This is a genomic window from Paenibacillus sp. FSL W7-1088 (genome assembly GCF_037969855.1).
Lineage (GTDB): Bacteria > Bacillota > Bacilli > Paenibacillales > Paenibacillaceae > Paenibacillus.
In genome coordinates, this window is record NZ_CP150216.1 from 3,226,146 (window position 1) to 3,456,831 (window position 230,686).

The 230,686-nt window shown below is 45.0% G+C and carries 193 protein-coding genes, 2 pseudogenes and 3 riboswitches (2 of these 198 only partly in view); of the genes and pseudogenes, 162 read left to right on the top strand and 33 right to left on the bottom strand.

Annotation, left to right across the window (positions count from 1 at the left end; all coding sequences use genetic code 11):
• The 22 genes from MKY42_RS14720 to MKY42_RS14825 form a co-directional block, all read left to right on the top strand.
• Nucleotides 1-204: the 3' portion of a Gfo/Idh/MocA family oxidoreductase gene (locus tag MKY42_RS14720; protein WP_256222034.1), read on the top strand. The gene continues 801 nt to the left of window position 1, outside the view; only the last 204 of its 1,005 coding nucleotides appear in the window; its start codon lies beyond the left edge, outside the window; it ends in the stop codon at nt 202-204.
• Nucleotides 205-222: 18 nt separating this feature from the next.
• Complete coding sequence (locus tag MKY42_RS14725) at nt 223-1,146, top strand: helix-turn-helix domain-containing protein (protein WP_256222035.1); 924 nt, start codon at nt 223-225, stop codon at nt 1,144-1,146.
• 12 nt (nt 1,147-1,158) lie between these two features.
• Nucleotides 1,159-2,250 (top strand): Gfo/Idh/MocA family oxidoreductase, encoded by a 1,092-nt coding sequence (locus MKY42_RS14730; protein ID WP_090897368.1) that lies wholly within the window; start codon nt 1,159-1,161, stop codon nt 2,248-2,250.
• Between the two features lie 142 nt (nt 2,251-2,392).
• The gene (locus MKY42_RS14735; RefSeq protein ID WP_179264967.1) at nt 2,393-3,106 is read left to right on the top strand and encodes a glycosyltransferase family A protein; all 714 of its coding nucleotides are present in this window, start codon (nt 2,393-2,395) and stop codon (nt 3,104-3,106) included.
• 180 nt (nt 3,107-3,286) lie between these two features.
• Nucleotides 3,287-4,036 carry an FCD domain-containing protein gene (locus tag MKY42_RS14740; RefSeq protein ID WP_090897374.1) on the top strand — a complete coding sequence of 250 codons (750 nt, stop codon included), beginning with the start codon at nt 3,287-3,289 and terminating at the stop codon, nt 4,034-4,036.
• Nucleotides 4,036-5,247 (top strand): M20 family metallopeptidase, encoded by a 1,212-nt coding sequence (locus MKY42_RS14745; protein WP_339852048.1) that lies wholly within the window; start codon nt 4,036-4,038, stop codon nt 5,245-5,247. Before MKY42_RS14740 ends, MKY42_RS14745 begins: the two co-directional genes overlap by 1 nt.
• Nucleotides 5,244-6,809 (top strand): ABC transporter substrate-binding protein, encoded by a 1,566-nt coding sequence (locus MKY42_RS14750; RefSeq protein ID WP_339852051.1) that lies wholly within the window; start codon nt 5,244-5,246, stop codon nt 6,807-6,809. The genes MKY42_RS14745 and MKY42_RS14750 overlap by 4 nt, the downstream gene beginning before the upstream one ends.
• Before the next feature lie 99 nt (nt 6,810-6,908).
• Entirely contained in the window at nt 6,909-7,826 is a 918-nt protein-coding gene (locus tag MKY42_RS14755; RefSeq protein WP_063565206.1) for an ABC transporter permease, read from the top strand.
• Between the two features lie 15 nt (nt 7,827-7,841).
• Complete coding sequence (locus tag MKY42_RS14760; RefSeq protein ID WP_090897385.1) at nt 7,842-8,771, top strand: ABC transporter permease; 930 nt, start codon at nt 7,842-7,844, stop codon at nt 8,769-8,771.
• Nucleotides 8,772-8,792: 21 nt separating this feature from the next.
• Nucleotides 8,793-10,832 (top strand): S9 family peptidase, encoded by a 2,040-nt coding sequence (locus tag MKY42_RS14765; RefSeq protein ID WP_256222037.1) that lies wholly within the window; start codon nt 8,793-8,795, stop codon nt 10,830-10,832.
• Nucleotides 10,829-11,305 (top strand): hypothetical protein, encoded by a 477-nt coding sequence (locus tag MKY42_RS14770; RefSeq protein WP_090897388.1) that lies wholly within the window; start codon nt 10,829-10,831, stop codon nt 11,303-11,305. The genes MKY42_RS14765 and MKY42_RS14770 overlap by 4 nt, the downstream gene beginning before the upstream one ends.
• A 187-nt stretch (nt 11,306-11,492) precedes the next feature.
• Nucleotides 11,493-12,098: a pentapeptide repeat-containing protein gene (locus tag MKY42_RS14775; protein ID WP_090902270.1), complete on the top strand. Its 606-nt coding sequence runs from the start codon at nt 11,493-11,495 to the stop codon at nt 12,096-12,098.
• Nucleotides 12,099-12,283: 185 nt separating this feature from the next.
• Nucleotides 12,284-12,667, top strand: coding sequence for a hypothetical protein (locus MKY42_RS14780; RefSeq protein WP_090897390.1), 384 nt, complete (start codon nt 12,284-12,286; stop codon nt 12,665-12,667).
• A gap of 67 nt (nt 12,668-12,734) precedes the next feature.
• A complete protein-coding gene (locus MKY42_RS14785) occupies nt 12,735-13,271 on the top strand; it encodes a GNAT family N-acetyltransferase (RefSeq protein ID WP_339852060.1) in 537 nt (178 codons plus the stop codon).
• Between the two features lie 329 nt (nt 13,272-13,600).
• Nucleotides 13,601-15,301, top strand: a complete 1,701-nt coding sequence (locus MKY42_RS14790) for an NAD-dependent malic enzyme (RefSeq protein WP_339852063.1) — start codon at nt 13,601-13,603, stop codon at nt 15,299-15,301.
• A gap of 525 nt (nt 15,302-15,826) precedes the next feature.
• Entirely contained in the window at nt 15,827-17,305 is a 1,479-nt protein-coding gene (locus MKY42_RS14795) for an Lsa family ABC-F type ribosomal protection protein (RefSeq protein ID WP_339852065.1), read from the top strand.
• A gap of 403 nt (nt 17,306-17,708) precedes the next feature.
• Entirely contained in the window at nt 17,709-18,845 is a 1,137-nt protein-coding gene (locus tag MKY42_RS14800) for a glycosyltransferase (protein ID WP_339852068.1), read from the top strand.
• 33 nt (nt 18,846-18,878) lie between these two features.
• A complete protein-coding gene (locus MKY42_RS14805; protein WP_339852071.1) occupies nt 18,879-20,159 on the top strand; it encodes an aminotransferase class III-fold pyridoxal phosphate-dependent enzyme in 1,281 nt (426 codons plus the stop codon).
• A gap of 47 nt (nt 20,160-20,206) precedes the next feature.
• Nucleotides 20,207-21,238: an alcohol dehydrogenase catalytic domain-containing protein gene (locus MKY42_RS14810; protein ID WP_339852074.1), complete on the top strand. Its 1,032-nt coding sequence runs from the start codon at nt 20,207-20,209 to the stop codon at nt 21,236-21,238.
• Between the two features lie 84 nt (nt 21,239-21,322).
• Nucleotides 21,323-22,567, top strand: coding sequence for an MFS transporter (locus tag MKY42_RS14815; protein WP_090897411.1), 1,245 nt, complete (start codon nt 21,323-21,325; stop codon nt 22,565-22,567).
• Between the two features lie 65 nt (nt 22,568-22,632).
• Nucleotides 22,633-23,226, top strand: a complete 594-nt coding sequence (locus MKY42_RS14820) for a DUF1349 domain-containing protein (RefSeq protein ID WP_339852078.1) — start codon at nt 22,633-22,635, stop codon at nt 23,224-23,226.
• 47 nt (nt 23,227-23,273) lie between these two features.
• The gene (locus MKY42_RS14825) at nt 23,274-23,915 is read left to right on the top strand and encodes an HAD family hydrolase (protein WP_177185695.1); all 642 of its coding nucleotides are present in this window, start codon (nt 23,274-23,276) and stop codon (nt 23,913-23,915) included.
• Here MKY42_RS14825 and MKY42_RS14830 read toward each other — a convergent pair.
• Entirely contained in the window at nt 23,912-24,727 is an 816-nt protein-coding gene (locus MKY42_RS14830; protein WP_339852081.1) for a helix-turn-helix transcriptional regulator, read from the bottom strand. The genes MKY42_RS14825 and MKY42_RS14830 overlap by 4 nt on opposite strands.
• A gap of 242 nt (nt 24,728-24,969) precedes the next feature.
• Here MKY42_RS14830 and MKY42_RS14835 point away from each other — a divergent pair, with 242 nt between their 5' ends.
• The 6 genes from MKY42_RS14835 to MKY42_RS14860 all read left to right on the top strand — a co-directional run bounded on the left by MKY42_RS14835 (nt 24,970) and on the right by MKY42_RS14860 (nt 28,374).
• Nucleotides 24,970-26,100, top strand: a complete 1,131-nt coding sequence (locus MKY42_RS14835; protein ID WP_339852084.1) for an FAD-binding oxidoreductase — start codon at nt 24,970-24,972, stop codon at nt 26,098-26,100.
• Nucleotides 26,101-26,122: 22 nt separating this feature from the next.
• Nucleotides 26,123-26,413, top strand: coding sequence for a hypothetical protein (locus MKY42_RS14840; protein WP_339852086.1), 291 nt, complete (start codon nt 26,123-26,125; stop codon nt 26,411-26,413).
• Nucleotides 26,414-26,459: 46 nt separating this feature from the next.
• Nucleotides 26,460-26,558, top strand: a riboswitch (TPP riboswitch).
• A 121-nt stretch (nt 26,559-26,679) separates the two neighbouring features.
• The gene (tenA, locus tag MKY42_RS14845) at nt 26,680-27,351 is read left to right on the top strand and encodes a thiaminase II (protein ID WP_339852089.1); all 672 of its coding nucleotides are present in this window, start codon (nt 26,680-26,682) and stop codon (nt 27,349-27,351) included.
• A gap of 50 nt (nt 27,352-27,401) precedes the next feature.
• Nucleotides 27,402-27,935 carry a GNAT family N-acetyltransferase gene (locus MKY42_RS14850; RefSeq protein ID WP_339852092.1) on the top strand — a complete coding sequence of 178 codons (534 nt, stop codon included), beginning with the start codon at nt 27,402-27,404 and terminating at the stop codon, nt 27,933-27,935.
• A gap of 88 nt (nt 27,936-28,023) precedes the next feature.
• Nucleotides 28,024-28,173 carry a TetR/AcrR family transcriptional regulator gene (locus MKY42_RS14855; RefSeq protein ID WP_339852095.1) on the top strand — a complete coding sequence of 50 codons (150 nt, stop codon included), beginning with the start codon at nt 28,024-28,026 and terminating at the stop codon, nt 28,171-28,173.
• An 18-nt stretch (nt 28,174-28,191) separates the two neighbouring features.
• Entirely contained in the window at nt 28,192-28,374 is a 183-nt protein-coding gene (locus MKY42_RS14860; RefSeq protein ID WP_339852098.1) for a hypothetical protein, read from the top strand.
• A gap of 78 nt (nt 28,375-28,452) precedes the next feature.
• On the opposite strand, the gene MKY42_RS14865 is transcribed toward MKY42_RS14860, so the two are convergent.
• Nucleotides 28,453-29,892, bottom strand: a complete 1,440-nt coding sequence (locus tag MKY42_RS14865; protein ID WP_090902273.1) for a DHA2 family efflux MFS transporter permease subunit — start codon at nt 29,890-29,892, stop codon at nt 28,453-28,455.
• A 281-nt stretch (nt 29,893-30,173) separates the two neighbouring features.
• Here MKY42_RS14865 and MKY42_RS14870 point away from each other — a divergent pair, with 281 nt between their 5' ends.
• Nucleotides 30,174-30,779 carry a TetR/AcrR family transcriptional regulator C-terminal domain-containing protein gene (locus MKY42_RS14870; RefSeq protein ID WP_339852100.1) on the top strand — a complete coding sequence of 202 codons (606 nt, stop codon included), beginning with the start codon at nt 30,174-30,176 and terminating at the stop codon, nt 30,777-30,779.
• Between the two features lie 68 nt (nt 30,780-30,847).
• On the opposite strand, the gene MKY42_RS14875 is transcribed toward MKY42_RS14870, so the two are convergent.
• Both MKY42_RS14875 and MKY42_RS14880 read right to left on the bottom strand, forming a co-directional pair.
• Nucleotides 30,848-31,507 (bottom strand): hypothetical protein, encoded by a 660-nt coding sequence (locus MKY42_RS14875; RefSeq protein ID WP_339852103.1) that lies wholly within the window; start codon nt 31,505-31,507, stop codon nt 30,848-30,850.
• Nucleotides 31,508-31,691: 184 nt separating this feature from the next.
• The gene (locus MKY42_RS14880; RefSeq protein WP_339852105.1) at nt 31,692-31,967 is read right to left on the bottom strand and encodes a hypothetical protein; all 276 of its coding nucleotides are present in this window, start codon (nt 31,965-31,967) and stop codon (nt 31,692-31,694) included.
• 207 nt (nt 31,968-32,174) lie between these two features.
• Here MKY42_RS14880 and MKY42_RS14885 point away from each other — a divergent pair, with 207 nt between their 5' ends.
• The 17 genes and pseudogenes from MKY42_RS14885 to MKY42_RS14965 all read left to right on the top strand — a co-directional run bounded on the left by MKY42_RS14885 (nt 32,175) and on the right by MKY42_RS14965 (nt 54,144).
• Nucleotides 32,175-33,134, top strand: coding sequence for an ArsR family transcriptional regulator (locus MKY42_RS14885; RefSeq protein WP_339852108.1), 960 nt, complete (start codon nt 32,175-32,177; stop codon nt 33,132-33,134).
• Nucleotides 33,135-33,309: 175 nt separating this feature from the next.
• A complete protein-coding gene (locus tag MKY42_RS14890; RefSeq protein WP_339852111.1) occupies nt 33,310-34,260 on the top strand; it encodes a glycoside hydrolase family 43 protein in 951 nt (316 codons plus the stop codon).
• A 361-nt stretch (nt 34,261-34,621) separates the two neighbouring features.
• Complete coding sequence (locus MKY42_RS14895; RefSeq protein ID WP_339852115.1) at nt 34,622-36,376, top strand: sugar-binding domain-containing protein; 1,755 nt, start codon at nt 34,622-34,624, stop codon at nt 36,374-36,376.
• A gap of 56 nt (nt 36,377-36,432) precedes the next feature.
• Nucleotides 36,433-37,832: pseudogene (locus tag MKY42_RS14900) on the top strand (family 43 glycosylhydrolase).
• A gap of 152 nt (nt 37,833-37,984) precedes the next feature.
• A complete protein-coding gene (locus tag MKY42_RS14905) occupies nt 37,985-39,016 on the top strand; it encodes an ATP-binding cassette domain-containing protein (RefSeq protein ID WP_339852118.1) in 1,032 nt (343 codons plus the stop codon).
• The gene (locus MKY42_RS14910; protein WP_339852121.1) at nt 39,013-39,828 is read left to right on the top strand and encodes an ABC transporter permease; all 816 of its coding nucleotides are present in this window, start codon (nt 39,013-39,015) and stop codon (nt 39,826-39,828) included. Before MKY42_RS14905 ends, MKY42_RS14910 begins: the two co-directional genes overlap by 4 nt.
• Before the next feature lie 131 nt (nt 39,829-39,959).
• Entirely contained in the window at nt 39,960-40,634 is a 675-nt protein-coding gene (locus MKY42_RS14915; RefSeq protein WP_339852124.1) for a response regulator transcription factor, read from the top strand.
• Complete coding sequence (locus MKY42_RS14920; RefSeq protein WP_339852126.1) at nt 40,631-41,704, top strand: HAMP domain-containing sensor histidine kinase; 1,074 nt, start codon at nt 40,631-40,633, stop codon at nt 41,702-41,704. Before MKY42_RS14915 ends, MKY42_RS14920 begins: the two co-directional genes overlap by 4 nt.
• Nucleotides 41,705-41,973: 269 nt before the next feature.
• Nucleotides 41,974-42,588 (top strand): hypothetical protein, encoded by a 615-nt coding sequence (locus MKY42_RS14925; RefSeq protein ID WP_339852128.1) that lies wholly within the window; start codon nt 41,974-41,976, stop codon nt 42,586-42,588.
• 86 nt (nt 42,589-42,674) lie between these two features.
• Complete coding sequence (locus MKY42_RS14930) at nt 42,675-43,349, top strand: response regulator transcription factor (RefSeq protein ID WP_090897475.1); 675 nt, start codon at nt 42,675-42,677, stop codon at nt 43,347-43,349.
• Nucleotides 43,346-44,713, top strand: coding sequence for a HAMP domain-containing sensor histidine kinase (locus MKY42_RS14935; protein ID WP_090897479.1), 1,368 nt, complete (start codon nt 43,346-43,348; stop codon nt 44,711-44,713). The genes MKY42_RS14930 and MKY42_RS14935 overlap by 4 nt, the downstream gene beginning before the upstream one ends.
• A 224-nt stretch (nt 44,714-44,937) precedes the next feature.
• Nucleotides 44,938-45,924: an alpha/beta hydrolase gene (locus tag MKY42_RS14940; protein ID WP_090897482.1), complete on the top strand. Its 987-nt coding sequence runs from the start codon at nt 44,938-44,940 to the stop codon at nt 45,922-45,924.
• 130 nt (nt 45,925-46,054) lie between these two features.
• Nucleotides 46,055-47,038 carry an alpha/beta hydrolase gene (locus MKY42_RS14945; protein WP_090897486.1) on the top strand — a complete coding sequence of 328 codons (984 nt, stop codon included), beginning with the start codon at nt 46,055-46,057 and terminating at the stop codon, nt 47,036-47,038.
• 132 nt (nt 47,039-47,170) lie between these two features.
• Nucleotides 47,171-48,625, top strand: a complete 1,455-nt coding sequence (locus tag MKY42_RS14950) for a Platelet-activating factor acetylhydrolase plasma/intracellular isoform II (RefSeq protein ID WP_339852134.1) — start codon at nt 47,171-47,173, stop codon at nt 48,623-48,625.
• A gap of 34 nt (nt 48,626-48,659) precedes the next feature.
• Complete coding sequence (locus tag MKY42_RS14955; protein WP_179264946.1) at nt 48,660-50,750, top strand: serine hydrolase domain-containing protein; 2,091 nt, start codon at nt 48,660-48,662, stop codon at nt 50,748-50,750.
• 260 nt (nt 50,751-51,010) lie between these two features.
• Nucleotides 51,011-53,137, top strand: coding sequence for a serine hydrolase domain-containing protein (locus tag MKY42_RS14960; RefSeq protein ID WP_339852138.1), 2,127 nt, complete (start codon nt 51,011-51,013; stop codon nt 53,135-53,137).
• 65 nt (nt 53,138-53,202) lie between these two features.
• The gene (locus MKY42_RS14965; RefSeq protein WP_339852141.1) at nt 53,203-54,144 is read left to right on the top strand and encodes an alpha/beta hydrolase; all 942 of its coding nucleotides are present in this window, start codon (nt 53,203-53,205) and stop codon (nt 54,142-54,144) included.
• 103 nt (nt 54,145-54,247) lie between these two features.
• Here MKY42_RS14965 and MKY42_RS14970 read toward each other — a convergent pair whose 3' ends face one another.
• A complete protein-coding gene (locus MKY42_RS14970) occupies nt 54,248-56,347 on the bottom strand; it encodes a serine hydrolase domain-containing protein (RefSeq protein WP_339852144.1) in 2,100 nt (699 codons plus the stop codon).
• A gap of 195 nt (nt 56,348-56,542) precedes the next feature.
• On the opposite strand from MKY42_RS14970, the gene MKY42_RS14975 reads away from it, so the two are divergent.
• The 4 genes from MKY42_RS14975 (at nt 56,543) to MKY42_RS14990 (ending at nt 60,338) form a co-directional block, all read left to right on the top strand.
• On the top strand, nt 56,543-56,938 hold the full coding sequence (locus tag MKY42_RS14975) for a hypothetical protein (RefSeq protein WP_339852146.1): 396 nt from the start codon (nt 56,543-56,545) through the stop codon (nt 56,936-56,938).
• Between the two features lie 2 nt (nt 56,939-56,940).
• Complete coding sequence (locus tag MKY42_RS14980; protein ID WP_339852149.1) at nt 56,941-58,659, top strand: ABC transporter ATP-binding protein; 1,719 nt, start codon at nt 56,941-56,943, stop codon at nt 58,657-58,659.
• 189 nt (nt 58,660-58,848) lie between these two features.
• Complete coding sequence (locus MKY42_RS14985; protein WP_231952523.1) at nt 58,849-59,283, top strand: MarR family winged helix-turn-helix transcriptional regulator; 435 nt, start codon at nt 58,849-58,851, stop codon at nt 59,281-59,283.
• Nucleotides 59,280-60,338, top strand: a complete 1,059-nt coding sequence (locus MKY42_RS14990) for an aminotransferase class I/II-fold pyridoxal phosphate-dependent enzyme (RefSeq protein WP_339852158.1) — start codon at nt 59,280-59,282, stop codon at nt 60,336-60,338. Before MKY42_RS14985 ends, MKY42_RS14990 begins: the two co-directional genes overlap by 4 nt.
• A 111-nt stretch (nt 60,339-60,449) precedes the next feature.
• Here MKY42_RS14990 and MKY42_RS14995 read toward each other — a convergent pair whose 3' ends face one another.
• Nucleotides 60,450-62,429 carry an alpha-amylase family protein gene (locus MKY42_RS14995; protein ID WP_179264939.1) on the bottom strand — a complete coding sequence of 660 codons (1,980 nt, stop codon included), beginning with the start codon at nt 62,427-62,429 and terminating at the stop codon, nt 60,450-60,452.
• A 135-nt stretch (nt 62,430-62,564) separates the two neighbouring features.
• On the opposite strand from MKY42_RS14995, the gene MKY42_RS15000 reads away from it, so the two are divergent.
• Nucleotides 62,565-63,443 (top strand): AraC family transcriptional regulator, encoded by an 879-nt coding sequence (locus MKY42_RS15000; RefSeq protein WP_339852164.1) that lies wholly within the window; start codon nt 62,565-62,567, stop codon nt 63,441-63,443.
• A 322-nt stretch (nt 63,444-63,765) separates the two neighbouring features.
• Here MKY42_RS15000 and MKY42_RS15005 read toward each other — a convergent pair whose 3' ends face one another.
• Both MKY42_RS15005 and MKY42_RS15010 read right to left on the bottom strand, forming a co-directional pair.
• Entirely contained in the window at nt 63,766-64,947 is a 1,182-nt protein-coding gene (locus MKY42_RS15005; RefSeq protein ID WP_090897523.1) for a multidrug effflux MFS transporter, read from the bottom strand.
• 224 nt (nt 64,948-65,171) lie between these two features.
• A complete protein-coding gene (locus MKY42_RS15010) occupies nt 65,172-65,657 on the bottom strand; it encodes a CcdC protein domain-containing protein (protein WP_339852168.1) in 486 nt (161 codons plus the stop codon).
• 233 nt (nt 65,658-65,890) lie between these two features.
• Here MKY42_RS15010 and MKY42_RS15015 point away from each other — a divergent pair, with 233 nt between their 5' ends.
• The 8 genes from MKY42_RS15015 to MKY42_RS15050 all read left to right on the top strand — a co-directional run bounded on the left by MKY42_RS15015 (nt 65,891) and on the right by MKY42_RS15050 (nt 76,642).
• The gene (locus MKY42_RS15015; RefSeq protein WP_079697598.1) at nt 65,891-66,013 is read left to right on the top strand and encodes a sporulation protein YjcZ; all 123 of its coding nucleotides are present in this window, start codon (nt 65,891-65,893) and stop codon (nt 66,011-66,013) included.
• A gap of 158 nt (nt 66,014-66,171) precedes the next feature.
• Nucleotides 66,172-67,884: a histidine kinase gene (locus MKY42_RS15020; protein ID WP_339852173.1), complete on the top strand. Its 1,713-nt coding sequence runs from the start codon at nt 66,172-66,174 to the stop codon at nt 67,882-67,884.
• Nucleotides 67,881-69,287, top strand: a complete 1,407-nt coding sequence (locus tag MKY42_RS15025; protein WP_339852176.1) for a response regulator — start codon at nt 67,881-67,883, stop codon at nt 69,285-69,287. Before MKY42_RS15020 ends, MKY42_RS15025 begins: the two co-directional genes overlap by 4 nt.
• A gap of 49 nt (nt 69,288-69,336) precedes the next feature.
• Complete coding sequence (locus tag MKY42_RS15030) at nt 69,337-70,995, top strand: extracellular solute-binding protein (protein ID WP_339852179.1); 1,659 nt, start codon at nt 69,337-69,339, stop codon at nt 70,993-70,995.
• Nucleotides 70,996-71,340: 345 nt separating this feature from the next.
• A complete protein-coding gene (locus MKY42_RS15035; protein ID WP_090897536.1) occupies nt 71,341-73,077 on the top strand; it encodes a sugar ABC transporter substrate-binding protein in 1,737 nt (578 codons plus the stop codon).
• Nucleotides 73,078-73,138: 61 nt separating this feature from the next.
• The gene (locus tag MKY42_RS15040) at nt 73,139-74,053 is read left to right on the top strand and encodes an ABC transporter permease subunit (RefSeq protein ID WP_063565144.1); all 915 of its coding nucleotides are present in this window, start codon (nt 73,139-73,141) and stop codon (nt 74,051-74,053) included.
• Between the two features lie 13 nt (nt 74,054-74,066).
• On the top strand, nt 74,067-74,960 hold the full coding sequence (locus MKY42_RS15045; RefSeq protein WP_090897539.1) for a carbohydrate ABC transporter permease: 894 nt from the start codon (nt 74,067-74,069) through the stop codon (nt 74,958-74,960).
• Nucleotides 74,961-75,019: 59 nt separating this feature from the next.
• The gene (locus MKY42_RS15050; RefSeq protein ID WP_339852182.1) at nt 75,020-76,642 is read left to right on the top strand and encodes an alpha-glucosidase; all 1,623 of its coding nucleotides are present in this window, start codon (nt 75,020-75,022) and stop codon (nt 76,640-76,642) included.
• A gap of 29 nt (nt 76,643-76,671) precedes the next feature.
• Here the strand turns inward: MKY42_RS15050 and MKY42_RS15055 are convergent, their stop codons facing one another.
• Nucleotides 76,672-77,565 (bottom strand): LysR substrate-binding domain-containing protein, encoded by an 894-nt coding sequence (locus MKY42_RS15055; protein WP_090897545.1) that lies wholly within the window; start codon nt 77,563-77,565, stop codon nt 76,672-76,674.
• 181 nt (nt 77,566-77,746) lie between these two features.
• Here MKY42_RS15055 and MKY42_RS15060 point away from each other — a divergent pair, with 181 nt between their 5' ends.
• Both MKY42_RS15060 and MKY42_RS15065 read left to right on the top strand, forming a co-directional pair.
• Complete coding sequence (locus tag MKY42_RS15060; RefSeq protein ID WP_090897548.1) at nt 77,747-78,802, top strand: YeiH family protein; 1,056 nt, start codon at nt 77,747-77,749, stop codon at nt 78,800-78,802.
• Nucleotides 78,803-79,376: 574 nt separating this feature from the next.
• The gene (locus MKY42_RS15065; protein ID WP_339852187.1) at nt 79,377-82,757 is read left to right on the top strand and encodes a discoidin domain-containing protein; all 3,381 of its coding nucleotides are present in this window, start codon (nt 79,377-79,379) and stop codon (nt 82,755-82,757) included.
• Between the two features lie 125 nt (nt 82,758-82,882).
• Here MKY42_RS15065 and shc read toward each other — a convergent pair whose 3' ends face one another.
• On the bottom strand, nt 82,883-84,778 hold the full coding sequence (gene shc, locus MKY42_RS15070; protein WP_339852190.1) for a squalene--hopene cyclase: 1,896 nt from the start codon (nt 84,776-84,778) through the stop codon (nt 82,883-82,885).
• Nucleotides 84,779-85,132: 354 nt separating this feature from the next.
• On the opposite strand from shc, the gene MKY42_RS15075 reads away from it, so the two are divergent.
• Both MKY42_RS15075 and MKY42_RS15080 read left to right on the top strand, forming a co-directional pair.
• A complete protein-coding gene (locus MKY42_RS15075) occupies nt 85,133-86,644 on the top strand; it encodes a glycoside hydrolase family 30 beta sandwich domain-containing protein (protein WP_339852193.1) in 1,512 nt (503 codons plus the stop codon).
• Between the two features lie 170 nt (nt 86,645-86,814).
• Complete coding sequence (locus MKY42_RS15080) at nt 86,815-87,039, top strand: S-layer homology domain-containing protein (RefSeq protein ID WP_143067052.1); 225 nt, start codon at nt 86,815-86,817, stop codon at nt 87,037-87,039.
• A gap of 156 nt (nt 87,040-87,195) precedes the next feature.
• Here MKY42_RS15080 and MKY42_RS15085 read toward each other — a convergent pair whose 3' ends face one another.
• Both MKY42_RS15085 and MKY42_RS15090 read right to left on the bottom strand, forming a co-directional pair.
• On the bottom strand, nt 87,196-87,654 hold the full coding sequence (locus MKY42_RS15085) for an OsmC family protein (protein WP_163754719.1): 459 nt from the start codon (nt 87,652-87,654) through the stop codon (nt 87,196-87,198).
• Between the two features lie 182 nt (nt 87,655-87,836).
• Nucleotides 87,837-88,754: an AraC family transcriptional regulator gene (locus MKY42_RS15090; RefSeq protein WP_179264931.1), complete on the bottom strand. Its 918-nt coding sequence runs from the start codon at nt 88,752-88,754 to the stop codon at nt 87,837-87,839.
• A 235-nt stretch (nt 88,755-88,989) separates the two neighbouring features.
• Between MKY42_RS15090 and MKY42_RS15095 the strand changes: the two genes are divergently transcribed.
• From MKY42_RS15095 to MKY42_RS15125, 7 genes are all read left to right on the top strand, one after another.
• A complete protein-coding gene (locus MKY42_RS15095) occupies nt 88,990-89,976 on the top strand; it encodes an aldo/keto reductase (protein WP_179265899.1) in 987 nt (328 codons plus the stop codon).
• Nucleotides 89,977-90,188: 212 nt separating this feature from the next.
• Nucleotides 90,189-90,289: riboswitch (guanidine-I (ykkC/yxkD leader) on the top strand.
• 97 nt (nt 90,290-90,386) lie between these two features.
• Nucleotides 90,387-90,728, top strand: a complete 342-nt coding sequence (locus MKY42_RS15100; RefSeq protein WP_090897576.1) for an SMR family transporter — start codon at nt 90,387-90,389, stop codon at nt 90,726-90,728.
• Nucleotides 90,725-91,039 (top strand): multidrug efflux SMR transporter, encoded by a 315-nt coding sequence (locus MKY42_RS15105; RefSeq protein WP_090897579.1) that lies wholly within the window; start codon nt 90,725-90,727, stop codon nt 91,037-91,039. Before MKY42_RS15100 ends, MKY42_RS15105 begins: the two co-directional genes overlap by 4 nt.
• A gap of 130 nt (nt 91,040-91,169) precedes the next feature.
• Nucleotides 91,170-92,534 (top strand): DEAD/DEAH box helicase, encoded by a 1,365-nt coding sequence (locus MKY42_RS15110; RefSeq protein WP_090897581.1) that lies wholly within the window; start codon nt 91,170-91,172, stop codon nt 92,532-92,534.
• Nucleotides 92,535-92,655: 121 nt separating this feature from the next.
• The gene (locus MKY42_RS15115; protein ID WP_179264929.1) at nt 92,656-92,940 is read left to right on the top strand and encodes an antibiotic biosynthesis monooxygenase; all 285 of its coding nucleotides are present in this window, start codon (nt 92,656-92,658) and stop codon (nt 92,938-92,940) included.
• A gap of 256 nt (nt 92,941-93,196) precedes the next feature.
• Entirely contained in the window at nt 93,197-93,919 is a 723-nt protein-coding gene (locus tag MKY42_RS15120; protein WP_257032055.1) for a class I SAM-dependent methyltransferase, read from the top strand.
• A 131-nt stretch (nt 93,920-94,050) separates the two neighbouring features.
• Entirely contained in the window at nt 94,051-94,401 is a 351-nt protein-coding gene (locus tag MKY42_RS15125; RefSeq protein ID WP_090897590.1) for an MmcQ/YjbR family DNA-binding protein, read from the top strand.
• A gap of 150 nt (nt 94,402-94,551) precedes the next feature.
• Here the strand turns inward: MKY42_RS15125 and MKY42_RS15130 are convergent, their stop codons facing one another.
• Nucleotides 94,552-95,100, bottom strand: a complete 549-nt coding sequence (locus MKY42_RS15130) for a TetR/AcrR family transcriptional regulator (RefSeq protein ID WP_090897593.1) — start codon at nt 95,098-95,100, stop codon at nt 94,552-94,554.
• A 204-nt stretch (nt 95,101-95,304) separates the two neighbouring features.
• Between MKY42_RS15130 and MKY42_RS15135 the strand changes: the two genes are divergently transcribed.
• Entirely contained in the window at nt 95,305-96,480 is a 1,176-nt protein-coding gene (locus MKY42_RS15135; RefSeq protein WP_339852916.1) for an MFS transporter, read from the top strand.
• A gap of 86 nt (nt 96,481-96,566) precedes the next feature.
• Nucleotides 96,567-97,037, top strand: coding sequence for a GNAT family N-acetyltransferase (locus tag MKY42_RS15140; RefSeq protein WP_090897599.1), 471 nt, complete (start codon nt 96,567-96,569; stop codon nt 97,035-97,037).
• 92 nt (nt 97,038-97,129) lie between these two features.
• Here MKY42_RS15140 and MKY42_RS15145 read toward each other — a convergent pair whose 3' ends face one another.
• Nucleotides 97,130-97,726 (bottom strand): TetR/AcrR family transcriptional regulator, encoded by a 597-nt coding sequence (locus MKY42_RS15145; protein ID WP_339852203.1) that lies wholly within the window; start codon nt 97,724-97,726, stop codon nt 97,130-97,132.
• A gap of 129 nt (nt 97,727-97,855) precedes the next feature.
• Here MKY42_RS15145 and MKY42_RS15150 point away from each other — a divergent pair, with 129 nt between their 5' ends.
• From MKY42_RS15150 to MKY42_RS15195, 10 genes are all read left to right on the top strand, one after another.
• Nucleotides 97,856-98,437, top strand: a complete 582-nt coding sequence (locus MKY42_RS15150; protein WP_090897605.1) for a cysteine hydrolase — start codon at nt 97,856-97,858, stop codon at nt 98,435-98,437.
• A 35-nt stretch (nt 98,438-98,472) separates the two neighbouring features.
• Entirely contained in the window at nt 98,473-99,735 is a 1,263-nt protein-coding gene (locus MKY42_RS15155) for a cytochrome P450 (RefSeq protein ID WP_339852206.1), read from the top strand.
• 317 nt (nt 99,736-100,052) lie between these two features.
• Entirely contained in the window at nt 100,053-100,982 is a 930-nt protein-coding gene (locus MKY42_RS15160) for an ArsR family transcriptional regulator (protein ID WP_339852208.1), read from the top strand.
• Between the two features lie 198 nt (nt 100,983-101,180).
• Nucleotides 101,181-102,473 (top strand): ABC transporter substrate-binding protein, encoded by a 1,293-nt coding sequence (locus MKY42_RS15165; RefSeq protein ID WP_339852210.1) that lies wholly within the window; start codon nt 101,181-101,183, stop codon nt 102,471-102,473.
• Between the two features lie 87 nt (nt 102,474-102,560).
• Nucleotides 102,561-103,451, top strand: coding sequence for a sugar ABC transporter permease (locus tag MKY42_RS15170; protein WP_090897617.1), 891 nt, complete (start codon nt 102,561-102,563; stop codon nt 103,449-103,451).
• Nucleotides 103,451-104,257, top strand: a complete 807-nt coding sequence (locus MKY42_RS15175; RefSeq protein WP_062318999.1) for a carbohydrate ABC transporter permease — start codon at nt 103,451-103,453, stop codon at nt 104,255-104,257. The genes MKY42_RS15170 and MKY42_RS15175 overlap by 1 nt, the downstream gene beginning before the upstream one ends.
• 50 nt (nt 104,258-104,307) lie before the next feature.
• A complete protein-coding gene (locus MKY42_RS15180) occupies nt 104,308-106,074 on the top strand; it encodes a sugar-binding domain-containing protein (RefSeq protein WP_339852213.1) in 1,767 nt (588 codons plus the stop codon).
• Nucleotides 106,075-106,293: 219 nt separating this feature from the next.
• On the top strand, nt 106,294-107,304 hold the full coding sequence (locus tag MKY42_RS15185) for an aldose 1-epimerase (protein ID WP_179264924.1): 1,011 nt from the start codon (nt 106,294-106,296) through the stop codon (nt 107,302-107,304).
• A gap of 344 nt (nt 107,305-107,648) precedes the next feature.
• A complete protein-coding gene (locus MKY42_RS15190) occupies nt 107,649-108,362 on the top strand; it encodes an AraC family ligand binding domain-containing protein (RefSeq protein WP_339852218.1) in 714 nt (237 codons plus the stop codon).
• Nucleotides 108,301-108,507: an AraC family transcriptional regulator gene (locus tag MKY42_RS15195; protein ID WP_339852220.1), complete on the top strand. Its 207-nt coding sequence runs from the start codon at nt 108,301-108,303 to the stop codon at nt 108,505-108,507. Before MKY42_RS15190 ends, MKY42_RS15195 begins: the two co-directional genes overlap by 62 nt.
• 317 nt (nt 108,508-108,824) lie before the next feature.
• Here the strand turns inward: MKY42_RS15195 and MKY42_RS15200 are convergent, their stop codons facing one another.
• On the bottom strand, nt 108,825-110,066 hold the full coding sequence (locus tag MKY42_RS15200) for an MFS transporter (protein ID WP_090897625.1): 1,242 nt from the start codon (nt 110,064-110,066) through the stop codon (nt 108,825-108,827).
• A gap of 157 nt (nt 110,067-110,223) precedes the next feature.
• Entirely contained in the window at nt 110,224-110,697 is a 474-nt protein-coding gene (locus MKY42_RS15205) for a MarR family transcriptional regulator (protein WP_090897627.1), read from the bottom strand.
• Nucleotides 110,698-110,895: 198 nt separating this feature from the next.
• Here MKY42_RS15205 and MKY42_RS15210 point away from each other — a divergent pair, with 198 nt between their 5' ends.
• The 8 genes from MKY42_RS15210 (at nt 110,896) to MKY42_RS15245 (ending at nt 119,099) form a co-directional block, all read left to right on the top strand.
• Nucleotides 110,896-112,242 (top strand): spore germination protein, encoded by a 1,347-nt coding sequence (locus MKY42_RS15210; RefSeq protein ID WP_339852222.1) that lies wholly within the window; start codon nt 110,896-110,898, stop codon nt 112,240-112,242.
• Complete coding sequence (locus MKY42_RS15215; protein WP_090897632.1) at nt 112,235-113,305, top strand: GerAB/ArcD/ProY family transporter; 1,071 nt, start codon at nt 112,235-112,237, stop codon at nt 113,303-113,305. Before MKY42_RS15210 ends, MKY42_RS15215 begins: the two co-directional genes overlap by 8 nt.
• Nucleotides 113,278-114,396 (top strand): Ger(x)C family spore germination protein, encoded by a 1,119-nt coding sequence (locus tag MKY42_RS15220; protein ID WP_339852224.1) that lies wholly within the window; start codon nt 113,278-113,280, stop codon nt 114,394-114,396. Before MKY42_RS15215 ends, MKY42_RS15220 begins: the two co-directional genes overlap by 28 nt.
• Nucleotides 114,397-114,746: 350 nt before the next feature.
• Nucleotides 114,747-115,472: a methyltransferase domain-containing protein gene (locus MKY42_RS15225; RefSeq protein WP_339852227.1), complete on the top strand. Its 726-nt coding sequence runs from the start codon at nt 114,747-114,749 to the stop codon at nt 115,470-115,472.
• A 58-nt stretch (nt 115,473-115,530) separates the two neighbouring features.
• Nucleotides 115,531-116,685, top strand: a complete 1,155-nt coding sequence (locus tag MKY42_RS15230; protein ID WP_339852230.1) for an FAD-dependent oxidoreductase — start codon at nt 115,531-115,533, stop codon at nt 116,683-116,685.
• A 190-nt stretch (nt 116,686-116,875) separates the two neighbouring features.
• Nucleotides 116,876-118,060, top strand: a complete 1,185-nt coding sequence (locus tag MKY42_RS15235; RefSeq protein ID WP_090897643.1) for a PLP-dependent aminotransferase family protein — start codon at nt 116,876-116,878, stop codon at nt 118,058-118,060.
• A gap of 15 nt (nt 118,061-118,075) precedes the next feature.
• Nucleotides 118,076-118,384 carry a hypothetical protein gene (locus MKY42_RS15240; protein WP_339852232.1) on the top strand — a complete coding sequence of 103 codons (309 nt, stop codon included), beginning with the start codon at nt 118,076-118,078 and terminating at the stop codon, nt 118,382-118,384.
• 214 nt (nt 118,385-118,598) lie between these two features.
• Complete coding sequence (locus MKY42_RS15245) at nt 118,599-119,099, top strand: GNAT family N-acetyltransferase (protein ID WP_339852233.1); 501 nt, start codon at nt 118,599-118,601, stop codon at nt 119,097-119,099.
• A gap of 107 nt (nt 119,100-119,206) precedes the next feature.
• On the opposite strand, the gene MKY42_RS15250 is transcribed toward MKY42_RS15245, so the two are convergent.
• Nucleotides 119,207-120,481, bottom strand: a complete 1,275-nt coding sequence (locus tag MKY42_RS15250; protein WP_339852235.1) for a stalk domain-containing protein — start codon at nt 120,479-120,481, stop codon at nt 119,207-119,209.
• A 187-nt stretch (nt 120,482-120,668) separates the two neighbouring features.
• On the opposite strand from MKY42_RS15250, the pseudogene MKY42_RS15255 reads away from it, so the two are divergent.
• The 6 genes and pseudogenes from MKY42_RS15255 (at nt 120,669) to vanG (ending at nt 127,063) form a co-directional block, all read left to right on the top strand.
• Nucleotides 120,669-121,771: pseudogene (locus MKY42_RS15255) on the top strand (aminopeptidase).
• Between the two features lie 585 nt (nt 121,772-122,356).
• On the top strand, nt 122,357-122,863 hold the full coding sequence (locus MKY42_RS15260) for a sigma-70 family RNA polymerase sigma factor (RefSeq protein ID WP_306459214.1): 507 nt from the start codon (nt 122,357-122,359) through the stop codon (nt 122,861-122,863).
• Entirely contained in the window at nt 122,860-123,711 is an 852-nt protein-coding gene (locus tag MKY42_RS15265) for a hypothetical protein (RefSeq protein WP_339852237.1), read from the top strand. Before MKY42_RS15260 ends, MKY42_RS15265 begins: the two co-directional genes overlap by 4 nt.
• Before the next feature lie 320 nt (nt 123,712-124,031).
• Complete coding sequence (gene alr, locus MKY42_RS15270; RefSeq protein WP_090897662.1) at nt 124,032-125,186, top strand: alanine racemase; 1,155 nt, start codon at nt 124,032-124,034, stop codon at nt 125,184-125,186.
• Entirely contained in the window at nt 125,152-125,958 is an 807-nt protein-coding gene (locus MKY42_RS15275) for a D-alanyl-D-alanine carboxypeptidase family protein (RefSeq protein ID WP_339852240.1), read from the top strand. The genes alr and MKY42_RS15275 overlap by 35 nt, the downstream gene beginning before the upstream one ends.
• A 52-nt stretch (nt 125,959-126,010) precedes the next feature.
• The gene (vanG, locus tag MKY42_RS15280; protein ID WP_339852918.1) at nt 126,011-127,063 is read left to right on the top strand and encodes a D-alanine--D-serine ligase VanG; all 1,053 of its coding nucleotides are present in this window, start codon (nt 126,011-126,013) and stop codon (nt 127,061-127,063) included.
• Nucleotides 127,064-127,203: 140 nt separating this feature from the next.
• Here vanG and metE read toward each other — a convergent pair whose 3' ends face one another.
• The gene (gene metE / locus MKY42_RS15285; RefSeq protein ID WP_339852242.1) at nt 127,204-129,495 is read right to left on the bottom strand and encodes a 5-methyltetrahydropteroyltriglutamate--homocysteine S-methyltransferase; all 2,292 of its coding nucleotides are present in this window, start codon (nt 129,493-129,495) and stop codon (nt 127,204-127,206) included.
• 230 nt (nt 129,496-129,725) lie between these two features.
• Here metE and MKY42_RS15290 point away from each other — a divergent pair, with 230 nt between their 5' ends.
• The 14 genes from MKY42_RS15290 to MKY42_RS15355 all read left to right on the top strand — a co-directional run bounded on the left by MKY42_RS15290 (nt 129,726) and on the right by MKY42_RS15355 (nt 144,327).
• On the top strand, nt 129,726-130,046 hold the full coding sequence (locus MKY42_RS15290; protein ID WP_090897674.1) for a multidrug efflux SMR transporter: 321 nt from the start codon (nt 129,726-129,728) through the stop codon (nt 130,044-130,046).
• A 21-nt stretch (nt 130,047-130,067) separates the two neighbouring features.
• Entirely contained in the window at nt 130,068-130,418 is a 351-nt protein-coding gene (locus tag MKY42_RS15295; protein WP_090897677.1) for a multidrug efflux SMR transporter, read from the top strand.
• Nucleotides 130,419-130,428: 10 nt separating this feature from the next.
• Nucleotides 130,429-130,989 carry a TetR/AcrR family transcriptional regulator gene (locus MKY42_RS15300; RefSeq protein WP_339852245.1) on the top strand — a complete coding sequence of 187 codons (561 nt, stop codon included), beginning with the start codon at nt 130,429-130,431 and terminating at the stop codon, nt 130,987-130,989.
• Between the two features lie 105 nt (nt 130,990-131,094).
• A complete protein-coding gene (locus MKY42_RS15305; RefSeq protein ID WP_090897683.1) occupies nt 131,095-132,060 on the top strand; it encodes an MBL fold metallo-hydrolase in 966 nt (321 codons plus the stop codon).
• A 488-nt stretch (nt 132,061-132,548) separates the two neighbouring features.
• Complete coding sequence (locus tag MKY42_RS15310) at nt 132,549-133,394, top strand: AraC family transcriptional regulator (protein WP_339852249.1); 846 nt, start codon at nt 132,549-132,551, stop codon at nt 133,392-133,394.
• An 85-nt stretch (nt 133,395-133,479) separates the two neighbouring features.
• Nucleotides 133,480-134,754, top strand: a complete 1,275-nt coding sequence (locus MKY42_RS15315) for an extracellular solute-binding protein (protein WP_256222041.1) — start codon at nt 133,480-133,482, stop codon at nt 134,752-134,754.
• A 52-nt stretch (nt 134,755-134,806) separates the two neighbouring features.
• Nucleotides 134,807-135,697, top strand: a complete 891-nt coding sequence (locus MKY42_RS15320; RefSeq protein WP_110000047.1) for a sugar ABC transporter permease — start codon at nt 134,807-134,809, stop codon at nt 135,695-135,697.
• 15 nt (nt 135,698-135,712) lie between these two features.
• Nucleotides 135,713-136,594, top strand: a complete 882-nt coding sequence (locus MKY42_RS15325; protein ID WP_090897692.1) for a carbohydrate ABC transporter permease — start codon at nt 135,713-135,715, stop codon at nt 136,592-136,594.
• A gap of 233 nt (nt 136,595-136,827) precedes the next feature.
• The gene (locus MKY42_RS15330; protein ID WP_090897695.1) at nt 136,828-137,580 is read left to right on the top strand and encodes a response regulator; all 753 of its coding nucleotides are present in this window, start codon (nt 136,828-136,830) and stop codon (nt 137,578-137,580) included.
• Nucleotides 137,549-139,201, top strand: coding sequence for a sensor histidine kinase (locus MKY42_RS15335; protein ID WP_339852252.1), 1,653 nt, complete (start codon nt 137,549-137,551; stop codon nt 139,199-139,201). The genes MKY42_RS15330 and MKY42_RS15335 overlap by 32 nt, the downstream gene beginning before the upstream one ends.
• 218 nt (nt 139,202-139,419) lie before the next feature.
• Nucleotides 139,420-141,057 (top strand): extracellular solute-binding protein, encoded by a 1,638-nt coding sequence (locus MKY42_RS15340; protein WP_339852254.1) that lies wholly within the window; start codon nt 139,420-139,422, stop codon nt 141,055-141,057.
• A gap of 118 nt (nt 141,058-141,175) precedes the next feature.
• Entirely contained in the window at nt 141,176-142,117 is a 942-nt protein-coding gene (locus tag MKY42_RS15345) for an ABC transporter permease subunit (RefSeq protein WP_339852921.1), read from the top strand.
• 10 nt (nt 142,118-142,127) lie between these two features.
• Nucleotides 142,128-143,015, top strand: a complete 888-nt coding sequence (locus tag MKY42_RS15350) for a carbohydrate ABC transporter permease (RefSeq protein WP_090897704.1) — start codon at nt 142,128-142,130, stop codon at nt 143,013-143,015.
• Nucleotides 143,016-143,178: 163 nt separating this feature from the next.
• A complete protein-coding gene (locus MKY42_RS15355; protein ID WP_339852256.1) occupies nt 143,179-144,327 on the top strand; it encodes a glycoside hydrolase family 76 protein in 1,149 nt (382 codons plus the stop codon).
• Nucleotides 144,328-144,552: 225 nt separating this feature from the next.
• On the opposite strand, the gene MKY42_RS15360 is transcribed toward MKY42_RS15355, so the two are convergent.
• Nucleotides 144,553-146,607, bottom strand: coding sequence for a GxGYxYP domain-containing protein (locus tag MKY42_RS15360; RefSeq protein WP_090897709.1), 2,055 nt, complete (start codon nt 146,605-146,607; stop codon nt 144,553-144,555).
• A 306-nt stretch (nt 146,608-146,913) separates the two neighbouring features.
• Between MKY42_RS15360 and MKY42_RS15365 the strand changes: the two genes are divergently transcribed.
• The 11 genes from MKY42_RS15365 to MKY42_RS15415 all read left to right on the top strand — a co-directional run bounded on the left by MKY42_RS15365 (nt 146,914) and on the right by MKY42_RS15415 (nt 169,163).
• Nucleotides 146,914-148,062 (top strand): GntR family transcriptional regulator, encoded by a 1,149-nt coding sequence (locus MKY42_RS15365; RefSeq protein WP_339852262.1) that lies wholly within the window; start codon nt 146,914-146,916, stop codon nt 148,060-148,062.
• A gap of 166 nt (nt 148,063-148,228) precedes the next feature.
• A complete protein-coding gene (locus tag MKY42_RS15370) occupies nt 148,229-150,430 on the top strand; it encodes a hypothetical protein (protein WP_339852264.1) in 2,202 nt (733 codons plus the stop codon).
• 46 nt (nt 150,431-150,476) lie between these two features.
• The gene (locus MKY42_RS15375) at nt 150,477-153,560 is read left to right on the top strand and encodes a glycoside hydrolase family 38 C-terminal domain-containing protein (protein ID WP_339852267.1); all 3,084 of its coding nucleotides are present in this window, start codon (nt 150,477-150,479) and stop codon (nt 153,558-153,560) included.
• Nucleotides 153,561-153,604: 44 nt separating this feature from the next.
• Nucleotides 153,605-154,531, top strand: coding sequence for an ABC transporter permease subunit (locus tag MKY42_RS15380; protein WP_082935088.1), 927 nt, complete (start codon nt 153,605-153,607; stop codon nt 154,529-154,531).
• 12 nt (nt 154,532-154,543) lie between these two features.
• On the top strand, nt 154,544-155,440 hold the full coding sequence (locus MKY42_RS15385; protein ID WP_063565068.1) for a carbohydrate ABC transporter permease: 897 nt from the start codon (nt 154,544-154,546) through the stop codon (nt 155,438-155,440).
• A 62-nt stretch (nt 155,441-155,502) separates the two neighbouring features.
• Nucleotides 155,503-157,155, top strand: a complete 1,653-nt coding sequence (locus MKY42_RS15390; RefSeq protein ID WP_339852274.1) for an extracellular solute-binding protein — start codon at nt 155,503-155,505, stop codon at nt 157,153-157,155.
• Nucleotides 157,156-157,297: 142 nt separating this feature from the next.
• On the top strand, nt 157,298-159,307 hold the full coding sequence (locus tag MKY42_RS15395; RefSeq protein WP_339852276.1) for a DUF4965 domain-containing protein: 2,010 nt from the start codon (nt 157,298-157,300) through the stop codon (nt 159,305-159,307).
• Nucleotides 159,304-162,552 (top strand): glycosyl hydrolase, encoded by a 3,249-nt coding sequence (locus MKY42_RS15400; RefSeq protein ID WP_339852278.1) that lies wholly within the window; start codon nt 159,304-159,306, stop codon nt 162,550-162,552. The genes MKY42_RS15395 and MKY42_RS15400 overlap by 4 nt, the downstream gene beginning before the upstream one ends.
• A 370-nt stretch (nt 162,553-162,922) precedes the next feature.
• A complete protein-coding gene (locus tag MKY42_RS15405) occupies nt 162,923-166,990 on the top strand; it encodes an S-layer homology domain-containing protein (protein ID WP_339852281.1) in 4,068 nt (1,355 codons plus the stop codon).
• Between the two features lie 160 nt (nt 166,991-167,150).
• Nucleotides 167,151-168,200, top strand: a complete 1,050-nt coding sequence (locus MKY42_RS15410; protein WP_339852284.1) for an AraC family transcriptional regulator ligand-binding domain-containing protein — start codon at nt 167,151-167,153, stop codon at nt 168,198-168,200.
• A gap of 168 nt (nt 168,201-168,368) precedes the next feature.
• The gene (locus tag MKY42_RS15415; RefSeq protein WP_339852286.1) at nt 168,369-169,163 is read left to right on the top strand and encodes an SDR family NAD(P)-dependent oxidoreductase; all 795 of its coding nucleotides are present in this window, start codon (nt 168,369-168,371) and stop codon (nt 169,161-169,163) included.
• Between the two features lie 167 nt (nt 169,164-169,330).
• On the opposite strand, the gene MKY42_RS15420 is transcribed toward MKY42_RS15415, so the two are convergent.
• Nucleotides 169,331-169,990: a metalloregulator ArsR/SmtB family transcription factor gene (locus MKY42_RS15420; protein ID WP_179264902.1), complete on the bottom strand. Its 660-nt coding sequence runs from the start codon at nt 169,988-169,990 to the stop codon at nt 169,331-169,333.
• A 165-nt stretch (nt 169,991-170,155) separates the two neighbouring features.
• Between MKY42_RS15420 and MKY42_RS15425 the strand changes: the two genes are divergently transcribed.
• The 10 genes from MKY42_RS15425 to MKY42_RS15470 all read left to right on the top strand — a co-directional run bounded on the left by MKY42_RS15425 (nt 170,156) and on the right by MKY42_RS15470 (nt 178,891).
• Nucleotides 170,156-171,559 carry an MFS transporter gene (locus MKY42_RS15425; RefSeq protein WP_179264901.1) on the top strand — a complete coding sequence of 468 codons (1,404 nt, stop codon included), beginning with the start codon at nt 170,156-170,158 and terminating at the stop codon, nt 171,557-171,559.
• A gap of 33 nt (nt 171,560-171,592) precedes the next feature.
• Nucleotides 171,593-171,898: a helix-turn-helix domain-containing protein gene (locus MKY42_RS15430; protein ID WP_339852291.1), complete on the top strand. Its 306-nt coding sequence runs from the start codon at nt 171,593-171,595 to the stop codon at nt 171,896-171,898.
• 53 nt (nt 171,899-171,951) lie between these two features.
• Nucleotides 171,952-172,290, top strand: coding sequence for a hypothetical protein (locus tag MKY42_RS15435; RefSeq protein ID WP_090897745.1), 339 nt, complete (start codon nt 171,952-171,954; stop codon nt 172,288-172,290).
• 44 nt (nt 172,291-172,334) lie between these two features.
• The gene (locus tag MKY42_RS15440) at nt 172,335-172,691 is read left to right on the top strand and encodes an iron-sulfur cluster assembly accessory protein (protein ID WP_179264900.1); all 357 of its coding nucleotides are present in this window, start codon (nt 172,335-172,337) and stop codon (nt 172,689-172,691) included.
• 113 nt (nt 172,692-172,804) lie between these two features.
• Nucleotides 172,805-173,695, top strand: a complete 891-nt coding sequence (murB, locus tag MKY42_RS15445) for a UDP-N-acetylmuramate dehydrogenase (protein WP_339852296.1) — start codon at nt 172,805-172,807, stop codon at nt 173,693-173,695.
• Nucleotides 173,696-173,701: 6 nt separating this feature from the next.
• On the top strand, nt 173,702-174,163 hold the full coding sequence (locus MKY42_RS15450; RefSeq protein WP_090897753.1) for an Rrf2 family transcriptional regulator: 462 nt from the start codon (nt 173,702-173,704) through the stop codon (nt 174,161-174,163).
• A gap of 4 nt (nt 174,164-174,167) precedes the next feature.
• Nucleotides 174,168-174,716, top strand: coding sequence for an NAD(P)H-dependent oxidoreductase (locus tag MKY42_RS15455; protein WP_090902294.1), 549 nt, complete (start codon nt 174,168-174,170; stop codon nt 174,714-174,716).
• Between the two features lie 182 nt (nt 174,717-174,898).
• Complete coding sequence (locus MKY42_RS15460) at nt 174,899-176,305, top strand: PQQ-binding-like beta-propeller repeat protein (RefSeq protein ID WP_339852300.1); 1,407 nt, start codon at nt 174,899-174,901, stop codon at nt 176,303-176,305.
• Nucleotides 176,306-176,507: 202 nt separating this feature from the next.
• Nucleotides 176,508-177,731 (top strand): RNA polymerase sigma factor, encoded by a 1,224-nt coding sequence (locus tag MKY42_RS15465; RefSeq protein ID WP_090897759.1) that lies wholly within the window; start codon nt 176,508-176,510, stop codon nt 177,729-177,731.
• Between the two features lie 179 nt (nt 177,732-177,910).
• Nucleotides 177,911-178,891 (top strand): SDR family NAD(P)-dependent oxidoreductase, encoded by a 981-nt coding sequence (locus tag MKY42_RS15470; protein ID WP_090897762.1) that lies wholly within the window; start codon nt 177,911-177,913, stop codon nt 178,889-178,891.
• A 202-nt stretch (nt 178,892-179,093) separates the two neighbouring features.
• On the opposite strand, the gene MKY42_RS15475 is transcribed toward MKY42_RS15470, so the two are convergent.
• Nucleotides 179,094-179,720, bottom strand: coding sequence for an HXXEE domain-containing protein (locus tag MKY42_RS15475; protein ID WP_090897765.1), 627 nt, complete (start codon nt 179,718-179,720; stop codon nt 179,094-179,096).
• A 24-nt stretch (nt 179,721-179,744) separates the two neighbouring features.
• Nucleotides 179,745-180,326, bottom strand: a complete 582-nt coding sequence (locus MKY42_RS15480) for a TetR/AcrR family transcriptional regulator (RefSeq protein ID WP_179264896.1) — start codon at nt 180,324-180,326, stop codon at nt 179,745-179,747.
• Nucleotides 180,327-180,606: 280 nt separating this feature from the next.
• Here MKY42_RS15480 and MKY42_RS15485 point away from each other — a divergent pair, with 280 nt between their 5' ends.
• Nucleotides 180,607-181,521: an alpha/beta hydrolase gene (locus tag MKY42_RS15485; protein WP_339852306.1), complete on the top strand. Its 915-nt coding sequence runs from the start codon at nt 180,607-180,609 to the stop codon at nt 181,519-181,521.
• Nucleotides 181,522-181,654: 133 nt separating this feature from the next.
• On the opposite strand, the gene MKY42_RS15490 is transcribed toward MKY42_RS15485, so the two are convergent.
• On the bottom strand, nt 181,655-182,749 hold the full coding sequence (locus tag MKY42_RS15490) for a GntR family transcriptional regulator (protein WP_339852308.1): 1,095 nt from the start codon (nt 182,747-182,749) through the stop codon (nt 181,655-181,657).
• A 428-nt stretch (nt 182,750-183,177) separates the two neighbouring features.
• On the opposite strand from MKY42_RS15490, the gene MKY42_RS15495 reads away from it, so the two are divergent.
• The 12 genes from MKY42_RS15495 to MKY42_RS15550 all read left to right on the top strand — a co-directional run bounded on the left by MKY42_RS15495 (nt 183,178) and on the right by MKY42_RS15550 (nt 203,067).
• Nucleotides 183,178-184,557: an extracellular solute-binding protein gene (locus tag MKY42_RS15495; RefSeq protein ID WP_090897773.1), complete on the top strand. Its 1,380-nt coding sequence runs from the start codon at nt 183,178-183,180 to the stop codon at nt 184,555-184,557.
• Between the two features lie 71 nt (nt 184,558-184,628).
• On the top strand, nt 184,629-185,522 hold the full coding sequence (locus MKY42_RS15500) for a sugar ABC transporter permease (RefSeq protein WP_024631712.1): 894 nt from the start codon (nt 184,629-184,631) through the stop codon (nt 185,520-185,522).
• A gap of 12 nt (nt 185,523-185,534) precedes the next feature.
• Nucleotides 185,535-186,353, top strand: coding sequence for a carbohydrate ABC transporter permease (locus MKY42_RS15505; RefSeq protein WP_024631711.1), 819 nt, complete (start codon nt 185,535-185,537; stop codon nt 186,351-186,353).
• Between the two features lie 40 nt (nt 186,354-186,393).
• Nucleotides 186,394-189,153, top strand: coding sequence for an alpha-mannosidase (locus MKY42_RS15510; protein WP_339852315.1), 2,760 nt, complete (start codon nt 186,394-186,396; stop codon nt 189,151-189,153).
• Between the two features lie 123 nt (nt 189,154-189,276).
• Entirely contained in the window at nt 189,277-194,832 is a 5,556-nt protein-coding gene (locus MKY42_RS15515; RefSeq protein WP_339852318.1) for a glycosyl hydrolase family 28-related protein, read from the top strand.
• A gap of 45 nt (nt 194,833-194,877) precedes the next feature.
• Nucleotides 194,878-196,101: an enolase C-terminal domain-like protein gene (locus MKY42_RS15520; RefSeq protein ID WP_339852321.1), complete on the top strand. Its 1,224-nt coding sequence runs from the start codon at nt 194,878-194,880 to the stop codon at nt 196,099-196,101.
• A 34-nt stretch (nt 196,102-196,135) separates the two neighbouring features.
• Entirely contained in the window at nt 196,136-196,996 is an 861-nt protein-coding gene (locus tag MKY42_RS15525) for an NAD(P)-dependent oxidoreductase (protein ID WP_339852323.1), read from the top strand.
• A 360-nt stretch (nt 196,997-197,356) separates the two neighbouring features.
• On the top strand, nt 197,357-199,828 hold the full coding sequence (locus MKY42_RS15530) for a family 43 glycosylhydrolase (RefSeq protein WP_339852325.1): 2,472 nt from the start codon (nt 197,357-197,359) through the stop codon (nt 199,826-199,828).
• 217 nt (nt 199,829-200,045) lie between these two features.
• Nucleotides 200,046-200,963, top strand: coding sequence for a deoxyribonuclease IV (locus tag MKY42_RS15535; RefSeq protein ID WP_177185702.1), 918 nt, complete (start codon nt 200,046-200,048; stop codon nt 200,961-200,963).
• Nucleotides 200,964-201,064: 101 nt separating this feature from the next.
• A complete protein-coding gene (locus MKY42_RS15540) occupies nt 201,065-201,409 on the top strand; it encodes a YojF family protein (RefSeq protein WP_024631702.1) in 345 nt (114 codons plus the stop codon).
• A 23-nt stretch (nt 201,410-201,432) separates the two neighbouring features.
• Nucleotides 201,433-202,107, top strand: coding sequence for a bacillithiol biosynthesis deacetylase BshB2 (gene bshB2 / locus MKY42_RS15545; protein ID WP_090902303.1), 675 nt, complete (start codon nt 201,433-201,435; stop codon nt 202,105-202,107).
• A 267-nt stretch (nt 202,108-202,374) separates the two neighbouring features.
• The gene (locus MKY42_RS15550; protein ID WP_339852328.1) at nt 202,375-203,067 is read left to right on the top strand and encodes a hypothetical protein; all 693 of its coding nucleotides are present in this window, start codon (nt 202,375-202,377) and stop codon (nt 203,065-203,067) included.
• Between the two features lie 117 nt (nt 203,068-203,184).
• Here MKY42_RS15550 and MKY42_RS15555 read toward each other — a convergent pair whose 3' ends face one another.
• The 3 genes from MKY42_RS15555 to MKY42_RS15565 form a co-directional block, all read right to left on the bottom strand.
• Nucleotides 203,185-203,997, bottom strand: coding sequence for an undecaprenyl-diphosphate phosphatase (locus tag MKY42_RS15555; protein WP_339852331.1), 813 nt, complete (start codon nt 203,995-203,997; stop codon nt 203,185-203,187).
• Between the two features lie 16 nt (nt 203,998-204,013).
• On the bottom strand, nt 204,014-204,778 hold the full coding sequence (locus MKY42_RS15560; RefSeq protein WP_090897803.1) for a DUF817 domain-containing protein: 765 nt from the start codon (nt 204,776-204,778) through the stop codon (nt 204,014-204,016).
• A gap of 166 nt (nt 204,779-204,944) precedes the next feature.
• Nucleotides 204,945-205,796, bottom strand: a complete 852-nt coding sequence (locus tag MKY42_RS15565; RefSeq protein ID WP_090897806.1) for a tetrahydrofolate dehydrogenase/cyclohydrolase catalytic domain-containing protein — start codon at nt 205,794-205,796, stop codon at nt 204,945-204,947.
• Nucleotides 205,797-205,847: 51 nt separating this feature from the next.
• Nucleotides 205,848-205,929, bottom strand: a riboswitch (ZMP/ZTP riboswitch).
• A gap of 241 nt (nt 205,930-206,170) precedes the next feature.
• On the opposite strand from MKY42_RS15565, the gene MKY42_RS15570 reads away from it, so the two are divergent.
• Genes MKY42_RS15570 through MKY42_RS15580 form a run of 3 tightly spaced genes read left to right on the top strand, consistent with a single transcriptional unit; the run spans nt 206,171 to nt 207,752 of the window.
• Nucleotides 206,171-206,653 carry a MarR family transcriptional regulator gene (locus MKY42_RS15570; protein ID WP_090897809.1) on the top strand — a complete coding sequence of 161 codons (483 nt, stop codon included), beginning with the start codon at nt 206,171-206,173 and terminating at the stop codon, nt 206,651-206,653.
• Between the two features lie 11 nt (nt 206,654-206,664).
• Nucleotides 206,665-207,249 carry a nitroreductase gene (locus tag MKY42_RS15575; RefSeq protein WP_339852336.1) on the top strand — a complete coding sequence of 195 codons (585 nt, stop codon included), beginning with the start codon at nt 206,665-206,667 and terminating at the stop codon, nt 207,247-207,249.
• Between the two features lie 17 nt (nt 207,250-207,266).
• The gene (locus MKY42_RS15580; RefSeq protein ID WP_339852339.1) at nt 207,267-207,752 is read left to right on the top strand and encodes a nitroreductase family protein; all 486 of its coding nucleotides are present in this window, start codon (nt 207,267-207,269) and stop codon (nt 207,750-207,752) included.
• A 170-nt stretch (nt 207,753-207,922) separates the two neighbouring features.
• Here MKY42_RS15580 and MKY42_RS15585 read toward each other — a convergent pair whose 3' ends face one another.
• The 3 genes from MKY42_RS15585 to MKY42_RS15595 form a co-directional block, all read right to left on the bottom strand.
• Complete coding sequence (locus MKY42_RS15585; RefSeq protein ID WP_339852342.1) at nt 207,923-209,185, bottom strand: MFS transporter; 1,263 nt, start codon at nt 209,183-209,185, stop codon at nt 207,923-207,925.
• A 39-nt stretch (nt 209,186-209,224) separates the two neighbouring features.
• Entirely contained in the window at nt 209,225-210,130 is a 906-nt protein-coding gene (locus tag MKY42_RS15590) for a winged helix-turn-helix domain-containing protein (RefSeq protein ID WP_090897820.1), read from the bottom strand.
• Between the two features lie 256 nt (nt 210,131-210,386).
• A complete protein-coding gene (locus MKY42_RS15595; RefSeq protein WP_339852346.1) occupies nt 210,387-211,049 on the bottom strand; it encodes an MBL fold metallo-hydrolase in 663 nt (220 codons plus the stop codon).
• 315 nt (nt 211,050-211,364) lie between these two features.
• Between MKY42_RS15595 and MKY42_RS15600 the strand changes: the two genes are divergently transcribed.
• The 4 genes from MKY42_RS15600 (at nt 211,365) to MKY42_RS15615 (ending at nt 216,021) form a co-directional block, all read left to right on the top strand.
• Nucleotides 211,365-212,282: a hypothetical protein gene (locus tag MKY42_RS15600; RefSeq protein ID WP_339852349.1), complete on the top strand. Its 918-nt coding sequence runs from the start codon at nt 211,365-211,367 to the stop codon at nt 212,280-212,282.
• 284 nt (nt 212,283-212,566) lie between these two features.
• Nucleotides 212,567-213,199, top strand: coding sequence for a glycoside hydrolase family 11 protein (locus tag MKY42_RS15605; protein WP_090897828.1), 633 nt, complete (start codon nt 212,567-212,569; stop codon nt 213,197-213,199).
• A 203-nt stretch (nt 213,200-213,402) separates the two neighbouring features.
• Nucleotides 213,403-214,245 (top strand): SUMF1/EgtB/PvdO family nonheme iron enzyme, encoded by an 843-nt coding sequence (locus MKY42_RS15610; RefSeq protein WP_339852352.1) that lies wholly within the window; start codon nt 213,403-213,405, stop codon nt 214,243-214,245.
• Nucleotides 214,246-214,590: 345 nt separating this feature from the next.
• Entirely contained in the window at nt 214,591-216,021 is a 1,431-nt protein-coding gene (locus MKY42_RS15615) for a hypothetical protein (protein ID WP_339852355.1), read from the top strand.
• Nucleotides 216,022-216,102: 81 nt separating this feature from the next.
• Here MKY42_RS15615 and MKY42_RS15620 read toward each other — a convergent pair whose 3' ends face one another.
• A complete protein-coding gene (locus tag MKY42_RS15620) occupies nt 216,103-216,486 on the bottom strand; it encodes a helix-turn-helix domain-containing protein (protein ID WP_339852357.1) in 384 nt (127 codons plus the stop codon).
• Entirely contained in the window at nt 216,479-216,841 is a 363-nt protein-coding gene (locus MKY42_RS15625; RefSeq protein ID WP_090897839.1) for a helix-turn-helix domain-containing protein, read from the bottom strand. Before MKY42_RS15625 ends, MKY42_RS15620 begins: the two co-directional genes overlap by 8 nt.
• A gap of 105 nt (nt 216,842-216,946) precedes the next feature.
• On the opposite strand from MKY42_RS15625, the gene MKY42_RS15630 reads away from it, so the two are divergent.
• Together MKY42_RS15630 and MKY42_RS15635 are read left to right on the top strand one after the other, a co-directional pair.
• A complete protein-coding gene (locus tag MKY42_RS15630; protein WP_339852361.1) occupies nt 216,947-217,861 on the top strand; it encodes an arginase family protein in 915 nt (304 codons plus the stop codon).
• A gap of 264 nt (nt 217,862-218,125) precedes the next feature.
• Nucleotides 218,126-218,581, top strand: a complete 456-nt coding sequence (locus MKY42_RS15635; protein WP_339852364.1) for a hypothetical protein — start codon at nt 218,126-218,128, stop codon at nt 218,579-218,581.
• A 69-nt stretch (nt 218,582-218,650) separates the two neighbouring features.
• Here MKY42_RS15635 and MKY42_RS15640 read toward each other — a convergent pair whose 3' ends face one another.
• Nucleotides 218,651-219,502 carry an aldo/keto reductase gene (locus MKY42_RS15640; RefSeq protein WP_090897846.1) on the bottom strand — a complete coding sequence of 284 codons (852 nt, stop codon included), beginning with the start codon at nt 219,500-219,502 and terminating at the stop codon, nt 218,651-218,653.
• 224 nt (nt 219,503-219,726) lie between these two features.
• The gene (locus MKY42_RS15645) at nt 219,727-220,770 is read right to left on the bottom strand and encodes an SIS domain-containing protein (RefSeq protein WP_339852369.1); all 1,044 of its coding nucleotides are present in this window, start codon (nt 220,768-220,770) and stop codon (nt 219,727-219,729) included.
• 280 nt (nt 220,771-221,050) lie between these two features.
• On the opposite strand from MKY42_RS15645, the gene fba reads away from it, so the two are divergent.
• The 9 genes from fba to MKY42_RS15690 form a co-directional block, all read left to right on the top strand.
• Nucleotides 221,051-221,917, top strand: coding sequence for a class II fructose-1,6-bisphosphate aldolase (gene fba / locus MKY42_RS15650; RefSeq protein WP_090897852.1), 867 nt, complete (start codon nt 221,051-221,053; stop codon nt 221,915-221,917).
• Complete coding sequence (locus MKY42_RS15655) at nt 221,914-222,843, top strand: 1-phosphofructokinase family hexose kinase (protein ID WP_339852374.1); 930 nt, start codon at nt 221,914-221,916, stop codon at nt 222,841-222,843. The genes fba and MKY42_RS15655 overlap by 4 nt, the downstream gene beginning before the upstream one ends.
• Nucleotides 222,844-223,027: 184 nt before the next feature.
• Nucleotides 223,028-223,828 carry a DeoR/GlpR family DNA-binding transcription regulator gene (locus MKY42_RS15660; protein WP_110000093.1) on the top strand — a complete coding sequence of 267 codons (801 nt, stop codon included), beginning with the start codon at nt 223,028-223,030 and terminating at the stop codon, nt 223,826-223,828.
• Between the two features lie 70 nt (nt 223,829-223,898).
• Nucleotides 223,899-225,191 carry an ABC transporter substrate-binding protein gene (locus tag MKY42_RS15665; RefSeq protein ID WP_339852380.1) on the top strand — a complete coding sequence of 431 codons (1,293 nt, stop codon included), beginning with the start codon at nt 223,899-223,901 and terminating at the stop codon, nt 225,189-225,191.
• Nucleotides 225,192-225,206: 15 nt separating this feature from the next.
• On the top strand, nt 225,207-226,142 hold the full coding sequence (locus tag MKY42_RS15670) for a sugar ABC transporter permease (protein WP_339852383.1): 936 nt from the start codon (nt 225,207-225,209) through the stop codon (nt 226,140-226,142).
• A 22-nt stretch (nt 226,143-226,164) separates the two neighbouring features.
• Entirely contained in the window at nt 226,165-226,989 is an 825-nt protein-coding gene (locus tag MKY42_RS15675; protein ID WP_076288557.1) for a carbohydrate ABC transporter permease, read from the top strand.
• A gap of 18 nt (nt 226,990-227,007) precedes the next feature.
• On the top strand, nt 227,008-228,309 hold the full coding sequence (gene melA / locus MKY42_RS15680) for an alpha-galactosidase (RefSeq protein ID WP_339852387.1): 1,302 nt from the start codon (nt 227,008-227,010) through the stop codon (nt 228,307-228,309).
• Nucleotides 228,306-229,262, top strand: a complete 957-nt coding sequence (locus tag MKY42_RS15685; protein ID WP_339852390.1) for a carbohydrate kinase family protein — start codon at nt 228,306-228,308, stop codon at nt 229,260-229,262. Before melA ends, MKY42_RS15685 begins: the two co-directional genes overlap by 4 nt.
• A gap of 50 nt (nt 229,263-229,312) precedes the next feature.
• Nucleotides 229,313-230,686 carry the 5' portion of a right-handed parallel beta-helix repeat-containing protein gene (locus tag MKY42_RS15690; protein ID WP_339852393.1) on the top strand. Its footprint extends 174 nt past the window's final position, so only the first 1,374 of its 1,548 coding nucleotides appear in the window; it begins with the start codon at nt 229,313-229,315; the stop codon falls past the right edge of the window.

Sequence of the window (230,686 nt, forward strand, 5' to 3'; positions counted from 1 at the left end):
TCAGATCAACAGAAAGAATGGACGGAGATTCCTTTGCTGGACAGAAGAGAAAGCGCATTCAGCCAGTGGGTATCCCATATTCAGAATGATACGATGGCTACCGAGAATTTGCAGACGGCTACTCAGTTAACTCGCCTGATGGAGGCAGCCAACCTTTCTGCGAAGGAAGGGCGCAAAATTTCCTTGAAAGAGTTACAGGGATAGGTATTGGGAGGTGCCACATTGAGCCGATATCCTTTTGAGAAGATGCTTGAACGACAGGATATCCTGGAAAGACTGGATGTCTCGATCCTGTGGGGGCATTACGAGATAAGGGTTCTGCGATTTCATCTGACTTCTTTTCCGGCAGGCAGAATCGTTGATTTTCATAACCATGCGGAATTCGAGTTCCATTTCATCCCGAGAGGGAAAGGAAAAGTCATTTTGGGGGATGAGATGCATCCGCTCTCTGAAGGCATGCTGTATTTAACGGGTCCGGGTCTTGTTCATTATCAGGAGGCGGATTCCCAAGAGGCCATGGATGAATTATGCCTGCACGTGGATATTATTGAACATCCCAGAGAGGATGTAGATCCGTGGGAGGCAGCAGAATCAGAGGAAACGATCGAAAAGCTTAGAACACTTCCTCTTGCTCCGGTACATGATTATCATCGCGCCATGAACTGTTTTCTGGAAGCCTATGAGGCTTGTGACCGTAAACTGATCGGATATTACACGTCTATTAAACAGCAGGTGATCAGCATTCTACTGAAGACCGTCCGAGCCTACGATATCGGGGGGAATCGGGCGGAAGCTCCTGTGCGAGACATGTCTGTGTACAGGTATGATTATGCCATTCAGTATATGGAAGCGAATCATCCTTCAGCGGTAACGCTGGAAAATGTAGCGGAGAAGCTGCATATTAGCAGCAGACAACTGCAACGCATCTTTTATCAGGTTCAGCCGGAAATGCCTTTCAGCCGTGTGTTGGAGGATATTCGCCTGCGCGCGGTGTGCCGCAATCTGGAAGAAAGCAATGTTTCCATCGAACAAATCGCCCTGGCTTCAGGGTTTACCAATGCAAATTATTTGCATGCAGTATTTCGCAAGCGTCTGGGGATGACCCCATCGGCTTTCCGTAAAATGAAACAACCAAACCAAAAGTGAGGGTGATTAGAAATGAGTAAAACGTATCGTGTAGGGATTATTGGCTGTGGCGGGATTGCAAACGGCAAACATCTGCCAAGTTTGAGCAAGCTAGATCAAGTAGAACTGGTTGCTTTTTGCGATATCGTTCAGGAACGTGCAGAAGAAGCCAAAGAAAAGTATGGTAGTGCCGAAGCACAAGTATACACGGATTATCAAGAATTACTTCAGGATGAAACGATTGATATTGTTCATGTTCTTACGCCAAATATCTCTCACGCAGAGATTTCTATTGCTGCACTGGAATCTGGCAAACATGTGATGTGTGAAAAACCAATGGCCAAGACATCTGCTGAAGCGCAAAAAATGCTTGAAGCAGCCGAGCGTACGGGTAAAAAACTGACCATCGGATACAATAACCGTTTCAGAGAAGACAGCTTGTACCTGAAGCAGCTGTGTGAAGCTGGCGAACTGGGTTCGATTTACTTTGCCAAAGCACATGCGATCAGAAGAAGAGCAGTACCAACTTGGGGTGTTTTCCTTGATGAGGAGAAACAAGGCGGCGGACCGTTGATTGACATCGGTACACATGCACTTGACCTGACGCTGTGGATGATGGATAACTATCAACCGAAGGTTGTTCTGGGTACAACGTATCACGAGCTTTCACAAAGAGAAAATGCAGCGAATGCATGGGGCCCGTGGGACCCGGAAAAATTCTCGGTTGAAGATTCCGCTTTCGGTATGATCGTAATGGAGAATGGCGCGACAATTATGCTGGAATCCAGCTGGGCGCTCAATTCACTGGACGTGGATGAAGCGAAATGCAGCTTGAGCGGAAGCGAAGCGGGTGCGGATATGAAGAATGGCCTGCGCATCAATGGCGAGAAATTCAGCCGTTTGTACACCAACGAAATTGAACTGAGTGCAGGCGGGGTCGCTTTCTACGATGGAAAGAGTGAAAGTGCACCGGATGTAGAGATGAGAAAATGGATTGAAGCGATCGATAAAGATCTGGAGCCAGTTGTAACGCCTAAACAGGCTTTGGTAGTTTCACAGATCCTGGAGGCACTCTATGAGTCCGCTCGTACAGGTAAAGCCGTATATATGAACGAATCCAATTAAGCCTAGCATGAAAAGAACCCTTTGTCTGATCTTGAGGACAGAGGGTTTTTTGGTGTTTTATACGCTATCGATTCGTCTATACCATTCTCTACTTCTGAACGTATGATGAAAAAATATATATGTGCAGAAAAGAGGGTATGTCATGACTGGAAATAAAACGGGAAACGGTGTGTCCATTATTGTATGTACCAATCGGCCACAATTCTTTGACAACATCCTGCAAAATTACAATCGACAGCGCTATAAGGCAAAAGAGCTTATCATCATTTTGAATCATGACAGCATGAATTTGCAATTATATCAAAATCGCGTTCGAAAACATGCGAATGTTAGCGTCTATCAAGTACCAGAAAGCATATCGCTCGGACAAAGTCTAAATGCGGGAATTACCCGAGCCCGATTCCCGTTGATCGCCAAATTTGATGATGACGACTACTACTCGCCATTTTATTTGAAAGAACAAGTGAATGGGCTAAGACGAACAAAAAGTGATATCGTGGGCAAACATTCATGTCTGGTTTACTTGGGTGCTTCTAAAACGCTGCTTGTCAGATCACCCGAAGAAAAGAATAAACATGTGGAATTCATACAAGGCGGAACACTTCTGTTCAAAAGGGAAGTATTAAAGAAGGTCCGATTCACGGACCGTTCCATTGGGGAAGATGTAACCTTTCTAAGACAATGCAGAAAAAGAGGATTCAAAACCTATGCTACGTCACCATATAACTATGTGTATCACCGGAGACAAAATAAACAAAGTCATACCTGGAGAGCAGATGATAGCTTTTACCTAGCAGGAAGCAAACGGTTAGCTGTTACGGGAAATTTCAGATCATATGCAGATAAGGAATTATAAAGATAATAATTCAAACTAAAAAGATGTGTCTGTCTAATGCAGATGCATCCTTTTTTGCTTGGAAAACAGACTGAGTTGAAAACTATTTATAAATTCATTAAAAAAAGTATTGCATATCTGTTTAGTCGGAATTATATTAATGGTATAAGGTCTAGACCATTTACAGATCGGAGTGTTTACATGTCCAGTACGTTTTCATTTCGTTTTGAGAAAGTATCTACCAAAAAGGTTAGTGAATTTATAAGGGAGCAACTTGAAGAAGCCATCATACTCAAAGAATTAATGAGTGAAGAACAGCTTCCTTCCGAACGAGACCTTGCCGAGATATTTAATGCCAGTCGAATTACGGTTCGCGAGGCGTTATCTGCGCTGGAGGAAAAAGGCCTGATCGAGAAACGCGTGGGGGCCAAAGGTGGTACTTTTGTGTTGCCACTGACAGCGAATTCTCATAAACGCACAAGAGAAGAAATTATGCGGGATTGGGATCAGATGCTGAAAGTGTTTGAATACCGGACCATTATCGAGCCGGAGGGGGCTTTTTTGGCTGCTGAGCGGATCACCGCAGGCGAGCTGGAACTGCTTGAAGCCTATATGGAGCAAAGTATTGAACCTCACTGTACGAGGGAATGGTTCCGGGCCCTGGATGTGAAATTTCATCTGACCATTGCCAAGGCATCCGGTAATCCGTACTGTGAGACGGCTGTTAGACAAATCCGGACAAAAATTAATCCGGCACTGGACTTGATGCCCTATGATGACCGAATTCGCTCCCTCAATCATGGGATACATATGGAGATTCTTGAAGCGCTGAAAGCACATGACAGCATCAAGTCCCGGGAGACGATGAAAAAACACATTGAATTCTCGGCTGATGCAATCTATGCCAGACTCGTTTCAGAATCCGATGAAAAAGAAGGGGATGAGAACTAATGGAACAATCACAACTATATCAACGCGCACAAGCACTTCAGCCCAAACTCATTGCCTGGCGGAGAGATTTCCATCGCCATCCGGAAATTGGCTATGAAGAATTTCGAACTTCAGAGATCGTAGCCAAACACTTGGAAAGTCTGGGTCTTGAAGTAACACGTAAGGTAGGGAAAACAGGAGTCGTAGGAGTGCTGCGGGGAGAAACGGAAGGGCCTACATTCGCACTTCGGGCAGATATGGATGCATTGCCAATTCAGGACCAAAAGGTGGCTGAGTACAGCTCACAGGTAGAAGGCAAGGCCCATCTGTGCGGGCATGACGCTCATACAACCATTCTAATGGGGGCGGCTGAGCTGCTAACAAGCCTTGGCCGACCGAAATCGGGCAACATCAAATTTGTGTTCCAGCCTGCGGAGGAAGGATTGGCAGGTGCACGTGCCATGATTCAGGATGGAGTACTGGAGAATCCAAAGGTGGACGCGATTGCAGGGCTACATATGACTCCAGGACAAGATACGGGTACCATCGGGGTTAGCAAAGGTGTGGCGTTTGCCTCGGCAGATCGTCTGGTGATTCGGATACTTGGCAAGGGCGGACATGCTGCCCGCCCGCATGAAGGCATCGATGCCATTGCTGTATCTGCTCAGGTCATCACTGCACTACAGAATCTGGCTAGTCGTATGGTAGACCCGCTGGAGCCGGTTGTGGTAACGATCGGTAAAATAACTGGAGGCTACATGGGAACTGCCATTGCGCCGGAGGTTGAGATGATCGGCACGGTTCGAACACTCTCCCCAGCCATTCGCGAACGCATGCCAGCCCTGATTGAACAGGTTGTAAGTGGTGTGTGCAGTTCGTTCGGGGCGGGTCATGAAGTCATCTATGGCGATGGTTACCCCGTTGTAGTTAACGATCTGGGTATGGTTGACCTGCTTACGGAGACCGTTGACGGACTCGAATGGGCGAAGGGACGGAGCATTATTCCGCCGTCCACGGGCGGCGAAGATTTCGCATTCTACTGTGAACAGATTCCGGGTGTTTTCTTCCGATTGGGTTCAGGGAACGAGGAAGAGCGAACTCGTTATCCGCTTCACCATCCGATGTTCGATCTGGATGAGACGGCCATGCCGTATGGTGTGGGCATGCTGTCGGCCGTAGCACTTGAATATTTGTCAAGACACACAACTTCTGAGGGGGAGCATGGAAAATGAAAAAAAGACAATGGACTAGCATGTGGATCACATTATTGGCTGTAGTACTGGTACTGAGCGCTTGTGGTGGCAAGAGCACTGGCACGGATAGCAATTCGGCATCAAGTGAATCGGGCAGTAGTACTTCTGCCAGCACTACACTTACCATTGCAGCTGCTACGGATATTGAGAGCTTTGACCCGCACAACAACAATAATACATCCAGTGAAGCGGTGCTGGTCAACGTATTTGATTATCTGATCAAAAATGATAGTGAACAGAAGAAGGTTCCAGGTCTCGCAACTTCATGGGAGCAAGTGAATGACACAACCTGGCGCTTCAAACTGCGTGAAGGCGTGACCTTCCATAACGGTGATCCATTCACCTCAGCGGATGTAAAGTATACACTGGAGCGCGTAGCCAAAGACAGTACACTGAAACAAAACAGCTACTTCAAAAACATTGTTGAAGTGAAAGCGGTCGATGAATATACGGTAGATATTATTACCGACGGACCAGATCCGTTGCTGCTTAATCGTCTATCCAAAATGGGGGCAGGCATCTTGCCAGCAAAATATATTGAGGACAATGGTTTTGATCGATTCCTTAAACAACCGGTTGGCACAGGTCCGTACAAATTCAGGAAGTGGACAAAAGATGATCGGGTTGAACTTGTGAAAAATGAAAATTACTTCGATGGTGAACCGAAATGGAATGAGGTTGTATTCCGTGTCATCCCCGAAGCTTCCACACGTGTATCTGAACTGCTGGCAGGTGGTGTTGATATCGCAGCATCTATTCCGTCGACAGATATTGCCCGCATTGAAGGCGAAGCAGACAAGAAGATCGTCAAAGCGCCGATTCAGCGTGTACTTCAGTTGATTTTCCGCCAAACAGAGGGCAGCGTCACAGCTGATCCGAAGGTTCGGGAGGCTATTGATCTAGCGATTGATAAGCAGGGTATTGTAGACAGCATTGCCGGAGGTGCAGGTATCGTGACTCGCACATCCGTAACACCTGGCAACTTCGGGGCAGATCCTTCGTTGTACAAAACATCACTGTATGATCAAGAGAAGGCGAAGCAACTGTTGCAGGAAGCAGGTTACGCAGAAGGTGAAGCGGAGATGACCATCTCGGTATCTTCTCAATACAAAGAGCCTGCCGAAGTCGTGGCAGCAATGCTGGAGCAAGTGGGCTTCAAAATTAATCTGGACGTGCTTGAACCAAGTGCTTTCAGTGAACGTTACAGTTCCAAATCATTCAAGGAAATTTTCATGATCGGAATTGGGAACTCCCTCTTTGATGCTTCCAATAACTACAATCGTTACATGTTGGACGAAGCCAAAGGTGAGTCGGACTATAACAATCCGGAAGTGGAGAAATTGCTCCAGTCTGCGCTGGTTAACATGGATCCGGCTTCCAGGGAGAAAGAATACCAGCAAGTACAACAAATTCTTGCTGAAGATCGCCCGGCTGTGTATTTGTACCAAATGGAAGGAGTTTATGGTATCGATAGCCGTGTGAACTTCGAGCCGCGTAGCGATGAAATGTTCTATGCTGACGAGATTACACCTGCACAGTAACATCAGACAGAACAACCTGTTATGACAAGGATAAGCCGAGAACGGCAGGGACTGTACCACGTTCCTGTCGTTCTTTTTTAAAAGGAGGTGGATAGAGAAATGGGCAAATATGTACTTAAGTCACTACTGCAGGTTATTCCGGTTCTGTTCATTGTTTCATTGATCGTTTTTATATTGGTCCGCGTCACGGGTGATCCGGTAGCTCTGATGCTGCCTGAAACAGCTACTGCGGAAGACCGCGCTGTATTAACGCAGGCACTCGGACTGGACCAGCCGTTATACACACAGTATATGAAGTTCCTTGGCAGCGCATTGCAGGGTGACTTTGGTCAATCTTTCCGTTATGGAGAACCGGCTTTACAGCTTGTACTGGAACGATTGCCGGCCAGCTTTGAACTGGCTGTTGCAGCGATGTTTTTTGCCATTGTTATGGCTGTACCGCTTGGAGTTGCATCAGCAGTCAAACGAAATACGTTTACCGATCTGATCATCTCCGGTATATCGGTCATCGGTAAAGCTATGCCGAACTTTTGGATGGGCATTATGCTCATTTTGTTATTTTCCGTGATGTGGGGAGTTTTGCCTGTATCCGGCCGCGGCGGAGTATCACATCTGATATTGCCTGCCTTTACACTAGGGGTCGGGCTTGCTGCTCAGATGACTCGTCTGATTCGCTCTAGCATGCTGGAAATTCTGAGTCAGGATTACATTCGTACAGCACGGAGTAAGGGGCTTGGCCGGATGGTCGTGATTGGCAAACATGCGTTTCGTAACGGATTGATTCCGGTCGTAACGATTATGAGTTTGCAGTTTACAAGCTTGATTGGTGGAACATTGATTACGGAGACGGTATTCTCCTGGCCTGGGCTGGGTCAGTTGCTGGTTGTTGCAGTCAACACCCATGACATGGCGATTGTACAGGCCGCTGTTTTTGTCATTGCGTTTATCGTGGTTGTAACGAATATTCTGACGGACGTGGCCTACCGGCTGCTTGATCCACGCATTAAATACGATTAGAAGGAGGTGCAATCGATGACAGGCAGCAATGAAATGCCAATGCCGGGTGCAGAACAGGAACATGAGAATGTACGTACACCAACAGGACTTCGCTACATCTGGAGACAACTGATCATCAGCAAGACCGGAATATTTGGCGCTGTGCTCGTATTGTTGGTTGTGTTAATCGCCATATGTGCACCTCTGTTAACGAGTCATGATCCTGGAGCAGTGAATCCCCTTAATCGCCTTAAACCTCCAGCTTGGCTTGATGGGGGAACGGCTGAATACTGGCTGGGTACGGATAATCTGGGCAGGGACATGTGGAGTCGAATCGTATATGGTGCGCGTGTTTCATTAATCGTAGGTATGGGAGCAGTCATCGTGTCCGGAATCATCGGTGCCATTCTTGGTCTCTTGTCCGGATTTTACGGAAAATGGCTGGATGCGGTTATTATGCGCGTAGGTGATGCATTCATGGCCATCCCTACCATTCTGTTTATGCTCGTTGTAATGGCTATTGTGGGGCCAGGGATTACGACGCTGATTTTGGTTATCGGTGTGACGAACTGGGTTCCTTTCACCCGTGTAGTCCGCAGTGAGGTGTTGAGTATCAAGGAACGGGACTTTGTTCACGCTGCCAGATCGATTGGTGCCAAGAATGGGAGATTGATTCTAAAACACATTCTGCCGAATATTTTATCTTCCTTTATCGTGATCTGCGGTATGAATGTTGGGACCACGATCATTATGGAAGCTTCGCTCAGTTTCCTGGGTCTGGGCATTAAGCCACCTGACATTTCCTGGGGAGGTATGCTCAGTGATGGAAGGCAATATGTAGCAACAAGCTGGTGGGTGGCAACTTTCCCTGGACTGGCAATTACCCTGACGGTTCTGGGTGTCATTTTCCTGGGAGATTGGCTGCGGGATGTACTTGATCCACGTACGGATACAAACAAGAAATAAGAGGAACGGGAGGGGATAGCCATGGATATGAATAAAAGACCGATCTTGCCAGAGGACTTATATCATTACCGCTGGGTTAGCCAGCCTGTAATCAATCAAGATGGTCAGGTGGCGTACGTTGAACAGACGATTGATCAGCAGAAAAATGAATATATTACGCAAATTCGTGGCGTTTCACTTGAAGGTAGTGGGGACAAGCCGCTTACAGATGGAGTAAAGGATTCATATCCTTCCTGGTCACCAGATGGAACACAGCTCGCTTTTTTACGATTGGAAAGTGGGGGTAAAGGATTGTGGACCCTTGCGTCAGGTGATACAAAGGCTATAAATCTCATCTCGTCTGAGCGCAAGCTTTTACAATTTGTCTGGTCCCCGGATGGGCAGTATATTGCGTTTACTAGCAAAGTTGTAGCAGGCAAAGAAGAAGCAATGGCTGACAAAACATCAAAGATAGACGAATCACTTAAAGTATCTCCCCTGAGGGGCAAGGTTTTTGAGCGCACGACACCGAAGGCAGAAGGCTCTGGCTGGTGGGATGGTCTGAATAGCCATCTGTTTGTATATGAGATTGGAAGTGGAACCATTAGACAGATCACAACCGGACCATGGAATGTTACTGCTCCGGTCTGGTCGCCAGACGGTCAGGCTATTTCCTTCATTTCCAAACAGGTACAGGATCAGGGGGTGGATGCGGATCTGTTGTACTTTGCAGACGTACATACTGTCAATCTGGCAAACGGCGAGCAGTATAGAGTAACGGATTCCAGTCTTCAGGTGAGCCAGTTCGCATATTCACCCGACGGAGAGCAACTGGTTCTGATCGCCAGCGACCGAGAGTACGGCAGTGGCAGTCACAATAGACTATATGAAGTGCCGAGTAGTGGAGGTATTCCAAAGCAGCTGGCACCTGATGTCGATATGCAGTTGGGGAACGCAGCACTTGGGGACATGAAATCGGCAAGTCCATCCCCGTCGCCACTGATGGATGACCATCATGCGCAACGTACGGCATATGTACTGGGTACCCAGGGTGGAAATGTGGACGTGTATCAAATCACCGAGGATGGGCATTGTCAATCCGTGACGGGAAGCGGGGAGAAGGATGTATATCAATATACCCTGTCACCTGATGGTAAGACGCTGGTCATTGGTGCATTGACTGAGGATCACCCTGGAGAACTGTACCGTGTGGATATTAACAGTGGGGACATGTTCAGACTCACCCGGCGAAACGATGAATTTTTGGCAGGCTTGGAAGTCAATGTACCTGAACGTATCGAGTTTACTTCGTCAGACGGATGGCCGATCCAGGGTTGGTTGTTAAAGCCGGTTATGCAGGAATCGGATACCAAAGTACCGATGATATTACAGATTCATGGTGGACCGCATGCCATGTATACAGGCATCTTCAGCCACGAAATGCAGACACTTGCTGCACAGGGGTATGCCGTACTATGGGTGAATCCCCGAGGAAGTATGGGGTACGGGCAGGAATTCGCCAGAGCTTGCCGAGGAGATTTTGCCGGGGGAGACTGTCGAGATCTGCTTGAGGCGGTGGACTATGCACTGGCAACATATGATTTTCTGGATGAAACACGTCTTGGTATAGGTGGAGGTAGTTACGGAGGTGTCATGACCAACTGGATCGTTGCTCATACCCATCGATTTAAGGCGGCAGTTACGCAGCGTTGTATATCCAATTGGTTGTCCTTGTATGGAACCAGTGATATTGGAATCTCTTATGTGGAGGGCGTAATTGGTGGCAATCCGACAGAACATGCAGACATGTTATGGTCCCGTTCTCCCCTTGCTCATGCGCACAAGATTCAAACGCCACTTCTGATTATGCATGGAGAGCAAGATTATCGTACACCGATCGGACAGGCGGAGGAGTTATATACCACGTTAAAACGATATGGAAAAACGACTAAACTGATTCGATACCCAGGCTCCAATCATACTTTGCTCAAAAGCGGAAAACCCTCGCTGCGCGTGGATAGCTTTGAACAAGTAAATGCCTGGTTTAATCAATACCTCAGAGATGGAGAGGGCGGAGCATGAGCCGTATTCGGTTATCCATTCCCGTAGCTATGTTAGTGGAAAATGTTCTAACGAGCGGTGAACCGAGCGAATTAATGATTGATTGTTTACAGAGAAAAGACTTTTCTTCGTTGTTATCCAAGATCAAGGAACCAACGATGGATCTGGTGGAGAGACTGGACACAGCAGCTGAGATAGGAGACAACTGGGAAGAGGCCATACGCAGCAGAGTCTATGAATTCAAATTTTTGCATATTAACGCCCTGAAAAGACTGCTCTATTTCCGGTTTAACCTCAAGGTAGAACAGGATTATATCCAGGAGGGACTGTCACTAAAACATATTTACCTGACCTTACAAGAGATCGAGTTGCTGCAATTGATGGTTGGCAGACAGTGGATTGTGAAAGAAGAAGAACAAAACAAAGACGAGCACAGAGACAAGGGAAGAGACGCATCGTTTCCCATCCCTGTTCATATCCGATTGAAGTACTAGCTAAAAACAGTTATAGAGCCAAAAGCCGCGATTTTCGCGGTTTTTTTATTTGAGTAGCTACGTTTTTCAAAAAAAAGTAACTTGACTTTTGCAGGCTTTTAAGCAGGTACTTGACAGCCGTATGGTATATTATAAAAAGCTTTTTAATGGGGAAAACATGATAATCATACAAGATGGGGTGTACGTGATGTACCAATATAAGGATCAAGAGTATGAAGGTGTACATTTTGAAGGACGTGACTTGCGGTATGGAGAACTGGTCAGTTGTGTTTTCAAACAGTGTACCTTTATGAACGCTTCGATGGAGGAAATCGAGACTAGCAACTGCCGTTTTATCGAATGTGACTTTAAAGGCGCTTCAATGAATGGCTCAATCCATAGAGAGTCGGCTTTTGAAAACTGCTTATTTGGTGGTGCTAATCTTTTCGCTTCCAAATTCACCTCCTGCAAAATGACGGGGTCGGACTTTTCCGGTGCACAAATGGATGGTATCACACTAAGTCAGGGCGATTGGTCTTATACGAATCTGAGACATACCCGATTGGGTAAACAGGATTTGCGAGGAATTCGTTTCTTTGAAGCGGACTTTACGGACACGGATTTTACCAAAGCGGATTTGCGAGACTGTGATCTTACAAGAGCAGTTTTAAGCAGAGCCAAGCTGCAAGGAGCGGATCTTAGAGGCGCTAATCTGGAAGGAATCGATCTGAAATCATTGGATATTAAAGGCGTACGTTTGGATCGCGAACAAGCGGTTCTGTTTGTACGCTCATATGGTGCGAAAGTAGACTAAGTTGAACATATACTGCTACAGTTCATGCCAGTATTATAGACAATTCAAAAACTTCATAAACTGCATGAAGCCACCAACAAGGTGGCTTTTTTGGCATGAAGATGTTCCTGTTCAAGCAAATTTGCAGGAATAAGAGATATAATCAAGAACTAATAAACATAAGTTTCAAATAAAAGGAGGCCATTATGACGACTACTTTATTTACTATTGTTGCTATTATTGGCTTTGGGCTTATAACAGGCACGATCACTATGGTTATGATATTTAAAATGCTCCGTAACAACAAACAGATACAACACACTCGAAAAAGGGTTTTAATGGAAGGGATTCCCGCGGAGGCGGTTATTCATGATATTACACAAACTTCATCCAGTATGGATGGAAGGCCGGGAGTACGACTGGATTTGACCGTAACCCAAGTTGACGGCCGTACCTTTCCCTCTGTCGTAGAGACATATATCCCGGTTACACATATTCCACAATTTCAGAAAGGAAATGTCATTCACGTAAGATACATAGCAAACGGAAATGAACGAAAGGTTGAAGTAGAAGGTGCTTACATGCCGTAATTGAACTTTTAAAACTCAGCTGAGACAAATATATAACAGAAATCAATTTAATCTAGGGGGATATTTTTTGAAATTAATTAAAGCTTATGATATGGATTTGAACGAAGAATGGTCAACGCATCTTCAGGCATTGCTTATTGCCAGTTTTTCAGATGTTTATCCGGAGGACCGTTTGTTCTTTAAACAAATTCCACATTGCAGAATATTAGCATTTAACCCAGATAATCAACTGATTGGACATGTAGGATTAGATTACAGAATGATGAATTTAAATGGAAAAGCAATAAGAGTGCTGGGGGTCATTGATCTGTGTGTTTCGACAGCATATCGCTCTCAAGGAATCGGTTCGTTGTTGCTATCAGAAGTGGACAAGCTGTCCAGAGGGCATATTGATTTTGTGCTATTATTTGCTGATCATGAGGGCTTGTATAGCAAAAATGGGTTCAAAATGGTCAGTAACACCTGTAAGTGGTTGAAAATTGACCATGAGACCTTAACTACAATTGGAGTTAGAATTGAGAAGATCGACGGATTAATGGTTAAAGAAGTCGGAACATTGCCTTGGAGTGAAGGAGAACTTGATTTTTTAGGATATCTGTACTGACTACAGCATCTGGATCAATGTAAGATTAGGAAATGAACATTCAGAAAGGAACACCGCTTGGAGCCACGAAGATCGTGGCTTTTTGGCGTGAGATATGTATAAATTCATAAAATGAATTTGTTGAAAAATGACAAGGTGATAAATTTTATTTATCGAAATGAAATTGAATTTCATTCATGGAAGTTTCATGAGTTCGTTTACATGACATAGAAAATATTTTATAATTGTCATCGGAAGATATGTAACTAACTAAAAGTTATTAAGTGTTAAAAATAAATTAAAAAGGCGTTAAGACGTCAACAGACATCATGAAAGAAGGCAATCAGTAAATGAACTCATTTTTTGTAGATTCTGATGGAAACTTAAAAACCTCTTTGAAAGGCAAGGATGTTCTGTCCAATCCCATGTTGAACAAGGGTACTGCCTTTAACAAAGAAGAAAGAAGAGAGCTTAACCTGAATGGCATCTTGCCACCGATGGTTTTAAATATTGAAGAACAAGTAAGTCGGGTATACCAGCAATTGCAAAATGAATCGGATAATTTGCGTAAAAGCATCATGCTCAGTGATTTGTTCAACCGAAATATTGTACTATTCTACCGTCTAATGAAAGATCATCTTAGTGAAATGCTGCCGATTGTGTACACACCTACGGTCGGACAAGCCATTCAAGAATATAGCCATCAGTACCATAGACCTGGAGGTCTATATTTATCCATCAATGACATGGATGGGCTGGTGGAAGCTTTCCGTAACAGTGGATTGCATGCGGGAGATGTGGATTTGATTGTGGTGACCGACTCGGAAAGTATTCTGGGCATCGGAGACTGGGGCGTTGGCGGCATTAAAATTGCTATTGGTAAACTCGCAGTATATACAGCAGCCGTAGGCGTTGATCCAAGCCGTGTATTGCCTGTTGTGCTGGACGTTGGAACCAATAATCCCAAATTGCTGAATGATCCATTGTATGTAGGTAATCGCCATGAACGTATTCGCGGGGAAAAATATGAGCAATTTATCGAAGCCTTTGTGAAAGAAACAATAAAGTGGTTCCCGGATATCCTGCTTCACTGGGAAGACCTGGGCAGCGTGAATGCCAGAAATATTATTCAGAAATACGGGGAAGAACTGCTTACGTTTAATGACGATATACAGGGAACGGGTGCGGTCACACTTGCGGCGATCATGTCCGGAGTTCAAGTGACGGGTGTACCTCTTCGTGAGCATCGTGTCCTAGTATTTGGACCAGGGGCAGCTGGTATTGGTAATGCGGATCAGATTCGTGACGCTATGATGGAAGAAGGGCTTGAGCAGGAGGAAGCGGAGAGCAATTTCTGGGCGTTCGATTACCGCGGAATCCTTACCGATGAGACGGAAGGTCTATTTGAATTCCAGAAACCTTATGTACGTAAAGCTGCGGAAGTGAAAGATTGGGCGTTGAATGAGCAAGGGCAGGTCAGTTTGCTGGAAGCTGTGAAACAGATCAAACCAACGATCCTGATCGGCACTTCCGGTGTGACAGGTGCCTTTAATGAACAAGTTATTAAAGAAATGGCGAAGCATGTGGAACGTCCAATCATTATGCCCATGTCCAATCCGACCTCGCTTGCCGAAGCAGCACCAAGAAGCTTGATTGAATGGACGGATGGCAAAGCACTGATTGCAACAGGCAGTCCATTTGAACCTGTCATGTTTAATGACACATTGTATGAAATTGGTCAATCCAATAATGCTTTTGTGTTCCCTGGTTTGGGTCTGGGAGCGATTGTAGCGAAAGCATCGAAATTCACCAAAAACATGTTCACCGCAGCTGCAGTGGCCGTAGCTAATTCGGTAGACTCGTCTGCACCAGGTGCTCCTCTTCTGCCTAGAGTGAAAGAGCTGCATGCTGTTTCGTTCAAAGTCGCAGTGGCGGTTGCCAAGGCGGCAGTGAAAGATGGCGTTGCGCGTGTAGAGCTGAAAGACGTTGAAGAGGCTGTAAAAGCTGCCATGTGGCATCCGGTGTACAAACCGCTTTATGCGGCCGTTTAATAATTAGATGATATTGAATACAGCGAATGGTGACTATAAATCCATGAGGGTCGGGTGTAAGGCGGATTTCTTGATTTCTCGCCTTGACCCGTGGCTGTATTCCATGTTAAGTTTCTGATATTAAATTGTTGAGCTTTTAAAGGGGGATAGAGCGATGACTGAATTAGAGGTTGTAGATGTTTATGTGAACCTGTCAACGAACATGAACACTGACATGGTTCACAACATAATTAATCAGAATCCGGCACTTTATCCTCCTATGCATAGATTATTTTGGCGTTAAGTTCTCAGGCGCCAGATTTCTTTATCATAGTCAGGTGATGTAAGGCAAAAAAGCACCGGTGAATGGGGCTTTTTTGCGTTTTTTCATTTGAGGATATTCTAATCACTCTGACACGAGGGATATGTCATTCATGCAAGAGCGGATTGAAATTCTGATTATGTTCAAATATAAAGTGAGGGACCATGTCGTGGTAAATTTCACGTCGGTTAACTTTTATATTTCACATAAAAAGGATGATCTTTATGTCTTTAATTAACGTTAGCAACCTAACCTTTGCCTATGATGGCAGTTACGAAAATATATTTGAAAATGTGAGTTTTCAGCTGGACTCCGATTGGAAATTGGGCTTTACCGGAAGGAACGGCAGAGGCAAGACGACATTTCTCAATCTGCTGCTTGGTAAATATGAATACAGCGGAACTATTTCTGCGAATGTTAGCTTTGAGTACTTTCCTTTTCAGGTTCAGAATAAAGGAGCTATGACCCTCGATATCATTGAAGAGGTTTATCCTGAATATTTGCACTGGCAGCTTGTCAGAGAGCTTAACCTGTTAAAGGTTTCGGAAGATATTCTGTATCGGCCTTTCGACTCCTTATCAAATGGCGAACAAACGAAGGTGATGCTGGCTGCCTTGTTTCTGAAGGATAATCGATTTTTGCTCATTGATGAACCTACCAATCATCTCGATATTCATGCGAGAAAACTCGTCAGTAATTATCTTCGCAGCAAAAGTGGATTTATTCTGGTGTCGCATGATCGATCCTTTCTGGATAACTGCGTAGACCACATCCTGTCCATTAATAAAAATAACATCGAGATTCAGAGAGGGAATTTCTCCGCTTGGTGGGAAAATAAACAAAGGCAAGATCAGTTTGAACTTGCAAGTAATGAGAAGTTAATAAAGGACATCAAGCGTTTATCCGATTCTGCCAAACGGACGGGTGGATGGTCGCATGAAGTGGAAAGAACCAAAAATGGTACGAGAAATTCCGGTTCAAAGGTGGATAAAGGCTATATCGGACACAAGGCTGCCAAAATGATGAAACGTTCTAAAAATATTGAGCAGAGACAGCAATCCGCCATTCAAGAAAAGTCCAAACTTCTAAAAAATATTGAGAGTGCTGAACGTCTACAGATTCATCAACTGGATTTTCACAAAAAAGAACTTGTCGAATTGGAACATGTATCGATTGCATATGGCTCCAATACGGTATGTAAGGACGTGAGTTTCACAGTTGAAAAGGGGGATCGGATTGCACTCTATGGTAAAAACGGATCGGGGAAATCAAGCATCCTTAAACTGATCTGTGGTGAGGACATCCCTTATACAGGTCATTTTCGAAAGGATCACCAACTTAAGATCTCGTATGTGTCGCAGGACACGTCTGATCTCGGCGGCCAATTATCGGATTATGCTGTCACACAGGGAATCGATGAAAGCTTGTTTAAATCGATCCTAAGAAAGCTGGATTTTTCCAGGCTGCAATTGGAGAAGGATATCTCGACGTTTAGCGCAGGCCAAAAAAAGAAGGTGCTGATTGCTAAAAGTCTCAGTGAGCAAGCTCATTTGCATATTTGGGATGAACCTCTCAACTTTGTTGATGTCATCTCTCGTATGCAAATTGAAGACTTGCTGCTGGAGTACTCCCCGACCCTTCTGTTTGTAGAGCATGACAGTGAGTTTTGCTCAAATATTGCAACAAGAATTATCGAGCTATGAGCAAAAGGTAAAGATAAAGATATAAATATAAATTCTAAGAGCCGCTACCTTATAACAACATATATTAATGCAATATAACACCCCATTGTGGAGTCGGTCTTGTCATTGGATACGGACTCACTTTGGAGGTGTTTTTTTGCGTGGAGAGCTATCCGCGATACTTGAAAGGCGCATATTTTCTTTTCGGTACATATTCAAATTTTAACAGAGTTCAGAATTTAAGATTTCAAACTTACAAAAAATGATATAAATTTCTAGTAGATTCAAATTATCACCAAATTAAGACAGCGAATTTGCGACAAGGAGGTCGATAATCCGCACTGAACTCGATAACGTTTCAACTCGCTTTTGCACGCATTCCATCATATCCAACAGGAGGGATTCCATGCTTTACACCATTATAGTGCCAGTTAACCAGGACTATAACATTTTGAACCTGTTTACGGATTCATTGCTGCGGACCGTCAGCCCGTCCACTCAAATCATTTTTATCAACGATGGTTCCGGTTCTGCTGTTTTACAGCATTTGGAGAAACTGAAACAAGAGGTTAGAGAAGGGGTAACGATTGAAATTCTTCAGCATGATTTTCCACTCGGTTGTGCTGTATCAATCAACAGCGCACTTCGGCGAGCAGAGGGTGATTATATTTTCTTTCTGGATTCCGATACGATCCTTCAACCGAACTGGCAATCAATGATGAAGGAGACGATGGACAGCGACATTACGATCGGTATGATTGGCGGTGTTCTGCTCTATCCGCAAACGGGAGGTGTGCAGCATTGTGGTATTGCATTTGCTGATACAATTGGCCGCCACTTATTCCTGAACGCATCGCCTGATGATATTCCGAAGGAAACATTTTCAGTTCAGCTTGTTGTATTCGCCATGTTCGGCATGAAGAGGGAAGTATATGAAACGGTAGGCGAGCTGGATGAGAAGTTCTTTAACGGATATGAGGATTTTGATTATCAGATGCGAGCGCGGTCAGCCGGATATGATACGGTCATTAATCCGAATATTCTCGCCTATCACTGGGAACGGAGCAGTGGCATTCACCGCAACTTCAACCGGAAAAACAATCTGGCACGTTTCTGGAAAAAGTGGGGTGGGGAAATTGAGGCCGATGTTTGGCCATTCGTATTCGGTCATCTGAAAAAACAGCTGGATAACCAGAGTGAATATCAGCATCTGCCGATCGTTGGCATTGATCTTGCAGAAGTTCGCAGTGACGCGGATACGTTCTGGACCAAGCTGGAGGAAGCTGACATTGCACCTGTTGCTGAGGTACGTGACTATTCCAACCGCTTTAACTCTAATGGAGCCATCTGGCTGCCGCAGGTTCTGGGCAAGGAGTTGATTCATAGCGAGAACCGATTACTGTTTCTGGTGGACAATTTCGCCCGGTTGCTGGAAAACCGTTACTGGATCGAGATGAGACACGCTCATCGGGCTAAAGATCTGATCATTGATCTGTATGGCAATGTCATCACCATGGATCGTATATATGACGGCTGCTGGCCTGGCTCCAAAGTTCGCTAACTCACAAACCAAGTAAACAGGGAGGAACCAAAGGTGAAATCAAAAGAGAGCACGCTGGATCGTGCCGTAAGGTTTACACGGAATCTGGAGTGGTTGGAACATGTCGAAAAGGTCATTCCGAGCGGATGCAGTACGTTAGCCAAAGCACCAGAGCGATTATTTCCGGGATATACACCCGTATGCTGCGCAGAAGCACGCAATTCCCGTTTTATAGATATCGATGGAAATGAATGGCTGGATTGTGAGATGGCCATGGGTACGGCGCCATGGGGACATGCACGGCACGAAGTTCAACTGACCGTTATCCATCAGCTGAAAAAAGGGACAAGTTATTCGATTCCTGCTGACATTGAACTTGAATGCGCTGAACTGATTTTGGAGCGGTTTGAAGGCCGCTATCCCTCTTTGCGATTCACCAAAAGCGGCGCAGATGCAGTCAGTGGAGCTGTGCGTCTGGCTCGTGCAGGAAGTGGCAAAAGCAGGGTCATCGCGACGGCCTATCATGGGTGGCATGACTGGTCTGCCTATGGGTACTATGGCCGCGAAACGAAAGAACGAGGCATCCCCGTGGATATCGAGCGCACAACAATCTGGATAGACAAGCCCTCGCCAGAGCGTATCGAGGCCCAAATTCAATCCTCTCCCGAGGATATCGCCTGCATTGTTCTTTGTCCGAATGAATGGAAACGTGAGCCGTTGGAGCAAGTTGTATCCCTATGTCGGTCATTGGATATCATTATCATATTTGATGAAGTCACCTCCGGCATTCGAATGGGCAAGCAAGCTACAGCAGGGGAGTATGACATCTGGCCGGATCTGCTCTGTATTTCCAAAGGCATGGCGAATGGACTGCCGCTCGCAGCCGTAATGGGACCGGAACATTTGATGTCATTATCAGGACAGGTCAGATTCAGCAACGCCCATTCCAGCGAGACCACTGCACTCGCGGCAGCGATTGCATGTGAGCGATTGATGAAAAGCGCTAAAGTATGGCCTAGCTGGCGCGAGGCTACCATTCGGATTATGGATCTGATTGAAGCTGAACTCGTACTTCTTGGATTAACCGATCAATTGGTGCTGAAGGGTACTTATGCGAGCTTCTCCATTAGCTCTATTTCGGAGGAAAACTTTCATACCGATCCGTTTCGTGAATTTATGGTCAAACGAATGGCGCACTTCGGAATCTTTACCAAAGGGTATTTTATTTTCTCAGATGCTCATACCCGGGATGAATTGCTGTGGGTGGAGGAAGCTCTCTTGCAGACACTTTCCGACTGGAAAGAGATGCTGAAACAGGAACACCTTTCGAATTGAGATTTACGAAAACGTTTAAAATTTTATTCAACTAGGAGGAATATTCAATGAAAGCACTCGTATATCAGGATCTTAAACAGGTGACTTACCAGGATATTGAGGAGCCAACCATAAACAAGCCAAACCAGGTAAAGATTAAAATCTATGGTTCAGGCATCTGTGGTACAGACCTGAATATTGTCAAAGGCAAAGTTCCGGCGAATAAAGGAACGATTATTGGTCATGAAGGTGTAGGTACAGTGGTTGAGGTGGGCGACGAAGTTCGTGGTTTCAAGGTGGGTGATCGGGTATTGGTTGATCCCACGCAATCTTGCGGTACCTGCTCCTATTGCCGTGAAGGTTTGTTCATCTATTGCGAAAACTTTGATGACTACCAAGTAGGTATGACCACTCACGGTACTTTTGCAGAATATTACGTTGGGGACGAGAAATATATCTACCCCATACCGGATTCCATGAGTTGGGAAACGGCCATGATGATCGAACCACTCGGATGTGTACTTCAGACGTTCATGAAAGCAGGGACTAAGCCAAGTGACTCTGTACTGGTCCTCGGTTCTGGTGCAATAGGTTCCTTGTGTCAGCTTGTGAGCAAACGATTGGCAAGGCTTACTGTAGGCACGGAAGTTGATCCATTCCGCAAAGAGTTCGCTTCAGAGATCGCGGATCATGTGTTCTATCCTCAGGATCTGACACTGGATAAAGTATACGAGATCAATAATAACAAGAAGTTTGATATTGTAGTGGACGCGGTTGGTAACCAGCTTCATGTAGGATTTGAGATGATTGCCAAAGGCGGCAAGATCATTCCTATGGGTTATGACGACAGCTATGAAGTGACGTTTAAATCAACTGCCGTGATTAATGATGGCATTAGTATCATTGGTGCGGTAGCTAATCACTCGATGATCAGTACAGCATTGAAATTTGCACAAAGTATTCCGGAACTGGAGCAAATGGTTACCTCTACGGAACTGCTGAGTGATTATGAACAGGCATTCAATGGGACAATCGGATATCATCTGCGTACCGGAGAGAAATTGCCCATGAATTCGGTTAAAACAGCTCTGATCTTGTAAGCATGTAGATATTGGCGGTTTTGCCGCTGCGAAAAGCAGGTATTCGCAGCGGTGAAACACCGCAGAAAAGGGGGGAGATATCGATTGAAGCTGCTACAGGATTTGCCGAGAAATCCGCGGTACTCCATCTTACTTGAACCGGTGTGGGCCATCCCGGGCACGATTGTTCTTTTTTATGCTCCTTTATATATGAAGGAAGCCGGACTTTCGGATATTGAAATTGGTTTGATCAATTCGGTGAATCTTTATTTTGCCTTTATATTTCAGTTATTTGCGGGTTCAATCACGAATAAGCTTGGGCGCAAGCGAACAACGCTGATCTTTGATCTGATTGCCTGGAGTGTTCCCATGTTCATCTGGGCTTTCTCCCAGAACTTTTGGTTGTTTCTGATCGCTTACCTGCTGAATGCAACCTCCAAATTTGTGACCGTTTCCTTCAACTGTCTAATTATTGAGGATGTTGAGGAACACAAGCGATCCAAGGTATTCGCCATTCTCAACATGATCATTACGGGTGCTGGAGTACTGACACCGATCGCCGGGGTAGTGATTGCCGATTTTGGCATTGTGCCAACACTGGCCAGTATTTATTTTGTCGGTGGCATTCTCATGACCGTCATGTTCTTCATTCGCAACCGATATACGGATGAGACCGCAGTAGGGAAGGAACTTATGGGAATGCATAGCCAAACCCGGGTGATCCAGAGTCTGGCTTCCAGTCTGCGACTTTTCGGCAAATCGTTCTATAAACGGAGGCTTTTACCGATTATTCTGATCACGGTGCTATCCAATCTGATCCTGCAGTTGAACTTTTTCCAGGTAATTTTTTTCAAGGAACAGTTAAACTTCAATGATCAGATTATATCATTTATCCCGGTCGTCACCGCTGTAACCGTCATGCTCTTGTATTTAGTCATTATCCCGCGTCTGAAACGGCGTTCAGAAGAAAAGTATGTCAGTTTCTCGATCATTTTGAGTACAGTGGGGGCAATACTTTTTCTGTTGATACCTGCGGGGAATATAGCCATGTTATTTCTGACTCTAATTGTACTGGCGGCAGGCAATTTCATCTTGCAAACGTATCGGGACTCACTGCTTATGAACCGATTGGGTACACATGAAAAAGCGGATATGTTCTCGGCCGTGCAGACGGTCATGACATTAACAGCGATTCCATCAGGTTACCTGACAGGTCTGCTGTATCACTATAATCCCGTGCTGTTGTTCAGTGTCATTCTTGCACTTTACATCGTACTCATGGTCATTATGTTATTCCTCCCTGATCCTCAGAAACACTCCCAAGTGATTAGCACTTACAAAAATATGTAGGAGAAGGGGTTTTCTGTATATGAAACGAATATATAATACAGAAAATGAACCTGGGAGGCATAGAAATGACAAACGTATTTGCAACAGAAACAAGAAACCAAATGAACTGGATTAATGAGCCGAAGACCTGGTCTTATACCGATCAAGGCGTTCTAATTGTAGAAGCTCAGGCTGATACGGACTTTTTCCAGGACCCGGCGGGTAAGCATATTCGTGCAACCGCGCCATTTCTGTCGATGCCGGTGCCTAACGATTTTGAAATGACGACCCAGCTAACCGTGAACATGCAACACCAGTATGATTCCGGATGTTTGATGGTGATGGCGGATGAGCGAAACTGGTGCAAGCTTTGTTTTGAGTATGATGGAAAAGCGGCTACCATTGTGTCGGTAGTAACGAAGGAAGGTTCATCCGACGATTGCAATTCGGTTGAAGTTCCCGTAACCAACCCCTATCTGCGCATACGTAAAGTGGAGGACTGCATTTCATTCTTTTATTCACCCGATGGGGTGGAGTGGAAATTAATTCGATATTTCGGCATGCCAATAGAGGGGGAGATCCGGGCTGGAGTTGTTGGACAGTCACCAGCCGGAACGGGATGCACCTGTCACTTTTTATCGATGAATGTTACCCGTCCGGATGTGACTGCACGCTTTTAAGCCCATCTCCCTGCTAATCGGCTGATCATTGGGGGGAGAAAAGCGGAATGGTAAAAGCTTTTATTTTGGATTTTGATGGACTGATTGTGGACACGGAGACACCTTGGTTCTATGCTTTTCGCGATATTTATAAAGAGCATGGACTTGAACTTGGCCTGGAGCTTTGGTCGAAAAATGTAGGGACATCGTTTGAAGAATTTCATCCTTTTCAATATCTGGAGCAAGCGCTGCAAAAACCGATCGATCACGATCATATCAAGTTACTCTCTGAACAGAAATACGAAGCCTACCTTGGACAGGCAGCAATTCTTCCAGGCGTGCATGAGTTGCTCCAGTCTGCCCGTAAAAAAGGGATTGGGCTTGCCGTTGCTTCCAGCTCTACCCGGGATTGGGTTCATGGTTATTTGCGTACACTCGGCATTTTCGAACTATTCGATGTTATTCATACAGCTGAGGATGTGAAGCGGGTCAAACCGGACCCGGAATTGTATCTGCTTGCTCTGGAGAGTCTCGGGATCGGGGCATCCGAAGCGGTTGTGTTCGAGGACTCGCCGAATGGACTGAAGGCAGCCAAAGCGGCGGGAATTCGCTGTGTCATTGTGCCTAACGAGGTAACACGTAATTTGGAATTCTCGAAGTATGATCTGCGGTTAACCTCGCTGGCAGAGATTACGATGGAGATTCTTTAACCCTGGTATTGCTTGCGTAACTCAATAGGAGAGATCCCTTCATATTTTTTGAATACGGATCCAAAATAACTGGCGCTGTTGAAACCGACAGCCCGAGCAATCTCGTGGGCCGTTATTCCGGCGTCATGGACGAGCATTTCCTTCGCTTTCAACAACCGATATCGTGTCAGATAATCAAGCGGAGTCATTTGGAATTCCTTTTTGAATATCCGATTCAAATGCTGCTCGGTGACGTCCATTTGCTGAGCCAGCATGGAGAGCGAGATATCCTGATCATAATTTTGCTTGATAAAAGTAACCAGTCCGCCCAGCTTTAATCGGGCATCCGAACGTTCATAAGTACCATAACGATCGCCATCAATCGTTAACCTGACCAGAAGCATGTACAGCAATGCGGATACGTGCCAGATCTGATCCTTGTGCCGGGACTGCAGCGCCAACGTTATTTCATGCAACAGGATATGAAGCATTCCATCCGGCTTGAAGGCGCGCAGCTCCCCGATCTGCAAGGTATGCAGAAACCGGGGCAATAAATAGCCATTAAAAGACAGACAATCGAACAACAATGAATCACTCAGATTGTCGTAACGATATGTCACCTCTGGAAACAGAATAAGAGCTGTTCCTTCCCGAATTGAAAACTCATGATTTTGGGCTGCGATTTTCCCTGTTCCCCCGATACACTGCACAATACTGTAATCCCGTGAATGACCGTTCCAATTCATTAATTCATCTACAGTCAGCTGATTTTGACCTGTAATCATAAGCGGCATATCGGTATCCAGTGAATTCCCCGTACTAGGTTTCGGCATCGTTGTGTTATTCCTCATTTCGTTAAAGGTCGTGTGCGTAAATGGCGAAGATACAGCGTTAAAAGAAACATGATTTGAATTATATTACATAAATGACATTAATTTAAACGGTCTATTCACTTCGATGAACCACTTATCGAAAACCTTTTAGGAACACGTATCATCATGTCGATGCTTTGCCATTATCAGACCATATAGTATACGCTATAATGGATACAGTGATTTAGGAAAGGGATGCAGTCATGAAGAAAGTCATCGTCGTAGGATCAGGAATTCTTGGGGCTTCCACAGCGTATCAATTGGCAAAAAGGGGTGCGGAAGTTCTTCTTATAGACCGGAAAGATCGAGGGCAGGCTACGGATGCTGCTGCCGGGATCATCTGTCCCTGGTTATCTCAGCGCCGTAATCAGGATTGGTATCAGCTTGCCAAGGCGGGGGCACGTTTTTATCCCGGGTTGATTGAAGAACTCAAGAGTGAAGGGGAAACGGAAACAGGTTACGCTCAAGTGGGTGCTCTTAGTATTCATACGGATGTGGACAAAATTAACAAGATGCAGGAGAGGGCACACCTTCGTAAAGAAGATGCACCGGAGATTGCCGATATTACCTGTCTAGATGCAAAAGAAACTCATGAGCGTTTTCCTCTTCTGGAGGAGAGCTTTCATTCAGTCTACATCAGCGGAGCCGCGCGTATTGACGGGCGTGCGCTGCGTGATGCGTTAATCCGATCGGCTCAACGAAATGGAGCGGTCCTGATTAATGGTGACGCGACACTTCAATATGAATCGGACCGAGTAACTGGAGTGGTTGTGGACGGTAAAGTCATATCGGCTGACGAGGTTATTGTGTGTGCTGGCGCTTGGGCTAATGAACTGTTGAAGCCCTTGGGCATTGATTTTAAGGTTCATTATCAGAAGGCACAAATTATGCACTTGCAGGTTCACGATCGAAAGGACACTGGGAACTGGCCTGTAGTCATGCCTCCTTCGGATCAATATTTGTTAGCCTTTGATCAACAGAAGATTGTGATCGGAGCGACTCACGAAAATGATATTGAAGGATACGATACAAGAGTAACCGCAGGCGGAATGCAGGAAATTTTGAATAAAGGATTGGAACTGGCTCCCGGTTTAGCTGATAGCACGTTTCAGGAAGTAAGAGTAGGATTTCGTCCATTTACACCAGGTTTTCTTCCGGTAATGGGTGCTGTCCCAGGTTGGAATGGCTTGATTACAGCCAACGGGCTTGGAGCTTCCGGTTTAACGATGGGGCCTTTTATTGGAAGTCAACTGGCCAAGTTGGCTCTTGGTATGGAGTTAGATATCGATATTCAGCCATATGACCTTGGAAAAGCTATGGTTGATCAGAAATGATGAATCAGAAATGAGGTGAACTATGACGTATTCACAGCGCTTATCTCACGGCTACTCTTCAGATATCATCTATCTGGAGCATCAGATTGCCATCGCCGAGGAGGAATTGGCAAAGGCCGAGGAAGAGCGGCGGGCATACGAATCGGATTTAAACAAGTTAAGGACGTCTCCGGCGTATCATTTAACTTCAACGACGAACGTCTCTAATGAGCAACAATGGGTGGATGAGTTAAACAAGGTACAAAGTATGATTAAGACCATCCGGACCCGACTTAAGAACCTGCAAGAAGATTTAGGGGAACTTGAAGATTAATAGGAATGGATTGACATTTGGAAAAACACATGTTGTAATAAGCCTGAGCTATTTGCAGGGGGACTGTTCGCAGTTGAGAAGGTTAAAACCTGACCCTTTGAACCTGTTAGTTAATACTGACGTAGGGAGCAAATGACATGTACTCATGTTATTTTGCCCTTGCCGAAAATAGGTCAAGGGCTTTTTGGTCTGCATTTTGGGGGACAGAACGCGATAGCTGACTGTGAAGCGGGGGCATCATGATTTGAATAAAAGGAGCAATGATCATGTCATTTTCGAGAACGTTAAAAGATAAGTCCAGAACCGTATGGGAAGATGGATACAATCATCCTTTTTTACACGAAATGGGGAAAGGCACACTGGATCAGGAAGCGTTTAAGTTTTATCTTCTTCAGGACTATACATATCTGATTGAATATGCGAAGATTTTTGCCATGGGTGCAGTGAAGGCGACAGATGAAAAACTGATGACGAATTTTACGGTGATTCAACACGCTATTCTGTACGAAGAAATGGATTTGCATCGAAATTATATGAAGGGATTTGGGATTACGCTGGATGAAAATCATACGATCAAACCGTCTCTGTACAACAAGGCGTATACGTCGAATATGATGAGTGTTGCACAAACAGGTGGTGTTGCCGAAATCATCGCCGTCATTTTCCCTTGTGCGTGGACGTATTACGACTATGCCACAAGATTAAAAGAACAATATCGAGATTCATTAGAGGGCAATTTCTATCAGACGTGGATCGAAAATTATGCAAGTGATGAATTCCGCGATTCATTCGAATGGTTCTATGATACATTGGATGCATTATGTGAACATAAAACCGAGCAGGAACTGGAGGCCATTGAAGACATATTCAGAAGAAGTGTTGAATTTGAATATCTGTTCTGGGATATGGCTTATAAACGGCAACTTTCGTACTTCTGATGAATGAAATCTCAACTCTATTACAACCAGAGACAAGGATGAACATACAGATGAACAATCATGGGGAACGCATCTATTTACGATTTTTGAACGTGGAGGACGCGCCAGCACTGCTGGATTTGCAGCTCCGTAACCGGGCTGTTTTCGAAGAGATATCGGCAAGTGAACGATCAGAGACATTCTATACACTGGAGGGTCAGGTCGCCCTTCTTGAAGGCTGGAACAAGGCGAGGGAAGAAGGGAAACGTTACTCTTTCGGGATCTTCCTGAAGCATGCGCATGAGCTTATTGGGGAGATCTCTCTGTTCGAACTTGAACTGGATTCCATCAGCAAATGGATTGTTGGTTATGTGCTCGACCAGGCCCGGAATGGCAAGGGATACATGAGTGAAGCTCTGCGGCTAGTACTTAATTTTGCCGTGAATGACGCTGGAATAAAACGAGTGGAGGCAGGTGCACTGCCCGACAATGCCGGATCAATTCGAGTGTTGCGCAAGGCGGGGTTCCAGGAAACCGACCGTCAGAATATTAAAATCAAGGGGATTTGGAAGGAACATGTGATGTTTGCAGTGGATTTGCAGTAGATGGTTGAATAGCGCAACGTGAACCACCTATATCATCAGGGGGAACTTATGAATAAACGGAAACAAATGTTATTGGGACTCAGCACTTGTGCTCTTTGAGAGACATGGAGTGACCAACACTTCCATACAGATGATACTAGACGAGTCAGGTGTGTCCAAAGGAATATTTTACAAAATTCTTTGGTTCAAAAGATTTGTATTCTTGCCATTCTGGAGCAGCGTGTGCAGGAAGACATGATGATTCGCCAGAGCTTTGGTGAGCCAAAGCTATGCTTCCGATTTTGATCTGCTGGTGGATCAGATTATGTTCCCGATGATGTTGCCAGAAACAAAGCGGTTGTGGAGTTATTCTACGTTAGCGCGGAAGATCTCTCTCCAGTGGAGAGGCTACGGTTTATTTTATTATTTCATACACAAAAAAGCGGCAGATTGGACGTAAAGCTTAGGGTCCTGATCTGCCGCTTTTGGTATGCGAGACTATAGGCTCTACATGATGTAATTCATGTTGATACTGTTCTTAATTTGTATTCATCGAGACTTTTTGTCTTACAGGCTGTTTGGAGTCTTCCTCCGTTGCTTGTTTGGTACGTTTGATGAAGAAGGAAAGTAGCAATCCCACAACGGCAATGCCGATAATGACAACATAAGCATCATTAATTCCCTGGATCATGGATTCCATTCCCAACTGCTGCTGGGTTAAGCCTTTGGCTGCTCCCGTGGCCACCATATCCTGTACATGTGCCGTTGTGCGACTGGTCATTACACTTACAAGCAATGAAGTACCCACAGCGCCGGCTACCTGTCTGACGGTGTTGGATATTGCTGTACCGTGTGGCCCAAGTCTTGGAGGCAGTTGATTCAAACCTGCAGTTTGGATCGGCATCATGAGCAAGGCCATACCAATTCGACGACCTGTTGACATTAATACAAGGTAGGTATAGCTGGTAGAATCGGTTAGATCAATGAAACCAATAGTGGTTACGATCGTGATAACCATCCCGATAATCGCCAGCCATTTTGCACCAAACCGGTCAAACAATCTACCGGTTATTGGCATCAGGAAGCCCATGACAAGCGCTCCTGGAAGCAATAATAATCCGGACTCCAATGCCGTGTAACCCCGTGCATTTTGGAGGTACAAAGGAAGCAACATCATATCGGCATACATGATCATTGTGATCGCGATATTAATGATCGTGGTCAGAGAGAACATATTATACTTGAAAGCCCGCAGATCGAGCAGGGGATTTGCTGACGCGAGCTGTCTCCATGTGAACAGTCCAAGAGCAACAACTCCTGCTGCAAGGCATATGATGACTTCTGCACTTGACCATCCCAGACTTCCCGCCCGGCTGAAGCCATACAGCAATGCGCCGAATCCAATCGTGGACAGCAGTACGCTGAGCGTATCGAATTTGAGTTTGACCCGTTCAGATACATTTTTGAGATATACAAACGCAAAACCAATAACAATAACGGTTAGTGGAATCATCCCGTAAAACATCGTTTGCCATGTGTAGTGCTCAAGAATATAACCAGCAAGGGTTGGCCCAATGGCCGGAGCGAAAATGATGGCAAAACCGACCATACCCATCGCGGCGCCCCTTTTCTCAGGAGAGAACAAGGTAAGAATGACATGCATCAACAATGGCATGATAATACCAGCACCGGCTGCTTGCACCATACGTCCTGTTAACAATGTACCGAAATTACTCGCAAGGGCAGATATAATCGTACCGATGAGGAAAATAAACATCGAAGCTTGAAATAATTGCCGTGTCGAAAAGCGTTGCATGAAATAGGCTGTGATGGGAATGAGGACTCCATTCACCAGCATATAGCCTGTCGTAAACCATTGGGCTGTTGCTGCTGAGATATTAAAATCACCCATCAGCTCCGGCGTTGCCACACTCATAACGGTTTGGTTCAATGTGGCAAGAAATGCACCCAAAATCATAACAAACAGTATGGGGCCCTTTTTTACGTCATCTCTTTCTTTTAATCTAGCCTGACTCAATCCATTCCATCCTTTCAATCCACACGTGACTAAATTTACAACGTGTTGTATAGTTTACATTGTATCTATTGAATTATATACATATTCCCGCAGATTACAATTTACGATTTTGGGTATTTTCGTTGCTTATTTTACGAAATAATAAAATATGTCGTCTAATTCGGAAATAAACGACTGATCATTTAAAATTGTAATTTTCAAAATTTGAGGAGTGATTTTGCATGAAAAACGATAAGAAGTCTGCTACAGATCCTCGTATACTTCGTACAAGACAGTTGATTCGTGATGCTTTTGTAGATCTGTTGCAGGAAATGGACATCGAGAAATTGTCCGTCAATCGAATTGCAGAACGAGCGACGATCAATCGGGTGACCTTTTATCTGCATTATCGGGATATCACAGACATGATGGAGAAAATGGCGGATGAGATGATTGAGAACATTGAACGCATTGTGGACGAACATGCTCCTCAATTTGAGGATGCTGCCAAAGACGATGGTTGGCCAGTGCTAGTGAAATTGCTTGAACACTTTGCTGACCATTCCAAATTCTATCGCGTCGTTCTCGCTTCCAGACGAACGCCTATTTTTACGGAGAGGCTGTTGAAATTGCTATCGAAACTCGTTTCGGCCAAGATCGAAAGCTTGGAGCTGGAAAACTCTCTTTCACAAGCGGGTATTCATAAGGAGATCGCCATCTGGTACAGTTCCTCAGCCCTGATTGGTACCATTGTATCCTGGCTTCGCAATGACATGCCTTATGCACCGCATTTTCTAGCTAAACAGTTCTCATTAATTCGTGCGTATTCTTATAATGACTTGATATAACAAAAAAACATCCAGCTATAGTCAGGCTCAACTATACGCGGATGTCTTTTCAACAGATTATAAAAGGGCTATTCTACTGTCGGAGTTCGTAATATCATATAGAGTCCGATGAGTGCTGCGAGAGCACCAAAAAAGATGCCTGATAGTCCATTGTAAAAGGTAGGATCTCCTTTGTATGAGAATGACATAATTGCAGTTTGTGTTAAAGAAAGTGAGATTAATGATGAGGAGAAGTTCGTCAGTTTGATGGCTTCGATGACCGGTTCATTATTCCGTCTCGCCATAATGGCGCCCCCAAGAGAAACGGCGATCTCAGTAAAAGTAACGGCAGCGATGATGAAGGCGACATAGTGAGGGTAATGCGTCCTACTGCCTGTGAAGAACAATAACTTGCTGCAATAGATGATGTAGACCACACTTGAAGCGAGTACAATATTGCCTATAAATCGGTATGCAGCGTATTGTTTCTTTAGAATATCCTCCGGGCTGGAATCAGTAAGATTCGAGTCCTCATGTGCTTTTGCTGCGTAATATTTGGCAACAGCGATGCCGATATTATAAAAGGCGTTAATGCATAAAAAGAAGGAGAGCGAGAAGATTCCCAAAAATATTTTTCCAGCTGCGATAAGGGCATTGAGTGGAATAGATAATTTTGCAAAGTAGATAATGCGATTATTTTTAACTTTAAAGACAGATTCCCCTCTATTCACTGGACGTATCCAATTCACTGTATCCCTCCCGAACGAAACCCCGATGTGCAAAGAATGAGCCTAGTGTTCAAGCATACCATAGTAAACCATATGGTCCACGTATTAAGTTTAGACATGTTCATCCCTGCCTGTAATGTAATCCTGTATAAATGATGCTTTCATTTGCTTCTCATGTGGTTAAAAGTGGATAAAAGATAGAAGATCACATTAGAGGAGTTTGCGATGAAGACTCGAGGTGGTCTTCTTTTGGCGTTATTTCTCTGTTTTCGTTAGGAACGGAAAACTGCTGAGCGAGAAGCTGCTGCTCCTGAATGAGCAGATCGACTTTATGGTGAAGATGGTCCAATTGTTTGTTGTAATGCTTGTAGGTATAGAATCCGATTACAGCCTTAATCGCAAAGAAAATGAAAGCTGCCGCAATAATCAATATATAGTTAGAAGCAATATGCCTAATCCAGCTGTTGATTTCACTTATCACGTTTAACCTTCCTTTCGCAAGAAATGCAATAAATGCAAGAAATGCAGATTACTTCTATTCATTGCCTTTACTATAGAAAAGATTACGTGGAAAATGTTCTCAAATGCTTTCTTTCGCAAGCATGATTTACTCATGGCAACATTGTGTTTATTCCTCTTATTCAGTAGAATTATTTTTAATTAATATTTTCCAAAGGAGAGCAAATACGTGCTGGAACTCAGCTTTAACGACCCGGAAAAACTGGTAACTGTAACACATGCCCTGTCAACTCGTTCCCGGATTGACATTCTCCAGCTTTTAAATGCCAACAAATTAAACATTATCGAAATTGCAGAAGCACTTAACCTGCCGGTGTCAACGGTAGCCAACCATATTAAAGTGCTGGAGGCAGCGAATTTAATACATACGGAAATGCTCCCGGCCTCTCGCGGGGCCATGAAGGTTTGCAGCCGCAATTATGATGATATTCATATTGCCCTGGATCGGGTAAGATCCTTTCCCGCACGGGAGACGAATGTTTATGAAGTACAGATGCCGATAGGGCATTACAGCGACTGTGAAGTTGAGCCAACATGTGGCATGGCGAGTACGGAGGAAATGATTCTCAAGGAAGACGATCCGGCGAGCTTCTATCATCCCAAGCATATTGACGCTCAGATCATCTGGCTGGCAAAAGGTTATCTGGAATATTTGCTTCCTATGGATATTCCGCAAGGTGCAACGATTGAAGCTTTGGAATTATCCATGGAAATCTGCTCTGAAGTAGCGACCTATAACAATGATTGGCCCTCGGATATTTCCGTTTGGGTGAATGGCACTGAGATTGGGATGTGGACTAGTCCCGGAGATTTGGGCGACCGCCGTGGTAAACTGAATCCGGCTTGGTGGTCTGATGGTTCCACACAATATGGCATTCTCAAAAAATGGCGTGTGGACAGCAACAAGACCATGCTGGATCAGGAGAAAATCTCGGATGTGTCCCTGTCAGATCTTGATCTGGAGGATAAACCCAAGTTAAGATTACGCATTGGAATCCATCCGGATGCCAGACATCAGGGAGGCATGAATCTGTTTGGGCATGAGTTCGGAGATCATGAACAGAACATTATTATGCAGGTAAGGTATACGATGAATGCGGGTGATAAGCATCCGAGATATGCCAAATAACGGTACTTCATTTATCGTGAGTATCGAGCGGTTTAAACCAAACTTGTTTCATCTGGAGCAGGGTGAAGGTATATCCAAGTCCCGTTCACATGCTTATGATGAAATAACACTGTTGTCTGCAAACAAATCCTGCCAGATAATAGAAAATAGCGCGACAGGAAGGGAGAGGAAAAAGATGAAAACCAGTACATTTCGTAACCCGGTGGCACTGCAATCCGCAGACCCATGGGTCTACAGGCATGTCGATGGTTATTATTATTTTATGCGGACACGTTCTAATTACCTGGAGCTTATACAATCCACCCGACTATCTCAGATTGACGAAGGGATGCGAAAAATCATTTGGTCACCGGAGCCTGGCGGGCGTTACAGCCATCATTTATGGGCGCCGGAAATCCATTTTTTGAATGGGAAATGGTACATCTACTATACCGCCAATGATGGGGGAGGGGACGATTCACGGCGGATTTGCGTGCTGGAGAATGAAAGCTCAAATCCCATGGATGGCGAGTGGATATGGAAGGGGGCTCTGGACACTCCTGTCCCTGGTCTGGATGGTACCGTGCTGAAGCTGGGTGGTCAACTCTATTTTCTGTACGCAGGCTACGGTCATTTTCCGGACTATGGGTCAGCGATCTATATAATGCGGATGTCTAATCCTTACACTCTGACAGGTGACCATGTGCTGTTAACAGCTCCGACCTTTTCGTGGGAAAAGCAAGGCGGGATGGCGATTAATGAAGGCCCGGTTACGCTGCTTCGCAATGGACGAGTTTTTCTGATTTTCTCGGCCAGCACAACCTGGTCGGAAGATTATGCACTTGGCATGTTGACCATGAATGAAGAAGATGATCCGATGCTGACCTCATCATGGATCAAGTCACCACAGCCCGTTTTTCGGAAGAGTGCGGAGAATGGTGTATATGCGACAGGGCACAACAGCTTTACTACATCACCGGATGGTCTGGAGGACTGGATCGTATTTCATGCTCTTCCGGCACCGGGTGCTGATACCGGCTTACGGGCAACACGCATACAAAAATTTGAATGGAACAGGGATGGAACACCTGATTTTGGTGTGCCTTTCAGCGATGATCATGCGCTCCCAATTCCATCGGGAGAGTAAGACATAAGACTCAAGAATAAGGGATGGGTATGCCTATAGTTACAAATATTTTGTAATTAAAAACGAAATAGATAAATGTTATGATAAAAACGAATGTTTTCAATAGACGAAGAAAGTAATAATTATTTTGGCTTTAAACTGGATTTTACCGCATTGTAACAGCATTTTAATGGTTTGATCCAGTTAATAAATAACTTTATCATGTTGTTTGAAGGAGATGTAAATAAGAATACAAGACATATTTTATTACAAGAAAATAAATTGAAAACGTTGACATCTAATTATTGTGTAATTATAATTTGATTCAAATCCAGAAAATCATATATCGGTTCAATCAAAGGTTAATAGGAGTGATTTACGTATGAATAAAGACAAGATGACATTGACACCACGCCCGGAATACCCTCGCCCTCAGTGGGTACGTAACGATTGGATCAATCTGAACGGAACTTGGCAGTTCGAAATGGATCATGGCAAAAGTGGAAAAGAACGAGGTTATGAACAGTCCGAACATCACCTCTCTGGAACAATCACTGTTCCATTCTGTCCAGAGAGTAAACTGTCCGGGGTGGCCTATACCGATTTTATGGCAGCAGTATGGTATAAACGTGAGTTCTCCATCCCGGATGCCTGGATGAATGGACGCATTTTGCTCCATTTTGGCGCTGTGGATTACGAAGCCGAGATCTGGGTCAACGGAAAAGCTGTTGGCAAGCATCGGGGAGGTTATTCGTCATTCCATTTCGATATCACACCGTATGTTTCGTCGGGGACGAATGTAGTCACCGTTTATGCGGAAGACGATGTGCGTTCAGGACTTCAGCCGCGAGGCAAGCAGAGCGAACGATTCCACTCACATGGCTGCGATTACACGCGGACGACCGGCATCTGGCAAACGGTGTGGCTGGAGCAGGTGCCAGAGGTGTATCTCTCCGACATGAAAGTCGCCGCTGATCCTGATAATGCATGTGTGCACCTGGAAGTGAAAATATGCGGTAACGCTGCTGGAGGGAAGCTGGCTGCAACTGCCCGCTTTGACGGCAAGGATGTTGGATCGGCAACAGCGGTTGTTCATGGACCTGTTGTGAAGCTTACTGTCCCATTATCCGAAATCCATTTATGGGAGCCGGGCAATGCCAGATTGTATGATTTGGAGTTAAATCTGCATGGGCAGGATCAGACCATTGATACAGTAGGCTCGTATTTCGGACTGCGGACGGTAAGGCTGGATGGCATGGCATTTCGCATCAATGAGAAGTCCGTTTTTCAGCGGCTTGTGCTGGATCAGGGCTTTTACCCGGATGGCATCTACACGGCACCCAGCGACGAGGATCTGCGCAAGGACATCGAGATCTCCATGGGGCTTGGCTTTAATGGAGCGAGATTGCACGAAAAGATGTTCGAGCCACGTTTCCTGTATTGGGCTGACCAGCTTGGTTACCTGGTATGGGGAGAACATGCTAACTGGGGACAGGATATTACAACGACCGAAAGCCTTGCCCGGTTCCTGCCGGAATGGATGGAAGGTATGGAACGTGACTTCAATCATCCATCGCTTATCGGCTGGTGTCCGTTCAACGAAACGTGGGATCGCGATGGAACGCGGCAGGATAACGACGTGCTCCGCATTGTCTATGAGATGACTAAACGTATGGACCCGACACGTCCTGTCATTGATACGAGCGGTAATTTTCATGTGGTGACGGATATCTTCGATTTGCATGACTATGATCAGAACCCGGAAACGTTCCGGGAAAGATATGAACCGATGAAAAGCGGCGGGGAAGTGTTCAATACGTTTCCGGAGCGGCAGACGTATGAGGGCCAGCCTTATTTTATTAGCGAGTATGGCGGTATCTGGTGGAACCCCGATCAGCAAGATGAGAAAGCTTGGGGCTACGGGGACAGACCGCAATCCGAAGAAGCTTTCATTGCACGTTATGAGGGCTTAACCAACGTCCTGCTGGACCATCCGAACATGTTCGGATTTTGTTATACCCAGCTATACGATGTGGAACAGGAAGTGAATGGACTGTACACCTATGACCGTCGTCCGAAATTCGACCCGGAAACGATTCGTCGCATTAATTCCCGCAAGGCTGCCATCGAAGATTGAACGTTGTAGGTTAGTTGCGTGCATGATCCATCATCCGTTAAGGAGCGTGACTGTAGATGAAACTAATCAATTACAGGAACAAATGGTTGCTGGCCTTATGTGCATTTCTTATTTTCCCAATGGGACAGACGACGCATGCAGCCACCGTGCAAAATAACTTCTACAATGTCGTGATGCAAGATGGAGCAGATCCATGGGTTTACAAGCACACAGATGGATTCTATTATTTCACCAAAACAACAGGTGGCAACGTTACCATCTGGAAGTCAGCTCAATTAACGACCATTGATGCCGCCCAACCACAGTGGTGAATACCGGCTGCTGCGGCATCTGGGCCCCTGAGCTTCATTACATCAACGGTGCATGGTACATCTATTATGCCAAGGATGATGGCGACAACGTCAATCACCGCATGTATGTTATGGAAAATACGTCAGCTGATCCTACACAGGGAACCTGGCAATACAAAGGACAGATTACGGACTCCACCAACAAGTGGGCCATCGACGGGACGGTATTACAGGTGAATGGACAGCTCTACTTCATCTGGTCGGGTTGGGAAGCAGATGCGAATGTAAGGCAGAATCTGTACATTGCCCATATGAGCAATCCCTGGACGATCGATTCAAATCGCGTGGAAATTGCACGACCAACCTACGCCTGGGAAACCAATCATTCCCCGAATGTAAATGAGGGACCGCAGGTAATCGTTCGAAACGGAGTTATCAGTCTAGTCTACTCAGCAAGTGGTAGTTGGACCAACGACTATTGTCTGGGGCTTATTACCGCCAACGCCTCAAGCAATTTGCTGAATCCGGCATCCTGGAACAAGCGCAGTCAGCCTATCTTTCAATCGGGCAACGGCTTGTATGGTCCAGGTCATCATTCTTTTACGAAATCGCCTGACGGAACTGAGGACTGGATCATATATCATACAGCGAAATCCAATAATTCCGGATGGAATCGTGAGATACTCCTACAGAAGTTCGCCTGGAATGCTGACAATACCCCGAACTTGGGTACACCGGTGAATCCCAACGCACCCATTGCTCTACCTTCGGGAGAAAAGTCAATCGTTCGATATGAAGGAGAAGAGGGAACCTTTGGGGGGATTGCTTATGCGTCCCAGAGTCCTTCTGGTTCAGGCGGCATGAAAGCTGGTCATATTGATACTGCGGACAGCTATGTAGAATTTAACGTCAACGCAGCAGTTGCAGGGCAATATATTCTTCTGGCAAGGACGGCGAATGGCACAGCAGGTGGAAATTGGTCCAATCTGCTGCTGAGTGTGAATGAAGGTACAGCCAGCCCATTCTACATTACGAACAAGGGATGGGAGAATTGGGGGCTGTCTACAGCAAGAGTTCAGCTAAAGGCTGGTGTGAACAAAATTCGTTTCTCCAAAGGTGAAGGATATGGAGAATTGGACTTCTTTGATATCAAACCTGCAAATTAGAGAATGATAAATCCGATCTGAACCCTGCCGGTGTCCATTTGGACCTTGGCGGGGTTTTGCGTTTTGAAATTGAAAACTTTCTGATTCCATTCATATTCAGTTCATAAAAGTACGATATTCTTCCCCTATAAACGATATGGGAGGAACCACAATTGAACAATACACAGCAAAGAGCAACAGGTAATGAACTTGGAGATTGGGCCATTGAAGCAGAGGGGCTTGTTAAAATCTTTGGAGATAAACGTGCAGTCGATGGTGTGAATTTGAACGTGAAGGCAGGTACGATCTACGGCGTACTGGGCCCGAATGGAGCAGGGAAAACAACAACCATTCGGATGCTGGGTACGCTGCTTCGGTCCGATGGAGGATCAGCCAAAATATTTGGGCATGATGTGGTGAAGGAGTCTCATATTGTGCGCCAGCTGATTGGACTTACAGGACAATATGCATCGGTTGACGAGTCACTTAGTGCCAACGAAAATTTGATGATATTTTCACGGCTCCTGGGTCTTGGCCGAGCAGAAGCGAAGCGCAAAACAGCCGAGCTGCTCGAAGAATTCGGCTTGACGGAGGCGGCGAAACGTCCGATCAAAGGGTTCTCGGGAGGTATGCGCCGCCGTCTGGATCTGGCAGCAAGTCTTATTGCTCAGCCGCCGCTGATCTTTCTGGACGAACCGACGACTGGACTTGACCCACGGACACGTGCACAGATGTGGAATACGATTCGCCAGTTGGTCAAGACCGGTTCAACGGTGCTTCTGACCACACAATATCTCGATGAAGCGGATCAACTGGCTGATCGTGTTGCCGTAATCGATCAGGGTCATGTTGTGGCCGAAGGCACGGTAGATGATTTGAAAGCCTCCGTTGGCACTGCATCACTTCAACTGCGTATTCAGGAACCGACACGGATTGAACACGCCCGTCAGATTGTGGAGCAGATCCTTCGAACAGAATCCAGTGTATCAGCGGAAGCAGGGAAGATTACTGCGCCGATGGCAAATGCAAATATTGCAGCAGATCTGCTGATTGCCTTCCGTTCGGCAGGCATTGATCTGGCAGAGATGAGTGTCCAGAAACCTACACTTGATGAAGTATTTCTTACCATTACGGGCCAAGATGCGAGTGGCAATACGTCTCATACGTCTCAAGAATCAAAAGCAGTGGAGGAGTTGCAAGTATGAACAGTACGATAGCGAAACAAAACCCAAGCCGTAAGCTGAGAAAATACACAAGCTTTGGACAAACCGTCCGAAATTCCTTAACAATGGCTTATCGCGGGATCTTGAAGGTTAGACGAACACCAGAGCAATTATTCGATGTGACGCTACAGCCGATCATTTTCACATTGATGTTTACGTACATTTTTGGCGGTGCGGTCTCAGGAAACATTCAAGCTTATTTGTTGGTCATTATTCCGGGTATACTTGTGCAGACGGTAATTACAAGCTCAGTTGTTACGGGTGTGCAATTGCGTGAGGACATGGATAAAGGGGTATTCGATCGATTCAAATCATTACCTATAGCACGTATTGCACCACTGGCCGGAGCATTGCTGGCAGACACGATACGCTATACCATTGCAACATTCCTTACCTTTACGATTGGATATTTATTAGGATATAGCCCTGCAGGGGGATTGGGTCATGTCGCCATGGCAGGATTGCTGGTTATTGTGTGCGCTTGGGCGATCAGTTGGATTTTTGCTTTTCTCGGTGTTATTGCACGTACAGCGTCCAGTGTACAAGGGATTTCCATGCTCGTATTGTTTCCGCTCACTTTTGCTTCGAACGCTTTTGTTCCGGTAGATACGATGCCAAATTGGCTTCAGTGGATTGTTAATGTCAATCCGATATCCCATTTGGTCTCAGCTGTACGGGATTTGGCGAATCAAGGGTCAATGGGCACAGATTTGGTGACTAGCCTAGCTGGAGCGGCGGTTATTGTAGCCATTTTTGCACCATTAACAGTACGGGCATATATGCGCAGAACGTAATTGGAAATCATCAAATTTTGCTAAAAAGTCTAGTATGTCAGGAAAGAGACGTTATGCCTTCATGGTATAAGGTCTTCTTCTTGACAGAATGTGGAGTATAAGGCAAGGTTGAAAAAATGGAGGTGGTCACATTGACAAGCATATTGGTCGTTGATGACGACCCGCATATCCGAGAGCTGGTAGGACATTTTTTACAGCAGGAAGGTTTGAATGTAATCGAGGCTGTTGACGGTTTGGATGCACTGCGATTACTCGCTTACCATAAGGTAGACCTTGTCGTTCTTGATATTATGATGCCAGGCATGGACGGATGGGAATTGTGCCGCCAGTTGCGGCAGCAGACGGATCTACCGCTATTGATGTTGACGGCCAAAGGAGAAACCTCGCAGATCATCAAAGGTTTTACCCTTGGGACGGATGATTATCTGGTGAAGCCTTTTGATCCGCTGGTGCTGGTTGCCCGAGTGAAGGCTTTATTGAAACGCTATCGGATTATGACTTCACAAGTGATTCTTCTTGGTGAACTGGTCCTGCGCGGTGATACGTTTGAGTGCAAGAAAGCTGATCAGGATATTGTGTTGCCACGCAAGGAATTTGAACTGTTATTCACCCTTGCGAGTTATCCTGGCAAGACCTTTACCCGTGATCAATTAATCGAAAAGATCTGGGGTTATGATTACGAAGGGGACGAGAGAACGATTGATGTGCATATCAAGCGACTTCGTGAACGGTTTCCGGAGGAAGAGCATGCTTTCGTCATTCGTACCATGCGAGGTTTGGGCTATCGCCTGGAGGTACGACAATGAAGCAGGAGGCTGGATTTCTTCATATTGCCAGAAACGTCATTCTGGTATCTCTGGCTCTGTTTGCTTGCTGGACAGCAGCTTTCTACCTTACGAGATATGTGTATTCCTTTATCCCATGGGTACCACATGAATTGCTTGCTTTTCTGATCAATGCCATGCTTGGGTTCATTTTCTTTGGAATATGCATTACCATTATCGGTCCGCTGGTTAAAGGCAGGCAGTATGAATTTTTTAATGAGATGATTCAGGCTTTGAGAAGCATTTCCCGGGGGGATTTTCGTGTGAATCTGGATCCTGAATTTGCTAATAGAAACGGGAGACAGAGAAATCCCCACCCGTATGTGCAGTTAGTTGAAAGCATCAATGACATGGCGGCAAATCTCAAAGTGATGGAAGATCTGCGTCAGGAATTCATCTCGAATGTATCACATGAGATCGGATCACCGCTCACGTCAATCAGTGGCTTCGCCAGAGCGCTGAAAAATAAAGATATGGACCAGGAGAAACGGGAAAAGTATCTGACGATCATTGAGACGGAATGTGTTCGTTTGTCCAGACTCAGTGATAATTTAATGAAGCTCGCCGTTCTGGATTCATCCGAGCATGCATCTCACAAATCATCTTACCGCTTGGATCGGCAGCTGGTGACTCTGGTTCTGGCCTGTGAACCCCAATGGGATGACAAAAAAATTGATATGAACGTAGAGCTGGAGGAAGTTGAAATATTTGCTGATGAGGACTTGATGATTCAGTTGTGGATCAACCTGATTCATAATGCAATCAAGTTCACGCCAGAAGGCGGTAAAATTGATGTTTTCCTTACGCAAGGTGAAGGCAAGGTCAGTGTGCGTATTACTGACAGCGGACCCGGCATTACCAAGCAGGATCAGCTTCGCATATTCGAACGGTTTTACAAAGCGGATCAATCCCGTACACGTGCCTTGGGCGGCAGTGGGCTGGGACTTTCCATCGTGCATAAAATTGTGGAGATGCATGAGGGCACTGTCTCTGTGTTCAGTGAACCGGGGGAAGGTGCGACATTTACTGTACAACTACCGGTCCATTCATAATCATAAAAAGGGTAATCGATGGACGTGTCCGTCAATTCCCCTTTTTATTTCAATTCATTCTGCTGATATTGTACAAAATAAGGTATATAAGTGATAAGCTGCAGGGTAGCCATTACATAAGTCCGTAAGGAGTGAGTATTCTGCTGATATCTTCCACTCACCAACAGCGTTTGATTGACGTGATGAATTCATTCCCGATACAACCTAAATACTCCAAAGCACAGCTGCTGATTAATGATCTGAAATTAAGCTCTTCGGGAGCGGTAGAGATGTTCTACTCCCCGCATAATGAATATATCAATCCTGCCGCAAAAGTCATGCTTGTTGGCATCACACCAGGTTGGAAGCAGATGGAAATTGCTTATAGAACGGCGATCCAGGCTTTGAAAGCACACAACTCATATGAGCAAGCCTGTAAAGAAGCCAAAATAGCGGCAAGAATGGCGGGCTCCATGCGCAGCAATTTGATTCAAATGCTCCAGGAAATAGGCTTGCATGAATATGTAAGAGTGCCCCATGTGCAAAGGTTATTTGAAGCTGATTGTACGTTGTTACAAACAACTTCTCTGATTCGGTATCCAGTCCTGGTAAATAAGCAAAATTACAATGGACATCAGCCTTCCATTCCTCAAAATGCCTTTTTGTATCAAGCCGTACTTGAGTCATTTCTACCTGAATTGGAACAGTTAAATCATCCTCTTATTATTCCATTAGGAAAGTCGGTGGAGGCTGTACTACATCAATTGCTAGATGAACATAGGTTAGTTGAAGGGAAAATTTTATGGGGATTCCCTCATCCATCTGGTGCCAACGGCTCTCGTGTGAAACAGTTTCTTCATAACAAGGCAGGGATGCAGAAAACTTTGAGAGGATGGCGTGATTAGATTACTTGCTTTTTGCTTTTTATAAAAATCAATAATAGTATAATGGTTACGACTACATGACATGGAAACAGGAAAAGAGGAAACACATGCCTACAATACTGGTTGCTGACGATGATCCGAATATTCGTGAACTCGTCTGTTTATTTTTGAGAAATGACGGATTTGAAACGGCTGAAGCCGCGGATGGCAAAGAGGCACTGACTGTATACGGCTCAACCCATGTTGATCTTGTTGTGCTTGATATCATGATGCCTGTCATGGATGGCTGGACGTTATGCAAAGAGCTGCGAAGAGCCAATCCTGATCTTCCGTTGCTCATGCTGACTGCGAGAGGCGAGACCTGGGAGAAGGTGAAGGGCTTCGAACTGGGAACCGATGATTATTTAACGAAACCGTTTGATCCGTTGGAGCTCACGGCTCGTGTCCGAGCATTACTGAAACGATACAAAATCGGCTCCACGCAGACGATCCATTTCGGCAACGTCATTCTGGATCGACAAACCTACAAGGTGACGAGAGGAACAGAGTCACTTACGCTGCCGCTGAAGGAGTTCGAATTGCTCTATAAGCTTGCTGGAACACCAGGACAAGTCTATACACGTGAGCAATTGATCGATCAAATCTGGGGCATTGATTACGCTGGTGATGATCGAACAATAGACGTACATATTAAACGCCTGCGTGAACGGTTCGCGACGACATCCGATTTTCGGATCGAAACGGTCCGAGGTCTGGGATACCGGCTTGAGGTTTACGAATGATTAGATCGTTATATATTCGTGTGGTCCTGACATTTCTGGTCTCCGTTATCGCCGGCACGGTCATTTCTTTTTTTATGTCCACGATGATATTCGAAGATCAATTGAATGAAAATGCTCAAATTAACATACGTAACTTCGGCCAGGATGTCGTGCAGATTTACAAGACCCTTCCATTAAGTGAAGCTGAATCGTTTGTCAGTGAAATGAAGCTACTGAATTCGTATCATATTCGAATTTACGATGCAACCGGTCAGTTCCAGTCTTATGGAAAGCTTAACGGACATAAATCGGCCCCGGTGACGAAGGAGCAACTAAAGAAAGTGTTAGATGGGGGCGTGGTCCAGGACAATCCGAACGGTATTGCCACAGTTCTTTTAGGTTTGCCGGTGAAAACGGAAAAGGGAGCGAAAGCCATGTTTTTTGAGACGCTCGCTCCACCTTCCTCCTTGTTTGTCGTCCAATGGGCTTCGATCTTTGCAACCTGTTCATTGATTGTAGGAAGTATTATCATTCTGATTGCTTCCATATTTTTGGTTAGACCGATCAAAAAACTGACAAAAGCAACGAAGCGGATCGCTGCTGGAGATTTCAACGTCAAGCTGAATATCAAGCAAACTGGAGAACTGGGCACACTGGCGCGCAGTTTCGAAGAAATGATGCATGATTTGCAGCAGTTGGAGCAGATGCGCAGGGAATTCGTAACGAATGTGTCGCACGAGGTTCAATCTCCGCTGACTTCAATCTCCGGTTATGCTCAAGCACTGAAACAAGTAAATCTCTCAGAGCTAGAACGAAGCCGATATCTTGAGATTATCATCGCCGAGGCGAAGCGGATGTCCAAAATGAGTGATAATCTGCTCAAGCTGAGTTTGCTTGAATCACAGTCACAGCAACCGCGACTTAGCACACTCAGCCTGGATGAACAGATCAGACGGGTCATTGTTACTCTACAGCCGCAATGGTCTGCTCGCAACATTCACTTTGAGCTGGATCTCCAAGCCGTTAAAGTCTTGGCTGATCACGACCAGTTGAACCAGGTATGGACGAATATTCTTAGCAACGGTATCAAATTTTCCAAGGATGGGGGCGTAATTCACGTCAGCACCAAGCAGGATATCAAGAACGTGATTATTCGAATCTCCGACACAGGTATCGGTATCCCTCTTGAAGACCAGAAGCGCATATTCGAACGATTTTTCAAGTCGGATCGATCTCACAGTCGCAAGTATGACGGCAGTGGTATGGGACTTGCCATTGTTAAACAGATTGTATCGCTTCATCAAGGGGACATCCGAGTAGAAAGTGAACCTGGTCAGGGAACGACCTTTATTGTTACGTTGCCCATCACTCCACCAACGGAATAGTTAGGCTTACTTACAGGATAATGTGGAAGTGTAGAATATTCATCTCATTGTTTAAACCATATTTTCAGGCCACGTTTCACATGCAAGCTGCCGCGCATGTGAAACGTGGTTTTTTTGGTTTGTTCATATTCAGTTCATATTGACGTCATGATGAGGACATCTGAGTTGGTTAGGCTTGGATTAACGTCTTGTTACGGCCAGTAAACAGATGAGGACAGGAGCAGATGAGTGTGACACAAGAAACAGAGAAGCAACCGTGGGGTGGAACCAGAACGAGAAAAGTGTTGAACATTTTGCTTAAAGTATTAGGTGCAATCGTTATAGTCATCCTACTTTTCGTGGCCACCGTGTATAGCGTTAACAAAATCAGCAGTCATTCGGAGCAAAAAAGAATGGAAACGTATGGACAGCGCGTGTCTGTAGATGGAAAACAGATGAATGTCAGCATTCAAGGAAAAGGAGAAGAAACGATCGTCCTTTTACCAGGGTTTGGAACAGCGTCACCCGCACTTGATTTTAAGCCGCTTATCTCAGAGCTATCCCCATATTATAAAGTCGTTGTTATTGAGCCTTTTGGTTACGGATTAAGTGATCAGACCGAAAAGGAACGCAGTACGGCAAATATCGTAAGTGAAATTCATGACGCGTTACAGAGTCTCCATATTGATCGCTATATCCTGATGGGTCATTCCATATCGGGGATCTATAGTCTGGATTATGTGAACAAATATTCAAACGAAGTAAGTGCATTCGTGGGATTGGATAGCAGTGTTCCAGCGATAAGTGAACAGAAGATTGATTCGTCAGATACACAACCGATTAAATGGTTCCGTAACTTAGGATTTGCGCGAGTACAATTGAAACTGAGTGCTGACCCTTATGATGGACTACCATATGATGAGCAGACCAAAGAACAATTGAACATTCTGATCCGAAAAAATATGTATAATACCACTCAATTAAATGAGGCAGAGAGCATGTATTCCAACTTTAAAGCAGCTGAACAGCTAACGTTCCCTGTAAATCTCCCTGTTCTTTTCTTTATTCAAAAGAATCATCCGGCAGCGGAGAATTGGATTCCCGAGCATGAGAAGCTAATAGAGAACACTGTGCATAGTGAAGTGGTGCTGCTGGAAGCGAATCATTATCTGTATCGTTCCCATGCCAAAGAAATTGCGGAAAAATTCAGGGGATTTATGACGTCCCGGTAAATATTAATTTATTTGCTTGTTCATATTCAGTTCATATTTACGTCACGGGGAGTACATTTTCACGGGTTAAGATTTAATTAGCAGCAGAGAAGAGAACCCAACAAACAGTTCAAGACAGGAGAAGATGAGAGTGACACAACCAGAGGAAAAGAAAGCGAAGAATGGATCGAGGGCCAGGAAAGTACGAAATATTATACTTAAAGTACTAGGAGCAATCTTAATTGCCATTATTTTATTTCTAGGTATTGTTTATATCACAAATGTGATTAGTAGTAATTCAGAGGCGAAAAAGATAGAGCCCTATGGTCAGCACGTATCTGTAGACGGGAAAAATATGAATGTGTTGATCCAAGGTGAAGGCAAGGAAACGATTGTGCTTCTGCCTGGTTTTGGAACAGCAACACCAGCGCTTGATTTCAAGCTGCTTATTGATGAATTATCTCCATATTACAAAGTTGTTGCAGTTGAGCCTTTCGGTTACGGATTAAGTGATGGAACAGAAAAAGAAAGAACCACAGAAAATATCGTAAGTGAAGTTCATGAAGCTCTGCAGCAACTTGATATTCATCAGTACATGCTCATGGGTCACTCTATTGCAGGTATTTACGGCATTGATTATGTGAACAAATATCCGGATGAGGTAACTGCCTTCGTCGGTATTGACAGTAGTGTTTCCACCCAACCAAGTATTACAGATGCGAAGTTCCCATTAAAAACGTTTGCTCTTCTCAGAAATACAGGTCTCTTAAGATTAATGATGAAAGTGAGTGCAGACCCCTATGAGGGACTGGCATTTGATGATCAGACCGTTGAGCAAATGAGAATGATCTCGAATAAAAATATGTATAATCCCACGTCATTAAACGAGATGGATCATATTTATTCCAATTTTAAAGGTGCTCAAGGTTTAACCTTCCCTAAAGACCTTCCACTTCTTCTCTTTGTACAAGCGAATAATGAAGGTGTAGAAGGATGGATACCGCTGCATGAAGGGCAGATCAAAGATTCGGTACATGGGAAAGTAATCACAATGGATGGTTCACATTATTTACACCATACTCAATTCAAAAAAATTGCTGAAGATGTTAGAGCTTTTATGAACGAAGCGAAATAAATATGGTGTAAACGTACACTCTTTGACTTACCAGGTGTGTATGAACGAATATGAAAACCGTCCTGCGGGGCGGTTTTTCCATAGTAAATCCAATTCGGATGATGTCCGTGATGAAAGAGAGAGGAATTCAACATGAGATTATTTGAAATACTTTTAGTTCTATCCTGTTTCGCGTTACTCATAGACCTACTATTTATTAAAAGAAGTTCTAAGAAAACAGGCTTGGGTTTGGGTATAGGAAGCAGCGTTATATTATTAGTTCAATTGTTTGTTGAGGGATACAGATGGCAGCTGCTTTTGGTATATATCATGACGGCTCTATTCATAATCATAGTTTTACTCAGGCATTCCGAAAAAATGGTGAATCTAAAAATAGGGAAGTTCTTGAAATATAGTTTATCTTCCTTAATCGTCATTCTACTTGTGATATCTACTGCCTTGTCTGTATACCTACCTGTATTTAATTTGCCGAAGCCGGATGGTCCAGAGAAAGTGGGTACTCAAACCTTTCATTTTACGGACCAGAACAGAGACGAAGTCTTAACTGAAGATCAGAGCGACAAGAGGGAACTAATGGTTCAAGTCTGGTATCCTACGGAGAACATGAATAACAACAAGCGTGACACGCTGTTTCCAAATGATAAAGAAATGTTCAAAACGTATATTAAGAGCTTCTCTGCTTCTTTAAAACTGCCCGAATTTTTGCTCGACTACTTGAAGTATAGTCAAACCAACTCTTATGAAAATGTAGAAATATTACCTTCCACAAGTCCTTATCCCGTGGTACTGCTATCTCATGGTATGGGAACCAGTAGAGTTCTACAAGCATCACAGGCGGAGAATCTGGCCAGTCATGGGTTTATCGTAGCGACAATCGATCATACGTACAGCACCTTTGCGACCCTTTTTCCGGATGGCCGTGTAACGGGCTATACAACAAAGATGACAACCATAGATGACCGCAGAGAAATTGGGGATATATGGACAAAAGACGTGGAATTTGTAATCAATCAAATCGAAAAGCTGAATTCAGGTGCAATTGAAAGTCAATTCAAAGGGAAAATGGATTTAAATAACATCGGTGCGATGGGGCATTCTTTTGGGGGTGCAACGGCGTTTAATGCAACGTATTTGGATCCTCGAATCAAGGCCGGGGTTAATATGGACGGGTCACTGAATGAAGTAGAAAATAGAGATGATATAAACAAGCCGTTTATGTTCATCAGATCGGGAAGTTTTAAAGACTGGTTAGTCAATTTTGAAAATGATAGAAATTCGGATGACGAAGTAAATAAATTTCTTTCAGATGAGCTGCACATTATGAAAAATGTTATTGAACATGGGGGAAATGTGATTTATATAGAAGGAACCCAGCACTTCAATTTCACGGATCTTCAATTCTATTCGGAGCTGGTTAAACTGTCCGGGATCACAGGAGACATCAATGGTAAAAGAGGAGCAAACATCGTAAATCAATATGTACTCGATTTCTTTAATAAGCAATTGAAAGGAACGGGCGGAACTCTGATTGAGGGGCCGAGCGACAAGTATCCAGAGGTGAAATTTATAGATCCAAAAGAACTCTAATCAACCTAAACATTTAAATCAGGAGATGATGTGAATGGGACGACAAAAGGGAAAACGAATGTCAATCACCGCCTTAACTCTGGCGTTAATGATGTTATCTCCAATGTCAGTACTGGCCGCACCAGCTACGAGTAACAACAGCAATCTGACGTATGAAGCAACCAAGAAAATTGTAGCGGAGAAAGCGAAGATCCTTACCGAGACGTACGGTACGACCAGTGTGCAATATGCCCTTATTGATGGTGGAGAGATTGTGGTGTCCGCTCAAACAGGCAAAAACGATCTAAGGGACAAGGTGCCTCTTACTTCAAATACAATCTATGGCATAGGATCAACTAGCAAAATGGTGCTTACAGCCGCTGTGATGAAACTAGTTGACGAGGGAAAGATGGATTTGGATCTGCCTGTTGTGAACTATTTACCTGATTTTAAGATGAAAGATCATCGCTACACACAAATCACACCGCGCATGCTGTTGAATCATTCTTCCGGTCTGTTGGGCAGCACTGGAAGCAATGCCACATTGTATGGAGATAATGATACGTATTCACATGATACGTTTCTAGATCAATTGGCGAATCAAAACCTGAAAGCCGATCCAGGAGAGTACTCCGTATATTGTAACGATGGTTTTACATTAGCGGAGATTCTAGTCGAAAGAGTTAGTGGCATGGGCTTTACTGCATTTATTCACAAATATATTACAGAGCCTCTGGACATGAATCACACCAAAACACCACAGGATGTGGTTGATCCGGCAGCAATGGCGGGAATCTATTCTCCTTTGGTTGAAGGCCAGCTTCCTCAAGAGAATTATAATATCATCGCTACTGGAGGCATTTATTCCACTGCTGAAGATCTTGTGAAATTTTCACAAATTTTCACGGGAGAGGTCGAGGGCATTCTTTCCAGTAAGTCGGTAGAGGCCATGGCGCAAGAAGAATACAAAAGAGGCATGTGGCCGGAGGATAGCGATACGTCTATATCTTACGGGTTAGGGTGGGATAGTGTAAATTTGTACCCATTCAGTGAATACGGCATCAAGGCTGTTACGAAAGGTGGAGATACCATATCGTATCACTCATCTTTAATCGTACTGCCGGAATATAATCTGGCTGCAGCCGTTACCTCATCAGGTGGGACAAGTGCCAAAGATCAGTTCATTGCGAGTGAATTATTACTCAGCGCACTTGAAGAAAAGGGGATTATTACAGAACGGAAGCCAGAAAAATCGTTTGGTGTACCAGTGAAGGCAGATGTACCTAAAGAAATAGCCACGAATGCAGGTATATATGGCGGCAATAATTCGGTTAAGAAGATCGAAATGAATACTGCTGGACAAATGACTGTATCCACACCCACAGCTCCAAGTCATCCGGCTCAAAAATACACCTATACAGCGGATGGTACTTTTGTTAACGATGAAGGCACGGAAAAGTTGAAATTCGTTAAGGAGAAGAATGGAAGGACTTATCTGTGGTATCGATCTTATATATCCTTGCCAGGACTTGGACAATTGGCTTTCTCCGAATATAAAATGGAGAAGCTGGAAGCCAATGAATTATCCCAGGATATTACGGCCTCATGGGAGCAGCGTGAAGGTAAAAAATATTACCTGGTGAATGAGAAATATACATCAACAGTTTATCTACATTCGTCACCAATTCTCCCGATTCATACGAGTAAGGAGACTCCGGGGTATGTGTCCAATAACAAGATTATTGGAGCAAACGAAGCAGTCACTGAGCTTCAGATCCCTGGCATGGCTGGACGTGATACCAAGGAGATTTATTTCGCCGAAAAGAACGGAGTGGAGTACATCACAGCTGTAGGTAGCATATACGCCAGTGAGGAACTTGTTCAACCACTCTATTCGGGAAAACAATCTGTAACAACGATTCAAGCAGATGGATATGCCAAATGGTTTTCGGTACCAGCAACTGTGAAAGGAAAAGTTATGACCGTTAAACTGCCTTCAAATGGTGCCTTTGCCGTATATGATCAAAAGGGGATTTGTATTAATCACACCGTGGTCAGTGGTAAGAATGAAGTTGTTTTACCAGAGAACGGCCGCATCGTATTTGCAGGTGAGGTTGGCTCCAAATTTGAAATTTCATTGAAATAGACGAAGTCTTCGTCCCCTTTAAGTAGACACTTAAAAACCCTCATAAATTCAGGAGGGTTCAAGTGACACTTGGAGGGGATATTTTTATGGCGAAAAAAAGGAAGAATTAAGGATCGTAAATCATCATGTACTCAAATTAGTTCGCCTGTTCATACTCGGTTCATATAGACGTCACGAAGAGTACATTTGTATGGGTTAAGCTTTTTTTAGCACCAAAGCAAGATACTCTAATACAGAGATAATGACAGGAGAAGATGCAGATGATACAACAAGAGAAAATGAAGAACGTGGTCAGGAGAACAGTCAAAAAACGAACTTCAATTGCAGCTTTAACGTTAGTGTTAACCATGTTAGCCCCGCTATCTGCAATGGCCGCACCGACTGCCACGAGTAACAGCATTAACCTTACGTATGAGACAACAAAGAAAACCGTAATCGAAAAAGCTAAGTTGCTGACTGAAACGTACGGTACGACGAGTCTGCAATATGCGCTCATTGATGGTGGAGAGATTACGCTGTCCGGTCAAACGGGCAAGAACGATCTAAACGACAAGGTACCTCTTACTTCGAACACAATCTATGGCATTGGTTCAACCAGTAAAATGATGCTTACAGCCGCTGTAATGAAGCTGGTTGATGAAGGCAAGATCGATTTGGATGTGCCTGTTGTGAACTATATGCCTGATTTTACAATGAAAGATAAACGATACAAACAGATTACACCCCGTATGTTGCTGAATCATTCGGCCGGGCTTTTCGGAACCTCTGTCGGTAGTGCTATACTGTATGGGGACAATGATACCTATGCACATGATACCTTTTTGGATCAATTGGCGACCCAGAATCTGATGGCAGAGCCAGGTGCGTATTCGGTGTACTCTAACGATGGATTTACATTAGCTGAAATTCTGGTTGAGAGAGTCACTGGTATGAGCTTTACGGCATTTATACACAAAAATTTTACAGAGCCTCTGAAAATGAATCATACCAAAACACCACAGGATATAGTTAATACGGAAGAAATGGCGGGAATCTACTCTCCTGTGTATAAGGGGCAGCTTCCACGCGAGAATTATAATATCATAGCTTCAGGAGGCTTATATTCCACCGCTAAGGATCTGGTGAAATTTTCGCAAATATTCACAGGAGAGGTCAAAGGGATTCTTTCCAACAAGTCGGTAGAAGCCATGGAGCAAAAAGAATACAGAAGAGGCATGTGGCCAGAGGATAGTGATTCTTCTATGTCTTACGGATTAGGGTGGGATAGTGTGGACTTGTTCCCATTCAGTGACTACGGCATCAAGGCTGTTACGAAAGGTGGAGATACGTTATCTTATCATTCTTCACTCGTCGTACTTCCGGAATACAACATGGCTGCAGCCGTGATCTCTTCAGGCGGAGCAAGCATAACCAATCAATTCATTGCGAGTGAGTTATTACTTAGCGCACTTGAAGAAAAGGGCATTATTAAAGAACGGAAACCGGAAAAATCATTTGGTGTACCTGTGAAGGCTGATATGCCTAAAGAAATCTCCAAGTTTGCAGGGAATTATGGTGGCAATAATTCAGTTACGAAGATCAAAATAAATAAGGCAGGACAAATGACGCTCTCCTCTCTCACGGCTCCAAGTAATCCGGTTCAAGAATACACCTATACATCAGATGGTACTTTTGTGAGTGATGATGGTACAGAAAAGTTGAAATTCGTTGTGGAGAAAAATGGGAATACCTACCTGTGGTCTCGATCTTATATCTCCGTTCCAGGACTCGGACAGGTGGCTCTCTCAGAATATAATGCGGAAAAGCTCAAAGCCAATACATTACCCAAGGAGATTAACGCTGCATGGGCAAAGCGTGATGGTAAAAAATATTATCTGGTGAATGCGAAATACACATCAATGCTCTATCTTAATGCTACATCGATCCTGCCTATTCAATTGAATAAAGAGAATCCAGGGTATATGTCCAATAATAAGATTATTGGAGGAGGCGAAGCAGCCAATCAATTGCAGATTCCGGGTAGTGCCGGACGAGAACCGATGGACATTCATTTCTCCAAAAAGAACGGAGGAGAGTATCTTACATTTTCAGGTTATGTATTCGCCAGTGAGGGATTGGTGAAACCAATCTATTCCGGTAAACAATCCGCAACAACCATTCAAGCAGATGGATATGCCAAATGGTTTTCGGTACCCGCTACTGCGAAAGGAAAAGTCATGACAGTGAAGTTACCTGCAAAAGGAGCCTTTGCTATCTATGATCAGAACGGAATTTGTATTAATCACAGCGTGGTTAGCGGTAAGAATGTTGTTGTTTTACCCGAAAACGGCCGTATTGTATTTGCAGGTGAGGCTGGCTCCCAATTTGAAATTTCATTAAAAAAGTAAATTAATATAAATGAATAGAGATTCAAGCGGCGGTACAACAAACGAATCAACAGGAGAATACCATCATGATGAAAAAAATATTAATCATTTTGCTCAAAATATTCGGAGCCATAGTTATCGCTTTTGCATTATTTATTGCCACTGTTTATTTTGTAAATGTATTTAGCAACAAGTCGGAGGCAGGGAAAATCAAACCCTATGGTCAGTCCGTATCGGTTGACGGGAAAAACATGAATGTGTTGATCCAAGGAAAAGGTGAAGAAACCGTGGTATTGCTTCCGGGGTACGGAACACCTGCCCCAGCCCTCGATTTTAAACCGTTAATCGATGAGCTATCTCCATTTTACAAAGTCGTTGTCATTGAACCTTTCGGTTATGGATTAAGTGACATTACTGAAAAAGAGCGTACTACGGAAAATATGGTTAGTGAAATTCATGAAGCGTTACAGCAACTTGGTATTCAACGTTACACGCTCATGGCTCACTCCATTTCAGGGATATACGGACTGGATTATGTGAACAAATATGCAAACGAAGTAACTTCCTTTGTCGGCATCGAGAGCAGTGTCCCAACGCAGGGAGGTAACGATGATCCATTCCCAACCGGAACGTACAAACTGCTTAAAAAATCAGGATTCTACCGACTGTTAATGAAATTGGCCCCTGATCAACTGATTGCACCCGATGTTGATGATGAAACCAGAGAGCAAATTCGAATCCTTTCACTCAAAAATACGTTTAATCCGAACAATCTGAGTGAAGGCGAAAACTTTGCTCCTAACTTCAAAGTAACTGAGAACTTGACCTTCCCCAAAGATCTGCCTGTGATTTTCTTCTTACAAGCGAATGATACGGAAACGGAAGGATGGATACCTTTGCATGAAGAGCAAGTTGGAAATTCTGTACATGGTAAAGTGATGACATTCGAAGGCGGGCATTATTTACACCATACCCGATCCAAAGAAATAGTCGAAAACTTCAGGAAGTTTATGAATGAAGTGAAATAAACTTAGAATCAACGTAGTACCTTTCAGAATTGATTTCAGAAAGAACGAAACGCCCGTTCCCCAGTAGAACACCGGGGAAGGGGCGTATTTTCCATACTCATTATTATTGATTAGTTAACGTAATTTCGAACCTTGAACCAGCTTCACCAGCAAATACAATCGTACCATTTACAGGTAATGTAACTTCATTTACACCACTTACCACGGTATGATTCGTACTGATACCCGTCTGATCATATACAGTGAAAGCACCTTTCGAAGGCATTTTTACTGTCATCACTTTACCTGTGGCGGCTGCCGGTATCGAGTACCATGTCGCATAACCATTCGTTTGGATCGTTGTCTTCGATTGTTTCCCCGAATAGAGCGGTCTTACAAGTTCTTGACTGACGTAGACCTTTCCTCCTGCTGAGACGTATTCCACGCCGTTTTTCTCGAAGAACTTATATTCCATCGTATCCCTGCCCGCCAAGCCTGGAATTTGCAGTTGGTTCACGGCCAGGTTTGGATCCATAATTTTATTGGTATACACATACCCTGGTGCCTCATTGAACATATGAATAGGGATGATCGGCGTTGCACTGTCATATACCGTCGAGGTGTATTTTTCATTCGGCAGATAATAAATGTTGCCTTCGCGCTTCTGCCAAGCGGCTGTTACATCTTCGGGTAATGTATTGGTTTCGAGCTTTTCTGCCTTGTATTCCGAGGAGGCGATTTGTCCAAGCCCTGGCACCGACTGATACGAGCGAGACCACAGGTAGGTATTCCCGTTATCCTCTTGGGCGAATTTCAACTTTTCTGTACCTTGCTCGTTCACGAAAGAGCCATCTGCGGTATACGTATACTTTTGTTCCGTACTGTTCGGCGATAATAGCAGAGACGTTGTTAATTGCCCTTCATCATTCACTTCCAACTTCAATAACGAGCTGCCAACAGCCCCATAAATGCCTGCATACTGCGTTAGTTCTTTCGGCATGGTTGCTTTTACAGGTGCGCCAAATGATTTATCCGGCTTCCGCGCTTTAATAATCTTTTTTTCCTCAAGTGCGCTAAGCAACAGTTCACTCGCGATCAATTGGTCGGTGGTGCTCGACCCACCTGAGGAGGTAACGGCTGCAGCCATGTTGTATTCCGGAAGTACAATTAATGACGAATGATAGGCAATCGTATTCCCGCCTTTGGTAAGTGCCTTGATCCCGTATTCGCTAAATGGGAACAGGTTTACACTATCCCAGCCTAACCCGTACGAAATAGATGAATCGCTGTCCTCTGGCCACACGCCTCTTTTGTATTCTTCCTGCGTCATCGCTTTTGCCGACTCACTAGAAAGAATGCCTTTGATCTCTCCTGTAAAGATTTGCGAAAATTTAACCAGGTCTTCTGCAGTAGAGTAAATGCCTCCAGAGCCAATCATGTTCGTGTTCTCTAGTGGAAGTTGTTTCTTTTCCGGCTGGGAATAAGTTACTGCCATTTGATTAGGGTCAACCAGATCCAGCGGTGTTTTGGTGTGACTCATGCCCAAGGGCTCTGTAATATATTTGTGTATAAATGCAGTAAAGCTCATGTCACTAACTCTTTCGACCAGAATTTCAGCTAATGTGAAGCTATCGTTACTATACACCGAGTAGGCTCCTGGATCTGCCTTCAAATTTTGCTCGGCCAATTGATCCAAAAATGTATCATGTGCATAGGTATCATTGTCCCCATACAGAATGGCACTACCGCTTGAGGTTCCAAGAATCCCGGATGAATGATTCAGCAGCATATGAGGTGTAATTTTTGTGTAACGATTGTCCTTCATTTTGAATTCCGGGATATAGTTCACAACCGGCACATCCAGATCGATCTTGCCTTCATCAACCAGCTTCATCACAGCGGCGGTAAGCACCACTTTACTGGTTGAACCGATGCCATACATTGTATTAGAAGAAAGGGGGATACGATCCTCCGGGTCATTTTGGCCTACTTGTCCGGAGATCACGATCTTTCCCTCATCCATGAGTGCATACTGCACACTGGTTGTACCATATGTTTCGGTAAGGAGCTTGCTCTTTTCCATCACCACTTTTTGGGTCATATCATACGTAAGGTTACTACTGGTACTGGTTGCCGGTGCGGCGAGAGCAGACATTGGGGCTAACATGGTTAACATCAGGGTTACCGCCGCGAATGAAGTTCGTTTTTTCAGTGTCAATCTCATCTTCTCCTGTCTTATCTGTGAATTGGGAATCTCTGTGGTGGTACCTGAGTTAGTGTACTCTAGGGCGATGAACTGAATATGAATTGACCTGAAAAAATGGAAAAATACGGGTTGACAGAACAGTTTGTTGTGTATACAATCGTATACATAAACGAAATGTATACAGATGTATACGAAATTGGAGGTGCTTCTCAAATGAGAGAAAGACATATAAATGAGAACGAGCAACCTGATCGCCATGGACAGCGAGCCAGACGCGGTCGCGGGGAAGAAGAGAAACAAGAGAAACAAGAAAAACAAGAAAAACAAGGTGAACGTTCCAGACGCGGAAGAGGACATGGCGAACATCACGGAAAACGGGGTAACGGGGCACAAACGTTTCGACGTGGAAGAATACTTGTCTTTTTGGAACAAATGCAGAACCGAAGAGCCACATTGGCCAGACAGCTTGGTCAGGAGGAGTTCAGGAATATTCACCAAATGATTAGTGGAGAGCTGAAAGCCATTGACCAGGTTATTGATGAATATATCCAGCTTTTTGAATTACAACTTGAAGAAGAAAGCCCTAATCAGGATCTGGAGAGTGAATAAGAATGATTCGTCGTTTTTTCTCATATTATCGTCCTTACAAAAAACTTTTTTTAATTGATTTTGGTTGTGCAGTAATAGCTGGTTTACTAGAGCTGGCATTTCCACTTGCGGTAAGCAAGTTCATTAATGAGTTGCTGCCAGGTCAAGATTGGCCGCTCATTATCCTCGCATGTATTGTATTGCTGTCGATCTATGCGCTGAATACGGTCTTGAATTATGTCGTGACCTACTGGGGACATATGCTTGGTATTAACATTGAGACCAACATGCGTTCGAAGATGTTTGCTCATTTGCAAAAGCTATCCTTCCGGTTCTTCGATAATCGTAAAACGGGTCATCTGATTGGTCATCTGACGAATGATCTTAACGATATTGGCGAGGTGGCTCACCATGGACCGGAGGATGTTTTCATCGCAGTGATGACATTAATCGGTTCGTTCTGGCTCATGGCGAACATTAATATGGAGCTTGCATTGATCACCTTTATCATCATTCCAATCATGGCCTGGGTCATTATCGTGTTTGGTGGGCGCATGACGAAGACCTATCGGCGCCTCTTCGGCGATGTGGGGAATTTCAATTCCCGTATTGAAGACAACGTAGGCGGAATTCGTGTCGTACAATCGTTCGCTAACGAAGAGCATGAGAAAAAACTATTTTCCGTAGACAACGAGAACTTCCGTAAAACAAAGCTGCTTGCTTACAAAACGATGGCGAAGAGTATATCAGTCAGCTACATGATGATGCGTCTGGTTACTGTGTTTGTTATGATCAGCGGTGCCTGGTTCTTTATCGATGGCAGGATTGATATGGGTGATTTCATGGCATTCCTGTTGTTATCCAATATCTTCTTCCGTCCAATTGAAAAAATTAACGCCGTAATCGAAAGTTATCCTAAGGGCATCGCCGGATTCAAGCGTTACCTGGAAATCATTGATACTGAGCCGGAGATCGCCGATGCGAAAAATGCGGTTGAGTTAAAAAGCGTGCGCGGGGATATTCGCTTTGAGAATGTTTCGTTCGGTTATGAGCCGAATCGACGTATTCTGAATGATATCAGTTTGTCCATTAAGCCAGGGGAAACCGTTGCCTTTGTGGGCCCCTCCGGTGCAGGTAAAACGACCATTTGCAGTCTGCTTCCACGATTCTATGAAGTAGAGGAAGGCCGGATCACTGTTGACGGGATGGATATTCGTGAGGTTCAGCTGGAATCATTGCGCAGACATATCGGTATTGTTCAACAGGATGTATTTCTCTTCTCAGGCACAATTAAGGAAAATATCGCGTATGGCGATTTAACGGCAACTGACGAGCAAATCTGGGATGCAGCCCGTCGTGCATCTCTGGAAGAGTTGATTCTTAGTTTGCCGGAAGGGATCAATACAGTCATCGGCGAACGTGGTGTCAAACTTTCCGGAGGTCAGAAACAGCGCTTGTCCATTGCTCGCATGTTCCTAAAAAATCCACCGATTCTCATCCTGGACGAAGCAACGTCCGCTCTGGATACCGAAACCGAAGCGTTAATCCAGAAGTCCTTGGCGGAACTGTCAGTGGGCAGAACAACACTTGTTATTGCACACCGACTGACAACCATCAAGAATGCAGATCGCATCCTGGTAGTCAATGCTGATGGTATTGCAGAGCAGGGTAACCATGAGGAACTGGTCGCTGCAGGGGGGATATACAGCAGGCTTCACCAGGTTCAATATAGCCATTCCTGATAGCCGAAAAACAAACCGTGCATTTGCGCGGTTTGTTTTTTTGTTTTTCAATAAAGTGACACTGATTCAGACTATAAGGTTCATCAATATTATATTGTTGACAACGTCCACTAAACGAATTATCATAATGTTGACAATGTCCACTAAAAGGGAGGGTTTGACATCGACTCTCAGCAAATAAATGCAGATATGTTGACTGAAATGCGGCGTTTTAACCGTTTTTATACCAATATACTCGGTGTACTTGATAAACATATCCTGGGAACGGGATACTCCTTCGCCGAAGCAAGGGTCATTATTGAAATTGGCATTCAAGGGGAGAGCATTGCGAACAATCTGGTGGATACACTGACCATTGATCGCAGTTACATGAGTCGAATTGTAAGTAAACTAACCAGAGAAGGGCTGCTGATGAAAGTAGATTCGGCCGCTGACAGCCGGGTTAGTTTGATTCGCCTGACTGAAAAAGGGCAGGAGCTTTACGGTGAGTTGAATGAACGTTCAGATCAGCAGATTGTGAAGTTAATGCAAGGTTTGGATGAGGAAGAGATCAGAGAAGTTTATGCTTCCATGATGAATATTCAGGATAAGTTGAACAAAAGAGCAGGAGAGACAAGACGATGATACGATTCGAATGTGATTACAACGAAGGCGCACATGAGCGCATTTTGCAAAGACTGATTTCAACGAACATGGAACAAACGAGCGGTTACGGTAAAGATGCCCATTGTGATCGGGCGAGGAGTCTCATTCGACAAGCTTGTGAAAATGAACAGGCGGATGTGCATTTTTTGGTTGGTGGTACACAGACCAATACAACGGTTATTGCCTCCATTTTACGTCCATACCAAGGCGTGATTGCAGCGACTTCGGGCCACATCGCGGTCCATGAGACAGGAGCGATCGAAGCCACAGGTCACAAAGTGATTACGGTACCAAGTGAAGATGGAAAGATCACAGCACATCAGGTCAAAGCGGTCTATGATGCTCATTGGAATGATGCGTCTCCGGAGCATTGTGTCCAGCCCGGAATGGTTTACATATCCCAGCCTACTGAGAACGGTACGATGTACAGCAAGGCAGAGCTGCAAGCATTGTTTGATGTGAGCCAACAGTGTAGTCTCCCGTTATTTATTGATGGGGCACGTCTTGGGTATGCTCTTGCTTCCCGGAATTGTGATACGACGCTCGCGGATCTCGCCCGCCTGTGTGATGTATTCTATATTGGCGGAACCAAGATCGGAGCATTGATGGGGGAAGCGGTAGTCATTTTGAATGACAAGCTCAAGCCGGATTTTCGTTATATGATCAAACAAAAAGGCGGCCTGCTTGCCAAAGGCAGATTGCTGGGTATTCAGTTTGAAACGCTGTTTGAAGATGGTCTGTATCTTGAAATTTCCCAACATGCGGTGGACATGGCCATGTTGATTCATGATTCACTTGCGGAGCAAGGCATTGCTTTCCTATATGACTCACCAACCAATCAGCAATTTCCAATTCTGCCAGATGACCTGCTTCAGGATTTACGCAGCCGTTACTCGTTCACATTCTGGGAAAAGGTGGACGACACTCACAGCGTCGTTCGTTTCTGTACCAGTTGGGCAACTCAGCGGGGAAATGTGGATTTACTGATTCGCGATATTTCCCAGAGTCTGAACAAATTGAAAGCCTGTGTATAGTCATTAATCTCTAAAGGATAGTACATTGGCGGAGTAAAACGCCAAAAAAGAAGTCGCCATGTTGATGGCGACTTTTTTTGTCTGCTGTTATTATGTTCCAAAAATGCACTTCTAAAATTGAATCACGACCATTTGATGACAGGACCATTGTGGTATCGTGTAGCTAACGAGCCCGTTCACCTGATTGAATGGGAGACTAAGGTTCTGTGGCGCCAGATACACGTCCTGTACTTTTTCAGCCGCCGCAACCGTCACCTCTGTATTGATAAGTGGAGGGATATCCTCGATAACTTCTACACCTTGTCCTCTACGTACTGGAGAGGCATACAGCAGATGATTCACCCAACGGTTCGAGTTCGTCTGCATCTGCAGCGTGGTAACCCCTTGCGCAGGCAGATTGGTCATTAGCGACTTGTTGTTACTCAGTAAACGGTCCAGCGCGTAACAGATGATTTCCTTGACAGCCAAGCTCCCCTTCGTCGCATAATCTTCAAAAACATTCCATGCGATATAGATTCCATCCTGACCCTCAGCCATGCCAGTTCCCGATTCCTGCAGATCAGAAGGGGTATGCTGGTGAGAGCAGAACGTGAACAAGTCACGGTTAAAATATGAATTTTCCTTACTGCCAAGTACGATGCCGTCTGTCGTGGGCACTGCGTCCTGTCCTTCGGTGTACATGACGAAAGAGGCTGTACGCAGCGAAGGAAGCTCAAAATTCGGACGGAAATAGGAGGGACGGAATGGGGAAACCTCCTGATATTCTACGCCCAAATCGAATTCAAAGCCCGTTCCATCCGGTGAGAGACCGGAACGGCCAGTGGCCAGAATTTTGCCGCCCCCGGCAAGAAAGGCTGTCAGTTTGGTTTTGATTAACTCTGTAATGCTAATGGCATCCGGCAAAATAACAACTTTATATTTGGACAGATCAGCCTGCAGATCGACCACATCGAAGAGATAGTGGCCTTCCAGCAAAACTCTTACAGCGCCGGTATCGTGGTGGTGCATGTGCTGGTTATGAGGATCGCCTCCGGTTTCCCATAAGGCTGCCTCAACTGACAGCAATGCGATATCGGCAATAGCCGTAGTATCTCGACACCATTCTTCCTTCGCTTCTACCTCACGGTAAGCTTCCCCGATCAACGAATACGTGGCATGATCCATCTGACCACCCGGATGCAGCTGATCTCCAATGGAGCAGCGTGCCCCGTTCGCAAGACTCAGAGCAGTTTCATAACGCAGCGCGTTGGGATGTTTGTATCCACCGAATTCGCCCCAGGACGTATGGAATTTTCCGGTCATGCCGAGAAAATCCATGCCCAATGTCTGCGCATAACGAGCAGAAAGCGGGAAGTGGTCGTAGCCCCAGCCGCCCGTTGGTAGCGATTCCAACTCCAGATGGGTATTCACATGGGCGAGATCCCGCCGCCCACGGTCGACGTGACTGCTGTTGTGGAACACGGGTAATCCGGGTTTCACTGCATGCACAGTCTCATTCATTCGATTAGCATAACGAGTATACGTCTGTTCCCACAGTTTCTTCATATCTTGAATGTTTCGTGGATCGGAGCCCTGTGAGCGAATCTCGGCAACACAATATTGACAATAACATTCCCGAACACCAACGATATCGAGAAAGATTCCGTCCACATCATATTTCTTTACGACTTCCTCGACCTGTAGGGTGAGAACGTCAAGATAAGGGGTATTCATGCAAAATTGATGATATCCTGGCGTCATGAAGTCGGCTGTCCAACTGATCTGCTCCTGCTGATTGCGGATGAGCCATTGTGGATGTTTGCGGGCGAGCCGCTCATCAAGGCCAGCGGAGAGATAGACCGGAGTCTTCACACCTATCTCATGAGCAGCCTCAATCTGGGCACCCAGAAGATCGAAATTCAGATGTGGATGCATTTGATTGGCGGTAGTCGGATGATAGGCCCAGCCATGATGGCACTTGGAGAATATGGTGATGGAATCGACATGCCCGGTTTTGAGCATCTCCTGAAATTGCTGCTTCGAAAAATCACGGCCAATGCCTTCAATGGCTTCTGACGTATGAAAATCGAGATGAACTTGACGAAATTTCATGCTTGCTTCCCCCTGGTCATTAAATGATAGAATCATATTATATCTACCACTCTAATCGATCATCAGCTTTGATACAGCTGACAATTACGACTATATATAGCACATTATCTACATTTAGAACAAAGGAGGAATCTAATGCTTGTACTTGAACTTCAAGTTCCGCCGTTTCCGCTATTAGCAGCCATTGGGCACACCGAATGGCAGCCGGGGATGCAGCATGCCCAGCGTAGCTTTGATGTGTTCGATCTTATTATTTGCGCCAAAGGAGCGCTGTACATGGAGGAAGATGGCCTCCGTTACGAGATTGCGGAAGGTATGATGCTGGTTCTTGAACCTGGCAAAGACCACCGTGGCTATAGACCAACGGATGTGCAGACGGAAGTATACTGGATTCATTTCCAGCTGTCCTCTGTGCAAAAGATGATTTTGAAAGAAAAGACGACTTGGGAGCAGCCTTTGCTTCAACAAACAGACCAGGATATTGAGGCTCCCCCAGGAGTCATTGAAATTCCCAAATTCGCCGTAGTGGATCTACGTAACCTGGAGCCGATACTGAAAGAAATGCTTGAGCTGCACCATGTACTCACCCGTCAGCGTTCCTTCGAGCTTCATGTTCTGTTGGCCCAATTCCTGCTGCAATTACAGAAGGGAATGAGACAGAACAGCCCGCAGGCTCGCTCCTATTTTCTAAGCGAGAAAGTGGCAACTTATCTTGGTCAACGCCTCGAGCAGCCGTTTGATTCCGGACAGATGGAGCGTGATCTGCTTTATCATTTTGATTACCTGGCTCGCTGCCTGAAGCAGTATACGGGGATGAGCCCGCTTCAATACAGGCATCACCTGCAAATGGAGAAGGCCAAGCGGTTATTGGCACATTCGGAGCTTCCGCTGAAGCGTATCGGCGAGTTGTGTGGACTGCAGGACCATAACTATTTTACACGGTTGTTCAAACGTCAAACTTCCCTCACGCCTGGAGAATACCGCAAAAAGCATCAGTTGTATTTCATGGAATAGATGTGATCAAACTAAAAACCGCCCGAAAGGACGGTGGAAGATAACGTATTCAATGTCGGGAATTTCAAATGCTCAAGATTTGAACTTTCGCTTCTTCCGTATATGCGTGGAACCTTCAAAGTTAGGGCAATGAATATGAATATGAATATAAAGTATTTAAGATCTTTGGATAAGCCGATGTGGCTTTCAGACTTTATGTTCAATAAAATTAACAAAAGCAGCCCAGATACGATAAAAGTACTGGACTGCTTCTGTTTTGTTGAAATGTGCCCCGGGACATTTCTTCGTATTATTTATGATCCTAATGAATGATCCTAATAGATTATTCTTCTGAGATAAATCTTTTGCCAAGCAACCACATTACGCCGCTAATGATTAGAAAATATAAAGGCATCATCAGCAATGAACCGTTATGCAGAGCACCCATTCCCCATGTCGTAAGGCTTACCAGCAAGTAGTAGCCCAAGCTGAATATAGCACCTGCTGTGCCAATTACATCTTGAAAATGAACAAGCGCAAGACTTAGACAATTGGGCAGAGCAATACCTGCGCCAATCAACAGAACAAACATGGCAGTTAACATGCAGATGATCTGCAAAAGATTGGGCAGCATAGACAAGCTGCTTCCAAGGGTCAGGAGCAGAGCACCGCTGGTCATGACCAGACAACCCAGACGAATGATCTTTTCCGGTGTGTAAACGGTCAATAATCGTTTTGAGATCATTGCTCCGACCACTGAGGCCAAGGCCACAATAATGCCCAGAAAACCATAAACGCCAGGCGACAGATCAAAGTGTTCTATGAAGATGAAGGGAGCTTCGGCATAATAACTAAATAAAACTCCGTTAATACCTCCGATCAATACGCCAAACACCATTACGCGCGGCATAGCGAGCATCTTTTTAACAACCGGAAGTATAGCGACTTTGGATCGTAAAGAAACATTCGTTGTCTCCGGCAGTTTAAGAAAAGCATATATGAACAACAAAACGCTCATTAGTACTAACGCCAAGAATACCCATCTGAAGCCAAGGGCCTGATCAATCCAACCACCAATAAGTGGCCCAACTGCCGGCGTAAATGCAATGACAGCAGAGATTTGGGCAAACATCGCATGTCTTCGATCTCCCGATACACTTTCTCGAAGCATGGTTTGGGTGATAATCGAGCCAGTTGCGGCACCGAAAGCCTGTACGAAACGGCCGACGAGAAGCAACTGAATCGATTCCGAATAAAAGCACATCAAGCTCCCGATCCCATATACGATGAGACCGCCCAGCATTGCAGGCCTACGACCTATCAAGTCGGACAGCCAGCCCCAGCAGAAGACGCCCAAGGCAAATCCTATAAAATAGATGCTTAACGTGAATTGTACGGAACTATTAGATACACCAAGTGCTGCTGCGATATCTGGCAGAGATGGAGTGTAGATGGTTTCGCTGATTTGTGGAAAACCGATAAGAACAATCATTAAAAGCAAAGATGGTACAGCATATTTCTTCATTATATATTAGCCCTCCTACAAGCTTATACTCTGTTATGACAACAAGAATATGAGCCTAGCTAGGGAAAGGGGGGCATCATGATGGCGAGACGACTATAAATCATCATTTGTTGAATTACCTTTCATCATTATAAGAGTAGGAGGGTTTGACAATCATTGTTAATACTCGGCCTAGGTTAACATGCTTGATATGCCAAGTCAACCAGCTCTAGCTAATCGTACGATTAAGCAGTTTTGTCCCAAGCTCTGAACGTACTGGACTTGGAATTATGAAATTTAATGAAGCTAGCCATTCGCCAAATGGCAATATAGGATAGAGCAACTACATTATTCAGGAATCCAAGAGTCTTGGGATCAATGCCTGAGATGAACATGAAGTCAAAGAATCGAATTGAGAAGATAACAATAATTAGAACATAAAGAGATACGTTTCTTTTATAATACATCCTGCCATCCAATTTTCGCTCGAATTGCGTCACCAGAATTAATGGGATCGACAGAATTGCACCTATAGCGATCGAACTAATCATTCTGCCTGATGTAAGCACCAATGTAGGGTCGAACAATTCAAACAAAGATGTAGAGATATAGAGGATCGGAATTAATAGTTTTCGACCTGATTCGTGCAATGGCTTTTTGCTGCCCTGGATCACGCCCTTCAAAATAAGTACGACAATTAATAATGAAATTGTTAAAGATATTGGATTCATGGTAAGCACCTCGTCTGTTTTTTTGTAACCTAAGTATCGAGGATTTTTAAAATTTATATCAGTGTACAAAGTAATTCGTTTAAGGTGACTTTTGTCATCTTCCTGTGATGATGGGGGCTTCTGTCTGCTGCATAAGCGGACAGAGCCCTTTTTTTGATGATTGTCTCAATAGCCTTGTCAATACACAACGATATGAATACCTTATGACATAACACAAAAGAGGAGGAGATTACATGAGTGAAGTAGGATATGGAAATGTTGGAGGTCTTGGTGGATACGGTGGTTTCACATCCATCGGCGCAATCCTTGTTCTGTTCATCTTGTTGGTCATCATCTCTAAAGCTTTCTTGGTTTAATTTCTTTACCTTATGAACAACTCTGCCGGCATTCCGCTGGCAGGGTCTTTTTGTCTTGATTACAATTTGAAAGCGTTTGACATATTGAATTATCAATCTATAATTATGGAGTTATGCATTCAACATAGAATGGATGAAGGTAAGGAGAATAGGTTGGAATGACACTTAAAAAAAGGATCTTTTTGCTGTTTTTTCTCAGTGCGTTTATTCCCTTCATTAGTATATTTGCAATTTCCTACTACACCATTGATTCCATTTTTGCGAACAAGATCGATGATGGCATTCGGAGCAATTTACAGCAGGTGACTTCCTCACTGGAAAATTCGATCACCAACCTGAATCATGTTACACAGCAATTATCCTACAGTGGTACATTAGGCAAAAAGTTGGATGAGGTGTTGAAGCCATCCTCCAATATATTTGAATTGATTGAAACTCGGGATGAATTAAAGAGCGAATTAAATGTCGTCACGTTTACCAACCCGAATATAGGCTTGACATTGTATTACTTTCAGAAGGATGGCTCCACACAGTTCGGAAACTTTCCCATAAAGGATCGTTTTTCACCCGAATCTTTGCCTGTGCTCTCCAAAGCATATGGGATTACCTACTATGGTCCTCATGTCAGTATGAACCGGTTTGATGATCAGCTCGTCTTATCCGCCATGCGGAAGGTAAAATTACCCCAGAGGGACGATGTGTATATTTACGTCGAATCCGGTTTTCACCTTGCGCAGGATATATTGGGTTACAATCAGTACAAAGGAGATTTATCCCACTTGATCCTCGATGGAGAGGGAAACATTGTGTACAGTGAGATTCCGGAAGCGATGAAAGTCGGGGAGAATTTCTCCAGCTTATCGAAGGGTGCAGCATCGGACGGAATAGCTCGCGATTATCATTGGTTCAGACAGGATTCTACCCAGAACTGGAGCGTTGTGTCGGTGATCTCGCAGGCCAAGTATCAACAGGAGAAAAATCAGTGGTTGCTTCAAATATTGCTGGTCGCTTTATTTTTCCTGGGCTTCACCGTATTTCTGGCTTGGCTGCTGTGGAAGATGGTTTATAAACCCCTCGGTCTGTTCCATTCAGAGATCAACGGAATGTCTCAAAATCCACAAACAACAGGCAGCCAGGCCCGCACGCAGATTCCAGAATTTGATTTTCTGTTAGGTGAATTCTCGAATATGCAGCATCAAATCGGTGACCTCTTTAAAGAGGTGCAGCAGAAAGAGAAAATTCGTGCAGACCTTGAAGTGGAGAAGCTGCTGTACCAGATCAATCCTCATTTTTTGATGAATACGCTGGATACCGTGCACTGGCTGGCGGTAATGAATGGACAAGGGGAGATCGACAAGCTGGTACAGTCCCTGAATAAGCTGTTGTATTACAATTTGGGCAAATTAGGTCAGGTTTCGACGATGGAAGAGGAGATTGACGCGCTTAGACAGTACTTGATCCTGCAGCAAATCCGATATGACTTTGAGTTTGATGTGCGCATCTCGGCTGATGAGCACGTGCTTCAAATACCGGTACCTCGTTTTATTCTACAGCCGTTGGTTGAAAATTCACTTTACCATGGACTGAGCGACGAAGGTTTTATTCAAATTGAAGTAACACGCAAAGAAACGCTGAACATCATGATTCAGGATAATGGAGCAGGCATGACGGAGGAAGCGATTCAAAGACTTCTGAACAATCGTGTAGCAGATCATCAAAAAGTAGGGATGGGCATCGGGCTCAATTATGTTCACCGCATGTTACAAGCACAATACGGGGATCAAGCTCAACTGGTGATTGAAAGTGAATTGGGAACAGGGACAAGCATATTGCTTATACTTCCGATCAAAGGAGAAGATATCTCGGCATGATTAAGGTATTGATTGTGGATGATGATAAATTGGTGCGAAAAGGAATAAGCTCCGCAATGCCGTGGAACGAGTTCGGCATGGAGGTTGTTGGAGAAGCGAGTAACGGGGCTAAGGCGCTGGATTTTCTCGAATCCAACTCGGTGGATCTGATGTTAACGGATCTTGCGATGCCCGTGATGTCAGGCATTGAACTGATGCGCGCCGCAAGGCAGCTCTACCCCGAACTTCATATTGTCGTGCTTACTCTTCATCAGGATTTTGATTATATTCAGGAAGCGCTTCGGCTGGGAGCGATCGACTATATAGCCAAAGTCCAGCTTGAGAAGGAACAATTCGAACATGTACTGAATCGAATACATACCCGGATTGGTGAGTTCACGAATACAAGACGAAAGCTGCCGCAGCTAGGTGAAACCAATGTCCATTACCGTAAAGTATATGCACTGGTTTCACTGGACCGAAAGTCCGGCCAGAACTGGCCCATTGAAATCGAATCCAATGTAGACGAGGTCCGATTTGAAGTGGAACGGAACAGCTGGATGTGGGCAGAACCTCTGGATGATGAGCAGCTGCTATTCGATAGACTGAAGAAATACGTGAATCAAGTTCCTCAAGCTGCGCTACTGGTGATGTCCGATGTACAGGAACAGACATGGTCGCAAATTCAAAACTGGATTATGAATTATACAGAAACGTCCTTATTTTATGCATATGAACCCCTAGATCCGGTTATTGTCGTTTCCATGAATGAAGAAGACACATTTCCAATAGAACCTCGGGATGAGGATATGGATCGTATTAAACGAAGTTGGTTTCTGTCTCCGTGGACGCATAACGATCATTATTATAACCAGCTTGTTGAAGAGTTTAGATCTCTAAGGCTGCAAAAAGGGCAGCTGATGGGATTACTGTACTCCCTGGTCATGGAGTGGAACCATCTTTTTGCCCAGACTACGCTGGGAAGAATCTCAATGATCCATTCTTTTCAATCCTGGTACGAAGTGGAACAGTGGATCAAGCAGACCGCTGAGAGTATTCGAAAGGCGGATGAACAGACCTCGTATTCTCAGGAAATGATTGATGGGGTGAAAAAAGCCGTGATGATCATGCAGAATGATTTGGATCAGGCTTTTACAGCTTTAGGGCTGTCCCAGCAACTGAATATTAGCCGCAGCTATTTCAGCCAATGCTTCAAGGACATCATGGGGAAAACCTTTAACGATTATTCCCGATATATACGTATAGAGAAGTCGAAAGAGTATTTATTGAACACAAACAACACGATTTTCTGGATTGCAGAGCGGGTGGGTTATACGGATGAAAAATATTTCAGCCGAATCTTTCGCGAACTGACAGGTGTGCTGCCTAGTGAATATCGACAATTAGGCAGAACGGACAAATAGTGTACGCTCCGCACAACCGACTGGCGATCCGGTGAAAGAAGGGAAAGTAATGATCAAGAAGATGGCTGTGTGTGTTGTTGTCGTCAGCTTGATTGCAGGTATCGTATTTTTCAGTATTTCGTACTCTCGGAAAACGGCAATTGGACCAGCGACCAGCACACCTGACACCGCCGCCACCGAACCATTTGGCAAATATGAACATCCCGTTTCCATCCGGTTGGGATATGTGGTTGACCCCACAGGTACGGATCTCTCCGAAGGAGAGACCGTAGAAAAGAATAAGTGGAAAACGGTGATTAAGCAAAACCTTAACATTGATGTCGAGGTCATGTGGCAGGTATCCAAGGAGAATTTTGGACAGAAAATCGATCTGGCTATTGCCAGCAATGATTTGCCTGATGCAATGATTGTTAATCAGGTTCAGTTGAATGAGATGGTCAAAGCGGGAGAAATTGAAGATCTGACCAAGGCATATGCAAGCAGCGCTTCACCTGAGATGAAGAAAATAATCGACAGCACCCATGGATTGGCCCTGGAACAAGTGACCTTTGAAGGGAAAATGATGGCTGTTCCGTCTGTGACGGCGGAGGACTTCAGTATGCTTTGGATCAGGCAGGACTGGCTCGATCGTCTTGGATTAAAACCACCGAAAACGGTGGACGAATTGGAAGCAATAGCGAAGGCCTTTGTGGAGCAGGACCCGGATGGGAACGGGAAACGGGATACGATCGGGCTTGCCTCAAGCACAAGTCTGTTTAACGATTTTAACAACAGCGCTTTTGCCTTTGATCTAACGCCGATCTTCTCGGCTTATGGAGCTTTCCCCGGATATTGGCTCGAAAAAGATGGAAAACCTGTATACGGTTCGATTCTGTCAGAGACAAAGGACGCTTTGGTCAGACTTCGTGATATGTATGCCAAAGGTCTGCTTGATCCAGATCTTGGCATCCGAAAAGAACCAGAGGAAACCGTCATTAGCGGACAGGCTGGGATGTTCTTTCAAGGTTTCTTTGCAGGATACTGGCCGCTGCCAAGCGCTTGGCTGAATGATCCCAAGGCGAACTGGCAGGCTTACGCGCTCCCACTGGATGCAAATGGAGCATTTCGTGTGAAGGTGGATAATCCCTCAAGTTCTTTCCTGGTGGTACGCAAAGGGTATGCTCATCCCGAAGCGATCATTAAGATAAACAATCTGTACCTTCGGGATGAGTTCAAGTATGGTACCAGTTTTATGCTCAGCCGCAATTTCTTTGCCCCGGCAGATGAAGCTCGATATGAATTCAAAGCCGTGCAGGAGATTCTGGCCGGAACCAAAACCCCAGCCGATTTCAAGGACAAGTCCGAATATAAGCTGCTGGAAAATACAGTTTCGACGATAAAACAAACCAAGCTAAAGCCTTATGATCAACTTGGCATTTCGTACTGGGATCAGCACAACGAGAATTTTATGCGTGGTTATTCACTGCTTGTGGGTGGAAGAAACTTCTTTGATCCGAATATCCATAAAGTTCGAAGCCTTACCTACAAACGTACCCCAGCAGTGGAGAGGTTGTGGAGCAAACTGTCTAAGCTGGAACATGATACATTTCTGAAAATTATTCTAGGGACTGCGCCGATCGAATCATTCGATCCATTTGTACAGGAGTGGAAGGAACAAGGTGGCGATCAAGTAACTGCTGAAGTATCTGCATCCCTGAATCAACGGTGAGTTGCTAACCTATATACGCTGAATTTTACAATTCTACACATTTGTGTACTAAATTCGAGATCATTCATAACCGGCAGACTCCTGTTTGAGGAGTTTGCCGGTTTTTCGTTGTGCCACACTCGCTGTCTACCCATTCTTATTAACGAGGATAGACAAATGTAAGTTAGCAGGTGAGATAAATGTTCACTTCGTTAATGTTGATCGTTGATCTTAGCAAAATGTGTACACATTTCTCTATCCAAACTAGCGTTTAATCCCTATCTCAATAAAGCTTCTCCAAGTTTTATAATGAAAGCGCAAACAACATGATAGAGAAATAATCAGAACGAAGGGGAGTTGAATTTGATGAGTAATAATTGGTCAATAAAAAGCAAGCTGTTGACAAAACGACTGGCAGTGCTGTCCATGTCCGCATTGATGGTATCCGTCCTTGCAGCCTGTGGGGGAGCTTCCAATCCACCGACTGCTGAGGATGCAGGTCAATATGAGGTAACGCCTGGAGATCCGTTCAGTGCTTATAAAGACGAAGTGGCGGTAACGATGGGGCGTGTTACAACGGCGAACCCGAAATTGCCGGCTGGAGATACATATGAGAACAATGCGTATACCCGTCTGGTCAAAGAAGCGTTTAATGCACAAATTAAGGACCAATTTGAGGCTAACGGTGAAGATTACAGCCGCCAGGTTTCTCTTGCAATCGCTTCCGGAGAATTGCCTGATATGATGCGTGTCGATTCCAAGGATGAACTTAAAGAACTGGTTGATAATGATCTGATTGAAGATATGACAGAGGTATACAAACAATATGCCACCGATAATATCAAGCAGATTTACGACTCCTACGATGGCCGTGCACTGGACAATGCCACAATCGATGGCCGACTGATGGGCCTTCCGGCGACCTCTCTGGACTCCGCACCAACGATGGTTTGGGTTCGTCAGGATTGGCTGGATGTGCTGGGAATCAAACTCGATGCTGACGGAGACGGTGCCATCAAGCTGGAAGATGTAGAGAAAACAGCAGAAGAGTTCCTGAAAAAAGATCCTGGGCAAACCGGGAAACCGGTCGGTATTCCTTTTGTGAACACCTTGAATACGACGGACTATAACGGTTCTGCCTATACCATGCTGGGTGTTGCTTCAACCGAAGGGGCATATCCTCAATATTGGATGAAGGGTGAAGATGGCAGCATCGTTTATGGTTCCACTACAAAGGAAACCAAGCAGATGCTGGGCATTATGGCCGACTGGTTCAAGAGAGGTATCATTGACCCGCAATTTGGAACCCGTACATTTGACGATATCACTGCACTCTACACCAATGGTCAGAGCGGTATTGCTTTTGGACCGTGGCATATTCCAGACTGGGGACTGAGCAGTGTCAAGCAGATGGATAAACATGCAAAATTCACGGCTTATACGCTGGAGGATGCAAACGGTAAGGTAAACGTGGCACACGCCAATCCATCCGGTCAGTTTATCGTAGTGAGAAAAGGATATGAACACCCGGAACTCGCGATTAAAATTATTAATCTGTTCTACGATAAATTGGCAAATGACAAAGATGTCGCAACTACCATGCCTGAGGCAGCTAAGTATCTGGAAAGCGGTGTAGACGGTTCAACCAGACCTTTTAATATTGAAGTCAACTCGGCAACATCCCTGCTGGATGATTACTCCGACGTTGTTCGTGGAATTAAAGGCGAGATCGGTTTGGATCAGGTCCGTACAACGGAATCCAAGAACAATATTGGCAGTATCCAAACGTACTTGAAAGACCAGGATACGGATGATGTAACAGCTTGGTCTAAATATCACTCACGCATGAACGGAGTGGGGCTGATCGATAAGTTGACACAGGAAGGCAAATTCAACTGGATGACGCCAGCGTTCTCTGGAACTACACCAAGCATGAAACAGACATGGGCTAACCTGACCAAAATGGAACAGGAATCTTTCATCAAAATCATAACGGGTGCAGAACCGTTGGATTACTTCGAAACATTCGTCACTAATTGGAAAAAACAAGGCGGAGACCAAGTGATTCAGGAGATCGAAGCCGAGACTACATCCCAAAAATAATTAAGCTAACACTGCTGACAGGCTGCGCTACGCAGCCTTTCTTCAGGAAAGGGGTTCATCCATGAAGCAGGAAAAATATAAAGCAAGAAACCGATTGGGCACGGGTGCCATGTATCATATGATGATGCTGCCAGGCATTTTATTTTTGCTCGTATTCAGCTACATTCCAATGGTTGGTGTCATTACGGCGTTTCAGGATTATGTACCAGCCAAAGGTATGTTTGGCTCGGAGTTTGTTGGGCTCAAGCATTTTATTTATATGTTCAAGCTGCCGGACATCGGCCAAGTGATCAGTAACACGTTAGTGATTGCCATTGCCAAGATTCTACTCGGCACACTGATGGCCATCATTTTTTCCATTTTATTAAACGAAATCCGCTTTAAATTTGTTAAAAAATCCGTGCAGACCATTGTATATCTGCCTCACTTTTTGTCTTGGGTTGTTCTGGCCTCCGTGGTTGTTAACATGTTCAGCCTGGATGGAAGTGTAAATCAGATTTTAGCCTTTTTCGGTTTGGAAAATATTAATTTTCTCGGAAGCAACACCTGGTTCCAGCCACTGATTATCGGGACGGACGTATGGAAGGAATTCGGTTATAGCTCCATCGTTTATTTGGCTGCAATAACTTCAATTGATCCCGGTCTATATGAAGCGTCAGGGATAGATGGAGCGAGCTGGTGGAGAAAAGTATGGCATATTACGTTGCCGGGTATGCTGCCTATTATCCTGCTCATGGGGGTCATGAGTCTGACCAATATTTTGAGCGCAGGCTTCGATCAAATCTACAATCTGTATAACCCGGTTGTCTATGAGTCGGGCGATATTCTGGATACCTATGTATACCGGATTGGCCTCGTTGGCAGACAGTATAGTTTCGGTACGGCAGTTGGGTTGTTCAAGTCAGTGATTGGTATTGTTCTATTATTGTCCGCCAATGAATTGGCCAAAAAATACACCGACAGAAAAATTTTCTAAGGAGGCGAAACTTGTGTCTTATTCCGCAAGCCTGAAAGACCGAATGGGCCGGTTTGTCATCTACGCCATCGTTATATTGCTGGCCTTGATCTGCCTCCTTCCATTATGGAATATCGTTGCGATTTCATTCAGCAGCAGTGAGGCCGTATCGGCCAATGCCGTAGGTCTGTTACCCGTCAAGTTTACAACAGCCGCTTATTCAAAAATTATTGATGATGCGCAGTTCTGGCGATCCTTTGGCATTTCCGTTCTACGTGTGGCTCTATCCCTAGTACTCAACATGATTCTTATTGTTTTGATGGCTTACCCGCTGTCCAAATCGAAAAGGGAGTTTAAGGGCAGAAATATATATATGAATATCATGATTTTTGCCATGCTGTTCAGTGGGGGCATGATCCCCAGTTATCTGTTGATCAAAAACCTGGATATGCTCAATACCATTTGGGCGCTTGTACTGCCGGGTGCTGTCCCAATATTCAGTGTCATTCTTGTAATGAATTTCTTCGCCGCAGTACCAAAAGCGCTTGAAGAAGCGGCATTCATCGACGGGGCAAATGCATTGCAGGTCCTGTTCAAAGTATATGTGCCCGTGTCTATTCCTGCGCTGGCGACCGTATCCCTGTTCAGTATCGTGGGCACGTGGAATGATTTCTTCAGTGGATTAATCTATATGACCAAAGTTAGCAATTATCCGCTAATGACCTATATTCAGTCGCTTAACGTGAATATCGCAGAGCTTCTTCAATCCGGCACGAACTCTGCTCAGCTCAGCAATCTGACTGAGATTTCAAACAAAAATCTAAATGCAGCCAAAATCGTAGTGGCTGTCATCCCACTGCTGCTGATTTATCCGCTGCTGCAAAAATATTTTGTAACCGGCATTGTTGTGGGTTCGGTAAAAGAATAATAGGTAATGGAACAGAATCCGGATGAGCAGAAACTGCTTCAAGAGAAAGGTGGTTCCATATGGGAAATAAAAAATGGTGGAAAGAAATTGTCGTATATCAAATTTATCCCCGCAGCTTTCAAGATAGCAATGGTGATGGAATCGGGGATCTGAGAGGTATATTATCCCGACTCGATTATTTGAAGGATCTTGGCATCGGTGCGATCTGGCTGTCACCAGTGTGCAAATCGCCGCAAGATGACAACGGGTATGACATTTCGGATTATCAGGATATCGATCCAATGTTTGGTTCACTTGAAGATATGGAATTGCTGATTCAGGAGGCAGGCAAGCGGGACATCCGAATTATCATGGATCTGGTGCTTAACCACTCATCCGACGAGCATCCCTGGTTTAAGGAAGCCCGGAAAAGCAAGGATAATCCATACCACGATTATTATGTATGGAGAGATGGTGTGGAAGGCACACCTCCCAACGATTTAGGTTCAACGTTTGGTGGATCGGCCTGGGAATGGGTGCCCGAGCTGGGACAGTATTATCTGCATCTTTTCTCTGTTAAACAACCGGATCTTAACTGGGAGAACCCCAAGGTACGGCAGGAGATATACGATATGATTCAATGGTGGATGGATAAAGGCGTGGGCGGGTTCCGTCTTGATGTTATCGATCTGATTGGCAAACAGCCTGATCATAAAATTACAGGCAATGGGCCAAATCTACACCAATATATGCGTGAACTCAGTAAAGAGACATTCCAAAAGGGTGATCTGCTAACCGTCGGAGAAACCTGGGGAGCAACGCCCGAAAGTGCCAAGCTTTATAGCAACCCGGACGGCAGTGAACTATCCATGGTCTTCCAATTTGAACATATCAGCCTGGATGAGCAGGAGGGAAAAGGCAAGTGGGACCTCCAGCCGCTGGATCTGCTTCAATTAAAGAAAGTGTTGTCCAGATGGCAGACCGAGCTGAAGGGCGAAGCCTGGAACAGTTTGTTCTGGAACAACCATGACCTTCCGCGGATCGTGTCCCGTTGGGGAAATGACGGGGAATATCGTGTGCAGTCTGCCAAAATGCTGGCGACTCTTCTGCATGGCATGCAAGGTACGCCATATGTGTACCAGGGTGAAGAGTTAGGGATGACGAACGTTCGTTACCCTATTGAAGAATACCGTGATATTGAGTTGCTGAATCTGTATAAGGAACGGGTCGAGAATGGGTATGCTGAGGAAGAAGTTATGGAATCCATTTATGCAAAAGGCCGTGATAACGCACGTACGCCGATGCAATGGGATGTTTCCGAAAATGCGGGTTTTACGGAAGGTAAACCATGGATATTGGTGAATTCGAACTACACGGAGATTAATGCAGAAGAATCTATACATGATCCGCATTCCATTTACCATTACTATAAAACACTGATTCAGCTGCGAAAAGAGCATGAAGTGATCATCTATGGGGATTATGAACTTCTGTACCCGGAAGACACGAACCTCTTCGCTTACACACGAACACTTGGTGAAACCAAATTGCTAGTCCTGTGCAACTTTTACGGCAAAGTTATTCCATTCCAGCTTACAAGCGAATTTGCAGGAGATAAAAGTTTATTGATTAGTAACTATTCGGACGTTGTTTCAGAGAACACACTTCGTCCTTATGAAGCAAGAATTTATCTGCTTGTGTAGTTCAAAAGAGGGTTGAAGGCAAATAGCCTTCAACCCTCTTTTTTGACGAAAAGAAGCTTTTGCAAGAAAACGTCAAGCGCCATGGAATGTGAATGCTCGATGAGACGAATGATGGAGAAGCTGCGTTCCAGATGCAGTTGTCTGATTCGCAGTTCTTCGACTTCCCCGGTTGCCAGCTCCTTATGAACAATCCATCTGGATACCATTGCAATTCCGAGTCCCGCAGCAACAGCTTCCTTCACACCCTGACTGCTGGTGAAGACATAGGACCGCTTGGGACGGATCGCAGTCTCTTCCATAAAATGATCGCTAAACGCGCGTGTTCCTGAACCCGACTCACGAAGCACCCAGACCTGATCCTGAAGCATATTTTGCTCTACCACGACGGAACCGGAGAGGGGATGACCGGAAGGAGCTACTACGATCATCTCATCCTTCATGTAAGGGATAACGTCAAGTTCTGCCGAGGCTTGTGCTTCACCCTCCACAAATCCGATATCCAGTTGATTGCCCCTAACCGCCGACAGAATCTCCTGGGTATTGCCGATGGTAACTTGGATGTTGACCTGCGGATACTGCGCTGCGAATTCTGCCAGCTTCTTAGGCAAAATATATTCACCTATGGTGAAGCTGGCCCCGATCTGAATGCTTCCGGTCACCTCATCCCGCAGCATCTGGATCTCCTGTCGTGCTTCATCGTAGCGGGCCTGAATGACTTTGGCATGTTTGTAGAGGATCGTCCCCGCTTCAGTCAAGGACACCTGCTTTGGCGAACGATGCAGCAGCTTGGCTCCCAGCTCATTCTCCAGATTTTTGATATGCAGGCTCACCCCCGGTTGGGACAGATTCAGCAGTTCTGCGGCTTTGGAGAAATGGCTTTGTTCTACAACGGTAACGAAGACTTTTAACGCATCAGTTATCATTATAATTCCTCATTTAAGTAGTGTATTTTCATCGTTATAAGCCTAGTGAACTCATTTTAGCATAAGATATCCAATCAATCATAAGTTTTTGTAATGATTAGGATCGCAGATTCATATTTCACTTCCTTTCTGTCTGCTTCTATAGTGAGGATATACTTATCCAATAAGGAAGTGTGGAGCTATGATTTTACAGACACAATTGAAATTCGTTAAAAACATAAACGGTGTTAGGAACAGGGGATTTCTGCAGGGGATCGGACTGACTTTACTGCTCTCGTTTATCGCCAAGCTGCTGGGTTATCTACCACTCTTAGATATTATGGGTCAACTGGTAATTGCAATTCTGCTAGGTATCCTATACCGGGCGGTGCGCGGCGTTCCACTGAACGCTCAATCAGGGATATCCTTTTCCGGAAAACGATTGCTAAGGTTCGGCATCATCCTGCTGGGTTTGAAACTAAACCTTCTGGATATTGTCCATGCAGGCTACAAAGTCTTTGCGCTAGCGGCAATCAATGTTATTGTTACGATTTTTGTTGTCTACGGACTCAGCAAGTGGTTAAAGATCGACAAACGAATAGGGCTGCTAACCGCTTGTGGAACAGCCATCTGCGGTGCAGCGGCAGTGGTCGCGATTGCGCCACAGATCAAGGCCAAAGATGAAGAAACAGCAGTAGGTGCGGCCACGGTGGCGATATTGGGCACAATCTTCACTCTAGTCTATACATTGCTATACCCGGTATTGGGTTTAAGTGCGAATGGATATGGCATATTCACAGGCGCCACGCTTCATGAAGTGGCACATGTCATTGCTGGGGCTGCACCTGGAGGGCAAACAGCACTGGATATGGCAGTCATCGTGAAACTAACTCGGGTCAGCATGCTGGTGCCCATTGCGTTGATCATCGGCTTGTGGAGTGGACGACAGGCGCGTGGGGGAGAGCAAAAATCATCTAAAGGAATCCGGTGGCGTGAATTGCCAGTACCCTGGTTCATTTTCGGTTTTCTGGCTATGAGTGGGTTAAACACGCTGGGTATTATTCCGCAAGAGATGATCTCAGGACTTCTGGTTGTCTCCTATATGCTGCTCGCGATGGCCATGGCTGGATTGGGGTTGGGTGTGGATATTGCAACCTTCCGTCGTCTGGGCAAGAAACCTTTTTTGGCAGGACTGCTGGGATCTATGGTGTTGTCCATTCTCGGATTCATGCTTGTTCGTGGCTTTGGCCTGAACTAGGAATGTGCTTAAACCTAGGTATTCCCTTCATAACGTTAATAAAAAGCACGCAGTGGCCCTTAGTGGATCAATGTGTGCTTTTTGTTGTTCGAGAGGTGATGGTCATCAGATCCAGAACGAACACAAAAGGAATAGTATAAATCCATCACTTGAAAAAATATAAATTTTTTCCTCTTTTGGTTCAAAAGTCTGGAATGCACACAGGAAAGTCTGGATAACGATGTACTTTCTGCTCGCAAGCCTCAAGGCTGCTCGAAAACATCCAAAAAGGAACATCAGAAGTCCGAATACCGTCTCTAGGAGTCCGATAAGGAGAAATGAAAGCGGTTTATAATAAATTTATTCCAGAAATGACAAAAGAAAGCGGTAAAACAGATCAGCTCTCCAAAAAACTCCCCAAGTTAAGTGGCGGTTACGCATTTCGGTTTCGCAAGCCTTGTTGTATGCCTTTGCTATTTTTTTGTCTTGTACTTTGATAAGGGGGTGATGATCGGCGCAGCGAAAGAATGAGGCAGATCAACCGTCCATTTTCATTGAAAAACCATTTTGCTAATAACCTGAGGAGGAATTGAATTTGCGCAACAAGTACATGATGTGGTCAATCGTATTAACGATGCTGATCTCGAACGTATTCCTGAGTGTCGGATTTCCATCTCCTGTATCAGCAGCCGAAAGGCCGGACCTGGCACAGGGCAAACAGGTGACCGCGAGCGGGTACAACCAAACATACATCCCGACCAATGTGATTGACAATAACCAAGCAACCTATTGGGAAAGTACCAATAGTGCGTTCCCCCAATGGATTCAAGTGGACCTTGGCACCAATACCACCATGGACCAAATTGTTTTGAAGCTTCCGAAAGTGTGGGAAAAGAGAACCCAAACGATAACGGTGCAAGGCAGCACGAACGGTTCATCGTTCACAGATATCGTAGCTTCTGCGGATTATGTATTTAATCCATCGGTGGGGGAGAACTCGGTTACTATCGATTTTCCTGCTGTTGAGACAAGGTACGTTCGCTTAAGCGTAACGGGCAATTCCGAGTGGCCGGCAGCTCAACTGTCGACATTTGAAATTTACGGTCCAGGCAGTGAGGGACCAACGCTACCTGGCCCCGATCCTGTGGATCCCCCAATCCCTACAGAGGGAAGCAACATCGCCATCGGGAAGTCGATAACTGCATCGTCCAGCACCTTATCTTTCGTAGCTGCGAATGCAAACGATAACAATATCAATTCGTACTGGGAAGGGGGCAGCAATCCAAGCTCACTGACGTTGGATCTCGGCTCCAATCATCAGATTACATCCATTGTACTTAAACTGAACCCGGATCCGGTCTGGAGCACCCGAACACAGACTATTCAAGTGCTTGGACATAACCAGGATACAACAACCTTCAGCAATCTGGTTTCCGCCCAATCATATACATTCAATCCGGCTTCCGGTAACACAGTGACCATTCCCGTTACAGCAACGGTTAAACGTCTGCAATTGAACATTACCGCGAACTCGGGCGCTCCTGCCGGGCAAATTGCTGAATTTCAGGTATTCGGTACACCTGCACCCAATCCTGATCTGACGATTACAGGTATGTCCTGGTCTCCATCGTCTCCAGTGGAGAACAATGCCGTCACCCTTAATGCTATCGTCAAAAACATTGGTTCTGCCGCTTCTCCAGCTTCAAGCGTCAACTTCTATCTGAACAACGAACTGGCGGGTTCCTCACCTGTAGCTGCTTTGCAAGCAGGGGCTTCGACTACGGTCTCGCTTAATGCTGGCAATAAAGCAGCTGCATCATATACGCTCAGTGCCAAGGTAGATGAGAATAACCAGATCATCGAAGAGAATGAAGGAAACAACAGTTACACACACACCTCTTCTTTGGTGGTTGCACCGATTACAAGTTCTGATCTGGTAGGCACGGTTTCTTGGAGTCCTGGAACCCCTACAGCAAACAGTACAGTAACATTTACAGTTAATCTGAAAAATCAAGGCAACATGGCCTCCGCAGGTGGTGCACACGGAGTTACAGTGGTTCTCAAGAACGCTGCCGGAGCAACGCTTCAGACGTATAGTGGTTCCTATACCGGTACATTAGCACCTGGAGCTTCGGTCAATGTCAATGTAGGTACCTGGACTGCTGCAACCGGTAACTACAATGTGACAACTACCGTAGCAGTGGACAACAATGAAGCTCCGGTCAAACAAACGAATAACGTCGTTACAACAGGTTTGAACGTATATTCAGCCCGTGGTGCAAGCATGCCTTATACCCGGTATGATACGGATGATGCTACGCGGGGTGGCAGTGCCACACTGAAATCCGCACCGACCTTTGATCAGGCTCTGACGGCTTCGGAAGCCTCTGGCCAGCGCTATATCGCTCTTCCTTCCAACGGTTCCTATGCACAATGGACGGTTAGACAAGGGGAGGGAGGCGCAGGTGTAACCATGCGATTCACGATGCCGGATTCCACAGATGGCATGGGTCTTAACGGCGCACTTGACGTCTATGTTAACGGGACCAAGGCCAAAACGGTTCCTTTGACCTCCTACTACAATTGGCAGTACTTCTCCAGTGATCATCCGGGGGATACACCAAGTGCAGGACGTCCGTTGTTCCGTTTTGATGAAGTGCACTGGAAACTGGATACACCTCTAAAAGCTGGAGACACCATTCGTATTCAGAAAAACAATGGAGATAACCTGGAATACGGTGTGGATTTCCTCGAAATCGAACCCGTTCAAGCGGTAATCCCGCGCCCGGCTAACTCCGTCTCTGTAACCGATTTCGGTGCGATTGCAAATGATGGAAAAGATGACCTTGCCGCATTCGAAGCGGCGGTCCAATCCGCGGTATCTACAGGCAAGACTCTATATATCCCTGAGGGCACGTTCCATCTGGGCAATATGTGGAAAATTGGTACGCCGACAAATATGATTAACAACCTCACCGTTGTAGGTGCAGGCATCTGGCATACGAACATTCAATTTACCAACCCTAATGCAGCCTCAGGCGGGATTTCTTTCCGTGTGCAGGGCAAGCTGGATTTCAGCAATATTTATATGAATTCCATGCTGCGTTCGCGTTATAACGAGAATGCAGTTTACAAAGGCTTTATGGACAATTTTGGTAAAAATTCAAAGGTCAGCAACGTATGGGTCGAGCACTTTGAATGTGGTTTCTGGGTAGGGGATTACGCCCACACTCCTGCAATCATTGCCGATGGCCTTGTGATCGAGAACAGTCGTATTCGGAACAACCTTGCCGACGGTGTCAACTTTGCCCAAGGCACGAGCAATTCGACTGTACGCAACAGCAGCGTCCGCAACAATGGTGATGATGGTCTGGCCGTATGGACCAGCAACGTGAATGGTGCGCCTGCCGGTGTGAACAATACATTCTCGTTCAACACGATTGAGAATAACTGGCGCGCAGCAGGCATTGCATTCTTTGGTGGCAGCGGACATAAGGCAACCAACAACCTGATTGTTGACACGGTTGGCGGTTCGGCGATCCGGATGAACACTGTTTTCCCTGGATACCATTTCCAAAATAACACAGGTATTCTGTTCTCCGATACAACGATCATTAACAGCGGCACAAGTAAAGATCTGTACAATGGTGAACGCGGAGCTATTGATCTCGAAGCTTCCAACGATTCCATCAAGAACGTAACGTTTACCAATATTGATATCCTCAACACGCAGCGCAGTGCCGTTCAATTCGGATACGGCGGCGGTTTCCAGAACATTGTGTTTAATAACATCAACATTAATGGTACTGGTTTGGACGGCATTGAGACATCTAGGTTCACAACCCCACATAAAGGTGCAGCAATTTACACCTATACGGGTAACGGTTCTGCCACATTCAATAATCTGACAACAAGCAACATTGCCAACCCTAATGTGAATCAGATTCAAAATGGCTTTAATTTGATCATTCAATAAAATTTATATCAAACAGAAACAGGGAGCTCTAAGAGTTCCCTGTTTTTTAGGTTACTTTGATGAAGTATGGGTGAACATTGATCCGGATCTGAAATATTGAAAAAATAGCCGCGCAAAGTAAGTTTTCAAGATGCCCCATATTTACTTCTGTAGTGACTTAATGTGAGAAGAGGCCAAATATATGTATAGCTGTGATAATGGGAATAAAAGTTCCCGGGCAGACCAGCTCCTGTTGGATAAGTGGTTCTCCAATCGTTCTCGTACATTGATGCAATAAGCCTTAGAATACCTTGATTCATCTCAGGTGTAGGTTTGGGTTGGACTGCAATTAGTGCGTCAAGTGCCCAAGCGGTCTGAGAAGGGGTACTTTCCCCTAATGGCACATAGTGAAGGAGTCGGTCACTTTGACAGGATTCTCCCCAGCCACCGTCGGAGTTCTGGATGCTTAAGAGCCACTGCGCTCCTTTTTGCACTGTATCATGGCTTGCAGGCAGCCCAACGGCCATAAGACCGGTTAATGCTGCCCAGGTACCGTAGATATAACATACGCCCCATCTTCCATACCATGAGCCATCCTTCTCCTGGTTTCGAATGAGCCATGTAGTTCCACGATTGATCCATTCATGCCTGGTGTCAAGCCCGGCAAAGTTTCCGAGATACTCTAGAGTACGTCCTGTCAGGTCAGCCTCTGAAGGGTCTGTGGCCGCAGATTTGGCACCGTCGATGGCGAGCCAGGTGAGCATCTCCTTGTTCGTATTTTTTTCGAATGCCGGCCAGCCACCGTCTTTATTTTGCATGGATAGGACCCAATTCAGCCCGCGATTCCAGGATTCCTGAAACGTTGGAAGAGTAGTGGACAAGCTTCGGATAGCCCGTAAAGCTGCTGTTGTATCATCTACGTCTGGGTTGATTGTATTCGACTCCGAAAATCCCCATCCTCCAGGGACTGTATTCGGATTATGGATGCTCCAATCGGCTGTTTTATCTTGCTGACGGGAGAGCAAATAGGAGGCCGCGAGTTGAATAGTGTAATGGTCATCGGTAAGACAAGCCTCCTGCAATGCGTAGGTGATTAAGGCCGTATCCCACACGGTAGATGGGGAGTTTTGAATCGTTGTTTTGCCTCCAGAAGAACGGCACTGCATTGCCGTGAGTCCTGTTATGGCTTTTGTGATCAGGGGATGCTGCTTATCGTATTTTAGGGCCAATAGGGCAAAGATCATGAGAATTGTACTGCTAGCGTAGCTGTATAATGTGCCATCCGATTCAATCCGCTCTATCATGAACTGTTCCGCCTTCGTTCTTGCAGTGTTGTGGATGTGGCGAGGGTTACCAAGCAGTCGGCTTCTCCCGCTTAGAATGTCGTCCTGCATTTCCTGATATCCGCGAGCAGTTGGCTCATCTGCAACATTTCGTAAGTCGGTCAGATCAGACAGATCGGGGGCATGGGGGGCTGCAAGGGCGAAACGTAAGTCTGCCATAATGAGCATGGGAGTGAGGTGAACTCTGGAATAACCGGAAAATTCAAAATAGTTGATGGGAAAATAGGTAGGGAACATCAGTATCTCCAGCGGGATCATAGAGATAGATAAAGGCCATTTCATTTGTCCGGTAGCGGCAAGTATGGCTTTGGTCAAAATGCTCGTAACTTTTCCAATACCTCCTTTGGACTGAATATACTTTTTGGCCCGCTGGATTGGCTCGTCCGTACTCTGGCTGTATCCGGAGTAAAGCAGGGCGTAGTAGGCTTCAACCGATGCGGATAAATTTCCATCCTCTTCATCGGCGTACAATCTCCAGCATCCATCCTGTTGCTGTTCGTTAAGGATACGATCATGCAATTCCCGGATCAGCGCTTCATTCGGGACTTCCAATATCCGAAAGAGAATGATGACATAAGCATCAATAACCGTACCGTTCTCAAAACAAAAATGCCAGGAGCCGTCTTGTCGCTGCTGTTGTAGCAAAGAAGTCGTCATCCGACTTATTTCCTTATCTATTGTGCTCAGTACATGGCTCATTCCAGGGATACCTCCAGAGTACGTCATTTTTGTATTATATGATGGTAGACCAAGGGAAATGAGGAGCAGAAGGAGCGTAAAATCCAGTCTATTCAGGGGTTCTCTATAATTTTTAATAAAAAAATGAATTTTACTGTTGAAATTATTTCCAATAAAGTGTATAAATATCTTTGTTAACGCTTACAAGATTTTGATCTATATCTTTCTCCGATACCCTTCAAAAAGGAGGTGGTAGTACAACAACATGCAATAACTGAAAAATGGACTTTATGCTTTTGAAAATGAAATCGATTTCATTTTGTAGTATTCAATATTTGGCAGCTCAAATTATAACAAATTAAAGGAGATATGTTGATGAAGATATGGAAAAAGAGTGCTTTAGTGTTGCTGTCCACTTTTCTGGTAACGGCGGGTTCATATGGTTCATATATGCCCAAGACTGCGCATGCAGCGGGTGAACAGGTGGAGGTATGGATTTCAACTTCAGACCCCAACTCCGAACCAGCAGTTGGACTTAGAACAGATGCGAGACTTACCAAGATTGCATCCAAAAACTTCAGCAGCAACTCAGGCAATGCCGATGTTACCATTACGGTAAATGAGAACAAAACGTATCAGCAGATGGATGGATTTGGAGTTTCATTAACGGATGCTTCCGCATGGCTCATGAACTACAAGCTGGATAACAATAAGCGCGCGGAAGTGATGGAGAGGTTGTTTGGTAACACAGGCATTGGGCTTAGTTTATTGAGACAGCCGATCGGAAGTTCTGATTTTGCCTGGGCAGCCTACACTTATGCCGATACGCCAAATGATACTTCACTCAATCAATTTACGATCGACCGGGATAAGGCTTACATTTTGCCCATGGTCAAAGCGGCACTCGCTAAGAATCCCAATATCAAAGTCATGGGTTCCCCATGGAGTGCACCTGCCTGGATGAAATATTCCAACAATCTGAACGGCGGCAAACTGAAAGCGGAACACTACGGAACATATGCGAATTATTTCAAAAAATACATTGAAGCCTATCAGGCTGAAGGTGTACCCATCTATGCTGTTACGTTGCAAAACGAGCCAATGTACGAGCCATCCCATTATCCTTCGATGGGGATGAATGTACAGGATCAGACAGGCTTTATCGGCGATTATCTTGGACCAACACTCCGCAATGCCGGCATCAACACCAAGATCATTGCATTCGACCATAACTTTCTGGACTGGAACTTCCCGAACCAGGTCATTACGAATCTGAAGAACGCAGGCAAGGGCAGCTACGTATCCGGCAGCGCATTCCACCATTATGACAGTGGGGACGGATCGACCATGACCTCCATGCATAATAGTCACCCGGACAAGGAAATTTGGTTCACAGAGGGTGGTTTCGGCAACTGGAATGATCCGCAGAATGGTACCTCATCAGGTTTCGATAATATGATGAACGAGTTCATTAATATTACGAGAAACTGGTCCAAATCGATCATTCTCTGGAATGCTGCTCTGGATCAAAAAGACGGTCCGGCATTGCTTTCACCGAACAACACGAACAAAGGCATGATTACCATCCGCAACTCGGACAACCGTAATGACGCTCCTGAAAATAATGTGACATATCACAAACAATATTATTTGCTGGGTCACTTTAGTAAATTTGTAGTACCCAATGCATACCGCATTGACAGCAACACCGGATCTGAAGTCAAAAATGTGGCTTTCCGCAATCCGGATGGTTCCAAAGTGGTAGTTGCCTATAACTCTTCCAGTTCGTCGAAAAATGTAAAGATCCAATGGGGCAGCCAAAGCTTCGTTGTCACCATTCCAGGCAAGTCCGCCATGACGTATAAATGGTATGGCAATGTTTCTTAAGGGATAGCAGGAATTCAGATTCCCGCATCTAGCAAGCTAGGGGCCGCGAATTTGAGGATACTACGACGCATTGGGCGCAAGACGCAATTTCCACTGCGTCAGGTCTGGGCATTGTGAATGGATATATTGATAACACCTTTGGTCCAGATGAACTGGTGACCCGCGAGCAAATGGCGACAATGATCGTTCGTGCAGCGCAGATCGCGGATTCAGATAGTACTATCAGCTTCTCCGATGGTGCTGAAATATCCAGCTGGGCTTGTTCAGCACTTGCTGCGGCCATTACCAATGGGCTTGTTAACGGTTATCCTGACGGAACATTGAAACCAAAAGGGAATACAACTCGCGCAGAAGCCGCTACACTCATCGAAAGAACTATTCAATTGACAAAATAATGATCAAAACAATTAAAAAATAAATTAACAAAATAAATTCAAGATTTTAGAAAGGCTGCTCTCCAGCAAGTTTAACTTGTTGGAGAGCAGCCTTTCTGTATTGTGTGTATGTTTTTATATTGCTTATTTCTCTTTGTATCTGGTTCATTCGTTTTGTTACAACGATATCCCATTTTCGATAATGACACGATTGAGTTTGGTATTTACCGGATTGGAAATCGTATCACCCACAGGACATTTACTTTCTAGAAATTGTACAAATGATTCAACTTTTTCTTCAGATGAGCTGGTTTTAATATAGAAGGTGTATCGAATATCAGAATAACCGGGACGTACATCAGATCGGTTAAAAAATCCGTCAAGATCCAGATCACCTTCAACTTCAACTCTGAAATCATCAAGGACTACATCGAATTTGGAAGCATAGACCCGGGCCACAATGGATTGACATGCGCCAAGGGAGGCAAGTAAAGCTTCTACAGGATTCATTCCTGTGTCTGTACCCCCGAGATTTGTTGGCTCATCGATGATCAGTTCGAATTGTCTTGCTTTAGTGATCACTTTAACCCCATCCTGTAGATGGGCAGTAGCTTTGAAAGTCTGAACATTAGCCATCCGATACCTCTCCTTTATAAAACATGGTATGTAACTTGGTTTAGTAAGGATTATAGTTCCATGAATCACAAGCTGTCAATATAAGGATGGGAATAGAATTAGATATTCACTCTTTAAATTAAGAAATGGATAGCCTAATGGCTGTCCATTTCTCTAACATTTCAACTTTTCAGCAGGTGTACTTATTCACTCATAATATGATCATATTTTTCCTTCAAACGTTGGATATCTGCTCTCGGCGGCGCGCCGAACATGCGGGAGTACTCTCGGCTGAATTGCGACGCACTCTCGTAACCAACCCGGAACGCTACATCCGCAGCATCAGCTGACTCAGCCATGAGGAGTCGACGTGCTTCCTGAAGTCTTAGCTGCTTCTGAAACTGAAGTGGGCTCATGGCGGTAATTTCTTTGAAATGTCGATGGAACGAGGACACACTCATATTAGCTGTCTCCGCAAGATCTTCGATCCGAAAAGGCTGCTCCCAATGCCGAACAATATGCTCAATGGCTTCTCGAATTCGATAGCTGCTGCTGCCTTCCACGGCAATCTGGGCCAGTTCAGCTCCATAAGGTCCCTGCAAAAGCCGGTACAGAATCTCTCGCGTATACAGTGGGGCAAGGAACGGGATTTCTTCCGGTGTATCCAGCAGCCGAACCAATCGAAGTACAGCATCCTGAATGGAGGGCTCCATCTGTCCAACAAATAGGGCACGTCTGGCGTTTTCTTTAGACGTGACCTTAATATTACAATCATTCAGTACTTCAAGAATCTGGTTCTTTGTAAACTCAAGCTTCAGAGCCAGGTAAGGCCTATCAGTGGATGCTTTAATAATCTGACCAATCACCGGCAGGTTCATGGAAGCAATGAGATAATTGGATGGTCCGTATTTGAATCTTTCCTGTGCAAGCAAGATTTCTTTCAAGCCTTGAACGATCACACAAAAGGAAGGCTTGTAAACCCGGTAAGCAGGCTCGCTTATGCTGGAATGCTGATAGACATACAGGGAAGGGATTGCAGTTTCCTTAGAACTGTTATGAATGGAGTGACGTTTGATTAGTTCGGTGAGTTCCTGTTTCTGCTGAACTGCGTTATCGGACATACATATCCTCCTTGCGAGTTGTTCTTGCTTCATTATAAGACTTAACGACTTTAGACAAAAGTAGGCCTGAGAGGATCAGGCAATCAATTAAGACAAATGATATACCGCTTCGCTCCTTCAGTTCGGCATAATAATAGTAAGTTGGCAGGCTGAATAATCCAGTTTGATCCCAAAAGGAAAAATAAACTCAAGGTAAGTTAGGCTTACAAATTAGATCAGGAAAGGAAGTTATATGATGCAAAAACGGACACTTGGAAATAGCGGCTTGGTAGTTTCGGCAATTGGGCTTGGTTGTATGGGAATGAGCTACGGGTATGGTCCAGCTTCGGACAAAACGGAGATGATCGCGGTCATACGTGAAGCTGTTGAACGCGGCGTAACTTTCTTTGATACCGCTGAAGTTTATGGTCCATATATCAATGAAGAACTCGTCGGCGAAGCACTTTCTCCTGTACGCGATCAGGTTGTCATAGCGACGAAGTTCGGATTTGACATTCAAGGTGGCAAACAGAGCGGAATGAATAGCCGTCCTGAGCAGATCAGGAAAGTTGCCGAAGAGTCTCTCAAACGACTTAAGATCGAGGCAATTGATTTGTTTTACCAGCACCGTGTTGATCCGGATGTGCCGATTGAAGAGGTTGCCGGAGCCGTGCAGGATCTGATTCGAGAAGGTAAAGTGAAGCATTGGGGGTTATCGGAAGCTGGCGTGAACACGATTCGACGTGCGCATGCCGTTCAGCCAGTCGCTGCTGTTCAGAGCGAATATTCCTTATGGTGGAGACGTCCGGAAGAAGAACTGATTCCAGCGCTTGAGGAGCTCGGTATTGGTTTTGTCCCTTTTAGTCCTTTGGGTAAAGGATATCTCACGGGAAGTTTTAATGCGAAAACAACGTTTGATCAGGGGGATTTGCGTAATATTCTGCCACGCTTCACTCCAGAGGCCCTCGAGGCCAATCATGTGCTGGTTGATCTGTTAAAAGAGAAGGCGGATAAGATCCAAGCCACCCCTGCACAGATCGCACTTGCTTGGCTGCTAGCCCAGAAACCGTGGATTGTACCGATCCCGGGAACGCGCAAGTCAAGTCGTCTCAAAGAAAATATGGATGCGGCGTACGTTGAACTTACAAACGAAGATGTACAGAGCATTAATGATGCAGCTTCAAAAATCACCCTGTTGGGTTCAAGATATACGGAAGAATTGGAGAGAAGAACGGGTCTTTGATCCATTTTAGTATGCCAGAAAGATGGGTGGAAAGGTTGAGTAAACGCTTATCGAACCAAGTGAAGAAAATTGTAATCGAGAGATTGGAGTCCCAGATCAAATGGGAAGAAAATCCGATTTTCAAAGAATTGTATCTCAGTTATTGGATAAAATTAACTTCAGATGTTGCCAATCAAAAAGAATTGTGTATAATTGGAGTCACATCAAAATATTCAAATGTTTTCTAGGGTTCCGCGACAGTTATGTCGGTCTGGTCCGAGAGAAAACTCACAGCCTATTGGTTGTGTCACGGAGGGACAAAAGCCTGGGAGATGAACTGCTTTAATGCAGTTTGTTTCCCGGGCTTTTTTTATTTTGGCTTCATGTAACGAATAATACACGTAGCAAAATTTGATAAGGAGTGGATAGAAATGAACAAAACCTGGTTGTCCGTCGTTATTGCAGCTTTATTTGAAGTCGGTTGGGTCATTGGATTGAAACATGCCAGTGATTTTTTGGAGTGGGGGGCTACACTGATTGCCATTATTGTCAGTTTCACCTTGATGATTGCGGCTTCCCGCTCACTTGATGTAGGGACGGTATATGCAGTATTCGTTGGATTGGGTACAGCAGGAACTGTACTGGCAGAGATTATATTGTTCGATGCGGCGATTCAATCTGGGAAAATGCTGCTCATTGGGGTTCTTTTATTGGGTGTAATCGGTCTTAAAATTCTAAGCAAAGGAAAAACAAAGGAGGTATATGAATCATGAACTGGGTATATCTTATTTTGGCAGGTGTCTTTGAAATGATTGGGGTTATGATGATTAATAAATTGCACAAAGATCGTAACCTGATGTCAATTATACTGTTGGTTGCAGGTTTTGGACTAAGCTTTCTGTTCCTATCGATTGCGATGAAGACTCTTCCGATGGGGACGGCATACGCCGTATGGACGGGAATCGGCGCTTCCGGGGGAGCTATTCTCGGCATGATATTTTATGGAGAACCTCGAAATGCGTTAAGAATTCTGTTTATTGCCATGGTGCTTGGATCAGCAGTAGGGTTGAAACTGGTAAGTTAATGGATTGGTTCGGGACTTGATTTTGAAAATATAATATACAGAAGTGCTTTTTAATGTTATCCTTATGTGTTACGTTTTGAAATGAGATATACGTCAAATGAATATTTGTTGCGTAAATTAAGGAGACCTAATGACATTTAAAGACTTGAATATTATACCCGCAATTTTGGAAGGCTTGAACAAAGCAAACTATACTGCCCCGACACCTATACAGGAACAGGCGATTCCAGCCGTATTGGAAGGCAGAGATTTGCTTGGCTGTGCGCAAACAGGTACAGGCAAGACGGCAGCATTTTCTGTGCCTATCATTCAGTTATTAAGCGAAAAGTCGAATGGCCCCAAAGCCGCACGTCATATTCGCTCATTGATTTTAACACCAACAAGAGAACTTGCGATTCAGATTTCAGATAATATTAAGGCATATAGCCGTTACACCGATATTCGTTGTGCAGCAATCGTGGGAGGCGTTTCACAAAAAGTCCAGGAGCGTGCCCTTAATCAAGGTGCAGATATTATTATTGCAACGCCTGGTAGACTGATTGACTTGGTCAATCAAAAGCGCATTGATCTGAAACATGTGCAAATACTGGTTCTTGATGAAGCAGACCGTATGCTGGATATGGGCTTCATTCATGATGTTAAACGGATTATCGCCAAGATGCCGAGCAAGAAACAGACGTTGTTCTTCTCAGCTACAATGCCTCCGGAAATTACAAAAATGGTAAAAACGCTGCTTGTTGATCCGGTAAAAGTAGAAATTACGCCCGTATCCTCCACAGTGGATCGAATTGAACAGTCTGTGTATTTATTGGAAAATGGCAAAAAACAGAGTCTGTTGAATCATATTTTGCAGGATAAATCTATTGTTTCGGCACTGGTGTTTACCCGTACAAAGCGTGGAGCTGACCGTGTAACTCGCGATTTGTCCAAAGTGAATATTACGGCGCAGGCCATTCATGGCAACAAATCTCAAAATGAGCGTCAAAGAGCTCTAAATAATTTCAAAAGCGGAGTTACACGAGTGCTGGTGGCGACGGATATAGCCGCAAGGGGCATTGATGTTGAAGAGCTGTCACATGTAATCAACTTCAACCTTCCTAATATTCCAGAAACGTATGTTCACCGAATTGGCCGTACGGGCAGAGCAGGGCATAGCGGAATGGCCATTTCCTTTTGTGAAAAGGAAGAGCTTCCGTTCCTGAAGGATATCGAGAAAGTAATCAAGAAGACCATTCCTGAAGTGAAAAATCATCCTTATCCGATGACAAGTGTGCCTACTTTTGTAAAATCGAATCAAACATCAAAGTCTGCGACCCATAAATCTGCAGCTGATAAACCAGCGAAGTCAAAAGCGAATCCGGCTCGCAAACCTAAATCCGAGTGGTTTAAGAAGAGCGGTAAAGCTAATCACAGTAAGCCAAATAGCGGTAAACCAAACCACAATAGTACAAGTCACAGTAAACCAAAGAGCAGCAAAGTGAATAAAGCTCTCTAAAAAAACGAGCAAAATGCCTTCTCCACTTCGTGGAGGAGGTTTTTTTTTATGAACACAAAATCGATATGATATTGATAATGATTCTCAATAAGAACAGAATAATAGAGTGGAACTTAAAAAAATGTCCCAAGGCCAATGTTGTAGTGCCCCTAGCCCTGTAGAGGAAATGCCGGGACTGATTGATTTCAGTGTAATGGTTAATAAAAAGAGTAAAGAACACGAAGAAGTAATGGTGCTAATTCGTTGGGAATCAGAAGAAGCATGGAAGAATTGGGAGAAGAGTGATGTTCATATTAAAGGTCATAAGGAGAAAAGAGGACAGGAGAAACCCGAGTATCTGATTAGCACTACGGTAAATATGTACGAAGTACAGAAAGTGAAGACAGCTAGAGTATCGAATGCTTAATTCGAATGATGAAAAACCGATCTTATGATTTCTCTCATGGGATTGGTTTTTTTGTTTGTATGTCCATTGAAGTTTTGTCGCATCATTTCTATGTATAGGTTTTTTAATAAATACTATAATGCAGTCTTAAGAACGCAAGTTGACAGGTTTTAATTATTAAAGCTATTATAGATATCTAAGGTCTATAAAGGAGGTTGAACTCATGAGTGATGAAAAATTCAAAAAAAGTCATACTTCAGTACCCCAAATTCATTCAATGGATTTCTTATCTAATCTGGGAGTGGATATCTTGTCCTTATTGCAGCCCCAAACCGGGGAACGTATTCTGGATATCGGCAGTGGCAACGGAGATTTGACAGCCAAGATCGCAGCTGCCGGAGCGATACCGACAGGTATCGATCTATCGGAGAGAATGGTGTCACTTGCCCAACAGAAGTACCCTGACCTGAATGTTCAGGTGAAAGACGCTTCTCAATATCGGACCAATATACCCTTTGACGCTGTATTCTCACATGCAGCTATACATTGGATCAATAATCCTGCAGCTACAACCCGATCCATCTGGTTGGCCCTGCGCGAAGGTGGACGATTCGTAGCTGAATTTGCCGGAAGTGGCAATGTCTCCATCTTGACCACTGCGATGAAACAGGTTTTGGAAGAGCATGGCTATACATGGGCAGGACGGAATCCCTGGTATCATCCTACTCTTGGTGAATACGCCACCCTGCTGGAGCAGAACGGCTTTCGTGTCACATTCGCTCAGTATTTTGACAAGCCTGCTCCGCTCAAAGAAGAAGAAGGACTTCGGAATTGGTTAGATAGTTTCACTGATTATTTCTTTAAAGATGTTTCCTCCGCAGACATGGAATCAATTTATCAAGCTATCTTGACTGAGGTTAAGCCCCACTTTGAGCGAGAAGGTCAATGGTTTCTCGACACTACCCGATTACGTATCGTAGCGATTAAAGAACCTGTCTGAGAAGATAATTTCTCTATTACTGGAAGAATAGTTGAAATGGAATGCTTGATATTTACATGCAAACGTACATTCGGTATCATTAGATTGGGTAGGAAAAGTTGTTGTCTTCTGCGCAAAGGAGAGATACTGAATTGAAGAATAAGATTATAGAGTACTGTTTGAAGAAAAAAGGTGCAACGAAGGATTATCCCTTCGGAGCCGATCCGGTTGTTATCAAAATTGCAGGGAAAATGTTTGCACTTATGTTTGAGGACAAGGCGGATAACGCTCGCTTGAACTTAAAATGTGATCCGATCATTGCGGAAAACCTGAGAGAGCAGCATGAAGCCGTTCAACCGGGGTATCATATGAACAAAAAGCATTGGAATACCATTGTTCTAGATGGTTCCTTGTCGGAGCAGGATATCTTTGTCATGATTGACCATTCATACGACTTGGTTGTCAAAACGCTGTCCAAGAGTCTTTTGGAATCCATATCGTAATTAGTCCACATGCAATAACAATTCAGGCAGCAGGTGTTCGGCGCCACTAGCAGAAAAATCAGCTTTTTTCAAAAAGTAATAGCGGTAGTCCCAGGATGTTAACTTCATATCCTGAGACTACCGCTATTTTAGTTACGTGCACATTGCACGTTACCCCAAATTCATTTTGATTAATTCTCCTAATTGCTCAGACATGACCTCGGGTGGATGGGGCATTTCGTTCTTGATCCACCACTCAACGACCCCTACATAAGACATGACCACATATTGGAGGATGATATCCTCACTTAATCCGGATTTTCTGGCCTGAGATAAGTGTACTTCCTCCTTAAAATCCTCATTAAGAAACTCAACCAAGCGGTTGCGGAATTGTACCGCTCCCTTACTGGCCATCATCGTCGAGAAGAACAAGTAGTTCTGTTCCAAATAGGTAAACCAGGGAATGATGGATTCTTTCCATTCCAAGTCGGCAACCGAATGGCAAATTTCACTTAATTCTTTGATATGCCCGTCAATGAGCTTGTCCAACAGATCATACTTATCTACGTAATGCAGATAAATGGTGCCTCTGCTAACGTCTGCCCTATCGGAAATATCCTGTAGAGTGATATCATCGAAATTTTTTTCTGACATCAATTCAATCACTGCTGCTTTGATGGCTTCTTGTGATTTTCGAATTCTTCGATCCACTTTGGTCATGTGATTCTCACCAAACTTTCTAAAGATAATAAACAAATTTATGTTTAATGTTCACTAATTAACGAAACGAGTCCAATTAACAATGGTAACCTTACTCATTCTGTTTATAATTATTAACAGATGTTCATTAATATATCAATATTTGTTTTTGTACAAGATCAGATCGCATCATAGATATCATAACAACAGTTGGGGGGATGAATGATGCAACGTTTATGGACAAAGTCATTTATTCTAATGACGCTGGGTTTGCTTTTTTTATTTACTGCATTTTATATGCTGTATCCTACACTGCCGCTCTTCATTAAAGAGATGGGTGGCAATGAAAAACAGGTGGGCTTGGCCATGGGAGCTTTAATGTTGTCTTCCGTCATCCTTCGTCCTTTTGTCGGTGGACTACTGGATCGATTCGGCAGACGTCCGTTTATGATCGGGGGGTTGCTTTTATTTATATTGGCGATGTACATGTACAACTGGGTTGGTGGAATTATCATGCTTATTGGACTTCGTATCGTGCATGGAATGAGCTGGGCTGTATCCACAACGTCCATGATGACAGCTGTGACTGACATGATTCCATCGGCTCGGCGCGGGGAAGGTATGGGGTGGTTTAGCACCTCCATGACGCTGGCCATGGCGGTTGGCCCGATGATCGGTCTGGGGATTATGCAAGGCACATCATATCAGACGATGTTTCTCTTTGCTGTTGGTTTGTCCGTCGTGGCCCTGCTTTTGACGCTGGGAGCTAAAATGCCATTTCAACCACATACGGACAGAAAGAAAATCCAAATCTTCGAAAAATCAGTTTTGCCTGTGATGGCACCAATCTTTTTTCTTTTCATTGCATATGGGGGAATTACAACATTTGTACCCTTGTTTGCGGAGCAGATCAAAGTCAATTCTGGCACATTCTTTCTGGTTTATGCCGCGACACTTGCGCTATCCCGGCCCATTGCGGGAAAGCTGTCCGATAAGAAAGGAGAGACAGCAGTCATTCTCCCGGCGCTTATCATTACGATCATTGCTTTGATTGTGCTTAGCTTTGCAACCAGTTTACTTGGCGTGCTCGCTTCTGCAGTTCTGTACGGGATCGGCTTTGGTTCTGCTCAGCCAGCTCTTCAGGCCATAACGCTTCGCCTCGCTCCCGAGGATCGGAAAGGGGCGGCCAATGCTTTCTTTTCAACGGCGACTGATCTCGGTATCGGGCTGGGTGCCATGGCCTTGGGACTGGTATCCCAATACATGAGCTATCACATATTGTTTATGGTCAGTGCTTTGTCAGTCCTGGTTTCTTTTCTGCTTTTCATAATCTATGTAAGACGGTTGTTGAAAATCAAACAGACACTGCCTACCAAAACGAGTGACTCTGTTTCATTGTAGTTGAATGGTAGTGTGTTAAATCAGAATTGTAGTATAATTTGTGCAGTGAAGAGCAGCAATTATTTCATGATGCGGAGGCTTACTGCATGTTCATTAGAGAGATAGAAGAAAAAGATAATCAAGAAGTAGAGTCTTTAATTCGAAGTTGTTTGATCGAATTCGGGGCCAATAAGTCAGGAACAGCGTGGGCTGACCCGAATCTGGGCGATTTTTATCATCTTTATCAGCGCGAGGGCTCCAGGTATTGGGTGGTTGAGCATAACTCCACCGTTGTAGCTGGCTGCGGTATCGGACCCGTGGAGGGATTTTCACATATTTGTGAATTGCAGAAGATGTATGCATTAAAAGAAGCACGAGGCACCGGAATCTCATATGAATTGCTTCAGATTTCCCTTGATTTTGCCAAAGAACACTATGAACAATGTTATCTTGAGACGCTTAACAACATGGTCGCAGCCAACAAGTTCTATATCAAGAACGGTTTTATTCCATTAGATGATCCGTTAAATGCAACAGAGCATTTCGCTTGTGATGCATGGTATATCAAAACATTATAATATTCACACCTCATGATGCACCAAAAGCCTAGTTCTAGCGGCAGATTGCCGACGTTGAATAGGCTTTTTTGCATTTTATATATCCATATACGTTAAAGAAACGTCAAACAGAGCTGCTCCACAATGTGGTCGGGAGAGTTGCCGCGCACGTTTTTTTGAAACAGATATGAATCATTACTCATGGCGGTCAGGAGCATGTCCGTTTTGAACAAACTGATGGCTTGCGATTCGTCATTCCCTGTTGCCATCTCTTCGAATAATCCGAATAGCTGTTGATGCAATTGGTCATAAAGAGGACTTGAGGTTCTGGACTCTGATCCTTGATATACTGCATTCTCGATACCCGAGAGCAGCTCCGCATTTTTCTCTCTAAACTGGATAAACAACGTTAGCAGACCCCGCAATCGCTCAGATGGTGGATGCTGTCCGTTTTCCTGCAAATATATCTCCACATCATCGAAGAACAGCGCTGCGTTATCTTTGATCAAGTCCATACATAACTCACTTTTATTGCGGTATCGTCGGTATAAGGTACCCGATCCAATCTGCGCTGCGGAAGCGATCTGGTTCATGCTGACCCGCTCGACGCCGTGCAGCTCGAATAGTTTGCTAGCTACATCCAAAATACGTTGGCGATTTTCGGCGGCATCCCGTCGTTCCGAGCGAGAGGCTGTATTGGTTCTATCCACTGTCTGTCACTTCCTATCCTTCAACGTCTAAAATTTGACAAGGGGAGAACCCTCCGTTTAATATCAAGAAGAGGTTAAGCGGAGAGTTCTCCTCTTGATTTTAAACAAAATGAGAGGGATGTGCAACCCATGGAGAGTCATCATAACCAAGCTGCACTTCTAGTCATGGATATGCAGAACATCATTGTATCGCAATATGCGAAGCACGAGGATGAACTGCTCCCGTTTCAGAAAGCGGTAGAAGCAGCCCGTAGACATAACGTACCCGTGATTTTTGTGAAGGTTGGTCATCGCCAGGATTCCCCTCCAATCAGTGAGCGTAACAAGTTGTTTGGAAAAAAGTCAAGCCGCGATGGTGGAAACGAAGCTAATCCGGCGATGAAAGTGGCAATGGACCTTCACGAATCGGTACAGCCGCTTCCAGGAGAGCTCGTGGTGGACAAGTTCCGCGTCAGTGGATTCTCAGGGAGCAACCTGGAAACCCTTCTTCAATCCCATGGCATTCATACACTTATTCTTAGCGGTATCGCAACAAGTGGAGTAGTGCTGTCTACCTTGTGTGAGGCGGCGGATAAGGATTACGCGCTGACTGTACTTTCTGATGCTTGTCTGGATAGGGACCCTGAAGTTCATCGAGTTCTTGTAGAGAGCGTATTCCCCCAACAAGCTGATGTGCTGGCTGTAGATGATTGGATCAATGCATTAATGTAAACCAATAAAATGGTCGAAGCGAAGGGATGGTAATTATGAGTGAGTTAGATCTTAATGTTTCACAAAAAGCAGCACTGAGCCTGTTTAGTGGGGATAGTGGTGAAAACCCGTTTTCACTGATCAAGCAATTGCGTGAAACAGGTCCTGTTATTCCAGTATCCTTGCCAATGGGTGGTACAGATCGCGGGCAGTGGTTGGTCACACGAATGGAAGAAGCGTCACAGGTACTCAAAGATCATGCCCACTTCACAGTAGACCCACTCTCCATTGACGGCAATGAGAATATCCTGAAAGCCTATGTGGAAAACATAGATCCAGATGCTCCTCCAACGTTCTTTACCGGAAAATCGATGCTGTCTGTAGATGATCCTGATCATCGGAGATTACGCCGACTGGTCTCCAAAGCCTTTACCCCAAAATACATGGAAAGTCTTCGTCCACGTGTACAGCAGATCGCTGATGAATTATTGGATCAGGTTCAAGCCCAGGGCGAGATGGACTTGGTCAAGGATTACGCCTATCCCTTACCGATTCATGTGATATCCGATATGCTGGGAGTGCCTAAAGCAGATCGCCCGCAGATCCAGACCTGGTCCTCCGCAATTGCACATGGTCTGGGTCTCGGAGTGCGTGAACCGGGAGTGGAGGAACACCTCCGAGCTTTCGGTGACTATACCGCACAGCTGGTAGCTGAGAAACGCAAACATCCTGCAGATGATTTGATCAGCCAATTGATTGCTATAGAAGAAGAGGGCGATCGACTCAGTGAACCGGAACTGTTATCCATGATTACATTATTGATCTTTGCTGGGCACGAGACGACATCCAATCTGATTGCTACGGGTGCAATAATGTTATTGGATCATCCTGAACAATTGGAGAAGCTCAAGGCTGATCTTAGTCTGGCACCTTCTGCTGTAGAGGAATTGCTGCGGTTTAACGGGCCTGCAACCATTGCCGGACCTCGTTTTGCGACTGAGGATATAGAGCTGGCAGGGCAACAGATCAAAAAGGGAGATATGGTCATCCCCGTGCTGAAATCAGCCAATCGGGATGAACTTCAATTTGAACAGTCAGAGGATCTGGATGTTGCCCGTCATATTCATCGTCATCTGGCTTTTGGTCATGGCATTCATTCTTGCTTGGGAGCTCCACTTGCTCGTGTGGAGGGAGATATCGCCTTTACAACATTGTTAAAACGCATGCCTAATCTGCGACTTAATGTTCCTCGGGAACACATTAAGTGGCATTTGGCGCTAAGTTCGCAGAGCTTGGTTGCCTTACCTGTCGCATTTTAGCAGCAAGAGTTAGAGATAAGCTTCTATTTGTAAGAAGAAAAATATATACCCAAAAAATCCGCCATGTTTGGCGGATTTCTTGTGTTAGCTATAAGTTACATAACGATAGGCAACACTCCAGAAATAAAGCGGTTTGATTTTGATCTTATGTCAGATCGATCATCGCACATTAACGGGGAATTGTATGAAAAACGAAGAAGAATGATGAAGTGAAAAGTAATTTGATACAAAATAAATGTTTTGTTACAATATTATCGACTGAATTGAACTTTACGTTTATATTTCCTGTTCCATAATACATAAGAGGTGGTGAACGAATGCTTGAGTTGAGTTTTGATAATCCGGATGAACTGGTCACGGTCACGCATGCGTTATCCACCCGATCCAGAGTGGATATTCTCCGACTATTGATCTCCCAAAACCTGAATATCGTTGAAATCGCTGAAGCGCTCAAACTCCCCGTATCCACGGTAGCCAGCAACATCAAGGTTTTGGAAGCTGCAAGGCTGATTAATACAGAACTGCTGCCTGCCTCTCGCGGGGCGATGAAGGTATGCAGCCGCAATTACGATGATATTCATATTGCTCTTAATCTGGAGAAAGCCATTCCCAAAGGCGATATCCAGGTGTACGAAGTGGATATGCCTATCGGTCATTATAGTGATTGTGAAGTGTCACCTACTTGCGGTATGGCGAATGGCGAGGGCATGATTATTCGTGAGGATGAACCCGCCAGCTTTTATCATCCGAAGCATGTGGGAGCGCAAATTATGTGGTTTCGTAAGGGTTATGTCGAATATTTGATGCCGCTGGAGATTCCGGCAGAAGCGGTAATCGAATCGCTGGAACTGTCTATGGAAATATGTTCTGAAGCGCCAAACTATGATCATAATTGGCCTTCCGATATCTCTGTATGGATTAACGGTGTGGAAATTGGCATGTGGACATGTCCTGGTGACTTTGGAGATCGGCGTGGAAAGCTCAACCCGGCGTGGTGGTTTGAATGGTCAACACAGTATGGTTTATTAAAGACATGGCGAGTGGACAAAAACAAGACGACGCTGGATATGGAGAAAATTTCAGCAGTTGATCTGGCTCAGCTTAACCTTCAAAATAGCCATAAGTTAAGGGTGCGAATCGGTATCAAGCCGGATGCGGTTCATCAAGGAGGTGTAAATCTCTTTGGGCGACAATTTGGAGATTATGACCAGAATATCAAGATGACTGTACATTATGTTATTCATTAAAATGAGATGCGGAAGGAAGTCCTTGGTTGCAGATATTATGTAACTAAGGTCTTTTTTTATTTAATAATTACATTAATTATGTTTGAAAGCGTTGACAAGAGATAAACGCCCTTATATAATCCCCTATAGATACAGTAATAATGTAATAAAACAATTATATCGTTTGTATCTACAAATTAGAGTAAAGGGGATACTCGCATGAAAAAGAAGATCGGCAGGTTAGCACTGACATTATTGCTCTCATTCTCAACCGTTTTAAGTGCATGTAGCGGAGGCAGTAATGAAGCGGGTGAGAGTGGATCTGGTGATGGAAAAGTGACATTGTCCTTCTGGACATTGTTCGATGGTGGTGATGGCGCAAACATGCAGACATTGGTCGATGAGTTTAACAAAACCCATCCAGACATTGAAGTGAAGAATACCAAATTGGCCTGGGGCGAGTACTATACGAAGCTCATTACTGCTGTTGGTAACGGTAATGGACCGGACATCGGGATTTCCCATTCCTCCAGACTGCCCGATCTGATCAATCAAGGGGTTGTCACAGAGCTTGATACTCCGGCTACAGATGCAGGTGTGGACTGGAGCACCTATAACCAGAATCTTTTGGATGCGGTTACTGTAGAAGGTCAACATTATGCTGTCCCCATTGACACACATCCCTTTATCATGTTCTACAACAAAAAACTGCTAAAAGATGCAGGCTTGCTTGGTGAAGACGGAAAACCGATCCTGGAGCAATCTGCTGACGGGTTTGTGAGTTTCCTTCAAACTTTAAAAGAGAAGCTGCCTGCCCAAACGACCCCGTTTGCATTATCCAATAATAATGATGACCCTTACCGCTTGTGGTGGTCGCTGTACTCCCAGTTGGGTGGTAACGACGTGGTGTCGGATGATCTGAAGTCCGCAGCTATTGATAAGGAGAAAGGCATCAAAGCCGCTGACTATATTCAGAAGCTCTACACCGAAGGTTATATCAAGAAAAATGATCCGGACTTTTATAAAAATTTTCAAAGTGGAACCGCCGCGATTATCATGACAGGGGTCTGGACGACAGGAACATGGGAATCCACCAAAGGACTTGAGTTTGGAGCTATGCCAATTCCGAAATTCTACGATCAGGAAGCAACATGGGGAGATTCCCACACCATTGTTTTGCCACTGACGAAGGATGAGGACCCGGCTAAGCGAAAAGCCGCGATGACTTTTGCTGACTGGGTTGCTGACAATGGTCAGGTCTGGGCGAAAGCCGGACATATTCCATCCAAGCCATCCGTGCTGGAAAAACAGGAATTCAAGGATCTGCCATACCGCAGTGATTATTCCGAAGTAGCAAGTGTAGTTAAATTCAGCAAACATTCCACCAAAAATGCACAAATCCGCGATGAAGCTGCCTTTAAATTTTTGAATGAAGTATGGGTGAACAAGATGACCCCGGCAGATGCCATGAACAACATGGAGACAGCCATTCAGAAAATAGTGAGTGAATAGAAGGAAGACGGGTCACGCAAGCCTGCGCATTCACCATCTCTAGATAAGAAATCGCTGGCTTGCGTGCCAATCAAAGGGGAGACGCATATGAAGATCAAAAAAATGAGGGCGGATATGCAGGCACTGGTATTTCTGCTTCCATTCTTAATTATTTATGGTTTATTTACGATCTGGCCCATGATTAAAGGTGTGGAGATGACCTTCTACAAATGGACGCTGATCAAGAAAATGGATTTTATTGGCCTGGATAACTTCCGAAAAGTGTTTCAGGACAGAGAGGTTTGGGAAGCGATCTGGCATTCAACCTTCTTTGTTTTCTTGAGTACACCGACCATGATTATGCTCGCGATTTTGCTGGCCTTGATTGCCAACCGAAAATCGTCATTGCAAAAGTTCTACCGGATCATCTTCTTTATACCAAGCGTACTCTCCGTCGCCGTCGCAGCTTATCTGGGTTTATTCGTATTTCAGCCTTATACCGGGTTTGTCAATTCCGTCCTGCACCTTGTCAGATTATTGCCTCAAAATGCCGAAATTTTCTGGCTGACGGAGACCGGACTCGCCTGGGTCGTTATTACCGTAATTACCTTGTGGTGGACAGTCGGATTTAACTTTATTTTGTATCTTTCCGCCATGCAGGAAATACCGGATGAAATTTATGAAGCAGCAAGGTTGGATGGTGCAAGTGATACACAAATATTTTGGAGGATTACGCTTCCTTATCTGACGCCACTGACCAAAACCATTACCATGTTACAAATTATCGCTTCATACAAGGTCTTTATGCAAATTTATGTTATTACTGGCGGGGGACCGCTGGATCAGACACGTCCAATTATTCAGCTGATCTATCAAACCGGATTCAAGAACAATAACCTGGGTTATGCCGCAACGATGTCCTATATTTTATTCGTAATCCTGCTGGTGCTGTCGGCGCTGCAATACTGGATGACTAACCGGAAAGGGGCGGAATACTGATGAAATGGTTATATCGCACAGGTTCTGCGTTGATGGCGGTTATGTTTGCGGCCCCACTAGTGTGGATGCTGATGGTCTCCATTAAAGAAGAAGGCATGAAGATTATTACGGTCCTGGACTGGTTTAAACCGCCTTACTCACTTGCTGTCTATAACGAAATTCTGACAACAACAAAGCTGTCGCAGTGGGTGGTTAACAGTTTGTTTGTCGCAGTGGTTGTGACCGTATTAACTGTTATTTTCGCGGCGATGGCTGGATTTGCTCTGTCCAAAGTACCGTTTCGTTTCCGTACATTTGTTTTCTTTTTCATTCTTGGTGGATTACTTATCCCCGGAGAGGCAACCATTATTCCACTCTATCAAGTAGCCAAGGATTTGCATTTGCTGAACTCATACAGTGGATTGATCATTCCTGCTTTGGCTTCACCAGTGGCTGTCATCGTGCTCAAAAGCTTCTTCGATGGGGTTCCGAATGATCTGCTGGAGAGTGTGCAAATTGACGGTGGAGGCTTTTGGCGAATCTTTACCAGCATCATGCTGCCTTTGACACGTCCGGCCATGGCATCCATGGCGATTCTGACATTTATCGGCTCGTGGAACAATTTCTTATGGCCATTCCTTTCCATAACTGATGATAATCTGTTTACGCTGCCAATGGGTATCCCAACGCTAATGGGTCAGTATTCAGAAGATTACGTTAAACCAATGGTTATCAATGCAGTGGCTTCTGTTCCTATCATTATATTGTTTATCATTTTTGAGAAACAGATTGTTAAAGGTATCAGCATGTCCGGTATTAAGGGTTAACACTTTTTCAGGCCTATGAGCCAAATACAGAGGAGATCGGAGAGAACAAGATGACTACTAAATTTTACAACAAGGATTATCCAAGGCCGCAATTTGTACGCAATGAGTGGGTGGATTTGAATGGAGAATGGGATTTTAGTTTTGATGACAATCAGGCGGGTGAAAGCGAGCAGTGGTACGTCCAGAAACAGTTTCCGGCAGGGACGAAAATCAAGGTTCCCTTCACGTATGAGACCCAAGCGAGCGGTATCGGGATTGAGACATTTCATCCTCTGGTCTGGTACCGCAGAAGTGTTCAGATTCCCCAGGAAGCAAAAGGAAAGCGGAGCATTCTGCATTTTCAGGGAGTGGATTATCGCGCAAAATGTTGGGTGAACGGAACGGTTGTTGGTGAACATGAAGGGGGGTACGCTGCGTTTTCATTCGACATTACCCCTTATATCACTTACGGCTCGGAGAATAACATTGTGCTTGAAGTAGAAGACAGTCAGAGTGCGATGCAGCCTCGGGGGAAACAACGCTGGGTGGATGACAATTTTGAATGTTTTTATGTGCAAAGTACGGGAATATGGAAAAGTGTTTGGCTGGAGCATGTGAGTGAAGCAAGGGTTGAAGCAGTCAAGATGACACCGGATATCGATCGTCATATGATTCGTTTGGACTTTCAATTGAATGGGATCGAAGGCAAGAACAATTTGCGTTTGGAGACACGGATTGAGCTGAAGGGTCAGCATGTGCAAACCATCAGCCTGTCTCCAGACAGACCCTGGATGACCGTGGAAGCCAGTGTGAAACATGAAGCAGGCGGGCCGTGGAAACAGTCGTTATGGTCACCGGGCTCACCGAACCTGTACGATATCGAGTTTGTGATGTACGAAGATGAGAAAGAAATCGATCGGGTTCATTCCTATTTTGGTATGCGAAAAATATCGATTGAAAATGGGCAAATTCTGCTGAACAATGCTCCGTTGTATCAAAGAATGATTCTGGATCAGGGATATTGGACGGAGAGCCATTTGACCCCACCTTCAGTGGAAGCACTGATTGAGGATATCGATAAAATTGCCGAGATGGGATATAACGGAATTCGTAAACATATGAAACTGGAAGATCCACGCTTTTTGTATTGGTGTGATGTGAAAGGGATGTTGGTCTGGTCAGAGATGGCAGCTACCTTCGAGTTTAATGATGAGGCCGTGAGTAGATTCACCAAAGAATGGCTTGAAATTGTACCCCAGCAATACAACCATCCAAGCATCATTACCTGGGTGCCATTTAATGAATCGTGGGGAATACCGACGATTGGTCACGAGGTAAGGCAGCAGCAATTCACGCAATCCATATACCATCTGACCAAAGCCATTGATCCGTATCGTCCGGTCATTACCAACGACGGTTGGGAGCATACGGTATCGGATATTTTGACAATCCATGATTATGTGGAGACGGGAGAAGCTTTTCTGGAACGGTATCAGGATAAGGACTTGATCGTAAATAACATGATTGCTTCCAATCGATGGAAGTTTGCTTTTGCGGAAGGTTACCACTACAAAGGACAACCCATTATCATCAGTGAATTCGGCGGTATTGCTTTCCAATCGGATAAAGGCTGGGGTTATGGCAATCAGGTGGACTCGGTTGAAGCCTTTATTGAACGTTTCCGTTCCATCACCGAAGCGATTAAAGCCATTCCTTATATCTCGGGCTATTGTTATACACAAGTCACCGATGTGCAGCAGGAGATTAATGGTCTGTTAACGGAAGACCGTAAACCGAAAGTGCCACTGGAAGTGATCCGCAAGATTAATCTGGGGTGACAGGGAGCTGAACATCATGCACAGCGATTGCATGCCGTAGTACAGCCGCTATTGGATTCTCCCGTAGTAGAAGGATTTTGTTACACCAGCTGACGGATGTGGAGCAGGAGATCAATGGTCTGCTGACGTATGACAGATAGCCCAAGATGCCGATGGAACAGATTTGGGCCATTGAAGGACATTATCCATTGTCCGCTGGCAAATAAGGAGGGGAAACGTATGTTGAACACAAAGGAGATAAGTAGCTCCTGGGAAGGCGATTTTCAAGGGGAAAAGGCCATTTACCTTCGCTTTGGTTCCAGTGAGGCCATTATGCTGCCGGAGATCGGTGGTAATCTGGTCGCCTATCGTGATCTTGAGCGAGGGCTTCGCTTCCTTCATGAACCGTCACCGGAAGAGATGGAATCATTCAAGGCAAGACCCATGATTCATGGAATCCCCGTTCTGTTTCCACCGAATCGTTATGAGGACGGGCGGTTTGCCTGGAACGGGCAGACACTTCAGTTTCCGGTCAATGAGGAAGCAACAGGCAATCATTTGCATGGATTTTTGTATAATACGCCCTGGGTTGTGGATGAGTATGGACATACCGAGAAAGAAAGCCATGTCTCCGTGTCCATTACGGTTGATGAATCTCATCCGGTATACGTGTGCTTTCCTTTTCAATTCAGTATTACATTACGCTACTCGCTGAGCAGCGATGGACTCATGCAGCATGTCCGGATTCGCAATCATGGAAGCTCCCGCATGCCGTGTCTGATCGCTTTTCATACCTCAATTAACGCTCCCTTTAATCCGGGAGGATCGGCCCGTGATTGCAAGCTTAAACTGACCATTGGAGACAGGTGGGAGTTGGATCAACGTATGCTGCCAACGACACGTTTTCAGTCCCTTACTCAGGAGGAAGAGCAGATGTGTGACTCAGGGGTATATCCGTTCTTTGCAGAAATGGATAACCATTACACTGCTGTACCGCAAAATGGAAGAAACCGGATGGAGCTTCAGGATATGAAGAATGGGGTGACACTGATCTACGATGTGGGAACTTCCTATAAACAATGGATGATCTGGAACAATCATGCGAAAGAAGGTTTTTTCTGTCCCGAACCCCAGATCAATCTCGTGAATGCACCTAATCTGGATATGCAGGCCGAGGAAGCTGGATTATTTAGTTTGCAGCCGGGAGAGATCTGGGAGGAAACGAGCAGATTATATTTGCGTCAATCGTAAAAATAGATATGAAGGGGAGCAGCCAGGACAGCTAATGCTGTGATCGCTGCTCCTTTTAAAAACCATTGAATACAGTGAATTTAGCCAGTCGTCCTCACTGGGCGCAAGCCATATAAAGAGGACTTTACCCATGAATTGTCGTGCATCCGATAGAATAAGGCGGAGAGTACACAATTACGACGAGTGAAGGCAAAATCATACCTGTAGAGAGACAGCGGCTCCGATATAACCTGCCGACCAATAACCAATCAATTTCGTCTTACTTAAACAAAATAGCCGGTGTTATATTTTTATTGTCATTTTGTTACGATCAAACAAAATAGGAGAAGGAGGGGCTCCCTACGATGCAGGAATATGAGTATGAGCATGCAGAATTCATCGACTATAAGCCAGGTTATTTGGATAAAGAGGAACACATCTGGCCTGTCCGGGCGGGGCGAAGTATAGCGAAATCCAATTATCGGGTTGGTCCCAAACGTATCGAGTGTTATAGTCTTCATTTTGTGTATGAAGGTAGGGTCAGTCTTGAGTTTGATGGCAAGCGGGTAGACTTGCAGAAGAATGATCTGTTCTGTCTGTTTCCCGGGAGAACCTATTACTATCACATGCTTCCCTCGGAATCTCCACTGCAAATGAACTGGCTGGCATTGGATGGTCCTAAAGTCAAACCTTTATTGGAGCTGGCTGGTTTGACTCCTGAAAATCCGTTCGGCAAACAGATGATATCCACTCAGGTCCAGGAAACGTCGGAACGTTTAATTCATGCATTGGCATGTGTGGAACGATGGAAGCCAGCAGTATCGCTGGAGCTGCACGGGTTGGTATATGGATTGTTAGCCAGTCTTGTTCCAGACACCAACTATGGACAGCCTACAGAATTGGCTGGCTGGATTCATGAATGCATGCATGAATTACATGGAATTGCATGCAACAGAGGGCATTTCCGTGCAGCAGGTCGCCGACTTCGCAGGGGTACATCGTTCTTACTTCTCCAACATGTTCACCACTCAGGTTGGTCTGCCCCCGTTAAAATTCATGCAGAGAATACGAATGGATAAGGCCAAACAGCTTCTAAAGGATACGGATGTTACCGTTACGGAGATTGCTTTGTCGCTCGGTTATCCGAATATATATTCATTTACCAGAGCATTCAAAATCTATTATAAAGTACCTCCAATCATGATGCGGAGAACCTCTAGCTGATCCTGAACATGCCGATGTCCGGTATGGGGAACGCTTACTTTTTTTGGATGCTGAAAAACTGCTCCCCGCCTTTCAACCCGATCATATGAAGTACACAGAACGAAGTGTTTTGACCGAGAATTGGCAGTGTGGTTACGTATTACATCCTTCATCCATCGATGTGCTGGAGTTTGGAAAGGCGGATCCATTATCTTGACATCCCGGACTATAGACAAATAGGGTTTCAGTACCTGTACCTATGTTCTGAAACCCTATTCTCTGTTCTATGGTGTCTCGACTCCCAGCAATCCGATACTTGCCTGATGAAAGCAGGCATTTTAAATAATCATTTGCGTTCGCTTATACAAAACAGGTATGGCCGCTGCGATAAGAATCACACCCATAATAGCGGGAGCTGCATGACCAAGGGATACATAGATTTGACCTCCAATGATAGGACCAATCATTCTAGCTAATGCCTGAAGAGATTGACTCCCGCCTTGAATCCTTCCTTGTTCACTAGAGTCGACAGACTTGGAAAGCATGCCATTGAAGGAAGGCCCGAAGATCGAATCACCAAAACCAAAGATAAACATGCCCACGATAAACAGTGGATAGAATGAGAACAAAGTAGATAACGCAATGAGGCTGTAGCCTATAATCTCTGAAACCATTCCAAGAATGGCGATCTGTTTATCACTAAGTCTTTTCAGAAGCTGGGGCATGATGAGACCTTGTGAGAGGATGTCCTGGACACCCATAATGGAGAACATAAGTCCAATGATTGCAGGCTTCCAATTGAAAGTATCCATTGAGAATTGTGAGAAAACGGCTTGTAAAGATCCGTTGGGGATCCAAAGTAAGAACGCTGAGATCAGTAATCTGTTCAAGTTTTTCATGGAAAGCAGATTTGCAAGCTGTATGAATGGATTAAGTCTTGCCATTGTAATTTCTTTCAGTCTATTTTTCTTGGCAAGACTCTCCGGCATAAAAAAGAATCCATATATCACATTCACCAAAGTTATGATTGCTCCAAAATACATGGGTGCAGAATAATCAATTTTGGCGAGTAATCCGCCTACAGTCGGGCCAATGACGGTGCCCACACCTACAACTGCACTTACCCATCCAAAGTATTTGGTTCTCTGTTCCGGTGGGATGATGTCTGCAAAATATGCAAAGATTGTGCCTATGCTTCCGCCGGTTATCCCTTCGATGATACGCCCCACAAAGAGTACCCAGAGAGCTCCACCTATGCCAAAAACCAAGTATCCGATTGCGGAACCCAAAAGACATATCAGGAGCAATGGACGACGGCCATATTTGTCGCTCAGAGCTCCAAGTACAGGGGCCGCAAAAAATACGCAAAAGGCATAAACAGAGGTCAGCAGTGTAACAACGATAGCTTGTTGTCCTGGACTGCTTATATAAGGCTGTACTAAGAATGGGACAACAGGCGCGATAATACTGAAGCCTATCCCGCAAAGGAACACAGAGATCAGACCGAATAATAAAGCGTGTTTGTTTATGGTTTGTTCTTTGTTCTGTGTATGTTGTGATCTTAATCGAAATTTAAACATTCAATTCTCCTCTCAGAAGGCGTGATTTTATTTCCTTGGAAACATTAATATCGTACAGCTTCTTTGTTTCCTTGTCAACAAAATAATAACAATAAAAAAACAGCCTGTTCTCAAAAATAGAGTCCGGCTGCCTTAAGTTTAACTTCATTATTCAGATTTACTCCGACTTCAGATCTGTACCCAGCTTCTTTATTTCTGCATCCAGATGCCGATTATACTTGTCCACGAAGTTAAGCATACTGTCAAATTGTTCGTCGGTTACCTGTTCAAATACGGCTTTATCTCGCTCGTGAAACTCGTTGTGCAGGTCCTCATGGATTTGATAAATGACTTTCCCTTGCTCCGTAAGCCTAAAATAAATTTCTTTCTTGTTATCCGACTTCTGATAGCTTTCGATCAGGCCTTTTTCGATGAGCTTCTTCGTTAATTTACTTATCGCACCTCGAGTCATATAGAAGGACTCCGCAAGCTTTGTTACATTGGAATCTGCATTTTTTTCAATGTATTCGATGCAATGTACTTCAGAAGGCTTATAACCCTTAAGACTTTCTTCCATCTTATCTTTATTAAGCCAAACCAGCTTGTTATATAAGTCCCTGAAACCCAATAGGACCTGTTCCTCTTTGTTCATGGCCTATCCTCCCACCATTGGTGCATTACAACATTATATTAAATTTTGGTTTCCAGTTCAAAAATAACAACATAATTTACCTCAGGATGGATTAAATAAACCCAGCATTAACTTCAATTGGGGCATATAAAGTGAAGGTGCTTTTCTGAATAAACTTTTTTTCTTCACGACATACTACTTCAGAAGAGGTGGTAAAATTTGCAGCGAATCCATGAACAAGATCTTCACGATATAGAAAAGCAACTTCATGACCATTTCAAAAAGAGTTCGGATTTCCTAAGCAAAAACGTGGTTATCGCGGATCAGGAATTCAGAGCATATTACATGGAGACGCTTGTCGATCTTCCATCAACATTGTCAACGCTTAATCAGGCGGCTAGTGGTAGTGAGAATGGATCATTTCAAAATATGTTCAGGCCATTTGAAGAAGAGGCCTCCATGTCAATGGATGAGATATGCGGTCATCTCTTGCACGGAAAGCTTGTTCTGTTCAGCACAGAAGGGATGGCAGCTGTCATGGAACCGGAGCATACTGACATTTCGCGTTCTGTCAGCGCACCGGAGAGTGAGAATCCCCTTCAATCTGCATACGATGCTTTTACAGAAGATATTAATAAAAACATCGGTTTGCTGCGGAAAAAGATGATTTCCGAGGATTTGATTATTGAACGACGAGAAACGGGGACCCGGTCTACCAAGAAAATTGCCATGGTGTATTTGGAGGGAGTTGCCCAAGCCAAGGTCATCGCGTCTATTCGGGATAAGCTGGAACAAAACAAGGACAAGGAATTGACTACGGTAAGGGATCTGATGCGTATACTGGGGCATCCCAAATTCTCCTTAACTCCAACGTATATCTCTTCGGAGCTACCTGGGGAGATGGTACAGAATCTGATGAACGGAAAAGTGATTATTTTAATTGATCAGTTTTCGTTTGCCTTTGCTTTTCCAGCCATCATCACGGATCTATGGTCAACAACGCTGGACGTTAACTACCCGTATTTGTTTCAAGTGTTTTTACGAACCGTACGGGCCATTGGCGCACTTTTGGCTGTTACGCTTCCAGGTTTGTATATCGTGCTGAATTCGGTAAATCCGGAATTGCTGCGAATCCAGTTAGCCATTACAGTAGCCAAGAGCAGGGAAGGGGTTCCGTATCCTTCGTTGATCGAAATGCTGCTGGTTATGCTGCTTTTGGAGATGATTATTGAGGCCACCATTCGACTTCCCAAAAACATTGGACCCACCATAACCATGATTGGCGGTATTCTGTTGGGACAAGCCATCGTTCAGGCCAAACTCGTCAGTAATCTATTAATTATTATTCTGGTTGCCTCGGCAATTGCCAACTTTGTATTGGCAGGCTATATGAACACGACCGGAATTCGAATGTACAAATACGTTGTCATGCTTATCAGTTCCTTTTTCGGGATATGGGGACTTGAGGCTGCGATGATTTGGATTATACTGTATTTTGCCTCGTTGAATACGTTCTCCGTTCCCTACTTAAGTTTAAGCGTGAAAGGAAAGGCTTCGGATGAATAAAGCCCAGATTCTAACCATGTTTGTTCTGCTTCACCTCGCTTCGATCTTTGCCATCTTCCCTGAACGCATCATCTCTGCGACTTCCAAAGGACATTGGGAACCCATAACGATTCTCTTTTTGGCAGAGCTGCTGGTTCTATGGATGTACTTAAAGGCGTTGTCGCAGTTTCCGGGGAAAACAGTGGTGGACATCTGTAATGAATCACTGGGCAAGTGGGCAACGAGACTGATCGTTCTGCCGATGCTGATCTTCCTATATATCGAGCTGATGTTACTTATGTACTTTCAGTCAGTCGAGATTAAAGCCGTATTACTACAGAGAACACCGCCAGCAGCAACAACGGCACTTTTTATCATTCTCTGTTTTTATGCTATTTGGAAGGGACTTAACGTAATGATCCGGGCCAGCATCGGATTATGTATTCTCTTGATGCCATTCATATTCTTTTCCATGATGATCAGCATCCAGAATTTCAGAATCAGCTACATTTTTCCGATTTGGGATAGCGGAATGTCGTTTTTCTCTCATTCAGATTTCTATGTATGTACGGTAATTTTAGCGGGGTTTTTATTCCTTGGCATGATTCCCTCCAAACAACGGCTTAGTTTTGGCAAAGCAGCTGCTGCGGTGGGTATCATATTTGTGTTTGCTTTGGGATCTGTATATGTTCCACTTCTTGTATTCGGACAGGAAACGGTAATCAATCTGCAATATCCCATGCTTATGGCGTCGGATACCATTGATCTGGAGTGGGTTGTATTTGACTGGCTTCCAAGCTTCTACGTGGTGGCCTCCAGTGCTCTCGGCGTTTTGAAGGTTTCTGTGTTACTCTGGATTCTGGTGGCGCTGCTGCATCAGCTATTTATGCCGAAAATCAACCGATTATGGGTTCTTTCCGTGATGTGCTTATCCTTGTACGTGATTAGTCTGTTGATACCGGATGTCAACGCATTGAATTCATACCTGTACCTGAATTCTTTCTTTTGCGTTTATAGCGTTATCGGTTTTCCGATCATTGTATTCCTCGCTGCGCAATGGCAACGAAAGAAGGTGAGTACATGAACATGCGCACCATAAAGACTCTGATTGTAGCTCTATCTATGATCATGTTACTTTCGGGATGTTGGGATACCAAGGATATTAACAAGCAATATCTGCCTGTTGTGATGGGCGTGGGGAAGGGGAAGACGGAGAAGTACAGGATTGTACTCCAAATCCCTGATGCATCAGGTAAAACCCAAATTCTTGACAAAGAGGCCAAATCCATTAGCAAAGCGATTGATTTGATACGTACGGATTCCGAAAAAAGCATCGAATTGGTACATTTGAGGCTGATGCTAATCGACAGAAAAGTAGCAGAACAGGGGATTGAAAACATTATCGATTTTGCCGTCAGAGCGAACGATATTTCGATTAAGGGCTTGGTGGCGGTGATTGACGGTGATTTTGAGAAGACGATGTACCACCAAATATCGCCAACACCTGAAATTTCTTCCTACGACTTCTTTAGCCAGGATGCCGGGTGGACGCCCAATCAATCCATCGTTCGCATATGGGAAGCTTACCAAAACGAGAATTCATATACGGAAGACATGGCCATTCCAATGCTCAAAAACGGTGTTCGAACCTTGTTCACCTTTAGAGGCACGGCCGTCATGCGGAATGACCGCATGGTAGGAACACTGAATCAGGAAGAGACGCTTTTGTTTAATTTATTTAAAGGGAAGTATTCAGGGGGAACCATTGAAGTGGCTCAGAACACGAGTGTTCTTATTCAGGATGCCAAAATCAAACATAGGACCCAGTGGTCGGAAAAAGGCCCTTCAATCCAGACGGATATTACGCTTGATGTCGTCATTACTGAAAGTCCTGAAGGAAAAGGCAATGCGGTTATTGAGAAAGAAATGAAGGAACAACTGAGCAGACAATTCAATCAAACCGTGAGAAAGATTCATTCCTTAAAATCGGATGTTCTAGGGATTGGCATGATATTCCGTCCCAAGATGTCAGAGAAACAGTTAAAGGAATGGAAAACCGAGTGGTTTCCGAAGCTTGAGCAAGATATCAACGTTCGTGTCAACGTTCTGAACGAGATTTATTTTAAAGAGAATGCCAACGATAATAAGAGTCAGGGGAAAATGTTAAAAAAATAGTTTAGTATTGTTTACTTCGCTATCAGCTATAAGCAGGAAAAACGTTATACCGTATAAAGTCGCCCTGGTGGCGACTTTTTTTATAATATAACAAAGGTTAAGCGTGACGTTCCTCTTATGAAAGATTCTCATACTAAGTCTGCTATCCATTTTGCTGAGAATTCGTTTATTTGGCCCCGTAAAAACAATATGTAGGCTAAGGAGTAATGAAATTAAGCATTCTGAGATTGGATAACTCTTCGTAAAATAATATATCCAGCTCAGCTCTAATGAGTATAAGGCTTGGTTAAGGGGATAATTGTTAATTGGAGAAAATCATTCATACTATATAGCTGTAAAGGAGCGGAATCATGTCCTTCTTTAGAACACTATCCGTACGGGCAAGGGAAGACGAGATGATGGACGATTTCTCCATGGGGGGAGAAGAATTGAGCGAAGCGCTCCAACATCTGAGACGGCTGAACAAAATATTTGCTGCTCCCGCTCCAACCCGTGCAGGGGTGGAAAAGTTATGGAAAGCGATAGGCCGTCCAAGTACGCTGACCCTTCTTGATGTGGGAGCAGGTTCAGGTGATGTAAACCAGAAGCTATTGCACTGGGCGGACCAGAAGGGAATTAAGCTTGAGATTACTCTGGTCGATCTGACTGAGGAGGCATGTGAGGAAGCGAGAAACCTATTCAGGAATGAGCCGAGAATCAAGGTTCGACGTGCCGATGTCAGGGAGTTGCCGGATGCCTCAGCAGACATTGTGACTGGCTCGCAATTTGTCCATCATTTTGAAGGAAAACAACTCGTAGAGATGGTCTCGCATATGCTGCGTGCCTCCAAGTTTGGCGTTGTCATTAATGATATCCATCGCCATCCCGTATCCTATGCGGCCGTCTGGATAACCACTCGAATGATCTCTCGCAATCGATATATTCGTCATGATGGACCGCTGTCTGTTGCAAAAGGCTTCACGGGAAGCGATTGGCGGGACTTGAAGCAGCAGTTGAACCATGACACGATGACCTATGAATGGAAGCCTTTGTTCCGCTATTCCGTCGTGATACCCCACCATGGGAAGCTATCATAGCTACATTATATGGATAGGCAGTTATCATAAATGGACAATGAAAGGCGGGTGTTCTTGCGTGTCTGAACCAATGGATGCCATAGTCATCGGAGCTGGAATTGCCGGCAGTACCTGTGCGTTGCAGCTTGCCAGGCAAGGGCACCGCACACTGCTGTTGGATCGGCAGGAGTTTCCACGTCACAAAACATGCGGTGAGTTTATGTCGCCTGAGACAACGGAAATGCTGGATTATTTGGGGATCAACCTTAGTGAACAAGAGATAAAGCCAAGTACCATGGATCATGCCAAGATCATTATGCCTCAGGGCGGGGAGATCGAGGCGCCTCTGCCGGGATTGGCCTACGGCATTAGCCGATATGAGCTGGATCGGAATTTGCACAAGCAGGCCACAACCGCAGGCGTTGAGATCGTTACGAAGGCAACGATAACCAACATTCGGCAGTTAGAGGATTATAGCTATGAAGTCGAAGCCAAACAAGGAAATGACGAGATTCAGTATAGAGCAAAAACCGTTATTGGAGCCCATGGCTCGAAGAAGCCGCGCGGGATGACCTCGCCAGCCGAGCTGCGGGATAAAACAGCATATGTGGGTGTCAAATCGCACTATCGGGCAATCACGATCCCGCCGCGGGTAGAGTTGTATTTTTGCAAGGGAGGGTATGTCGGCATTTCGCCAATTGAGGAGGGTATCGCAAATGTAGCTGCATTGCTGACCCTTGATGCGGTGCGTGGAAGCGGCAAGTCTGTGAAGGATATTCTGCTGGCTGCATCCCTGACCAACGAAAGATTGGCAGCGAGGCTTGCGGAGGGAAGTCCAGTCCAAGGAACACAGGTCTCGATTGCACCACTCCATCTATCCAATGTTCCTGAACCGTGGTCCCAATATCCTCATATTGGAGATGCCATGCTGATGATCCCTCCCTTGTGTGGTGACGGGATGTCCGTTGCGCTTCGTTCCTCACTGCTGTGTGCTGAATGGACGGACAGGTATCTTCACAGGAAGATCAGCTTTAAGCAGTGGCAGCACGGGTATTCGAAGGAAGCTCATCACGAATTCTCCCGACTGCTCCGGCGTGCACGACGGATTCAGAAGCTGGCTTTTGCCAAAACGAACAAATTTTATCCTGGTTTGGCCCGGATGGTTCCTGGGCTGGCGACTTATCTCGTGAAGGCAACACGATTATCGGAAATCAATCTTGTGCATCGGTCATAGATGGCAGTATAGTGACATCCATAAAGTAAAAGCTTAAGAGCATGGGGCGGCTTATGTCAGCCTCTTTTTGTTGTTTCTCTGCCAATTTTGACGAGACCGTTTAGAAATCTGCCAAATACTCGTATAATAGAATCTAATTGTAGTTATACAGACAAGAGTCTGATTTGAATTCGGGAGGCATTATTTTAAGATGAACTATTCATTTTCCAACCGGATTGCTGCATTACAGCCATCCATCATTCGTGAAATCCTGAAGGCTTCTTCGGGTCAAAATGTAATTCCGTTCTCGGCGGGGAATCCCGCTCCGGAGACATTCCCTATTGAGGCGATTCGCACATTCACCCAATCGATTCTGGAACAGGACCCGGTAACAGCACTGCAATACGGAATTACCGAAGGCTATGCCCCGCTGCGGGATACATTGACTACACACCTGAAGGCAGGCTTTGACACGGGTAAAACATCGGATGAACTGTTCATCGTATCTGGCGCACAGCAAGGGATTGAACTTGCTTGTAAAGTATTCTGTAATGAAGGGGATACGATTATCTGTGAGAGCCCAAGCTTTATCGGTTCACTGAACTCTTTCCGGGCTTCAGGCGCAAACTTGGTCGGCGTTCCGATGGAGACGGACGGTATGGATATCGGGAAGCTGGAGCATGCCCTGCAAACCGAGCAGAATGTAAAGATGATCTATGTCATTCCGAGCTTCCAAAACCCTACAGGTTTTACCACCAGCCTGGAGAAACGCAAGGCAATCTATGATCTTGCCAAGAAGTATGGAGTCATGATTCTGGAAGATAACCCATACGGAGAACTTCGTTTTCGCGGAGAAGATGTAGCGACAATTAAGTCGATGGATGATGAAGGTCTGGTTATTTACGTAGGTTCCTTCTCCAAGATTCTGTCCGCTGGCTTGCGTGTTGGTTATGTTCTGGCTCCTTCCGAGGTTGTTCAGAAGATGGTGGTTGCCAAACAGGGAGAGGATGTACATACAGCCATGCTGCCGCAGATTCTGGCACACAAGTTCATGACGGAGTATAACTATGCAGAGCATATCAGCAGTATCCGTGCGATTTATCGCAGGAAGTCTGCCTTGATGATTGACAAGCTGAAGGAGCATATGGGTGAATCCATTACCTTTACCCAACCGGATGGAGGGCTGTTCCTCTGGTGTGATCTGCCGGCTCATATCCCGATGCTGGATTATGCCAAAACAGCCGCTGCGGAAGGTGTTGCGGTTGTTCCGGGCACTGCTTTTCTCGTCGATGAGAACGAACCCTGCAATGCGATCAGACTTAATTTCTCAACACCTTCCGATGAGCAAATTGTGAAGGGTATCGAAATTCTGGGACAGGTTCTGCACAAATTCTAATTGGAGGCATATTTCATGAATCAACGTTTTCGGATCACTCGATCCATGCAAGATAATAACCCGGAGCAATCCATCTCCTTGGAAGAATGCAAACAGTATTTTGCATCCAAACCGGACTTTACGTACTCACCTGTTCTTACCGTCCAGGGACCGGAGAGTGTCATGTCCATCGATGGGGATTTCTTCATGTGGACGTATGAGAACCAGCAGATTCCATTTCGTCTGTATATGGGAGATCTGTATGTTGCCATAGTCAATGAAGCTGTTGTTCCGCAAATGATCGAGGTTGCAACGGATTTACGAGCTGATGTGGTTGAAGGGTAAGCAGGGAATTGGAATCCAATGCGTCGGTTCAATTGTAATCATATACGTATGGAGAAAGTCGCCAATCTGGCGGCTTTTTTTACTCTGTACCTACTCTTCAGTTTGCTTATTGAAATATTCAATCGATGGGGAATTGACGCTCAGGACCTGTTCGTGATAATTTATATAAATCACAAAATCCAATAAATCCAATGAGGGAAAGGGGTTTTACGCAATGTCGTCAATCGTGCTTGCTGCCGCCGAAGATATACGAAGCAAGGATTCAGAACTGTTAATCAAGGAGCTAAGCGAAGAATTGGGATTGTTATATGGCGGCGATGGGACGGCGGGATTTCAGCCATCCGATGTGGAGACACCGCGAGCAGCCTTTATTGTCGCGCGTTTGGATGGATATCCGGTAGGCTGCGGAGCCATCAGACCCCTTGATGATACATCCGTGGAGGTCAAGCGCATGTATACACGTTCGGATTTCCGTCGCAAGGGTGTGGCACAGGCCATTCTTGCCGAAGCAGAGCGTCTTGCGCTGGAGTTTGGCTATACCAATCTGAAGCTGCAGACTGGCCCCAAGCAGCCTGAGGCAGCGGCCCTTTATGAAAGAGTTGGGTACTATCGGATACCGATTTTCCACGGGGACTGGGACCAGGTACTCGCCTATCAGAAAGATCTGGTACTTAGCGCAAGCCACAGAAACGAGCATTCCTCATTGAACGCATAGATATCATCTATAACAAACGAACCGAAACCTCTTGTTCGCATCCAGAGATTTCGGTTCGTTTTTTTGGTGTGTGAAAAGCTAATGTATTCAAGAATAACGGAATTCCTTTATTCTTTTATAACAGAAGCATTGACAGCGCCTTCCATCTGATTATTGTATGTTCGGAATAAACCAAGGCGCCAGAAGGCTGCACCTTTGAGATCATACCGCTTGGCAAGACCCAGTTTATCATCTATGGAAGATGAGGTTTCACTATTTAAACTGATACCGAGCAAAAGCTTTTGTTTCGAAACGCCTGCATCTAACGCAAGCTGGATGGCTTGATCCACAAGGCTGTTCGGCTCGGGAACCTGCGCTTTGGTGCCGACCGGATTATATTGATAAGCCATAATAATGATGTCGTCTGCCAATGAAACGAGCGTTTTGTAGTCATAACCTTTATATGCACTATTTAATGGAGGTACGGCCAAAGATAGGGCGATGTCTTTAGGCAAGGAATCCTTCAATTGCTTGACGTAATTGTTCAGCAGCTTCTGCTGCTCTACAGCGTCCAGCTTAAAACCTAGTCCTTCAAAATCAAGAACAACCCCTCCAAAACCATTCTCAGCGATGGCAGCAGTTATGCCCTCAATGGACTTCTGGCGCATGCTGCTGTCACTTAGCACCTTGGTAAGTTCTCCGTTTCCATCCAAAGAATAAACCATAAGATACGGTTTAATACTCTGATTCGCTGCATCAGCAACGATGGATTGAGGGGTAACGTCACCGGCAGCAGCAGGAATTTGATACTCATCACCCTGAAGCGTAAATTGACCTTCACGATCGATGCGACTCCAGCCAAAAGCAACGGAGTTCATGGATGACACCAAATCGATTTCCTTATAGGATTGCAACGCGTAGAAAGCTCTCAAATGCATTTCACGTTGCGGTGAAACAAGAGAAACGGTACGAGTTGATTGGTTCCAGCCTACATTAACACCGAACTGACTACTGAACGAACTGAGTGGAATAAGCACACGACCTTCCCGCTGAACCGGTGGCGCTGCGAGCTTAACTTTTTCTCCATTGACGGTTGCTGTAGTGCTTCCCACTTGAAGCAGGACTTCCGTCGCCTGACCTTTTACTTTTCCAATCGCTTTCACGGTTTGCGTTTTGCTGTTCCATGTAATGCTAATTCCCAGGGCTTCGCCAACTGTCCGGAAAGGGACATAGGTTACACCTTTATCAATCAGAGGGGCTGCATCGAATTTCAGAGGAACATCATCCAGCAAGACCGAAATGGCGGGTGCAGCATAGGCATCATTAAGGTTTGCAGTAGTTCCGAGCAAGGATATGGCAAGAATAGCGGCAGCAGCAGTTTTTCCTATTCGTGTATGTAACATGTTTTTTGTATTCCTCCAACTCATCAAATATAGTAGATTTGCAGCTCATCTGAACGGTAATCTAGCATAAAATAGTATAGCAAAATTTTCATAGAGTTCCAATTACAAGATATGATAGCCTTTTGAAGAGTAATAATTAAACCAGTGATATTAATTTTAGTCAGGATTCAGGAGGAGGAGGAGGAGGATGCAATTGGAGTTTCGTGAAAAATTGGAGCGTTATGCAGCACTTGTGGTCAACGTTGGTGTTCATGTTCAGAGGGAACAAACGCTTGTCATAACCGCGCCAATATCGGCTGCTCCGTTTGTTCGACTAGTTGTGAAACATGCTTATGAAGCCGGCCCTCATGATGTCTATATCGAGTGGAGCGATGATGAGATTATGCGTTTAAAGTATGAACTTGCACCGGATTCGGTGTTCCACGAATACCCGGCGTTCCGGGCAGCCGGTTGGGAGACTTTTGCCGAAAATAATGCCGCTTTCCTGACGATCACTGCACCCAATCCCGATCTTCTGCACGGAATAGATCCACAGCGGATCATGAATTTGAATGCATCCAAGGGTAAGGCATTAGCCAAATTTCGCAGCTACGGCATGTCCAACAAGGTCAGTTGGTCTATAGTTACGGTTCCATCAACAGCATGGGCTGCCAAGGTGTTTCCTGATGTTGCCGAAGAGTGCTTGATCGATACGACGTACACGGTACGGATCTACGGATAGAATTGTCGCCTAAACATATCTGGGTTAGTGATGCGGATAACATCAATGAAAAGGGTGTTTCATTTTTGGCAAACATTCCGTCAGAAGAAGTATGGACTGCCCCGTTAAAGCAGGGGGTGAACGGCACGGTTCGCAGTACCAAGCCGCTAAGTTATGAAGGATATCTAATCGATGACTTCACCTTGACGTTTGAAAACGGGAAAATTATTAATATTCAAGCAACGCAAGGGCTTGAGGTGCTAAAAAGATTAATTAGCATCGACGAAGGCGCATCCTATCTGGGCGAGATTGCGTTGGTGCCGCATCATTCTCCCATTTCGGAATCAGGGCTTGTTTTTTACAACTCTCTTTTTGATGAAAATGCATCCAACCATCTTGCGATCGGTAATGCTTATCCCTTCTGTCTTGAGGGAAGGAACGAGATGACTGAAGCGGAAAAGGCGGCAAACGGTGTGAACACAAGCCTCATTCATGTCGATTTTATGATTGGATCGGCTCATATGGACATTGATGGAGAACTTGAAAACGGAGGCCTGGAACCTGTGTTTCGTAACGGTAACTGGGCTTAGCACTATAAGACATGGCTAAATGTGGAATTGATTCAACCAATATTAACGATATCGCCAAGGCAGCAAAACTTAGCGTAGGCAATATCTATACCTAATTTACCTCAAAGAACGTAATTTTCAGTGAGGTTCTGCGTCGAGGACAAACGATGTATGGAAGGACTATTGCACAAATAGCAGACATGGATTAGACCTTTCGGAATATCCCGTTGAAGGCCAGCTGCCAGACATTCCAGATCCTGTGGAAGCATCCAATGACATGAAAAGCAGGGTACAGCTGATTATGGACATGGCTCTAAAAGATAAGTTGTCCATTCTTGAGCTGGGTTGGAGACTGATTGGGGCAAGAGGGCATATGCAATTACTGTTCTTCCTAATGAAGAAAGAGAAAAGAAGTCGCCTATTGGCGGCTTTTTTCGTTTGGGACGATATAAGTTCTTGTTCCCAGATAAAAAAATTCATCTTCTTTAAAACTATTTTCGACTCTCAGCTGTCTAACATGCGAAACAACATACAAAGTAAGCTTTATTAAAAATGCGGCAATAATCAAAATATACAGTCGCAACGGGGGTGGACAAACTGAGCAAGGTGAGTACAGCACTAACTGAACAGCAGTTCAGTGATCGTCTGGAGGCATGTAAAGAAAAGCTTTATCGCTTCGCGTTCTCTTATGTGAAAAATGAACAGGAAGCATTGGAAATTATATCTGAAGCCTCGTATAAAGGTTTTCTATCTTATGAAAAAGTGAAGAGTCCTGATTATTTTGAAACCTGGATGACCCGAATCGTCATCAATTGTTCTCTGGATCACATCAGACGAAAGAAGAAATACACGTATATGGAAGACAGCACCATACCATTTGCAGCCGAAGAGAGTTCCATGGGGCTTGAAGAGCAATGGGATTTATACGAAGCACTGGATCACCTGCATCCCGAAGATAGGGCATTTATCGTTTTGAAATTTTTCCAGGATCAGCGATTCAAGGATATGGCGGAGGTACTGTCCTTGCCGGAAAGCACGGTGAAGACCAGGTTCTATAAGATCTTAAACAAACTCAAAAAACATCTAACCAAGGAAGAGGTTGATTTTACATGACAGGAAAAGAAAGATATGAACAGATCAATATTCCATCCGGCCTTTCCGGAGTTATTCAGCAAGCCCGTCAGCGCGCACGAAACCAAAAGCGAAGAAAAATGATGATCTGGCGTAGTTCATCCCTGGTTGCTGCCTGTGCTGCGGTGATGATAACAGCTAACGTTCCAGGTGTAGCCAAGGCATTATCCGATGTACCTGTTATAGGTTCTGTCGTCAAAATTCTGCAAGTTGGTGGTGGCGGAGAGCGCACAGATGGGGTTTCGGTTACAACGACCAAAGAATCGGATACACTAAACATTAATTTTCAGATCGATGGTGAACAGATCACCTCTGCTCCATCGTATACTGTGGATCACAAAGAAGGACCAAATCGCTTGATCTTCACCTTCAACGGGGTGCGTCATCTGGATTATGACAAGTTGGAGAAGGACATTAAAGCACTTAAGAATGTAAAAGATGTCTATCAAAATATCATTTTGGATGATTCCGCCATTGGCTTTGTGGTTGAACTTAAGGATGATGTGGATTATTCCGTGTCAGAGTATCAGCAGCCCGGATATATTCAGTTGAAGCTTTTTTCCGACGGGAAGACAACGCAATCACATGAACTTTTCTTTGTACGTAGCGAAGACATGGAGCAGGGTGAAGCACTGGCCATGTTGGCTGAACAGTATTCTGCCGATGACAGCAGCGTTGTACAGACCCAAAATGGGAAATTCACCGTCGTTATGGGTGCCTTCGATAACCATGCAGATGCAGAGAAACACCTGAAAGAATTTACTGACCGGGAGGACTACAGTGAACCACTGCATGTCGACAGTTGGATGAGTAATGAAAATCCACAATAATGAAAGAGGCCTGCCTTAACGCAGGCTTCTTCTTGTAGACTTTATTATCGAAGTTCATTTCCGTTATCTTTTACGAGTCGCCCTATTGGCGGCTTTTTTTTGTTGCAACTATGAGAGGTGCAAATCAGTAATCTTACAACGTTGTCAGTTTTGTGTAAGTTTGATCGATAGGAGCTGTAGCAGCCTTAATATACACTTAAATCAATTCAACGCACTGTATTCACACCTTTAGGAGGCCAAACAATGAAAAGTGCAAATGCGGATCTATTGAAAATAGTAATTAAAAATATACCATCTATTGGGTTGAGGAGATCCTTCGGATGTATCGAGATACTTGGGCTGAAATAGATTTAACGCAAATTCGCGAGAATGTCATACAGATCCGCAAATTTCTACCTCGTTCGACCAAACTAATGGCCGTTGTTAAAGCAAATGCATACGGGCATGGAGATATTGAAACAGCCAAAGAAGCAGTAGAGGCAGGTGCGGACTATTTAGCGTGTGCCTTCATTGAAGAAGCCGTTCGCCTTAGGACTGCCGGCTTAAAACAACCGATTCTTATTTTGACTCCGATTCGTCCCGAACTTGTACCTCTGGCTTTGGAACATGATTTGATGCTTACCGTTACACAGGCGTCATGGTTTCATGAGATGAGAAAATACAAGCCTGTTCATACCCCGCATAAGGTATCTGTGCATGTGAAAATGGATACTGGACTTGGGCGAATCGGTATACGCACGCAAGAAGAGTGGCTTGAAATGGTTCCTTGGCTTAGAGCACCAGATGTAGTAGTCGACGGGTTCTATACCCACTTCGCGACAGCAGGTGAGGAAGACAACCGTTATCTACAGCTTCAGATTCAACACTTCCTGGAAATGAAAGAGTGGAGCAGTATGTCACGGATACCCATCAGTCATTATCACTGTGCGGGAAGTGTTGCAGCACTTCGATTCCCGGAATTGTGCATGGATATGGCTCGAATAGGAGCTGCAATCTATGGCTTTTATCCGGAAAAACTAGTGCCTAACATCCAACTCAATCCGGCATTCAGTATGCACAGTAGATTATTACAAACGAAAAAATTAAAAAAAGGCGAATATGTGGGTTACAACAATGCTTACCAAACAAACTCAGATCAATGGATCGGAACAGTGCCTATCGGCTATGCCGATGGATGGTCGCAGAGAATGCAAAATTCGGAGGTGTTAGTGGAAGGGTATCGTGCAGAAATTATAGGGAAAATCTCCATGGATCAATTGATGGTCAAGCTTCCGATGTATTTTCCCGAAGGATCAAAGGTGACCTTCATTGGCTATTCAGGTGAGCAGGAAATTCCGATTCAGGAACTGGCCCATCATATCGGTGGTGTCTCTCAAGAAATAACGAGTTCGATCACGGACAGAGTGTTACGAATGTATAAAGAAGGTGGGGTACTTCATCATGAAATCACGGGAAGTCGTACAAAAACATATTGAAATCAGCGTAAGTAACGAAGAATTATTTCAAGGGCACTTAGTGTTAATAAATGATCAAAACCCAATCAGAAGGCAAGTAAAAGTACATGAATTAGAGTCATTGGATTCCTTGCCTTCAATAAAGAAGTTAAATAAGCAGATGCTTCTGGAGAAGCAGTGCTTCAATCAATTTCATGCTCTGCTTAAAGCTTGTGGGGGGATGGATGAAATTGTCGCCGTCAGCGCATATCGCACAAAAGAAGATCAAGTCCAAATCTATCATGATTGTTTGATAGAACAGGGTTCCGAATATACTTCCAAATACGTAGCCTTGCCTGACCATAGTGAACACCAAACGGGGTTGGCTGTCGATGTGGGGAAATTGAAATCGAATATCGATTTTATTGCTCCTTCCTTTCCGGATACGGGCATTTACAAGTCCTTCAGACAACATGCCATTCAATTCGGTTTTATCCTTCGATATAAACAAGAAAAAGAATCAATCACTCGTATTGCTTATGAGCCATGGCATTTTAGATATGTAGGATATCCCCATTCCAAAATCATGGAAGAGAACAATCTATGTTTAGAGGAGTACATCGATTTTGTACAGCAATATCGGTACTCTGGAGAGCAGCTTACGATTAAAGAAAAGGACATGGCAATCCATATCTATTATGTTCCCGCAGATAAAGGGATATCTAGTCATATCCCGATCATGAGTTGTGATTCTTATCGCATATCAGGAACGAATCGAGAAGGATTCATTGTTACGACATTCTCTGAAAATTAAGTTATAGCAATAAGGATGATTCAGACATATCACATTTTAGGAGGCTCTTATGATGCAGAAGAAGTCGATTGCGGTATTGTTTGGCGGATGTTCAGGTGAGTATAACGTATCTTTGAGCTCGGCCGCTTCAGTGATTGAAAATTTGGATACCGAAAAATACAATCTTGTGTTAACTGGAATTACACAGCAAGGTTCTTGGCTCCGATATAGTGGAACGGTTGAGGATATTCGCAATGATCGATGGCATTTGCATCCGAGTTGTATCCCATCCTTTTTCTCGCCGAGTAGAGAAGTCAGAGGACTAATTGAGCTTGTGCATACAGAATATCATGTAACAACGATCGATGTTGTGTTTCCAGTGCTGCACGGCAAATACGGTGAGGATGGAACCCTGCAAGGATTATTGGAACTGTCGGGTATACCGTTTGTTGGATGTGGCATGTTATCCTCTGCGTTATGTATGGACAAGGAACTGGCTCATAAACTGGTGCAGGGAGCAGGCATAGATACGCCGCGTTCCCTTACAATACAACGGAGTGAACGGATGGAAGAAGCGCTACCAGCAATAGAAGCACTGGGCTTCCCACTCTTTGTTAAGCCGGCTAGATCAGGATCATCATTAGGCATTTCGAAGGTGAACAATAGGCAAGAGTTGATTACCGGAATTGAACATGCCTTCATACACGACAGCAAAGTTGTCATTGAGCAAAATATTAACGGTTTTGAAGTGGGTTGTGCTGTATTGGGCAATTCGGATCCCATGATTGGTGTAATTGATGAGATTGAACTACAGGGGCACTTTTTTGACTTCTCGGAAAAGTACTCCTTGATCAGTTCGAAGATTCACTTGCCAGCCCGCATTGATGAAGACATTGCAACGAAGGTTAAGGAGAGCGCTCTGACTATTTATAAAACGCTTGGATGCAGAGGGTTTGCCCGAGTAGATATGTTCCTGACCGCTGACGGAAGAATTGTGTTCAATGAAGTCAACACGATACCTGGTTTCACATCGAATTCCCGTTATCCCAACATGCTCCAAGCTGGCGGCATGACTTATGCAAATATTCTTAACCAGCTCATCGAGCTCGCCATTGATGAGAACTGAGATCGGTTGAACTTGCGGTTGAACGGGGATTGGATGGATTCATTATGGCAGCGTAAAGATGATATTAAAAGGCGGACATTCCATAGCATAGGAATGTCCGCCTTTTATAAAAGAATTCTTTAATTATTTATCTATTCAACTTAAACCGTTGCTGCAACGTGCTTTTCACGAGCAATCTTGGTTGCATCAACCATGTTGCGCAAGGAAGCAACGGTTTCTTCGAGTCCACGAGTTTTGAGACCGCAATCCGGATTAATCCAGAACAATTTAGGGTCCAATACACGCAAGGCGCGTTCAATCATGCTCGTCATTTCATCCACACTTGGAACACGTGGGCTATGGATATCGTATACGCCAAGTCCAATGCCCAGTTTATAAGTGTTCAACTCAAAGCTGTGAATCAGTTCACCGTGACTGCGGGATGTCTCGATCGAAATAACATCGGCATCCATCGCTTCGATGGAATCGATCATGTCATGGAATTCGCAATAGCACATATGTGTGTGAATTTGAGTCGTGTCTTGAACCGTGCAAGTGGAAATACGGAAAGCTTTGACAGCCCAAGCCAGATAATCGGCTTGCTCGTTTTCCTTCAACGGCAGTCCTTCGCGAACCGCAGGCTCGTCGACCTGGATCATGCCAATACCTGCTTGCTCCAACGCTTCGACTTCTTGTCTCAGTGCATACGCCAATTGATATGCGATATGCTCGCGCGGGATGTCTTCACGCACAAATGACCAGTTCATGATAGTGATCGGTCCAGTAAGCATACCTTTTACAGGACGTTGTGTCTGGGACTGTGCATATTTGGTTTCTTCAACGGTCATTTCTCCAGTAAATGCAACGTCTCCGAAAATAATTGGTGGTTTGACGCAACGGGAACCGTATGATTGTACCCAGCCAAATTGTGTGAAGGCAAACCCAGCAAGTTTTTCGCCAAAGAACTCTACCATGTCGGTACGCTCAAACTCACCATGTACGAGAACATCGATCTCGATCTCTTCCTGAATTTTGATCCAGATATCAATCTGATCCCGGATGAACGCAGCATACTGCTCATTGTTCAACTCACCCTTACGCCACAATTGACGTGCTTTACGCACTTCTGCGGATTGTGGGAAGCTGCCGATAGTCGTTGTCGGGAAAAGTGGCAATTTCCATTTGTCTTGCTGCGCGATATGACGCTCGGCAAACGGTCGGGAACGTTCCGGCTGTTGAACGCTGAGTGTTGCCACGGCTTCTTGAACAGCAACACGATTGCGCTCTTCGGATTGCTGGAGAGCCTGGATCGTACGATCGGAATTTTCAATTTCAGCGATGATTTCAGCGTTTCTTGAAGACAATGCTTTCGTCAACAGAACGATCTCGTCCAACTTTTCATCTGCAAATGCCAGAGCATTTTTCAGTTCGGATGTGAGTTTAGTTTCACGCTCTGTCGTTACCGGAACATGAAGCAAGCTGCATGAGGATTGCACGATTAAACGTTCAGGTGTTACGAGTTCAACCAGTTCATCCAACAGCTTCAGTTTTCCTGGCAAAGAGGCTTTCCAGATCCCGCGGCCGTCAATAACCCCAGCACCCAAAACTTTATCCGTAGGGAAACCGGACGCTTGAATGGAGTGAATGTTACCCGTAGCCCCGTGTACAAAATCAAGTCCGATACCTTGAACCGGTAGGGCAACAATGTTGCTATAGTTCTCTACGGATTCAAAGTAGGTCTGCAGCATAATGTTTAGACCTGGTACAGCAGCTGCAAACGTCTCATAAATTTTACTTAGCAGCTGTAGGTCAGCATCACTTGTTTTGGTAACGAGGATTGGCTCGTCAATCTGTACCCACTGAACACCTTCATTTGCAAGCTCCTGAAGCACTTGTACATAGAGTGGAAGCAGGCGGTCCAGCCAAGCGTTTGTTTCGGACTTATCGTATCCTTTGGACAGCTTCAGGAAGGTCAACGGTCCGACAAGAACCGGTTTGCCTTCAATACCGAGCTTCTCTTTGGCTTCGCGATAAGCAAGAAGGGGTTTATTTTCCGTTAGGGCAGGGGAAGCACCGTCCAGTTCAGGCACGATATAGTGATAGTTTGTGTTAAACCATTTTGTCATTTCGCTTGCGGCTGCATCTTTCGTTCCCCGGGCAATTCCGTAATAGACGGACAAAGGTACAGCGCCACCGTCATATGCAAACCGTTTTGGAACAATTCCGAACATAACGGCAGTATCCAGAATGTGATCATAGTAACTGAAGTCATTAACAGGAATAAGATCGATACCTTTTTCTTGCTGCTTGCGCAGGTGATCTAACCGAATCTCCTGCAATCTTGCTTGAAAATCTGTTTCTTCGAGCTTGCCTGACCAGAATGCCTCCAAGGCTTTCTTCCATTCCCGATCCGCACCAATTCGTGGATATCCCAATACACTGCTTTTTGCCATGACGTAAAACTCCTCTACAATATGTTACCAAAAAGTTATCACATATCCGGAGTTATAATGTAATTCCATTAAGTTATATCTAGCTATAGCCTATGGCTATACCGGTGTAGCATGAAAGCAAGTAATAATGACAAACATTAAGTTATTATAAAACTTTACAGAAAACCGTCCAGACGGTATAGTTAAATGGAAGTTGAATAACGTTACGTATGTGGGAGGAGGAATGAGAGATGGTTGCATATTTTTTATTGGGTTTAGCGATTGTATCTGAAGTGTTTGGTAGTTCCATGATGAAATTATCAAACGGATTCCAAAAGAAACTTCCGATAGTAGGATTGATTTTGGGAATGGGTACAGCGTTCTTTTGTCTTTCACTGGCTTTGAAAACCATTCCGCTTGGTACCGCATATGCAACGTGGTCGGGTGTGGGAACTGCTCTTACAGCACTCGTTGGCATAGTGTTTTATAAAGAGAGCGTGAACCTCAGAAAAATCTCAGCATTAATTCTTATCATTGCTGGGGTTGTGATTATGAAATTGGCTCATAGCTGAGCAAGAATGGAGGGATGAATAATGAAGGGTTATTTTGCACTTGCCATTGCCATTATTGCTGAGGTTTTCGGTACTACCATGTTAAAATTATCGGCTGGATTCACCAATCTGCTACCTTCAATTGGACTTGTTGTTGGCATGGCGTTATCGTTTTATTTTTTGACAATGACTTTGAAAACAATTCCTTTGAGCACAGCTTACGCCATATGGGCAGGTGTAGGGACAGCAATAACCGCCTTGCTTGGCGTCATTTTATGGAATGATCCGTTCAACATGCTTTCTGGAATCGGACTCATTATGGTTATCGGAGGTGTAGTACTTTTAAACTTATCCAAAAGTCCAGCCAAATCATCAAACACAAGTCAGTCTTAAATAAACGTACATGAAGGAGGAGATCTGTATGAGAAGTAATTCAAGACGTCATGAGCTACTGGCATCAGCATCACATATTGTCGAACATTTGGGCATGGAGAAATTGACGCTGGAAGCTGTTGCTAAACATGCGGGAGTAAGCAAAGGCGGATTGCTTCATCATTTTCCCAATAAGGAAGCAATCGTTACTGCCATGATCGAGGAATTCGGGGATACGTTCTTCTCTGAACTACAGCAAAAATCAAGCGAAAGCATAAACGAAGTCGGGAAATGGAGCAGGGCTTATATCGAAACGACCTTCCATGACCCCCAAACGACTGCAGCTTTGAGTACTGCGCTTTTGGCGGTATTATTCTCAAAGCCCGAATTACTTGCAGCGTATAATGAAAAAAATAACGTTCTTCAAGAAGAAATTTTAAACGATGGCATTGATCCCGTGAATGCTGTTATTATCAAGTTAGCAACAGACGGGTTATGGTTTTCCGAGATTTTCGGAGTTGGAATCCTGGATCAGGATATTCGAAATCAAGTAGAAGAAAGACTCATGAAGATGTCTTTCGAAGCAAAATGAGAATGCTGTGCATCAACTCTTTTTTTCATATTTGAAGCCCGGGAACTTTTTTAATTAGAATTGCAATAAAACAGAGTTGAAATCAGAAAGGAGAGGTATTGCATAATGAGCCGAATAATGGCTTTCGCAGGATCAAGGCATTTTCAACTAAATGAGGTTACTGAGGGTGTATTTGCTGCGGTTGCAGTTCCCGGTTCAGGTTCATTGGGTAATGCCACAATCGTTGATTTAGGTGATACAACGCTAGTTGTGGACACATTCACGACGATACAGGCGGCAGAGGATTTGCAGGCAGCGACTGAGTACCTCACCGGAAGAAAGGCTTCTTATGTAATTAATACGCATTGGCATAGTGACCATACATGTGGAAATCAAGTATTTGTCCCTGAAGCACAGATTATTTCCACATCGATTACTCGCGAAATCATGGATACTTTTGTAAGGAACAGAATAATGCAGCAGTTGGCAAAACCTGAAGCGATTTATAAAGCTATAGACGAACTTGATGAACAAATACAACGAGAGACGAACAAAAAGTTAAGACAGGAAATGCAATGGGATAATGCCAGTGATCGTGAATATATGAAGATGCTCCCCGACCTGGTATATTCATTGCCGAACTTAACGTTTGATCAGCACATGACTATTCATGGCAGTAAGCGCAGTGTTGAACTTATTACTTTTGGCGGAGGTCATACCCAGAGTGATGCCCTGGTCTATATTCCGAAAGACAGAATTGCCATAATGGGCGACCTGGTGTTATCTAAACATCATCCGGTTCTCATGTATGCGAATCCTCAGCAATGGCTGGATATTTTGGATAAAGTGGAACAGCTGGATATAGAAATCATCGTACCGGGGCATGGAGAAGTATGCTCATTGAACGCACTGCATGAAGTCAGAGCTTACATAACGGATTTATTGGAAATCGTGACTGATGCTGCTCAAAGAAACCAAAGTTTGGACGAAATTACTGTACCATTAGCCTATCAGGACTGGTTTTTTACTACGTATTTCAAGTCCAATTTGCAAAGCATCTACGAATGGATCAAGAAAACGGGTAAAGATTGAACCTGTCCCAAGAAACCGAATTGCTTCATTTGACTTATGATGGCGTGCGTGTTCGCAACCGATTGTAAATAGATAGATCAGTACAGTAGCTCCTTAACAAATGTTGGGGAGTTTTTTTGTTTCTCCAACTGTTTTTTTAAGCTCGATTAGAAGGGACAGCTATACTTGATGCATAATAATGATAACTAGAAATTGAATTTAACATTTACACGAGAACGGAGAGGGCAGAAATAACCTGAAGAAGCGGAGCTAAAAGCTTTCTGGAAGAAAGCTGCATCGGAAGCATACACCTCACCTTTATCGCTGGATTTTTCCTTTGAAAAAGGGATTCAATACAATCTGGGGATAACAGCGATCGGAAGGTTGTTCTGTCATCGGCGTGGCAAGTGTAAATATTCTTTAATTCAATTTATATAGATCCTTGTTACGCTGGAAAATGTGGAAAGGGTGATTCGATGGGTGTACCTACTTTTCTTGAAACAGGTCATATGACAGAGGGTTTTCCAATCCGGGTGATTCATACCGAGGAACAGTTTAATTTTGCCGCACACTGGCATGAAGAGGTTGAAATGGTTGTAGTCAATGGGAAAAGCGCGAGAATTGGCATCAATAACCATATATTTAGCCTTGAACACGGAGATGTGCTGCTTATTAAACCCGGAGACATTCACTGTTTCTTGCCAGGTACAGATCATTTAACCATTATCCTGTTTCGACTGGAATTATTAACGGGAAGCTTCACAACCGAAAGAGAAACCCAGGACCTGGGTGAGCTTTTCAATAAAACAACGGTCATCCCGTGCAGCCTTTGTCATGAGAAAAACCTTGGGAAATATATAGATGCCTTAGCAAATGAAGAGAAGGATCGGCAGGCGGGATATCGCTGGTTAATGGTGGCCAGATTATATGATCTCATTGTTCATATGCTGCGTACAAAGGCACCGATTACAGATGAAATAACTTCAGCTTGGCCCTGTACGCCTTCCAAAAAATTCGAATTTCTCGAATCGGTCTGTGAATACCTGGAGGAGCACTACGCTGAACCCATTAAACTCGATCAGGTCGCAGAGCACATCAAATTCAGCAAATTTCACGTATGTAAATTGTTCAAAGAGATTAAAGGAATCACATTGATGGAATACCTGAATCATTTTCGAATCATCAAATCGGAGTGGGCGTTATTGTTTCGCGAAGAATCCATTCTGGATATTGCCATTGGTCATGGATTCAACAATGTGAACTCATACAACCGTCTGTTCAAAAAATATAATGACTGCACTCCGTCTGAATTTCGCAAGAAGCATCGTACAAATATCACAACATATGAAGGATGATTCACAATATTTGGAGAGAAAGCCTTCTCCAAAATCCATATACTCTAATAAATTGTAAGCGTTTCCTTTTTGAAGGAGGGGGCCCATGAAGAAGTTTAAGCTTAAATATATCTCCATGATTGCACTCGTAAGCGCAGTGATAATGGTGTCCGGCTGCCAACCCAATGGAGCCAACCAGCCCAAGCAGGAAGAGATTACCGTTTGGAGTTTTACGGATGAAGCAGGCTATGCCATTGAGAAATTCGAGGAGAAATATCCGGACATTAAGGTGAACTTTGTTAATATTCCGGGCAATTTCTATATCACCAAGCTTAAGTCCGCCTTACAGACAACGTCCAAGGCTCCGGATGTGTTTATGATCGAGAATGCAAATATAAGAGAGCTGATTGATGTGCCTTATCTGGAGAATTTATCGGCAGCACCGTACAACGCCAATGAACTGATTTCAGAGCAGTACGCTTTTGTGCAGGCCAATGAGAAGGATAGTGAAGGAAATGTTAGAGCAATCGGTTATCAGGGAACGCCTGGGGGCATTTACTATCGGAGAGATTTGGCTAAAGAATACTTGGGTACGGACGATCCGGAGAAGGTAGGGCCGCAAATTGATACATGGGAGAAGATATTCGAGATTGGAGAAAGGGTAGAGCAGCAAAGTGGAAATAAAGTTCACGCCCTTGCCAACTGGAATGCGATATCCAATTCATATGATGGTATTCCTTGGGTTAAGGATGGCAAGTTAGTCATCGATCCCACTTACATGAAGGTGCTTGACCTTGTTCGTGAAGCCCGTCAGCGGCATGTGCTTGCAGAGTTGGATGATGGTAGTGCCGGATATGCGGCTTCGATGCAAAAAGGCCAAGTGATGTTCTATCCTGGAGCAACCTGGGCATTGCAATACACCTTTAAGGCGAACGCTCCCGATACCGAAGGATTGTGGGGTCTTGCGCCTGGTCCATCCGCTTTTAGTGCCGGTGGAACTTATATTGCGATGTACAGCAAAAGTGACAAAAAGGATTTGGCCTGGAAGTTTATTGAGTTTTATAACTTTAATCATGATTTTCTGTCTGAACTTGCGAAGGAACAGGACTATTTCACAAGCAATATGGTCGTGAATGATCAGCTTGCAGGTTCTGTATCTTCAGCGTATTTGGGAGGGCAGAAGCATTTTGAATTTTTCTCGGAAGCAGCCAAGCAGGTCCCGGTATATGAGCGAACCAAATATGACTCAATCATTAACAATGACATCTTCAAAAATGTACTCCAGTTGTATCTCAATAACGACATTCTAACCAAAGAAGAAGCCGTAAAACGAATCAAGCGTGATGTCAAACTGAGATTTCCGGAGCTGGAAGTGGATTAGCTTAGAAGTAAGCAAATACCTTTTAATCATCCGATGACTGGGGGTACAAATCATGTTTGCCAAGTCAATCCGCAAAGACCATTACGGATACTATTTCATTGCTCCGTTTTTTATTCTTTTCGCCATTTTTGGACTATACCCCATTCTGTATTCTCTCTATATCAGCTTCACCAACTTTGACGGGATTACTACGCCGGACTTCGTCGGAATAGGTAATTATATTGCTGTTCTGCAAGATCCGTTGTTCTACAAGACGTTATTTAATACCCTGTTTATCTGGGGTGTCTCTGTAGTCCCACAGCTTACCGTTTCGCTTGTACTCGCCTTTATTCTCAATGACAAGTTGCTTAAGGGAAGAGACATTTTCAGAGCAGTTTATTTCTTCCCCAATATCGTTACCGCAGCATCATTGGGTCTGCTTGTAAGTCTGATCTTTGATTGGCAATCCGGCGGTTTGAATCATTTTCTGGTTCAAATAGGACTGATCGATGACCCGATTAACTGGAAAAATGATCCCTGGTTTATGCGACTGATCGTTTCATCCATCCTGTTCTTTCAATACTTTGGTTACTCCATGGTCATCTATCTGGCAGGTCTTCAGGGTATTGATCCCGCTCTGCAGGAAGCCGCTCAAATGGATGGGGCGAAAAAGAAACATATTTTCATTCATATCATCGTTCCAATGCTGCGCCCAATCATTCTGTTTCAGATGATCACGTCTATTATTGGGGGCATTCAGATTTTCGATCAGCCGTTTACATTGACGAATGGAACGGGTGGCCCGGATCGTGCAGCCATGACGAGTATTATGTATCTGTATAATGTGGCATTCCAAAGTACACGTTTTGGTTATGGGGCGGCCATTGCATTCTGTCTGTTCATCATCATTATCCTGCTATCGGTCGTATCCTTCATGATGACGAAGCGCAAGAGCCGTGCATAGGGAGGGGGAAATGAAATGCAAACCGTCAAACCAGTCGAACAACCAAAAGTCACTATACAGCAATACGATACTGTAAGGCGTCTGACACTGGGCAAAGTCATTATTTATCTATGTTTGATTAGCCTTGCCGTGATCTGTATCATTCCATTTTATCTCATGCTCATCTATTCCACTCATAATAATGCAACGATTGCATCGACATTTACGTTTCTGCCCGGACCGTTCCTGTTGGATAATTATACGAACATGGCTTCCAAAATCAACATCTGGCGCGGGTTTGCCAACAGCTTTTTCATTGCGGGAACGTCTACGGTGCTATCCTTGTATATCGGTTCCCTGACGGCATATGGCTTCGCGAAGTTCAAATTCAAAGGTCGCAACGGGCTATTCCTGTTTTTGCTTGCGACCATGATGGTGCCTGGGCAGCTCGCACTGATCGGGATGTATCGCCTGTTCAGTACGCTAGGCTTGCTGGACAGCTATGCAGCGATCATTTTGCCGGCAGCGGCGAATGCATTTAATGTATTTTTTATCAAACAATTTATGGAGAGCAGCATTCCGGACGAGATTATTGAATCGGCACGTGTGGATAGTGCAGGGGAGTTCCGTACGTTCAATCAGATTGTTTTGCCCATTCTGGGCCCGGCTATCTCGGCCCTTGGCATATTCACCTTTATCGGTTCTTGGAATAATTTCCTAACGCCGTTGGTCTTGTTCTTTTCCCTGGATAAATATCCGCTTCCGGTACTCGTTGCACTGGTGCAAGGATATTATGGAATGGATTACGGACTGTTGTATTTGGGTGTGGCGATCTCGATTCTGCCTATTATCATTGTCTTTGCGATATTCTCCAGACAAATTATAGGCAGCGTTGCCTTGGGTGCGGTTAAAGGATAGCATGTGTACGGAAAATAGTCGCCTTCATGGCGGCTTTTTTGCTATTTCAGGTAAGATTTTTATATCGCTGGGGACTTATATCATGGACATTGTTGCCTGATAGGTGGCGAAATACCATTTTGAAAGCCTTTCCAAAAATCTATGATATACTACGATATGACTGGCATACCATGGAAAAAAAGATATTCCAACTTATCGTTTTCTTCACTTTCACTTGCAAAGGAGATGTCACGATGTTTAATGTTCTTGTTGTTGACGATGAGAGCGTTCAAAGAGAAGGCATTAAGGATTTGATCTCTCACTACAGCTTTCCCTTTCAAGTACTGGAAGCTGAGAACGGGATGAGCGCAGAGCGAATTCTGGTTCAGAACGCGATCGATATCCTCATCACCGACGTCAAAATGCCGCTTATGGATGGACTGGAGCTTAGCAAACAAGCCAGGAAAACACAACAGAATATAAAGATTGTCATCTGCAGCGGTTATGATGAATTTGAATATGCCCGCAGCGCGATTCGGCTGGGTGTAGTGAATTATTTGCTCAAGCCACTGGTCAAGGAAGAGTTTTTACAGGTGATGGAAGATATTACGCAAATCCGTGCTTATGCCGGAGGTCCCGAACCGGAATCTGTGGAATCGAAGGTCATTCGACAGGTGAAGGATTATGTGAAGGATAACCATCAGAGAGATATTTCATTGTCCGAGGCAGCCCATGATGTTTATTTATCGCCAGGGTATTTGAGCATTTTGTTTAAAAAAGAGACCGGGGAAAACTTCTCGAAATATTTGACCGATTATCGTTTGCGGCGTGCAAGCCATCTGCTCGCTCATTCGAATATGAAAATCAATGATGTTGCAGGTGCCGTTGGCATCGACAATCATTCTTATTTTGCCAAGCTGTTCCGAAACAGGTTCGGTGTCAGTCCGTTACAGTTCAGAGAGTGCGGGGTGCTTCATGATCGGATGGATCAAGAGCAAATTCAATGATATCAGGTTCCGCAACAAGCTGCTGTTGTCGCATTTGGTGATTGCACTCATCCCGATTCTTCTGCTTGGACTGCTCTCCTTCATTCAGTCCTACCGAATTCAAATGAAGGAGCTGCGGAGCGAAGCAGAAGCGAGTCTGGACCAGGTGTCTAACATTATGGATTATAAGATTAATCGGTATAACACGTTAAGTGAGTTCATGGTGCTTAATCGGGATTTATCGCAAATATTTACGAAAGACTACGAGGGAAATTATTATCATATGTACCTGGATTTCCGGGACATTCTCGAGCCGTTGATCTCGAACATCCGGCTGATGGATGATGATATTGAAGACATTACCTTTTATACGTCAGGAGATTTGTTGGGAATCCGCAATAATATTTTGCCAATCGGGGAGCTGAAGAGCAAGTCCTGGTATGACGGATTTCGAGGCAGGCGCTGGATTGTGGAGGGGGAGAAGCTTTATCTCGTTCAGGAACTGATCAGCAATCCGAAAGACAGCAATTTTATGGTGATCTCCATTCAGCATGATCGCATCTTTGCCGACCTGGACAATCTGTCGGAACATGTAGCCGTTTATATTGAGGATGCGAAGCAGCATGTGATTTTTCAGGAAAACCACGAGCGTGCTGCTGTGGCCGCAGGTTCGAAAGTTAAGGAGTCTGGCGATCTGAGTCTTAGCCGCTCACTTGCCAACAACGGCTGGACCATTCACTATAATCTGCTGAATACCAATGCGTACGCCAACGCAATGAGTATTTTTCAAATTACGCTGTTTGTTATTATCCTCAGCCTGATGATTACCTTCCTGCTCATTTATGTCATTTCTAATAATTTTACGCAAAGAATTATCCATATCAAGAACAAGGTGGACAAGGTAGAGCGGAACAATCTGGATGTGATTATCCGAAGTTCATCCAGAGATGAATTCGGTGAGCTGACTAACGGTATCGGTAAAATGCTGACCAGGATCAACAGCCTGATCTCCCAGGTGTATCACGCCGAAATCGCCAAGAAAGAAAGTGAATATAACAAGTTGATCAGTCAGATCAACCCACACTTCCTGTACAATACACTTTCATTTATACGCTGGAGAGCCGAGAAAAGGGCGGATATCGAAACGAGTTATATTGTATCTGCATTAGCTCGTTTCTATAGAACAACACTTAATCAGGGGAGGAATATGGCCACCATTGAGGCTGAGGTGCAGCATATTAAGGCATATCTGGATTTGCAGCTCATCATGAACGATGGTCGATTTGATGTGGATTATCATATCGATGATGATGTACTACATACCGAGGTGATTCATTTTATTTTGCAGCCGATTGTGGAGAATGCCATCAAGCATGGTTTTGTGGAGGCAGCTGTGTCCGATTGTCACATTCACATAGTGGTTAGCCGGGTGGAAGAGGGGATTAAATTAACCGTTCGTGATAACGGTGTTGGCATGACGCCTATGCAGACCGCAGGTTTGTTAACAGGAGAGAACGGCGGATGTGGTGTTCGGAACGTTAATGACCGAATCAAGCTGTATTATGGTCGGGACTACGGGCTTGTTATTCACAGTGAGCCAGGCATCGGAACGGAAGTGTCAATCGTCCTTCCTGCCACATGATCGTGTGCAGTTATATTAAAAACATAGGGTTAGTACTGAAGCGGTTGCTGTGGCAACCGCTTATTTCTTCCTGTAAGAATCTTTTAATACAGAGAAATAAGTGAAGTACAGGTCATAAAAAAAGTGTTACATATCCGAAAAATGTGGCATATACGCCATTTATGAAAACGCATACAATTTGGTTATCAAAATTCAAATCAGATAAAGGGGATGACAGGATGAAGAAGCGTAACAAGATGGCTGCACTGCTGATCGGCAGCATGATGATGGCTGTAATCAGTGGCTGTACCGGAGGCGATAACGAAAGCACACAACCGCAAATTTCACAACAGGACTATGAACCTTATGGTAAATATGAGACACCCGTGGAATTTACGATTGGCCGAAATACCAATCATGTGAACAACCTGCCTGCCGGCGATACCATTGAAAACAATCTGGCTACACGCTATGTAGAAGACCGGGTGAACGTCAAAGCCAAGGTAGCTTGGGAAACAGATGATATGGATCAGAAGCTGTCACTTTCAATGACCACTGGCGATCTGCCGGATGTAATGCTTGTCAGCCGTGAAATATTTAATCAACTGGTGGATAACGATCTCATTGCCGACATGACAGAGGTTTACGAGAAGACAGCATCCGAGGGTGTTAAAAATATTTATGGTTCCTACGGAGACTTGCTGTTAAATCAGGTGAAGGTGGACGGTAAGATCATGGGTCTGCCCATGACGAATATCGGAAACCAGCACCAATTGCTGTGGGTCCGGAAGGACTGGGTAGATAAGGTCGGTGCGAAGCTGCCGGAATCTGTCGAGGATGTATGGAATCTCGCGAGAACATTTATAGAGAAGGATGTCTCGGGAACGGGCAAAACGGTAGGCATGGTCATGGATTCCAATGCGATGAACTTTACGCCAATCTTTGCTGCGCACGGTGCCTTCCCCATGAACTGGATACAGAAAGAAGGTCAGGTTGAGTATGGATCTGTTCAGCCTGAAGTAAAGCAAGCGCTGGCAGAACTGAGCGCCATGTATAAAGAAGGTTTAATAGATAAACAGTTTGCTGTCCGATCGAATGAAGAGAAGGAAGCTCTCGTCATCAACGGACAGGCCGGAATGGTATTTAATCCATGGTGGATCGGCTACACCAACTACAAGGACTCCATTAAGCAAGATCCAGAAGCAGTCTGGGTTGCTGTATCCGCACCAGTGGATGAGAATGGCAAGTTCAAGACGATCCGGCAAGACCCGGTGGGCGGCGGTATCGTCGTTGTGAAGAAGGACTTTGCACATCCTGAAGCAATAATGAAATCAGTCAATTTAACAACGGATTTCCTGTACTCCTTAACGGAGGACGCGATCAATTACAAGAAAGAGCATCCTGACGAGCTGCTGACCGATGCAAGCCGCTGGAACAATGATCCTACCCAGATTCCGATGCAAGTGGATTATGATGACGTACTCAAGCGTTATTACGATGATCTGATCAAGGCAGATGAGGCTGGTGATGCTTCTGCTGTTCAGGAAGACCGAGTGGTTTCTTTCAAGGCCTATCAGGAATTCAAAGAGAAAGGAAATGCGATTGATGCAAACACCTACGGTGAATACCTCTCCCGGATCGAAGGGCAGCGTGAGGCAAACAATCCGAACCTGGAAGTGATCCCCGCAGGCTTTTATGGAACAACCGAGACGATGAAGCTGAAGTGGGCGAATCTGCAGAAGCTAGAAGAGGAAACCATGCTCAAGATCATTATGGGGGAAGCGCCTGTAGATGAATTCGATACGTTTGTCGACACTTGGAAACGTACGGGTGGCGATGAGATTACAGAAGAAGTTAACGAGATGAGCAAAAGATAACGATTGCGTGAGCTTAGGTGCGGAAGCTTGATGGTGGACTTCAGGACTTCCGCACGGGCTTTCGCCGATAAAGTCTGTTCAATTAGGCATGGTGGAGGTGGAAAGGACAATGGCGCAAATGGAAACAACCGTTAATCAAGAGCGGGAAGTGCGTTACGGGAGGAAACAGAAACGTAAAACCTTTGACGAAATGACCTATCATTTTATGCTGCTGCCTGGCATGATCATGCTGTTCATTTTCTCAATTGTACCGATGTTGGGGGTTGTGATGGCATTCCAAAAGTTCATTCCTGCCAAAGGAATATTCGGGTCCAAATGGGCAGGGTTATCCAATTTCACGTATATGTTTCAACTGCCAGACGCGAAGCAGATTTTCATTAACACATTGGTCATCGCAGTTGGAAAGATTGCTCTAGGGTTGATTGTACCCATCGTATTCGCTCTGCTGTTAAATGAGGTGCGTCTGAAAGTATTCAAAAGTACGATTCAAACCATCGTCTATTTGCCGCATTTTATGTCCTGGGTGGTTCTGGGCACGATGCTGACCATGATCTTTTCCTTCGATGGCATGGTGAACAACTTCCTTGAGTTTCTCGGACTGGAGCGAATTATGTTCTTGGCAAGTAATGACTGGTTCAGGCCGCTGCTCATTGTGACGGATACGTGGAAGGAATTTGGCTACGGGACGATAGTTTATCTGGCTGCATTAACGGCAATTAATCCGGCCTTGTACGAATCTGCCGCAATGGACGGCGCAAGTCGCTGGAAACAGACGCTGAATATCACGCTGCCAGGTATGTTCCCGACGATTATCCTGCTGGGTACGCTGAGTCTTGGCAATGTACTGAATGCGGGTTTTGATCAGGTGTTTAACCTGTATAATCCGCTGGTATATGAAACGGGTGATATTATTGATACTTTTGTGTACCGTATGGGTCTGATCAACATGCAATATTCGTTTGCAACCGCGATTGGACTGATGAAATCGGTGATTAGCTTTGTGCTGATCGTGATTTCTTACAGACTGGCTTCAAGGTATGCGGGGTACAGAATTTTCTAGGAGGGTTAGCATGATTCAATCCAAATCGCTCGGCTCCAGGCTATCCCGCCTGTTGATTATGTTTGCGTTAATTCTGATTACGTTCATGTCCTTGGCGCCGATTGTCAATACCATTATGGTGTCTGTCAGCAGCAGTACGGCTGTTAATGCAGGTCGGGTCTATTTTTTTCCAGTGGAGCTGAATTTCTCATCGTATGGCCAGATTCTGAATGATACGAAGTTTTGGAAGGCTTTTCTGATCTCGGTCGAGCGGGTGGTGCTTGGAGGAGCAATCAACATGTTTTTGACTATTCTCATGGCCTATCCGTTGTCACGAAGCGTCACACAATTCAGATCGAGAAACACTTATATGTGGATTATTGTGTTTACAATGCTGTTCAGCGGCGGAATCGTACCCTGGTATATGGTCATCAGCAAGTTGGGATTGATCAACAGCATTTGGGCGCTAGTTTTGCCGGGGGCAGTTCCTGTCTTTAATGTAATTCTCCTCATGAACTTCTTCAAGGGAATTCCAAAGGAACTGGAAGAGGCCGCATTCATTGACGGTGCCAGTCCGCTTAAAATTTTGCTCCAAATCTTCATTCCCATTTCCATGCCGAGTCTGGCAACGATCATGCTGTTTGTCATTGTGGGGCACTGGAACAATTTCTTTGACGGGATCATTCTGATTAACGACAGCTCCAAAATCCCGCTCCAGACCTATCTGCAACAGCTGAGTCTCACACGCGATCAGATGCAGAATCTTTCGGTCGAACAGCTGCAGCAGTTCAATAAAATCTCTAATACAACGTTGAATTCTGCCAAGATTCTGGTATCCATGATTCCCATTTTGCTGATTTATCCTTTTCTGCAACGTTATCTAATCCACGGTATCGTACTCGGAGCCGTAAAAGAGTAATTCTGGTTATCATCATTAGCCGTTCTGCCTGAGAAATGTGGAAGGGGGTGAAGGAACAAGGAACACGTCAGGGACAGGCGCGAACTTAGATGCAGCGAAGGATTAACCCTGCTTTATGAGTGAACTGTTAGTTATACGTCAATTCGAGAAGGGAAGGGATCTGATGAGCAAAAGGAAAATGGTGAGCCTCACGCTGGTACTCAGCCTTATTCTGGTCACCACCATGGGGGCAACAAGCGGCGGCAAGAATCGCTATGCCGATCAGGCGCAGTGGGCGCAAGAGAAGCTGTATGAATATTACTGGGATGATGCATCAAAAATGATGAATAATGCTTATCCATCAACACCCGAAGGTGAACAGGCCTTAAATTACTGGTGGAAGGCTCATGCGGTCGATGCATTGGTGGACGGATACGAACGTACAGGAGACGAGGCGTACACTGCACGTGCGGAAGAGCTTGTTCGCAGTATCATTGCACGCAACGGCTCACTTCACAATGAATTTTACGATGATATGGAATGGCTCGCGCTTGCCGGGCTTCGTCTGTATGATGCAACAGGCAGTGAAGAGATGAAGGGATACGTATTGGAGTTGTGGGATGACATCAAGACCGCCTGGTGGGATGATGAGCTTGGGGGTATGGCTTGGAAAAAGGATCAGCGATATAACCGAAATGCGTGCTCCAGCGGGCCTGCCGCCATCTTAGCTGCAAGGCTGTATGAACGTTTTGGCGATGTGCGGGATCTGGAGTGGGCCCAAAAAATATATGATTGGGAGAAACAATATCTGGTAAATCCTCAAACAGGGCTGGTAGCGGATGGTTTGGTGCTGAAGGAGGATGGCACACTGGATGTGAATGAAGCATGGATCTTCACTTACAATCAGGGTACTTTTATCGGAGCAGGTGTTGAACTCTACCGGATAACAGGGAAGAAGACGTATTTGAAAGATGCCGAGAAAACGGCAGCAGGTTCTCTGAAGACCTTAACGGATGAGAAGACGGGTATATTTAAAGAGGGCGGCGACGGGGACGGTGCGTTGTTCAAAGGCATACTGATCCGCTACATGGTTGAGATGTATGAAGTCGGGCATAGCAAAAGCCTGAAAAAGGCGATTTATCGCAACGCCGATGCCTTGCTGAAAGGTAGCCGGGATACTGGATTATTCGGTCAGGCTTGGGGCAAAGCAGCCCAGAACCCACTCGACCTTACCGCTCAGCTCAGCGGCGTATTTCTGCTGGAAGGGGCTGCCAAGCTGGAAGCAGGCAAAGCGGATAAGCCAGGTAAACCGGGTAAACCAGTGAAGAAGTAGGCATTTGAGTGGAAGATAGGGTAATAGGATAGTAATTATTCGAGGCCAGCGCCTGCCTGAGTCTTTCCAAGAGAAAGATCATGTGGTGCGGTGCTGTTATGTTCCGGTGTTATTGTTGAACTAATGGTAATTCAGCGGTGAGGTTTCATCCGAAAAAAGCATCGTACCCGATATCTCAGGGTACGATGCTTTTAGGCGTCTGCAATTTCATTGTAAGTATGGTTATTACTTGCTCGCGGGTAAGTGGTAACTTTCTCGGATTAAGGAGAAATAGTCGTCAGCACGGATCACCTTGAATTCCGATCCGAGCTCTTCAGTGATCGCCAGTGCATCGGATGGAGTCGTACTCCATGCAAGCAATCCAAGAGAAACGAACAACGGAGACTTGCCATCCCAATTCGCCTTCGCATCATTTAGCACCTGTAATCCGTCCTGTACGGTGCTTATCCCACGAATTGTGGATACGGGCAGGCTATCGTCAACGATTTCCACTCCATAGTTGTCTTCGTAGCTGATGAATAAGCCGGGTGCATTGTAATCCTGCGCGTAAGCCTTGGCTTTAAATGGCGTGAGAGGTACATTCTCGCTGTCTACACGGTTCAACACATAAGGAATGGTCATGCCGGTCTTTTTCATATATTTTTCGGTTTGCTGCAAAAATTGCCGGAAGCTTGTGTCGGGCCAAGCCCCTGGATAGAAGTATCCTGCACCGGACGGTCCTGCGATCAGCAGATCATTCGGGGTTGCTGTGTTCACATAATAATTCAATATTGCTGGTGCACCTTCGTAGAGAAGCGGGCTTGAAGTCCAGTTAATCGGAACCTTACCTCTGGCCGGATCATCCCACATCACACGCATCCGATGCTGGTTATACTGAAAATTATCGCCTTCCGTAAAGGTATACGTTACATAGATTTTATTCTCCAGTGCAGGTCGCGGAGATTTTTTCACCGGGGTGAGCTTCGGTTTGGTTCCCGAGAAAACAGTCAGGTTGCTGAACCAATCGGCTGCAAGAACATAGACGCCATATCGAGATGCAATCTCAACGGAGCTGAACTCACCTTCGACATCATTGCTAAACCAGCCAAGGTAGGGAGTTCCGGGTTTTACATCAGACATGATCTTCTCGAAGAGGGCTTTTTGCTCAGGCACATTGGAATCCAACCAGAATACCATCGCTTTATTAGCGACTGCATAATCCCTTAAATATGCGTAGGGCTCCCGCTGCTCAGCGGAGAGAGGGCGGATATTACCTGCGGATACTTTATACTGATTCCACATGTCCACTTCAGCCGTCAGATTCTGAGTACCTGCCGGAGGAGTGAATTCATACACAAAATAATTGCCATTATCGGCGAAACGGTGGCCGCCTTGACCTTCAGCGACCTTGGAATTTTGTCTATCATACAGGAATTGTTCTTCTTCCGGTGTTCCTGCGATGAAGTTTGCGATCTCTTTTCCATCCGCCTTGACCGTAACCTCATGTACAGCCGGTCCCCAGCCATCCTGAGTAAAGGCGTCATCAAATCGGAGATATACCGAAGATTTTCCCAAGAGTGAAGAAAGATCCAGGGAATACGTATCACGGTTGCTTGCATCCCGAATCTGTTGTTTTTCCTCCGCGATCGTAACAAAGGATTCAGGCATGCCGGACGGGATGCGAATCGCTGTATCCGGATCAAGTCCAATTAACATCTGGTGGTTCGTTTTCTTCCACAGATTCTCATATTGCCAGGTATAGGCATCCATTCGATTATTGAATTTACCCCGCAGGTCATCCATAATCTTTAATTTGTAAGGCGCTTTGGACAATTTGGCTGCTAACTCGGGACTTGCAACCACAGCATTCTTTAGTCCTGCGAGCGTGGTTGCTACGTTGATCGAATCAGGTACTTCGGGATCATATACAACCATGCCTTTGACTTCGCTGCGATAAGCAGAGAACACTTCCCAATAATCCTGATGAAGCGTGTAAGGCACCTTGATGTCCTTAAGCCAGGTCAGTTTTCCTTCTTCCTGGGACTCAATCAGATAGATTCGCGGTTGTTCTCTGTTAACGATTCCCTGTAATGTTCCCAGCAACAATTTGATGTCACCTGGCGCATCATAGATGTCGGCTGCGTCCAAATGTTTCGGGTTTTTGAAACTTGGCAGTTCACGGTGTTTGGACCCATCAGGTTTGGCTGTCTGTACATCCGTTTCCGAAGCTGAAGCAGCGCCGGCGGTTAATGAAAAAGCGCATATGAGAGCTAAACAGAGCATCGTGAATCTACGAGCCATGGCGAATTCACTCCTTGTTTTAGTCAAGAATTAGAGCTGTGCCTTCGTAATACCCACCCTCCTTTTTTGGTCAAAAGCCAATCCACACATCTCTATCCAACACATATTAAATATATTCATATATAATTTTACAAGAGGTTCGACAAAACTTCCCATAATTCCTGGAAATCAGGCATATTTAATGCGATGATATCAAGGAGATGTTGTTTGCAACTGCAGATAAGCGCAGCTTGTTTATTGCACTTGCAGGTGAAAGGATATATTATATATCTCAAATATTATGAATGAATTGGTGATGTGATCAAAATGAGTACAAATGATCGAATTCCACTGTATCAACAAATCCAGGACTATATCAGACATGTCATAACTCAAGAAAATATGAAACCCGGTGATCGCATACCGACAGAGAAGGAACTGATGGATCAGTTTCAGGTCAGTAAAATTACGGTTGCCAATGCCTTAACCGGATTAGCCAATGAAAAGTTAATTGCGCGTGTGCCGGGGAAAGGCAGTTTTGTAGCTGAAGAAACAGATAGTGCTTCTGTGGCCTCAACGCAAGCGACCACGATAAAGGGCAGAGAGGGAACGCTGTCTACGGGAATGATTGGCATCATTGTGCCCTCCATCCATGATTATTTTGCCATTCGGCTCGTTGAGGGCATTGAGCAAGCCTTGCGTGAGGAAGGATATCGCAGCATGATCATGTTTACGCATGGCAAGGTGGATAAAGAGAAGGACGTCATCAAGGAAATGAAGGCGCTCGGAGCAGAAGGTCTGTTAATTTTTCCTGTTGATGAAGAGAACTACAACGAGGAAATTCTGGGGATGAAGCTCTCGGGTTTTCCTTTTGTACTGATGGACCGTTATTTGCCAGGGGTCGAGACACATTATATTGCTGCAGATGGCAGACGGGGCACGAGGCTGGCTGTGGAGCATCTATGGGAGCTTGGACACCGGGATATCGCTATTTGCTCGGATTCACCTCTTCAGACAGTTACGGTTCAGGAGCGGATCGAAGGTTATATTGAGGCTTTAAAAGGCAAAGGCGCGTTAATCAATCCTGCTCATATGATCACGGATTTCCAGCCGTTAAGTGAACTTAAGGAGGCGGAGGCACACCCTTTGTATCGATATATCCAAAACCGAATGGTCACAGCCTATGTTTCGCTTAACGGCAGGTTAGGTGTGCAAATCTATCAAATGGCCAAGCAAGCAGGACTTCGAGTGCCTGAAGATGTATCGATTGTAAGCTTCGATGATCCCACCTCCATCGTGGAGGAATTCAGTATATTTACCCATGTGAAGCAGTTTGAGCGGGATATGGGGTATCGGGCCGCTGTTAAATTACTTGAAGTATTACGTGGTCGTGGGGAAGCGAAAAGTTATAGCAAAATGCTGATTGAACCCGAGTTGGTTGTACGTCAAACCACCGGAACGGTTTCTCAAGCTTAATTTTCACAAGACAAGAAAACCTTTTCCGTAGAGAAGCGGAGAAGGTTTTTTTAGGTTTGTATAAAAAACATATTGAATATATTCATATCATATATTATAGTCTAGAAAAAGATGGATAGTCATACATTGCAACCCAAATCAAATACGAGCTGGGGAGGATAAGAAGATGGCACGAGATCGAAAGGAAGAGCGTACCGGATTTCAAGAATCTGCTGCTTACCATCCCGATTATGATCTGCAGACGGACTTTGTGATGGTTTACGGGATTGATGAGTCGATGCAGGAACGCATTCGGAAGTGGAAAGAAAAAGGCTATGTGGTTCACCTGATGACAGGAGTTGCTTGGGGGACCTATAACAGCTATCTGGATGGCGAGGTCGATGGGGCAACACATTGGGATGAAGCTCAAATGGACCGGGAAGGCAGCATGATTCTTCATGGGAGCGAACCAGTTATTCCATACATGGTGCCTACCATTTCCTATGGCCGTTACATAGCGGATCGAATACGTATTGCCGTTGACGCCGGTGTGGAAGCCATCCATCTGGAGGAACCTGAATTCTGGGTAAACGGAGGCTATTCGGAAGCTTTTAAACGGGAATGGCAGTTGTATTACAAAGAGCCTTGGATTCCGCCACATGCTTCACCTGATGCACAATTTCGAGCTTCCAAATTAAAGGCATATTTATATACACGTGTCCTGGACCGATTATGTGCCGAGATGAAGGACTACGCGTTAAAACGTTATGATCGTGTTCTTCGCTTTTATGTTCCGACCCATAGTCTGATTAATTACACACAGTGGCGCATTGTTAGTCCACAATCTCAGCTCTTAGAGCTGCCCTCCATCGATGGGTTTATTGCACAGATCTGGACCGGGACATCCCGAACCCCCAATGTGTATGAAGGGTTGCGTAAGGAACGTACGTTTGAAACCGCTTACCTTGAATACGGCGTCATGCAGGAACTGGTTCGTGGGACCGACAGACGAATGTGGTTCCTGCATGATCCGATCGAGGATAACCCGAATTACACCTGGGCTGATTACCGCCAGAACTATTTAAAAACGGTGGTTGCCTCACTGCTGCATCCCGGGGTTGCCCATTATGAAGTCGCACCTTGGCCACGACGAATCTTTCAAGGCACTTATCCATCCGAGGATGGCTCTGGCAAGGAGAAAATTCCGTCAGACTATGCCACAACTTTGCTCCAAGTCATGCACACCCTTGGTAACATGAATCAGGATGTTGAAACAGATGAGGAGTCATTACAAGTTGGTGTTTTTATTGCAGACTCAGCGATGTTTCAACGAATGAAGCCAGATCCCAATGCACCTCATGCCGGCAAATACGATGGAACAGATCCTGAAGGATTTCAGGAGAATGGCGATACAGAACTGCTCGATTTCTCTCCTTTTTACGGTCTGACACTACCGTTATTGAAACATGGTATTCCGGTCCGTCCACTTCAATTGGATAATGTAAGGCGGTATCCGGGTTACTTGGCAACTTATCGTGTACTCATACTGAGCTATGAATTTATCAAACCAGAATATCCGGACATTCATTATGCCCTTGCACAGTGGGTACAGGCAGGCGGAGCGTTAATCTATGTTGGCGATGACAGCGACCCGTATCACGATATTCGTGCGTGGTGGAATCATGACCGCAAGCAAGGGCAGTCAGATCCGACGTATAACTCCCCTCGAGCACATTTGTTTGAACAGTTAGGTCTGAAAGATACAAGGGAAGGTGTCAATACGGTAGGAAAAGGGGGAGTTTGCTGGTTGAATGAACATCCGGCTGACTTCACTTTATCCAAAGCAGGGGCTGATCGGCTGCGCCAATCTGTCAAAGAAACGATGGAAGCAGTCCACGGACCAGAACTACAGTGGGAATCGAAACCATATTTCAAAATTAGACGAGGTCCCTATTTAATCGTATCCGTTCTCGATGAATCGGTCAGCGAAGATGCAGTAGTCATTCCAGGTCCGATTGTGGATTTGTTTGATTCCAAGCTCTCTGTGCTCAGCCAGGTGACCCTGAATCCGGGTGAGCAAGCCTTGCTCTATGATATTGAAGCGGGTCGTCCAACGGCTGGAGAAGTATTCGTCATTGCTGCTTCTTCCCGAATAGAAGGTCTGTCCCAGTCGGCCTCAGGTTTTCGATTCATTGCAAGAGGGCCTGCCAACATGAAGGCAACAGCAAGGCTGTACTGCGAGGCCAGACCCTTATCTGCCCAGTATGTCATTCAAGAGCAGATGGCCCCGGTGGTGTGGGAATGGGACCCGGATTCAAAGACAGTGCTTCTACAGTACGAACATGGCAACGAGAACAATGCAGAGGTTCATGTCCGCTGGACTTCCTGAATTCACAATACAGCCTGATTGATAGAACAGAGAGGAGTATACTAGCATGCCCTACGAACCGATAAGGCCGGAACGGTTAAAACAGATGTTAAATAAACTTCGGGAAGCCATATATGAGCCGATTGCCGAATTGGAAGTGACGGCTTGGGTTACACCAGAGCCCGTACCTTACGAGGAACGGATGACCGGCACGAAAGTGACACTCAAGCAAGGAGAACAATGGGGAGAGTTATGGGACTGTGCCTGGTTCCGTTTTGCAGGTAATCTTCCAGCAGTCACAGGTAACCAAACCACGGTCCTCTTGCTGGATGTCAACGGTGAGCTGTGTCTGGTTGACCATGAAGGTTCACCTATCCAAGGATTGACGACGATTAACTCCGAATTTGATTTTTCATTAGGTCTGCCTGGCAAACGAGTCGTGCAGCTCCATGAGACATCTGTAAATGGACAGGAAGTTGAAGTGTGGGCAGATGCAGGCAATAACGATCTGTTCGGCAAGTATCGGGGAGGCACGTTAAAAGAAGCACTCATAGCCTTCTGCAGGGAAGATATTCGGGAGCTTTATTACGATACCGAGGTGCTCTTGGAAACGGCAGAGCAGCTCCATGACGGTTCCGCTCGGAAGGAGAGAATTTATCAGACGCTCTATGACATTTCTGTACAGTTGACCGATTTCTCCAAAGAGCATGTCGAGCAAGCGAAGAAACGACTGAATGAACAGCTATCCCTAGAGGGAGGCGATCCCGTCTTAACCGTTAGCGCTGTGGGTCATGCTCATATAGATTTGGCCTGGTTATGGCCGATCCGTGAAACGATCCGTAAAGGAGCTAGAACGTTCTCAACTGTGCTTCGCATGATGGAGCGTTATCCCGATTATGTGTTCGGAGCAAGCCAGCCGCAGCTGTACGATTGGATCAAGCAGCATTATCCCAAGCTGTATGAGCAGATCAAGGAACGTGTACGTGAAGGCAGATGGGAACCGCAAGGCGCCATGTGGGTAGAATCGGATACCAATGTGCCTGGTGGTGAATCACTCGTACGCCAGATTTTGTATGGCAAGCGTTATTTTCAGCAGGAATTTGGGCAGGAAATGAAATCGCTCTGGATGCCTGATGTATTCGGCTACTCGGCAAGTTTGCCCCAGTTATTAAAGAAATCCGGTGTGGATTACATGATGACTCAGAAGCTCTCCTGGAGTGAGTACAACCGGCATCCCCATCATTCCTTTCTGTGGGAGGGAATTGATGGTTCAGCTGTATTAACGCATATGCCGCCAGAGGATACGTACAACAGTCCGGCAGCTCCGCGTTCGATCATCAAAGCTGAACAGGGGTATCTGGATAAGAATGTATCTAACCATGCACTTATGCTCTTTGGTATAGGAGACGGAGGCGGAGGGCCTGGCGAAGAGCATTTGGAGCGGCTGACACGGGAGAAAAACCTGCTTGGTTTGTCCCCTGTTATACAGGAGCCTTCGTGGAAATTTTTCGAACGGCTTAATGAAGAACGTGAACGGTTCCAGACATGGCGCGGTGAGCTTTACCTGGAGAAGCATCAAGGAACCCTGACCAGTCAGGCGCGAAGCAAGCGGTATAACCGGAAAATGGAGAAAGCACTGCGCGAATTGGAGTTCGCCTCAGTACTTGTGGCTTCACAGCTTGGCAAGTCTTATCCGTCTGAGACACTGGAAACGATATGGAAGGAAGTCCTCCTGTATCAGTTCCATGATATCCTTCCCGGGTCTTCCATCAAGCGTGTGTACGATGAGTCACTCTTACGTTATGAATATCTTTTAGACCAGACAGAAAATATGATCAACGAAACCTACAGCCATATGGCAGCCCAGATCTCATTAAATGTCGATTCCTCATCCAGCTCCTCCGTGGTGATATTCAATTCATTGCCTTGGGACCGTCAGGAATGGATTCACACGAATGGAAGCTGGCGTAAGGTTCAGGTTCCATCCATGGGATACACCCTGGTCTCAGATCATGTGGACCAGGATCCTATAGATGAGATTGCATCATGCGCCCAGTTAGTTCCGGGAATACAAGAGTCGGAAGTTTGCGTTTCCGCTGAAGAACGCTGTGTGGAGAACGACACATTCATCGTGAAGTTTGATCCGAATGGAGCCATTATCTCCATCCGGGACAAGTCTGAAGCTCGGGAAGTCATTCCGCAAGATCTTCCGGGAAATGCACTTCGTGTGTATCACGACGAAGGAGATGCTTGGGATTTCAGTCATGACTATTCCGCACATAAAGGTATGCCATTAACACTTCATGACATTCGCGAGCTTCGTGAGGGTCCAAAAGTCGGGCTGGTCTTCGAATATAACTATGGAGAATCCACTCTGATCCAGACCGTGGTTCTGACAGAAGGCAGCAGACGTATTGATTTCGAGACGACCGTGGATTGGAGAGAGAACGGGAAAATGCTTCGTACTTCATTCCCGGTGAATATCCGTACAGATCAGGTTCACTGTGAGATCCAATTTGGCAGTTTGACCAGACCCACTCATCGGAATACTATGTGGGACTTCGCCAAGGATGAGATATGTGCTCATCAGTGGATTGATTTATCGGAACCTGATTATGGAGTCGCCCTCCTCAATGATTGTAAATATGGTCATAGAGCCATCGATAATGTGCTTGGTCTGAATCTGCTGCGCAGCAGCTCGTATCCTGATCCGGAAGCGGATCGTGCGGAGCATACGTTCACCTACTCGTTATATCCGCATCAAGGCAACCATGTTCAGGCCGAGATCTATCGAAGAGGTAATGAACTGAACATTCCGCTTCGTACCGTTTCCTTATCATCTGTATCTGCGAAGCAGAACGGTACGCTTCCGTATTCCAAAGCATTTCTTCAGCCGGACCATCCGCACATCATGGTGGAATCCGTCAAACAAGCCGAGGATGGAGACGACATCATCGTCCGTCTATATGAAACTTCGGGAACACATGCCACCACGGCATTACATCTTGGATTCCATATAACAGAAGCCTGGACGACTGATCTTATGGAAAATATCCTTTCACCCGTTTCATTTGCAGGAGCATCCGAGATGGTTCTATCCTTCATGCCATTTGAGATTATCACGTTACGATTGAAGCTAGGACAGCTATAGCTGGGATGGTTGACCGTCCATCATGAGAAAGGAGAGGTTGGAATGTGATCAAGACACGAGTGAGCAACAATCGATTGATGAAGCGAATCTGGCAGCATAAACTCTTTTATTTGTTTATGCTGCCCGGAATCGTCTGGTTTTTCCTGTTCTCCTATGTACCGCTATATGGAATTCAGGTTGCTTTTAGGGATTACAATTTCGTGGGCGGATTCACCGGAAGTCCATGGGCAGGCCTTAAGTACTTTCAACAGTTCTTCAATTACTACCAATCCGGTGACATCATCCGTAACACGATCATCATCAGTCTCATGAAACTGCTAATTGGCTTTCCGATGCCAATCATTCTTGCACTCCTCTTAAATGAAGTCCGAATGATCAAATTCAAAAAGACGGTTCAGACCCTTTCTTACTTGCCTTATTTCGTATCCTGGATCGTCGTGGTTACGCTGATGCAACGGCTCCTAACGCCGTACGGGGGGCCAGTCAATGACTTATTGGGTTCATTTGGAGCGGAGTCGATCCAGTTCCTGAACAATCCAACATGGTTCTATCAGATGATCGTTGGTTCAGACATCTGGAAGAATATCGGTTGGAATTCCATCATCTTTATGGCCGCGATTGCGGGTATTGATCAACAGCTTTACGAAGCTGCCAAAATGGATGGTGCAGGACGCTTCAGGCAGATGTGGCATGTATCGCTTCCAGGTATCCGCAATGTAGCAATCATATTATTCATACTCGCTGTGGGCAGTCTGATGAGCGCAGGTTATGAACAACTGCTTCTCCTGAATGGACCGGCAACCGCAAGTCTTGGCAGTGTACTGGACGTGCATGCCATTAACTCCGGGATACGAGAGGGGCGTCTCAGTTACGCTGCAGCTGTCGGACTATTCCAAAGTGTTATCGCACTCATTCTGGTTGTAACCGTTAATCGCATCGCCCGCAAAGTCAGTGATGTATCCCTGTTCTAAGGAGGTGACCTTATGGAACGAAAATGGTCCTTATTCTCGGTACTTAACTATATCTTTCTCGCTTTGGTTGGGTTTTCGATGATTTACCCGTTTATATATATCTTGGCTTATTCACTGAATGACGGTAAGGATTCGATGCAAGGCGCGATTTATTTTCTTCCCCGCCAATTCACGTTGGATAACTATGCTCAGGTATTCGATAACGCACGGATCTGGAAAGCCTATCAAATTACGATTATGCGCACCGTGCTGGGTACTTTTCTCCACGTTGTATTGTGTACACTCATGGCCTATGCACTTTCCAAAAAAACATTGCCAGGTCGCTCCTTTTTTACCTTTTACATCTTTTTGCCTACGATTTTCAGTGCAGGATTTATTCCATTCTTCATTACGCTGCAAAAACTGCATCTGATTAATAGTTTCTGGGTATACGTTTTGCCCTTGTTGTTCAACTTCATGCATATCATCATTATTCGGACATTCCTACAAGGCATACCGGAGGAGCTGGAGGAATCGGCGCGTATTGACGGGTATGGTGATTTTCAAATCTTCGTACGCATCATTCTGCCTCTTTCCGGGCCGGTACTTGCAACGATCTCGCTGTTCATTGGGGTAGCCCACTGGAATGACTGGTTCTCGGGCGCCTACTACGTCTCGAACAAAGATTTGATACCGGTGCAGACCCTACTGCAAGAAATGCTGACAGAAGCAGAGGCGTTATCCAATTCGATGCAGCGTGCAGCACAGCAGGGTGGGCAGACGGTTGGTGGAGTCGGCGGAGCAGGAGCAACACCTGAATCACTTCGAATGGCCTTGCTTGTCATTACGGTTTTCCCGATCTTATGTATATATCCGTTTCTACAACGATATTTCGTGAAGGGGGTTATGATTGGTTCGGTTAAAGGGTAGATCATCCTGACCTGAATTTGCTAGAGCTTTACCGAGATCATTTATTCAAGGAGGCGATTGGTTTGAACAGGATTTGGTCGAAAAGCGTATCCATCTTGCTCGTGTCCATCATGGTTGGAGGTTTGCTGAGCGGTTGCACGGATTCATCAGGGAATGGGGAAGGTGTAGAAGGGGAGAACGGAAAGACACTGAAAATCTTGCACAATTGGAATGGCTCAGGTGGATCGGATAATGGAATGACCCCAGTCGAGGAAGTCATCAAAGAGAAAACTGGCGTTACCTTGGAGTGGGAGTATACGAAAGGCAGCGAGACGGAGAAAGTAAACCAGATTTTCGCCACACAGGATTTGCCGGACATTTACACCGGACCTGCATGGGGCGGTGAGCTGGACGGGATCATCAAGGCTGCCAAAGAGGGACAGCTGGTAGATATATCCGATAAATTGGGGGATTACCCGAACCTGGCGAAATCCATTGCGAAAGAAAATGTGCCGCCAGCATTATACGAAAAAGCGATAGATGCGTATGACGGCAAGAAATATTTACTTTTACAAAATCAGCCCGCGACGAACGAAGATGGCATGGATTGGCTGTATGGCTTCTATGTTCGTAAAGATATCGCCAAGAAAGTCGGCGTGGACCCTCAATCAGTCGTGACGAAGGAAGACTTCTATAACTTCCTCCAAAAAATCAAAGATGCCAACCTGAAGGAGAGCGGCCAGCCCGTGTTTCCACTGGGCGGATTTAGTAACGGATGGTCTGTAGGCATCGGAAACACGATGTTCTATTCGGGAGCAGGTTATGTAGACAAAGGTGACGGAACGGTAGAGCATAACTTTTTCACTAAAGGATATGAAGACTACACGTTGTTCTATCGTAAACTGGTTGAGCAAGGGCTGATGGACCCCGAAGCCTTTACTCAAACAGATCCTATCGCCAAGGAAAAAATTAATCAAGGACGCATTGCTATCCTTGCTGCACATTATCCGGCCATTTTGGATGCTTCCAAAGAGTATGTTACTTCACATCCTGGAAGCGATTACATCCCACTTGGACCATTGGAGCGGGCAGATGTTGACCCGAGCCGGCCTGTTGATCTTGGCATTCAAGGAAACAACGTAACGGCTATCACTAGCAGCTGCAAGGGTGCGTGTGTAGATGCAGCTCTCAAGTTTCTCGATTACATGGCTTCTGACGAAGGCTTCATGCTGGCCCGGTACGGAGTTCAAGGGGTTCATTGGGATATGAAGGATGGCAAACCTGTACCGAATAAAGAATGGTTTGATAAGTTTACAGCAGATCAGACCGGCAAAGTTCGCAAGAACGAAGGTATCACCATCGGACTGGAATCGATTACGGGGCTTGACCGGATTAATTCGGCAGCAGGTGGCGACATCTGGGCAGACCAGGAAAGACTCGATGCCATGGAAAATGCCCGGAAAATCCTGCGTCCAAACGGCATTCATGTAATTACAGCCTATAACCCGGGCGATGTGATTACCAAATCACCGGAATGGGAAATGTTGAAGCCTTCCATGGACCGGATGGGAGATGCCTGGAAGGAAGCCATTTTTGCAAAATCGGATGAAGCGGCTCTTAGCATTATCAACGACCTCAGGGAACAGCTTCGGAAGACCGGATACGACCAAGCGATGCAGTTCACCAATGAGAATCTGAAAGGGAAAGATATCGTAACTGTTCAAATGCCGAACTGATGCTGAAGGGTTAAATTACCGATTATTACGGAAATCAAATAGGCTTTGCAGCGCCTTGGTCAACAAGGCGAGCGAAGCCTTTCCCTGTTGGATCAAGAAGCACAGTTTACATTGAAAAAATGAATTGAAGGAGATGAAACAAATGACAACGTTTAGACCACCATCCGTACCTTTGATCACGGTAGACCCTTATTTTAGCGTATGGTCTGCTGCGGACCATCTCTATGATGATCACACCAGGCACTGGACGAACAAAACTCAAGGTATGGTTGGCATGATTGTCATTGACGGCAAAATCAGAAGGTTTATGGGGAAAGTAGGCGTTCACGAAAATTCAGCCATTGAGGAGCCTGACGTGCTCATTCAGACGAATCTAATTGTTGAGCCAGTAACTACCCGTTACACTTTTGAAGGAGAAGGCATAGAACTTGAGGTTCATTTTACCACACCGCTATTGCTTGATGATCTTGAGCTGTTATCCAGACCTGTGACGTATGTTACGTTCCATGTTCGAGCGATAGACGGTCAAGGCCATCAAGTGAAAATCTATTTTGATGTGACAGGTGAATGGTGTGTACATACTCCTGATCAGCAAGTCACCTGGGCGTCTCATGTAATCCATGAACAGTTACATGCCATGTCTATAGGAACGGTGGAACAACCTATATTAAAACGTGCCGGCGATGATACGAGAATAGACTGGGGTTATATGTACCTGGTGATTCAGCGATCCCATCAATCTCAATCGGTCATTCATTCGGTATCCAGGCGTGAAGAGTATGCCCGGTCGGGTTTGTTTAAGACAGGAGATGATTCTACCCAGCCAAAATCCATCTCTGATGAAATGCCTGTTATGGCAACCGAAATGGATCTGGGGCTTATCCATGAAGAGTCAGCATCCCGCTACCTGATGCTCGCTTATGATGATATTCATGCGATTGAATATTTTCACCAACCGCTGAATGCGTATTGGAAGAAAGATGGTGTGACATTTGAGCAGATGCTGGTAAACGCAGCGGATCAATATGAGGAGGTAGTACAACGGTGCGCCCGCTTTAATCGGGAACTCTTAACGGAGAGTCAGGCTGCAGGTGGGAACCAATATAGAGACATTCTGGCATTAACCTATCGGCAAGCGATTGCTGCACATAAATTGGTTGCTGATGAAGCAGGAGAAGTATTATTTTTCTCCAAAGAGAATTTTAGTAACGGCTGTATCGCGACGGTGGATGTGAGCTACCCGTCGATTCCGTTGTTCCTGAGGTATAACACCGAATTGGTCAAAGGTATGATGCGTCCAATCTATAAGTATGCCGAAAGCTCGGAGTGGACGTTTGATTTTGCTCCACATGACGTGGGGACATACCCTCAAGCTAACGGCCAGGTTTACGGAGAGAACAAACTTGAATACCAGATGCCTATCGAGGAATGTGGCAATATGCTCCTGATGGCAGCAACCGTATGCAAGTATGAGAAGAACGCGGAATTTGCACGTGAGCACTGGGGACTTCTAACAACTTGGGCTTCATATTTGCTGCAACATGGACTGGACCCTGACAATCAACTGTGCACGGACGACTTCGCCGGACATCTGGCGCACAATGCGAACTTATCGATAAAAGCGATATTAGGCATTGCCGCCTATGCGTATATGTGTGATGAACTTGGTGTGCCGGATGGTGCCGTTTATCGTGAAGCGGCTGCAAAAATGGCAGAGGAGTGGTCATCCATGGCGACAGCAGGTGATCACTACAAGCTGACTTTTGACAGCTCGGATGAATCATGGAGCATGAAATACAATCTGGTGTGGGATCGTCTGTTGGACTTCAACCTTTTCCCCAAAGAAGTGGCTGCTATAGAGTTGGCGCATTATCAGCTAAAACAGAATCGATATGGTATACCGCTGGATAGCCGTGAGACATACACCAAGTCTGATTGGCTCGTATGGTGTGCCTCCATGAGCGAAACGCAGTCTCAATTCGAACAGATGATCTCACCTCTGTGGGACTTTATGAATGAAACTTCGAGCCGTGTACCTGTAACAGACTGGTATGACACCATCACCGGAAAGCAGTTAAATTTTCAAAATAGGTCGGTTGTCGGTGGGTTTTTCATTCCTTTGCTGAGAAAGACATCTGTATCAAAATCATGATGAGACCAGATGATGAATTGGAGTTGAAAATCACGGATATTCATGCATTACAACAGCAGTTCAAGAATCCTGAGGCGACGTATCGGCCACAGCCCTTTTGGTTTCTGAACCACAGTTTTACCAAACCAGAGCTGGAAAACCAAATTCAATCCATGGTTGAAGCCGGTGTTGGCGGTGTTGTATTGCATGCGCGTCACGGGATGCAGGCCTCGTACCTGTCAGAGGAGTTCATGGATACGCTGGATTTCTGCACAAAAGAGTGCCAGAAGCGTGATATGGTGGTCTGGCTGTATGATGAGGACAATTGGCCGAGTGGAACACTGGGAGGTAAGCTGACGAGACAGTATCCCGAATATCGGATGAGATACTTGAGGGTTGAGGAACGAAGATATGTACACGATGCACAGCAGGAAATGTTATCTCTCGATTTTGCCACCTACGCTAACAATGAACTCATCGCAATTCTCGCTTATCGTGCCATCCAGCAAGAAGGGGAATGGCTGATATATGATCAACCTGAGGATATTACAGAGTTATGCGGACAGAAATGGAAGCCTGATACCAACGAAGATTATATTATACTTGCCTGTTGGTCCTGTGAAATTGCTGAAGGGATCACGTTTGCAAAAGGGTATTATCTGGACACGTTGAACCCGGAAGCCGTGCAGGCTTTCATTCAGTCGGCATACGAGCCGTTTCAGCAATTTCAGCCTCATTTCGGAGTGACCATTCAAGGTGTATTCACGGATGAACCTGGACTCATGATCCACGACGGTTTTTTTGGAGTCGAAGCCATCCGGACGTCGGTTCAGGATGTGAATGCAACTCTGCCCGGAATCGTATTCGCTTGGACACATGGGATGGTAGAGCGCTATCAACAGGAGAACGGATATGATCTGATTCCAAGATTAGGCGCGTTGTTATATGGGATGGTCGATGGCAGCAGGTCTGTGAGGAAGGACTATTATGATACGATTACCCGTTGGTATGTGGAAGGTTATCATGAAGCTATTCGTTCGTGGTGTGAATCACACAGCTTGCTGTACATCGGCCATACGCTGGAAGAACCCGTCTGGGGGCAGGCTCGGTCGCAGGGTAATCAAACCCGTGTATTGCAGCAGTTCCATTATGCGGGTGTGGACTACCTGACACATGGAATCGGTACAAAGGAGAATCCACATCGTATCGTATCCGTAAAGACGGCCGCGTCTGTCGCACAGTTGGATGGAAAAAAAAGAGTTATTTGCGAGTCATTTGGTGCGAGCGGTCATGCCTATGCCATGCGACAAAGGCGGCTTGATGCCAATTTCATGGCATTTCTGGGTGTTAATTTGTTTATCCCGCATGCATTTTACTATTCGTTTGCAGGGTATCGGAAAACAGACTTTCCACCTACCGAATTCAAGCATGCACCGCATTGGCCGCATTATCGGACTTTTGCCGATTATCTTGGTCGGTTGAGTGTACTGGGTTCTTTCACGAAGCGTACACCTGAAGTCCTTCTGTTATCACCGATCCAAACGGTATATGAGCAGATGTTCTTATCCGGTGAATCGAAAAAGCATCCAGCTGCGGATCAAGTGTTCTCGTTATTGTCAGATCGCATGCTGCGCAGCTCCATTGATTACGATTATGTGGATGAGTGTCAGCTCAGAGAGGCAAAGATTACTCATGCTGGAGGATATCAGTTTAACGGAGTACTAAACGAATATTCAATTTTAATTTTGCCGGAAATTACGGTCATGTCTATAGTTATTGCAAAACAGCTTGTGACCTTTGTAAACCACGGTGGAACGCTTATTGCGGTTGGGGCAATTCCTTGTGATAGTGAGCGACAGCGCCAAGATCCCGAATTACGGAAGTATATGAACGAACTATATGGCTCCGATCCTCAGCCAGGGAAATTACAAGCGGTGGGCAAAGGGTACAGCCTATTCTATTCCATGAAAAACACCGCTCATAACGACACACTTATGACCTTTTGTGTTCAGTTAAGAGAGTTAACGACATCATCACCAACTATTGCCTGGAAACAGATCGAGGGGCAAGCTGAGGATCTGATTAGCGTTGAACGCAAATTTGAAGATCATGTGCACACATGGCTGATGAACTGGTCGGAGCAGCCCGTGACCATTCAACTCCATCAAAACCCTGTGAAAGAACACATTGAAGAACAGATGGAAGAATGGAACTTGGAAAACGGGAGTATAAACCCGGTGAGTCATGATGCTGTTCTAACATTTGTACCGGGAGAGCTTCGTGTTCTATCCGTTAGACCTAATTATGTACCTGATCCGCTTCACACTGAAGATTCGACGCATCCCAAACCGCAAGAGCCTATAAATCATAAAGTGCAACATACCACCGATGTGTTGGTGTTAGGTGATCCTTGGCAGTTTCAGACCGTCGATCCCAATGTGCTTGTGTTGGACCGGTGGCACGTCACATTGAATGATCGTCATTCCAGAATGAATGCAACAATGCCAGGCCAAGTCAACACGTACCGGACAACATTTGTCGTAACAGAAGAGTGGATCGAGTTTATGAAATCACAGCAAGATGCAGTCCATTTAAACGAACCTGGAAATGAGCGGATCTTCACGATTGAGCTAATCCTTGACGATATTGAGCAAAAAATCCCATCCCATATTGGTTTCCTGCAACGCAGACGTAATGTTGAAATCTATGTTAATGGAGTACGGATGGAAGCACTCCGGCCTTCACTGTGGCAAGATACTCATTACGCTGGTGTGGATATTACCAAACAACTGGTGCAAGGCGAGAATGTGCTTGAAGTTCTCACGGTCACATTGCTGGAACCGATGCCAGCCATTTCCTTTCCTGCTTATCTGGTTGGTTCATTTTCTATACAAAATCAGACTACATTAACCGTTGAGCCAGAACAAATGACTGGGGTTTGGAACGTTGAAGGTTATCCTTTCTATTCGGGAGCAGGAGTGTACTCGCAGCAACTGGATTTGTCTGATGTCAGCTTGAATCCGGGAAATGAAATTTGGCTGGAAGCAGAAGACATTAAAGAGACGGCTTGCCTATACGTGAATGGGGAACAGATTGGCATCCGGTTATGGCCACCCTATCATTGGAACGTCACGCCTTACATGGTGCCAGGTAATAATGTTATCGACATTCATGTGGCTAATACACTGGAGAATCTATACGGAAAGTCATCACTACCTTCGGGCATAAATGGTCCGGTAAAACTTGTAACTAAATTATTAAAATAATGTACGTTTCAGGTTTAGGGTTTGGATTCGTCGGGGAAGAATATGAACACAATAAAGTCGCCATATTGGCGGCTTTTTTTGCATTGAATTCGAAAGGCGGAGCTTAACTACGCTGGAAATAAGTATAGTTGAACCCAGTTATTCTTCAAACCTTTAAAAATAGTCTCTATATTTTTGGTGCAAACAGGAGTGAGAAACCATATTAATTATTATGTTAACTAAAAACATATTACATATATTATAAGTTAAATAAATGTAAGAGTTTACATAAGTTTTACGTCACGCTTACCGGATGCTGATCTCTACTTGTTATGCTTGGCCTGTTTGGAGTTACATAAGCCAACCAATCATACATACAAAGGAGAGAATTATGATCAGTCACCTTTACAAAAAAGTGTTATCCATCCTGTTATCCATTGCTTTGGTATTCGGATGGCTTGCGGGATTTGGGGGAGTCCATTCAGCCCAGGCCGCATCAATGTCTGAGCCTGAGATACTGTTACAGCGGAATGCCAATTGGCATTATTTCGATCAGGGTCAGGATCTACAAGCGGAATGGCGTGCTTCATACGATGATTCATCTTGGAATTCGGGACCGGCTCCATTTGGTTACAAAGACAACGGGAGTGGCATAAGCACTTCCTATTTTGGATCTCTCCAAACGGTAGTCAGCTATGGTCTGGACAAAAAATTAAAACCCCGCACTACCTATTTCCGGACCAACCTAAACGTTAACAAGGAACAAATTGACGGTTACGGACAAATTCTCGGCACATTTGGTATTGACGATGGTGCAGTGATTTATGTGAATGGGGTGGAAGTTCGTCGCTTTGGCATGCCTGACGGCGAGATTGATTACTCTACCAAAGCAACTTCTGGTAAGGATTTGCCGGTAATGTATGAGGATGTTGACCTCACTGCGCCGATGAAAGCCAATTTGCGTGATGGCTCAAACGAAATTGCAGTCGAAGTACATCAACAGAGCGACAGCAGCTCGGACCTGTATTTTGACATGGAACTTAAAGCTTTGGCTAATGCACCATCGCTGGATATCAGCAAAGTAACGGTTACTTTCTATGGGGATGCAACAAGTAGCAAAGGCTTCACTTGGTATACGCCTCTTGCATCTGCACAGAGCACTGTTCAAGTGGTGCCGAACCAAGTAGGCGTTGCCGACTTCAGTCAGGCCCAAAGCTTCAGTGGACGTGCAACCGTAGCTTCCAACTCCCCTGGAGAAATGGTGCATAAGGCGGAAGCAACGGGGCTTTTTCCAGATACATCCTATTCTTTCCGTGTTGGTGATCAGGAACTGGGCCTATGGAGTGAAGTTGGAACGTTCAAAACGGCTCCGGTTGACGGAGCGTTTACCTTTATCGACCTGACGGATACACAAGCGAAGGAAGAGGATGAGGCGATCCTGTCTGGATCAACTCTGTCCAAAGCACTCGCAACGGTTCCTAATGCTGAATTCGTTGTCCATAACGGAGACGTTGTAGAGAATGGTACTTCAGAACAAGAATGGAATTGGCTGCTTGGTCATTCGCAAGCCAGTCTCATGAACACGACCATTGCACCATCTGCTGGCAATCATGAGAATCAAAATTATGCGTTCTACGATCATTTTAATGTGAAGCAGCCAGACGGTGCTGCAACGGAAACAGGCGCATATTACTCGTATAATTACAGCAAAGCCCATTTTATCGTATTGAACTCCAATGAGAATTCAACGGAGTACGCCAACTTCTCGAATGAGCAAGTCGCATGGATGAAGCAGGATGTAGCGGAAGCAAAAGCCGCAGGAGCCAAGTGGATTATCGTGAATATCCATAAAGGTCCGTACACGACATCGAATCACGCCACGGATAGCGACATTATTGGTGCGAACGGTGAACGGAAAAAAATTGCCCCGCTCATGAACGAACTGGGGATTGATCTGGTCCTTCAGGGACATGACCATATCTATGCACGGACGAAGCCAATCAAGAGCGATGGTACCGCTGAAGATGTGTCCAAAATAACGGAGACCTTTAATGGACAGAGTATCGATTACGCAGTTAAGCCAGATGGAACCATTTATATGATTCCGGCTACAGCAGGAGCCAAAGTATACTTCAAAAACCAGAAAACTGAACTTGGTGAAGCGTACTTCAGCTTGTTCGAGCGTGCGGAAGAAAACCACGCACGGCAATATGGTGACACTACAAGTTTGGCTAGAGGTTATGTACAGAACTTTGTCTCCTTGACTATTAATGGAGACAAGCTGTCCGCCATAACGTATGAGATTGACAAAAATAAAAATAATGCTGAACCATTTATCGTGGATACTTTCGGGATCATCAAGGAATCGGATACCGTTCCTGTTCCAGAACAGGTAAACAAGGTAACGGTAACGTTGCATGGAGATCCTACCACGAGCAAAGGCTTCACATGGTACACTTCCGATCAAGTAACGAATAGCGACCTTCAGGTTGTGGAGAAAACATCTGCAACACCTGATTTCACACAAGCCAAATCGGTTCAAGGGCGCTCTGCACAGCCTGCGAATGCGCCTACAGAACTGATGCACAAAGCAGAAGTGACAGATCTGAAAGCCAATACGACCTATTATTTCCGTGTAGGGGATGCTTCCCAACAAGTATGGAGCGAGACAGGTACCTTCCGTACAGCACCGGAAAAAGGCAAATTCACTTTCATTGATCTGGCGGATACACAAGCGAAGGAAGAGGATGAGGCAATTCTGTCCTCGGAGACATTGGCCAAAGCATTGGCTACCGTACCGGATGCACAATTTGTCGTTCATAACGGGGATATCGTGGATACTGGTGTGAAAGAGGAACAGTGGAACTGGCTGCTAGGGCACTCGCAGGAAAGCCTCTTAAACACAACCATCGTGCCGTCCGCAGGGAATCATGAGGACAAAAATTATGCGTTTATCGATCATTTCAATATCCAGACACCGGTGAATTCCGCAACGGAGACGGGAGCTTACTATTCGTATGATTACAGCAATGCGCATTTTGTTGTGTTGAACTCCAATGAGGATTCGGATGAGTATGACAACTTCTCATTAGAGCAAGTCGAGTGGCTGAAGAAAGATGTTCAGGCTGCCAAGAAGAATGGATCTCAGTGGATAATCGTTAACATTCATAAGGGGCCGTACACGACGTCAAATCACGCAACGGATTCCGACATCATGGGAGCAAACGGTGTACGTACCAAGATAGCACCGATCATGGCGGAGCTTGGCATCGATTTTGTACTCCAGGGACATGATCACATCTATGCCCGCACAAAACCGATTGATCAGCAGGGGAAAGCGCGTCAGCCAGAAATGATCACGGAGATGCAAAACGGACAGAAAATCGAGTACGCTGTGAATCCGGATGGCACCATCTATCTGATTCCGGCAACAGCTGGTCCAAAAGTGTATTACAAAAATCCGAGCACAAGTCTCGGTGATGCTTATTACGGTCTTTTTGAACTTGCAGATGAGAATCATGCAGCCAAATATGGTCCTGATCCGAATGACAGCCGTCGTCCAATGCGCAGTCAGGTCCAGAATTTTGTGGGTATTACGATTGACGGCAGCAAACTGACAGCTGTAACATATGAAATTGACCAAAATCTGAAGGGAACAGACCCGTTCATTGTTGATCAGTTCGGTATCGTGAAGAAGACAGAACCTTCGAATCCGGGACCAGGAACTTCCAATCCGGGAACATCGAATCCCGGATCGGGTTCAGGTTCAGGCAATGGGTCTGGCAGTGGTAATGGCTCCTCCTCAGGAACCGGTAGCGATACAACAACCGGTAACGGTTCGAACGGCGGTACCGGCAGCGGAACTGATTCCGGCAATCAGCCGGGTACTGGATCAGGTAATAACGGAAGCACAGGCACTGCGCCAGCGTTGAAAGATACAGACGGACACTGGGCAAAATCTGCAATTGATAAAGCTCTGGCGACTGGATTCGTGAATGGTTATGGCGATCAGACCTTCCGTCCGAATCAGAAAGTCACACGTGCCGAGTTCATAACGATGCTGGGCCGTGCCTTGAAGTTGAATACCGTAAGCGAGAGTATTCACTATACGGATGATAACAAGATTCCTTCATGGGCGAAGCCGTATATTACAGCAGCTGCATCCGCTGGCATTGTCAATGGGTATGAAAATGGCTCGTTCGGCCCTAGCAAGACGCTGAGCCGTGCGGAGATGGTAACTATGATTGCACGCGCTGGCGGAATTCAAACGAATTCCAATGCGAAACTGGATTTCAAAGATGCCAAGGATGTCCCGGCATGGGCAGTATCCTATGTAGCTTCTGCCGTGGAAGCAGGTCTGGTGGGCGGTGTAGGTGGCAATCGATTTGCTCCTTTGCAGACAGCTACCCGGGCTGAGGCAGTTACACTTATTGTTGGACTTCTTGAACAATCGAAATAACGCTATATCGAATTCCCTCGAAACCAGTGCGGAAGTTTCCGCATTGGTTTCTTGTTTTATTCTGGAGATCAGGAAATATTAGTGACATTGCAAAAGAATCAGAGTCCCTGTACAGTGGATGAATCATTAAGCAACAAAGATTTCAAGAAGGGGAGTATCTATGAAGTCTCACACCTCTGAGCGGATTAAATTCCCGGCAGGGTTTTGGACAGGCTTGCATCAATTAGGGATTGCCGCCCATGATGTAGCTCGCAAGGCACAACTACCGCTCACGATTATAAATGAACCAGCTGTCACGACCGCTCAATATTTTGCGATCTGGCAGGCATATTCCGATCTCGTTGGTGACACTGCCGAAGGAATCATCAAGCTAGCAACCATCTTTGAAACAGGGAAATACCCACCGAGCGTCTTAGCGACCTACCACGCACGTGACTATCGTGATGCACTACAACGAATGGCTCGCTACAAACAGCTCTGCCCTCCTGAAAGCTTGCGTATTACTGAGGAGGGCGATGATTGTTCAATTGAACTGGAATGGTTAACTAACGAACACTCTGGTCCGTCATTGCTGGTTGGAGTCACACTGGCATTTCTCCTCGAACTGGGGCGCCGGGGAACAGGTCAACCTTTGACTGCGCGGCTTGTTGAATTTTCGCACACCATGGGCGATGTTCACACCCTTGAGACTTATTTTGGCTGCCCGATTCGGATTGGTGCAACCTGTAACCGGCTCACCTTACATCGTACAGATTTGGACCGTCCGTTTCTTTCATACAACGAAGAGTTGCTGGAAATCCTTACTCCCGCCCTGGACCGATCGCTGGACGAACAGCAGGGCAGTCGTTCTATTACAGACATGGTCAAATGGATTTTGAAACGCAGTCTTACAGGAGGTCGCCCCGACATTCAGGTCGTTGCCAAGGAATTGGGTATGAGCGATCGCACCTTGCAGCGCCGCCTTACAGAAGAGAATACAAGTTTCAAGCATCTGTTGTCGCAAGCCAGACATGAGCAGGCAAGAGCTTACTTGGCCGACCCTACACTGGACATTAAAGAAGTAGCTTTCTTAATTGGATATGAAGACCAGAACTCGTTCTACCGTGCCTTTCGTTCATGGGAAGGGGATACGCCAACGAATTGGCGTACGGAATATTTAGGAACGAATTCGCTATCCGAAGGACCGCCAAAATCATCAACGCTTCATTAACTGATTGCTTTATATCATTTGGCGTGTTATGCAAGAACTTTGGCGTAACACGCTAGTTACTCGGCTATGTAGACAAGGTAATATAAATCCTATCCGGAGCACAAGACTGTTTATAACATGATAACGAATCAGCTTGCCGCTACAAGATCATAAAAGGAGTAGTGTGATATGGATATGGGTTTATACGGTAAAACAGCTTTGGTTACAGGATCGACGAAGGGGATCGGGAAAGCCATTGCCATTGAACTTGCCAAAGAAGGGGTTAATGTACTCATCAATGGAAGGGATGATGCAGAGGTTGAGCGTACGGTTCATGAACTGAGATCCGATTTTCCCGCTACCTCGCCTCAAAAAGCTACAGCTGATCTGGTGGATATAGGTCAAAGAGAAGCCTTATTTGAGAAATACCCCCAAATTGATATCCTAGTGAACAATATGGGAATTTATGAAATGATGCAATATGAAGATATCAGCGATGAGGTATGGGAGAAATACTTCCGTACGAATGTGCTCGCTGCAAATGCATTGTCCAAATTTTATATGCCAAAAATGTTGCAAAATGATTATGGCCGCATGATCTTTATTGCGAGTGAAGAAGCCATCATGCCTTCAGGACAAATGCCTCAGTATTGCATGACCAAATCGATGTTATTATCGTTGTCCAAAAGTTTATCCAAATTAACGGCAGGAACAGAAGTTACCGTCAATACAATCCTGCCAGGACCAACCCTCTCTGAAAATGTGCAACAAATCATTGAGAGCATCTACCCTGATGAATCGATGACTTTTTTAGAAAAAGAGAAGGATTTTATGCGCAAAAACCTGCCTCAATCCGAAATTCAACGATTTATCAAGCCTAATGAGATAGGCAGATTGGCCACATTTGTATGCAGTCCGTATGCATCGGCATTCAAAGGTTCTCCAATTCGTATGGATGGGGGAATGGTGCCAACTATCTTCTAAACTTGCTTTTCACTATACAACTGAACGTAAAGAACCTTGAGCCAAGCCCAAGGTTCTTTTTTCGTTTTTATATATTGATAATCTTAATGGATTTTAAAAGGAACAGAAACATACATTAGAAAGACGTCTGCTGGCTGTTTTTTTTATAGTTGTGCAAGTTTGTTTGGTTACGAATGATGTTCTCTAACGGTATATATACAGTTTCTTCCACCTGCCAAAATATACTCTCCACGTTCAATATGCACTTGATCTCCCAGAACGGTTTTGAATAAATGCAATTCATTCTTACATAACCCGGTACATACCGCCGCAGCTTCACAGATTGGACAATGCTTTTCTATAAATAAGAGGCTACCATCGCCTTGATCCTTAACCTCGGCCATATAACCTTCATTTGTTCGAATTTCAGCCAGTTTCTCCAGCCTTTCCTTCACGCCGGATGCATCACCAATGTACTGTAGATATTGCTCTTGCATGTTCTTGTTCCGCACACTCAGCAGCTTGTCCAGTCCTTCATTTCCGAAAGCTTCTTTCATGGAATTGATCAGACTGACGGATAACTCCGAATATCCACTAGGGAAAAAACGATCAGCAGCTGGGGTTAATCTCCATAGCTTGGTTGGTCGACCCATGGGACGAGCCTCTTCTTCGAAAGTAACCAATCCTTCTTCTTTCAGTGCATTTAAGTGCTGCCTAATAGCCATTCCAGATAACGCAAATTGGGAGGAGAGTGCCACCACATCCATTCCACCCTGATGCTTAAGCAGGTTAATGATTGCTTTTCGGGTACTGGTTGAGGCATCTTTTTTCGTTTGATCCCGGCTCATGGTGAACCTCCTTTTTAAACAACTGAATCTTCATTATTCCATACATTTTAAACAAAAACATTGACAAAGTCAAAAACGAACTGTAGTTTAAACTTTGTAAAGTAAAATGTTTACTAAGTATCCGGATACGGTGTATACATAAAAATCTCTTGGAGGTCACATATCATGTCGTCCCATTCTCAAAGTATTTTCAGTCCGCGTTATTTTGCATTATCGATAGGAATTATATTGTCAGTGATGGCTGTTGGATTTGAAGGTTTGTCAGTAACGACGATTGCTCCTTCCATTGCTGGAGACCTGAACGGTCTTAACCTGTTTGGCTGGATATTCAGTACATATCTGCTTGCACAGATTATCGGCACCTTGGTTGTTGGAAGGATTATTGATAGGAGGGGACCCGCAGTACCATTTACGCTCGCACTTCTTTTGTTTATTGTCGGGCTGGTCGCAGCCGCAATGGCAGGAGATATGTATACCATGATCGCGTCACGTGCCATGCAGGGTTTGGGTGCCGGAGCTATGATGACTTGCGTGTACACGGCCATTTCCTTAAGTTATCCTGATGAATTACGTGCCAAGATACTGGGAGCATTCGGTACGGCCTACGTTCTTCCGTCCATGCTTGGTCCATATGTTGCAGGGCTTATTGCAGATTTGTGGTCATGGCGTTTTGTGTTCTGGGGGATCCTGCCGATCCTGTTGATTTCAGCACTCCTTAGCTTACCTGCGTTTACGAAATTAAAATCACAGCCAGCAAAAGGGGAGCAAGGATCTGCCGCTACATGGATGGCGCTGCTATTAACGATAGGTACGGGGACTTTATTAGTGGGACTTGGCAAGCTTCCGTCAATTATTGGATTTGTTATCGTCCTTATCGGGGGAGTACTGATGGTATACCCACTGCGCAAACTGCTGCCGGAAGGAACGCTTGCTTTGCGAAGAGGTATGCCCGCTATACTCGCTACGCGTGGACTGTTCTTCGCTGCTTATACCAGTACACAAAATTTCTTGGTATTGGCTTTAATTGAGGTGAAAGGCATTACACCTTCTCAGGCCGGTTTAATTGTAGCAAGTGCTGCACTGAGCTGGTGTGTCATTGCTTATTTGCAAGGGCGTTGGGACTCAGCAGATCAGGGCCGAGGACGTCATACACGAATTATTCTGGGTGTACTGCTGCTTGCCTTTGGAATTACCATCGTATTTTGGGTTCCTGTGGTGACCGTTACCGTAGCGATTATGGGCCAGATCATAGCTGGAATAGGCATTGGATTAGCACATCCGATTAGCGGTGTTGTGGCGTTTTCCCAAACAGGAGAGGGCGGCGTTGGCAAAACTTCGGCAAATCTGCAATTTGCAGATTCGTTTACACCGGGCGTAGTCATCGGGATCGGCGGTTCCATCCTGGTGGTGTGTCAAGCTGGGGGGATGTCATTGCAATCTGGATTAATCGTAACGATGGGTTTTCATCTGGTGTTGATTGTCTTGAGCTTGATTGCCAGTACTCGGATTACACAAGTAACAGAACAAGTAAGAACCGGGCTGCAATTGTTAGGCTGGAAAAACAAATAAACGGGGGTAAGCCAAGGAAGGTGTGTTCATGCGATGTTGACTTCGGATACCGAGAAACTTTTCACAGCCTATCGTATTATCGGGACGAAATGGACGATCCATATCCTATGTACTCTTTCGCAAGGTCCTAAGAAATTCAGCGAGATTTACGAAAATGTGCCTTCCATCTCAGAAGCGATCCTATCCAAACGATTGAAAGGTCTTCAGGATGATCAGTTGGTAAATAGAACAGCCCTGACACATCCCATACAGATCATGTATGAACTTACACCCAAAGGGGCCGCTCTAGCTGCTTTCATACCCTGTTTGATGGACTGGTTTACTACAAATATGAATTAGCGCAAAGGAATATCCTGCATTTGCGATCATCATTTTATCCGGAGGTTTTCTGAATGAACCATGTGTTAATCCTATCCGATACGCATCACATTGTTAAAAGTTTAAGTTTGTTGATTCAAACCGAGCCGTCGTTACATGTACTGGACGCTACTCGTGATGTGATCGGTAACATGGATCATCTTCCGGATAATTCTGTGATCATCGTAGATATGAATCTGGAGAATATCAAGCTGCTTATAGAACAATTTCCCGAGAAATATCGAGTGATATTGTATAGCGGGTCTCTGGAACTTATGGATATTCCTATCCATCTGCAATCAATAGGTTGTCGTTATTTTAATGCATATACGAGTCCTGAAGAAATCATTAAGATTTTAATGGGCTGCGTTTGAAAAACAATAGGTTAGCCAAAAATACGCTCCAGGGAGGTATAACAATGATTCAAGTCAGTGAAGCAGCAGAAGAAAAAATCGTTGAAATCCTGGCAAGTGCGGATACCCAAGATTCTTTCCTCCGAGTCGGTGTGGATGAGGGTGGATGCAGTGGTCTATCCTATACCCTTATCGTGGATGAACAGCAAGCAGAAGGGGATATCATATTAGATAAAGGTCTATTTCGTATATTGGTTCACACCAATACGGTTCCATATATTGAAGGGCTTGAGATTGATTACGAAGAGAGTGGAATGTTAGGGGGATTCACCATGAATAACCCTAATGCAAAAGTTTCATGTGGATGCGGGGCCAGTTTCCGAATGGCAAATTACCGTGGTGAGGTCAATAAATGTGATTAATTGTCAGGATGACGGCATATTTTCAACCAATATCTCATATTAAACATACAATGAAGGAGCTTTTTATTCGCCGATCGTGCAATCATGTCTTTTCAACTCAGGGAGAGAATGTCATGAATATTTTTGAAAACCACATACCTTTGGAAAAATTGAAATGGAACGAGCCATTAAAAGACCACACGTATATAAAACTGGGTGGTAAAGCAGACATACTTATCCAACCTACAACGAAAGAAGAAATTGTTAACACGGTTAACATTGCAAAAAAACATCAAATACCGCTGACGGTTATTGGAAAAGGATCAAATGTCATCATCAAAGATCAGGGCGTGCGCGGAATAACGCTTTCTTTGAGCCAATTCGATCAGATTAAAGTCTGTGGAGACAAGATTGTCGCACAGAGTGGTTCCAACATTATTGATGTGTCACGTACTGCTTTGGATAACAGCTTAACGGGTCTGGAGTTTGCATGTGGAATACCCGGAAGTACAGGTGGCGCTTTATATATGAATGCGGGAGCTTACGGTGGTCAGATGGATGAGGTCGTTGAGCGAGCGCTGGTGGTTACTAAAAATGGAGAGTTGCTTAACATGGTCCGAGATGACATGCAGCTTGGTTATCGAAACAGTATCTTCCGAGCGGATCAATACATCATACTTGAAGTCGAATTTAAGCTTAAACCAGGGAACAAGGATATCATCTCCAGTACCATGCAGGATTTAACGTTTAAACGGGAATCCAAACAACCGCTTGAATTCCCCTCTTGCGGAAGTGTATTCAAACGCCCTGAGGGACATTATGTTGGAAAACTCATTCAAGAATGCAATTTACAAGGCACTCGCATTGGGGGGGCGGAAATTTCCAAGAAGCATGCTGGTTTTATCATTAATGCAGATGACGCCACTGCTGAAGATTATTTGGAATTAATCAAATTAATTAAAAAAACAGTACGTGACCAATTTAATATTGAATTGGAGACGGAAGTCATTATTTTGGGAGAGTAGGCTGCTATGAACAGTGAGCTAAGTGTTGTCATCTATATTCTGGTTCTCCTTAGTTCACATGAAAATGAGAAGCTAACCAGTACTCAGATCTCTGAAAGGATTCGGGTGAACCCGGCGAGGATACGCCGAGTCCTTAGCTCGATCAAAAAAGTGGGATATGTTAAGGCAAAGGAAGGTATTGAAGGTGGTTATGTGTTGTCCAAAGATCCGTATGAGATAACCTTGAAAGATGTGTACACCCTGGTATCTTCCAAACCGCTTCAGATTCCCAAACCATCCATGATGACAAAAGGGAATTTAACAACCGAGGTAGATATACAGCTCGCAAGCATTTTCATAGAAAGTGAACAACAGTTAATGCAGCAGTTAGAAAAAATCACCCTAGGCAGCATGCTTCATGTGATGAAGGAATGTGCGTTGGAAACCGTGGAGTCGTTTGATGATGAAGAAGAAATCATTGGAGGTTAATGTCGTGAAATTAATCGGATTGTCCGGGTCACTGATTGGATCAAAGACACCAGTGGGTGTGGATGCTGTACTCCAATTCGTTAAAAATAATCATCCCGAAGTTGAAGTGGAACTCATAGATTTAAGAGATTATAGAGAGATTGAATTTTGCGATGGTCGCAAGTTGGAGGATTATAATGAACACACCCAGTCGGTGGTCCAAAAAATGATTGATGCCGACTTTTACGTGATCGGCACACCCATTTATCAATCCTCTCTGACAGGTGTACTGAAAAATGTATTCGACCTTCTGCCTGTGCAGAGCATTTACAATAAAGTGATGGGTTTCATAGCAACCGGGGGCACCTATCAGCATTATTTGGTTGTGGAAAATCAATTAAAACCGATTGCCGGCTTTTTTCGCTCCTATGTCGCCCCAAGCTATGTATATCTGAATAGTGATCATTTTGATGCTGAGAATAACATTAAAGATATTGAAGCCCTGAGTCGGCTGGAAAAATTGGCTGAGGAATTGATCTTTATGCAGATTCAATTAAAAGCTTCATCCTGCTGAACAAGGAGTCGCCAATTTGGCGGCTTTTTTGTTTTGAAATCAATTTGAATCGTTTAACACGAGTGTAACTCTTAAGCAATTCAATGCGTTATATTCATAAAGATTATAGATACGATAGCTCTCTCAAGAAATACACATCTATTAAGGTAACTAATGTAGAAACTATTACAATGGAGGGTATTATGCTCAAAACGAAAAAGAATCGACCGTTTACGAATTTGAAAGGTCAACTATTCCGATGTATCGTCGCAAGCTTTACAGCTGTGGGGCTTCTTGCTCTGGGGGGGAACGCCGTTATTCTGTCTCAAGCACATGCAGACGCACCTGATGTTTCGGTACGCAACTGGTATTCTTACATGGGGATTTCGGTACCAGAACTTAAGCCTTCCTGGACTGCAAAGGTGGACAATTATTTGAATATGAACGAACCTTATATTGGTCATCAGGCAGTAGCAGAAGAGGGTAAGGTATTTACTTTCGCTGATAGCAAACTGATCTCATTGGATGCAAAGACAGGCAAACGGCTATGGTCTTACGGAAAAGGATTAAAACCCTATGTTGTTTATCATAATAACGTCATTTACGGTCTTACTGGGGAGCATAAGCCTTATGCTTTGAACGCGAAGACAGGAAAAGCAATTTGGCAATCAGGCTCATCCACCTGGATCGATACACGATATCGTACAGAAATGTTAGTTCCAACGGGCGATACGCTTTATATTATCCAAGGCAGTACAACATTTGCATTTGATATGAAGACGGGCAAGCTGAAGTGGAGGGCTGACGAGCCGCTTGGTGAAGGAAACGGTACCGACTACCTGGAGGAATCTAATGGCGTTGTGCTTCGAACCTTTTATGTACAGGGGGCACTTACGTCCATTCAACTAAATGCATATGACAAGAAGACAGGCAAAAAGTTATGGGACGATTTCGGTCAAGGAGAAGCACTTCAAATTAAAGACGGTCTCGTGTATTCGGTTGATTATCATTCTTCCAAACTGACAGAATATCAATCAAAACCGGAACGTAAAGTGAGTGTGAATGCCTATAACCTCAAGACTGGCGTAAAAAAGGGGAGCCTTGAATATAACTGGAAAATGAATGGCGATCCACCGTATGACTATGGGTATGGGAGTGTATTTGCAAGCAATGGAAAGGTATACATTGAACAAGGAGATCGGGTGGCGGAATACAACTTTGACAAATATACAGCTAATGCGGATCCTCTTCGGACTTATCCGCGCCCTTTTTATAAAGAAAACGGGCTGTCGCTTGGTATCGTGCAGGAAAGGCTGATATACAAAAATGAAACAACGGGAGAACTAGCGGGTATCAAGCTGGTGAATGGACAGGAAATCAAGTGGTATGGCGACGCCCCTGTTGCTCAAATTAGCGTGTACGGCAAAGGAATGTACCGGACGCAGCGTAACGGAACAATGTTCGGGATTAATATGTTGACTGCTACACCCGTCTTTCGGGTAACCACCGGGGCAGATTTACACGAAGCGACGCTGAAGACAGATGGTATGATCATAATACAGGCGGAGGGTAAACTCCTCGGTGTAAAGCTGCCCGCATCGCTGAGATAAGCAAAGGCTGAGTTGTGTTTTCATAAAAGAAAAGAACAAAGGTAGCGGGTCTGCGATCGGCTGCCTTTGTTTATTTTTTATCTCAAAAAAACAGAATTCATACTAAAGAGGTGAAATAGCCAAAAATAATTTTTTCTCATGCGTGGCTTTTTTGCTTCCTCCGGTGTCTAATTAAATGTAAATCAAGAGGAGGTTCCCCACCATGTCAGGAGCTCATGACACGAAACCTGTTTATCCGGATGAACAGGAAAGCATCGCCATCTTTGAGAACACGTATGAGCAATATCGTCAGAGAATCAGCAAATACTTCTCACTGAAATTGAATCCATTGGTTGCAGATGATTTGACCCAACAGGTGTTTTTGAAAGCGGTCGAAAATATTCACAGTTTTAAAGGAAGCTCTAATCTATTCACCTGGATCTTTAAGATTGCTCAGAACACGGTGAAGAACGAATATCGCAGGTTATCGCGACAAAAAGAATCTCCTTATGATTTTACAGATTATGAATCGCAATCGATCTCTCTTGAATTTACGAAACATGTTGATATTCGCATTGATATTGGCTCTGCGTTACAAAAGCTGGATGAGATTGATCAGGAAATTATTGCATTACGCTTTTTCGTTGACTGCACCTTGCCCGAAATATCCAAGATTGTTGGACGACGGGAAAGTGCAGTAAAGAACAGATTGTACCGGGCTTTGGAGAAATTAAGAAAAGAACTGAAAGAGTGGGGGGATATTGCCATCATGTCTATTCAAGACCTGATTTCCATTGTAAATAAAGGTGAAAACCAAGATACGAATGATCGTACGAAGAAAGTGCATCAAGATTTGTTCGATGAGCTCAACAATAGTGTTGAACGAGTGTCGACCAAATATAAACATCATCCATCACAAAAGGTAGTTATTGAAATTTATCCTGATCTGCCAACGTTCCATCAAGCTGTCGGCGAAACAGATGCTCCGAATTGGTTTATGGGCACATATGAAGGGCGTACTCTGAAAATTGTCTCTCCATTGGAGCCGGGACCGGAGCATACGTATCAATCCATTCTGAAAGGCACAGTCCACTTGTTCTCCATGTGGCTAATCAGCGATATTAATCCTGCAGCTCCGAAATGGATCAGACAGGGCATTGGGGGATATGAAGCTAAACAGATGTCCCAAGATTTCATTAAAGGATCAACGGAAGATAATATTCGTAACCAGTCGATTCCATCTTTTGATGAATTAAATAACGATACGTGGGATTTTGAAACGATGAAAGGTTTTCAGTTCTCTTATATGATGGTGGAATTTGTGGTTGAGCGATACGGGATAGAGGCATTAAACAAACTGATTCGTAATCCTCAAGATTTTGAAGGGATCTTTCAATGTAGTGAGACTGAACTGTATGAGCAATGGGTGAAGTATATAGAAATATAATAGAAATATAATAGAAATACAACCTTATACTTTTGTTTATAGGCTCGGTGATAAATCGGGCTTTTTTTGTATTCGTAAAGTCTTGGAGCATTGAGGTAGAGGAATTCGTTCATATTTGACTTAGAGTACACTCTAAGCTGTAAACTTGAGGAAGACACATCTGGAAGGAGATTATTTTGATGAACCAGGATAACAAGTCAAAAACCTTACAACATAAAATCGGTTCCGGATTCAACCATCGCACAACAGCTGAGGAAGTATTGAGTAACACGGATCTATCCGGAAAACTTGCCATCGTCACGGGTGGATATTCCGGATTGGGTCTGGAGACTACACGTGCACTCGTTCGTGCTGGAGCCAAGGTTGTTGTAACCGCACGTCGGCCAGCCATCGCCAAAGAGGCTCTTGCAGGACTAGCTGGTGTAGAGATCGATGAAATGGACCTCGCAGATCTCACCAGTGTCCGTGCTTTTGCCGATCGTTTTCTGGCAAGCCACCGGAGTATCGACATGTTGATCCTGAATGCGGGGATTATGGCTTGTCCAGAGACTCGCGTAGGGCCGGGCTGGGAAGCACAATTTGCTACGAACCATCTTGGACATTTCACACTAACTAACTTATTATGGCCTTCACTTGTCAGCCATGGAGGAGCACGGGTTGTATCCGTTGCATCAACAGGGCATCATTTCTCACCCATTCGCTGGGACGATATGCAGTTTGAGAACGGCTATGAAAAGTTTCCTGCATATGGACAGTCCAAAACAGCAACCATTTTGTTTAGCGTTGAACTGGATAGACGTGGTGCAGATCAGGGAGTGCGTGCATTCTCTGTACATCCGGGTGGAATTCTGACGCCGCTGCAACGACATATGCCGAAAGAGGAAATGATCGCATTGGGCTGGATTGATGAGTCTGGTCAAGTTGCCAATCCAAACTTTAAAACGCCAGAGCAAGGGGCAGCAACGCAAGTATGGGCAGCGACATCTCCGCAACTTGAGGGAAAAGGTGGCGTGTATTGCGAGGATTGTGACATCAGTGAGCCAGCTCCTGCGGATGGAGCCTTCTTTGGAGTCAAGGACTATGCTATCGATCCTGAGCAAGCCCGTCGTCTATGGGAAGTTTCCGCCCAGTTGACTCAAACGGATTTACCAATCTCTTAAGATCTGTTTTCTGTTCACGAGGAAAGTCGCCTGAAATGGCGGCTTTTTTTGTGTTGGAAATGCCCTTCGTGAACAGCATCCTGTGTAAAAAATGTTTTATAATAAAGTTCAAGATTTAGAAACTTAATCATTTCAAAAGAGAAATGTAAAACGCATCGAGTCCATGGACTCAATGCGTTTATTTATATTTGAAGTCATAGATTTATTTTTCAGTATAAGATCCTAATTGTTTCTGTGAAAAAGGATGAACAGAGTTTTTGTTTCTCAGCCACATATTGCCTTTAACAATTAAAACATAGACAGCTACAACAAAATAAATGGTGCTCCACATCCAATTTACTGGTGTTAACATATTCTGTTCATAGGCACTTTTAATGTACCAGATTCCAATTGGCAAATGCAGAAATATCGCTGAAAATAATCCGGGATTATATATACTTTTTGCCTTTATATTGGCGAAGATGCCATGCCAGATAATCTGAAAAAATCCCATTAATATAGGGGCCAAACCCAACCATACAACGGAAGAGAAGAATACGGGCGGTAAATAAAACACATAGGCGATAATCAGATTAATAATCATGGCTGACTGCTGATTTAACGGATATCTTTCAGGTGTCTTACTTTGGAACAAAACTTTATTAAACAAGCCTGCAAAGTAACCCGGCCATCGATATTCTTCAAATTGGTGCAGGAGTATGGCAATAAAGCTTAACCACAAAATGCTGTTAATGCGCGGAAGTGTTCCCCAATCCAAGATGAGATAAATACATACAAGGAATGCAATGATCAATCCCAAGTCCTGCCAATGTTTTCTTAACATGTTCAACTGAATCACCTCCATCATTATTTTTTAATGAAAGTATTTTTCAAAGAGCAAGTCTATTTGTGCATCTATAGGAGCAATCTTCACAGAAGCACCTTTTTCCAGAATAGGGCTCATAAGTGCGGGGAGAAAAAGCGCCCCAAAAATTTGTGTCATCATTGTGGTCAGTCGTTCCGGTTGTTGCTCTCCAGTTATCTCTTTTAATGTATTTTGAACTTTGGGGAACCCCAATAGATTTAAAAATGAACCGTATTCCTGTTGAGATGAGAAATCTGCTGAACCCATAAGAATAATTCTGGATAACAATTCGGGATATTCACGGATGACTTGTAAATAATCCATTAAGAATTGCTTTAATCGATCTCGGGCGGGGATGGATAATTCATCGAGTATAGCAAAGGTATGCTGAAAGCTGCTCAGAATCATTTTAATAGATTCACTGATCAGATTTTCTTTGGAGCCGAAGTAATAATTAACTAGGGATACATTTGTGCCAGAGGCTTCGGCAATTTTCCGAATGGTGATGCCTTCAAATCCGCTTTGTTTGGTGAACTCCAGTGTGGCTTGCATAATCTTTTCTTTTGTTTCACTTTTCTTGTCTGGTTCCATATGTAAAACCTCCAATAAAGTCATTTAAACAATGTTTTAAACAGTGTTTAAATTTATATTAGCACGATTTCCTAATATTGCAAGTCATACATTTGGATTATTGACCATTAACTAAGAAACATCATAGCGAAGCCTTTCGTTAAGGCATGTTCATTTTTTCGTGGGTGTTCTATTATGAAATGCGAAAAGGTTGATGTAACAAAAATATCTCTAAACAAAAAGCGCTATACCTGTGGTATGTTTTACGTACAAATATCGCTTTAATGTGAGAGGAGATTGTATGCCGCAAGTGAAAAGAGTAATTCGGAGCAAGTGGTTTCTATGGATAACGGGTGTTGTCGGTATTTTGATCGCTGCATTTTGCGTACTATCCTTCTTCCTCGTAAATTCGGTATCGGCTACTTTCGTAGCCGGAAGTGTTGAAGAAACATATGCTCTGCCCGGCACGTACGAGGTAGATACGCTGGAGATCAAGGACAAACAAGGCGAGAAGCTCTACAGGGTTTATTCTCCGCAATCAACGGATGTCTTGCACCCGGTCATCGCTTGGGGCAACGGAACGGGGGCATTACCTGACAATTATGATCAGTTGTTAAGACACCTGGCCAGTTGGGGATTTATTGTCATCGATACATATAGCCAAACCACGGGTACAGGAAAAGAAATTATGGCCGCGATAGAATATATGCTCAATGAAAATGAAGTGACAGTCAGTCCGTTTTATCACAGGATTCAAAAAGATCAGGTCGGTGCGGCAGGGCATTCCCAGGGATCAACAGGTGTGATTAACGCTCATACCAATTTTGAGAACGGGGATCTCATCAAAACGGTAGTTTCGATTGCTCTGCCTGATCTGAAATATTGTGATCCAGAGGATGTGTATGATACATCAGCGCTGAAGGTGCCATTTTTTGTTATAGGGGGAACCCGAGATTTCATCATCTCCCCGTCAGATTCCAACAAATTGGCGTTTGAGAATACTAATCCGGATCTTCCGGTCTTAATGGCCATGGCTAAAGGCGCAGCACATACAGCGATAGAGCAGGATGGCGGGCAGCATAGAGGTTATCTGACAGCTTGGATGAGATATCAATTAATGAATGATTCGGACGCAAAAACGGCCTTTGTTGGAAAGCATGCTGAAATAGGAACGAATAAACATTGGAAGGATGTTACTTCCGCAAATTTACAATAGTCATGGTTCACACAGCTCGAAGGACCCTTCTGAAATGGAAGGGTCCTTCTTCGTAATTCGTAATACTCTCATTCATTGGATTACTATAAACGTTTTCAGTAAAGGAATCCTTTTTGAATCCAAATAACGGTAACTATGATTTCGCCTTTGCTGTTGACTGTCTGGGAATAAGCATCGTTGGTAACTTAACCTGAAGATACTCACTGCTTGGATTCTCCACTTGTTTCAGAATGACTCTGCCCGCTTCTCGTCCGAGTTCAAGTTCCTGCTGGACAACAGCCGTGGGAGGAATGATACAAAACTCAGGAAATTCGACATCATCGAAGAACACGACAGATAAATCTTCAGGTACAGAGATTCCCATCTGCATCGCCGCTTGAATAACATGAGGGCTGAAATTGGAGGATAGAAGGGCCGTCATTTGCGAATTTGCCTGTAAGAACTTCTGAATCATCATGATAACCTCTTCATCGCTGTCACTCATGGCCAGACGTGTCATCTGTATACTGCGATCAATCAGAATATGACGGTCCTCCAAGGCTTTCTCATACCCATGCAATCTGTCCTCAATACTTGATGTCCCCTCAGCAAGAGTGGAAATAAAGCCAATTCGCCTGTGCCCAAGCTCATGAAGATGCTTAACCGCCTGAATAGCTGCCTCATGGTTGTCCGAGCTGATGGAGTTGGTCTCAACCCCTTTTAGATTACGGTCCAGAAGGACAAGCGGAAAGCGATTTAGCGTAAGCGCAAGAATCTCATTGTTATAGTGCTCACCCTCAACGGGATAGATAATTAGTCCTCGGACGCCTGCCTGTTTCATTTCCTGGATTTTGAGAATCTCCGTCTCTTGTGAATCATTGGTTTTGGCAAATAACAATTGATAGCCATTCTCTGAAAGGATGTCTTCAATTCCACTCAGCAGATTGGCGGTAAACCGATTGTCGAGACGGGGGAGAAGGAACCCGATTGTTGGTGCTGTGAGCTGCTCTTTCACTGCTGAAGTGATGTTATGAATCTCCTCGGGGCTGTGATCGTTAACAAAGGTGCCTTTGCCTTGAAGTCGGTAGACCACTTCTTTATCGACCAGAGCAGTGAGGGCATTTTTCACCGTGATACGGCTCACACTGAATTGTTCAGCCAGTTCATTTTCGGAAGGAATTCGGCTGCCCGGTTTCCAATTTCCGCTTCGAATCTGGTCAATGATATATGTTTCGATTTTCTTGTACATTGGCTTGAAGGTTCTCACCATCGCATTTTATCTCCATTCACTATTAGTTCGTTCTAAATATATTATATTAATACAACATATACAAGTGTTAAAAATCAATAACAAGTATGTAAGACAAAAAGATTAAAATTACGAACAAATATGATGAAAAAACCTTATAAATAAACAATTTGTTAGGACTGAACCTCATTAAGTTGTATCTAAAAATAAACATTTACAAGTAAAAGTATGTTGTTTATATTGTTTTTAAAGTTTGTTGGATAAAGCGTTTCCAATGAGCCTTCACAATCTTTGTAATACCACAAATTTTTTCGCAAGTCTTCCTTCATTCAAAAAGGGGGTGCAGCAGCTTTTAACGCCAATTTGTTGTCGTGGGATATTCATTAAGCCAGAAACGAACCAAAATTAAAAATAAGGGTGGTTGCGGGATGAAAAAAAGAGCAGGCATGATCGTTACTTTGTTAACTGTTTTCTCACTCATTGTAAGCGCTTGCGGTGACGCGCAGTCCGGGGGGACGGAACCCAAAGCGAGTAAAGAGCTGACGATGTGGACGTGGAAGGTTGCTTACACGCCAGGAATTGAAGCAGCCGCGAAATTGTATGAAGAGAAAACAGGGATCAAAGTCAAACTTGAGACCTTTACACCGGATGATACGTATCGCCAAAAATTCCAGGCAGCAGCCAATTCCAAAAATTTGCCGGATATCGTGAACTGGTGGGCAACGGCGGGCGATTCCATCGAGAACTCAGTGCTCGAACTGTCAGGTGAAATCGACGATGATCTATTGAACAGCTATTACAGTGCTGCAATGGACCCGATCATCGTTACACAGAGTCAGGTTGACTCTTGGAAAGAAGACAAGAATGCCACCACCATTCAAAAGTCACTGAAGACTGGACAGTTCTACGGACTGCCGCTTGATATCGGAGGATTCTTTACGTTCTATGGCAACAAGAAGCTGATCGAAGAAGCAGGGCTGACAGCTGAAGCGCCCAAAACATGGGAAGAGTTCGTCACCATGATGGAGACTGTCAAAGAGAAAACAGGTACTCCTGGGCTTGTGTTTGGTGCAAAGCTGCCTGATCTGTGGGAAAACTGGGCCGGTTCGGCACTGTCCATCATGCTGAACGAACCTCAAGGCTACATCGATCTGCTCGAAAGAAAGTCCAAACTAAGCGACCCTTCAAATCTGCCGGTAGTGAAAGCGATGGAGACACTGGCAAACAAAGATCTGCTGATGCCGGGAATTTTGTCAACGGATATTGATGGAGCAGACCAGGCGTTTGCTGCTGGCAAAGCCGCTTTCGATCTCGGTGGTTCGTTCACAATGTCTACGCTGCTGGCTATGGGAATGAGTCCTGACGATATTTTCACCTTCCCTGTACCCCCGCTTGAAGGATCTAAAATTAACAGCTGGACGACTGATCCATTCACGTTAACGATGTTGTCAGTGAATAAAGATTCGCAGAACAAGGCTGAAGCGCTCGATTTCATTAAATTCCTGACAGGTGATCCGGATGCTGCTGTTGCTTTTGCTAATGCGGCGTATACAGTACCTGCGCTGAATCTGGGTGATCGTGCAAATGATCTGGACCCGAACCTGAAATCAATCTCAGAAGCATTCGCTGCCGAGCCTGGCCCTTACAGTCAAGCGTCACCTGCAATCAATACGTATCGTGGCAAGCACAAAGAGTGGGAAGTGTATGCCCAGTCCATGCAATCCATGATCGAGAAAAAGATGACTGCTGAACAAGTCGCCAAGAAGTTCGACGACACCATGGAAAGTCTGAAAGCGAGCGGGAACTAGAACACCAAAGCAATCGGCAAGCCCCGTAAGGGGCTGTCGGTTGCCAAATTGAGAGCAAAAGGTGATTGATCATGATAAAAAGTCGAAATAAGTGGATGCCGTATCTCTTTTTACTGCCTGGCGTGCTTTTGTTTCTTGCCATCGGCGTGTATTCGGTCGGATTCTCGATCATGCTCAGCTTTTATAACTGGTCGGGGATCGATTTTTCCACCGCAAGGTTTGAAGGTCTGGCGAATTTCCGTCAGTTCCTGCTCGGTGATGATCCGATTGTAACCCGGAATTTCTATAATGCCGTTCTGCACAATCTGATTATTGCCGTTTCACAGGTTGTGGTCGTCGTTCCAATCGCACTTGTGCTGGCATTTGTGCTGCAAAATACGAAGGCAGCAACGTGGTACCGGACAATTTATTTTCTGCCGATGATTGCATCTGGCGTAGCTATCTTTTATGTATGGAAAGGCTTGTTTGAACCTAGTGGAGCATTCAACTCACTCTTCTTATGGATGGGCTTGGATTTCCTTGCTGTACCTGGGGGAATGCTGGGGAGTTCGTCTACTTCTTTACTCGGTATTATTTTGACATCAATCTGGGGCGGTCTGCCTGGGACGCTGATTCTATACTACGCGGGTCTGACTTCCATTGATCCGACACTGTATGAAGCAGCAAGTGTGGATGGTGCCAAGAAAACAACCATGATATTGAAAATTACCTGGCCGTTACTGAAGCCCATCACGCTTATTGCCGTCATTCAGATGGTGAACGGAGCCTTTCAGGCCTTTGAGAATGTGTTCATCATGACGGGCGGCGGACCGGCTGGCAGTTCGGAGGTTATTGGTACACTCGTGTACCGTACAGCTTTTCTTAACAATGATTATGGTCTGGCCAGCGCAATCGGATGGGTATCCTTTCTGATTACAGGTGCCATTGCCATATTCAGTATTCGCTCATTCAAGGCAGACATCTAAAAGGAGGAGCACATGGTCAAATATATTAAGCATATCATTCTAATCTTGTACGGATTGACCTGCCTGTATCCTTTTGTCTGGATGATCGGCACTTCGCTGAAGACATCACAGGATGCACTAGCCAATCCACAGAGTCCGTTTCCACAAGCTGCACCGATGTGGTCCACATTTGGTGACGTATGGAACAAATTGAATTTCTATCAGTTTTTCATCAACAGCGTGATCGTAAGTGCAGTCGTGATTATAGGCGTTATTCTCATCTATACCATGATGGCCTATTCGTTTGCCAAATTTGTCTATCGGGGCAAAAAATTCATCTACTACACGTTTATTGCCTTGCTGCTCGTTCCAGGTGTAACCACATTGATACCGCTATATATCAACATGACCAATCTGGGGCTGCAAAACACGTATATTGGCATGATCCTGCCCATGATTAATGGTGCTGCACCCTTCGCCATTTTCCTATTCACCAGTTACTTCCGCACAATCTCACATGAGTTATACGAGAGCGCCGTACTGGATGGATGCAACAATTTCAAAATCTACTACAGAATCTATCTGCCATTAGCGCTGCCAGCTATCGGAACCATTGCGATTCTGAACTTTATCGGAAGCTGGAACAATATTTTGTGGCCGATGATCATCGTGGATAGCCGGGATATGTTTACGTTACCGATGGGACTCATGTATCTGGATTCATCTTCTTTCAAGAAATGGAATGAACTCATGGCAGGGGCTTTGATTACGGTCATTCCAATCCTGCTTGCCTTCCCGTTCATGCAGAAGATGTATGTCAAGGGCATGACGGTAGGTTCAGTAAAAATGTAAATACACAACAACTAAATCATACAAGATTGGAATGAAATGAATGACTACAAAAACCGCGCATATTGTCGCACATTCTCACTGGGACAGGGAGTGGTATCTATCCTTCGAGAAGCACCGAATGCTGCTCGTTCAGCTCATGGAGAATTTAATCGAGACGTTTGAAAATGACCCGGAATTTACGAATTTCCATCTGGATGGGCAGTTTATTGTACTTGAGGACTACCTGGAAATCATGCCGCATAGGTCGAATCAGGTCCGCAAGTTAATTGAAGAGGGCAAGCTGATCGTTGGTCCATGGTACATCCTTCAAGATGAATTCCTCGTCAGCAGTGAAGCCAATGCACGCAATCTGTTAATTGGGATTCAAGCCTCAGAACAAATGGGAGGATATGCAAAAATCGGATATTTCCCGGATTCCTTCGGCAATATGGGGCAGGCACCACAGCTCATTAGCCAGGCAGGCATTGAGGTAGCTGTATATGGACGTGGAGTGAGGCCTGTTGGGTTCAATAACGAAATTCAGTCAGGCAATGAACATACCTCCAAATACTCGGAGATGTATTGGGAATCACCCGATGGTACTCGTGTACTGGCGATCCTGTTCGCCAACTGGTACAACAACGGCATGGAAATTCCGGTGGAACCAGAGAAGGCGAAAGTTTACTGGGCCGAAAAGCTGGCTGCAGCAGAAGAGTTTGCTTCAAGCTCGGAACTCCTGTTCATGAACGGATGTGATCATCAGCCGCTTCAGAAGGATCTGACACAAGCGTTAAAGACGGCCACCGAGATTATGCCAGACGTGACGTTTCGTCATTCCAGCTTTCCTGAGTACATTCAGGCTTTGCAAAAAGTGAAACCACAATCATTGGACGTCATTCGCGGTGAACTTCGAAGCCAATGGACCGACGGCTGGATCACACTTGTAAATACGGCTTCAGCAAGGGTATATATCAAACAGCAAAATGTAAAAAGTCAGACGTTACTGGAGAAAGTGGCTGAGCCATTGGCAGTCATGGCCTCTCTGTCCACAGGCATTTATCCACGGCATGAGCTGTTATATGCCTGGAAGACATTGTTGAAGAATCATCCTCATGACAGCATCTGCGGGTGCAGTGTTGACGAGGTCCATAGGGAAATGATGACCCGATTTGCCAAATCGCAAGAAGTGGCGGAAGCCATATCGGTTCAGAGTGCTCGTACAATAGCCGAATCTGTGGATACATCTGGCTTTGACGCAGATTGTGCGTTGCCTTTTGTAGTGTTTAACACTTCGGGACATTGTCGATCCAATGTGATTGTAACTAGGATGGATGTTGAGCGACGGTACTTTGACCACCAGCCTCCGCATGAAAAGTATCAGGAGTTTAAGCGCGAATATGAAGCCTTTGACTCGAACGATTGGGTTGTATTGAACGCGGAAGGCAAGCAAGTGGAAGCCGTAATCACACCCGTTGGACCGACATTTGGATATGATTTGCCAGATGATCGATTCCGTCAACCATATTGGGCATATCAAGTGGATGTAGAGCTTCATGTCCAGAACATCCCGGGTTTTGGGTATCATACTTTTGCTCTTGTGCCTAAGCGTGTTTCTGGAGAGAATGCGCTTAGCGAACTGACTGCCACTGAACTTGTTACAGAAGAGCAAGTGATGGAGAACGATTATGTGCGGATCGAAATTGCGGGGGATGGATCGTTTAGCATGTTGGATAAAGTGAACGGTCATCATTATACAGGGCTTGGCCTTTATGAGGATACGGGAGATATCGGAAATGAGTATATGTACAGACAACCGGATCAGGAAGCTCCGTTGACTACGCAGGGGCTGCCTGCCGAGATTAAGCTGGTGCATCATACACCGCTGAAAGCCGTTTATGAGATCGTGCATAACTGGAAGCTCCCGATAGGCGCAGATGAACTGCTGGATGAAGAGATCCGCTCCATGGTTCCATTTCGTTACCGGAAATCCCGGCGGCTTGATGAAACTAGGGAGGTGAGCATTCGTACAGAGCTAAGCCTTGAAAAAACGGGTCGTTCGGTTGGCATTAAAAGTTATATCAATAACACGGTTCAGGATCATCGAATTCGCATGTTGTTCCAAACGGGACTCGAAGCAAGTCATGTTACCGTTGACTCTATTTACGAACTGGCAAAGCGCCCGATACAGCCGGAAGCGGAATGGAGAAATCCGAGCAATGCGCAGCATCAAAATGCATTTGTCAGTATCAGTAATGGTCGTGAAGGGCTGACGATTGCGAATAAAGGTCTTAATGAGTACGAAGTATTAGCTAGTCAGAATACTATTGCTGTGACATTGCTGCGTGGGGTACGTGAGCTTGGGGATTGGGGGGTCTTTGCAACGCCAGAGGCCCAATGTCTCGGACAGCACATTCTGGAAATGGAGCTCATCTCACATGATTTGGATGTTATTGAGTCCGATGCTTATGTGCAGGCGTACCAGTTCCCGGTTCCCTGGACTGTTCAACAGACAGGGGTACATGGTGGAACGTTACCCGCTACCCACGAGTTTTTGCAATGGGAGGGCGATCATCTCGCTTTTAGTGCGCTTAAACGGGGCGAGGCAAATGATGACATGCTGTTCAGGGTGTTCAATGTATCATCGGAGACGACTTCACTGAAGGTAACGCCTTCGTTTGAGGCTAAGGAAGTGTACGAAAGTACAATTGTTGAAGATCAAGGTGAAGCCATGAAGGTAGCGGATGAGGGAAGTTATGCTTTGAATGTGGGACCGGCAAAAATTCAGACGATCGGTATTCAACCCACAACACGTTTAATATAAACAATTCAGTCTTGGAGTTCTCTCCACTGCTGCGGATTGAAAACGGATGCATCATGTTCCACATACGACAACCCTGTTTTCGTGCAGCTTGATTACATGATCAAGTGAATGGGAGGTACGATTGTGAACAAACGATTAAGGTTAGGTGCCAGGTGTACCATTTCAGTGCTGTTGACGATTGTCATGTTATGTTCAGGGCTATACATCACACCAGCAACCACACATGCGGCAGCAGAGGGGGGAGATATTACTGAACAGGGAGACGTCCATCCAAATGATGTGTCACCTGACTCAGTAAGTATTACATTGGGGGAAACTCCTGTGCAGCAGGGCATAACGGCTCGTCCCGGCGATGGACCTTCAGCAGGGCTTCAAGTGGGGATGTTTGACGGCAAGGCGTATTGGAAAACCAATCAGACGGTGAATCCAACAAATCCGGCCGATAACATCCTGTATTTTTACTTCAATGTTGCGGATGAATATTTGTTTGAAAATACCGATCAGGACGTGTTCGTCACTGTTGAATATTACGATAGCGATAGTGGTGCGATGTCTCTGCAATACGATTCGAAGCAATCCAGTTTCAAGGATGCTCCTTTGTTCCGGTATGAAAATACGGGAACCTGGAAGACACATACCTTCAAGCTCAGCGATGCCAATTTCGGTAACCGCACTCATGATGCGGATTTTCGGATCGGGGTTAGCGGCGCAGGGGCACCAGCCAACAATCCGGAACTTCATCTGGCGAAAGTAACCGTCCATAAGCAGCCTCAGCAGCAGACGGGGACTCAGACCAAGGTCTATGATACGGAATTCCCTACATCAGATATCGTCATTGCAGATCGGAGCGTAACCGATTATGGAGCAATAGGGGACGGTGTCTCGGACGATACTGAAGCTTTCAAAGAAGCGCTGGTAATAGCCGGAAATCAAGGTGGCGGAGTTGTGTTCGTACCATCCGGAACCTATAAATTAACCGGAGAGCTGGTTATTCCAACAGGCGTTACACTTCGCGGAGATTGGGGGAATCCCGACGAGTATGGCGGGTTAGTCAAAGGTACAATCCTTGCTGTATATGGCGGCAAAGGTCAAGCTAACGGGAACAGCTTCATAAAGATGGAGCCTTCCAGTGGAGTAACACATGTGTCGATCTGGTATCCCGAACAGAATATGAATAACCCGGTGGCCTATCCATGGACGATGGAACAGCTCCCAGGTGACAGTGCTACGGTGAAAAATGTAACACTCGTCAATGCGTACCAGGGGATTAAGATTGGCCCGGAATGGAACGAACTTCATTATGTGAAGGATGTATACGGCACCACACTGAAAACAGGTATCTTTCTGGATTTCACAACAGACATTGGGAGACTGGAAGAGCTTCACCTGTCCCCGAATGTATGGGCGAACTCTGGTTTGCCAGGAGCACCTGAGCAATCTCAATTGAGTGAATATATGATACAGCAATCCGAAGGTATCGTAATGGGGCGCTCGGATTGGGAGTATATGTCGAATATTCATATCTCGGGTTATAAGACAGGGATACGAATCACGACAAGAACCGGAAGCCTTGAAACAGCCAATGCGCAGCTGTACAAGATTCAGATCGACGACTGCAACGTAGCGCTGAAGATTGAAGGCGTCAATGATTATGGATTGCTGGTGACAGACAGCCAATTCGAAGCGAGTGCTGGTCCGAATCCTGTAGCCATTTATGCAACGGAAGGCTTTCACTCCATTGCCCAGTTTAACAGCGTAACGGTGGGCGGGGAGCCCAAACATGCGGTTGTGAATGAAGGGCGTGGAACGTTGTCCTTTGAGAGCAGTTCTTTCGAGAATTGGGGTGAAGGAAGCGGAGATTATGCCATTGTTGCGAAGAGTGGTTCCATTATACTGGGCAGTTCTACCTTCGCCAAGCCGGATCGGCACCTGCTTCTTCAGGGAGATGTGGCAACAATCAATGCCATACATTCCGGACACGAAGGCAACCTTGCGGTGAACGATGAAAGTACCTCGGCGGAACTGAACATCCATCAGGAAGAAAATTTGGTGTTGGAAACCATCCCCGATGTTCCTTCAGTGGATATTGCAGTGCAGCCCAAGCCGGGTACTCGCGAATTGTTTAACGTAGTGAGCCAGCCCTATTTGGCTGATAACACAGGGAGTACGGATTCATCCCAAGCTATTCAACAGGCATTGAATGATGCCGAAGCGGCAGGTGGAGGAACGGTCTATATGCCGGCTGGCATATACCGCGTTGAACAGGCTTTGGTGGTCCCGACTGCCGTAGAACTGCGGGGCAATTATGATGTACCTCATCATACGATCGGGAATGGAACCGTTATCTTTACAAACTATGGAGAAAATGCTCCGGATGCCGATGCCTTCATTCAGCTAGAGGAAGCAGCAGGATTACGCGGATTATCCGTCTATTACGATCAACAAACATGGTCTGATGCCAATCCGGTGAAGCCTTATGCCTGGACTGTGCAAGGTCAAGGGAAAAACGTATACCTGATCGATACAACCTTGGTTAATCCTTATCAGGCTGTCGACTTTGGCACCCATGATACAAGTGGTCATTATATCGATTATGTAGCGGGATCACCGCTCAAGGAAGGCATATATCTTGGTGGCGGGTCAGACGGAGGATACATGCGGAATGTGCAGTTCAATCCGCATTATTATGGTCGGAACAATTATCCGAATCATCCATCGAATGATGAAGAATTTAATCAAATTTGGAATTATCAAAAAGAGAATCTGGACGCCTTCCGTATTGGGGATGTTACCAATCAGGTTATTTTCAATACATTTGTATATGGATCAAAGTACGGTATTCATTTTGAAGAACAGAATGGAAGAGGGCCCGAAGCTGTCGTTATTGGTCATGGTACGGATGGCAGTAAAAAGGGAGCCGTATTACAACATGCGGGAACAGCTGGTCTTTCGTTTATCAATACAGAGCTGGTTTCCATGAGTACAACAGACAAGGTATACGTGGAGGTTGGGCCAGACTTCGGCTCCAAAGCGGTGTTCTTCAATACGTCCATGTGGGGAGACACAACAAGATCCTTTGATATTCACGGAGGAGATATCCGCATACAGCAGGGGAACTTCACGAACGTTGGTGAAATCGGCATTAATGCAATCGGTGGTGATATTACCCTCTACAATTCCTATTTTCAACAGCCACGTACGAATCATGTGGTTGCAGGTCCGAACGTAGAGAAGATGGTGATATCCAACAACCTGTTTAATGGCGGTTTTCAGATTGAGAATGAAGCCCCTCCTGGAAAAGTAACGGGGACCAATCTGTTTCCTTTGGCACTCAAACTGAACCAGCTTGGGTATGATCCATCCAGACCAGGTGATCCCGGAAGCACGCTGACTTTGACTAATGTTGCAGGTGAGGCTTTGCTTCAAGGGCAGATCGAACTGATTGAACCGAGTGTGTATAAGGCGATGTTTAAGCCAGTACGATTTGAGGGGCTGGGCATTGGGAAAAGCATGGATGTGGCGCTTCCCTATATATCAAGTGACTTGCTCAAATTCAGAGTAACGCTTGAAAACGGATTCCGTTATGAGACTTCAGTCAAACTGTCACAATCCTTTGCGGCACAAAAAGATGCTGTTGGAACGCTGCCATTCATTGAGGTTTCTAGTCCGGAGCATTACAACAGTGTCGGTGGAAGCTGGGGAGGTCCGAATGACCTCAGCATTCAAGCTAAAGCAAGTTGGGATGCGGAAAATTTGGTTCTCAAGGTGGACGTCAAGGACGATATTCACCATCAATCCAATACCAATGGCGATATATGGCAAGGAGACAGTTTACAGCTTGGTATTGACCTTGGCAAAAAGGATGGTGCGGCCAGCAAACAGGTGAATGAACTTGGTTTTGCACTGAATCAGGAAGGTGTCGTCACGAAATGGAGATGGCGAGCTCCGGAAGGCGTTGCTACAGGATTAATGGAATCCGCTTCAGCAAACATCACCCGGGACGAGACGACCCATATTACTCATTATCAAATTACGCTGCCTTTTGCAGCACTTCATCAGGAAGGATATTCATTCCAACCTGACAAACCTATCGGTTTTGCATTGCTTGTCAACGAAAACGATGGCGAAGGACGATCAGGCTTTATGGAGTTTAATGGAGGGATCGGTACAAGTAAAGATGTACGATTATTCGGAAACTTGTATCTGCTTACGGGTGATTATGTGACATTGTTGGAGCAATCGGCCGAGGCGAGTGTTCGTACTGCGGAGCAAAAGAAAGATGTTACCTCTATAGATACAGCAGCCAACTTCGTCACTCTGCTACCTGGCGGCAAGTTGAAGTCCTCATTACTCGTGAGACTCGCTGCTCTTACATCAGGTTCTAATCCGAATCCCGGGGGCCCCAATCCACAGCCAGGCTCGGGTTCTGGTTCGCAGCCAAGTGCTGGAGGGGGCTCTACGACTGGAGGGAAGAATGAACCAACACCCGCCGCTCCTGGTGCTACAATGCAGCTTCAGCCCAAGCTGGATAAAGCTGCTGCATTGGCAACAGCCGAGCTCACCAACAAGATGATGGAGGATGCATTCAACCGCATCAGCCCTGATCAGGATGGGAAAAAGAAGCTGGTTGTAGACATCGAATCCGTTGATGGTGCTGAAGGGTATGCTCTGACACTTCCATCCAGCTTTTTGCAGGAAGTACTATTTACCCATTGGCTGGAGATGCGAACAGCATGGGGAGTGCTGCTGGTTCCGAGCCATTTGCTGGCCAATACCAAAGGAACGATTGGAGAGCGTATTACCTTGGTATTAAGTAAGGCTGATCGAAGCACTTGGAGTGCCAAGATGAAATCAGACTTAGGAGAGCGCCCTGCAATTTCATTATCTGTGATATCGGATGGCAAATCTGTTGCATGGCAAAATTCCATTACGCCAATCACAGTAAATTTACCCTATCAGCCTAATGTAACTGAACTGCTGGACCCGGAAAAACTCGCAGTACAACGTATCTCGGATGACGGGCAAATGATCTCCATTCCAAATGGGAAGTTCAACAAAAAATCGGAACAAATGATTTTCAAAACACGGCAAAACGGAGTTTATGCAATTACTCAGGATAATCGAACATTCCAGGATATACAGCAGCTATCATGGGCCCGCCATGCCATCGAAGTTCTAGTGTCCAAAGGGGTTATTCGTGGAATGTCAGAGGCAGAATATCAGCCTCAAACCATGATCCGCCGAGCGGATTTCGTAACTCTGCTTACCAATGCCTTAGAATTACAACCTGATCAGGGAACCAAGGTGGAACGCTTCGCGGATGTACCTGAGCATGTTTATTACGAACAGTCCGTAAATATCGCAAGAACGCTGGGCATCATTCAAGGGGCTGGCCTCGATCGATTCTCTCCAGCGTCTCCAATTACCCGGGAAGAAGCAGCGGTTATGATCTACCGAGCTATGCAAGTTATCGGGATGCAGTCTCTTCCTGAAGGTGAATCCGGTCTGAATGACTATAAAGATGCTCATTTGATTAAGGCATATGCTCGCGATGCCATTGATTCGTTAACCAGATCAACCATTATGGAAGGAAGCAATGGCAGCTTCCATCCGGAAGATACAATGACACGTGCTGAGACCGCAGTGCTGCTGTATCGTTTATACAACCGTTTGCCTTAAATCTTCCGATAGGATTGAAATGGAGCAGATGAGGAGAGTGAGCACATGGCTAAAATTACACGGATAGAATGCATACGTACAAGGCACGACGGAAGCTGGACCATTGTGAAGATTTCGACGGATCAGGATGGTCTTTACGGATTAGGTTCTGCTTCCGATCTTTATAATCCTGAAGCGGTGGTACAGGTCATCGAACAACTGCTGGCACCATTACTCATAGGGAGGGATGCATCCCAGATTGAAGATTTGTGGCATCTCATGCATATGAGCGGATATTGGAGAAATGGGGCAATACTTCATACGGCCATTGGTGGAATTGACATGGCCCTGTGGGATATCAAGGGCAAGGAAGCGAATCTGCCGGTATATCAATTGTTAGGAGGGGCCTGCCGTTCGGCAGTTCCCTGTTACGGCCATGCCGGAGGTGCTGATATCAGCGAGTTGAAAGAAGACGTTTCTCGTTTTATGGAAGAAGGATACACGGTCATTCGAGTGCAAATGGGAGGCTACGGTGGCGGGGGATTTGTCAGCGGCGAGGACGCAAATTTGCCGCGCGAGCCCTGGAGCAGCGGTCCTGTATTCGATGAACATGCGTATCTGCATGCCATCCCTGACATGTTCGAGAAGTTGCGTCTGGAATTTGGTAATGGGATTCAGTTTACTCATGATGTGCATGAGCATCTATCTCCCATTCATGCCATTCAGCTGTCGAAGCGGCTGGAGCCTTATCATCTATTCTTTCTGGAAGATGCACTTGCGCCGGAACAGATCGGATGGTATCGACAGCTTCGTCAACAGAGTGCTACGCCGCAGGCCGTGGGAGAATTATTTGTTAATCCTCAGGAGTGGACCGGTTTGATTCAAGAGAAGTTGATCGATTTTATCAGAGTTCGGGTATCGAAAGCAGGCGGAATCAGCGCTTGTCGCAAGATCGCTGCGCTGGGCGAAGCCTACGGAGTACGAACAGCCTGGCAGGAGGGTGGGGAGAATGATCCTGTTAACCAGGCAGCTGCTGTCCATCTGGATATGGCCCTGTGGAACTTTGGTATCCAGGAAATCAATCATTTTAAACCTCATGAGTTGCAGGCATTCCCGGGACATATCGTCAGAGAGGGCGGATATCTGTATCCTTCCAATAAACCGGGACTGGGCATTGAACTGGATGAAGTGAAGGCCAAATCATTACGAAGTGACTCATGGGATCCCAACAAATATCATCGGCCGTATCCTCTGGACCGCAAAGCGGATGGGACATTAGTGCGACCCTAACGAAGTGACAAGAACAGACAGGAGAGATATAGGAATGAAGACGATTGCAGTTACAGGCGGAGGCGGAAAGCTGGGTTCACAGGTCATTGAGAAGCTGCAATTACAAGGTCATGATGTCGTATCGCTGGATAAACACCTGTCTGACCGGGTGCGTTGCAGACAGATTATTGTCGATCTGAACGATTATGGTCAAGTCGTGGGAGCGCTTGCCGGAGTGGATGCGATTATCCATCTGGCAGCGATTCCTGCCCCGCTTCACTACCCACACTCCTACATTTTCGCTAATAATACACTTTCCGGATACCATGTGCTGGAAGCAGCCTCTTTGCTCGGTATAAAAAAGGTAGTCATGGGCTCCAGTGAATCATCCTACGGATTTGCCTGGGCCAACAAACCCTTCGCTCCCGATTATTTCCCGGTGGATGAACAGCATCCGCAACAGCCGCAGGAATGTTACGGCCTGTCCAAGATCGTTAATGAGGTCACTGCCGAGATGTTTCATCGGAGAAGCGGGATGCAGGTGATTTCCCTCCGTTTTTCAATGATTGTTGGACCAGGAGAGTACAGACATCTGGCTATTGCGAAAGCGGAAACGTTCAAGCACATATTGTGGAGCTACATTGATATCAGGGATGCCGTGGATGCTTGTTTGGCTGCTCTGCACGCTGATTATGATGGGGCTGTTCACGTTAATGTTACTGCTAATGATACGTTAAGTGATCGCCAAACGACAGAATTGCTCGCCACCTTCTATCCCGATGTCAAAGATCTACGAATACCTTTCTCTAATCGAGAAGCCATTGTTAGTAATGGAATGGTGAAAAGCGTTCTATCCTGGGGTGGTCCGATGCATTCGTGGGCGGATGAAGAACAGGAGCAGCTTACGCGCAACTAATATGAATAGGGGGATACTATGCTAATACGTAAGAAACGGGATAGACGTCTAAACCTCAGGAGAGTTTTCCTGAGGTTTTTTCTTGTAAATATGAACGAGTGAGTTCTAAAAAAGATAAGCCCTTTTTTCCAACAAAATGCCAAATGAATGACAACGAAATGTTATTTCTATTTGTAACGGCTTACTTTATGCTAGATTTCAACACCCGATGAAGAGACAGGATTAAGTCTGTACATACGGTTATGAGGGTTAGCCGTTGTGCAGAAGAAAACAAGTTCTTCGGATGTAAGACAGAAGCGTACGTAGAGAACCTTGATGTATTTGTAAGCGATAACAAAAAACAGACTAGGAGGAAATCATGTGAGGAAGAGTCGTCGATTCATGTTCATGATGATGGTTATTTTATTAATGGTTTCGTCGGTGCCACTCCCTGCCACAGCCTATCAAAATCCGCAAACGTTACCGGATGAATGGGGACAATATGGACTCGGGGACCCCTATGTATTGAAATTTAATGGATACTATTACCTGTATGTAAGCACAAGAGATACGGACGACGGTGTCAAAGTCTGGAGCTCCAAAGACCTGGTGAATTGGTCGTACCGTGGATTAGCTGCAACAGATCCCATTACGCACGGAGCTTATGCTCCTGAAGTCGTTTACTGGAATGGCATGTTCTACATGTATACATCACCTGCCGGAAAAGGTCATTACGTGCTGAGCAGCACAAGTCCTACCGGACCCTTCAATGTAGTAACGGGCAACCTTGGAAAGTCGATTGACGGTAATGTGTTCGTTGACGATGATGGTTCGTTCAGCTTCTATCATGCCGCACAGGGACGTATAGACGCAGCACCAATGAGCAGTCCGACTGAGATCGGAGCGAGTGCGTCAACAGGAGTGGGGATGGGAGGCTGGACGGAGGGTTCAACCGTCTTCAAACGAAATGGAAAATACTATATGACTTATACAGGTAACCATGTATTTAGCAAAGGATATCGGGTCGATGTGGCTGTTAGCACCACAGGTCCGAGGTCCGGATATGTTACTGATAGCACAAACCCGGTATTAATTCGTACGGAGGGCCCAACCATGGGGTTGGGACACAACACTGTAGTAACAGGACCTAATCTGGACACTCACTATATGATGTATCACAATTTGGAAGGTAACGGAATTATTGGACCGCTGCGGCATCTGAACATGGACCGAATTGTATGGAATAACGACAAGATGATTGTGCAAGGTCCGACATCAACGGATCAACCCAATCCAGAAATGCCTGTGTTCTATGACTACTTCGATCGTTCTGCAATCGGAAGCAAGTGGTCCAACGTGAACGGTGGTAATTGGGGCATCTACAATCAGGAACTCATGTGGCAAAATTCAATGGGCAGCTCAACTTGGTATAAACAAGTGACCGCTTCGAGCAGCGCGTCGGATTATACAGCTGAATTTAACATGAAGGAAATGAACCGGGGAACGTCCACCAATCCGAGATACGGCGCTACATTCTCCTATACGAATGAGAACAATTACGGTGTTGCGCTGATCAGTTCGAAAAACAAAAGACTTGAGACATTTTTCCGAATTAACGGTGTAGATCAGGCTTGGCAAACATTCGATCTGCCTGCCGACTTCAATTATTCGAAATGGCATAACATACGGATAGAAAAATCGGGATCAACGTTTAAATACTACGTAGATGGTATGTTCAAAGCAATGCGTACCGCCAATATAGGAGCAGGCAAAATTGGTGTTCTGACAGAGGATACGCATGCGGACTTCGGCTATACTGCTTTTAACAACGATGTAAACGGAAGCAGTGCATGGAATGCCTCCAAGCCAATTCCAGGTACAATCGAGGCCGTTCATTATATGAAAGGAGGCGAAGGTGTCGCTTATCACGATACAACGGCTGGGAACCTGGGCGGGGCTTATCGGACTGATGCCGGGGATATTCGCCTGAATAACGAAGGACTGTTCAACTTGGGCTGGAATCAGACCGGAGAATGGTACAAATACAAAGTAAACGTGGAGTCAAGTGGGTATTACAATATTGATTTTCGCATGGCTACTTCTTTGGACGGGGCTCAGATTCGAGTGTGGGATGGTTCGACTGACTTAACGGGTATCGTCAATGTACCTAATACGGGCGGATGGGATAATTGGAAAAGTATTTCCAAGAAAAAGGTCTATTTAAACGCTGGACAACGGGAATTAAAGGTTGAATTCGTAACAGGCGAAGCTGATTTCTCAAGAATGACGTTTCATAAGAATGCTGATGTGACAAGTGTAAGTGATAATTTTAACGACGGCGACGACAATGGATGGACACGGTTTGAAGGAACCTGGGCTGTAGAGAATGGTGAATACAGTGCAGGGAGCACCGGACCTGCCAAATCGACATTTGGGGATACAGGATGGGCGGATTATACGGTCGAGGCGGATATCAAGATGATTGACTCGGGGGGAGATGGGGGTTTACTTGTCAGAGTGTCCAATCCATCCCATGGCACAGAGCTAGGCCAGAACAATTATGATGCTCTACAAGGATATTATGCTTATCTGACCACTAGCGGAGTCAGTCTGGGCAAGATGAATTATAATTGGGCACTCCTCAAGAGCAACGCGCAGTCATATTCCACCAATACCTGGTATCATATGAAAGTTGCCGTTAATGGTACAAACATCAAAGTTTATGTGGATGATATGGTCAACCCGAAGATCGATTATACAGACAACAGCCTGAATCCGTTCACGCATGGCAAAATCGGTGTTAGAACGGCAAACAAGCATACACATTTCGATAACGTATCGGTTACTCCCTGAACCGGAAGCCAAGCGTTGAGGATGAAAATGATTGTAACGAGAACTGGAATGCATATTAAGCCGCCAATTGGCGGCTTTCTTGCTTTTACTATACAAGTTATTGCAACCCGGGAGTGCCTTCCTCTGATCTCCTTCACCACCGTCATTTCCCATTAGCCAATCCAACCCATTTCATTGATAATTGAATGATGGATTCGACAGGAGAGGGTGGTTGGTAATGAAAAGTAGTGATCTGCTGATTGGATCGCATGTATCCTTTGGAGGAAAAGAGATGCTTCTCCAGGCTAGTAAAGAAGCCGCTTCTTATGGTGCATCTACTTTTCTGATGTACACCGGCGCACCGCAGAATTCGAAACGAAAACCTATTTCGCAATATAATATAGAAGCAGGTCATTTGCACATGAAGCAGCACGGCATTTCCAATATTGTCGTGCATGCTCCATTCCTGATTAATCTCGCCAACAGTTACAAGCGAGAGGTGTTTGATTTTAGCGTACAATTCTTGCGGGATGAGATCGAACGAACGGCATCGCTTGGATCAAATCAGCTTGTTCTTCACCCCGGAGCCCACGTAAACGCTGGATTGAACATCGGTATTCGACAAATCATTCGGGGGTTAAACGAAGTATTACAAGACGATAATCACCCGGAGGTACAGATTTCGTTAGAGACGATGGCGGGAAAGGGAACAGAGTGCGGAACAAGCTTTGAAGAACTGGCAAAGATTATCGATGGCGTGCAGCGGAATGAACGGATTTCCATATGTCTGGATACTTGTCATGTTCATGATGCCGGATACGATATTGTTCATCATTTTGATGGGGTACTTGAGCAGTTTGACGAGGTAATTGGCCTTGATCGCTTGAAAGTACTGCACATCAATGATTCCAAGAATGTGCGGGGATCGAGGAAAGATCGCCATGAGAACATCGGACACGGACATATCGGACTCCAGGCTTTGGATTATATCGTACATCATCCCCAGCTCGTGTCACTTCCGAAACTGCTTGAGACGCCGTCGATTGGCAAAATAAAATATAAAAGTGCACCTTATCGACATGAAATTGCCTTGTTAAGAAGAGAGTGCTCCGAACCCGTGCAGAAGGAAGAGGATTCTTTAGAAAACAGTAAATAGAGAGTATTCTAAACATTCGCTCACTCATTCCATGTTTATTCTCACGGGACATATGTTAAAATGGATGTAGAACGTTATTTTATACTAAAAAGGAGGCCGCCATGCAGCCAATAGAGCCTCAAGACATCCAACACCGGATCAATCAACTTCTCGATCAGGACCTATATTTACACCTCGAACTCACGTCAGGTGCTTACGCCAGTCACTTCGATAGCACAAGGCATCCGGGGTCGGCATTCATTTCCAATGCGGTCATACGATATACGCAAGGATCTATCTCGGGCACAGGCCCATACCGAGTTGGTTTAAAAACCACTCACGGCTGGATATACGCTGAAGGACTTACACACATTGACGAGCTGGAACAAGAACGACTCATCCTGGCTGGTCACGATAGTCAAGGAAAGCTGGTTGTAGCTTTACAACTTAGTCGGGAATTGTTCTGATGAAAGCGGAGGATCAAATAAGCATGAATAACAAACAGATTGAACATCAGCGCATTTTAGTTGTGTTTCCCCATCCGGATGATGAAGCATTCACTGCTTCGGGAACGTTGGCGAAGTACATAGAAGGCGGTGCTCAAGTCACTTATGCTTGCCTGACTCTAGGGGAGATGGGACGTAATATGGGCATTCCTCCATTTGCCAACCGGGTCACCTTGCCAATAATCCGTAAGGATGAACTCATAGAGTCCTCCAATGCGATTGGTATTCAAGACTTAAGGATGCTCGGTTTTCATGATAAAATGATCGAGTTTGAAGACCCTGAGCTGCTAGATGGCCACATTTTGGCGCTCATCAAGGAGCTTAAACCGTCACTGGTCATTACGTTCTATCCCGGGTATAGCGTACATCCCGATCATGATGCAACCGGAGCTGCGGTTACGCGAACGATTGGCCGATTACCCGCTGAAGAGAGACCTATCGTCTACTGCTGTGCATTCTCGAACAATCACGAGGAGAGCATCGGGAAAGCGGATGTGATTGAAGACGTGAGCGGATTCCTTGCCAAGAAAATGGCGTCGATTCGAGCTCACCGTTCACAATTCCAAGCGCCGGAACTTGTCGGCAAGGGGAAATTGGACGATGAACAAATCCGAAATCGGTTTGGAAGAGAAGCATTTTGGACCTATAAGTTCGATTAATTTTACAATCTGTACAATCTAATTCACGTAAAAAGTCGCCATTATGGCGACTTTTTTTCGTTTTAAACATGTGATGTTGTTTGAGTGTTAATTGGAGTGAGGGAGATAATCTGATGAGTTCCTGCAAAGAGTGATACAATTGAAAGAACTTCGTTCTACAAACCAATGAGTCGGTTTCAACTCCCATGACAGAGAATGAGGAAACCCATGAAACGACACGGCCGCAAACAGAAAATTATGATTTGATATCAGGGGGGGAGACCAAAAATGCGAAGCAAACGAATTATTCGAATTACTGCGATACTCATTTTACTTTTGCTCATATCATGCATCGCATTTGTTTATGTGAATGACAGACCTGGCGGACTAGCCGATCGGCGCATGTCCAAAGCAATGGGAATGAGTGAAACGATGCATATTCCTATAGGGAAAACTGCTGAAGAAGCGATTCAGAAGTTTAGAAATAATGATAATTCATTACACATCATTCATCAAGAACCGGTAGACGGGGGCATAATTTTGTTTAAACAAAAATCCGGCCAAGAGAATAACAGCAATCTTCAGATGGAGTATGCTCGGAAAATAATATTCGGATGGAAGTGGGCTTGGGGTGGCGGATATTCTATTGGTGAATCATCTCAATTCACGTCTGCAATGGATTATATGAGCATACCTGAATTGAATCATATATCGACACCTTTCCCTATGCTGTTTGGACATATATTAGACCCGGCTATTCAGCGTGTAACTGTCGAGTTCGAGGGGGATGAGAAACCAGTAGTTACCGAAGCCAAGATGGTTGAGGTGGGGCCGGAAAGCATAATCTGGTTTGTATCACTACCCTCGTCCGCAACAATTCCGTATGAAATAAAGGGATTCAACGAACATGGAGAGCTCGTCACCCATAAACAAATGGATGACCCGAATGGCATGGGTTCCATGGTTGTTGGAGAGCTTTAATGAGTATTCGTACGGAATCTGCGAGTAGGGCGGGGATCGTCAAGTTTGGAAAACAATAAAAAGGGAACAACCCACTGTTGAGGGTTGTTCCCTTATACGTTGCAAGGAAATTCGAGTTTACAAAAAAATAAGCAAAAGAATTCCGACGACAAAGCAATAGTATGAAAAGTAAATCAAGTTCCCTCTTGCCATAATTCCCATGAACCATCTCATTGAAAAGTAGGTTACGATAAGGGTCGTAATGAACGCTAAAATGTAAGGGATAGCCAACTGCGCTCGGTGCGGATCGGTTACAATGTCAGAAGCACCTAATATTACCCCGCCGATGCTAATCGGAATGTAGAGCATAAAGGAAAATTTCAACGCCGTTTCTTGTTTCATCCCGACAGCAATAGATGCAATGACTGTTGCACCGGAGCGGCTTATTCCCGGAATAAGAGCCACTGCTTGAGCCAGACCCACCAGTATGGCGTCTTTCACAGACAAATCTCCATCTCTTTTGCGCCCACGAAGGTTTCGAATGAGCCATAGCGCAACCCCTGTAATCAGTAAACTAATCGCAACCGTATAGACAGAAGTGAAGATTTCCTCAATTTTATCCTTGAACAGCACAGCCCCGATCGCAGCAGGCAGGGTACCAATAATTATGTATACACAAAACATAAAATCTGCTCTGTACTCCGCATTGCGAGAAACTAGGAATCGCCAGCCTCCTACAATAAGCTTTTTGATATCTTCCCGAAAGATAAACATAATGGCAATCAGTGAGGCGGTGTTCGTCAAAATTTCAAAGGATAATCCGTTCTGCTCCATGCCAAGCAATCGTTGAACGATAATCAAATGACCGCTTGAAGAAACCGGAATAGGCTCTGTAGCCCCTTGTACGATACCTAATAACACATATTTCAACCATAAAATAAAGTCTTCCATTATATCCTCCTACTTATTATTTTCGATTGGCTTTGACATATTTCAGTTGGGCCACAATGATGACACTAATAATCACCAAAAGGAACCATGAACTGATCTTGCTAAAACTGACCAGCTGCCAGGAATCATGCTGGTCGGGGTATTTCCAGCCGTTAAAAAATGTAGCTATATTTTCAGCGGTCCAGATGAAAAAACCGACGATGATAAAAGCGAGTGTTAACGGCATTCGATAGGTAGTTAATCGTACCCGATAGATAATCCATGTTTTTCGAAAAACAATAAATACAAGAGCGGTCAACCACCAACGGAAATCGGGAATAAAATGATGTGTGAAAAAGTTGATATAGATGGCTCCCCCTAACAGAACCGAAGATGCAAATCCCGGCCAGCCTGTCATGTCCATACGCAATCTGCGCCATATTTGACACATAAAGCTTGCTACACTTGCATACATAAATCCGCTATAAAGAGGGACACCAAAGAGCTTGGTATAACCAGGCTCAGGGTATGACCAGGAACCCATCCACACCTTATACATCTCCAGTACCAATCCAATCACGTGAAATATACATATGACTTTGATTTCATCACGTGTTTCCAATCCGCTCCGGTACATAAGGTATTGGACTGTTAATAAAACAAGCAGAATGGCATCATAGCGATAAAGAAAGGGTATCTGAATTACGCTAGAAAGGGCCAACGTTCCAAAGATCGCCACAGGAAAAATGCAACTCATCGCCTGATGATAACCAAAATGCAGGAGCTGTACTAAAGGTTTCAAGTTATGCTTATCTCCTTCCCAAGCCTTGTTCATAATAATATAGATATGGTCCGATTGTAAAAAGAGAAAAAAAGATCTATATATTTTCCTATTTTCAATTCGAGCTTAATCAAATACAAATAAGGCCCCTCGTCACTGGAGGGACCTGGTTTTTGCGCTAATTCAATTATGCATTTTCAGACAACTTGTAGGCAGATTTAATCGTATGTTCGATGAGCGTCGCAATCGTTACTGGACCAACCCCGCCCGGTACAGGTGTAATTGCTGAAGAAGGAACGAAGCAAGCTTCGTAGTCCACATCTCCGACATTGCCTTTGTTATAACCTGCATCAATAACGACAGCGCCTGGTTTAATCCAGTCTCCTTTAACAAAGAGGGGTTTGCCTACGGCTGCGATAATGATATCGCCAAGCTTCACGATTTCCTCCAGATTCACGGTTTTGGAGTGGCAGGTCGTCACCGTTGCATTCCGGTTTAGCAGCATGGCTGAGACAGGTTTGCCCAGAATTGGACTTCTTCCGATGACAACTGCATGTTTGCCCTCGATCTGAATATTGTAGAAATCCAGAATACGCATAATAGCCTGTGGGGTACAGGAAGGGAATTCGGCTTCTCCAAAAGCATTAAGTGCGAAACCAAGGGTCGTTACACCATCAACGTCTTTCTCGATGCTGATGGCATCAAAAGCTGCTCTTTCATCGATGTGATTCGGTACAGGGTGCTGAAGCAAAATACCGTGTACAGAAGGGTCTTCATTGAGCTTGTTAATTTCTTGAATCAATTCATCTGTGGTGGTATCCGCAGAAAGAACGACCTTAATGGAATGCACGCCTAAGCGCGCACAAGCATTTCCTTTCATACGCACATAGGTTGCTGAGGAAGGATCATCTCCGACGAGAATGGTAGCGAGACAAGGCTGAATGCCTTTTTCCTTCAGAATAGCAACCTTCGAGGCCATGTCTTCCTTCATAAAATCCGCTACCGTTTGTCCATTTAAGATCAGTGTGTCAGTACTCATTTTCACATCGCCCCTTCAACATAAAAAAGAGGCAAGGAAATAAATATTCCTTACCTCTGCCCAGGCGTACGGCTTATTACAAAACCATATGCTCCCTCACGGTTCACCGTGTTCGCCAGTTACATATGATCGTTTAAATTGTTTAGATTGATAGTACTTGAAAAAGAAGAATTGTTCAATAGTTAATGGATTTCACTTTGATTTGTATAGGGTATCAGTTTTCCAGGTAGCCACAATCTTCGTCATATAGTTGATAACGGTTATCAGTTGTGATATATTGTTAACCAGTAAACTATTTTATATTGAATTCCTGGATTAGTTTAATCATTTAAGGTTTTTTTATTGTTTATTAGTAAATAAGGAGCGATAACTGAATGGATTCAAACGATCGAACTAAACAGTTAGTGTATGACCAATTTATTCGATTTTTACATGTATATGAGAATCACAAGGATACGGAAATTGAACATTTTCTAAGTATCGCCCAGCGGGAAAGCATCGACAAAATCCCACAGCACCTGACCGCGGTTCATATGATAGACTGCATTGGCAAGCATGAGCCTATTAACAACACAGGTATTGCCGACGCGATGAATTTGTCCAAAGCAAGCATTACCAAGATCGGCAACAAACTGCTGGAGGAAGGCTTCGTCAAACGTACGAAAATGAATGACAACAAGAAGGAGAGCTATTTCCGGTTGTCGCCGCAAGGAAAAAAGATCTTTGAACTACATGAACGTTTACATGTGCTTGAGGCTGAACGGTTCTATCGTGCTTTGGACAAATATTCGGAACCGGAGCTGAAAATCATACATCAATTTCTTCAAGACAGCAGCATGCATATGGAATCCAGATAAACTGAAGGAGAGTGGAACACTTGAGTCTGGCAGCATTGATCAGGGAACGAAGAAGTATTCGTAAATGCAATTCTGCACCGGTGGAGCAGGAGTTGGTTGTTGAATTGCTGCACAAGGCCACACGACTTCAACCATCTGTTGAAGCTGGGTCATGGCGTGTTGTTTATGCCGGAACTCCCGAAGCACGCAAACGGTTGGTGGACTGCATGCTGAAAGAGATGTCGCAGAGCAAGCTCGGCAAGTTGATTCCGGGAAAACTGCTGGATGTGTTTAAAAAGAGGTTTACCGATATTCCTGCTCACGTCATTGTTATGTCGACTGTAGGACCGGATCGTCTGACCAATGACCGCAATTATGCGGCTGCCTGCGGGATGATGCAGAGCTTCCAACTGTTGGGCTGGGAACAAGGGTTAGGAATGCTGTGGGATACAGAGTCCATGATTCAAAATGAAGGCTTTTTCAGAGGAATTGGACTGCGTGAGGATGAAAGATTTGTTGGCATTCTTCATATGGGATATTACGACAAAGCGCCAAGAAGCCGAAAAAGAACACCAGCTGAGCAGAAGTGGACTGTATTGCAGCGTCAGACTACATAGAAGGGGAGGATGTAAAAATGGAATTGACCGATCTGCTAGGAAGCATACACAGTCCAAAAGACTTTTTGGATCGACCGGTGTCGCAGGAGCTAATTCTCGAATTGCTCAATCACGCCGTCTGGGCGCCAAATGATGGACTCCGTGAGCCGTGGCGATTTATTTTTGCCGATAACCGTAATGGGAAACTCATGCAGGGATTGCAGGAGTACGCTCCAGCCTATCTTCTTGTCTTGGTGAAGGAAGAGGCGGATCATCATAAGCGGGAAGAGGACTTTGCAGCCGTCTGCTGTCTGATCCAAAATTTCCGTTTGCTTGCACATGAACAGGGCCTGGGTGTGCGCAGTACGTTGCATGACTGGATGTACGACCGGAGTCGTGCTGAAACGTTCGGCGTGCTGGGCAACGAGCGCATTGTTGCGGTTCTGGAATTGGGATATGGCACTGAACAGCCCGAAGGGAAAGCTGAGATAACTGAACCTCAGCTTCAGTTCGAACTGTTGTAGCGTGCAAGATGTAGGGAAGAGAAATCAAATGAATGAGGAACGTCAATGCCTTGATCGGGATTGTCGTTCTTTTTTTATGGGGTGTGTATCCGATTTGTAATTTACAAGTTAGCTAGAACGGATTCACACGACTAATCGAGAGATTCATCTATTTTATATAAATGATATTCTTATAATGTTTTAATTTCCTTGTTATACGAATTGAATTGTGTTCTATTCCGTAAATCAGATAAATCACCATCTAAATTCTTCAGGTTTGGAAGGAAAGCTGCGGCGGCTGAGCAAAGCAATGGGAGCAGGCCCAAAGACAAGAATAAGAAAGGCAGACCATAGAGTTCTGCAACCGCTGCACCTGCAAAAGCACCTACAGGCTGTAGTCCACCACCAATGAGAAACCGTATTGAGTTGACTCGGCCTTGCAGAGGTCCAGGGACAAGCGTGCCATGCAATGAGGAACTGAGAGAACTAAAGAAAGGTCCTGCTGCACCAGCAGCACATAAAGCAACGAGCGCAAACGGGTAACTTGGGAATACGCCCAGTAAGGCGTTAAAAAGCCCAATGGCGGCTAGGCTGCACAGCATGACTGTCCGTCGTCTTTTGATTTCGCCCATCCACGAGATGACCAAAAGTCCTATTAATGTGCCACATGCTGAAGCCGTGGTGAGTGTACCCATAGCAGCGGCATCCCGATCTAACACTTCGCGAACAAAAGGAATCATCATCGTCCAGATCGCTACAGAAGACATGTTGCTGATCGAAACCATTCCCATAATCGAAAGCATGGCCGGGAAGCTACGATAAAAGGAGAAGCCTTCATGGATATCTCTGAGATAAGCCTTAATTGAAAAGGAGGACTTGGCTGCTACTGGCTTCTGCATTGTGGGCAGATAGAGCAACGTGACAATGGCGGCGGTGTAACAAACGGCGTTAATGCCCAGCGTTGGCAATGCCCCAGCTATGGCAGTAAGTGCTCCGGCTAAGGCTGGGCCCAACAATGCAGCTGCATTACGGCAACCGTCGATCACCGCGAATGCACGCACCAGTTTGCGTTCATCTGATACTCCGGGAATAATGGCCATTGCGGTGGGCATGAATAGGGCAGAACATGCCCCGCTTAGTCCTGCGGCCAGAAAAAGGTGCCATAATTGCAAGTGGCCTACGAGTCCCAGAGTCAGAGGTAATAAGAGAGCAAGCAACCTAACAGAAGCAAGCACTGCCATGAACCGCCCACGGTGTAACCGATCGGATAACGGCGAGCCAAGCAATCGAATGACCACTTCTGGAATACTAAAACTTAGTGCCATCGCACCCATGGCCATCTTAGATGCGGTTATTTCATAAACAAGCCATTCCATAGCCAGAAGACCAAATACGTCACCAAATGAACTCAGAGTGACCGTAGCTAGTAAACCATAATAACTGCGCTTAAGCATGAGTGTTCCTCCGTGTGTGTAGGTTAAAGGGCATTATCATCATTCTTCAATATAAGCTGAGATCTGTTCCGAAAGCTTGTTGAGTGCTTCAAGACGTAAGCTGTAAGAGGTCGTTTTCTGGTTATAATGCACGATGACAAGCCCCGCTGCCCTCAATGAAATCAGGTGGTAGTGTACTGTGCTCTTAGAAAGTTTAACCTCGCTTACAATCTCAGTGAATGTTAACTGCTTTCCAGCCAACAGGCGGAGGATGTATAATCTGGTCTCATCGGACAATGCTCGTGTTAGACGCAATAACCGATGTTCAGGCCGGCCCGTTGCTGGTGGGAGAATATCGGCAGAGTAACTGGTGAAAATCACTTCATCAAAGATGGCTGAGGTGACAAAGGGACGAGCATGATATTGAGGGATTAGAATCACTTGTTTGAGGAGAGGGGTAGGGTATAGACGCATACCTTCCGTTGCTTCCTCATAGACCTCAAGATCATTGGTTCCGTTAAGACTGGACCGTCTGGTTTCAGCTTCTAAGGCAAGGCCTTCGATAATCGCCGAATCGATTTGACTGAAATAGTGGGCATCCCATTCACGTAGCGCTTCGGATGTCCGACTGCGCAGTTCCGGGAGATTGGAGGGAACGGACAACTTCACGTTAGCAGCGATGTCATATAGCTGGCCTGTGGTTAGGTCTTCAAGCCAATCCAAAAAACCACTAACTGACCGTTCTCCAGGACAACTCCAAATATAAGGTGCAAGGCTAAAATCGCCTACAAGTTTCATCGTCTCCCGCATTTGTTGCAGTTTGGTAGGTGCGAACCGATCTTGTACTTCTCTGACCCATAGTTTTCCAGCATCCAGAGCATTGTGATTCTGTTTGCTCATGAAAACCGTCAGGCTGCTTACACATTCATAAATGGGCGCGAAATCAACTTCCACTTTGTAGTTCATAGCTCGAATTTTCCCCTCGTCTTTCTTGTTCTATATTTATAGAACTACTAATTTGTTTCATTGTATACGAACAGTTAAAAGTTTGCAACAAAAATGCCCAAAGAGTTACCTATTCTCTTCAACGAAAAAAGACGTTCCACGGGTGGGCGAGCACCTGAAGAATCGTCTTTATGATTTATACTGACAGCAAAATGAGCAGTCCGATTTTAAAATAACTGATTTATACTCTCACTCTCCAAAAGTGTATATTGAAATTTTAATCTTGGATGAGTGCTGCGATCTGATCTTTCACTTTTACATTACTTAATCCCCCGTGGTAACAAATGACAGATGTAATGTCGAGATCTGCATACTTTTTCAACGAAAGCTTTGCTGCATTCATATCCGGTGTAGTCGGAGCGTGAATTCCCCTAAGCATACCGTCTACACTGTATATGGAGTCCCCAGCAATGAGCGTTTTACTTTCCTTCAAATAAAGACTGATATGACCGGGTGTGTGCCCAGGCGTGTGAATAACGCGAATCCCGCCGCAAAACGGCAGTTCTTGACCGTCTATTAAAGTATGGTTTACTGTACCCTTCGGGGGATTGTTCAGGTGACTATCTTTGATCAGAGGCAGTTCCCCTTGGATGTACGGCTTATCCAGTTCGTGTGCATATACTTTAATAGCGTTGCCACGTGTCTGCAAAATCTCCGGAAGATTCCCTATATGATCCACATCCTGATGGGTCAAAATCACCGCATTTAGTTGGTCTATCGAAGCGCCAGCCTGCTCTATTGCCACACGTAAATCCTCAAATTGACCTGGAAAACCAGTGTCTATTAGAATAGTCATTTCATGATCCTTTAAAAGAATAGGGTGGATCACATTCCCGTGATAGTCCAGATGGAGCATTTCGACTCCCTTTGAAATTTCCATAATATTCGTCCTCCGTAGAAAGAAATTGATAAGTAAAGTATCTCTTTGTAAACGAATCAAGTTCCTAAAAAGATATGGGATAGAAAAAAGGGAAGGGGAGGATATAACTTCTTAAAAAAAAGTGTTAAGATGACATTTTGAGATATAGACAGTTCCTTCAAAAATAAAATTAATGGAAAATAAAAAAAAGGAGGGGAGATCATTTAGCTTACACAGCTACAATAATTTGAGCAAAAAACTGAATTCAAAATGGTAAACTTTTATTATTGAGTAAATACACAGATGGTATAGAAATGTTGGAGGTGCAAGGTCATATTGAAGAAATTAATCTTGGCAACACTATTATTCTTAACGAGTTACGTATTATTCTCATCAAATTCAACGGAAGCTTCAACAACAATTAAAACCGCTGTACATACCTATAAAGGTCAACCGTATGTTCAAATTAGTGGTGGAAATGCAATAGTTATAAAAAAAATAAATGATACTTTAAAGGAACATACAGTAGAAGTAGCTAATGGCAATAAGGCACTCCAACAGAATAATAGTGTAGCTTGGTACAAAACGAGCGTGAAAACAATGTACAATAATAATAAAATATTATCTGTAGCTTACACAGATGGACTTAATTACAGCGATGATAATATAGGAACATATGTATCCATTATTTATAATTTTGATCTTGCAACAGGTGACCGAATTACATTATACGATGTAGTAGATTCTGATCAAAAAAAGGCCAATCTTATGTCTATTTTATCTCATAACCTTCAGCTCAAGTATAATAAGGGAATTACAATTTATGAAAAGAGTATATATGATATTCCAATAAACTCTTCCACACCATTTTATTACTACGATAATGGTATAATTGTTCGATTTTATCCCTCTCAAGTTGCAGAATTGTCAGAGGGATTCATAGATATAAAGGTTCCATTCTCACAGCTAAATGAAGAAATAAATAGATTGGAGCCTCTTAGCACTTATTTAGATTATCTCCAAAACAATGTGACTGATTATGTTGATACTGAGATCGAATATTTTAATGGATACAGTATAAGGAATAGTTATCAACTCTTAAATGGTGAAGTATGGAAGCAAGTTGAGCCGAATTTTTTTAGCCTGCAATCCTATTCGTTGTATCCGAAAGTACGCATATATAAAGATAAAACACGCTATTATATGTGGGTTGAGGGTACAGATGACGCAGTAGAAGTTGAGAGGATTATATAATTTCCAAGCATAGCATTTATTTTCTCAGCCGCCCTTCTGGGCGGCTTTTTACATATTTGTTTTCTTGTAGGTACAAGTCGATTTTTAGAAGGAAAGCAGACATAAATCTAAACTTATTAGAGATTAATCTATAGTTTATCAGGTTTTTATGTAACCGCTATCATTCTATAATTTAGTCAGAAAGGAGGTTAAAGGAAAAAAGTGTCAATTGTTAAGAGAACTTCAACCGAGAATGAGACGAAAGTAGTAGATAGGACAAATACAATCATATTGGGAGGTATAATATGTTTAAATTTGGCAAAAAAATGTTGACGGTCGTGTTGGCAGCTTCCATGAGTTTTGGGGTCTTTGCGGCAACCTCAAGTGCGACAGATTATTGGCAAAATTGGACCGATGGCGGCGGAACAGTTAATGCTGTTAATGGATCAGGCGGTAATTACAGTGTAACATGGCAAAATACAGGGAACTTTGTAGTTGGTAAAGGCTGGAATGTGGGATCTCCAAACCGGACAGTTAACTATAATGCAGGTGTCTTTGCACCATCCGGCAATGGGTATTTGACACTCTACGGGTGGACAAGAAATGCACTCATTGAATATTACGTTGTAGATAGTTGGGGAACGTATCGACCAACCGGAACTTACAAAGGTACAGTAAACAGTGATGGTGGCACGTATGATATTTATACAACGATGCGATACAACGCACCTTCTATTGATGGCACACAAACCTTTGCCCAGTACTGGAGTGTAAGGCAGTCGAAGAGAGCGACTGGGGTCAACTCTGCGATTACATTCAGCAACCATGTGAACGCCTGGAAAAGCAAAGGAATGAATCTGGGTAGCAGCTGGTCCTATCAAGTATTGGCGACAGAAGGATATCAAAGTAGCGGAAGTGCCAATGTAACGGTGTGGTAATTGATCCAAATTAAGCCATTTTAAGAAAGTGAAACAGTTTCTTATACATTAGGGATAGGCTCAATACCTTTTCCTCAGTTCTACCATTAGTCCGGATATGTTGAAGGCCGTTTCAGTCAAATAAACGGTCTTCGACGTTGCCGGATGCGAATGACAGGCATCATAGCCTATTATTTTCCCATTAGCTTAAAGGAGATTTTTCAATGAGAAAGCTATTAATGTTTTTTTTAATAGCAATAACGGTAGTAATCAGTGCTTGTTCGCAGCAGGATAAACCTAAAAAAGAAGATAATCTTGTATTCGTGGAAGGCGGGACGTTTAAGAGCAGCAAGTCATTTTACGCTGGAAAAGGTGTGACCTTTCAGAACTTTTATATCGGGAAATATGAGGTAACTCAAAAAGAGTGGGAAGATGTCATGGGGAATAACCCCTCTGGATTCAAAGGAGATCAATTACCAGTAGAAATGGTGAGTTGGTATGACGCAATAGAGTATTGCAATCAAAGAAGTATAAAAGAGGGCTTGAAGCCGTATTACAACATCGATAAGGATACGCAAGACCTGAATAATAAGAATGAGAACGATAATATAAAATGGACAGTGACCATTAATGAGGGAACTAACGGTTACCGACTGCCTACAGAAGCGGAATGGGAATATGCCGCAAGCGGAGGTCAGGAGAGCAAGAATTACACATACAGCGGCAGCAACAACGCCGATGAAGTCGCATGGTATTGGAAGAACGCCGGGGACAAAATCTTAACTGGAGACTGGAACTGGCCTGCCATAGAGAGCAACAACAACAAAACCAAATCGATTGGTACCCAAAAGCCCAACGAGCTTGGAATCTACGATATGTCTGGCAATGTAAGAGAATGGTGCTGGGACTGGTACAGCGATGCTGAGAGTCAAATCGCTTCATTTCGGGTTGTGAAGGGCGGGGGCTGGATCGGCGGTCTCAACAATAACGAGATCGCTTTTCGAGGCAAATTCGATGCAAATGGTTTTGGTCCGGATCAGGGTTTTCGTGTGGTTCGCGGAGAATAGTCTAAACGTTGTAAAGCAACCAAATATTTTAGGACGGCCTCATATGCTGCAAAGTAGGTCGTTGAACTTAAAGAGATGCCCAGGCTAATGTAGATTAGCTAGGGCATCTCTTTTTGAAATGCTTGTATTTCATTCTAATGCACAGGATCGGAAATGTGATGCATTGTTTGTCGTACAAATCCACCCTTTATTTTGCAGGATCAAAAAGTATCCTACGATACAAAAATGATCGGATCATACAAAAAAGTGCGTACTGTTCAACGATCAGGACACCTGATAATCTAACATTCGAAGGGCAAGTTGAATCGTCGTTCGATATAAAATCGTACTGAAGGGGTGGGGAACATGCCAGCATATCAGCTTCACTTGAAAGATAAACGGATCGTATGGGGAAATGAAATAGATGTTGAGTCCCACATTGGAGCATATTCACAGGACTCGATTAGATCACGCGAGAATGGGGCTTTGGATTGGAAATTGCCTGACGGCATATATAGAGCAAAAGAGGTCGTCATAGAGCTGGATAAACTGCTTGAGGCAATACTGGTTCAGCTGGGTGAACCGATAAGCGGTGATCCTTCGGTGTTATTGGATAGCCTTCAAGCCAATTTGGCGATCTCCGGTGATCTTTCATCACTACCGCTTGGACCTTTAGCTTTGAAGGATAAAGCGGGTGTTGAAATTACGGCACAGGCGGCACGCATTGGTGAACAATTGGTCCTCTGGGCAAGAGAGATTAATACTGAAAAGAGGGCACTGGCGCAATATGGACCGGAAACCCTTGGAGAACTGGAATTTAGAAGTCATTGCTACGGTCATACCCTAATACCGGAAGCAATTGCTCAGGTTTGGGGACCTGCTGGGGGACCAAGAGTTATGCAGTTATATAATGAATACTTGCACCAATTTGTATTGCTGCGGGATGCATTACTTCCCTTTGCCAATTGGGAACAAGTCCCGTTTGAAGTCAAGGAACACACACAATTCAAAGGATTACGTTTTCTGGAGCCTGCCCGTAAAGTCTTTTTAACTCAATTGCTCGGGAAGGAATTAACTCACAAGGGGATTGTCCAGTATGCACAGAGTGTACTTAGCTCAGGTTTGACCTCTGCTGGTTACGGCTTTCAATATCCTTTGGGGACCATATTGCCAGCTGGCTTGGGAGAGTCGGCTGGCGAGGCTACACGGTATCTTCTCAAGTGGCATCCGGTACAAACCATTAAGACTGAAGAGACACAAGATATAGTTGCCATCTCATTCGAATATGAATATGACGATTATTATGCAGCACCACGTAACGAAGCAAGAACGGGTATACCTGGCAGCAAGGATCACCTTGACATTTCAGAAGATCAAAGTGATCTTCCATCCATCGCCCGGTTGCTTCCGAATACAGAGTCAGATCGAACAACCGTGCGTTTCAGTGTGGAGAGAGAAGGTCATGCATCATCTAGTGTGGATCTCGGTCAGCTTTTCAGGGGACACCGATTTTCATATCGGGCTGAAAAGGACAACCATTCCAAGGATGCTGCTGTGAAGCGAACATCGACCAGTATTCATCAGGTAGCAGACATTCTGTCGTATTCCGGATTGGTGACAAATACGGATAATGGAGTCCATGTCATACCAACAGGCGGAAATGAACTTGTACAGTGGGCTTTGTTAGGTAAGCTGTATCCCGAAAATGTGGTGTTATTGGACAAAGGAGATCAAGAGGAGCTGGAAGCAGCTTTGGTTTCTGGGAAGGGGTATGGAACGCAATTTCTGGTGTTGTAATGCCTTAAACCATTCGTGACAGATGAGATGACGGCGGCAGCGTATACGTACAGAGCTGCTGCCGTCAAATTTATGAATACATTAATTTACGTTAACGATGTCGCGGCGAGAGTCATCATTGTCGCAGGATACTTCGTCGGGGAATTTCTCGATATAAGTCGCGCCAAATTTGCACAACATCTGCAGCATGGGGGCCAGTTCCTCACCCAGATCGGACAAATAATATTCTACTTTTGCTGGTGCAACCGGATAGACCTTGCGAATAATCAGACCGTCGCTTTCAAGCATTCTGAGCTGCATCGTAATCATGCGTTGGGTTGCGTCCGGAAGAAGTCGCTGTAGTTCATTAAACCGAATGGGACCTTTAGTTAAGTGATTGAGTATAGAAATTTTCCACTTGCCGCTAAGTAAGCTCATGACAATTTCCGAGGTACAGCGATAGGTTTTATTTCTAAAGTTAATCATCCTCCAACACATCTCTTTCACTTTGGTTTTGTACTCCCCACTCACATAAACCTTCCAGAACGGGTAATAACGTTTCCGCTTTATCAGTCAGTCTGTACTCGACTTTAGGCGGGACTTGAGGATACTCTTTCCGTTCGACCATACCATCCGCTTCCAATTCTTTTAGTTGTGAACTCAGTGTTTTAAAGGTAATTGCTCCAATTTGTCTTTTCAGTTCATTAAAGCGTACCGGTTGGTTTTCTGCCAAAAGATAAATAATGACCATCTTCCATTTGCCGCCAATGACAGACAATGTATAGCCAAAAGGCGTATCTTGAATATGTTTAACCTTGCCGTGATATTCAGCCATGCTCATATTTATGCTATCCTTTCGGGTAGTACCTGTCATAATAGTGCGTACTACTTTTTGATTTGCGTTCAGTTTATACTAACCTTACTTTGAAGTAAAGGAGAGAAAAACATGAATCAAAAAACAATACGTCTGTTAATGCCCCAATGGCAAGGGGGGAATAATCCTAACTACTCTTTTGGGGCGGAACTGCTTGCCTGGCTGGCTCCTGATAATGATCAACCCCTGATTCAAGTTCCTGTACAAGCATATGATGGAACTCCACTGGAAAATGAGAACGGTATAAATGGGAGAAAACAGCTCATTGAACAATTGGAAGCAGCCGAGCATATTATTTATGCTCACAAGCCTGACCGCATCGTTATGTTTGGCGGAGACTGCTTGGTCGAACAAGCTCCGTTTGCCTATTTAAACGAACGGTATCATGGAGAATTAGGCTTGATCTGGATCGATGCGCACAGTGATTTGGTTGGTTATAAGGGATATGATAACGGACATACGCTACCTCTGGGGAATCTTTTGGGAGAAGGGGATGAGGAGTTTGCAAAACATGTAAAAATCCCTTTGAAACCTGAAAATGTCTTTATCGCAGGGTTGGCGACACCTACAGAACAGGAGGGAGAAGTGATCTCAGAAGCGTTTGAACGATTAGGTATAACGACTGCAGAATCAGATACTGAAATGATTCAAAGACTTGGCATAAAAACTGCCGGAGCCGAAGAATTGACGAAAAGTACAGCATCCATCAAAGAGTGGATCAAAGAGAGTGGCATTAAACATCTGGCTATTCACCTGGATCTAGATGTGCTTGATCCAAAGGCTTTTCGCTCCTTGTTATTCGCGAATCCTGAAGGACCGTATACGTTCTCTCCTGCGGGAAGCTTGCAAATCCCTCAGCTCCTTCACTTGCTCAAAGAACTATCGGAAGAAGCTGATGTCGTGGGATTGGGTATAACCGAGCATATGCCATGGGATTCAATTAACTTGAAAAACTTGCTGGGTGAAATACCTATTTTAAATAAATAATATGATTTCATATACTCATCAACCCAATTATTATATTAGAGTAATAGGCTGACCCCAAAATACACTAAACACTTTATCATTGTGTGAAGTGTATTTTTTGGTGACTGTACGTGAGATAAAACCTTAAATAACATTGGGGTGCTGAGGATTTGAAGCTATGGCTGGTGATCTGGGGTGCTTTGTAAGACACCATTGGTCATTCACCTACATACATTATCTCAGGACAAATGACTATTGAAGTCAGTCATGGAGGTATTTAATCTTATGTCAATTAATCATCATTCGAATACAGCACATCCTTATTGGATCGAGAACGTGGGCGGGAGAGAAAGGGAAGCCATGATTCCTCATCCTGTAGTTGTGGAGGTTAGGCAAGTCGCATCCAATCAGATTGTAGTGACGTACGATCAGCCAGCGGATTTAGCATCAGCAACCAACATATCGAACTATTGGATAAGAAGTAACATGTCTAGTCCATCGGATATAGCCAGTGTAGGAATGGGAGAAGCCATCACGAAAGATAATTCGATTCGCGCTGATCGGGGGATGATAACTCCTATTAATAATTCCAAAACGAGATTTGTTATAACCTTCAACGTTAACGCGACTATGGGAGTACTTTATATTTTGCTTCCATGCTTTGTCAATTTGGAGGGTGAATCTGGTTTTTCCGGTGGAAATTGGGGACCGTTCAGCAGAAATATGTTTATTGGGTTGTAGTAAACCGTTGAGTATGGCATGAACACAAAAAGTCGCCAGAAATGGCGACTTTTTTATCAATATACAGGGTCAGATATCAAGTTTACGTGTACCAAGCCATTTCACCATTTCTGGGTCGTTATGAGAAAAGAACAGACTCTGCTTCGTATCTAATGCAGTAATCGATTCCATATCATTTTGGCTTAATTCAAAGTCAAAGATATTGAAGTTCTCAACAATTCTCTCTTTACGAACAGACTTCGGAATGACCACGATTTCTCTTTGTGTCAACCAGCGTAATACGACCTGAGCAACGGATTTATTTACTTTTTTCGCGATGGATACTAACACTTCATTCTGGAACAGATCATTTCTGCCTTCAGCAAAAGGCGCCCAGGATTGAATCTGAACATGATTCTCTTTCATAAATGCAGCACTCTCGATTTGTTGATTGAAAGGGTGCGTTTCAACCTGGTTTACCGCAGGAATTACCTCATTATGAATGATTAGATCGATCAGACGATCCATCTGGAAGTTGCTAACTCCAATGGCATGGACCTTTCCTTCACGATATAATTCCTCCATAGCGCGCCAAGAGCCATGCACATCCCCAAATGGCTGATGAATTAAATACAGGTCCAGCACATCCAATTGCAATCGTTCCAGAGATTTCTCGAATGCTTTTTTAGTATTTTCATATCCGGTATCCTGAACCCAAAGTTTCGTAGTGATAAATAACTCTTCTCTTGGTACGCCACTTCGTTTAATAGCTCGACCAACGGCTTCTTCATTTAGATACGAGGCAGCTGTATCAATCAGGCGATATCCTGCCATAATGGCATCATAAACGCTTTGTTCGCATTCATTTTGATCTGCAATTTGATAAACACCAAAACCCATAATGGGCATCTCTACACCATTGTTAAGTATTACTTTTTCCATGTTAAAGCCCTCCTTCTTATAGGTTTATTATGTACCCAATCATACTTCTAGCGTTATATCATTCATACCAAATGTTTGCCTAATTATCTCACAGGACGTATAAAATTGATTTTTGACCTTCAAGTAAAAGACTTCTATTCTGCTCGAATAGAAGTCTTTGCATCTCCCTCTGAAATTCCCATTTTTCAACCGACCAAGCCAATCGAAAGAGCTAACTTTTCTGTTTACAGCTTGACCCAGGCCACCAGCCCATCGGGTTGATCTGGGTTAATACCATGGCGTTCGGCATTTGCCAAAGCAGCGATTTGCGAGATGAAAATGAATGGGATCCCCCGTACCGCTGTATTAAGCGGATGACTAGTTGTGATCTCAAGGTCGATGAACTCCTGCGGGATGCCCATAGCCCGATCGGCAAACGTAATAATGGTGGCTCCACGCTCCTTAATATCTCTCAACAGATTGCGCTGATGCTCCATACCACTGTCCGACAAGGCGGCGATCACTAAAGTATTCGAACCCACAGTGACCATAGGCCCGTGCCGAACGTCAAGAAGATGGTATGCGTGGGCATGTGTCTTGGCAATCTCGGTCAGAGCGATGGCACCCTCGGCTGCCAGCCCTTGAAGTTCACCGTCTGCGAGCAGGACTGCGTTCGTCCAATTGAAGTCGGAGACGCGGCGGATACTGTCCTCTACACGTGCCATGTAGGCTTCACCTTGATGAATCGCTTCCTGCATATCGATAATCAGCTCCTCATCACCAGCAAGAAAAGCGGCAAGCAGCAGATTGGCTGCATACAGATTGGTTACGGTGCGGGTCTGGCAAACGCTATGGTCAAAAGCCCAGGGCAGTTCCAGAGGGAAGTCGGCGCTTTTGGATAACGGCGAGTCCGTTACACAAGAAATCGTTAATAAAGGAATACGTTGATCGGACTGGAGTAAACGCAGCGCTTCAACGACCTCACTCGTACTGCCAGATCGTGACGGCGCTATGATCAGGCTGCCCTCCAGCATGGGACGATAGCGGTCTGCATGGAGCATGAGATCACCGGCGGCAAGTGACATTGCAGGCAGGCCGGCACGCAAACGGAAGGAAAAAGCAGCCGCTTCGCTCAAGCAATAGCTGGACCCGGCGCCAACAAGGGTTACAGAGGTAATCCCTTGCGCTTGGACAAAGGCAGTAAATTCCGTGCGCTTGGCCAGTACATAGTTGTAGGTCTGCTGCAGGGCCTTATATTGTTCTTTTACTTCACGATACGTCAAACTCATAAAAATACCTCCCGGGAATGGTTTAGATTGATAACTTCAGTTTGTGATCTTTTCGATCAAATATATATTTAAATGATTGTGTTAATCATAATTATGCCTTTATAACCCACTGAATTGCAATAGTTTTCCAAAATAATGATTGATTTAATCAAATAAAAAGATTATTATGATCACAAGCTAGAAATTATCAAATGTTTCCCAGTCTCATCTGACCCGTGAAGGGAGGTGCAGGATCGTTCAAATCGTCGCGAGCGACGAAACCTTAAAAGGGGGAATGGATATGCCACTGATCTCGTCCACTGAAATGCTGCAAACCGCTCGCAGGGACCATTACGCCATCGCTGCATTTAACGTTCATACCCTGGAGATGCTTCAGGCTGTCGTTGAAGCGGCTGTAGAAACCGAATCACCGCTCATTATTCAAACTACGGTGGGCACAGTCAATCACTTGGGTCCGGATTACATTGCTCATGCGGCTAAGACCGCATCGGACTTAACGGATATCCCCATCGCACTTCATTTGGATCACTGCACTGATTTTTCAACGATTATCCGATGCATACGAGCAGGTTATACCTCCGTTATGATCGATGCATCCATGTATCCTTTTGAAGACAACGTGAACCTAACTCGTAAAGTAATGGAGGTTGCCCAGGCATCTGGCGTAAACGTGGAGGCGGAGCTTGGCAAGGTCGGCGGCGTTGAGGATGATATTGTCGTTGAGGAACAGCATGCTTCCCTGGCCGATCCGGAAGATTGCATGCAGTTTGTTGAACGCACCGGCGTAACGACCCTCGCTCCTGCGATCGGAACCGCACACGGTATTTATAAAGGAAAGCCGAACATAGATTTTGAACGAATTGAAAGCATTGCGAATCGAGTATCGGTTCCTTTGGTACTGCACGGTGGTTCGGGTATACCAGCTGAACAGATTCATCGAGCGGTTGCACTGGGGATGTCCAAGGTAAACATAGCGACAGAGCTGCGTATTGCATTTTCCGAAGCTATTAAGGATGTATTTGTAATTCATCCGGAAGAGAATGATCCACGTAAATACATGGCTCCAGCGAAGGAAGCAGTCAAACGGCTTGCCATGGAGAAAATACGGTTGTGTGGAAGCACTGGCAAAGCCGGCGTAGTCCGATGATTACCACAGTCACACTCCATGCGGCCATCGACCGGACGTTGTACGTTGACAAGTTTGGCGTAGGCCAAGTGCATCGGGTGACAAGACAGGTTAACGAGCCGGGTGGCAAAGGCAATAACGTAGCCAAGGTGATTCGGCAGCTCGGTGGTCAAGTTACAGCCACAGGCATTATTGCCGGCAATAACGGTGTATTTATTGAGAGCAGTCTGACTGAACGGGGGATAGGGACTGCTTTTATCCAATCAGCGGGAGACTCACGAGTCTGCCTTAACATTGTGGACAGTTCCAGTGGTAGTTCTACCGAGCTGCTTGGGCAGGGTCCAACCATGTCAGAAGCGGATGTTGAAGCGATTAAGAAAAAAGTACAGGAGCTCGCCACTCTGTCCAGTACTGTTGTGATGTCTGGAAGTCTACCCCCAGGTGCACCGGACACATTGTACGCAGATCTGATTCGTATGGTTCGTTCAGCAGGCGCGCGAGCTTTTCTGGATACAGGTGGAACAAGTTTCAGCGTTGGGCTGAGTGCAACGCCTCATTTTGTGAAGCCAAATGAGCAGGAACTGACCGAATGGCTGGGGCAGAAGCCGAAAGACGTACACGAATGGGTCCGTGCAGCGCACATGTTGGCAGATCAAGGCATTGACGAGGTGTGTATAACACTCGGCAGTGACGGTGCTCTGGCTGTTATAAACGGAAAAGCATATATGGTGAAGCCGCCATCCATTCAGCCTGTGAATACGGTAGGTTGCGGGGACGCCTTTGTTGCGGGCATGGCATATGCAGGAGAGCGCGGCGATTCGGCCGAATCCAGACTGCGTACGGCTGTCGCTGCTGCTGCTGCGAATGCAATGTCTTCCAAAGCAGGTGACATCGACTATGTTCTCTTTGAGGAGTACGAACATCGGGTGCAAATTATACCTTTATGATGATTGAAGGTTTGGAAAATTGGCTTCATATCCCTCATGATTAACCGTTAGAGAGATGCTTTTCTTATGGGATGCAGTTCACGTCGACATATTGCAATCCATCCTTTCATCCTACACAATAGAGCTAGCACGGGCTGAAGTTAACGGATATCATGCAGGCCCAGACATATTAAAGGAGAGACTTATGCAATATTCAAAGGGTGAACTGCGCAGAGCACAAACATTGGAACTGATTAAATCGCATGGAAAAATATCGCTGCAAGAGATTGTCCAAACGGTTGGCTGCTCGGAAGCAACTGCAAGAAGAGATTTGGACGCACTTGAAAAAGCGGGCGAGATTATTCGAACAAATGGGGGAGCCATATATGAAGGAGGCCTGACGTCGGGAGTATCGGAGCTGCCTTTTGCAGCAAAACGCGATTTCCGACGGATGGATAAAGAACGGATTGCGGCCACGGCGGCAGCCCTTGTTAAAGAGGGAGACATTATCTGCCTGACGGGAGGAACAACGACGTTCTTTATTGCGAAAGCACTCAAAAAGCACCGTAATATTACGATTGTCACCAACGCGGTGAATATTGCTTATGAATTGGCTGATGCCGAAGATATTCAGGTCGTCGTGATTGGCGGCGTTATGCGGTCGAAAAGCTACGAGTTATGCGGTCCGCTGGCAGAAAGTGTGATCGACAAAATTAACATTACGAAAATGTTTCTCGGGGTGGACGGAGTAACGCAAAATTTCGGCTTTACGATGCATTCCGAGCTTGAAGCTCGTATTGCCCAATTAACAATGGAACGTTCCAGCGAAGTTTATGCTGTATTCGATCAAAGCAAGATTGAGAAAAGTGCTTTGTTTACGATTGCTCCCTTAACACAGGTGACAGGGGTAATTACGAATAAACAGCCGGAGGGATGGTTTGAGCAGGCGTGCCGGGAGCATCAGATTGCAATACATACAACGACAGACCCCATTGCTTCTATATAAATACGCGTAAAACTCAAACGCCCTTCCCTTCATATGCTGGCTAATTTGCAGGACAAGGGAGGATATGCGAATGCATTTTTCCAAGTTTATGCTAATCATTGCGATGGTTTGTGTTGTATTCGCTGAAGCGGGCTGTTCCAGCTCCTCCTCATCCGGCGGCGATACATCCGCAGACCCGCAAGGCAAGGTGAAGCTGGTCTTTTGGAGTCATCAGGAAGACGCCATTGTGGGCGCATACAAGAAATTAATATCCAAATACCAGACCTTGCACCCCGATATAACGATCGAGTATCAGACCTTTCCATATGATGTATACAGCCAGAAGCTGAAAGCCTCATTCTCCGCGAAAAAACCACCCGATATTGCCGAATTTTTCGGCACGTGGGTACCCGAATATTCCAAGAACGATCTGCTTGTCGAAATCCCTGATAGTGAAAATGTGAAAAAAGAGTACTATGATGCCCCCTTGGGGGGATATTTGCGGGATAACAAGCTATACGGGCTGCCACTTGAATACAACATTGAGAACGGTGGCATGCTGATTCACCCGCAGATGCTCAAAGACCAAGGCTTCGATCACGCACCGTCCAACTGGACAGAGCTTGTGGATTACGCCAAAAAATTGACTGTCCGCGAGAACAATGTCATCAAAGTCAAAGGCTTCGATTTTGTATCAGCAGACAATATTACATTTACTTTCTTATCCCTTATTTTGCAGCAAGGCGCAACTTTTATGGGTGAAGACGGACATGTTAATTTCCACTCACCGGAGGCGGAGAAAGCGATGTCCACCCTGGTCTCGCTCGTGGCCGATGATCAAGTTGCGGATTTAACCACTTTTGGCGGTGAGCTGGATACCTCTGACTATTTTTTTCAGGGGAAATCAGCCATGACCTATCGCGGTCCCTGGACGATTGCTGCGGGACAGAACAACTATAAGGTTGATGATTTTGAATACGTTTCGGTACCTTCCTTTACGGAAAATCCGCCCGTTTTTGCTGCCGAATCCGGTTGGGGGCTTGCGGTGTCCAAGAAAAGCAAACAGCAGGAGGCTGCACTTGATTTCATCCAATTCATCTCGGAGAAGGACAACCTCTCGACATGGAATACGGACACTTTTACCGTTCCAGCCAAAAAAAAAATTGCCGAAAACCCGGAGTTTCTGAAGAACAATCCTCATCTAAAGCCTTCGCTGGACATATTGGCGTTGGGTCAATGGATCGGGCCTATAGCAGACCGAGATTTCTTCTTCAAGCAGGTTAACGACAATTTCCAGCTGATGGCCAGTGGACAGCAGAGTGTCGAGGACGGATTGGCGAATATCGAACAGACGATCAACAATAATCAGGATCAACATAAGTGATAGGGGTGCTGGGGCATGAGTACTGCTATATCTACCAACAAGGCGGACAAGGTTAACCCAGCGGTAAAGTCAACAGCTTACAGGGCAAAACGAAGGTTCATCATCATCTCACTCTTACCGATCTTGCTTCTGTTCGGGGTGTTTGCTTTCCTTCCCATCGCGTGGAGCCTGGGCTTGTCCGCATTCAAGTATGACCCGCTCAGCTCAAACGCGATATTTGTGGGGGCGGAGAACTATATCCGCATGTTCCAGGATTCCATCTTTCTGAAGTCACTGTGGGTAACCTTCAAATTTGTATTTATCGCTGTATTGATCAACATTGTCATTACGCTTTTAATTGCTTCAGCGATTCAGCGAGTCCGTATCCCGTGGCTTAAAAATGGCTTTCGGACCGTATTCTTTCTTCCCACGATCGCTCCGCTGGCGGGAACGGCCATCGTATGGAATACCATGTTCAATTACAATGACGGCTTGTTCAACATGATTCTCGCTAAGCTGAATATGGCGCCGATCCAGTGGCTCAGTGATCCGCATTATGCGCTCTACTCCGTCATTATGATGACCTTGTGGGCTGATATTGGCTATAATATCGTTCTTTTCATTGCGGGACTGGATTCCATCCCGGATATGTACTATGAAGCAGCAACGCTGGAGGGGGCGGGCCGATGGCATGTCTTTCTTCACATCACACTGCCACTGCTGCGCAGAACGTTGCTGTTTGTATCCATCACGACAGTGGTTTCCTATTTTCAGGCCTTCCCACAATTTCAGATTATGACCAAGGGCGGACCCTTCAACGAAACACGAGTGCTGTCACTGCAAATCTATGAACAGGCATTCTCCAGCTCCAATATGGGGTACGCATCTGCTATGGCAACCGTGTTTCTAATGATCATTCTGCTTGTGACGCTGCTGCAACTTCGATGGGGACGCACGCAATGGGAACATTGAGAGGAGAGGGGAGAAGAAGCCGATGCCGCGTAAATTCAGCCTGTGGGAAGGGTTTACTATCGCAGTTCTTGCAGTTATAGCTTGTGTTATGCTTTTGCCTTATGTCTGGATGGTGCTGTCATCGCTGAAAAGTAACATGGACATCGTCTCAGGTTCCGGCGGTTTTTTTCCAAGTAAGCCGAGTCTGGACGGATACCGAACGGTTTTTAGCGAGGCGCCGTTTGTTACGTGGCTGCTGAACAGTCTGGTGACTTCCGTCATCATAACGGTGGTCACCCTGTTTACCAGCGCTCTAGCCGGATATGTATTTGCCAAGCATCAGTTTAAAGGCAAGAAACTGCTGTTCATTCTGATCCTGGCAACCATGATGATTCCCTTTCAGGTTATTATGATTCCCACGTATCTGATCACCGCTGAGCTTGGACTGGTTAACCATTTGCTGGCGATTATTTTGCCCAATCTGGTCAGTTCTTACGGTGTATTTCTGGCTAAACAATTCATAGAAGAGATTCCACAGGAGCTGCTGGAGGCAGCAAGGATGGACGGTTCTGGCGAATTCAGGCTGATGCTTCGCATCGTTATGCCGCTTATTCTGCCGATGCTGTCAGCGTTGGGGATATTCACGTTTATGAACTCCTGGAATAACTACCTGTGGCCACTGATTGTATTAAATGATGAGAGCAAGATGACCGTTCCGCTGGCATTGGTCTATTTTAACGGAACGCACCAGGTAAATTACAACGTCGTCATGTCAGCTGCGGTACTGATTACAATACCGGTTATTATAATGTTCCTGATCTTCCAGAAGCAATTTATCAAAGGCCTAGCTATGACGGGCATGAAATAACGGGTGAGGAGAAGAGTTATGACTAAAATCTCAATTATCGGAGCAGGCAGTGCATTTACGCGAGAGATCGCTATGGATATCCTGCTGATTGAAGGCTTGGAGGGTGGCACCATTGCCCTGGTTGATATTGACGAGCGGCGGCTTGAGTTGGCACGCAGGCTGGTGCTTCAGATCGTAGAACGGACAGGGAAGACATGGGAGGTGATTGCCTCTACGGATCGCAGAGAGGTCATCGGCGGTTCACAGTTCGTGATTAACCAAATTGAAGTAGGCGGGCTGGAGACGGTTCGTTATGAATATGAAATTCCGCTGAAATACGGGGTAAAGCAGTGCATTGGTGATACGTTGGGACCCGGAGGATTGTTCAAGACACTCCGTACCCTTCCCAGCTGGATAGAGATCGTGCGGGATATCGAAGCGCTCTGCCCAGACTGCATCATTCTGAACTATACCAACCCGATGTCTGCGGTTACACTCCTGACTTCCCGCATTACAGATATCCCGGTAGTGGGACTATGCCACTCCATTCAGAATACGTCGGCTCAACTGGCCGAATATGCCGGAGTTGCATATGAAGAGATGTCATGGAAAGCTGGAGGCATTAACCACATGTCCTGGTTTGTGGAGCTGTCGCACGCCGGGAGGGATCTGTATCCAGTACTACTGGAGAAAATGAAAACTCCTGAACTGTTGCGGCAGGACCCGGTCCGCTTTGATGCGATGAAATACCTGGGTGCTTTCGTCTCGGAATCCAGCGGCCATTTCTCGGAATATATTCCATATTACCGTAAACGCCAATCGCTTATCGACCAGCACTGCAACGCAGGTTATAACGGAGCTACCGGTTTCTATGCTGACAACTGGCCGATCTGGCGGAGAGAGAATGATGAGCAGATCGTTTCACAGCTTGAAGGAACGGAACCGCTTGAGCTGAAATCCAGCAATGAATACGCAGCCATCATCATCGAAGCAGTATTGAAGAATGAGCCGAAGGTCATTTATGGTAATGTTCCCAACCGGGGGTTGATTGAAAATCTACAGGCTGATGGTGTGGTGGAAGTGGCCTGTCTCGTTGATGGGAAAGGCATTCAGCCTTGTCGCTTTGGAAGATTGCCCGAGCATTTGGCCGCATTGTGCCGCTCGAACATGGCTTTTTTTGATCTGGCTGTGGAAGCTGTGCGGAGGGGAGACAGGGAAATGGCTCGTCATGCACTGATGCTCGACCCGCTAACTGCTGCCGTATGCTCCCTGGAGGAGATCGGAAGTATGTTCGATGAACTGTATGAGGCGGAACAGGGATTTGTTCCGGTATTGAAATGATGCAGAGACAGCAAACAAGTCCCGTTGTTGTCATCGCTGGCGAGCTAAATGTAGACGTCATTGTATCGGGAACGGATGTCATGCCGGAATGGAATCGGGAGAAAATGGTTGATGGCTTCGAGATTGTACTTGGTTCCTCTTCAGCAATTACGGCCTGTGCGCTGGCAAGCCTGGGAGCGGATGTGAGATTCGTCAGCGTAGTGGGAGATGACGATTTCGGCAAATTCTGTATAGCTGAGCTGAAGCGTATGGGCGTGAATACAGAGCATGTAACGCGATTGTCTGGCATCAAGACAGGTGTAACACTGTCCCTTTCCACACCTGACGACCGAGGGTTGTTAACATACGCTGGCAGCATCCCGTTGTTGAAACCGGATTATATTCCAGAGTCGCTGTTGCAGCAGGCCACGCATCTTCATTTTGGTTCCTATTATTTGCAGGATGGAATGAGACCTCATTGGAGAGAGCTCTTTACAAGATTGCGGGCAGATGGAATCAGCACGTCTTTTGATACCGGCTGGGATGTATCCAATCAATGGGACCGCGAAGGGATAAGTTCACTGCTGACCGTGACGGATTTGTTTATTCCCAGTGAGGATGAACTGCTGCACATTTTCCCTGCCGACGGGGTAAGCCATGTGCTTGATTCCATGCTTCCTGCTGTGGCAGGAATTGTAGCGGTCAAACAAGGGTCAAAAGGTGCTACACTACGCGAACTGGACGAAAGTACAATATCGGCCGGATCTTACACGTTGACCCCAGTCGATACGACTGGAGCAGGCGACTGTTTCAACGCAGGCATCATATATGGATACTTGCTTGGGATGCGAAGCGGTGAACTGCTGCAATTTGCCAATGCATGTGGAGCATTGTCCACACTTGGCATTGGTGGCACAGGAAGCCTGCCGACGATGGAATCTGTGCTTCTTTTGCAGGCTGAACATGAACAATAAATCCTGATTTTAATCTAACACAACCAAATGGATCAAAGGGAGCTGAGGATATGTTGAAATTCGGTAAAACATTGCTGGTGGGATTAAGTATGGCAGTAGGGATAGGTTTGGTTTCAGGAATTGAATGGTCCTCATCTGCTGGTGCAGCAGGTACGGATTACTACGTGGCAACAAACGGAAATGACTCTAATGCGGGAACAAGCAGCGCGCCATGGAAGACCCTTCAGCACGCAGCGGATGCTGTTCCAGCAGGCAGTACAGTGCATGTTCGTGGCGGTGTGTACAACCAGAAGCTGAAGATCACCCGCTCAGGCTCCGCTTCACAGGGACCGACTGTATTCACTAACGATGGCACGGAGACTCCGATTATTGACGGCACAGGACTTTCGGTTAGCGGGATTGAAGGGTTGATTGACCTGACCGATGTAAATTACGTTACCCTTCAGGGATTTGAAATTCGCAATTATACTACAGCTACCAAGGACGTCATGCCCGTAGGCATTTATGTTCACGGATCAGGCAGCTTCATCAATTTGTCGGGCAACAAAGTCCATGATATCAAGAACACAGCCACTCCAACTGGCAGTGATCTGCTGGGTCGTGATGCACATGGGATCGCCGTATATGGTACAAAGGCACCGGACTCCATTCACGATATTACGATTAATGGTAATGAACTGTACAATCTCGTGCTCGGCTCCAGCGAATCGCTGGTTCTTAACGGGAACGTGGACACCTTCTCGGTGACGAATAATGTCATTCACGATAACGACAACATCGGTATTGATCTCATCGGTTTTGAGGGGAAAGCACCGAATACGGCTTACGATCAGGTACGGAACGGACTCGTGAAGGGGAACAAGGTCTACAATATCTCTTCCAATAATAATCCTTCCTATGGAAAGTCACTTCCGAATAACAGCAATGCGGCCGATGGCATTTATGTCGATGGTGGCAAGGACAGTATTATTGAACAGAACTACAGCTACAACAATGATATCGGTATCGAGATTGCGTCCGAGCATGCCGGTAAATCCACCAGCAATATTACTGTTCGCAGCAACGCAGTCTACAACAACCGACTCACCGGCATTGCGATGGGTGGGTATGATACCAAACGCGGCTCCACAGTAAACTGTAAGATCGTTAACAATACCGTATACAAAAATGACACGCTTGGCGATGGCAGCGGCCAGCTTTTCGTTCAGTATGACACGCAAAACAACGTAATTAAGAACAACATTTTCGTAGCCAGCTCCACAGATGTATTGATTTACAATGAATACACCAAGAATTCCGGAAACGTTGTAGATTATAATCTTTATTTCGCCCCTGGCGGCAGTAATGGAGCGAGCTGGACATGGAAAAATAAAGATTATACAGGATTCTCCGCTTATAAAACGGGAACTGGCAATGACGCGCAT

Coding starts and splice junctions, on each gene's coding strand:
- MKY42_RS14820 (WP_339852078.1), top strand. CDS start 22,633: ATGACAAACGTATTTGCAACAGAAACAAGAAACCAAATGAACTGGATT.
- MKY42_RS14790 (WP_339852063.1), top strand. CDS start 13,601: ATGAACTCATTTTTTGTAGATTCTGATGGAAACTTAAAAACCTCTTTG.
- MKY42_RS15170 (WP_090897617.1), top strand. CDS start 102,561: ATGAAGATCAAAAAAATGAGGGCGGATATGCAGGCACTGGTATTTCTG.
- fba (WP_090897852.1), top strand. CDS start 221,051: ATGCCACTGATCTCGTCCACTGAAATGCTGCAAACCGCTCGCAGGGAC.
- MKY42_RS14985 (WP_231952523.1), top strand. CDS start 58,849: ATGTTGACTGAAATGCGGCGTTTTAACCGTTTTTATACCAATATACTC.
- MKY42_RS15505 (WP_024631711.1), top strand. CDS start 185,535: ATGGTCAAATATATTAAGCATATCATTCTAATCTTGTACGGATTGACC.
- MKY42_RS14935 (WP_090897479.1), top strand. CDS start 43,346: ATGATTAGATCGTTATATATTCGTGTGGTCCTGACATTTCTGGTCTCC.
- MKY42_RS15120 (WP_257032055.1), top strand. CDS start 93,197: ATGGATTTCTTATCTAATCTGGGAGTGGATATCTTGTCCTTATTGCAG.
- MKY42_RS15525 (WP_339852323.1), top strand. CDS start 196,136: ATGAAGACGATTGCAGTTACAGGCGGAGGCGGAAAGCTGGGTTCACAG.
- MKY42_RS15565 (WP_090897806.1), bottom strand. CDS start 205,796: ATGAGTACTGACACACTGATCTTAAATGGACAAACGGTAGCGGATTTT.
- MKY42_RS15610 (WP_339852352.1), top strand. CDS start 213,403: ATGAGAAAGCTATTAATGTTTTTTTTAATAGCAATAACGGTAGTAATC.
- MKY42_RS14865 (WP_090902273.1), bottom strand. CDS start 29,892: ATGATTTTGGGTGCATTTCTTGCCACATTGAACCAAACCGTTATGAGT.
- MKY42_RS14995 (WP_179264939.1), bottom strand. CDS start 62,429: ATGAAATTTCGTCAAGTTCATCTCGATTTTCATACGTCAGAAGCCATT.
- MKY42_RS14975 (WP_339852146.1), top strand. CDS start 56,543: ATGAGAGAAAGACATATAAATGAGAACGAGCAACCTGATCGCCATGGA.
- MKY42_RS15500 (WP_024631712.1), top strand. CDS start 184,629: ATGATAAAAAGTCGAAATAAGTGGATGCCGTATCTCTTTTTACTGCCT.
- MKY42_RS15150 (WP_090897605.1), top strand. CDS start 97,856: ATGGAGAGTCATCATAACCAAGCTGCACTTCTAGTCATGGATATGCAG.
- MKY42_RS14835 (WP_339852084.1), top strand. CDS start 24,970: ATGAAGAAAGTCATCGTCGTAGGATCAGGAATTCTTGGGGCTTCCACA.
- MKY42_RS14750 (WP_339852051.1), top strand. CDS start 5,244: ATGAAAAAAAGACAATGGACTAGCATGTGGATCACATTATTGGCTGTA.
- MKY42_RS15030 (WP_339852179.1), top strand. CDS start 69,337: ATGATCAAGAAGATGGCTGTGTGTGTTGTTGTCGTCAGCTTGATTGCA.
- MKY42_RS15235 (WP_090897643.1), top strand. CDS start 116,876: ATGAACTATTCATTTTCCAACCGGATTGCTGCATTACAGCCATCCATC.
- MKY42_RS15135 (WP_339852916.1), top strand. CDS start 95,305: ATGCAACGTTTATGGACAAAGTCATTTATTCTAATGACGCTGGGTTTG.
- MKY42_RS15350 (WP_090897704.1), top strand. CDS start 142,128: ATGATTCAATCCAAATCGCTCGGCTCCAGGCTATCCCGCCTGTTGATT.
- MKY42_RS14770 (WP_090897388.1), top strand. CDS start 10,829: ATGAGCCGTATTCGGTTATCCATTCCCGTAGCTATGTTAGTGGAAAAT.
- MKY42_RS14940 (WP_090897482.1), top strand. CDS start 44,938: ATGAGTGTGACACAAGAAACAGAGAAGCAACCGTGGGGTGGAACCAGA.
- MKY42_RS14895 (WP_339852115.1), top strand. CDS start 34,622: ATGAATAAAGACAAGATGACATTGACACCACGCCCGGAATACCCTCGC.
- MKY42_RS14825 (WP_177185695.1), top strand. CDS start 23,274: ATGGTAAAAGCTTTTATTTTGGATTTTGATGGACTGATTGTGGACACG.
- MKY42_RS14765 (WP_256222037.1), top strand. CDS start 8,793: ATGGATATGAATAAAAGACCGATCTTGCCAGAGGACTTATATCATTAC.
- MKY42_RS15335 (WP_339852252.1), top strand. CDS start 137,549: ATGATCGGATGGATCAAGAGCAAATTCAATGATATCAGGTTCCGCAAC.
- MKY42_RS15155 (WP_339852206.1), top strand. CDS start 98,473: ATGAGTGAGTTAGATCTTAATGTTTCACAAAAAGCAGCACTGAGCCTG.
- MKY42_RS15465 (WP_090897759.1), top strand. CDS start 176,508: ATGTCAGGAGCTCATGACACGAAACCTGTTTATCCGGATGAACAGGAA.
- MKY42_RS15670 (WP_339852383.1), top strand. CDS start 225,207: ATGAGTACTGCTATATCTACCAACAAGGCGGACAAGGTTAACCCAGCG.
- MKY42_RS15250 (WP_339852235.1), bottom strand. CDS start 120,481: ATGTTACATACACGAATAGGAAAAACTGCTGCTGCCGCTATTCTTGCC.
- MKY42_RS15605 (WP_090897828.1), top strand. CDS start 212,567: ATGTTTAAATTTGGCAAAAAAATGTTGACGGTCGTGTTGGCAGCTTCC.
- MKY42_RS15555 (WP_339852331.1), bottom strand. CDS start 203,997: ATGGAAGACTTTATTTTATGGTTGAAATATGTGTTATTAGGTATCGTA.
- MKY42_RS15550 (WP_339852328.1), top strand. CDS start 202,375: ATGCGAAGCAAACGAATTATTCGAATTACTGCGATACTCATTTTACTT.
- MKY42_RS15410 (WP_339852284.1), top strand. CDS start 167,151: ATGAAGTCTCACACCTCTGAGCGGATTAAATTCCCGGCAGGGTTTTGG.
- MKY42_RS15160 (WP_339852208.1), top strand. CDS start 100,053: ATGCTTGAGTTGAGTTTTGATAATCCGGATGAACTGGTCACGGTCACG.
- MKY42_RS15220 (WP_339852224.1), top strand. CDS start 113,278: ATGGCAACGAAAGAAGGTGAGTACATGAACATGCGCACCATAAAGACT.
- tenA (WP_339852089.1), top strand. CDS start 26,680: ATGTCATTTTCGAGAACGTTAAAAGATAAGTCCAGAACCGTATGGGAA.
- MKY42_RS15450 (WP_090897753.1), top strand. CDS start 173,702: ATGAACAGTGAGCTAAGTGTTGTCATCTATATTCTGGTTCTCCTTAGT.
- MKY42_RS15215 (WP_090897632.1), top strand. CDS start 112,235: ATGAATAAAGCCCAGATTCTAACCATGTTTGTTCTGCTTCACCTCGCT.
- MKY42_RS15355 (WP_339852256.1), top strand. CDS start 143,179: ATGAGCAAAAGGAAAATGGTGAGCCTCACGCTGGTACTCAGCCTTATT.
- MKY42_RS15175 (WP_062318999.1), top strand. CDS start 103,451: ATGAAATGGTTATATCGCACAGGTTCTGCGTTGATGGCGGTTATGTTT.
- MKY42_RS14840 (WP_339852086.1), top strand. CDS start 26,123: ATGACGTATTCACAGCGCTTATCTCACGGCTACTCTTCAGATATCATC.
- MKY42_RS15585 (WP_339852342.1), bottom strand. CDS start 209,185: ATGCTTAAGCGCAGTTATTATGGTTTACTAGCTACGGTCACTCTGAGT.
- MKY42_RS14950 (WP_339852134.1), top strand. CDS start 47,171: ATGAGATTATTTGAAATACTTTTAGTTCTATCCTGTTTCGCGTTACTC.
- MKY42_RS15100 (WP_090897576.1), top strand. CDS start 90,387: ATGAACAAAACCTGGTTGTCCGTCGTTATTGCAGCTTTATTTGAAGTC.
- MKY42_RS15360 (WP_090897709.1), bottom strand. CDS start 146,607: ATGGCTCGTAGATTCACGATGCTCTGTTTAGCTCTCATATGCGCTTTT.
- MKY42_RS15050 (WP_339852182.1), top strand. CDS start 75,020: ATGGGAAATAAAAAATGGTGGAAAGAAATTGTCGTATATCAAATTTAT.
- MKY42_RS15265 (WP_339852237.1), top strand. CDS start 122,860: ATGACAGGAAAAGAAAGATATGAACAGATCAATATTCCATCCGGCCTT.
- MKY42_RS15430 (WP_339852291.1), top strand. CDS start 171,593: ATGTTGACTTCGGATACCGAGAAACTTTTCACAGCCTATCGTATTATC.
- MKY42_RS15375 (WP_339852267.1), top strand. CDS start 150,477: ATGCCCTACGAACCGATAAGGCCGGAACGGTTAAAACAGATGTTAAAT.
- metE (WP_339852242.1), bottom strand. CDS start 129,495: ATGGCAAAAAGCAGTGTATTGGGATATCCACGAATTGGTGCGGATCGG.
- MKY42_RS15075 (WP_339852193.1), top strand. CDS start 85,133: ATGAAGATATGGAAAAAGAGTGCTTTAGTGTTGCTGTCCACTTTTCTG.
- MKY42_RS15405 (WP_339852281.1), top strand. CDS start 162,923: ATGATCAGTCACCTTTACAAAAAAGTGTTATCCATCCTGTTATCCATT.
- MKY42_RS15055 (WP_090897545.1), bottom strand. CDS start 77,565: ATGATAACTGATGCGTTAAAAGTCTTCGTTACCGTTGTAGAACAAAGC.
- MKY42_RS15370 (WP_339852264.1), top strand. CDS start 148,229: ATGGCACGAGATCGAAAGGAAGAGCGTACCGGATTTCAAGAATCTGCT.
- MKY42_RS15185 (WP_179264924.1), top strand. CDS start 106,294: ATGTTGAACACAAAGGAGATAAGTAGCTCCTGGGAAGGCGATTTTCAA.
- MKY42_RS15510 (WP_339852315.1), top strand. CDS start 186,394: ATGACTACAAAAACCGCGCATATTGTCGCACATTCTCACTGGGACAGG.
- MKY42_RS14745 (WP_339852048.1), top strand. CDS start 4,036: ATGGAACAATCACAACTATATCAACGCGCACAAGCACTTCAGCCCAAA.
- MKY42_RS15305 (WP_090897683.1), top strand. CDS start 131,095: ATGAGCCGAATAATGGCTTTCGCAGGATCAAGGCATTTTCAACTAAAT.
- MKY42_RS15495 (WP_090897773.1), top strand. CDS start 183,178: ATGAAAAAAAGAGCAGGCATGATCGTTACTTTGTTAACTGTTTTCTCA.
- MKY42_RS15640 (WP_090897846.1), bottom strand. CDS start 219,502: ATGGAAAAAGTAATACTTAACAATGGTGTAGAGATGCCCATTATGGGT.
- MKY42_RS15590 (WP_090897820.1), bottom strand. CDS start 210,130: ATGAACTACAAAGTGGAAGTTGATTTCGCGCCCATTTATGAATGTGTA.
- MKY42_RS15080 (WP_143067052.1), top strand. CDS start 86,815: ATGGCGACAATGATCGTTCGTGCAGCGCAGATCGCGGATTCAGATAGT.
- vanG (WP_339852918.1), top strand. CDS start 126,011: ATGCAGAAGAAGTCGATTGCGGTATTGTTTGGCGGATGTTCAGGTGAG.
- MKY42_RS14810 (WP_339852074.1), top strand. CDS start 20,207: ATGAAAGCACTCGTATATCAGGATCTTAAACAGGTGACTTACCAGGAT.
- MKY42_RS15140 (WP_090897599.1), top strand. CDS start 96,567: ATGTTCATTAGAGAGATAGAAGAAAAAGATAATCAAGAAGTAGAGTCT.
- MKY42_RS15520 (WP_339852321.1), top strand. CDS start 194,878: ATGGCTAAAATTACACGGATAGAATGCATACGTACAAGGCACGACGGA.
- MKY42_RS14830 (WP_339852081.1), bottom strand. CDS start 24,727: ATGCCGAAACCTAGTACGGGGAATTCACTGGATACCGATATGCCGCTT.
- MKY42_RS15400 (WP_339852278.1), top strand. CDS start 159,304: ATGATGAGACCAGATGATGAATTGGAGTTGAAAATCACGGATATTCAT.
- MKY42_RS15325 (WP_090897692.1), top strand. CDS start 135,713: ATGCAAACCGTCAAACCAGTCGAACAACCAAAAGTCACTATACAGCAA.
- MKY42_RS15225 (WP_339852227.1), top strand. CDS start 114,747: ATGTCCTTCTTTAGAACACTATCCGTACGGGCAAGGGAAGACGAGATG.
- MKY42_RS15060 (WP_090897548.1), top strand. CDS start 77,747: ATGATTTTACAGACACAATTGAAATTCGTTAAAAACATAAACGGTGTT.
- alr (WP_090897662.1), top strand. CDS start 124,032: ATGTATCGAGATACTTGGGCTGAAATAGATTTAACGCAAATTCGCGAG.
- MKY42_RS15395 (WP_339852276.1), top strand. CDS start 157,298: ATGACAACGTTTAGACCACCATCCGTACCTTTGATCACGGTAGACCCT.
- MKY42_RS15105 (WP_090897579.1), top strand. CDS start 90,725: ATGAACTGGGTATATCTTATTTTGGCAGGTGTCTTTGAAATGATTGGG.
- MKY42_RS15245 (WP_339852233.1), top strand. CDS start 118,599: ATGTCGTCAATCGTGCTTGCTGCCGCCGAAGATATACGAAGCAAGGAT.
- MKY42_RS15425 (WP_179264901.1), top strand. CDS start 170,156: ATGTCGTCCCATTCTCAAAGTATTTTCAGTCCGCGTTATTTTGCATTA.
- MKY42_RS15440 (WP_179264900.1), top strand. CDS start 172,335: ATGATTCAAGTCAGTGAAGCAGCAGAAGAAAAAATCGTTGAAATCCTG.
- MKY42_RS15420 (WP_179264902.1), bottom strand. CDS start 169,990: ATGAGCCGGGATCAAACGAAAAAAGATGCCTCAACCAGTACCCGAAAA.
- MKY42_RS14960 (WP_339852138.1), top strand. CDS start 51,011: ATGATACAACAAGAGAAAATGAAGAACGTGGTCAGGAGAACAGTCAAA.
- MKY42_RS14970 (WP_339852144.1), bottom strand. CDS start 56,347: ATGAGATTGACACTGAAAAAACGAACTTCATTCGCGGCGGTAACCCTG.
- MKY42_RS15035 (WP_090897536.1), top strand. CDS start 71,341: ATGAGTAATAATTGGTCAATAAAAAGCAAGCTGTTGACAAAACGACTG.
- MKY42_RS15165 (WP_339852210.1), top strand. CDS start 101,181: ATGAAAAAGAAGATCGGCAGGTTAGCACTGACATTATTGCTCTCATTC.
- MKY42_RS15535 (WP_177185702.1), top strand. CDS start 200,046: ATGAAAAGTAGTGATCTGCTGATTGGATCGCATGTATCCTTTGGAGGA.
- MKY42_RS15655 (WP_339852374.1), top strand. CDS start 221,914: ATGATTACCACAGTCACACTCCATGCGGCCATCGACCGGACGTTGTAC.
- MKY42_RS15685 (WP_339852390.1), top strand. CDS start 228,306: ATGATGCAGAGACAGCAAACAAGTCCCGTTGTTGTCATCGCTGGCGAG.
- MKY42_RS15570 (WP_090897809.1), top strand. CDS start 206,171: ATGGATTCAAACGATCGAACTAAACAGTTAGTGTATGACCAATTTATT.
- MKY42_RS15485 (WP_339852306.1), top strand. CDS start 180,607: ATGCCGCAAGTGAAAAGAGTAATTCGGAGCAAGTGGTTTCTATGGATA.
- MKY42_RS15330 (WP_090897695.1), top strand. CDS start 136,828: ATGTTTAATGTTCTTGTTGTTGACGATGAGAGCGTTCAAAGAGAAGGC.
- MKY42_RS15010 (WP_339852168.1), bottom strand. CDS start 65,657: ATGAATCCAATATCTTTAACAATTTCATTATTAATTGTCGTACTTATT.
- MKY42_RS15040 (WP_063565144.1), top strand. CDS start 73,139: ATGAAGCAGGAAAAATATAAAGCAAGAAACCGATTGGGCACGGGTGCC.
- MKY42_RS15665 (WP_339852380.1), top strand. CDS start 223,899: ATGCATTTTTCCAAGTTTATGCTAATCATTGCGATGGTTTGTGTTGTA.
- MKY42_RS14760 (WP_090897385.1), top strand. CDS start 7,842: ATGACAGGCAGCAATGAAATGCCAATGCCGGGTGCAGAACAGGAACAT.
- MKY42_RS15595 (WP_339852346.1), bottom strand. CDS start 211,049: ATGGAAATTTCAAAGGGAGTCGAAATGCTCCATCTGGACTATCACGGG.
- MKY42_RS15315 (WP_256222041.1), top strand. CDS start 133,480: ATGAAGAAGTTTAAGCTTAAATATATCTCCATGATTGCACTCGTAAGC.
- MKY42_RS15480 (WP_179264896.1), bottom strand. CDS start 180,326: ATGGAACCAGACAAGAAAAGTGAAACAAAAGAAAAGATTATGCAAGCC.
- MKY42_RS14755 (WP_063565206.1), top strand. CDS start 6,909: ATGGGCAAATATGTACTTAAGTCACTACTGCAGGTTATTCCGGTTCTG.
- MKY42_RS15580 (WP_339852339.1), top strand. CDS start 207,267: ATGGAATTGACCGATCTGCTAGGAAGCATACACAGTCCAAAAGACTTT.
- MKY42_RS15345 (WP_339852921.1), top strand. CDS start 141,176: ATGGAAACAACCGTTAATCAAGAGCGGGAAGTGCGTTACGGGAGGAAA.
- MKY42_RS14930 (WP_090897475.1), top strand. CDS start 42,675: ATGCCTACAATACTGGTTGCTGACGATGATCCGAATATTCGTGAACTC.
- MKY42_RS15660 (WP_110000093.1), top strand. CDS start 223,028: ATGCAATATTCAAAGGGTGAACTGCGCAGAGCACAAACATTGGAACTG.
- MKY42_RS14740 (WP_090897374.1), top strand. CDS start 3,287: ATGTCCAGTACGTTTTCATTTCGTTTTGAGAAAGTATCTACCAAAAAG.
- MKY42_RS15615 (WP_339852355.1), top strand. CDS start 214,591: ATGCCAGCATATCAGCTTCACTTGAAAGATAAACGGATCGTATGGGGA.
- MKY42_RS15470 (WP_090897762.1), top strand. CDS start 177,911: ATGAACCAGGATAACAAGTCAAAAACCTTACAACATAAAATCGGTTCC.
- MKY42_RS14850 (WP_339852092.1), top strand. CDS start 27,402: ATGAACAATCATGGGGAACGCATCTATTTACGATTTTTGAACGTGGAG.
- MKY42_RS14730 (WP_090897368.1), top strand. CDS start 1,159: ATGAGTAAAACGTATCGTGTAGGGATTATTGGCTGTGGCGGGATTGCA.
- shc (WP_339852190.1), bottom strand. CDS start 84,778: ATGAGCCATGTACTGAGCACAATAGATAAGGAAATAAGTCGGATGACG.
- MKY42_RS15625 (WP_090897839.1), bottom strand. CDS start 216,841: ATGAGCATGGCTGAATATCACGGCAAGGTTAAACATATTCAAGATACG.
- MKY42_RS15195 (WP_339852220.1), top strand. CDS start 108,301: ATGTTCACCACTCAGGTTGGTCTGCCCCCGTTAAAATTCATGCAGAGA.
- MKY42_RS15310 (WP_339852249.1), top strand. CDS start 132,549: ATGACAGAGGGTTTTCCAATCCGGGTGATTCATACCGAGGAACAGTTT.
- MKY42_RS15460 (WP_339852300.1), top strand. CDS start 174,899: ATGCTCAAAACGAAAAAGAATCGACCGTTTACGAATTTGAAAGGTCAA.
- MKY42_RS15110 (WP_090897581.1), top strand. CDS start 91,170: ATGACATTTAAAGACTTGAATATTATACCCGCAATTTTGGAAGGCTTG.
- MKY42_RS15085 (WP_163754719.1), bottom strand. CDS start 87,654: ATGGCTAATGTTCAGACTTTCAAAGCTACTGCCCATCTACAGGATGGG.
- MKY42_RS15630 (WP_339852361.1), top strand. CDS start 216,947: ATGAATCAAAAAACAATACGTCTGTTAATGCCCCAATGGCAAGGGGGG.
- MKY42_RS15645 (WP_339852369.1), bottom strand. CDS start 220,770: ATGAGTTTGACGTATCGTGAAGTAAAAGAACAATATAAGGCCCTGCAG.
- MKY42_RS15320 (WP_110000047.1), top strand. CDS start 134,807: ATGTTTGCCAAGTCAATCCGCAAAGACCATTACGGATACTATTTCATT.
- MKY42_RS15540 (WP_024631702.1), top strand. CDS start 201,065: ATGCAGCCAATAGAGCCTCAAGACATCCAACACCGGATCAATCAACTT.
- MKY42_RS14990 (WP_339852158.1), top strand. CDS start 59,280: ATGATACGATTCGAATGTGATTACAACGAAGGCGCACATGAGCGCATT.
- MKY42_RS15180 (WP_339852213.1), top strand. CDS start 104,308: ATGACTACTAAATTTTACAACAAGGATTATCCAAGGCCGCAATTTGTA.
- MKY42_RS15005 (WP_090897523.1), bottom strand. CDS start 64,947: ATGAAGAAATATGCTGTACCATCTTTGCTTTTAATGATTGTTCTTATC.
- MKY42_RS15300 (WP_339852245.1), top strand. CDS start 130,429: ATGAAGGAGGAGATCTGTATGAGAAGTAATTCAAGACGTCATGAGCTA.
- MKY42_RS14870 (WP_339852100.1), top strand. CDS start 30,174: ATGAAAAACGATAAGAAGTCTGCTACAGATCCTCGTATACTTCGTACA.
- MKY42_RS15205 (WP_090897627.1), bottom strand. CDS start 110,697: ATGAACAAAGAGGAACAGGTCCTATTGGGTTTCAGGGACTTATATAAC.
- MKY42_RS14925 (WP_339852128.1), top strand. CDS start 41,974: ATGTTCTACTCCCCGCATAATGAATATATCAATCCTGCCGCAAAAGTC.
- MKY42_RS14890 (WP_339852111.1), top strand. CDS start 33,310: ATGAAAACCAGTACATTTCGTAACCCGGTGGCACTGCAATCCGCAGAC.
- MKY42_RS14735 (WP_179264967.1), top strand. CDS start 2,393: ATGACTGGAAATAAAACGGGAAACGGTGTGTCCATTATTGTATGTACC.
- melA (WP_339852387.1), top strand. CDS start 227,008: ATGACTAAAATCTCAATTATCGGAGCAGGCAGTGCATTTACGCGAGAG.
- MKY42_RS14910 (WP_339852121.1), top strand. CDS start 39,013: ATGAACAGTACGATAGCGAAACAAAACCCAAGCCGTAAGCTGAGAAAA.
- MKY42_RS15340 (WP_339852254.1), top strand. CDS start 139,420: ATGAAGAAGCGTAACAAGATGGCTGCACTGCTGATCGGCAGCATGATG.
- MKY42_RS15000 (WP_339852164.1), top strand. CDS start 62,565: ATGCTTGTACTTGAACTTCAAGTTCCGCCGTTTCCGCTATTAGCAGCC.
- bshB2 (WP_090902303.1), top strand. CDS start 201,433: ATGAATAACAAACAGATTGAACATCAGCGCATTTTAGTTGTGTTTCCC.
- MKY42_RS14980 (WP_339852149.1), top strand. CDS start 56,941: ATGATTCGTCGTTTTTTCTCATATTATCGTCCTTACAAAAAACTTTTT.
- MKY42_RS15025 (WP_339852176.1), top strand. CDS start 67,881: ATGATTAAGGTATTGATTGTGGATGATGATAAATTGGTGCGAAAAGGA.
- murB (WP_339852296.1), top strand. CDS start 172,805: ATGAATATTTTTGAAAACCACATACCTTTGGAAAAATTGAAATGGAAC.
- MKY42_RS14795 (WP_339852065.1), top strand. CDS start 15,827: ATGTCTTTAATTAACGTTAGCAACCTAACCTTTGCCTATGATGGCAGT.
- MKY42_RS14955 (WP_179264946.1), top strand. CDS start 48,660: ATGGGACGACAAAAGGGAAAACGAATGTCAATCACCGCCTTAACTCTG.
- MKY42_RS14780 (WP_090897390.1), top strand. CDS start 12,284: ATGACGACTACTTTATTTACTATTGTTGCTATTATTGGCTTTGGGCTT.
- MKY42_RS15295 (WP_090897677.1), top strand. CDS start 130,068: ATGAAGGGTTATTTTGCACTTGCCATTGCCATTATTGCTGAGGTTTTC.
- MKY42_RS14920 (WP_339852126.1), top strand. CDS start 40,631: ATGAAGCAGGAGGCTGGATTTCTTCATATTGCCAGAAACGTCATTCTG.
- MKY42_RS15620 (WP_339852357.1), bottom strand. CDS start 216,486: ATGATTAACTTTAGAAATAAAACCTATCGCTGTACCTCGGAAATTGTC.
- MKY42_RS15020 (WP_339852173.1), top strand. CDS start 66,172: ATGACACTTAAAAAAAGGATCTTTTTGCTGTTTTTTCTCAGTGCGTTT.
- MKY42_RS15635 (WP_339852364.1), top strand. CDS start 218,126: ATGTCAATTAATCATCATTCGAATACAGCACATCCTTATTGGATCGAG.
- MKY42_RS15090 (WP_179264931.1), bottom strand. CDS start 88,754: ATGTCCGATAACGCAGTTCAGCAGAAACAGGAACTCACCGAACTAATC.
- MKY42_RS15415 (WP_339852286.1), top strand. CDS start 168,369: ATGGATATGGGTTTATACGGTAAAACAGCTTTGGTTACAGGATCGACG.
- MKY42_RS15275 (WP_339852240.1), top strand. CDS start 125,152: ATGAAATCACGGGAAGTCGTACAAAAACATATTGAAATCAGCGTAAGT.
- MKY42_RS15200 (WP_090897625.1), bottom strand. CDS start 110,066: ATGTTTAAATTTCGATTAAGATCACAACATACACAGAACAAAGAACAA.
- MKY42_RS15675 (WP_076288557.1), top strand. CDS start 226,165: ATGCCGCGTAAATTCAGCCTGTGGGAAGGGTTTACTATCGCAGTTCTT.
- MKY42_RS15365 (WP_339852262.1), top strand. CDS start 146,914: ATGAGTACAAATGATCGAATTCCACTGTATCAACAAATCCAGGACTAT.
- MKY42_RS15290 (WP_090897674.1), top strand. CDS start 129,726: ATGGTTGCATATTTTTTATTGGGTTTAGCGATTGTATCTGAAGTGTTT.
- MKY42_RS14965 (WP_339852141.1), top strand. CDS start 53,203: ATGATGAAAAAAATATTAATCATTTTGCTCAAAATATTCGGAGCCATA.
- MKY42_RS15130 (WP_090897593.1), bottom strand. CDS start 95,100: ATGACCAAAGTGGATCGAAGAATTCGAAAATCACAAGAAGCCATCAAA.
- MKY42_RS15015 (WP_079697598.1), top strand. CDS start 65,891: ATGAGTGAAGTAGGATATGGAAATGTTGGAGGTCTTGGTGGATACGGT.
- MKY42_RS15190 (WP_339852218.1), top strand. CDS start 107,649: ATGCAGGAATATGAGTATGAGCATGCAGAATTCATCGACTATAAGCCA.
- MKY42_RS15490 (WP_339852308.1), bottom strand. CDS start 182,749: ATGTACAAGAAAATCGAAACATATATCATTGACCAGATTCGAAGCGGA.
- MKY42_RS15240 (WP_339852232.1), top strand. CDS start 118,076: ATGAATCAACGTTTTCGGATCACTCGATCCATGCAAGATAATAACCCG.
- MKY42_RS15115 (WP_179264929.1), top strand. CDS start 92,656: ATGTCCCAAGGCCAATGTTGTAGTGCCCCTAGCCCTGTAGAGGAAATG.
- MKY42_RS15095 (WP_179265899.1), top strand. CDS start 88,990: ATGCAAAAACGGACACTTGGAAATAGCGGCTTGGTAGTTTCGGCAATT.
- MKY42_RS15385 (WP_063565068.1), top strand. CDS start 154,544: ATGGAACGAAAATGGTCCTTATTCTCGGTACTTAACTATATCTTTCTC.
- MKY42_RS14775 (WP_090902270.1), top strand. CDS start 11,493: ATGTACCAATATAAGGATCAAGAGTATGAAGGTGTACATTTTGAAGGA.
- MKY42_RS15435 (WP_090897745.1), top strand. CDS start 171,952: ATGAACCATGTGTTAATCCTATCCGATACGCATCACATTGTTAAAAGT.